This window comes from Nitrincola salilacus (genome assembly GCF_046271865.1).
In the GTDB taxonomy this organism is placed as follows: domain Bacteria; phylum Pseudomonadota; class Gammaproteobacteria; order Pseudomonadales; family Balneatricaceae; genus Nitrincola; species Nitrincola salilacus.
In genome coordinates this window covers 3,740,838-3,971,523 of the sequence record NZ_CP176580.1, presented here as the reverse complement: position 1 = coordinate 3,971,523, position 230,686 = coordinate 3,740,838, and the positions used below count along the sequence as shown (strand labels likewise).

At 52.3% G+C, this 230,686-nt stretch carries 185 protein-coding genes, 5 tRNA genes, 3 rRNA genes and 1 pseudogene (2 of these 194 only partly in view); 148 read left to right on the top strand and 46 right to left on the bottom strand.

Going from position 1 to position 230,686, the window contains the following annotated elements; genetic code table 11:
- Positions 1-1,482, top strand: the 3' portion of a protein-coding gene (locus ACK3CJ_RS18275; RefSeq protein ID WP_409523636.1) for a Na+/H+ antiporter NhaC family protein. 3 nt of this gene lie to the left of the window's left edge; 1,482 of the gene's 1,485 nt are visible here — the last part of the coding sequence; the start codon falls outside the window, past its left edge; its stop codon occupies positions 1,480-1,482.
- Here ACK3CJ_RS18275 and uvrA read toward each other — a convergent pair.
- Entirely contained in the window at positions 1,479-4,328 is a 2,850-nt protein-coding gene (gene uvrA / locus ACK3CJ_RS18270) for an excinuclease ABC subunit UvrA (protein WP_409523635.1), read from the bottom strand. The genes ACK3CJ_RS18275 and uvrA overlap by 4 nt on opposite strands.
- A gap of 150 nt (positions 4,329-4,478) precedes the next feature.
- Between uvrA and ssb the strand changes: the two genes are divergently transcribed.
- Both ssb and rfbD read left to right on the top strand, forming a co-directional pair.
- A complete protein-coding gene (gene ssb / locus ACK3CJ_RS18265; RefSeq protein WP_409523634.1) occupies positions 4,479-5,015 on the top strand; it encodes a single-stranded DNA-binding protein in 537 nt (178 codons plus the stop codon).
- Positions 5,016-5,030: 15 nt separating this feature from the next.
- Positions 5,031-5,942: a dTDP-4-dehydrorhamnose reductase gene (gene rfbD, locus ACK3CJ_RS18260; protein WP_409523633.1), complete on the top strand. Its 912-nt coding sequence runs from the start codon at positions 5,031-5,033 to the stop codon at positions 5,940-5,942.
- Between the two features lie 25 nt (positions 5,943-5,967).
- Here the strand turns inward: rfbD and ACK3CJ_RS18255 are convergent, their stop codons facing one another.
- The gene (locus ACK3CJ_RS18255) at positions 5,968-7,026 is read right to left on the bottom strand and encodes a hypothetical protein (protein WP_409523632.1); all 1,059 of its coding nucleotides are present in this window, start codon (positions 7,024-7,026) and stop codon (positions 5,968-5,970) included.
- A 190-nt stretch (positions 7,027-7,216) separates the two neighbouring features.
- Between ACK3CJ_RS18255 and ACK3CJ_RS18250 the strand changes: the two genes are divergently transcribed.
- Both ACK3CJ_RS18250 and ACK3CJ_RS18245 read left to right on the top strand, forming a co-directional pair.
- On the top strand, positions 7,217-8,338 hold the full coding sequence (locus tag ACK3CJ_RS18250; RefSeq protein ID WP_409523631.1) for a 1-acyl-sn-glycerol-3-phosphate acyltransferase: 1,122 nt from the start codon (positions 7,217-7,219) through the stop codon (positions 8,336-8,338).
- Complete coding sequence (locus tag ACK3CJ_RS18245) at positions 8,335-9,075, top strand: lysophospholipid acyltransferase family protein (RefSeq protein WP_409523630.1); 741 nt, start codon at positions 8,335-8,337, stop codon at positions 9,073-9,075. The genes ACK3CJ_RS18250 and ACK3CJ_RS18245 overlap by 4 nt, the downstream gene beginning before the upstream one ends.
- Positions 9,076-9,150: 75 nt before the next feature.
- Here the strand turns inward: ACK3CJ_RS18245 and fabB are convergent, their stop codons facing one another.
- The 5 genes and pseudogenes from fabB to ACK3CJ_RS18220 all read right to left on the bottom strand — a co-directional run.
- The gene (gene fabB, locus ACK3CJ_RS18240) at positions 9,151-10,368 is read right to left on the bottom strand and encodes a beta-ketoacyl-ACP synthase I (RefSeq protein WP_409523629.1); all 1,218 of its coding nucleotides are present in this window, start codon (positions 10,366-10,368) and stop codon (positions 9,151-9,153) included.
- Between the two features lie 107 nt (positions 10,369-10,475).
- Positions 10,476-10,991, bottom strand: a complete 516-nt coding sequence (fabA, locus tag ACK3CJ_RS18235) for a bifunctional 3-hydroxydecanoyl-ACP dehydratase/trans-2-decenoyl-ACP isomerase (RefSeq protein WP_409523628.1) — start codon at positions 10,989-10,991, stop codon at positions 10,476-10,478.
- 195 nt (positions 10,992-11,186) lie between these two features.
- On the bottom strand, positions 11,187-12,155 hold the full coding sequence (gene ispB / locus ACK3CJ_RS18230; protein WP_409523627.1) for an octaprenyl diphosphate synthase: 969 nt from the start codon (positions 12,153-12,155) through the stop codon (positions 11,187-11,189).
- A gap of 168 nt (positions 12,156-12,323) precedes the next feature.
- The gene (locus ACK3CJ_RS18225; protein WP_409526618.1) at positions 12,324-12,653 is read right to left on the bottom strand and encodes a 4'-phosphopantetheinyl transferase family protein; all 330 of its coding nucleotides are present in this window, start codon (positions 12,651-12,653) and stop codon (positions 12,324-12,326) included.
- Positions 12,654-12,752: 99 nt separating this feature from the next.
- Positions 12,753-12,905 (bottom strand): annotated as a pseudogene (locus ACK3CJ_RS18220) (hypothetical protein); the annotation flags it as partial.
- A 624-nt stretch (positions 12,906-13,529) separates the two neighbouring features.
- On the opposite strand from ACK3CJ_RS18220, the gene ACK3CJ_RS18215 reads away from it, so the two are divergent.
- The 18 genes from ACK3CJ_RS18215 (at position 13,530) to proB (ending at position 45,599) form a co-directional block, all read left to right on the top strand.
- Positions 13,530-20,483 carry an SDR family NAD(P)-dependent oxidoreductase gene (locus ACK3CJ_RS18215; RefSeq protein ID WP_409523626.1) on the top strand — a complete coding sequence of 2,318 codons (6,954 nt, stop codon included), beginning with the start codon at positions 13,530-13,532 and terminating at the stop codon, positions 20,481-20,483.
- 46 nt (positions 20,484-20,529) lie between these two features.
- Entirely contained in the window at positions 20,530-24,858 is a 4,329-nt protein-coding gene (locus ACK3CJ_RS18210; RefSeq protein ID WP_409523625.1) for a beta-ketoacyl synthase N-terminal-like domain-containing protein, read from the top strand.
- 20 nt (positions 24,859-24,878) lie between these two features.
- Complete coding sequence (locus ACK3CJ_RS18205) at positions 24,879-27,962, top strand: PfaD family polyunsaturated fatty acid/polyketide biosynthesis protein (RefSeq protein WP_409523624.1); 3,084 nt, start codon at positions 24,879-24,881, stop codon at positions 27,960-27,962.
- The gene (locus ACK3CJ_RS18200; RefSeq protein ID WP_409523623.1) at positions 27,959-28,723 is read left to right on the top strand and encodes an SDR family NAD(P)-dependent oxidoreductase; all 765 of its coding nucleotides are present in this window, start codon (positions 27,959-27,961) and stop codon (positions 28,721-28,723) included. Before ACK3CJ_RS18205 ends, ACK3CJ_RS18200 begins: the two co-directional genes overlap by 4 nt.
- Before the next feature lie 90 nt (positions 28,724-28,813).
- Positions 28,814-29,971 (top strand): thioester reductase domain-containing protein, encoded by a 1,158-nt coding sequence (locus ACK3CJ_RS18195; RefSeq protein WP_409523622.1) that lies wholly within the window; start codon positions 28,814-28,816, stop codon positions 29,969-29,971.
- Between the two features lie 13 nt (positions 29,972-29,984).
- Complete coding sequence (locus ACK3CJ_RS18190) at positions 29,985-30,686, top strand: hypothetical protein (RefSeq protein WP_409523621.1); 702 nt, start codon at positions 29,985-29,987, stop codon at positions 30,684-30,686.
- Positions 30,683-31,462: an amidohydrolase gene (locus ACK3CJ_RS18185; protein WP_409523620.1), complete on the top strand. Its 780-nt coding sequence runs from the start codon at positions 30,683-30,685 to the stop codon at positions 31,460-31,462. Before ACK3CJ_RS18190 ends, ACK3CJ_RS18185 begins: the two co-directional genes overlap by 4 nt.
- A gap of 33 nt (positions 31,463-31,495) precedes the next feature.
- The gene (locus tag ACK3CJ_RS18180; RefSeq protein WP_409523619.1) at positions 31,496-33,130 is read left to right on the top strand and encodes a cyclic peptide export ABC transporter; all 1,635 of its coding nucleotides are present in this window, start codon (positions 31,496-31,498) and stop codon (positions 33,128-33,130) included.
- 203 nt (positions 33,131-33,333) lie between these two features.
- Complete coding sequence (locus tag ACK3CJ_RS18175; RefSeq protein WP_409523618.1) at positions 33,334-34,791, top strand: TolC family protein; 1,458 nt, start codon at positions 33,334-33,336, stop codon at positions 34,789-34,791.
- Positions 34,788-35,984 carry an efflux RND transporter periplasmic adaptor subunit gene (locus ACK3CJ_RS18170; RefSeq protein WP_409523617.1) on the top strand — a complete coding sequence of 399 codons (1,197 nt, stop codon included), beginning with the start codon at positions 34,788-34,790 and terminating at the stop codon, positions 35,982-35,984. The genes ACK3CJ_RS18175 and ACK3CJ_RS18170 overlap by 4 nt, the downstream gene beginning before the upstream one ends.
- Complete coding sequence (locus tag ACK3CJ_RS18165) at positions 35,981-39,103, top strand: efflux RND transporter permease subunit (RefSeq protein ID WP_409523616.1); 3,123 nt, start codon at positions 35,981-35,983, stop codon at positions 39,101-39,103. Before ACK3CJ_RS18170 ends, ACK3CJ_RS18165 begins: the two co-directional genes overlap by 4 nt.
- A 137-nt stretch (positions 39,104-39,240) precedes the next feature.
- Entirely contained in the window at positions 39,241-39,930 is a 690-nt protein-coding gene (locus ACK3CJ_RS18160; RefSeq protein WP_409523615.1) for a response regulator transcription factor, read from the top strand.
- On the top strand, positions 39,924-41,267 hold the full coding sequence (locus tag ACK3CJ_RS18155; RefSeq protein ID WP_409523614.1) for a sensor histidine kinase: 1,344 nt from the start codon (positions 39,924-39,926) through the stop codon (positions 41,265-41,267). The genes ACK3CJ_RS18160 and ACK3CJ_RS18155 overlap by 7 nt, the downstream gene beginning before the upstream one ends.
- A 10-nt stretch (positions 41,268-41,277) precedes the next feature.
- Positions 41,278-42,162 (top strand): hypothetical protein, encoded by an 885-nt coding sequence (locus ACK3CJ_RS18150; protein WP_409523613.1) that lies wholly within the window; start codon positions 41,278-41,280, stop codon positions 42,160-42,162.
- Between the two features lie 345 nt (positions 42,163-42,507).
- On the top strand, positions 42,508-42,819 hold the full coding sequence (gene rplU, locus ACK3CJ_RS18145; RefSeq protein WP_409523612.1) for a 50S ribosomal protein L21: 312 nt from the start codon (positions 42,508-42,510) through the stop codon (positions 42,817-42,819).
- A gap of 41 nt (positions 42,820-42,860) precedes the next feature.
- On the top strand, positions 42,861-43,118 hold the full coding sequence (gene rpmA / locus ACK3CJ_RS18140; RefSeq protein ID WP_409523611.1) for a 50S ribosomal protein L27: 258 nt from the start codon (positions 42,861-42,863) through the stop codon (positions 43,116-43,118).
- A gap of 149 nt (positions 43,119-43,267) precedes the next feature.
- The gene (cgtA, locus tag ACK3CJ_RS18135) at positions 43,268-44,461 is read left to right on the top strand and encodes an Obg family GTPase CgtA (protein ID WP_409523610.1); all 1,194 of its coding nucleotides are present in this window, start codon (positions 43,268-43,270) and stop codon (positions 44,459-44,461) included.
- Positions 44,462-44,474: 13 nt separating this feature from the next.
- Entirely contained in the window at positions 44,475-45,599 is a 1,125-nt protein-coding gene (proB, locus tag ACK3CJ_RS18130) for a glutamate 5-kinase (protein ID WP_409523609.1), read from the top strand.
- A 166-nt stretch (positions 45,600-45,765) separates the two neighbouring features.
- Here the strand turns inward: proB and rpsT are convergent, their stop codons facing one another.
- Entirely contained in the window at positions 45,766-46,029 is a 264-nt protein-coding gene (gene rpsT, locus ACK3CJ_RS18125) for a 30S ribosomal protein S20 (protein ID WP_151705159.1), read from the bottom strand.
- Between the two features lie 273 nt (positions 46,030-46,302).
- On the opposite strand from rpsT, the gene murJ reads away from it, so the two are divergent.
- The 10 genes from murJ (at position 46,303) to thiO (ending at position 55,971) form a co-directional block, all read left to right on the top strand.
- The gene (gene murJ, locus ACK3CJ_RS18120; protein WP_409526617.1) at positions 46,303-47,796 is read left to right on the top strand and encodes a murein biosynthesis integral membrane protein MurJ; all 1,494 of its coding nucleotides are present in this window, start codon (positions 46,303-46,305) and stop codon (positions 47,794-47,796) included.
- A 98-nt stretch (positions 47,797-47,894) separates the two neighbouring features.
- Entirely contained in the window at positions 47,895-48,872 is a 978-nt protein-coding gene (gene ribF, locus ACK3CJ_RS18115; RefSeq protein ID WP_409523608.1) for a bifunctional riboflavin kinase/FAD synthetase, read from the top strand.
- Positions 48,869-51,688 (top strand): isoleucine--tRNA ligase, encoded by a 2,820-nt coding sequence (ileS, locus tag ACK3CJ_RS18110; protein ID WP_409523607.1) that lies wholly within the window; start codon positions 48,869-48,871, stop codon positions 51,686-51,688. The genes ribF and ileS overlap by 4 nt, the downstream gene beginning before the upstream one ends.
- A gap of 10 nt (positions 51,689-51,698) precedes the next feature.
- Positions 51,699-52,211 carry a signal peptidase II gene (gene lspA, locus ACK3CJ_RS18105; protein ID WP_409523606.1) on the top strand — a complete coding sequence of 171 codons (513 nt, stop codon included), beginning with the start codon at positions 51,699-51,701 and terminating at the stop codon, positions 52,209-52,211.
- Complete coding sequence (locus tag ACK3CJ_RS18100) at positions 52,208-52,642, top strand: FKBP-type peptidyl-prolyl cis-trans isomerase (protein WP_409523605.1); 435 nt, start codon at positions 52,208-52,210, stop codon at positions 52,640-52,642. Before lspA ends, ACK3CJ_RS18100 begins: the two co-directional genes overlap by 4 nt.
- Positions 52,643-52,730: 88 nt before the next feature.
- Positions 52,731-53,177 carry a prepilin-type N-terminal cleavage/methylation domain-containing protein gene (locus ACK3CJ_RS18095; RefSeq protein ID WP_409523604.1) on the top strand — a complete coding sequence of 149 codons (447 nt, stop codon included), beginning with the start codon at positions 52,731-52,733 and terminating at the stop codon, positions 53,175-53,177.
- Positions 53,177-53,734: a prepilin-type N-terminal cleavage/methylation domain-containing protein gene (locus tag ACK3CJ_RS18090; RefSeq protein ID WP_409523603.1), complete on the top strand. Its 558-nt coding sequence runs from the start codon at positions 53,177-53,179 to the stop codon at positions 53,732-53,734. Before ACK3CJ_RS18095 ends, ACK3CJ_RS18090 begins: the two co-directional genes overlap by 1 nt.
- A 60-nt stretch (positions 53,735-53,794) precedes the next feature.
- Complete coding sequence (locus tag ACK3CJ_RS18085; RefSeq protein WP_409523602.1) at positions 53,795-54,244, top strand: PilX N-terminal domain-containing pilus assembly protein; 450 nt, start codon at positions 53,795-53,797, stop codon at positions 54,242-54,244.
- Positions 54,241-54,828, top strand: coding sequence for a GspH/FimT family pseudopilin (locus ACK3CJ_RS18080; protein ID WP_409523601.1), 588 nt, complete (start codon positions 54,241-54,243; stop codon positions 54,826-54,828). Before ACK3CJ_RS18085 ends, ACK3CJ_RS18080 begins: the two co-directional genes overlap by 4 nt.
- A 42-nt stretch (positions 54,829-54,870) precedes the next feature.
- Positions 54,871-55,971 carry a glycine oxidase ThiO gene (gene thiO, locus ACK3CJ_RS18075; RefSeq protein ID WP_409523600.1) on the top strand — a complete coding sequence of 367 codons (1,101 nt, stop codon included), beginning with the start codon at positions 54,871-54,873 and terminating at the stop codon, positions 55,969-55,971.
- A 3-nt stretch (positions 55,972-55,974) separates the two neighbouring features.
- Here thiO and ACK3CJ_RS18070 read toward each other — a convergent pair whose 3' ends face one another.
- The 5 genes from ACK3CJ_RS18070 to ACK3CJ_RS18050 form a co-directional block, all read right to left on the bottom strand.
- A complete protein-coding gene (locus ACK3CJ_RS18070) occupies positions 55,975-56,550 on the bottom strand; it encodes a DUF3299 domain-containing protein (RefSeq protein WP_409523599.1) in 576 nt (191 codons plus the stop codon).
- Between the two features lie 79 nt (positions 56,551-56,629).
- Entirely contained in the window at positions 56,630-57,886 is a 1,257-nt protein-coding gene (locus tag ACK3CJ_RS18065) for an ABC transporter permease (RefSeq protein WP_409523598.1), read from the bottom strand.
- A complete protein-coding gene (locus ACK3CJ_RS18060) occupies positions 57,883-58,596 on the bottom strand; it encodes an ABC transporter ATP-binding protein (RefSeq protein WP_409523597.1) in 714 nt (237 codons plus the stop codon). The genes ACK3CJ_RS18065 and ACK3CJ_RS18060 overlap by 4 nt, the downstream gene beginning before the upstream one ends.
- On the bottom strand, positions 58,589-59,191 hold the full coding sequence (locus ACK3CJ_RS18055; protein ID WP_409523596.1) for a DUF2796 domain-containing protein: 603 nt from the start codon (positions 59,189-59,191) through the stop codon (positions 58,589-58,591). Before ACK3CJ_RS18055 ends, ACK3CJ_RS18060 begins: the two co-directional genes overlap by 8 nt.
- 182 nt (positions 59,192-59,373) lie before the next feature.
- A complete protein-coding gene (locus ACK3CJ_RS18050) occupies positions 59,374-60,348 on the bottom strand; it encodes an outer membrane protein assembly factor BamD (protein WP_409523595.1) in 975 nt (324 codons plus the stop codon).
- Positions 60,349-60,484: 136 nt separating this feature from the next.
- On the opposite strand from ACK3CJ_RS18050, the gene rluD reads away from it, so the two are divergent.
- From rluD to ACK3CJ_RS18030, 4 genes are all read left to right on the top strand, one after another.
- Positions 60,485-61,453 carry a 23S rRNA pseudouridine(1911/1915/1917) synthase RluD gene (gene rluD, locus ACK3CJ_RS18045; protein WP_409523594.1) on the top strand — a complete coding sequence of 323 codons (969 nt, stop codon included), beginning with the start codon at positions 60,485-60,487 and terminating at the stop codon, positions 61,451-61,453.
- Positions 61,450-62,196, top strand: coding sequence for a peptidoglycan editing factor PgeF (pgeF, locus tag ACK3CJ_RS18040; RefSeq protein ID WP_409523593.1), 747 nt, complete (start codon positions 61,450-61,452; stop codon positions 62,194-62,196). The genes rluD and pgeF overlap by 4 nt, the downstream gene beginning before the upstream one ends.
- Positions 62,197-62,362: 166 nt before the next feature.
- Positions 62,363-64,933, top strand: coding sequence for an ATP-dependent chaperone ClpB (gene clpB, locus ACK3CJ_RS18035; RefSeq protein ID WP_409523592.1), 2,571 nt, complete (start codon positions 62,363-62,365; stop codon positions 64,931-64,933).
- A 181-nt stretch (positions 64,934-65,114) separates the two neighbouring features.
- Positions 65,115-65,951: a 23S rRNA (adenine(2030)-N(6))-methyltransferase RlmJ gene (locus tag ACK3CJ_RS18030; protein WP_409523591.1), complete on the top strand. Its 837-nt coding sequence runs from the start codon at positions 65,115-65,117 to the stop codon at positions 65,949-65,951.
- Between the two features lie 10 nt (positions 65,952-65,961).
- Here ACK3CJ_RS18030 and ACK3CJ_RS18025 read toward each other — a convergent pair whose 3' ends face one another.
- The gene (locus ACK3CJ_RS18025; RefSeq protein ID WP_409523590.1) at positions 65,962-66,228 is read right to left on the bottom strand and encodes a hypothetical protein; all 267 of its coding nucleotides are present in this window, start codon (positions 66,226-66,228) and stop codon (positions 65,962-65,964) included.
- A gap of 405 nt (positions 66,229-66,633) precedes the next feature.
- Between ACK3CJ_RS18025 and ACK3CJ_RS18020 the strand changes: the two genes are divergently transcribed.
- Complete coding sequence (locus ACK3CJ_RS18020) at positions 66,634-68,355, top strand: acetolactate synthase 3 large subunit (protein WP_409523589.1); 1,722 nt, start codon at positions 66,634-66,636, stop codon at positions 68,353-68,355.
- The gene (gene ilvN, locus ACK3CJ_RS18015; RefSeq protein ID WP_151705136.1) at positions 68,355-68,846 is read left to right on the top strand and encodes an acetolactate synthase small subunit; all 492 of its coding nucleotides are present in this window, start codon (positions 68,355-68,357) and stop codon (positions 68,844-68,846) included. The genes ACK3CJ_RS18020 and ilvN overlap by 1 nt, the downstream gene beginning before the upstream one ends.
- Positions 68,847-68,955: 109 nt before the next feature.
- Here ilvN and ACK3CJ_RS18010 read toward each other — a convergent pair whose 3' ends face one another.
- Together ACK3CJ_RS18010 and ilvY are read right to left on the bottom strand one after the other, a co-directional pair.
- The gene (locus ACK3CJ_RS18010) at positions 68,956-70,779 is read right to left on the bottom strand and encodes an SLC13 family permease (RefSeq protein WP_409523588.1); all 1,824 of its coding nucleotides are present in this window, start codon (positions 70,777-70,779) and stop codon (positions 68,956-68,958) included.
- Between the two features lie 111 nt (positions 70,780-70,890).
- On the bottom strand, positions 70,891-71,796 hold the full coding sequence (gene ilvY, locus ACK3CJ_RS18005) for an HTH-type transcriptional activator IlvY (RefSeq protein ID WP_409523587.1): 906 nt from the start codon (positions 71,794-71,796) through the stop codon (positions 70,891-70,893).
- Between the two features lie 166 nt (positions 71,797-71,962).
- Here ilvY and ilvC point away from each other — a divergent pair, with 166 nt between their 5' ends.
- From ilvC to ACK3CJ_RS17945, 12 genes are all read left to right on the top strand, one after another.
- Positions 71,963-72,979 carry a ketol-acid reductoisomerase gene (gene ilvC / locus ACK3CJ_RS18000; RefSeq protein WP_409523586.1) on the top strand — a complete coding sequence of 339 codons (1,017 nt, stop codon included), beginning with the start codon at positions 71,963-71,965 and terminating at the stop codon, positions 72,977-72,979.
- A 244-nt stretch (positions 72,980-73,223) separates the two neighbouring features.
- Positions 73,224-74,207 (top strand): patatin-like phospholipase family protein, encoded by a 984-nt coding sequence (locus ACK3CJ_RS17995; RefSeq protein WP_409523585.1) that lies wholly within the window; start codon positions 73,224-73,226, stop codon positions 74,205-74,207.
- A gap of 71 nt (positions 74,208-74,278) precedes the next feature.
- Positions 74,279-75,064, top strand: coding sequence for a CDP-diacylglycerol--serine O-phosphatidyltransferase (pssA, locus tag ACK3CJ_RS17990; protein ID WP_409523584.1), 786 nt, complete (start codon positions 74,279-74,281; stop codon positions 75,062-75,064).
- A 60-nt stretch (positions 75,065-75,124) separates the two neighbouring features.
- Positions 75,125-76,129 (top strand): protein-methionine-sulfoxide reductase catalytic subunit MsrP, encoded by a 1,005-nt coding sequence (gene msrP, locus ACK3CJ_RS17985; protein ID WP_409526616.1) that lies wholly within the window; start codon positions 75,125-75,127, stop codon positions 76,127-76,129.
- The gene (locus tag ACK3CJ_RS17980) at positions 76,120-76,755 is read left to right on the top strand and encodes a sulfite oxidase heme-binding subunit YedZ (protein ID WP_409523583.1); all 636 of its coding nucleotides are present in this window, start codon (positions 76,120-76,122) and stop codon (positions 76,753-76,755) included. Before msrP ends, ACK3CJ_RS17980 begins: the two co-directional genes overlap by 10 nt.
- A gap of 393 nt (positions 76,756-77,148) precedes the next feature.
- Positions 77,149-78,687 (top strand): 16S ribosomal RNA (locus ACK3CJ_RS17975).
- Between the two features lie 92 nt (positions 78,688-78,779).
- Positions 78,780-78,856, top strand: a tRNA-Ile gene (locus tag ACK3CJ_RS17970).
- Positions 78,857-78,966: 110 nt separating this feature from the next.
- Positions 78,967-79,042: transfer RNA gene (locus ACK3CJ_RS17965), tRNA-Ala, on the top strand.
- 262 nt (positions 79,043-79,304) lie between these two features.
- Positions 79,305-82,199 (top strand): 23S ribosomal RNA (locus ACK3CJ_RS17960).
- A 156-nt stretch (positions 82,200-82,355) separates the two neighbouring features.
- Positions 82,356-82,471: ribosomal RNA gene (rrf, locus tag ACK3CJ_RS17955) — 5S ribosomal RNA — on the top strand.
- The 16S, 23S and 5S rRNA genes sit together here with 2 tRNA genes alongside, the layout of an rRNA operon.
- Before the next feature lie 115 nt (positions 82,472-82,586).
- On the top strand, positions 82,587-83,054 hold the full coding sequence (locus ACK3CJ_RS17950) for a DUF2489 domain-containing protein (protein ID WP_409523582.1): 468 nt from the start codon (positions 82,587-82,589) through the stop codon (positions 83,052-83,054).
- Positions 83,054-83,431 (top strand): hypothetical protein, encoded by a 378-nt coding sequence (locus tag ACK3CJ_RS17945; protein WP_409523581.1) that lies wholly within the window; start codon positions 83,054-83,056, stop codon positions 83,429-83,431. The genes ACK3CJ_RS17950 and ACK3CJ_RS17945 overlap by 1 nt, the downstream gene beginning before the upstream one ends.
- Before the next feature lie 7 nt (positions 83,432-83,438).
- Here ACK3CJ_RS17945 and ACK3CJ_RS17940 read toward each other — a convergent pair whose 3' ends face one another.
- From ACK3CJ_RS17940 to ACK3CJ_RS17930, 3 genes are all read right to left on the bottom strand, one after another.
- Positions 83,439-85,994: an ATP-binding protein gene (locus ACK3CJ_RS17940; protein ID WP_409523580.1), complete on the bottom strand. Its 2,556-nt coding sequence runs from the start codon at positions 85,992-85,994 to the stop codon at positions 83,439-83,441.
- 46 nt (positions 85,995-86,040) lie between these two features.
- The gene (locus ACK3CJ_RS17935; RefSeq protein ID WP_409523579.1) at positions 86,041-87,003 is read right to left on the bottom strand and encodes an ABC transporter substrate-binding protein; all 963 of its coding nucleotides are present in this window, start codon (positions 87,001-87,003) and stop codon (positions 86,041-86,043) included.
- A 209-nt stretch (positions 87,004-87,212) separates the two neighbouring features.
- Positions 87,213-89,297 carry a TonB-dependent receptor plug domain-containing protein gene (locus ACK3CJ_RS17930; protein ID WP_409523578.1) on the bottom strand — a complete coding sequence of 695 codons (2,085 nt, stop codon included), beginning with the start codon at positions 89,295-89,297 and terminating at the stop codon, positions 87,213-87,215.
- A 259-nt stretch (positions 89,298-89,556) separates the two neighbouring features.
- Here ACK3CJ_RS17930 and ACK3CJ_RS17925 point away from each other — a divergent pair, with 259 nt between their 5' ends.
- A complete protein-coding gene (locus ACK3CJ_RS17925) occupies positions 89,557-90,360 on the top strand; it encodes an amidohydrolase (protein ID WP_409523577.1) in 804 nt (267 codons plus the stop codon).
- Positions 90,361-90,389: 29 nt separating this feature from the next.
- Positions 90,390-91,610 carry an S-methyl-5-thioribose kinase gene (gene mtnK, locus ACK3CJ_RS17920; protein ID WP_409523576.1) on the top strand — a complete coding sequence of 407 codons (1,221 nt, stop codon included), beginning with the start codon at positions 90,390-90,392 and terminating at the stop codon, positions 91,608-91,610.
- 51 nt (positions 91,611-91,661) lie between these two features.
- Here mtnK and ACK3CJ_RS17915 read toward each other — a convergent pair whose 3' ends face one another.
- Complete coding sequence (locus ACK3CJ_RS17915) at positions 91,662-92,240, bottom strand: YceI family protein (protein WP_409523575.1); 579 nt, start codon at positions 92,238-92,240, stop codon at positions 91,662-91,664.
- Complete coding sequence (locus ACK3CJ_RS17910) at positions 92,237-92,809, bottom strand: cytochrome b (protein WP_409523574.1); 573 nt, start codon at positions 92,807-92,809, stop codon at positions 92,237-92,239. Before ACK3CJ_RS17910 ends, ACK3CJ_RS17915 begins: the two co-directional genes overlap by 4 nt.
- Before the next feature lie 220 nt (positions 92,810-93,029).
- Here ACK3CJ_RS17910 and ACK3CJ_RS17905 point away from each other — a divergent pair, with 220 nt between their 5' ends.
- Entirely contained in the window at positions 93,030-93,974 is a 945-nt protein-coding gene (locus tag ACK3CJ_RS17905) for a LysR family transcriptional regulator (protein WP_409523573.1), read from the top strand.
- Here ACK3CJ_RS17905 and dacB read toward each other — a convergent pair.
- The 4 genes from dacB to ggt (ACK3CJ_RS17885) are packed head-to-tail and all read right to left on the bottom strand — an operon-like array spanning position 93,968 to position 98,900.
- Positions 93,968-95,407 carry a D-alanyl-D-alanine carboxypeptidase/D-alanyl-D-alanine endopeptidase gene (gene dacB / locus ACK3CJ_RS17900; RefSeq protein ID WP_409523572.1) on the bottom strand — a complete coding sequence of 480 codons (1,440 nt, stop codon included), beginning with the start codon at positions 95,405-95,407 and terminating at the stop codon, positions 93,968-93,970. The genes ACK3CJ_RS17905 and dacB overlap by 7 nt on opposite strands.
- Before the next feature lie 48 nt (positions 95,408-95,455).
- Entirely contained in the window at positions 95,456-96,127 is a 672-nt protein-coding gene (locus ACK3CJ_RS17895) for a gamma-glutamyl-gamma-aminobutyrate hydrolase family protein (RefSeq protein ID WP_409523571.1), read from the bottom strand.
- The gene (locus ACK3CJ_RS17890; RefSeq protein WP_409523570.1) at positions 96,112-97,101 is read right to left on the bottom strand and encodes an amidoligase family protein; all 990 of its coding nucleotides are present in this window, start codon (positions 97,099-97,101) and stop codon (positions 96,112-96,114) included. Before ACK3CJ_RS17890 ends, ACK3CJ_RS17895 begins: the two co-directional genes overlap by 16 nt.
- 2 nt (positions 97,102-97,103) lie before the next feature.
- A complete protein-coding gene (ggt, locus tag ACK3CJ_RS17885; RefSeq protein ID WP_409523569.1) occupies positions 97,104-98,900 on the bottom strand; it encodes a gamma-glutamyltransferase in 1,797 nt (598 codons plus the stop codon).
- Positions 98,901-98,936: 36 nt separating this feature from the next.
- On the opposite strand from ggt (ACK3CJ_RS17885), the gene ACK3CJ_RS17880 reads away from it, so the two are divergent.
- A complete protein-coding gene (locus tag ACK3CJ_RS17880) occupies positions 98,937-99,476 on the top strand; it encodes a YaeQ family protein (protein WP_409523568.1) in 540 nt (179 codons plus the stop codon).
- A 23-nt stretch (positions 99,477-99,499) separates the two neighbouring features.
- A complete protein-coding gene (locus ACK3CJ_RS17875) occupies positions 99,500-100,894 on the top strand; it encodes a TAXI family TRAP transporter solute-binding subunit (protein WP_409523567.1) in 1,395 nt (464 codons plus the stop codon).
- Here ACK3CJ_RS17875 and ACK3CJ_RS17870 read toward each other — a convergent pair.
- Positions 100,858-101,961 (bottom strand): diguanylate cyclase domain-containing protein, encoded by a 1,104-nt coding sequence (locus tag ACK3CJ_RS17870; protein ID WP_409523566.1) that lies wholly within the window; start codon positions 101,959-101,961, stop codon positions 100,858-100,860. The genes ACK3CJ_RS17875 and ACK3CJ_RS17870 overlap by 37 nt on opposite strands.
- Positions 101,962-102,223: 262 nt before the next feature.
- Here ACK3CJ_RS17870 and ACK3CJ_RS17865 point away from each other — a divergent pair, with 262 nt between their 5' ends.
- Both ACK3CJ_RS17865 and ACK3CJ_RS17860 read left to right on the top strand, forming a co-directional pair.
- Positions 102,224-102,652 carry a TIGR01244 family sulfur transferase gene (locus ACK3CJ_RS17865; RefSeq protein WP_409523565.1) on the top strand — a complete coding sequence of 143 codons (429 nt, stop codon included), beginning with the start codon at positions 102,224-102,226 and terminating at the stop codon, positions 102,650-102,652.
- A 181-nt stretch (positions 102,653-102,833) separates the two neighbouring features.
- Complete coding sequence (locus ACK3CJ_RS17860; RefSeq protein WP_409523564.1) at positions 102,834-104,126, top strand: NCS2 family permease; 1,293 nt, start codon at positions 102,834-102,836, stop codon at positions 104,124-104,126.
- A 92-nt stretch (positions 104,127-104,218) separates the two neighbouring features.
- On the opposite strand, the gene ACK3CJ_RS17855 is transcribed toward ACK3CJ_RS17860, so the two are convergent.
- From ACK3CJ_RS17855 to fdhA, 6 genes are all read right to left on the bottom strand, one after another.
- Positions 104,219-105,433, bottom strand: a complete 1,215-nt coding sequence (locus ACK3CJ_RS17855; protein ID WP_409523563.1) for an MFS transporter — start codon at positions 105,431-105,433, stop codon at positions 104,219-104,221.
- 516 nt (positions 105,434-105,949) lie between these two features.
- Entirely contained in the window at positions 105,950-107,446 is a 1,497-nt protein-coding gene (locus tag ACK3CJ_RS17850) for an alanine/glycine:cation symporter family protein (protein WP_409523562.1), read from the bottom strand.
- Positions 107,447-107,747: 301 nt separating this feature from the next.
- Positions 107,748-109,052 (bottom strand): TRAP transporter large permease, encoded by a 1,305-nt coding sequence (locus ACK3CJ_RS17845; protein ID WP_409523561.1) that lies wholly within the window; start codon positions 109,050-109,052, stop codon positions 107,748-107,750.
- Positions 109,042-109,536: a TRAP transporter small permease gene (locus tag ACK3CJ_RS17840; RefSeq protein WP_409523560.1), complete on the bottom strand. Its 495-nt coding sequence runs from the start codon at positions 109,534-109,536 to the stop codon at positions 109,042-109,044. Before ACK3CJ_RS17840 ends, ACK3CJ_RS17845 begins: the two co-directional genes overlap by 11 nt.
- Positions 109,537-109,686: 150 nt before the next feature.
- A complete protein-coding gene (locus tag ACK3CJ_RS17835) occupies positions 109,687-110,694 on the bottom strand; it encodes a DctP family TRAP transporter solute-binding subunit (protein ID WP_409523559.1) in 1,008 nt (335 codons plus the stop codon).
- 299 nt (positions 110,695-110,993) lie between these two features.
- Positions 110,994-112,193, bottom strand: coding sequence for a formaldehyde dehydrogenase, glutathione-independent (gene fdhA / locus ACK3CJ_RS17830; RefSeq protein WP_409523558.1), 1,200 nt, complete (start codon positions 112,191-112,193; stop codon positions 110,994-110,996).
- A gap of 303 nt (positions 112,194-112,496) precedes the next feature.
- On the opposite strand from fdhA, the gene ggt (ACK3CJ_RS17825) reads away from it, so the two are divergent.
- Together ggt (ACK3CJ_RS17825) and ACK3CJ_RS17820 are read left to right on the top strand one after the other, a co-directional pair.
- On the top strand, positions 112,497-114,320 hold the full coding sequence (ggt, locus tag ACK3CJ_RS17825; RefSeq protein WP_409523557.1) for a gamma-glutamyltransferase: 1,824 nt from the start codon (positions 112,497-112,499) through the stop codon (positions 114,318-114,320).
- A 2-nt stretch (positions 114,321-114,322) separates the two neighbouring features.
- Positions 114,323-115,249 (top strand): pyridoxal-phosphate dependent enzyme, encoded by a 927-nt coding sequence (locus tag ACK3CJ_RS17820; protein ID WP_409523556.1) that lies wholly within the window; start codon positions 114,323-114,325, stop codon positions 115,247-115,249.
- Between the two features lie 33 nt (positions 115,250-115,282).
- On the opposite strand, the gene ACK3CJ_RS17815 is transcribed toward ACK3CJ_RS17820, so the two are convergent.
- From ACK3CJ_RS17815 to ACK3CJ_RS17805, 3 genes are all read right to left on the bottom strand, one after another.
- Positions 115,283-116,203 carry a transglutaminase family protein gene (locus ACK3CJ_RS17815; protein ID WP_409523555.1) on the bottom strand — a complete coding sequence of 307 codons (921 nt, stop codon included), beginning with the start codon at positions 116,201-116,203 and terminating at the stop codon, positions 115,283-115,285.
- A gap of 37 nt (positions 116,204-116,240) precedes the next feature.
- The gene (locus ACK3CJ_RS17810) at positions 116,241-118,823 is read right to left on the bottom strand and encodes a circularly permuted type 2 ATP-grasp protein (protein WP_409523554.1); all 2,583 of its coding nucleotides are present in this window, start codon (positions 118,821-118,823) and stop codon (positions 116,241-116,243) included.
- Between the two features lie 85 nt (positions 118,824-118,908).
- On the bottom strand, positions 118,909-122,226 hold the full coding sequence (locus tag ACK3CJ_RS17805; RefSeq protein ID WP_409523553.1) for a DUF2126 domain-containing protein: 3,318 nt from the start codon (positions 122,224-122,226) through the stop codon (positions 118,909-118,911).
- A gap of 324 nt (positions 122,227-122,550) precedes the next feature.
- Between ACK3CJ_RS17805 and ACK3CJ_RS17800 the strand changes: the two genes are divergently transcribed.
- The 3 genes from ACK3CJ_RS17800 (at position 122,551) to ACK3CJ_RS17790 (ending at position 125,838) form a co-directional block, all read left to right on the top strand.
- Positions 122,551-124,005, top strand: coding sequence for a circularly permuted type 2 ATP-grasp protein (locus tag ACK3CJ_RS17800; RefSeq protein WP_409523552.1), 1,455 nt, complete (start codon positions 122,551-122,553; stop codon positions 124,003-124,005).
- Positions 124,006-124,008: 3 nt separating this feature from the next.
- Entirely contained in the window at positions 124,009-124,986 is a 978-nt protein-coding gene (locus ACK3CJ_RS17795) for an alpha-E domain-containing protein (RefSeq protein ID WP_409523551.1), read from the top strand.
- Between the two features lie 162 nt (positions 124,987-125,148).
- Entirely contained in the window at positions 125,149-125,838 is a 690-nt protein-coding gene (locus ACK3CJ_RS17790) for a hypothetical protein (RefSeq protein WP_409523550.1), read from the top strand.
- A 4-nt stretch (positions 125,839-125,842) separates the two neighbouring features.
- Here the strand turns inward: ACK3CJ_RS17790 and ACK3CJ_RS17785 are convergent, their stop codons facing one another.
- Positions 125,843-127,906, bottom strand: a complete 2,064-nt coding sequence (locus ACK3CJ_RS17785) for a hypothetical protein (RefSeq protein ID WP_409523549.1) — start codon at positions 127,904-127,906, stop codon at positions 125,843-125,845.
- Positions 127,907-127,967: 61 nt separating this feature from the next.
- On the opposite strand from ACK3CJ_RS17785, the gene ACK3CJ_RS17780 reads away from it, so the two are divergent.
- The 12 genes from ACK3CJ_RS17780 to ACK3CJ_RS17725 all read left to right on the top strand — a co-directional run bounded on the left by ACK3CJ_RS17780 (position 127,968) and on the right by ACK3CJ_RS17725 (position 141,069).
- On the top strand, positions 127,968-128,675 hold the full coding sequence (locus ACK3CJ_RS17780) for a UTRA domain-containing protein (protein ID WP_409523548.1): 708 nt from the start codon (positions 127,968-127,970) through the stop codon (positions 128,673-128,675).
- Positions 128,676-128,792: 117 nt separating this feature from the next.
- Entirely contained in the window at positions 128,793-129,827 is a 1,035-nt protein-coding gene (locus tag ACK3CJ_RS17775) for a putative 2-aminoethylphosphonate ABC transporter substrate-binding protein (protein ID WP_409523547.1), read from the top strand.
- Positions 129,828-129,982: 155 nt separating this feature from the next.
- The gene (locus tag ACK3CJ_RS17770) at positions 129,983-131,089 is read left to right on the top strand and encodes a putative 2-aminoethylphosphonate ABC transporter ATP-binding protein (RefSeq protein WP_409526615.1); all 1,107 of its coding nucleotides are present in this window, start codon (positions 129,983-129,985) and stop codon (positions 131,087-131,089) included.
- 1 nt (position 131,090) lies between these two features.
- Positions 131,091-132,806 (top strand): putative 2-aminoethylphosphonate ABC transporter permease subunit, encoded by a 1,716-nt coding sequence (locus ACK3CJ_RS17765; RefSeq protein ID WP_409523546.1) that lies wholly within the window; start codon positions 131,091-131,093, stop codon positions 132,804-132,806.
- 79 nt (positions 132,807-132,885) lie between these two features.
- The gene (locus tag ACK3CJ_RS17760; protein ID WP_409523545.1) at positions 132,886-134,040 is read left to right on the top strand and encodes a 2-aminoethylphosphonate--pyruvate transaminase; all 1,155 of its coding nucleotides are present in this window, start codon (positions 132,886-132,888) and stop codon (positions 134,038-134,040) included.
- Complete coding sequence (gene phnX / locus ACK3CJ_RS17755) at positions 134,033-134,860, top strand: phosphonoacetaldehyde hydrolase (protein ID WP_409523544.1); 828 nt, start codon at positions 134,033-134,035, stop codon at positions 134,858-134,860. Before ACK3CJ_RS17760 ends, phnX begins: the two co-directional genes overlap by 8 nt.
- Positions 134,857-135,753: a drug/metabolite transporter gene (locus tag ACK3CJ_RS17750; protein WP_409523543.1), complete on the top strand. Its 897-nt coding sequence runs from the start codon at positions 134,857-134,859 to the stop codon at positions 135,751-135,753. The genes phnX and ACK3CJ_RS17750 overlap by 4 nt, the downstream gene beginning before the upstream one ends.
- A gap of 14 nt (positions 135,754-135,767) precedes the next feature.
- Positions 135,768-136,487 carry an HAD family hydrolase gene (locus ACK3CJ_RS17745; protein ID WP_409523542.1) on the top strand — a complete coding sequence of 240 codons (720 nt, stop codon included), beginning with the start codon at positions 135,768-135,770 and terminating at the stop codon, positions 136,485-136,487.
- Positions 136,488-136,624: 137 nt separating this feature from the next.
- Entirely contained in the window at positions 136,625-137,215 is a 591-nt protein-coding gene (locus tag ACK3CJ_RS17740; RefSeq protein ID WP_409523541.1) for a PAS domain S-box protein, read from the top strand.
- Positions 137,205-139,754 carry a chemotaxis protein CheB gene (locus ACK3CJ_RS17735; protein WP_409523540.1) on the top strand — a complete coding sequence of 850 codons (2,550 nt, stop codon included), beginning with the start codon at positions 137,205-137,207 and terminating at the stop codon, positions 139,752-139,754. The genes ACK3CJ_RS17740 and ACK3CJ_RS17735 overlap by 11 nt, the downstream gene beginning before the upstream one ends.
- Before the next feature lie 5 nt (positions 139,755-139,759).
- Entirely contained in the window at positions 139,760-140,110 is a 351-nt protein-coding gene (locus tag ACK3CJ_RS17730; protein ID WP_409523539.1) for a DUF1569 domain-containing protein, read from the top strand.
- Positions 140,111-140,466: 356 nt separating this feature from the next.
- A complete protein-coding gene (locus ACK3CJ_RS17725) occupies positions 140,467-141,069 on the top strand; it encodes a hypothetical protein (RefSeq protein WP_409523538.1) in 603 nt (200 codons plus the stop codon).
- 79 nt (positions 141,070-141,148) lie between these two features.
- On the opposite strand, the gene ACK3CJ_RS17720 is transcribed toward ACK3CJ_RS17725, so the two are convergent.
- The gene (locus ACK3CJ_RS17720; protein ID WP_409523537.1) at positions 141,149-142,117 is read right to left on the bottom strand and encodes a nucleoside recognition domain-containing protein; all 969 of its coding nucleotides are present in this window, start codon (positions 142,115-142,117) and stop codon (positions 141,149-141,151) included.
- A 117-nt stretch (positions 142,118-142,234) separates the two neighbouring features.
- Between ACK3CJ_RS17720 and ACK3CJ_RS17715 the strand changes: the two genes are divergently transcribed.
- From ACK3CJ_RS17715 to ACK3CJ_RS17705, 3 genes are all read left to right on the top strand, one after another.
- A complete protein-coding gene (locus ACK3CJ_RS17715) occupies positions 142,235-142,702 on the top strand; it encodes an Lrp/AsnC family transcriptional regulator (RefSeq protein ID WP_409523536.1) in 468 nt (155 codons plus the stop codon).
- 38 nt (positions 142,703-142,740) lie between these two features.
- Positions 142,741-143,124: an HAD family hydrolase gene (locus ACK3CJ_RS17710; protein WP_409523535.1), complete on the top strand. Its 384-nt coding sequence runs from the start codon at positions 142,741-142,743 to the stop codon at positions 143,122-143,124.
- A gap of 98 nt (positions 143,125-143,222) precedes the next feature.
- A complete protein-coding gene (locus ACK3CJ_RS17705; protein ID WP_151702780.1) occupies positions 143,223-143,612 on the top strand; it encodes a DUF3461 family protein in 390 nt (129 codons plus the stop codon).
- A 68-nt stretch (positions 143,613-143,680) separates the two neighbouring features.
- Here ACK3CJ_RS17705 and ACK3CJ_RS17700 read toward each other — a convergent pair whose 3' ends face one another.
- Positions 143,681-144,199: a disulfide bond formation protein B gene (locus tag ACK3CJ_RS17700; RefSeq protein WP_409523534.1), complete on the bottom strand. Its 519-nt coding sequence runs from the start codon at positions 144,197-144,199 to the stop codon at positions 143,681-143,683.
- A 175-nt stretch (positions 144,200-144,374) separates the two neighbouring features.
- Positions 144,375-146,120, bottom strand: coding sequence for a lysophospholipid acyltransferase family protein (locus ACK3CJ_RS17695; protein WP_409523533.1), 1,746 nt, complete (start codon positions 146,118-146,120; stop codon positions 144,375-144,377).
- Between the two features lie 192 nt (positions 146,121-146,312).
- Between ACK3CJ_RS17695 and ACK3CJ_RS17690 the strand changes: the two genes are divergently transcribed.
- Both ACK3CJ_RS17690 and ACK3CJ_RS17685 read left to right on the top strand, forming a co-directional pair.
- Positions 146,313-147,638, top strand: coding sequence for a PP2C family protein-serine/threonine phosphatase (locus ACK3CJ_RS17690; protein WP_409523532.1), 1,326 nt, complete (start codon positions 146,313-146,315; stop codon positions 147,636-147,638).
- A 3-nt stretch (positions 147,639-147,641) separates the two neighbouring features.
- Positions 147,642-148,145: an STAS domain-containing protein gene (locus tag ACK3CJ_RS17685; protein WP_409523531.1), complete on the top strand. Its 504-nt coding sequence runs from the start codon at positions 147,642-147,644 to the stop codon at positions 148,143-148,145.
- 66 nt (positions 148,146-148,211) lie between these two features.
- Here ACK3CJ_RS17685 and ACK3CJ_RS17680 read toward each other — a convergent pair whose 3' ends face one another.
- Positions 148,212-149,144, bottom strand: coding sequence for a LysR family transcriptional regulator (locus tag ACK3CJ_RS17680; protein WP_409523530.1), 933 nt, complete (start codon positions 149,142-149,144; stop codon positions 148,212-148,214).
- A gap of 123 nt (positions 149,145-149,267) precedes the next feature.
- On the opposite strand from ACK3CJ_RS17680, the gene ACK3CJ_RS17675 reads away from it, so the two are divergent.
- Positions 149,268-150,164: a DMT family transporter gene (locus ACK3CJ_RS17675; RefSeq protein WP_409523529.1), complete on the top strand. Its 897-nt coding sequence runs from the start codon at positions 149,268-149,270 to the stop codon at positions 150,162-150,164.
- A 72-nt stretch (positions 150,165-150,236) separates the two neighbouring features.
- Here the strand turns inward: ACK3CJ_RS17675 and ACK3CJ_RS17670 are convergent, their stop codons facing one another.
- Both ACK3CJ_RS17670 and ACK3CJ_RS17665 read right to left on the bottom strand, forming a co-directional pair.
- Positions 150,237-150,998 (bottom strand): ABC transporter permease, encoded by a 762-nt coding sequence (locus ACK3CJ_RS17670; RefSeq protein ID WP_409523528.1) that lies wholly within the window; start codon positions 150,996-150,998, stop codon positions 150,237-150,239.
- Positions 150,995-151,921 (bottom strand): ABC transporter ATP-binding protein, encoded by a 927-nt coding sequence (locus ACK3CJ_RS17665; RefSeq protein ID WP_409523527.1) that lies wholly within the window; start codon positions 151,919-151,921, stop codon positions 150,995-150,997. The genes ACK3CJ_RS17670 and ACK3CJ_RS17665 overlap by 4 nt, the downstream gene beginning before the upstream one ends.
- 214 nt (positions 151,922-152,135) lie before the next feature.
- Here ACK3CJ_RS17665 and ACK3CJ_RS17660 point away from each other — a divergent pair, with 214 nt between their 5' ends.
- From ACK3CJ_RS17660 to ACK3CJ_RS17520, 29 genes are all read left to right on the top strand, one after another.
- A complete protein-coding gene (locus ACK3CJ_RS17660) occupies positions 152,136-153,035 on the top strand; it encodes a LysR substrate-binding domain-containing protein (RefSeq protein WP_409523526.1) in 900 nt (299 codons plus the stop codon).
- A 180-nt stretch (positions 153,036-153,215) separates the two neighbouring features.
- Positions 153,216-154,658, top strand: coding sequence for a 2-oxoadipate dioxygenase/decarboxylase HglS (hglS, locus tag ACK3CJ_RS17655; RefSeq protein ID WP_409523525.1), 1,443 nt, complete (start codon positions 153,216-153,218; stop codon positions 154,656-154,658).
- A 341-nt stretch (positions 154,659-154,999) separates the two neighbouring features.
- Positions 155,000-156,361 (top strand): type VI secretion system-associated FHA domain protein TagH, encoded by a 1,362-nt coding sequence (gene tagH / locus ACK3CJ_RS17650; RefSeq protein WP_409523524.1) that lies wholly within the window; start codon positions 155,000-155,002, stop codon positions 156,359-156,361.
- The gene (gene tssJ / locus ACK3CJ_RS17645; RefSeq protein ID WP_409523523.1) at positions 156,351-156,854 is read left to right on the top strand and encodes a type VI secretion system lipoprotein TssJ; all 504 of its coding nucleotides are present in this window, start codon (positions 156,351-156,353) and stop codon (positions 156,852-156,854) included. The genes tagH and tssJ overlap by 11 nt, the downstream gene beginning before the upstream one ends.
- 14 nt (positions 156,855-156,868) lie before the next feature.
- Positions 156,869-158,197, top strand: a complete 1,329-nt coding sequence (gene tssK / locus ACK3CJ_RS17640; RefSeq protein WP_409523522.1) for a type VI secretion system baseplate subunit TssK — start codon at positions 156,869-156,871, stop codon at positions 158,195-158,197.
- 14 nt (positions 158,198-158,211) lie between these two features.
- Positions 158,212-159,510 carry a type VI secretion system protein TssL, long form gene (gene tssL / locus ACK3CJ_RS17635; RefSeq protein WP_409523521.1) on the top strand — a complete coding sequence of 433 codons (1,299 nt, stop codon included), beginning with the start codon at positions 158,212-158,214 and terminating at the stop codon, positions 159,508-159,510.
- Positions 159,511-159,544: 34 nt separating this feature from the next.
- Positions 159,545-163,009: a type VI secretion system membrane subunit TssM gene (gene tssM, locus ACK3CJ_RS17630; RefSeq protein WP_409523519.1), complete on the top strand. Its 3,465-nt coding sequence runs from the start codon at positions 159,545-159,547 to the stop codon at positions 163,007-163,009.
- Positions 163,009-163,641, top strand: coding sequence for a type VI secretion system-associated protein TagF (gene tagF, locus ACK3CJ_RS17625; protein WP_409523518.1), 633 nt, complete (start codon positions 163,009-163,011; stop codon positions 163,639-163,641). The genes tssM and tagF overlap by 1 nt, the downstream gene beginning before the upstream one ends.
- Entirely contained in the window at positions 163,634-164,428 is a 795-nt protein-coding gene (locus ACK3CJ_RS17620) for a PP2C family protein-serine/threonine phosphatase (protein ID WP_409523517.1), read from the top strand. The genes tagF and ACK3CJ_RS17620 overlap by 8 nt, the downstream gene beginning before the upstream one ends.
- Positions 164,429-164,504: 76 nt before the next feature.
- The gene (locus ACK3CJ_RS17615; protein ID WP_409523516.1) at positions 164,505-165,446 is read left to right on the top strand and encodes a hypothetical protein; all 942 of its coding nucleotides are present in this window, start codon (positions 164,505-164,507) and stop codon (positions 165,444-165,446) included.
- A 10-nt stretch (positions 165,447-165,456) separates the two neighbouring features.
- Positions 165,457-166,197 (top strand): hypothetical protein, encoded by a 741-nt coding sequence (locus ACK3CJ_RS17610; protein ID WP_409523515.1) that lies wholly within the window; start codon positions 165,457-165,459, stop codon positions 166,195-166,197.
- Positions 166,198-166,220: 23 nt separating this feature from the next.
- Positions 166,221-167,315, top strand: a complete 1,095-nt coding sequence (tssA, locus tag ACK3CJ_RS17605) for a type VI secretion system protein TssA (protein ID WP_409523514.1) — start codon at positions 166,221-166,223, stop codon at positions 167,313-167,315.
- Positions 167,316-167,327: 12 nt separating this feature from the next.
- A complete protein-coding gene (tssB, locus tag ACK3CJ_RS17600; protein ID WP_409523513.1) occupies positions 167,328-167,852 on the top strand; it encodes a type VI secretion system contractile sheath small subunit in 525 nt (174 codons plus the stop codon).
- The gene (tssC, locus tag ACK3CJ_RS17595; protein WP_409523512.1) at positions 167,839-169,332 is read left to right on the top strand and encodes a type VI secretion system contractile sheath large subunit; all 1,494 of its coding nucleotides are present in this window, start codon (positions 167,839-167,841) and stop codon (positions 169,330-169,332) included. Before tssB ends, tssC (ACK3CJ_RS17595) begins: the two co-directional genes overlap by 14 nt.
- Positions 169,333-169,338: 6 nt before the next feature.
- Positions 169,339-170,703 carry a type VI secretion system contractile sheath large subunit gene (gene tssC, locus ACK3CJ_RS17590; RefSeq protein WP_409523511.1) on the top strand — a complete coding sequence of 455 codons (1,365 nt, stop codon included), beginning with the start codon at positions 169,339-169,341 and terminating at the stop codon, positions 170,701-170,703.
- 8 nt (positions 170,704-170,711) lie between these two features.
- Positions 170,712-171,515 carry a type VI secretion system accessory protein TagJ gene (locus tag ACK3CJ_RS17585; protein ID WP_409523510.1) on the top strand — a complete coding sequence of 268 codons (804 nt, stop codon included), beginning with the start codon at positions 170,712-170,714 and terminating at the stop codon, positions 171,513-171,515.
- Positions 171,516-171,517: 2 nt separating this feature from the next.
- The gene (gene tssE, locus ACK3CJ_RS17580) at positions 171,518-171,964 is read left to right on the top strand and encodes a type VI secretion system baseplate subunit TssE (RefSeq protein WP_409523509.1); all 447 of its coding nucleotides are present in this window, start codon (positions 171,518-171,520) and stop codon (positions 171,962-171,964) included.
- A 2-nt stretch (positions 171,965-171,966) separates the two neighbouring features.
- Positions 171,967-173,790 carry a type VI secretion system baseplate subunit TssF gene (tssF, locus tag ACK3CJ_RS17575; protein ID WP_409523508.1) on the top strand — a complete coding sequence of 608 codons (1,824 nt, stop codon included), beginning with the start codon at positions 171,967-171,969 and terminating at the stop codon, positions 173,788-173,790.
- Positions 173,778-174,824 carry a type VI secretion system baseplate subunit TssG gene (gene tssG / locus ACK3CJ_RS17570; protein ID WP_409523507.1) on the top strand — a complete coding sequence of 349 codons (1,047 nt, stop codon included), beginning with the start codon at positions 173,778-173,780 and terminating at the stop codon, positions 174,822-174,824. Before tssF ends, tssG begins: the two co-directional genes overlap by 13 nt.
- A 58-nt stretch (positions 174,825-174,882) precedes the next feature.
- The gene (locus tag ACK3CJ_RS17565; RefSeq protein WP_409523506.1) at positions 174,883-176,511 is read left to right on the top strand and encodes a protein kinase domain-containing protein; all 1,629 of its coding nucleotides are present in this window, start codon (positions 174,883-174,885) and stop codon (positions 176,509-176,511) included.
- Positions 176,508-179,153: a type VI secretion system ATPase TssH gene (tssH, locus tag ACK3CJ_RS17560; RefSeq protein WP_409523505.1), complete on the top strand. Its 2,646-nt coding sequence runs from the start codon at positions 176,508-176,510 to the stop codon at positions 179,151-179,153. The genes ACK3CJ_RS17565 and tssH overlap by 4 nt, the downstream gene beginning before the upstream one ends.
- Positions 179,150-179,815, top strand: coding sequence for a hypothetical protein (locus tag ACK3CJ_RS17555; RefSeq protein ID WP_409523504.1), 666 nt, complete (start codon positions 179,150-179,152; stop codon positions 179,813-179,815). Before tssH ends, ACK3CJ_RS17555 begins: the two co-directional genes overlap by 4 nt.
- 147 nt (positions 179,816-179,962) lie before the next feature.
- Entirely contained in the window at positions 179,963-180,442 is a 480-nt protein-coding gene (locus ACK3CJ_RS17550; protein WP_409523502.1) for an Hcp family type VI secretion system effector, read from the top strand.
- Positions 180,443-180,611: 169 nt separating this feature from the next.
- Positions 180,612-183,434, top strand: coding sequence for a type VI secretion system tip protein TssI/VgrG (gene tssI / locus ACK3CJ_RS17545; protein ID WP_409523501.1), 2,823 nt, complete (start codon positions 180,612-180,614; stop codon positions 183,432-183,434).
- A gap of 8 nt (positions 183,435-183,442) precedes the next feature.
- Positions 183,443-183,916: a hypothetical protein gene (locus ACK3CJ_RS17540; RefSeq protein WP_409523500.1), complete on the top strand. Its 474-nt coding sequence runs from the start codon at positions 183,443-183,445 to the stop codon at positions 183,914-183,916.
- Between the two features lie 128 nt (positions 183,917-184,044).
- On the top strand, positions 184,045-184,707 hold the full coding sequence (locus ACK3CJ_RS17535) for a pre-toxin TG domain-containing protein (protein ID WP_409523499.1): 663 nt from the start codon (positions 184,045-184,047) through the stop codon (positions 184,705-184,707).
- Between the two features lie 11 nt (positions 184,708-184,718).
- Entirely contained in the window at positions 184,719-185,057 is a 339-nt protein-coding gene (locus ACK3CJ_RS17530; protein ID WP_409523498.1) for a hypothetical protein, read from the top strand.
- A 602-nt stretch (positions 185,058-185,659) separates the two neighbouring features.
- A complete protein-coding gene (locus ACK3CJ_RS17525; protein ID WP_409523497.1) occupies positions 185,660-186,100 on the top strand; it encodes a hypothetical protein in 441 nt (146 codons plus the stop codon).
- Positions 186,101-186,211: 111 nt separating this feature from the next.
- A complete protein-coding gene (locus tag ACK3CJ_RS17520) occupies positions 186,212-187,582 on the top strand; it encodes a L,D-transpeptidase family protein (protein ID WP_409523496.1) in 1,371 nt (456 codons plus the stop codon).
- On the opposite strand, the gene ACK3CJ_RS17515 is transcribed toward ACK3CJ_RS17520, so the two are convergent.
- Together ACK3CJ_RS17515 and ACK3CJ_RS17510 are read right to left on the bottom strand one after the other, a co-directional pair.
- A complete protein-coding gene (locus ACK3CJ_RS17515; protein ID WP_409523495.1) occupies positions 187,551-188,321 on the bottom strand; it encodes a M14 family zinc carboxypeptidase in 771 nt (256 codons plus the stop codon). The two genes, ACK3CJ_RS17520 and ACK3CJ_RS17515, sit on opposite strands and share 32 nt — an antisense overlap.
- Before the next feature lie 76 nt (positions 188,322-188,397).
- Positions 188,398-188,940 carry an OmpA family protein gene (locus tag ACK3CJ_RS17510; RefSeq protein ID WP_409523494.1) on the bottom strand — a complete coding sequence of 181 codons (543 nt, stop codon included), beginning with the start codon at positions 188,938-188,940 and terminating at the stop codon, positions 188,398-188,400.
- Positions 188,941-189,308: 368 nt separating this feature from the next.
- Between ACK3CJ_RS17510 and rpsB the strand changes: the two genes are divergently transcribed.
- From rpsB to rpoS, 26 genes are all read left to right on the top strand, one after another.
- On the top strand, positions 189,309-190,046 hold the full coding sequence (rpsB, locus tag ACK3CJ_RS17505) for a 30S ribosomal protein S2 (RefSeq protein WP_409523493.1): 738 nt from the start codon (positions 189,309-189,311) through the stop codon (positions 190,044-190,046).
- 108 nt (positions 190,047-190,154) lie between these two features.
- The gene (gene tsf, locus ACK3CJ_RS17500; RefSeq protein WP_409523492.1) at positions 190,155-191,015 is read left to right on the top strand and encodes a translation elongation factor Ts; all 861 of its coding nucleotides are present in this window, start codon (positions 190,155-190,157) and stop codon (positions 191,013-191,015) included.
- A 115-nt stretch (positions 191,016-191,130) separates the two neighbouring features.
- Positions 191,131-191,883 (top strand): UMP kinase, encoded by a 753-nt coding sequence (gene pyrH, locus ACK3CJ_RS17495; RefSeq protein ID WP_409523491.1) that lies wholly within the window; start codon positions 191,131-191,133, stop codon positions 191,881-191,883.
- Positions 191,880-192,437: a ribosome recycling factor gene (gene frr / locus ACK3CJ_RS17490; protein WP_409523490.1), complete on the top strand. Its 558-nt coding sequence runs from the start codon at positions 191,880-191,882 to the stop codon at positions 192,435-192,437. Before pyrH ends, frr begins: the two co-directional genes overlap by 4 nt.
- 38 nt (positions 192,438-192,475) lie before the next feature.
- A complete protein-coding gene (gene uppS, locus ACK3CJ_RS17485) occupies positions 192,476-193,240 on the top strand; it encodes a polyprenyl diphosphate synthase (RefSeq protein WP_409523489.1) in 765 nt (254 codons plus the stop codon).
- Entirely contained in the window at positions 193,233-194,042 is an 810-nt protein-coding gene (locus ACK3CJ_RS17480) for a CDP-archaeol synthase (RefSeq protein ID WP_409523488.1), read from the top strand. Before uppS ends, ACK3CJ_RS17480 begins: the two co-directional genes overlap by 8 nt.
- Before the next feature lie 13 nt (positions 194,043-194,055).
- Complete coding sequence (rseP, locus tag ACK3CJ_RS17475) at positions 194,056-195,411, top strand: RIP metalloprotease RseP (RefSeq protein ID WP_409523487.1); 1,356 nt, start codon at positions 194,056-194,058, stop codon at positions 195,409-195,411.
- A 47-nt stretch (positions 195,412-195,458) separates the two neighbouring features.
- Positions 195,459-197,768, top strand: coding sequence for an outer membrane protein assembly factor BamA (gene bamA / locus ACK3CJ_RS17470; RefSeq protein WP_409523486.1), 2,310 nt, complete (start codon positions 195,459-195,461; stop codon positions 197,766-197,768).
- Between the two features lie 9 nt (positions 197,769-197,777).
- Complete coding sequence (locus ACK3CJ_RS17465) at positions 197,778-198,272, top strand: OmpH family outer membrane protein (RefSeq protein ID WP_409523485.1); 495 nt, start codon at positions 197,778-197,780, stop codon at positions 198,270-198,272.
- Between the two features lie 11 nt (positions 198,273-198,283).
- The gene (gene lpxD, locus ACK3CJ_RS17460; protein WP_409523484.1) at positions 198,284-199,348 is read left to right on the top strand and encodes a UDP-3-O-(3-hydroxymyristoyl)glucosamine N-acyltransferase; all 1,065 of its coding nucleotides are present in this window, start codon (positions 198,284-198,286) and stop codon (positions 199,346-199,348) included.
- Entirely contained in the window at positions 199,332-199,769 is a 438-nt protein-coding gene (gene fabZ, locus ACK3CJ_RS17455) for a 3-hydroxyacyl-ACP dehydratase FabZ (protein WP_409526614.1), read from the top strand. Before lpxD ends, fabZ begins: the two co-directional genes overlap by 17 nt.
- A gap of 2 nt (positions 199,770-199,771) precedes the next feature.
- Complete coding sequence (lpxA, locus tag ACK3CJ_RS17450; protein WP_409523482.1) at positions 199,772-200,542, top strand: acyl-ACP--UDP-N-acetylglucosamine O-acyltransferase; 771 nt, start codon at positions 199,772-199,774, stop codon at positions 200,540-200,542.
- A gap of 23 nt (positions 200,543-200,565) precedes the next feature.
- Entirely contained in the window at positions 200,566-201,723 is a 1,158-nt protein-coding gene (gene lpxB / locus ACK3CJ_RS17445; protein ID WP_409523481.1) for a lipid-A-disaccharide synthase, read from the top strand.
- Entirely contained in the window at positions 201,723-202,322 is a 600-nt protein-coding gene (gene rnhB, locus ACK3CJ_RS17440; protein WP_409523479.1) for a ribonuclease HII, read from the top strand. The genes lpxB and rnhB overlap by 1 nt, the downstream gene beginning before the upstream one ends.
- Positions 202,323-202,326: 4 nt before the next feature.
- Complete coding sequence (gene dnaE, locus ACK3CJ_RS17435; protein ID WP_409523478.1) at positions 202,327-205,836, top strand: DNA polymerase III subunit alpha; 3,510 nt, start codon at positions 202,327-202,329, stop codon at positions 205,834-205,836.
- A gap of 100 nt (positions 205,837-205,936) precedes the next feature.
- Entirely contained in the window at positions 205,937-206,896 is a 960-nt protein-coding gene (gene accA, locus ACK3CJ_RS17430) for an acetyl-CoA carboxylase carboxyl transferase subunit alpha (RefSeq protein WP_409523477.1), read from the top strand.
- Between the two features lie 21 nt (positions 206,897-206,917).
- A complete protein-coding gene (tilS, locus tag ACK3CJ_RS17425) occupies positions 206,918-208,279 on the top strand; it encodes a tRNA lysidine(34) synthetase TilS (protein WP_409523476.1) in 1,362 nt (453 codons plus the stop codon).
- Between the two features lie 54 nt (positions 208,280-208,333).
- Positions 208,334-209,962, top strand: coding sequence for a CTP synthase (locus ACK3CJ_RS17420; protein WP_409523475.1), 1,629 nt, complete (start codon positions 208,334-208,336; stop codon positions 209,960-209,962).
- 39 nt (positions 209,963-210,001) lie between these two features.
- Positions 210,002-211,294 (top strand): phosphopyruvate hydratase, encoded by a 1,293-nt coding sequence (gene eno, locus ACK3CJ_RS17415; protein WP_409523474.1) that lies wholly within the window; start codon positions 210,002-210,004, stop codon positions 211,292-211,294.
- 95 nt (positions 211,295-211,389) lie between these two features.
- The gene (ftsB, locus tag ACK3CJ_RS17410) at positions 211,390-211,653 is read left to right on the top strand and encodes a cell division protein FtsB (RefSeq protein WP_409526613.1); all 264 of its coding nucleotides are present in this window, start codon (positions 211,390-211,392) and stop codon (positions 211,651-211,653) included.
- Positions 211,650-212,711: a tRNA pseudouridine(13) synthase TruD gene (truD, locus tag ACK3CJ_RS17405; protein WP_409523473.1), complete on the top strand. Its 1,062-nt coding sequence runs from the start codon at positions 211,650-211,652 to the stop codon at positions 212,709-212,711. Before ftsB ends, truD begins: the two co-directional genes overlap by 4 nt.
- A 93-nt stretch (positions 212,712-212,804) precedes the next feature.
- Entirely contained in the window at positions 212,805-213,560 is a 756-nt protein-coding gene (surE, locus tag ACK3CJ_RS17400) for a 5'/3'-nucleotidase SurE (protein ID WP_409523472.1), read from the top strand.
- A 26-nt stretch (positions 213,561-213,586) separates the two neighbouring features.
- Positions 213,587-214,225 carry a protein-L-isoaspartate(D-aspartate) O-methyltransferase gene (locus ACK3CJ_RS17395; RefSeq protein WP_409526612.1) on the top strand — a complete coding sequence of 213 codons (639 nt, stop codon included), beginning with the start codon at positions 213,587-213,589 and terminating at the stop codon, positions 214,223-214,225.
- 13 nt (positions 214,226-214,238) lie between these two features.
- The gene (locus ACK3CJ_RS17390) at positions 214,239-215,159 is read left to right on the top strand and encodes a DUF368 domain-containing protein (protein ID WP_409523471.1); all 921 of its coding nucleotides are present in this window, start codon (positions 214,239-214,241) and stop codon (positions 215,157-215,159) included.
- A gap of 14 nt (positions 215,160-215,173) precedes the next feature.
- A complete protein-coding gene (locus ACK3CJ_RS17385) occupies positions 215,174-216,049 on the top strand; it encodes a peptidoglycan DD-metalloendopeptidase family protein (protein ID WP_409523470.1) in 876 nt (291 codons plus the stop codon).
- 39 nt (positions 216,050-216,088) lie between these two features.
- Positions 216,089-217,102 (top strand): RNA polymerase sigma factor RpoS, encoded by a 1,014-nt coding sequence (gene rpoS, locus ACK3CJ_RS17380; RefSeq protein ID WP_409523469.1) that lies wholly within the window; start codon positions 216,089-216,091, stop codon positions 217,100-217,102.
- Positions 217,103-217,144: 42 nt separating this feature from the next.
- Here rpoS and fdxA read toward each other — a convergent pair whose 3' ends face one another.
- Positions 217,145-217,468 carry a ferredoxin FdxA gene (gene fdxA, locus ACK3CJ_RS17375; protein ID WP_409523468.1) on the bottom strand — a complete coding sequence of 108 codons (324 nt, stop codon included), beginning with the start codon at positions 217,466-217,468 and terminating at the stop codon, positions 217,145-217,147.
- Between the two features lie 64 nt (positions 217,469-217,532).
- The gene (mutS, locus tag ACK3CJ_RS17370) at positions 217,533-220,130 is read right to left on the bottom strand and encodes a DNA mismatch repair protein MutS (RefSeq protein WP_409523467.1); all 2,598 of its coding nucleotides are present in this window, start codon (positions 220,128-220,130) and stop codon (positions 217,533-217,535) included.
- A 111-nt stretch (positions 220,131-220,241) separates the two neighbouring features.
- On the opposite strand from mutS, the gene ACK3CJ_RS17365 reads away from it, so the two are divergent.
- The 12 genes from ACK3CJ_RS17365 to ACK3CJ_RS17310 form a co-directional block, all read left to right on the top strand.
- Positions 220,242-220,718: a CinA family protein gene (locus ACK3CJ_RS17365; protein WP_409523466.1), complete on the top strand. Its 477-nt coding sequence runs from the start codon at positions 220,242-220,244 to the stop codon at positions 220,716-220,718.
- Between the two features lie 78 nt (positions 220,719-220,796).
- Positions 220,797-221,840 carry a recombinase RecA gene (recA, locus tag ACK3CJ_RS17360; RefSeq protein WP_409523465.1) on the top strand — a complete coding sequence of 348 codons (1,044 nt, stop codon included), beginning with the start codon at positions 220,797-220,799 and terminating at the stop codon, positions 221,838-221,840.
- A 51-nt stretch (positions 221,841-221,891) separates the two neighbouring features.
- On the top strand, positions 221,892-222,362 hold the full coding sequence (locus ACK3CJ_RS17355) for a regulatory protein RecX (protein WP_409523464.1): 471 nt from the start codon (positions 221,892-221,894) through the stop codon (positions 222,360-222,362).
- Between the two features lie 141 nt (positions 222,363-222,503).
- Positions 222,504-225,095, top strand: coding sequence for an alanine--tRNA ligase (gene alaS, locus ACK3CJ_RS17350; protein WP_409526611.1), 2,592 nt, complete (start codon positions 222,504-222,506; stop codon positions 225,093-225,095).
- Between the two features lie 46 nt (positions 225,096-225,141).
- Complete coding sequence (locus ACK3CJ_RS17345; protein WP_409523463.1) at positions 225,142-226,377, top strand: aspartate kinase; 1,236 nt, start codon at positions 225,142-225,144, stop codon at positions 226,375-226,377.
- Positions 226,378-226,545: 168 nt separating this feature from the next.
- Entirely contained in the window at positions 226,546-226,734 is a 189-nt protein-coding gene (gene csrA / locus ACK3CJ_RS17340) for a carbon storage regulator CsrA (RefSeq protein WP_409523462.1), read from the top strand.
- A 61-nt stretch (positions 226,735-226,795) separates the two neighbouring features.
- Positions 226,796-226,885 (top strand) — tRNA-Ser (locus ACK3CJ_RS17335).
- 13 nt (positions 226,886-226,898) lie between these two features.
- Positions 226,899-226,975, top strand: a tRNA-Arg gene (locus ACK3CJ_RS17330).
- A gap of 36 nt (positions 226,976-227,011) precedes the next feature.
- Positions 227,012-227,088: transfer RNA gene (locus ACK3CJ_RS17325), tRNA-Arg, on the top strand.
- A gap of 309 nt (positions 227,089-227,397) precedes the next feature.
- The gene (locus ACK3CJ_RS17320; RefSeq protein WP_409523461.1) at positions 227,398-227,649 is read left to right on the top strand and encodes an OadG family protein; all 252 of its coding nucleotides are present in this window, start codon (positions 227,398-227,400) and stop codon (positions 227,647-227,649) included.
- A gap of 45 nt (positions 227,650-227,694) precedes the next feature.
- Positions 227,695-229,515: a sodium-extruding oxaloacetate decarboxylase subunit alpha gene (gene oadA / locus ACK3CJ_RS17315; protein ID WP_409523460.1), complete on the top strand. Its 1,821-nt coding sequence runs from the start codon at positions 227,695-227,697 to the stop codon at positions 229,513-229,515.
- A gap of 12 nt (positions 229,516-229,527) precedes the next feature.
- On the top strand, positions 229,528-230,686 hold the 5' portion of the coding sequence (locus tag ACK3CJ_RS17310) for a sodium ion-translocating decarboxylase subunit beta (protein WP_409523459.1). 143 nt of this gene lie beyond the right edge of the window; only the first 1,159 of its 1,302 coding nucleotides appear in the window; the start codon lies at positions 229,528-229,530; its stop codon lies beyond the right edge, outside the window.

The following is a 230,686-nucleotide window of genomic DNA, read 5'->3' as shown; positions in this document are numbered from 1 at the left end:
CATAGTTCAAATAGTGTAAGCCTCGAAGCAGATCGAGGGCGCCCCCTGCAGTCCATGGCAGTCGCTCTGATATCTCTGGCGGTCTGTGCGATGGCTTTTTACAGCTTTCAGTCTTTGGATACGTCGGATGGCTACGGCCTGTTGAGTCTTTTTCCCACCTCTGTGGTGGTGATTACAGCCCTCTATACCAAACGCACCATCGAGTCGCTGTTTATCGGCGTGCTGGTGGGTTTGATTATGACTAATCCTTTGGGGGAGTTCATTCCTGCCCTCGGCGACACCTTTCTGGATGTGTTCATGAATGAGACGGTGGCCTGGATCTTCATCGCCTGTGGTCTGATGGGCAGCATGATAGGACTGGTTACGATCGGTGGCGGGGCGGCAGCATTCGGCAACTGGCTCACGAAAAGGGTGCACAGCAAGAAGGGTACGCTTTTTTCCACCATGGGGTTGGGGATGCTGATATTTATCGATGATTACCTGAATGCGATGACTATCGGCTCTTCGATGCGCAAGGCGGCCGACAAGGTGAAAACCTCGCGCGAGTTTCTCTCCTATGTGGTGGATTCCACGGCAGCACCTGTCTGTATCATCCTGCCTTTCTCCACCTGGGCGGTCTTCTTCTCCGGCCTGCTGGAGGAGAATGGTGTGGCGGGTAAGGGTGATGGCATGTCGCTGTTTATTCAGGCGATCCCCTATATGCTTTATGCCTGGATCTGTCTGCTGATAGTACTGCTGGCGATCAGTGGCAAGTTACCGCTGCTGGGCAGAATGAAAGCGGCTGAAATGCGCGCTGAAACCACCGGTCGGGTACTCAGCGTTGAGGATGAGCCTTACAGTCGGGATCTGCAGGAGGAGGCAAAAGCGACCAATCTGTTCAACTTCTTTGTGCCGATCGGTTCACTGATCTTTTTCACCTGGTATTTTGATATCGATATCATGTCCGGCGCGATGGCGGCGATCTTTGTCACGCTGGCGCTCTATCTGGTACAGCGACTGATGTCGATGTTGCAGATGTTCGATGCGATCCTGAACGGCTTTGTCAGCATGATCGCGCCGCTGGGCACGCTCTTTTGCGGCTTCATGCTGGCCGAGGTGAACAATACCCTGGGTACCACCGAGTATGTGATTCACGCCACCACGCCCTACATGACATCTGATCTGCTGCCGGCGGTAGCCTTTCTGATCATGGCGGGTCTGGCGTTTGCGACGGCATCCTTCTGGGGGATTTTCGTGGTCGGCATGCCGATCATCCTGCCACTGACCCAGGCCGTGGATGCCAATATGGCACTGGTGATCGGTGCGATGATCTCGGCCTCGGCGTTTGGTTCACATGCCTGCTTCTATGGCGACTCGACAGTGCTCTCGGCCAAGGCTTGCGGGATCAGCCCCATGTCGCATGCGATCACCCAGTTGCCCTATGCATTGCTGGGTGGTTTTCTGGCCACTATTGGCTTCCTGCTGCTGGGCTTTTTGCTCTAGGCTTTCTGCTCTAGGCTTTTCTGCAGCAAGGGTTTCAGGAAGCGCCCGGTATGGGAGCGCTCGACTTCAATAATCGCCTCGGGTGTGCCGGTGGCGATTATTTCTCCACCACCTGTGCCGCCTTCCGGCCCCAGATCCACCACCCAGTCGGCGGTCTTGATTACATCCAGGTTGTGCTCAATCACGACGATAGTGTTGCCGTGATCGCGCAAGCGGTTAAGGACGTTGAGCAACTGCTGGATATCATAGAAGTGCAGACCGGTGGTCGGCTCATCCAGAATATAGAGAGTCTTGCCGGTATCACGCTTTGACAGCTCCTTGGCCAGCTTGACCCGCTGTGCTTCACCACCGGAGAGGGTTGTAGCGCTTTGCCCAAGGCGGATATAGCTCAGGCCAACATCGATCAGAGTCTGCAGTTTGCGCGACAGGGCTGGAATCGCATCGAAGAACTCGCGTGCGTCCTCAACCGTCATCTGCAGCACTTCGTCGATGCTCTTGCCTTTGTATTTCACCTCCAGCGTTTCGCGGTTATAGCGCTTGCTGTGGCAAACGTCGCAGGGCACAAATATATCCGGCAGGAAGTGCATCTCGACCTTGATCACGCCATCGCCCTGGCAGGCTTCGCAGCGCCCGCCCTTGACGTTGAAGCTGAAACGTCCGGGCTTGTAGCCACGTGAGCGTGCCTCCTGAGTGCCGGCAAAGAGTTCGCGAATCGGAGTGAAAATGCCGGTATAGGTGGCCGGGTTAGAGCGAGGTGTGCGTCCGATCGGGCTCTGATCGATATCGATCACCTTGTCGAAATGTTCCAGTCCCTCGATTGCATCATGATCGGATGCTTCAAGTGTGGTGGCATGATTGAGTGCCGTGGCCGCAATCGGATAGAGGGTGCTGTTGATCAGCGTGGATTTGCCCGAACCGGACACGCCAGTGACACAGGTCATCAAGCCGACCGGAATCGACAGGTTCACATTCTTCAGGTTATTGCCGCGTGCCCCTTTCAGATGCAGCATCTTTGTCGGGTCAGCCGGGTGGCGCTTTGGCGGCACGGCAATGCAGCGTACACCAGACAGATACTGACCGGTCATCGATTCCGGGCAAGCCATCACCTGCTCGGGTGTGCCAGCTGCAATCACCTTGCCGCCGTGCACACCTGCACCCGGGCCGATATCGATCACATGATCCGCCATGCGGATCGCATCCTCATCATGCTCTACCACGATTACGGTGTTGCCCAGATCGCGCAGATGGCGCAGGGTTTCGAGCAGGCGGTCATTATCGCGCTGATGCAGGCCGATGGAGGGCTCATCCAGAATATACATCACGCCGACCAGGCCGGCACCGATCTGACTGGCCAGACGGATACGTTGCGCTTCACCGCCGGAGAGCGTTTCTGCACTGCGCTCAAGTGACAGATAGTCGAGGCCAACGTTGACCAGAAATGCCAGGCGTTGGCGTATCTCCTTGAGAATCTTGTCGGCGATCTCGCCCTGTTTGCCGGGCAGTTGCAACTGGTCGAAGTAGCGCTTGCTGTCACCGATCGGCAGGCTGACCAGCTGTGGCAGGGTGCGGTTATCCACAAAGACATGCCGCGCCTCACGACGCAGACGAGTACCGTGACAGCTGGGGCAGGGCTGCATGTTCAGATAGCGGGCAAGATCTTCGCGCACCATATCGGATTCGGTTTCGCGATAGCGTCGCTCAAGATTGTTCAGTACACCTTCGAAAGGATGTGCCTTGCTGATGCTGTGGCCGCGATCGTTGACATAATGGAAGGTCACATCATCTTCACCACTGCCGTACAGAATCACCTGCTGATGTTCCGGTGCTATCTGGTTGAACGGCGTGTCCAGATCAAACTTATAATGCTCCGCCACCGATTTGAGCTGCTGGAAGTAGTAGAGATTACGTCTGTCCCAACCACGGATCGCACCCTCGGACAGCGTCAGACTGGCATCCTGAACCACCTTCTGCGGATCAAAATACTGCTTTACACCCAACCCGTCACAGGTCGGGCAGGCGCCATGCGGATTGTTGAAGGAGAACATCCGTGGCTCCAGCTCCTGAATGCTGTGGCCACAGACGGGGCAGGCAAAGCGGGCGGAGAAGATCAGATCTTCGGTATCGTCTTCTTCATCCATCCAGGCAACACGAGCGACACCATCTGTCAGATTCAACGCGGTTTCGAAGGATTCAGCCAATCGGGTCTGCAGATCGGCACGCACTTTGAAACGGTCGATCACCACCTCGATGCGATGCTTGCGGTTTTTTTCCAGGTCCGGTGCACTGTCGAGGTCGACGATGATGCCGTTGATCCGCGCCCGCACAAAACCCTGAGCACGCAGCTCGCTGATGGTGTGCAAGTGCTCACCTTTACGCCCTTCGACCACGGGTGCCAGCAACATCAGCTTGCTCCCTTCAGGCAGGGCCAGCACCTGATCGACCATCTGTGAAACCGTCTGTGCCGCCAGAGGCAGATCATGGTCCGGGCAACGTGGCTCGCCGGCGCGGGCATAGAGCAGACGCAGGTAATCGTAGATCTCGGTGATGGTGCCGACTGTGGAGCGCGGATTGTGCGAGGTCGATTTCTGCTCGATGGAGATCGCAGGCGACAGGCCTTCGATATGATCGACATCCGGTTTTTCCATCATCGACAGGAACTGGCGTGCATAGGTGGACAGAGATTCCACATAACGCCGCTGCCCTTCGGCATACAGGGTGTCGAATGCCAGCGATGATTTACCCGAGCCTGATAATCCGGTGATCACGATCAGCTTGTCGCGTGGAATCTCAAGATCGATGTTTTTGAGATTGTGGGTGCGTGCTCCGCGAACCAGAATTTTATCCATGAGTGCTCCGGGTGACTGCCAAAAAAGGAGTATTATAGGCGCTTACGGATTGCAGCGAAAATTGAAAGCTGTGTTATGCTCATATTTCTGCGTTTATTCGGCTGCAGGATGCACCGAAGTTAAGATAAATAAGCTTATTTGGAGAGAAAGATGGCACGTGGCGTCAATAAAGTGATACTGATCGGAAATCTGGGCGGAGATCCGGAGGTACGGTATATGCCGTCTGGCAATGCGGTGACCAATGTTACGCTGGCAACCAGTGAGAGCTGGAAGGACAAGCAGACGGGTCAGGCACAGGAACGTACCGAATGGCACCGTGTGGTTTTCTTCAATCGTCTGGCTGAGATCGCCGGCGAATACCTGCGTAAGGGTTCCAAAATCTATATCGAAGGTTCGTTGCGTACCCGTAAATGGCAGGACAAAGACGGCCAGGATAAGTACACCACCGAAATCGTTGCCAGTGAGTTGCAGATGCTCGACAGCAAGGGTGGCGAAGGTGGCGGTGGCTATCAGTCATCAGCAGCTGGGGATTCCATGGGCTACGGTCAGCCACAGGGACAGCCGCAGCGCTCCCAGGCACCGGCTCAGAACCGTCAGCCTGCACAGAATCAAGCGCCACAGAATCAGCCTCCTCAGAATCAACCCCCGGCTGGTTTTGACGACTTCGATGATGATATTCCGTTTTGATCAGGAGTCGCATGATTGTTTGGAGAACCGGTAAAGCTGCTCATTACTGGCGCTGAAGGTCAGGCGGGCAGTGAGATCGCTCGTCTGGCGAATGCTGATCCTGATTTCGATGTGCTTGCGCTCGGGCGCAAGAAGCTGGATGTGACCAGTGAGAAGAGTATTCAGGCTCAGCTTGATGCCTTTATGCCCGATTACGTGATCAATTGTGCTGGCTTCAACCGTGTCGATGCGGCTGAACATAATCCGGATCTGGCCTTCAGTATCAATGCCGAAGGGCCGAGGCTGCTGGCGCTGGCCTGTGGCGAGCTGTCAATTCCGATGTTGCATCTGTCTACTGACTATGTGTTTGATGGACAGTATGCCAGTGGCTACACGGAAGATTATGAGACAGCGCCATTAGGCATCTATGGGCTCAGTAAGCTGCAGGGCGAGGAGGCGGTGCGTCAGTTGCTGCCACAGCATCTTATTCTGCGCACCAGTTGGCTGTTCAGTGAAAGCGGTGGTAATTACATGCTGCGATTGCTGGAGCAGGCGCGTCAACAGGAGGTGATCCATGCCTATAATGACCGCCGAGGCTGCCCGACCCCGGCCAGTGATCTGGCGCGCGTGGTTGTCGCAATGCTCAAGCAGCTCAGTAATGGTGCTGAAGGCTGGGGTACCTATCACTACTGCGGTGCCGAAGTGACTACTCGCTATGGCTTCAGCGAAACGATTATTGCGGCTGCGCGGCAATATGAGGAGTTGGCTGTAAGAGAGCTGGTTCCGGTGTCATCTGATGAGTATCCGAGCGATGCGCAGCGTCCTGCTTCTTGTGTCCTCAAATGCAAGAAGATCCTGAATACCTATGGTGTCCGTCAGCGCCCCTGGCGCAGCGAGCTGCAGCGCCTGATTCGTCACTATTACGAATCGCGTGTTGAGCTGCTTTGAATCTACTGTGTGAATCTACTGCGGGCTACTGTTCCAACAGTTCAAGCCCGCGTGTCTGCCAGTTCAGTATTGCCGTGCGTCGGATCATTTTATCTGCCAGATCCGGGAACTGCTGAATAATTGTCTGGGCTGCAAAATCTGACAGAAATCTGGACTTGAGTGTAGCGCGTGCCTTGTCGACTCCCGGCTCATGGTAGGGGGTTGATGCCAGCAGCAGAAAGCCATCATCCGGCAATCTGCCCTGTGCCATATTGTTGCGAATGATCTGGGCGGCTGTCCCTATGGGTTCTGCCAGATTGGGGCTGTAGGGGCCGACGATCAGAGCAATATTCGGGACATGCAGGAAATCAAAGCCTCTGCCGACACAGATCACCCATTCCCTATGCTCTATATCAAGCGCTCTGGCGACCCCCTTCAGATCACTGACATGAGCATGGTTGCCGCGCAGCAAGGGCAGAAAGTCCTGGCGTACCTGCCTCGGCATGTCGGAAAACAGGCTCGCGACATGTCCGGCCAGCGCATCGCACTGCTCATGTGTGATATCGGCAATATCCAGTAGCTGATCGTCATTACCATGCACCACCAGCGCATCCAGATCGGTTTCAAAACCGCAGACAACCGGGTAAACGGTCTGGTGTTCATGTCCGAATATAGCCTCCACCTGAGCCTTGATCTCATAGGCGTGGTCTTTGGCGGCCTGCTTATCGCAATTAAATCCGGCGCAGCCGCGGGATTGTGCGCCACGGGAAAAGTGATAGGTGATCAGCAGTAACACTCTGCGCCCCTGGCTGACTGCGGCATGAACACTGTCGGCCAACATTTCGCCGAGATAGGGCCAGCCGAGGTTGAAAATGCCGCCGAGATTTCTGAAGGGGGTGATAATGCCGAGGGGTGTGCGGGTGGCATAGGGAATGTGGATGCGCCCATCCATGCATTTGAGAACGATCACATGCGTGGGATGCCGGGCGAGGTAGCGCTCTCTGGCAAGCATGGCTTCGGGGCTTGTGAACTGCTCTGAGTGGCGTTGACTGAGCTCCATCAGCCAGTCAATTCGCTGTGAAATCGATTGCATATGTACTGGCATGTATCCCCCTGGATTGGCTGTCGGCTGTCTGACAATATCGCTGAGCGGTACTCTATGGCAAGTTGTGCTCTCAGGGCGAGGTACAGAGCAAAAAGGGATAAGAGCCCTGCGGATTGATACTTTAACTGCATTTAGCCCCGGAAAAGGATAAAATACCGGCTTTTGTGCTCCGAGGCTAACAAGAAAAAGCATGAGTGAAGAGAATCTGACCGCCGACCCCTTTCAGGCGATTCGCCCTTATCGAGATGATGAGGTTGCTGCTGTATTGGCCGGGATGCTACGAGACAACGAGCTGATTGATGTGATTACCCACTATCAGTTCCCGCGCCTCCCGAAGTGGGCAAGACGCCTGTTGCGGCCTGTCATCCGCATAGCGCTGGCATCACGTGTCGGTGATGTGGAGTCGGTGCGTGACTTTCAGCTGATGATCGCTTCCTACATGAGTAAGATGATCGCGAGAAGCACGACGAAGCTCAGTGTTTCGGGTATCGAAAAGCTGGACCCTTCCGAGGCATATCTGTTTGTATCCAATCATCGTGATATCGCGATGGATCCCGCTTTTGTCAACTGGGCGCTCTACCAGTACAAGCTCAATACTGTGCGTATTGCCATAGGTGATAACCTGCTGCGTAAGCCTTATGTTTCGGATCTGATGCGATTGAACAAGAGTTTCATCGTGCGTCGATCCATCAAGGCACCGCGCGAGATGATGGCGGCGATGGTACAGCTCTCGGAATACATCGATCACAGTATCGTCACTGGCCACTCTGTCTGGATTGCGCAGCGCCAGGGGCGTTCCAAAGATGGTAATGACCGTACTGATCCAACCCTGATGAAAATGTTTTACATGTCGCACCGTAACAAGCGTAGCCTGTGTGACATGGTGGATCGCTTGAATATTGTGCCTGTCGCTATCTCCTATGAATATGATCCCTGTGATGCGGTCAAAGCGAGTGAGTTGGCTGCAATTGCCGAGCATGGCAGCTATGAGAAAGGGCAGTTCGAAGATATCGACAGTATCGTCAAGGGGATTACCGGACAGAAGGGGCATGTGCATGTTGCCTTTGGTGATGTGCTCAAAGGTGAGTTTGAAACACCGGATGCTCTGGCGAAGGAGATAGATCGGCAGATACATACCAGCTACTACCTGCATCCATCCAACCGCGCGGCGGCTGGTGAAGAGGTGTCACCGGAAGAAGCAAGACTGTTTGAGGAGCGCGTGGCTCAGGTTGAAGGTCAGGCCTGTGATTTCCTGAGAAAGATGTATGCTTATCCGGTTATCAACCGGCGTCAGGCAGAGGGGGAAGCATGAGGTCGGGTTTATTGCTGAAGCTGCGGGCAGTGTTGTTTGCACTGGGGTTCTATCCGGTCACTATTCTGTTTGCTCCTTTCTGTCTACTGCTGGGACCACTGCTCTCGTTCCGGCAGCGCTTTGCCTTCTTTACCATCATCAACTATTTCTACATCTTCTGGTTGCGGGTGACCTGTGGCTTGAAGGTAGAGGTCATCGGGCGGGAAAACCTTCCAAAGGAAGGAGCGTTTGTCGCAGTGGCAAATCATCAGAGTGAGTGGGAGACGCTCTACTTTCAACTGCTGGTTCGTCCCCAGGCGGTAGTTTTGAAACGTGAGCTGTTGAAGATACCGCTGTTTGGTTGGGCGCTGGGCATGTTGAGCCCTATTGCGCTGGATCGCTCGAAGCCGCGTGATGCGCTGAAACAGTTGCTGCAGCAGGGCAGTGAGCGTCTCAAGGACGGTACTCCTGTGCTGATCTTTCCTCAGGGGACGCGTGTTCCGGTAGGGAAGTTGGGTCGCTTTAATAAGGGTGGAACGATGCTGGCTGTCAGTAATGAGGTGCCGATCATCCCGATTGTGCATGATGCGGGACGTTACTGGCCGGGCAAATCCTTTATCAAGTATCCGGGTGTGGTCAAGGTACGTATCGGAAAGCCGGTAATGGTTGCAGATCGCCCGGTTGATGAGATACATGCCGAGGTGATTGGCTGGATTGAGCAGGAAATGAAGCTGCAGGAGTCAGGCGAGGAAGTCTGATCTGAGTGATCTGCCATGCGGCCTCTGGATCGAGTGCCGCATGGCAGGTTGGTGCTTTTATGGTTGGTGCTTTTATCAGCCGTTATACTTCTGGAAAATCAGTGTGGAGTTGGTGCCGCCGAAGCCGAAGCTGTTCGACATCACGCGTTCCAGTTTGACATTATCCAGGCGCTCGCGGGCAATCGGCATGCCTTCAGCTTCCGGATCCAGCTCTTCAATATTGGCAGATGCGCAGACAAAGTCATTTTCCTGCATCAGCAAGCAATAGATGGCTTCCTGGGCGCCTGTTGCACCCAGAGAGTGACCGGTCAGTGACTTGGTTGAGCTGACTGGTGGGAGTTTGTCTCCGAAGACTGCCTTCATCGCCTTCAGTTCTTGAATGTCACCTGCTGGTGTAGAGGTGCCGTGCGAGTTGATATAGTCGATCGGGCCATCAACTGTTGCCATCGCCTGCTGCATGCAGCGAATTGCGCCTTCGCCGGATGGGGCAACCATGTCGTATCCATCTGAGGTGGCGCCGTAGCCAACCAGCTCACCATAGATTTTCGCACCACGGGCCAGGGCGTGATCCAGATCTTCCAGTACCAGCATACCAGCGCCGCCGGCAATGACGAAACCATCACGGTTGGCATCATAAGCGCGGGAGGCTTTTTCAGGTGTCTCGTTATACTTGCTCGACAGAGCGCCCATCGCATCAAACATCACGCTCAGGGACCAGTGCAGCTCTTCGCCACCGCCGGCGAAGACGATGTCCTGCTTGCCCATCTGGATCTGCTCCATCGCATTGCCGATACAGTGTGCGCTGGTGGCGCAGGCAGACGTGATGGAGTAGTTGATGCCCTTGATCTTGAACGGGGTGGCAAGGCAGGCTGATACAGTGGAGCCCATAGTGCGTGTAACGCGGTAGGGGCCTACACGGCGTACGCCTTTGCTTCTGAGGATGTCGGCTGTTTCGACAATATCGGCAGAGGACGCGCCACCTGAGCCTGCGATCAGACCGGTGCGGACATTGGATACATCGCTTTCTTCCAGGCCTGAGTCTTCAATCGCCTGCTTCATCGCAAGGTAGGAGTAAGCGGCCGCATCGCCCATAAAGCGGAGTAACTTGCGATCGATCAGGCTCTCAAGATCCAGATCGATACTGCCGGCCACCTGGCTGCGAAAGCCCATCTCCTGATATTCAGGCTGAAATTTAATGCCGGACCGGCCCAGTTTCAGGGACTCCAGAACGGTTGCTTTATCAGTGCCCAGGCAGGACACAATTCCCATACCGGTGACTACGACGCGTCGCATGTGCAGTCTCTCTCTAATTCTTGTACTTACAGTGTACGTGTTTTGGTTATGTCCCGAGCATATGGCTCAGGACTCACATCTTGATTGTCAGCTTCTATATAGCTGAATCAGAAGCTGTCTGTCGAGGTGAACAGACCAACCCGCAGGTCCTTGGCGGTGTAAATCTCACGACCATCAACCTTCATGGTCGCATCAGCGATACCCATTACCAGTTTGCGCTCAATCACTCGCTTGAGCTGCACATGGTAGGTGACTTTTTTAGCGGTCGGCAGAACCTGTCCGGTGAACTTCACTTCACCGGCGCCCAGTGCGCGTCCGCGCCCTTTGTTGCCTTTCCAGCCCAGATAGAAGCCGACGATCTGCCACATGGCATCGAGGCCGAGGCAGCCGGGCATGACCGGGTCAGTCGGGAAGTGGCAGTCAAAGAACCAGAGATCGGGATGAATATCCAGCTCGGCAATGATTTCGCCCTTGCCGAATTCGCCCCCTGATTCGTTGATTTCCAGGATGCGGTCCATCATCAGCATATTGCCGACAGGGAGGCGGGCGTTGCCTGGGCCGAACATCTCGCCATGGCCGCATTTCAGAAGGTCTTCGCGTTCGAATGATGAAGGTCTAGTCATGTGAAGCTGTTTATCCAATGGCTATTTTTGTCAAATTTTGACCGGATTATACCGGTTCATCCAGACTGAAGCACGACTTGTGCCTCAGAAAGTATGAAGTTGACGTTTTTTGACTGATATTTAAAGGATATTTCGGAGGAGATGGCGGACCGAGCAGAGCTCGCTTTCCGCCTTGCTGATCTGGCTATTTATGCTTCAACTGTTGCGCGATACAGCAAGGTTGGCAATGTCGGTAAGCGTATCGCGAAAAGAAGATTCGGGCAGGCTTTCAAGCGCCGCAATGGCGAGTCTTGATTGTTCATGTGCCTGCTCTCGCGTGTAATCCAGGCCGCCGGTGCGCTGTACGATATCCAGTATCGGTTGCAGATCATCCAGGCCGCCGCTGCGAATGGCATTGCGTACCAGTTGGCAATCCTCTTCCGAGCCGATTTTCATGGCGTGGATCAGTGGTAGCGTGGTTTTGCCTTCAGCCAGATCATCGCCGGTATTCTTGCCCATTTCATCGGATGATGAAACATAATCCATCAGGTCATCGATCAACTGGAAGGCGATGCCCAGGTGTCGGCCATACAGACGCAGTGCTTCACGCTCAGTGGCTGAAGCGCCGGCCAGAATGGCACCACACTCGGATGCAGCTTCAAACAGCATGGCGGTCTTGCCCAGTATCACCTGCATGTAGGCATCTTCTGTGATGCCCGGGTTGCGCTGGTTAAGCAACTGAAGCACTTCGCCTTCTGCGATCACTGTAGTGGCGTTGGAGATAATGCGCATGATCTCCATGCTGCCGATATCAACCATCAACTGGAAAGCGCGCGAGTAGAGGAAGTCACCGACCAGCACGCTGGGCGCGTTGCCCCACTTGGCGTTGGCTGTGGCATTGCCGCGGCGCAGCTCAGAGTTGTCCACTACATCATCGTGCAGCAGCGTGGCAGTATGGATAAATTCAATCACTGCTGCCAACTCAATATGGTGCGTACCTTTATACTGACAGGCATTGGCGCTGAGCAGAACCAGTAATGGACGTAGTCGTTTACCGCCGCTCTCGACGATGTAATGCCCCATCTTTTCCACCAGAGGGACGTTAGATCCCAGGTGGTTTAGGATGAAGTCCGTTACGGCGTCAAACTGTGGCTCTATAATAGGGTTTAGCTGATGTGGCTGCATGAGTCGATGCTGGTAAGAACAGATTCGTTCCGAGCATGCTAGGGAGAAGGTTGGCCCCTGTCAAGAAAAGGGCTGTCTTATAATGCCGCGCAAGGCTGTCTGTGGGCTTTGCCCATAAATATTTTTTTGGTGTGGTTCTCATTCTGCAAGGGCATGCAGCAGATCAAGTCAATCCAGCAGCAGTGAGAGGATCTGGCCCGACTCGTCTAGGCTGAGTAGTTTCAGTGACTGGCCCCGACGATAGGTGTCGTGCAGATCCTGATTCAGAACAAAATGCAGTTGCCCATTTTCGACTTTGGTCAGGCTGACAGCATCGAAGCCGAAGTAGCTTCGTACATAGGGGTAAAGCCCCTTGAAAATGGCTTCCTTGGCGGAGAATACTCTAGTGACAAAGTCGGCCAGATCACCGTCCAACTCGGTCAGTAATCGTTGTTCCGACCTGGTCAGAATCTGGGCGGCAATACTGTCGGCGGTGGCTGTGTCCAAACGCGGTTCCAAATCAACTCCCAGTGCTCGGATGGCGGGATTGATGGTGCAGACACAAAGGGCTTGTTGTGCGGCATGAGTGATAGAACCGCGTACCCCCTCAGGCCATCGAGGGCTTCGGTGAGAGCCAACAGGTACCCAGCCTGACGCTAGACCCAGTTGTTGCAGGCAGGCCTGGGCACATAGTCGGCCTGCCTGGTACTCAGCTTGTCGCTTGGGAGCCGTGTTTTCAGTTAATCTGAGGGGTTCGGGTAACTGCAGCATCATTCTCTCAGTATAATGTGCCACAGAGAACTGACAGCGAAAACCGACCAGCCCTTGTGCATCAAAGGTCATAGGTTGCATGGAACGAATAAACCCCTCAGTCATGGCTGTCGTGCTTAGGTAGTTGAGCAAAGGTGCGCGCCACCCGTTGGCTGATATTTTCACCTCGCCCGTCGACGAATGTCTGTTGGCGGCATAACTTGCCCTGAACAGAATTAAACCTGATGCGTTGCTGAGTGTAATTTAGCTCCAATGTACAGACACTTAGCATCAACATTAACTGGTTCAGGCTGCGGATCCCTGACATGGCAATACTTCCTTGTGTTACAGATCTTATAGCAGCTTATGCAAAATGACCGGCTATCACAATAGTGCGAGCGATAGCGACAAACGTTGTGCAGGCTTGCATATTTGCCCTCTGCCACCTCTCCCGTCTCCTCTGGTAACACTGTATTGGAAAATTGTCAGCGTTAGTCAGTGTGTCGATAAATATCTATCTATACCAGTGAACAAAGGCCTTTGTGATGGATTTGGTAGCCGATAAACCCTGACTAATGTTCAAGAACAACTGACTCTGTAAGGGATTGTTCAGATTTTAACCAGGGAGGTTGTCATTCGGATAGGATGATTTCGAAATTTCGCAGACGGAAAGTGATGGTTGAGAGATGGATGCAGTCGTCATTCTGTTTATCAGGACAACTCAGCGAGGGACGCTATATGGAGACTCAGCGAAAAAGCTCACAAGCTATTGCCATTGTTGGTATGGCAAGTCATTTTCCAGACGCCAAGGATTTGTTTGAATTTTGGCGTAATGTATACGCACACAAAGATTCTGTCACTGACAATCTCGATTTTGAGGGTTATTGGCGCAAGGATGATTATTATCGGGAAAATTCCACAGATAAAGATATGACCTACGCCTATAAGGCTGGTTGGATCCCGCCCATCGACTTTGATCCGATGGAATTCAAACTCCCCCCCAATATGCTGGAATCTGTCTGTACTGCTCAGCTTTTTGCTCTGCATGTGGCCAAGCAGGCGCTACTGGATGCCAGGATAATTGGCGACAATCCCATTGCAGTGGATCGTAGCAAGGTTGGAGTGATTTTGGGCGGTGCTGGAAACGGCAACACCTCTTTCATGCTGGCGGCCCGCCAGCAAGTGCCTGTGATTCGGGAGATTTTCACCAATATGGGGCTTCCCGGGCCGGTCACGGAAGAGGCTATCCAGCGATTACTGGATCAGTATCTGGAGTGGAATGAAGACAGCTTTCCCGGTTTTCTCGGTAATGTGGCATGCGGGCGTATCAGCAGCTTCTATGATTTCGGTGGCACTTCCAATATGGTCGATGCAGCCTGCGCTAGCAGCCTGGCTGCGATTAAATCGGCCATCAGTGAATTGCATTCCGGTAGTTGCGACGCGGTCGTGACTGGCGGTGTCAACCTGGAAAACTCTATTTTCTCTTTCTTATGCTTCAGTCGCACGCCAGCCTTGTCTCCAACGAACTGCTGCCGCCCCTTTGATGCTAAATCTGATGGCATGATGCTAGGTGATGGTGTGGGCTTGCTGGTACTGAAACGGCTCGAAGATGCACAGCGGGATGGTGACAGGATCTATGCGGTGATCAAATCTGTTGAAGGCTCTAGTGATGGTAGAGCTAAGAGCATATTTGCGCCACGCATGGAGGGACAGGTGTTGGCCATTCAGCGAGCCTATGAAGCGGCAGGGGTCAATCCGGGTGACATCGAATTGGTGGAAGCTCACGGCACCGGAACTTTGTCTGGAGATCAGACCGAACTCAATAGCTTGCTGATGGCCTACGGTGGCCAGGGGCTGGACAACCAATCTGTCGCTATCGGTAGCATTAAATCCCAGATTGGCCACACACGATGCGCCGCTGGGGCTGCTTCGACGATCAAAACGGCTCTGGGTCTGCACCATAAAGTGTTACCCGCCACGATCAATGTTAACCAGCCGAATAAACTGTTGGCCGGTGGCAATACCCCCTTGTATGTCAACACCCTGAATCGGCCTTGGATTCGCAGCAATACGGCAGGTCCAAGGCGGGCTGCTCTCAGCGCTTTCGGTTTCGGCGGCACCAACTACCATATGGTGCTGGAAGAGTACCAACATGAGCAGACGGAGCCCTACAGACACAACAGTGTAGCGGATGTCGTGGTGTTGCAAGCAGATGATAGTCAGGCATTGCTGTCTGCAGTTCAGGGCTGGCAGTCGCAATTGTCAGGTGACGAAGCCGAAGAGGCTTATGCCAGGCTTGTCGCCCTGCGCCAGCCGACAGGCAAGCAGGAGTGCGTGAGATTGGGCTTTGCCGCAGAAGGGCCTGAACAGGCTCTGAGTATGCTGACTACTGCACTGGATAAGTTGGGTAATGACACCGGGAAGGTTTGGGAACATCCCCTCGGGATCTATTTTAATCCCGGTGTCAGTGATGCTTCTGCTCAGGGAAAGGTGGTGGCTCTGTTCCCTGGTCAGGGTTCGCAATATGTGAACATGGCACTACATGTTGCCAATGAGTTTCCGTCCATGCGAGAGGTGTTGGCCGATGCAGATCGTCTGCGTCAGGATGACGGGCTGGAACGGTTATCTCGGTTAGTATACCCGGCACCTGCATTTTCCGAACAGGCTACTTCCCAACAAGTAGTTGACCTGAAAAGTACCGATAATGCTCAGCCAGCCATTGGCGCCGTCAGTCTTGGTTATTACCGGATCCTTGAGGAAATGGGCTTTAAAGCTGATTTCGCTGCTGGCCATAGTTTCGGTGAACTGACTGCTCTGCATGTTGCCGGGGTGCTGGATAATGATAGCTTCCATCGTTTGGCTATGGCTCGGGGCAATTTGATGAAGATATTGCCGGACTCTGACCAGTCAGAGGATCGTGGCGCCATGCTGGCGGCTTCCCTCTCTCCTGAGCAGGCAGAACAATGCCTGCAGCAATTTGATGGCTTGAGTATCGCCAATATTAATTCCAACAGTCAGGTCGTGTTTGGTGGTGGCAGTCAGGTGGTCAGTGAAGCTCAAAAACACCTGCAGCAGCAACAGGTTCGCTGCGCCGTTCTGCCGGTTTCAGCCGCTTTTCATACCCGTTTTGTAGCACATGCCGCTGAGCCTTTTGCCGAGGTCCTGGCCAGTATGTCCCTGCATAAGCCAGGTATCCCGGTGTTTTCAAACGTAACGGCAAAACGGCATACCAATAGCGCAGCGAAAATCAGAGCGGCATTGACTGAACAGTTAACGAGCACGGTCCGGTTCAGGGATATGATTGAAAACATCTATGCTGCAGGGGGACGTTACTTCGTTGAAATGGGCCCCAAGGGAGTATTGGGCAAGTTGGTGTCCGATATCCTTGGTGACCGCGACTATCAGATTATCTGTCTTGATCCGGGCGAGAAGTCTCACGACGGCCAGCAGTTACGTAAGGCGTTCGCCAAGCTGGCTGTGCTGGGGGTTCTTCCGGAGCATCAGGACCTTTATCAGCTTCGGCCAAACCTAAAAGCCAAGAAGGAAAAACGCCTGACCTACAGAATGAATGGTGGCTATTTCTTCTTCGATGCCACCAAGGACAGGCGAAAGCGGGCCAAGCGCCTGGATACAACGTTAGTGGATGCATTTGTTGCGCAGAAAATTGCCCCGTTATTGTCATCCGATAACAGCATACCCGTCGAGCAAACAGAGCAAAGCAGGTCTGGCCAGGCCTATGCAGCAAATTCCCCAGCGTCCTGTTATGCAGTGGAAGAGACGGAACAAACCTATATTTACGAAGGACGAGAGGTCATCATGGCAACCCCGAAACAAGATAAAGCTGACAACCTGGCGCTTGGCACAGTATGTGAGCAGATCCGTGCCCAACAGTTAACAAGTGAAGTGCACCAGCAATTCCAGCAGAACCAAAAGGATTACATCCAGTTTCTCGATTCATTGCTCGACAAGCAGTTCAATCTGTTCGACAAGCATCAGGGCAGCAGTCATTTTAGCGATATGATTGGCAGCCTTAATCAGAGCTTCACCCTGCTTGAGCAAAACCAGCGTAGCTATCACGATAATCACCAACGTTACTTTGTTAATCAGGAGCAGCTACTGTCATATAGAGGCTCAGGTAACGGAAGTTCCACTATGGGTTCGCCTCAGGACGCATTACAGACCCGGTCCCTGGCAGTGCAGCCCTCTGACTCCGCTGTTAATGGCAACGTTAATGATCATTCTAAGGGTGTCAACGAATATACCACGGGCAATGGGGTTGCTTCTGAGCCGACATCATCGATGCCCACAAGCCAAGGCAGCGTTGCTGAAACTCAGCGAAATGGCCTCAGTGGTCAGGGGCAGGCTGCCCGCAATAACGGAGTAACGAACGCTAGTGGGCAGGGTTCGGAGCCAGCCAAGCCAACGGTCGCTGCTGGTGGCACATCGAGCGAGTTAAGCGAGTCCGATCACTTGGCTCTTGAGCAACTGCGCAAGGTCAGCACTGAGAGTCTGGCCGTTGAGCTGGTGAAAATCATCAGTGATAAAACCGGTTATCCTGAAGATATGATTGGCGGCGACATGGATCTGGAGGCCGATTTGGGGATCGACTCCATTAAACGAATCGAGATTATCGGTGCCATGTTCAAATCCTTCGAGTCTGACTTCAACTTGATGGAAAGTGCAGAAGATTACGCCGAAATGGAAACCTTTGATGTTGAACAGTTCAGTTCTATCAACAAACTGGTTTCCTTTCTGCAGGAGCAAATCCAGCAGATGATTCAAAACCTGGAGCAGGGAGGCAGTCTCACCGAAGCCTTGGGTGCTTCGACTGGAGAGGTGCGCAACGAGGCGTCACAGGTTCAGCGTGCGTCTTACGCCGACATGGCGATGAATGGAGAGGATACGCAACGCTGTGAGGTGGCAGAAAGTGCTGAACTGGTCAATCAGGACGTGGCTGATGTGATGTCCTCCATTGGCTTTGTTGCTTCATCTGCGGATATGGACGGAGCAACCCACCACCCAAAGTCTGAACCCGCAATCTCAGCGCCACTAGTCAGCGCTGAGCCTGCGGGTGCCAACATCATCCTACCGGGAGTTGTTCAGGACAAAGGGCCGGTAACGCCGGAAAATGTAATGAGCACGGCGCCAAACCGCTTTGAAGTAGGTTTGCGCCAATTGCCCTTACCGGATCAGCAGTCAGTAGATCTACCGGACGGCTTTATCTGGCTGGTGGCGGATGCTGGACACACAGCAGCGGCTGCGCTGTTAGATAAATTAGCAGAGAAGGCGCAGCGGACGGTACACCTGCAACTGACAGGTAAAACCACTAAGACGTCGCATCCGAGTTATCAATTGACCGAGCGGGATGAAGATAATCTGCAAATTCGGCTGGCGCAAATACGGGCTCAGCAGGGGAAAATTGGCGGCTTGATCTATCTTCAGGAAGCCGGAGCTGACGCCAAGGGAATACGCAACTGCTTTGCGGCCAAGGACTATGCCATGCAGCAGCAGCTTTTCATGTTGACCAAGCATGTACAGGCCGACCTTCTGGACTGTGCGGCACAAGGACGGGCGAGTCTACTGGTGGCTGGTCAATTGGACGGTCAGTTAGGGTTTGGCGGGAAACGGGGATATCCTCTGGTATCCGCTGGTGTTACAGGCCTGGTCAAATCCCTCCATCACGAATGGCCAGACGTGAGATGTCGGTATGTGGATCTACAGCCGAAAATGGATCAAGACCAGGCTGCAGAAATTCTGTGGCAGGAGTTGCATGATGCTGATTCACAGTTGTTGGAAGTAGGGCGTGATGCTCACGGACAACGGTTTACTCCAGGTCTGACGAAAGCACCACTGGACATGCAAAAAAGCCCACCGCTTGGCAAGGACGATCTGGTGTTGGTATCAGGTGGTGCCAGAGGGATTACCGCGACTTGCGTGCTCGAGCTGGCTAGGCAAAGTGGTGCGTCATTCCTGCTATTGGGGCGTACCGATATCGAAGCTGCGTGGCCTGAGTGGGCGGAAGCCTGTAATGACATGGCCAGTCTGCGCACTGCCGCTATCGAAGCGGTTAAGAAGCAGGGGCAGCAACCCACTCCTGTCAAGATTGACAGAATGCTTGGTCCCCTTTTACAGGTAGAAGAAGTCAGGCAGACGCTGCAACAGTTACACGAGCTTGGCTGTAATGCCAGCTATATGGCGGTAGATATCCTCGACCCAAATAAGCTCAAGACTGCATTGGCTGACGTTCATCAACGTATGGGTAAGGTTACCGCTGTGGTGCATGGCGCTGGCAATCTGGCCGACAAGAAGCTGGATAAGAAGACGGCTGGGGACTTTGAGTCGGTATTTGCGACCAAAGTCAGGGGGTTGGAAAACCTGATCAAAGCGTTGCCGCCAACCGGCATTAAACAAATTTACCTGTTTTCCTCGGTGTCTGGCTTTTTCGGCAATGCGGGCCAGACTGACTATGCCATGGCCAATGAAGTACTGAGTAAATTCGCCCACAACTGGCGTTTCTACTATCCCCAGAGCCGGGTTTGTGCGATTAACTGGGGTCCATGGGACAGTGGTATGGTCAGCGATACCCTGAAAAGGGCCTACCAAGAGCGTGGTATCAGTATCATCGCAACAGAAGACGGCGCTGAACGTTTTGTCCGGGAATTGTCAGCAGATTGTATTCAGGTTCTGATCGGCAACGATAGCTACCAGCATCCCAAGAATACGCTACTGAATGATAACTGCCATGTGTCTACGCGCCGCCTGAATATTGTTGAGCAAGATGTTTTGTCAGACCACAGGATTGATGGTAAGGCGGTATTGCCTGCGACCTTCGCCATGACATGGCTGATTCAGGCTGCAACCCGGGTGGTGCCTGATTTACATCTGTTGGCTTTGGAAGATTTTCAGGTGCTTAAAGGTGTCGTGCTGGAGGGGCAGCAAGAGCATGAATTTGAAACCAGGGTGACCCCTGACACCAAAATGCAGCCTGACAGTGAGGTGCTCTTCAATGTTGAGGTTGGCAGTGTTGAACCCCAGGGCTGGCAACCCAGGTATAAAGGACGGGTACGCTTTTGCACACAGGTGCCGAAAGTGCCGATTCGCAGCGTAGCGGGCTTTGAAGCGCAGTCTCATCCTGACAAGCTAGCTGACAGGCCTTTGTATGCCGAACAGAACAAATCCGGTTGGTTGTTTCATGGTCCCCGTCTGCAAGGTATGCAGAAATTGCTCTCGTGCGATGCTCAAGGGATTAGGGCACTGGTGTCCATGACGGAGCCTGCCGACCTGACGACGGAAATCTTTGCCCAGAGTCCGGTGAATCCCTATCTGTCCGACGTGTTCCTGCAAGCTCCATATCTGTGGCTGCTGTTGGAAACCGATGCCGCTGGCTTGCCTATGGCTGTTGGTCAATATCAACAGTTTGCACAACCGACCTTTGGTCAGCCTTTGTTGGTAGACGCCCGTTGCAAGGATTGCTCTTCTGGTCAGGTGTTTTGGGATCTTGATGTAACTGACGAACAGGGGCAATTGCTGGCGAGCTTTTCGGACTTGATGTTTACCCATTCTAAGTCGTTACGTAGCAAGCTTCTGTCCGAGCTTTAGTCGGGCAGCCTTTAAGTATAAGGATTAATGGATATAAGGATGATCTATGAGCCCTATTGCAATTGTTGGAATGGGCTGCCTGTTTCCCGGCGCAGCCAGTCCAGAAGAATATTGGCAGAATTTGCTGAACGAGCAGGATGTCACCAATCACCTCAGTGACGATCTGCTCGGTGCGCCGCTACATCATTATTTGGCCGAGGAACCTGGTACGCCTGACAAGATCTGTTACCACAAAAATGGTCACATCCGTGATTTTAGATTCGATGCCCGGGGTTATCGCCTTCCCGCTGACAAGCTGGACGGTCTAGACAATCTATTTAAATGGACTCTATATGCTGCGGATCAAGCCTTGCGCAACGCAGGGCAATCGACTGAAGCTGCGCAGCGCTGCGGTTTGATCGTGGGTAACATTGGCATGCCGACCCATTCTGGCAAGCGTTTTCTGAACGGTTTCTATAACAAGTTGCTGGAGCCCTATATACAGGAATTACTCGGTGAACCTGCTTTTCGTTTTGCCGACTACTGGCCCCAAGAGCGCCAGGATCAGGATAACCTTTCCACTGCCAGCTACAATGCCACCATCGCCGCCATGGCCTTGGGACTCCAAGGGCCTGTGTATACCCTTGACGCGGCGTGCTCGTCTGCCCTGTATGCGATCCAGATGGCCTGCTTTTATCTTAATAATCATCAAGCCGATGTGATGCTGTCTGGCGCAGTATGCCATGCCGATCACATATACATCGATCATGGCTTCAATATGCTACATGCCTTTCCTGCATCCAAGGAGCAGTCGATTCCCTTTGATCGCAATTCCCGGGGCCTTAAGGCCGGGGAAGGTGCTGGGATGGTGGTACTGAAGAGATTGCAGGATGCTGAGCGCGACGGTGATGAGATCTACGGTGTTATCGAGTCTATTGGTTTGTCCAATGATGCAGGTGCAAAGCACATATTAGTGCCTGATACACAGGGTCAGATGCTAGCCCTTAAACGTGCCTATGATGGAAACGATAGTCGGGTGGATTATCTGGAGTGTCACGCTACTGGCACGCCGGTGGGTGATCAGGTGGAATTGAACTCTATTGAACAATTTTTTGGTCAGAACGACAGTCTGCCCTTGATTGGAGCCAATAAAGGCAATGTGGGTCATATGCTTACGGCGTCAGGCATGGCCAGTCTGATCAAGGTGCTGCAATCCATGCGTCATGGTGTTATCCCTGCCACTATCGGTTTAGAACAGATGGTGGCTACCAAGGGCGGTAAGTTGACGATAGATCATGTTGTCCGTGCATCCCGGAACTGGCCAGCCGAGTCAGGGCAGCGCCGGGCCGGGATCAATGCGTTCGGATTTGGTGGAGTAAACGGCCATATGGTGTTGCGGGACGGGACAGTCAAAGGCAATACCGAACCGACACCAGTGATGGATGACGAAAAAATGGTGATCACCGGTATGTCGGTTGCCATGGCCGATACCCACTGTGTCAGTCAGTTTAACACCAGCATTCGTGACGCCAGGCAACATTTTTCGACCCTGCCGGGTAATCGCTGGTCAGGTCTGGAACAACGTCAGGATCTCCTCGATGAATATGGCTTGTCAGCGCCGCCCCTTGGTGCCTATATCGAGAAATTTGAGTTTGACTGCAAACGATTCAAAATGCCGCCCAATATGGCTGGTATTCATTTGTTGTCCCATTTGTCATTGATGCAACTGGCAACAGGTGCTTTTTTGGATGCCGGCTATCAGGTGGACGGCACAGTGCGCAATATCGCCGTCATAGTAGCAGCAGACAGCGATTACCTCTGCTATCGCTACCAGGCCAGGAATGAAGCCGCCTGGCAGGTCAGGGACAGTCTCGCCAAATCCGGGGTGAAATTGTCAGCTCGGCAGGTAGATGAGCTGGAGCACATCGTTAAGGATGGCCTGTTCCCTGAACCTTATGCCGAGGGGATAACGGGCGGTATTGGCAATGTGGTGGCCAGCAGGATTTCTTCCAGTCTGCGCCTTAGCGGCCCTGCTTTTACCGTCTGTGCCCAGGAAAACTCAGTGTTTCGTGCCCTTGAGTTGGCGCGCTTCCTGCTGAGTCTGGAAGGTCTTGAAGCGGTGGTAGTTGGCAGCGGGAGTTTCTGCGGTGGGCCAGAGAATGTGCTGCTTAGCCAACGTCTGCAACCGGCTAATCAGGGTCGTCTGACGCTGAGTTTTGACAGCCAGTCCAGTGGCTGGAATGTGGGGGAGGGGGGGGCTGTGGTGGTGCTCAAATCCCAGAATAAGGTGTTGCAGGCACAGGCTAAATACTATGCCAGCATCGAGTCCATGTCGTTTGTCACCGCCCATGCCGATGCCCAGGGGGTGGTCTATCCACGCTTGGACGGGGTAGTTAAATCTGCTCGTCAGGCGTTGCATCAGGCCGGTATCAGTAGTGAACAGGTTGGTTACCTCGAAGCTCATGCCAGCGGTATTGAGGCTGAGGATGAGGCCGAGCTGGCGGCACTTTGCCAGGTTTATAGCGGCCGAGATAGTGGTCAGAGCACGGTGCTGGGCTCGGTCAAGGCCAATTTTGGTCATCTTGGGTCCGCTGCCGGTATGGCGAGTCTGGTCAAGTCAGCCTTGTGTCTGAGTCAGGCTTACTTGCCCGGCACCCCCAACTGGCAGGGTTGCAAAGAGTCAACTTTATTGGATGGCAGTGCCCTGAGGGTGATAGATCAAAGTCAGCCCTGGCAGGGCGCTGAACAGGGAGGCGGATATGCTGCAGTCAGCAGTATGGGGCGGGATCTGACCTATGCACATATGGTGCTTAAGGCGCCGGATAAGGAGAGTAGACGCACGGAATTAACTAAGCTGGACGCAGAAAGTCTGCACGCTGGTTCCTTATTCAAAGACATCTATGTGGGCAGAGAGGTGGCTATTAATAAGATGATTGTCAATGACACTAATCGCCAGCGACTGGAGCTGCCCGCTGTATCAAGAGCCGAATCTTTCCGGCAGGAACAACACTCGAGCAGTGTTACCCCTTTGTTGCACGTGATGCGCAGACAAGAAATAGAACGCAGTTTGTCGACTCACCTGGCCTATTTGCGTAATGAACAGTGTTTTTATCGCCAGCTCACCTCGCTGGCTCAGGAGTGCTTGGTTGTCGGCGGTAGTGAGCCGGGGCTGGCGCCTTCGGCGCCAAAACTGACCCTGATCCAAGGGCGGCGCAAACCGCTTTTTGACCTCGCTCAGTTAGAGGAAATGACCGACGGCAGCGTGGCAAAGGTTCTGGGAGTCCGATATGCCGAGGCAGATCAGTACCCTATTCGCACCCGCATGCCCTCTCCTCCCTATCTGTTTGTGTCAAGGATCATGTCCCTGACTGCAGAGTTTGGCAAGTTAGAGCCATGTCTGATCGAGTGGGAGTACGACCTGCAGACGGACGATTGGTTTGTATATCACGGCCTCGTACCGGCCTTTGTATCACTGGAATCCTCCCATGCCATGATTGTGGCGTTTACCTGCATTGGTTGCGATCAGTTGTTCAAGGGAGAGCTTAAGTATCGCGCCATTGACAGCCAAACCACCATATACAGTGATTTGCCCAAAGCCGGTGAGATATTACGTGGCAAAGTGCAGATCCACGGTTTTACCAAGGTTGGGAAGAATGTACTGGTACGCTACGAGTATGATGGATATGTAGGTGGCCGACATAGCTTCAAGCTGACTGCCACATCCGGCTTTTTCCCGGTCAGGGAAATCGAGCAGGCCAAGGCCTTTGATACCACCAAACTCTTTGCCAAGGCAGTTCGCCAGCAGGCTTTCCAGCCCCTGCTGCCCTGTGCCAGGCATACATTTACCGATGACGATTTACTTGCCGTACAGGAAGGTAATCTGGAGCGTTGCTTTGGCACAGGCTTCGGCCGCACCCCCGTACCAGGCTTGTACGCGCCCAAGGCCAGAATGCTGGACCGGGTGCTGTCTGTCGATCCAATCGGTGGTCCCTGGGGGCTGGGGCAAGCCTTGGGAGAGTGTGACATTAAACCCGACCACTGGGCTTTTGCTGCCCACTTCAAGAATGATCCCGTGTTGCCAGGCACCCTGATTGTGGAAGGGGTCGAGCAACTAGTGCGTTTCTACCTTTATTATCTGGGACTTCATAGTCTCGAGTATCTCAGGCCGCAGCTTATCCGCCAGCACACATACAGCGCCAAGTTTCGCGGTGAGGTGAAATGTGCCGCCGACAAACTGCAATATCGACTATCGGTCAAAAAACTGGATTGCCATACATTGGCGGATGGACGTATTGCGTCGCTGGAAATCCACTTTATTGCTGAGACCTTGTATCGCGACAAGGTGATAGGTGTCTGCGACAACCTGGGTGCCAGGTTTGTGGCGGATAAGTCATAAACTATGAAGGAGAGTCTGTCATGGAAATGAATCAGACGACAACGCAACAGCCTGCCACTGTGTTTGGCTGGCAGGGACGCCCTCACTCCTTGCCTCAGTCTCCAGGTCGCATGGTAGAGCTGCTGCAGAAACTGTCGCAGCCGCTGTATGTGCTGGATATTAAGGGCAATCTGGTACTTGAAGAGGAAGGGGTTCCGGTTAAGGGTGAGGCACATGCGGTACGCTGTCTTGGTATGGTCAATCCCTGTCTTCCGGATATGCTCGGCAGCAGAGAATTCTGCCGGGATTACGGGGTGAAGAGTGCTTATTATGCGGGCGCCATGGCTAACGGTATTAACTCGGTTGATATGGTGCTGGCGATGGGCCGGGCGGGTTTGCTCAGCGCTTTCGGTTCTGGTGGACTATCGGCTGAATGTGTAGCACAAGCCATAGACAGACTCAGTGAAGGCCTGCCTCAGGGCCCTTTTGCTATCAACCTGCTGCACAATCCCGGTAATCCGAACTGGGAAATACAGTGTATCCGCCACTGCCTCGACAAAGGGGTTAGTGTGGTGGAAGCCTCCGCCTATATTAATCTCAGCGCAGCCATTGTGCTCTATAGGGCCGCGGGGCTTAAGCGTGATTCTGAGGGCAGCATTCAAGCCACCAATAGGGTCATCGCCAAAGTGTCACGCCCTGAGGTGGCACGGCAGTTCTTGATGCCAGCACCGCGCAAGCTGTTGGATAAATTACTGGCTGCCAAGTTGATCAATGCTGAGCAGCATCAGTGGGCGCAGCAGGTACCAATGGCTGATGATATTACAGTGGAGTCTGACTCTGGAGGCCATACGGATCACGGGGTGCTGGCCTGCATTTTTACCGAGATCCGGGCTGAGCGGGACCTGATTCAGGCTCAGTATCGTTTTGGTCGGACCACGCGGATTGGCGCGGCTGGCGGACTAGGCACTCCTGATGCTGTTTATGCCGCCTTTGCCTTGGGCGCTGATTATGTGGTGACTGGCTCAATTAACCAAGCTTGTTTGGAAGCTGGTACATCTGCAGTGGTGAAGGACTTACTTAAAAAGGCGTGCGTCAGCGATATGGTGTCGGCACCTTGCGCCGACATGTTTGAACTGGGTGCCAAGGTACAGGTGCTGAAAAACAACTCTATGTATGGTGTGAGGGCACAGAAGCTTTACCAGTTGTACAAGACCCATGCGGATATTGATGCGCTGCCGGACAAGGAACTCCAGATCCTTGAAAAGCAATATTTTCAGCGCCCAATCGAGCAGGTCTGGCAGGAAACCCGTGATTTTTTCCAAAGCCGGGGTATGAGCGAACAGATTGCGGTAGCGGAGAAACAGCCCAAACGTAAGATGTCTCTGATATTTCAGTGGTATCTCGGCCAGTCGTCTAAATGGGCTATAGAAGGGGTCGCCGAGCGGCAGGTGGACTATCAGATCTGGTGTGGCCCAGCTATGGGCGCTTGCAACAGATGGCTGGCTGACTCAGAACTGATGATGCAGCGTTCCTGTGTCGATCTAGCCGTTAATCTGATGGTAGGTGCTGCTTATCTGGCCCGTCTTAACCAACTGCGTCAACTGGGCGTGAGCCCATCCGCCGAATTGCAGCATGTTCCGGCACGGCCGCTTTCCCAACTACAGACTTTCTGGTCTGCCGAAGAGCAATCCGTTCAATCCTCGGAGATTGCGGCAGCGGACAGACAAGACTTCAACCAAAGAGATCAAGTAACCATGAATAATTCCAATGCAAACAACTCTAGTCTGGATTTAACCCGTTCAAAGGAATACTACAAGAAAACTTGGGAACTACTGCCTGGGGGCGCTCATTATAATTTCGCTGATCCCGAGCGGGCTCTGGTGATCCCCTTTAACAAGGGTAGAGGGGCAAGAGTCTGGGATCTGGACGGCAATGAACATCTTGACTTGTTCAGTAAGTTTGGAGCCCTGTTTGTTGGTCACCACAATCCGAATTACAACCAAGCGTTGATGAAGTATATGGAGAAGGTGACCTCAGTGGATACCTGTGACTTGGAACTGGATGTATGTGAAACCTTAGCCCATCACATTCCTTGTGCCGAAATGGTCAGGTTTAGTCTCAGCGGCACCGAAGCGGTACAAAATGCGCTGCGCTTGGCTAGAGCTTACACCGGCAAAAATCGCTTTGTGCGCTTTCACGGTCACTATCATGGCAATTCCGATAATGTGATGGGTGGGCGCAAGAAAAAAGACCTCGAGTGGCCGACGCCAGAGATGTTCCGCGGCGATATGCTGGATACACAGGGCCGCGCACGGGACATACTCGAACAACAGTCTTTTATGCTGCCTTGGAATGATATCAATGCACTTGAAACCGTGCTCAGTGAGCATCACAGCGACATCGCTGCGGTGCTGATGGAGCCCATTTGCATGAACGGTGGCGGTATCCTGCCCTGCAAGGGGTATCTGGAAAAGAGTAAAGCATTGTGCGAGAAGTACAATGTAGTGCTGATTTTCGATGAGATCATCACTGGCGTCAGGTTAGGTCTGGGAGGCGCACAGAAAATTCTTGGTGTCACGCCGCATCTGTCCACTTTCGCTAAGGCCTTGGGAGGCGGCTCCATGCCTATCTCTGCTATTGCAGGCCACAAGGATCTGATGAACCTCTATACCCGCGGCAAGGTGATCCATGCCGGTACTTTTAACGGGTACCCTCTGGGATTGGCTGCCATCAAGGCTACCTATGAAATAGTTGAACAGGATCCGACTTGCTACGATCGTATGGGCGGTATTATGGCCAAAATCAGCCAGAGTTTTATCCGCGCTGCCCGGGAAGTAGGTCTGCCTATGGTGGTTCAGGGTATGCCCACGGCACTGGTCTACCATTCTCAAGAGCATCTGGTAGACCGTTCCGAAGGGTATACCGACAGGGTTAAGTTTTGCGACATTATTATCCGTGAAGTGGCCAAACGCCATGGTTTGCAGTTCTCACCCTTATCGCGTCTGTATCCCAACCTGATGATCAACGAAGACGATGTGACCTTCTTTGAGTCGAGGATTTATGATGCCATGAGCAGCGCCAAGAAGATGATCGATGTTACCTTCAATGAGGAGGTTAGCGCGTGAATCAACCAATTGCACTGGTAACAGGCGCGGCTGGGGGGTTCGGTAGTGCTATCTGTAGTGTGTTGCTGGATTCGGGTTTTTTTGTGCTGGCTACCGATGTAAATGGCAAAGCTCTTGATCATTTGGCAGAGCATCTGCGTGGTCGTGCTCTGACCTGCTATCACATGGATGTCTGTGATCTGGCCAGGGTTGAGGCTGTCGCGGCAGAGGCCTTGCAGCATTTTGGCCGGCCAGTGGATGTGTTGGTCAACAATGCTGGCATCATAGGTAAGAACTTCTGCTTACAGGAGCAGGGGCCGCAGGAAGCTAAGCGAATAATCGACATTAACCTGACCGGCTGCTTCAACTGTACGTCGGTATTCTCTCGCAATATGGCAAGACAGCGCTCAGGACGTATCATCAATATCGCTTCGGTGGCCGGGATCTGGGGTGCCTCTGGCGGCTCTGCCTACGCGGCTTCTAAGGCTGGCCTGATTAAAGCGTCTGAATCATGGTCGCGGGAACTGGGACCACTGAATATTATTGTTACAGCGATAGCTCCCGGTATCTGCAAAACAAAAATGTTCGGCCAGTTTGTGGGGGAGGAGCAGATTCAAAGCAAGGAGGAGATCAAGATCGTTAAGTCCATTGTACCAGTTGGGCGACTAGGCGAGCCTGAGGATATTGCTGAGGTGGTAAATTTTCTGTCCACCTGCAAGACCAACTATGTGAATGGCACTGTAATTGAAATGGATGGCGGCATGCGTGTCGGTCAAATTTAAAAGGGAGGAGTTATGGACTATCGTCAACTTACCGCTGTAAAGAATATTTTTCTAACAGGCGCCACAGGAGTGTTAGGTGCCCGTCTGCTAATGGAAATTCTGCTGACTACCCGCGCTTGCGTCTATTGTCTGAGCCGGGCAGAAAATCTGACCAATGCCAAGCAGGATATAGAGCGTATGTTGGCGGTTTATGACCCTCAAAATACCTTGGCCGACCAAGCTTGGCGGGTGGTGCCTGTGCTGGGAAATATCAGCAAGCCCAATCTGGGGCTGGACGAAGAGACCTTCCAGAAACTGGCCGAGGATATGGATCTGGTTATGCATTCAGCGGCCAATGTCAGCCTCATTGCCAGTTTTGAGAAGTTGGCGCCGGTGAATCTTGATGGCACCAGACAGGTGATAGCGTTTTGCCTGAAAGGGAATTGTCCGTTGCTGTTTGTATCCAGCTTCAGCGTAATCGGCAACCAGCTCTATCATGAGGTGATTCTGCATGAAAATGAACTGGATATCGGTCAGGGCTTTGAGGAGCTTGGTTATGAGCGTAGTAAGTTTTGTGCCGAGCAACTGGTGAGGGAAGCCACAAATCAAGGGCTGCGATGGAGTATCGTCAGGCCGGGTAATATATGGGGAGACAGCGAAACGGGCTGTTACCCCTTGTTTGAGACCAAAGTCAGGGGAATTTACTATGAAATGATCCTGGCCTTGGTGGAGACAGGATACAGCTATCCCAGCAGTGAAAGTTTTGATATCTCACCGGTGGATTTTGTGGCTAAGGCCAGTCTGCATGTGGCTATGAATCTAGAGTTGAGCTGTTTTCAGACCTACCATTTGACCAACCCAGAGCCGATTGACTTCAATCAGCTTATGAGCCTGATACGTGAGCACGGTTATAACATTCGGGAGTTGAGTCAGGAGGACTATTTCGGAGCTCTTTACGAAGAGCGTATGGTGCGCGGGGGTAAACCCTATCATTCGGCTTTTACTGATTTGCTGAAGCTGTTCCTGGGAGACACGGATTTGGTCGAACAAGCCAGATGGGACACGTCAAACATAGACACCCTTTTGGCGCCCACGGATATCCGCTGTGCCAGATCCGATCAGCGTTTAATGTCCCTGTATCTGGATTATGCGGTACAGCGTAACTGGATCCCATCTGTACAAAAACAGCGTCCATTGGCATCAATTACCGACGAAGTTCATACCAAGATCTTTTTGGAAGATTTGTTTGAACAGACGATGGTGAGTTGAATGGAGGCCTGTCATGCAGGAATTGAAGTTTTCCAGCCTGACTCAATGTCCTGACAGAGTCTGGGTTAAAAGCCGTTATTGTTTGTTCAGTAATGACCGGGTCGCAGGTAGTCTGGCCAGCGGTAGACGGTTGTGCCGTCAGGCAGGGGGCTTTGAGTTGCGTATTACAGACCTGATGAAGGTGGACATCTCGCGCTTACTCGATCATTACCGTCTGCTTAGCAATGAAGAGCTGCTGTTGGATCAACAGGGACTGGTCAGATATCGGCTGACAGCCAGTGAAGGCAATGCAGAATCTCGGGTCAGCATGCTGCGCAGTGACAGCGAGATACAGGTACAAGTCCAAAGTCGATCCGGTGGATCAGCGAAAATGCATACTTTGGATAAACTGAGCTTCGATACGGTATCGGAAACGGCTGCTTGGCTGTTTCTGTCGTCAGGAGCACCGACTAAGACCTTGAAGGTGCTGGATTTAGATGATCTTGAGATCCGTGAGGTGAGTTACCGCTACGATGGCAGGCAGACGGTCAGCTTGGCTGGTCATGATTTTGACTGTCATCTGGTTAGGTTTGAGAGTGTCAATAAAATGGGATCTATGAAACTGGTGGAAGACGAGACGGGTACCTGGCTGTGCAGCGAAACAGGACATGACTGCGACGGCAATTATCGGGTCGAACTGGTGGAGTATGAATATGGCAAGGAGAATGGGCAATGACAAAGGAATTAACCCTGGCGCTGTGTCAGGCTGCCCCACTTTGGCAAGATGGGCGCGGTAACCTGGAATGCTTTGAGCAGCGCCTTGCTGGTATCGAAGGCGTTGACCTGATCATTTTGCCGGAGATGTTTGCGTCCGGTTTTACCATGGATCCTAGGGCGGTGGCCCAACCGATGGATGGAGAAGCAGTAGGCTGGATGTCGCGTATGGCCAGAGATAAGGATGCGATGTTGGTGGGTAGCTTGGTGATAGAAGATAAGGGGGGATATTACAACCGCCTGGTGTGGGCCAATCCCGATGGCACCTTGCAGTGGTACGACAAAAAACACCTGTTCAGTTTTGCCGGTGAGCATTCCCACTATCAGGCTGGACATAAGCGATTAATGGTGGATTTCCGTGGCTGGCGCTTGGCGGGCTTTGTCTGTTTTGACTTGCGCTTCCCTACTTGGTGTCGTAATGACAAGGATTGCCCCTATGATGCGGCTTTGTTTGTGGCCAGCTGGCCACAGGTGCGTGCCGAACACTGGAATGCGTTATTAAAGGCCCGGGCCATTGAAAACCAGTGTTATGTGGTAGCAGTCAACCGGGTTGGAACAGACGGTAATCAGGTTGCCTACAAGGGAGACTCACAGGTGATTGATCCACAGGGCCAGGTGGAGTGCCTGTTGTCCTGCCAGGACAGAGTGCTGGTTTGGCAGTTGCGTCGGGAAGCGGTGCGTCATACCCGGGAAACCTTTGCCTTTCTCAGGGAAGCTGACAATGCCATTTTGGTTTGAGCGTCAGACTTATTTCGCGCAGGAGCGCAATCTATGCTGAAATCCCTTTATTATAAATATAAGTGGTATCTGATCTTAACTGTTCCTATGAGCCTGCTCTTGGGCATGGCCAGCATGAGCGTTATCGCAGTGATTAGCGATGCGCTGAGTAACGATCTGGACAGTATGAAATATGGCCCAGTACCGTTTTTTTCTGCTATTGGCATATTATTTTTGCTGGGCTTGGGTAACGAACTGTTACGCGCCCGATTGTTCGCTCGGGTCAATTATGACTTGCAGCTACGCATGATTCGACGTGTATCAGCAACCCCTCTGGAACAAATTGAGCGAATCGGTTTGTCTAAGGTCATTGCTACACTAACCCAGGATTTGCCGGTGGCGGTGCGCTATTTTCATCTACTGCCTGAGCTCTGTGTCAATCTGGCTATTGTGCTCTGTGGTCTGGTTTTCATGGCGTATCTGTCACTGCCCATGCTGGGTTTGATAGCGGCATGCCTGTTATTGACTGGACTGGTTATCACCTTGCTGGTGTTGGGAACCCGTAAAGATCTGGCCAGCATCCGTGAGCAGGTGGACAGCGTAATGTTTCATTACCAGAACCTGGTGCGGGGCGCCAAAGAGCTTACCCTTAACCGGCACAGAAAACGTCATTTCACTGGTAAGCTGACCAATATTCTGACGGATGTACGTACTCGCACACAACGGGTGTTGTCGCTGCTGGCGTGGATGGAAAGCTGGGGGCAACTGGCCATTCTGGCCATCCTCGGTGGGATCGTCTTTCTGGCCTCTTATCTGCTTCCTGTTAGTGGCGAGATTATTGTCAGCTTTGTGATTATCCTGCTATTTCTGCTTGAGCCTATTGAAGTGATTATCAGTCACCTTGACGAACTGGTGCAGGCAAAAGTCGCGTTCAACAAGATAGACAAGCTCAGGCTATCGGAGGAAGAGTCTTCAGACACCACTAGGCTGCTTACCTGGGTGGAGAGCAATAACAAAGTCCTGTCACTAGAAAATGTTGTCTATCGCTACGAGAAGGAAGACGAAGGGCAGCTTAAGGCTTTTCAGTTGGGACCACTTTCTCTGCAACTTAAACCCGGAGAAGTCACCCTGATCATTGGTGGCAACGGTACCGGTAAATCTACCTTGCTCAAAGTCATATGCGGTTTGTACCCACCCCAATCTGGGCAACTGGAGATAGCTGGAGAACCTGTCTGTGAACAGAATTTGGCGACGTATCGAGACCACTTTTCCCTGATCATGCCGGATTTCTGTCTGTTTGAAGATGTGTTAGACGCCAACGGCCAGCCCTGTTCAGATGAACAGGTTGCGGCCATGTTAACGCAACTCAGGTTGGACAAGGTGGTAGGTTGTAAAGATGGCAAACTCGACAAGCTTGAGCTGAGTCAGGGGCAACGAAAACGACTGGCATTGTTGCTGATGTATTTTGAATTCAGGCCCATAGTACTGTTGGATGAGTGGGCAGCTGATCAGGATCCCACTTTCAAGCGTATTTTCTATGAGGAAATTCTGCCTGGTCTTAAGGCGCAAGGGAAGACGGTGGTCGTGGTATCCCATGATGAGCACTATTTTGATTCTGCGGACAGAGTTTACAAACTGGATGAGGGGCAGTTGCAACTGAAAACCTCGGCTAACCTGGAAGTGTGTTAACCCCGGATGACGGTCTTAAGGACAGCTCAGGAGGGGCATTAGAGTCATAACAGATTCGCCAGGCTGACAAATGCTGACAGCAAAAATACAGATTCTGCAATGGGACTGTTTTAAGCTTGGCTTTGCGATGGATGCAACTTTGTCAGATGGAACGAATATCCCGGCTAGTTAGTGAGTCTGATTGGTTTTCTATGGAGTTACTTTTGCGTGTTACTAAATTATCCGACCCGTCGCGACAGGTGAGAAACCTGTTGTTGACGGCATTTTTGGTTTGTGGATTATGCGCCTGTACATCATTGCCACCAGAGGACTATCAGGCCAGGCTGCAAGCCGACTACACACCGGAAAACTGGCTGTATGCCAGTCAGTTTGAACCGATTACCCAACAGTTTGAAAGGGATATTTTTGCTCAAATCCACTCCGAAGAGTTACGAGACCTTATCCGTCAGGCACTGCAAAATAACCTTGATTTGCGAAGCAACAGGCTGAGTGTACTGGCGTCTGCTCTGGCCAGTCGTCAGGTGGACGGACAGTTGCTGCCCGAACTGCAACTTCAGAGCCAGGCGGGTCGGGACAAACAGTTGTACGATGGTGAGCCCTCCTTTCGCAATGAGTACGGCATCGGTTTGTTGCTGGAGTGGGAGTTGGATCTATGGGGGCGTATTCGTCATCAGCGCTTGGCCCAGCGTGCCGAATTAGAGGCCTTACAGATTGACTATCGGGGCGCGCGACAATCAGTTATTGGTCTGGTGACCCGAACTTATCTGGGGCTGTGGCAATTGGATGCCTTGCAGCAGTTGGAAGCCCGGCGTCTGGAGATCTTTACTAACCTGCAGCAAATCACCGAAGAACAATACCTGAGTGGTCTGACCAATCAGCAGGATTGGTTGCTGGCAGCATTGAAGGTCAGGGAAACTCAGGCAAGGCTCAGAGCGTTGCAGGAACAGCACCAGGCCACCGGAATGCAGTTGAGCCTGCTACTCGGAGAAAAGCCAGGGCAACTGAGTTTCTCTGCATCACTACCGGATGTAAGTATTCCTCTGGTCTCTGTTCCTGCCACCGTGTTGGCCAATCGACCCGATGTTCAGGCTGCTTTTCAGAGGCTACAGGCCAAGCATTATGAAAAAACTGCCATGTACAGAGCGCTATTACCTGATATCAGTCTCAGCGCCAACACTGCCAGACAGACAGATCGCCTCAGCAGGCTTAGCGGGGCAGAGACGGTCTGGGCATTGGTTGGTGTGATAAGCCAGTCACTGATGCTGGCAAATATCATTGATGCAGGACCCTTATCCCTGGCCAGAGCCGGCTCATTACAGGAGCAGGCCGAGCGCCAACGTTATTTGCAGGTGGTACTGGATGCCATAGTGGATGTGGAAAACTTCCTGCTTAGGGAGCGGTCTCTGACTGAGCAGCAGCAGTACCTGAAACAGGCCGTCGAGTTAGCGGACGGACTTTATATAGATTATCAACAGCGCTATCAAAGCGGTTTGGTCAGCTTGCTGGATTTGCTCAATATTCAAGAACAGTCTCTGGCTGCCACAGAAGCGCTGCTGGACAACCAGTTTGAGCAGGTGAATAACAGGATATTACTGGGTCTTGCTCTGGGAATGGGTGGGCCTGAACCAGATATGCCTGTAGTAGTGGGTAAAGCGTTATGAAGTGGTCAGCCTTTTTAAAAAACAAGGTGGCGCCAGTTACAGGGTTGTTGATAGTGCTCTTTATCATGCTGGTGATTCTGGATGAAGTGGAACAGAGTCAGAAAAAACAGCTCCAGCAAACCCTGCAGCCAAGCACATCATTGCCAGTAGTAAGTGTTGCCACAGTTGAGCCGGAACGGGTGCGCCTGGATGTCAAGGTATTGTCCCGGGTTAGGCCCCGCTATCAGAGTATGATTCGCAGTCACGTCGAGGGTAGTGTGGTGAGCTTCAGCGAACGTTTGGTAGAGGGAGCGGTGATAGAAGAGGGAGAGTTGTTGTTGCAATTGGATGATAGCCAATACGCCGCAGAACTGGCCCAAGCCAGAATGGACAAGGCGCAGGCCGAGGTGGCGGTGCTTACCGAGCAGCAAATGGCTCAACAAGCTCAACGGGATTGGCAGAGAAGTGATAGGGGGCAACCGGATTCACCGCTGGTACTCAGAATACCGCAATATGAAGCGGCTGAGCTGACTCAGCAGGCCGCTTTGGCTAATCTGCATCGGGCACAGACTCTGCTGTCCTACACCCGAGTCAGAGCACCGTACCGGGCCGTAGTGCTCAAACGTCATGTGAACCCGGGAGAGTTGGTTGGCGTTGGACAGGTGCTGCTGGATATTATGTCAGTAGATGAATATGAACTGGTGGTATCGCTTAACGACAAGCAATGGCAATTAATGGCCGAGGACTGGAGGCATCAGCAGGCCACACTTATCGATCCGATCAGCGCCCAAACCTGGCAGGCAGAGATACGTAATGCAGGGTATTACTACGACAGTGAAACCCAGTTGCGTAATCTATATCTGTCGGTAACTGCACAGGCTGACGGGTTACTTCCTGGTCGTCTGTTGGAGGTCAGCTTACCCGGAAAACTGACTCATGATGCGTTGCTGATCCCTGAATCTGCTTATTCTAGGGATGCACATATATGGCTGTTGCGTGAGGATGATAGGTTAGAAAAATTCGCTCCTGACATTCTAGCTGTACAGGATGGTAGCCTTGTTATTCGTCCGCCAAAAAAGAACAGTGACCCTTTGCGCATTGCGCTGTTTCCCCAGGCTCAGTTTACTGTTGGTTTAAAAGTAGCACCAATCGATCCTATTGCACTTCCAGGAAGTGCAGATCAGGTTGTAGCGAAAAAGGATGAGCTGAAATGAAAGGCTTGGTTCGCTGGTTTGTATTGAATCCTGTCGCGGCGAATATGTTGATGGTGACGATCCTGGTATTTGGTTTGCTGAGCGCCTGGGCTATGCGTATAGAAGGGTTTCCCCGAATTCCGCCGGATACGGTAGAGGTCAGCGTGGTGCAGCTTGGAGCAGGGACAGAGCAGGTCTACCAATCAATAACCCGTAGCCTGGAACAAGCACTGGAGGGAGTGCCAGGTGCAAAAGAGATATCAAGTGTGTCTGGAGAAGGGCTGGCAACGGTATTTGTGCGCCAGCAGAATGGCTATGATCTGGGGCGACTGCTGGAAGACGTCAAACTGCGTATCGACAATATCACCACTTTGCCGCTGGCCGCTGAGCGTCCCCAGATACGGCGAGCGGAGTTCAGCTATCCAGCTATGATTGTGCAGGTTTATGGCCAGATACAACAGGATGAACTGCAAAAGGCCGCCAGAATCCTCAAGCAACGGTTGTTGCTGCGCCCGGAGATATCGCAGATTAATCAGTGGGGGGAACGCCCCTATGAGATCTCTCTGGAGATCAGCCCTCACCGGCTACAGGCATATGGGCTGGACTTCCAACGGGTGGCTGAGATGCTGCAAAAGGCCAGCCTGGAGTATCGCACAGGCGAACTGAAGACATCCGGTGGTCGCATTCAGATTCGTGCTGATCACCTGGCTCGAGATGTCAGAGATTTTATGGAACTGCCCTTGTTTACTTCATCAGAGGGGCATGTGATCAGGTTGGCCGATGTCGCTGAGGTGCTGGATCAGCCTGAAGACCAGGATTTGGTAGTGACCTTCAACGACTCACCGGCCATCGGCTTTGAGATTATGATGGGACCACAGGATAATTTGCTTAAAATCGATGAGGCCGTTCGTCAGGTGGTTGCCGAGTCTGATGACATTCTCTCCGAACTTATTAAAGTGGATATCTGGGCCAATCAAAGTGAATTTGCTTCGGACCGGCTTAGTTTGTTGCAAAGTAATGCCATTGAGGGATTGATTCTGGTTTTCCTGATTCTGACCCTGTTTATTAATATCAAGGTCGCGCTTTGGGTTGCTGTAGGGATTCCTGTTAGCCTGGCTGGCGCGGTGGCAGTGATGGATCTGTACTTTGATTTCTCACTGAACGATATCACTACCTTTGGCATGATTATCGTGTTGGGTATTTTGGTGGATGATGCCGTAGTGATTGGAGAAAGTGTCCACCGCACTCGAAGCTATGGCGGTAACCCTCAAGATGCCACGATAGAGGGCGTGGAGAAGGTTGCTACGGCGACCATTTTTGGGACTTTTACAACCCTGGCAGCGTTTTTTCCGATGACGGTATTGGATGACCCTTTTGGCAAAGTGTTTGGCAGCTTCGCCGTGGTTGTCATCATTGCCCTGTTGTTTTCGTTGGTTGAGAGCAAATTAATTCTTCCCAGCCACCTGGCGTCGGCCAGATTCTCGGAGCCTGAGCGCAGCAATATCTTTTCCCGCGCACTGAAAAAGCTGCAAATGAAAATGGATGGGGCGCTGACTTACTTTACTGAGCAACTTTACCGGCCAGGGCTATCTCTGTGCTTGAGGTATCGCTGGATAACGCTGGCGCTATTTTTCGCAGTATTGCTTTTTGTGTTCAGTCTGCTTTCTTTGGGCGTGATAAGAACCACCTTTTTCCCGGACATACCCGGTAATATCATCAGCGTAAAACTGGAGACCGATAGTCGTATCAGCCAACAGGTGACCTTGCATAATGCCGAGCGTATCATTTCAGTGGCTAAGAAGCTCAATCAACAGTGGATGGATGAATATGAACTGGACAGAGCTCCTTTCGAGAAGCTGATGCTGGCAGTGGTGGGGCCAACCAGTGCCGAGATCTATGCAGAATTATCACCCCACGGGCAGCGACCTATTGATAGCTTGACCATGATGGAAACCTGGCGTCGCGAGACAGATCAACTGGAGGGCGCACAAAAACTGGTATTTAGCGTAGCTGAAGAGACTGCGGGGGGGTTCGAGCTGAAAGTCTTCGGTTCACATCCTGAGCAGGTCAGACAGGCTTCAGATCGAATCATTGCCGAACTTAAAACGTTACCTTATGTCTATGACGTGGACAGTGATTTACGGTCGGGTATGGCTGAGTTGCGTTTACACCCGAGTACCGCCGGTATTAATCTGGGCGTGGATGTTGGATTGTTGGCGGCTCAATTGGGTGATGGTTACGGCGGTCTGGAGTTGCAACGCTTTCAGCGTGGTGTGAATGAAGTCAAAGTTATTTTGCGTTTTCCGCAGCAGAACAGAGACAGTCTGACTGATTTGCTAAATCAGCGTATTCAGTTACCTGGTGGGCAATGGGTACCTTTACTCAGTGTTGCTGAGCTGGAATCCAGTTATGTTCCCCGCTGGATGTGGCGGCGTGATTTTCAGGATGCCGCTACAGTTACCGCCAATATCGACAAGCAACATGTTTCATCACCGGAAATATTTCAACAACTGATACAAGGAGAGTTGCAGAGCTGGTTGCAGGCTCACCCTTCGGTAAGAGTGGAGGCAGCAGGAGAGTTGAAGCAGGAAAATGAGATGACTGACAAGCTTTGGCGGGCGCTGATTATCGCCTGCTTATTGATATATGTATTGTTGGCCGTTCCACTGAAGTCCTATTGGCAGCCCCTGATTATCCTGTCAGTGGTACCGTTCAGTTTTATAGGTGCTGCAGTGGGTCATATGTTGATGGGAATTCCCTTTAGCGTACTGTCGTTTTTTGGCATGTTGGCACTCACCGGTGTAGTGGTGAATGACAGTTTGTTGCTGGTCACCAGCTATAACCGCTATTGTGCTCAGGGTGAAATAGATCCGCTAATTAGATCGGCCACCGGTAGGGTTCGCGCGGTGTTTCTGACCACAGCAACCACAGTAATAGGCTTGTCGCCGATTTTGATGGAGAGTTCAGAGCAGGCCCAGTACCTAATTCCCGCAGCAGTCTCATTTGCTTTTGGTGAGTTGTTCGCTACACTGATAACTTTGGTTTTGGTGCCGGTATTGTCGAGTTTCTATAGACCCAGACTGAGGAGTGATGTAGGAGAACAGCAGAGTGTAAGCGCTGAGAAATACGATTTATCCTAGACACATTGATGTGTTCTTCTGTAGCAGTTTGTTGCTACTCAAAAAAGATTGATGCTTATTTATCCATGGCTTAATGTTGACTAACAATCCCTTAACAGGGACTTTGCTTTAGCTGCTTTGTTAAATGGAAGAGAGAGATGAAAGGAAGCATAGTTTTAGTCGAGGATGACACCAGACTGTCATCACTGGTTTGTCAGTTCCTGCAGAGTGAGGGCTTTGAAACCTATGCCTTATTCACAGGGCTGGGTGCATGTGAAGAAATTTTGAAGTTATCGCCTGATCTTGTGATTTTGGACTACATGTTGCCGGGAATGGACGGTATAGAAATATGTAAGTCTCTGCGCACCAGATATAGCTCGCCGGTTTTAATGTTGACTGCCAATAATGATGATTTTACTGAGGTCACAGCACTCAATTGTGGGGTGGATGACTATATTACCAAGCCGTTGCGCCCCCATGTGTTGATATCCAGAATTTTCGCACTCCTTCGCCGCCGCAATGAAAAAGCGCACAGCGAGCATATGATCAGTGCCCAGGATCTGCAAATCAATGTTGTAGACAGGGTGATCTACAAAGACGGCATGGAGATTGGTGTGACTGACGCCGAGTTTGATTTGCTGGTGGAACTGGTCAAATCTTCCGGCCATATTATCAAGCGGGAGCAATTGTTCAACGCTTTGCGTGGTTTCGAGTACAACGGTACAGATCGTTCAGTTGATCAGAGGGTAAGCACATTAAGAAGGAAGCTGGGTGATCATGAGCCTCCGTATCAATATATTCGTACGGTTCGGGGGCGGGGTTATCTATTCCCACAAAATAAATGGTAGTTTTCTTCCTCCGTTTTTTTGTTGGTGTCAGTACTACTTTATTGCTTTGCCTTGTTCTTATAGGCATTTTCTTCGAAAACCAGTATGAAGAGGCTATTGGTCGGGAGCATCTGCGCCTAACCCAAGCCCTTACCGAGATTCTGACCACTCGATTGTGCAGCGAGCCAGATAATAAATGGCCGTGGATTATCGATAAACTGGCCGATGACTATAACTATAACATCGCTCTTTCCAGTATCGGCAGTTTGCCAGAACACAAGCAGGCCGACTTGATTGAGAATGGCGTGGCGATGTCGGTTGTCAGTGGCTTTGTCCGTGATGAGGTTGAAGTGTACTATCTCAACCCCTGTGGTAAGGGGGTAGTTTCTTATATACCGTATAGAGATTTGAATTCCTTATATAACGTGTTGATCGGCGTTACTTTGGGATTCATTCTGATCAGTTTTGCGCTCGCAGTGTTGCTGTTGTCCTGGCCCATTATCAGGCATATTAACAATATGGTTCGGGCCAGCCTGAGTATTGCTGACGGGCGCTTCGATCTGAAAGCCGATGAAGATGCACCGCAACCTTTGGATGAATTGGCTAAGGCTATTAACTTTATGGCCAATCAAATCAGCCAGTTGATTGAGGAACAGGAAATCATGATTAGCACCGCCTCCCATGAATTGAATACACCTGTAATGCGGCTGAATTTTGCGCTTGAGCTATTGGAACGAATTGAGGATCCCAAGGAGATGCAGTCTTATCTACAGAGCATGAAGCTAGATATTGCCCAGTTAGAGGAACTGGTGGCTGAAATGCTCGCATACTCTAAGTTCAGCTTTTATTCCGCAAGGGTGCATCCTGAGCCGCTTCTCCTTTTATCTGTGATTGAACACGCCCGCAAATTGGCCTGTCGTCTGAGTGATGGTTTTGTGATTGAGGTCGAATGCAGCGAGGAATTAGTGGTAGTGGCTGAAGAGAAAAGCCTGCTCAAGATCCTCAGTAATCTGTTAACGAATTCAAGAAAGTACGCTAATGGATACACCAAAATTACCGCCACTGCTCTGCCAGACTGGATATGTATCAGTGTACTTGATGACGGTGTCGGTATTCCGGAGTCGCAGCGACAGGCCGTGTTGCAACCGTTCTACCGTATCGATAATAGTCGCAGCCGGGATACTGGTGGTGTTGGTTTGGGTCTGGCAATAGTGAATAAAGTGATGGCATTGCATGGCGGACGAATGGATATCACCAGCAATGAGTTTGGCGGTGCAACGGTACAGCTTTATTTTCCGCGGCATTCGGCATTGTTGGGTAATGAGTCGACGGGCGGTGATTCAGTAAAGCAGGATTAGGAGGTTGGCTATGGAAGGTGCAGTGCGACGTGTAATGCAAATAAACATCACGGAAGCCGACAGGGTTTGGCTCTGGGCTATAGCAATGATGACTCTTGCAACTTTTCCAGCCGTTGGTTGGGCTGGGTGTCTTTCAATGCGCGCGAGCTATGAAGTGGAAGTGGATGGTCATCCGTTCGGCAATATGTCTATTGAGCGGCGTACTGAGGGAATCGCCATGGATGTGATTAGTCGCACTCATCTGCACATGACCCATTGGAGTGGTGATATTGAGATACGTTCGGTGACTGTCGAGCAGTACAAAAATGGTTTTCGCAAAGCCGACACTCGTGTTCTGGAAGACGGCAGTACAAAGTGGAGTCGGGCAGTTCGGCAGGAGGATGAGCTCTGGATGAGTACGACTCATGTCAAAATCGCCTCAGAGGCTGAAGTGCAGGCTCTGGTCGAAGCAACCAGTGGTTTGCTGATTGGCATGACACCGGACCTGGTCGACGTGTTGCCTGTTGTGCAACTATTCACAGGCTCAGACAAGCCAGATAATCGTGTGTTGCGCATTGGCGTTGATGAAGTTGACACCAGTTTGTTGAACCTGCCCTGTTTCTGGATTGAGAGCGCAAAACAGCTGCCTCATGCGCTGAATTTGCTGGATACTGAGGAGCTTACTGTATTCGAATTTATTCTTCATGAAGCCAGCAATGAGAGCATGGTAGTTAACGCCAAGGAATTGGTCTCTCTTCAGAGTTACACATATCAAAATGGGTTAGGACAGGGCTTACAGGTTTGGCTGGGGATGACTGAGTTGGGGCCGGTGATTGCTCGGCTTGACTGGCGGGACGATGATGTTTCTTACCATCTGAAGCTTATCGGAGTGCAAAAGCTTGAGGCTAGCGAATAATAGAGAATTACCCCTTTGCAGAAGCTGCATCAGACGGCTATGCCAAGCAGTTGAGATAGAGGGGCCGCATATTGCCAATAATCCAGTGGTTTATCTGTATGTCGGTGAGTTGATGAGAGTTGCTGGATGTAAGTTCGGACGAACATTTGATGGTATATCAGGGTTGAATCTGTAGTTTTCTGGCTGTATAATTGCGCGCCCTGAACCTATGCATATTTCGCTCCCTGTCATATGGTGTCGAGTTGTCTTGATCAAGGCGATCGACCTGCTCCACATGAGGTGGATCAAGCCATTAGAAGCAGGTGTCGTTTTAGTAGCCGGATAGGTCATTAATCGGAGAATATTATGTTTGCAGTGATTGTTAGTGGCGGTAAGCAGTACCGTGTACAGGAAGGTCAGACTCTGAAGCTGGAAAAACTGGCTGCTGAGCAGGGTGCCAACGTTGAGTTTGATCGTGTGCTGCTGATCAGCAACGGTGACGACGTTACAGTAGGTGCGCCAGTTGTTGAAGGTGCCAAGGTGTCTGCAGAAGTTGTGGCTCACGGCCGTGGCGATAAGGTAACTATCATCAAGTTCCGTCGTCGTAAGCACCACATGAAGCGCCAGGGCCACCGTCAGTGGTTTACTGAAGTCAAGATTACAGGCATCAGCGCCTGATTCAGGCATTGATACCGACAACCGAATAGGAGATTGATACAATGGCTCATAAGAAAGCGGGTGGTTCCACGCGTAACGGCCGCGACTCACAATCCAAGCGTCTGGGTGTGAAGCGTTTCGGCGGACAGGTTGTACTGGCGGGTAATATTCTGATCCGTCAGCGCGGAACCAAATTCCATGCGGGTGAGAATGTTGGTTGTGGTAAAGATCACACTCTGTTTGCCAAAGCAGCAGGAGTGGTCAAGTTTGAGGTTAAAGGTGCTAACAAGCGTAAATACGTTAGCATCGTACCAGCCTGAGCTGACAGCCAGACCTGAAAAAAAGCTCCGCCCCGGCGGAGCTTTTTTCGTTTGTAGCGTGTGCAGTGGGTTAGCTGTGCGAAGTATAGATCGGTGGGCTGCTCTGTTCGGGTGGTTGATCGGATTCAGTTTACCTTTCGGGGGGTGTTATGAAGTTTGTCGATGAAGCGTTGATTACCGTTGAAGCCGGTAAAGGTGGTAACGGGTGTATGAGCTTTCGGCGTGAAAAATTCATCCCGAAAGGTGGGCCGGATGGTGGTGATGGTGGCGATGGCGGCTCGGTATATGTTGAGGCGGATGCCGGGCTGAATACGCTGGTTGATTATCGTTTTACCCGTTACTACAAATCGCAGAATGGTGAATCGGGTCGTGGCAGTAACTGTACTGGCGGCAAGGGTGAAGATCTGGTGTTGATGGTCCCGGTTGGAACCACGGTAGTTGATATTGATACGGATGAAGTGCTGGCGGATCTGACGGTTATTGGTCAGCGTGAGAAGATTGCTCAGGGTGGGTTCCATGGTCTGGGTAACACGCGCTATAAAAGCAGTGTCAACCGCTCGCCGCGCCAGACCACCAAGGGTTCGCCCGGAGAGCTGCGAAATCTGCGCCTGGAATTGAAGGTGCTGGCGGATGTGGGTCTGTTGGGTTTGCCAAATGCTGGCAAATCGACACTGATTCGCTCTGTTTCCTCGGCTAAGCCCAAAGTGGCGGATTATCCTTTCACCACGCTGGTGCCGAATCTGGGGGTGGTCAGGACTGAGGCGCATCGTAGTTTTGTCGTGGCGGATATTCCGGGCATTATCGAAGGTGCTGCCAAGGGTGCCGGGTTGGGGATTCGCTTCCTCAAGCATCTGGCGCGTAACCGTGTGTTGTTGCATCTGGTGGATATGGCGCCCTGGGATGATTTGACTCCGGCAAAAGCGGCGCAGACTGCGGTGGCGGAGCTGACTCGCTTCAGTGCAACGCTGGCGCAGCAGCCGCGTTGGTTGGTGTTGAATAAGCTGGATCTGCTGCCTGAAGGGGAGCAAGACGCTGCCTGTCAGCAGGTGCTTGATGCGCTTGAGTGGGATGGTCCGGTGTATAAAGTATCGGCGCTGAACAAGATGGGTCTGCAAAAGCTGGTGCATGATCTGCAGGACTTCCTGGATGCTCGGGTTGAGGCGATTGCTGAAAATCCTGAAATTCTTGAGCAGGAAGGTGCGACGCGTGCTGTGATTGATCGTGAAGCGCGTGAAAATCTGGAGCGTCTGCGTGCCGAGCAGAAGGCCAAAAAGGATGATGATGACTGGGATGATGATTTTGACGACGATGATTACGACGTTGAAGTTGAATGGGTTCGCTGACGGAGAGAGCTAAGTGAGCGCTGCACGCGAGAAATTGGCAAAAAAAGGACGTTGGGTTGTCAAGATAGGCAGCTCGTTGTTGACGAATGATGGTCAGGGGCTTGATCAGGCGGCTATCTCGCGCTGGGTTGAGCAGTTGGTTAAGTTACGCGGTGCAGGGATGGAGTTGATTCTGGTTTCATCAGGCGCGGTTGCCGAGGGGATGACTCGTCTGGGTTGGCGTGATCGACCGCATGAGGTGCATCGTTTGCAGGCGGCTGCTGCTATCGGTCAGATGGGGTTGGTGCAGGCGTATGAAGCTAACTTCATGCGCCATGGTATCCATACTGCACAGATTTTGCTGACGCATGATGATTTGTCCAATCGCCGCCGTTATTTGAATGCTCGCTCCACCATGCGTACGCTGGTTGGGTTGGGTGTTATCGCGGTGGTGAATGAGAATGATACGGTTGCTACCGACGAGATCCGATTCGGGGATAACGACACGCTGGGTGCTTTGGTGGCTAATGCGATTGAAGCAGATGCGCTGATACTGCTGACCGATCAGAGTGGCCTGTTTGATTCTGATCCGCGAGGTAATCCTGATGCTCGTTTTATTTCCGAAGCGCGTGCTGATGATGAATCACTGATCGCTATGGCGGGTGGTGGTGGCAAGCTTGGGCGTGGTGGTATGGCGACCAAGGTGCGTGCGGCGAAGCTGGCAGCGCGCTCCGGCGCTGTGACTGTTATTGCCAGTGGGCGCGAGCCGGATGTGCTGCTGCGGCTGCATCAGTCGGAGTTGTTAGGGACCTTGCTGACGCCGGAGCGTGAGCCAATGGCTGCACGCAAACAGTGGATTGCCGGACAGTTGCAGGCGCGTGGCGCGGTTGTCATTGATGCGGGTGCGGTGACGGCTCTGACGCGCTCAGGGCGCAGTCTGTTGCCAGCCGGTGTGCGCAGTGTCAGTGGTGATTTCTCGCGTGGCGAGATGGTGATGGTGGTGGATGAGTCCGGGCGTTTGATTGCGCGTGGTCTGACAAATTACGGGGTTGAGGATGCGAGTCGTATTGTTGGGCGCTCCAGTCGTGAAATAGAGTCGATACTCGGTTTCATGGGTGAGGAAGAGTTGGTGCATCGGGATAATATGGTACTGGCCTGAGTGTCAGGTCAGGGCCTCTTTGCGCAGGCTGGAGTAGTGTGTAAGGTGTGCTGGCTGGGTGTGCGAAAAAAGAAAAAGCAAAAACATAAAAACCGGCGTGAGCCGGTTTTTATGTTTCAGGCAGACTGCAGGCCGTAACGCGGAGCGTACGGCAGGCTGATATGGCTTAAGCCAGTGCCTTGATTTTTGCAGTCAGACGGCTCTTGTGGCGGGCCATCTTGTTCTTGTGGAAAATGCCTTTGGATACAGAGCTGTCCAGGATTGGCTGGGCAACTTTGAAAGCATCCTGTGCAGCGGCTTGATCACCAGCATCAATTGCTTTGATGATTTTTTTCAGATAAGTGCGTGCCATGGAGCGCAGGCTAGCGTTTTGTTGACGACGCTTCTCCGCCTGGCGGGCACGTTTACGGGATCCTGCGGAATTCGCCACAGTCTGGCTCCTTAAAACTTTAGTTGATCAGCAATATACGGCGCCATAGGTGCCGAAAATTAGACGCGAGATTATTCATGTTAATGGCGCCTTTGTCAACTCAAACCCGAGAGTTTTTTGCACTGCCACTGCACACGCTTGTTTCAGCTTGGGGCAAAGACAGCTATTATCGGCGCCAGTGTTTATCTTACCATTTCGGGAGTTGAAGTGCAGGTGTCTCAGCAGGAAAAGAAAAGCCCGGGTCTGTTACGCTCAAGCGGCATCGTTGGTCTCATGACGATGATCTCGCGTGTGCTCGGGCTCGCCAGGGATGTCGTGATTGCCAACTATTTCGGTGCCGGTGATCATGCGGATGCTTTTTTTGTCGCGTTCAAGATCCCCAACTTCATGCGCAGGCTGTTTGCCGAGGGCGCTTTTTCCCAGGCCTTCGTGCCGGTGCTGTCGGAATACAGGGCGCAGCGTGATCTGGCAGCAGTGCAGCAACTGGTGAATCGCGTGGCGGCAAGTCTCGGTATGACGCTGATCATGGTGACGGTTCTGGTCGTTATGGCGGCGCCGGTGCTGGCGGCGATCTTTGCGCCTGGTTTCTATCTGGCAGATGATGAGCGTTTCCATATGGCCTCTCAGATGCTGAGGATCACCTTCCCCTACCTGATGCTGATCTCACTGACTGCCTTCTGTGGAGCGATCCTCAACAGCTATGAGCGCTTTGCCGTGCCGGCGTTTACACCGGTGTTTCTGAATCTCTCGCTGATTGTGGCTGCGGTGTTTCTCAGTCCGATGTTCGATCCGCCGATTCTGGCGCTCGCCTGGGGTGTGTTGATGGCGGGTGTCGTGCAGTTGCTGTTTCAACTGCCCTTTCTGGCTCGCATGCGCCTGTTACCGAAGCCTGAGCCGGTGTTGAATGATGAGGGTGTCAAGCGGATCTTGCGTCTGATGGTGCCTGCGCTGTTCGGTGTATCGGTGGCACAGATCAATCTGATGCTGGATACGATCCTGGCGTCTTTTCTGCAAAACGGCAGTGTCTCCTGGCTCTACTACTCGGACCGTCTGGTTGAGTTACCGCTGGGCGTTTTCGGTATTGCCATCGCGACAGTGATTCTGCCCAGCCTGTCGCGTAAGCATGCCAGCAAGAGCGGGTTGGAGTTTTCTCAGACCCTGGACTGGGGCTTGCGCATGCTGTTGCTGATCGGGATTCCGGCGGCGCTGGCACTGATGGTGCTGGCTGGTCCGTTGATCGCCACGCTTTTTCATTATGGCGAGATGACGGACCGCGATGTTTACATGTCGGCGATGAGTCTGCGTGCCTACTCGGTGGGGTTGCTCGCCTTCATGCTTATCAAGGTGCTGGCGAGTGGGTATTTTTCCCGTCAGGATATGAAAACACCGGTGCGCATCGGGATCTGGGCGATGGTGGCGAATATGGTACTGAACCTGATTCTGGTCTGGCCGCTGGATCATGTCGGGCTGGCGCTGGCGACTTCGCTGTCTGCCTTTCTGAATGCCGGACTCCTGCTGCGCGGCCTGCTGCGCAGTGATGTGTACCAGTGGCAGCCTGGCTGGGGTGTGGCGCTGGCGCGGATGCTGGCGGCCAATCTGGCGATGCTGGGGTGTCTGTTCTGGCTGATCGGTGATATTCAGGTGTGGCTGCAGGGCGATATGTGGTCAAAAATATGGCATATGACACTGCTGGTTGTGGCCGGTGGGTTGGTTTATATGCTGATGCTGCTGCTATGTGGCCTCAGATTGCGTCATCTTCGGGCATAACTTCATCCATATAGGGGCTGAATGTGATCTTGGGGCTGATCATTGCTGCGTCAGTGCGCTATACTATGGCGTTTTAATTTTTGCAACAAGTTGGCTGAATGGAACTGATCCGGGGCTTACATAACCTGCGTGACAAACACCGTGACTGCGTCGCCACTATCGGTAACTTCGATGGCGTGCATCTTGGTCATGTGCAGATATTGTCGCAGGTGAAGGCAAAGGCGGCGGAGCTGGGGCTGCCCAGTGTCGTCATCATCTTTGAGCCGCAGCCGCGTGAGTTTTTTGCCGGTGTGAATGCTGCCGGTGTGAATGCTCCACCCAGGCTGACGCGCTTTGACGAAAAAGTACGACTGCTGCGAGCTGAAGGGATAGACCGAGTACTGTGCCTGACCTTCAACTCGCGCTTGCGCTCCATGTCGGCAGATGCGTTTGTCGAGGAGTTACTGCTGAAGGGTCTTAACGTCAAGTACTTCGTTGTGGGTGATGATTTCCGCTTTGGCTGTGATCGCAGTGGTGACTACGCCATGCTGAAACAGGCAGGCGACCGTCATGATTTCAGTGTCGCCAATACGGAAACCTATCTGATCGACGGTGAACGTGTCAGCAGCACACGGATCAGAGAAGCACTGATGCGGGCGGATTTTGCTGACGCTGAACGCCTCCTGGGTCGTCCTTATCGGGTGACAGGGCGTGTCCAGCATGGGCAGAAGCTCGGTCGACAGATCGGCGTGCCGACAGCCAATGTCAGAATGCACCGCTTCCGTTGCCCCTTGCAGGGGGTGTATGTGGTGGAGGCCGGTGTGGGTAAACAGTGCTGGCAGGGTGTCTGTAATGTCGGTATGCGCCCCACGGTGAACGGTACTCAGCCGGTGCTGGAAGTTCATCTGTTCGATTTTTCCGGCAATCTGTATGGCCAGTTGATGCAGGTGAAGTTTCTGCACTTTTTGCGACCTGAAGTGAAGTTCTCTGGCCTCGATAGCCTCAAGACACAGATCAATATTGATAAAGACAGTGCTCGTGCCTGGCTCGTCCAGCAAGGCCGGGTGGATCGCCAATCTGGAAGTGACCTGATATGACCGATTACAAAGCTACACTGAACCTGCCCGATACCGAGTTTCCGATGCGCGGAAACCTGCCACAGCGTGAGCCTGGCCGTCTTGCTCGCTGGGTCGAGCTGGATATTTATCGCAAGCTGCGCGAAGAGGGTAAAGGGCGTCCTAAGTTTGTTCTGCACGATGGCCCTCCTTATGCCAATGGCAGCATTCATATCGGTCATGCGGTCAATAAGGTGATCAAAGACATGATCATCAAATCACGCACCTTGAGTGGCTTTGATGCTCCCTATGTGCCTGGCTGGGACTGTCATGGTCTGCCGATTGAGCACAAGGTTGAGACTCAGATAGGGCGTGCCGGTGATAAGGTGCCTTATCGTGAATTCCGCCAGCGCTGCCGTGATTATGCCGCTGAGCAGGTAGCTGGTCAGAAGGCTGACTTTATCCGTCTGGGTATCGTGGGTGACTGGGAAGACCCCTATCTGACCATGAACTTCAAGACTGAAGCGAATATCGTGCGGGCGTTGGGTCGCATCATCGCCAATGGTCATCTGATCAAGGGTTACAAGCCGGTTTACTGGAGTGTGGTCGGGCAGTCCGCACTGGCAGAAGCCGAGGTGGAGTATCAGGAAAAAACCTCGATTGCGATCGACGTTCGCTTCACCGCGGTGGATCAGGCTGCTGTGCTGAATAAGTTTGCGGTTACTGAAGGTGAAGGACCGGTATCGGTGGTGATCTGGACCACCACGCCCTGGACCATTCCGGCGAATCAGGCGGTGTCACTGCATGCCGAGTTGGATTATGCGCTGGTGCAGGTGCGCGTGGATCAGGGCTCACAGGAGCGACTGATTGTGGCGGCCGACATGGTGGACGACGTCATGGCACGTTGGGGCGTGCAGCAGTATCAGGTGCTGGGACGCTGCACAGGTCAGGATCTGGAACATCAGTTGCTGCAGCATCCGCTGTATGAGCGTCAGGTGCCTGTTATCCTGGGCGATCATGTCACGACAGATGCCGGTACCGGTGCCGTCCATACGGCTCCTGATCATGGTATGGAGGATTTTGTGGTGGGTCAGGCGTATGGCCTGGGTACACTGAATCTGGTGCAGGCAAATGGTGTTTACACCGATGCAGCCGGTGAGTTTGCAGGCATGCATGTGTACAAGGCGGATGAGCCTCTGTGCACGGCGCTGGAACTCAGGGGTGCGTTGGTGCATCAGAAGAAATTCCAGCACAGCTATCCACACTGCTGGCGTACCAAAACCCCGCTGATCTACCGTGCGACGCCTCAGTGGTTCGTCTCCATGGATGACAAGGGGCTGCGTGCTCAGGCTCTTGATGCGATCGAGGGTGTCCAGTGGTTCCCTGACTGGGGCCAGCAGCGTATCGAAGGCATGGTCGAGCAGAGTCCAGACTGGTGTGTATCGCGTCAGCGTACCTGGGGTGTGCCGATCGCCGTGTTTACGCACAAAGCCACCGGCGAGCTGCATCCGCGTACCGAAGAGCTGATTGAGCAGGTTGCCCTGCGCATGGATCAGGGCGGCATCGATGCCTGGTTCGAGTTGGATGCATCTGAACTGTTGGGTGCTGAGGCGGATGATTACGACAAGGTCACCGATACGCTGGATGTCTGGTTCGACTCGGGTGTTACGCATCACTCGGTACTGCGCGAGCGTGAAGAGCTGCATTTCCCTGCGGATATCTACCTGGAAGGCTCAGATCAGCATCGTGGCTGGTTCCAGTCCTCTCTGAAGACCTCTATCGCGATCAATGGCTGTGCGCCCTACAAGCAGGTCCTGACACACGGCTTCACGGTTGATGAGAAGGGCTACAAGATGTCCAAGTCTCTGGGTAATGTCATCGCGCCTCAGGAGGTTACTGATACGCTGGGTGCCGATATTCTGCGCCTGTGGGTGGCATCCACCGACTATGCCGGTGAGATGGCAGTATCGAAACAGATTCTGGATCGTACGGCGGATTCCTACCGCCGTATCCGCAACACGTCGCGTTTCCTGCTGGCTAACCTGAATGGCTTTGATCCCGAGCGGGATCTGCTGCAGCCGGAAGAGATGCTGACGCTGGATCGCTGGGCGGTGGATGCCGCGCATCGCTTGCAGCAGAAGGTCTGCGCCGCCTACGAAAGTTACCGTTTTCTGGATGTGTATCAGCAGGTTCATCACTTCTGTGTGCAGGAGATGGGTGGTTTTTATCTGGATATCATCAAGGATCGTCAGTACACCACCAAGGCGGACAGTCTGCCACGTCGCTCCTGCCAGACAGCGCTGTATCATATCGTTGAAGCGCTGACCCGCTGGATTGCACCGATTCTGACCTTCACCGCTGAAGAGATCTATGAAGTGCTGCCGGGGCAACGTCGCGAAACTGTGCTGCTCACCACCTGGTATGACGGCTTGTTCACCATGAACGAAGATGACAAGCTGGGTGTGGCGTTCTGGCAGCGCATGCAGGCGGTCAAGACGGCGGTCAACAAGTGTCTGGAAGATGCGCGTAACGAGAAGCTGGTGAAGGCGTCGCTGGCCGCTGAAGTGGTCCTCTATGTTGATGAATCACTGCAGGCAGATCTGGCGCAGCTGGGGGATGAGTTGCGTTTCGTGCTGATCACCTCTGCGGCCGTACTCAAGCCTCTGGCTGAGGGCTCTTCTGCCCGCGATACGGATGTTGCTGGGCTTAAGGTGGCGGTGCAGGCTTCTTCACATGCCAAGTGCGGGCGCTGCTGGCATCATCGTGAAGACGTAGGCTCACATGCCGAACATGAAGAGCTGTGTGGTCGTTGTATCGATAATGTCACCGGTGAGGGGGAAGTGCGTCATTTTGCCTGATGCTGCTGTTATGAGTTCAAGGATCTCTGTAAGGGCCAGTGCGCTGCGCTGGCTCTGGTTAACTCTGTTGGTGGTGGTGCTGGATCTGGTGAGCAAGTATGCGGCAGTTGAACATCTTGTTTATGCTCAGTCGGTGCCGATTCTGCCCTTCTTTGATCTGACTCTACTGTACAACTATGGCGCGGCGTTCAGCTTTCTGGCCGGTGCCGGAGGCTGGCAGCGCTGGTTCTTTACGTTGATTGCGGTTGCCGTCAGTATCGCGTTGCTGGTCTGGTTAAGAACGACGCCTGCCAGGCAGTGGTGGGTCGGTTGTGCACTGGCTCTGATACTTGGTGGTGCTCTGGGTAATCTCTACGATCGTATCGTGCATGGATATGTGGTGGATTTCATCTCAGTACATTATGGCGGCTGGTATTTCCCCGCCTTCAATATTGCCGACAGTGCGATCACGGTCGGTGCAGTGCTGCTGATAGGCGATATGCTGCTGTCGGGGCGTGCAAAACAGAATGAGGATGACGCATGAGTGTAGCGGTTATTGGTGAAGGTACTCGGGTTACCCTGCATTTCGCCATCAAACTGCAGGATGGTCAGGTGGTCGACAGTAACTTTGACGGCAATGCTGCCACTTTCGAGTTCGGTGATGGCAAACTGCCTGAAGGGTTTGAGCAGGCGCTTGTCGGCTTGAAAGAGGGTGATCACCTGGATCTGACCATCGCTCCTGAGCGTGGTTTCGGCATGCATAATCCAAGCAATCTGCAGGTTATGCCTCGCAGTCAGTTTACCGATATGGAGCTGGAACCGGGGCTGGTTGTTACGTTTAAGGAGCCGGGTGGTCTGGTGCCAGGTGTGGTTGTGGACTTTTCGGATAGTAAGGTGACCATTGATTTCAATCATCCGCTGGCGGGTAAAACGCTGCTGTTTGAAGTCAAGATACTGAATATTCTAGCGCTGTAAATCCCAGTGTGGCCTGTTCTTGACCCTCTCGAACAGGCCCGCTATGCTGCGCCGACATGGATAGATTACTTACTCAAGGATAGAGTAAATGTTAAATGCCTTCGCTTCTCGAAACTCGGTCAAGGGCTTTACCCTGATCGAAGTGCTGATCACTCTGCTGCTGACTGCTACCACACTGCTGGCGCTGGCCTCACTGCAACTGCGTACACTGCAGCAAAGCCATTTCAGTTATCAGCGCACGCTGGCCAACCTGCAGGCGACAGATTTTATTGAGCATTTATGGCTCGCTCGCTGCACACTGCCTGACAAAATGTCGGAATTTGATGAATCACATCCTGTCTTTCAAAACTGGTATCAGCAGCATCAATCCACATCTTTTCTGCCGGGATGGCAGGTACAGTTGCAGGAGCTGAGCAGCGAGCAGATGCAGTTGTCACTCAGTTGGTTGGATCGGCAGAGTGAGTTGCCACAGCAGACTTCGCCACTGAACTACCCCTTTCCCTACCCATTGGCATATCAAGCGGGGAGTTGTTGATGCCGGTTCTCAGGCTTCGACAGCAGGGGTTCAGTATGGTCGAGATGATGTTGGGGCTGCTGCTCAGCATGATATTGCTCGGTGGGGTGATCAGTACACTCTTGGCCAGTCAGCAGACTTATCTGCACAAACAACGGCTGGATCGAGATCAGGAAGTATTGCGCTTTGCCATGACCCGCCTGACTGCATCTATCCGCCAGGCTCAGTTGGTGGGTGAAGAGAGTGACTCTCAGTTGCTGTTACTGCACGCAGATGGTGGCAACGACGTGCGCAACTGTCTGGGGCAGCTACAGCAGCCCGATGGAACAGCCTATTCCGAGCGCTTCAGATCCGATGCTGGCGGGCTGCGCTGTAATGCCCAGGAATTGATACAGGGTGTAGCAAACATTCTGTTTGAGTATGGAAGTGACCTGAATGGTGATGGTGTGCTGCAGGAGGGTGAGTTTTTCTCCACCCCGGATTGTTGCCTGCCGGTGCTGGCGGTACGCATCCTGCTGGTATTTGAGTCAGGCGCAGAGCACCGTTTTATGGTGGCACTGCGTGCAGTGGAGGGCTAGTTGAGGGTTGGTGGAGGGATAATGCCAGGAGGCTGGAAAGGCTATGAAGGGAGAAAAGCCATGAAGCGAGAGAAGGGTATAGCGCTGCTGACGACGATGATAATTATGGCCGTGATGCTGATCATGGCATTCGGTGCCACAGCCGGTAGTCTTTTGCAGGAACGGATGTCGGCCAATCAGCGCTTCAAAATTCTGACCGATACCCTGGCAATGGAGGGTGTCATGAGTGCTCAGGCATGGCTGCAGCTCGATGATGAACATTGGGGTGAAGCTGATGATGCATGGTTCACCCCACAGGTACAGGCAATCAATGAGGGAGTGGTGGCCGGTACGATCACTATAGATCCTGATCTGGTGATCTGGCAGACGAATGAAATAGAGATGGTGGTTGCAGGGGAGCTGCAATCTCTGGAGGGCGAGGTGATGGCCGAAACTCGGCTGCGCGTTCGTTTTGTCCGGGCGATGGAGGGGCAACCTGTCGCAATGGTCGGCTGGAGTGAGTTGCCATGAAGTCATTATCAATAAAACAATCGATTGAGTCGAAAAAACTGACTACACAGCAAGGTCTGACACTCTGGGAGCTGATGACCAGCATGGCGGTACTGGTGGTACTTTACAGCGTTGCCCTGCCTGCTTTTTCGCAGATCCTTCAGAATGCCCGTCAAGGAGCAGCTGTTGAGCAATTACATAATCTGCTTGCACTGGCGAGAATCGAGTCGGTGACGCGGCGGCAGCAGATTTCAGTGTGCCGATCCTTCGATGCTCAGCTCTGTGCCGGAGCGGCGAAAAACGGCCTGTCTGAGGGCTGGCCTTATGCGCTGATGTTTGTGGATACCGAGCGTAACAGGGTATTTGATCCGGAGCAGGACCGCTTGCTCAGAGTGTCCAGCCTGCCTGACATTCCTGTCAGTTGGAATCGTGGGGACAGCCTGAGCTATCAGCCGGATGGCAGTCTGAGTGGGGGTTCGAACGGTACTTTTCGTGTCAGTACAGCTCAGGGTGATCGGGTAGAGGCGTTGATTGTTTCACTGGCAGGGCGTGTGAGGCGTGAGCGCAACCAGATAGTGGCAGGTGAACTGGTTCTCAAACCCTAAACGATGCAAAATAGTCTGATTCCAGACAGATGTGAGTGAGAGATGAGCGATATACTGATTGCCGGTGGCGGAGTCATCGGCCTGATGCTGGCACGTGAGCTGGCGCAGGCGGGAGCCAGTGTGACATTGGTGGAGCGTGGGCGTTGTGCGCGTGAGTCTTCCTGGGCGGGCGGAGGTATTGTCTCTCCGCTCTACCCCTGGCGTTACAGCGACCCAGTGACACGCTTGGCGACCTGGTCGCAGACCAGTTATGTGCATCTGGCCCAGGAGCTGTTTGCTGAAACAGGCTGCGATCCTGAATTGCGCCAGAAGGGGATGCTGATGGTGTCGGTGCATGATGAGGATAAAGCGCTGAGTTGGGCGTCGGCTTATCATCGTCCATTGATGCGGGTAGACAGCGCTTTCATCTATGCACGTGAGCCAAACCTGGCGCCCGGTTTCGACTCTGCCCTGTGGATGCCTGAGGTAGGCAGCATACGCAATCCTCGGCTGGGCAGAGCTTTGCGTACCAGTGTCGAGCAGCACCCGCTTATACAACTCCATGAAGAAACTGAGGTAACGGGATTCATTCTGCAGGGCGAGCGTATCTGTGGTGTCAGAACAGCACATGGAGATGTGCGGGCTGAACAGACAGTGGTAGCAGGTGGAGCCTGGAGCTCAGAGTTGCTGTCATCGCTGGGCTTGAAAATACAGGTTGAGCCAGTGAAAGGTCAGATGATGATATTCAATGCAGCGGTTGGTTTGATCGATCGGGTGGTGATGCTGGATGGGCGCTATCTGATTCCGCGTAATGATGGTCAGATTCTGATCGGCAGTACGCTGGAGCATGTCGGATTCGATAAAAGCACGACTGACGCGGCAAGAAAGTCACTGCATCAGTCGGCATTGTCGATAGTTCCTGCACTGGAGCAGTGTCCGGTTGCACATCACTGGGCGGGGTTGAGGCCGGGTACTCCTGAGGGTATTCCTTATATCGGAGCCGTGCCGGGTGTTGAGGGGCTACATCTGAACTGTGGACATTTCCGTAATGGCCTGGTGCTGGCGCCTGCGTCAACACGCCTGCATGCGGATCTTCTGTTGGGGCGCTCACCTGTTATCGATCCGCAGGCATACTCACCTGTGGGACGTTTACAGGCGCTCTGAGGGCTACTCGATCAGCATATCCTCATCGCCGTATTCGTAGGGCTCGATCTTATAGGCTTCGATCCGATATCCGGCGGTTCCCATGTCATGGCTGAAGGTTTCTGTGGTCAGCAGCCCGCTGATCCAGACCGCATCATAGAGGCTTTCGACCCGGGTGCCTGGCTCAAAATGGATATCAATGATCTGGTTTGATGGCGGCGGTGGCACATGGATGCAGGCCCCGAAATAGGGAACCAGAAAAAAGCGCGACACAGTATCTTCACTATACTCCAGCGGTACGACAAAGCCCGGGATTCTGACCATTTTCTGATCCAGTTCCGGGACAATCGGCGCAGAGGCCAGTACGCTCATCATGTTGTCGAGCATTTTATCCGCTTCCGGGCTGGCGTCATCCATGATGTCCAGGGAGTTCAGATCGAAATCTCCGAACAGATCCTCCAGTGAGAGGGTATAGTCTTCCGGCATCAGCTCATCCCAGGTCATCTGTACCACCGGTTCGCCATTGATCAGGGTGCTGCTGGCTGTTCCCGGGAGGATCAGCAGCAGTGACAGCAGAATGGCATTGAAAAGATGACGCATGGAAAACCTCTTGGATAGTTGCTGAATGTCGGCCTGTCGAACGGCCTTGGTGCCTCTGGTACGACCTTTGGTAAGATCCTCAGGTACGAGGTGTCAGACCGTCAGCCAGAGTATACCGATAAGCCCGCCAGGCGGGTATGCTGCCGGCCACTATTCCGGCAAGTTGTATCGCACCGAGCAGTAACCACTGGGTTTTACCTGGCCACTCCAGGCTCAGAAATAAGCCATGCTCAAGCGCAAGCCAGTTCTGTGTACCGGCTATCAACCCATAGAGCAGCAGTACGCCCAACAGGCTGCCCAGTAGCGTCAGTAGCATCGCCTCAAACAGCAGCAGAAACAGTATTCGCCCCGGTCCTGCTCCGACAGCGCGCAGAACGGCGAGTTCCCGGCGGCGCTCATTCAGGCTTGCCAGCAACAGGGCGAGCATCCCGGTCAGTCCGGCAAAGACCACACAGGCAGATATTGCCAGCAGGGTGCGCTCGGCAATGGAAAGTACTTGCCACAACTCCTGCAGTGCGACACCGGGGAGAATCGCCTGCAGGGGTTCGGCACGGAAGTTGTTAATCGATCGCTGCAGGTGGAAGGTGTTGACACGAGACTTCAGTCCAACCATAAAAGCGGTGATCTCACGGGGTGTCAGGTCGCGCTCGCGAGCCTGATCTGCTGTGATCTGCATGCCGGGGATTCTGACGCCGGCACGCCAGTCGAGATGCATCGCTTCATAGCCTTGCAAGCTGACCAGCAGAACGCGATCGACCGGTGTGCCGGTGGGTTCGAGAATACCGCTGACCTGAAAGGGTTTGTCCTCGTGGGCGCTGAAACTGGCTCTGCCCAACCCGTGATTGACGACGACTTTATCACCCAGCTGGTACTCAAGCGCACGAGCGACCTCGGCACCAAGGACAACATCGAATAAGTCATCAAATGGCTCGCCAGACGCAAATGAGAGGTTCTGCTGGCGGCCGTAGCGGAAATGGGTGAAGTACTGATCGCTGGTACCCAAAACACGAAATCCACGATGCGAATCGCCCAGTGCCAGCGGGATAGTCCAGTCGACCATATCCGATTCTGCAAGCTGCTGATAACTGCTCCAGCGGATATTGCTGACAGGGTTGCCGATATTGAATACGGAGTAGAGCAGCAGGGGTAAGGATCCGCTGCGGGCACCTACCACCAGGTCGGTGCCGGAGATAGTGCTGAAAAAGCCTTCGCGCGCATCCTGGCGCAGCTTTTCTACACCCAGCAGCAGTGTCACGCTGATGGCGATGGTGATCAGTGTCAAAAGAGCGGTGCCACGTCTGTTCCATAGACTCAGTAGTGCCAGACGCAGAATCATGCGGCACCTCGCTGATTGATCTCACTCAGACTGACGACTCTGTCAAAATGATGGCTCAGAGATTGATCGTGGCTGACAAACAACAGGCTGCTGTGATTCTCTCTATTCTCGCTCAGCAGCAGGTCGAGGAAATTGTCGCGGGTGTCGGCATCCAGTGCCGAGGTGGGCTCATCGGCAATGATCAGTTCCGGCGCGCCGATCAGCGCTCTAGCCGCTGCTACACGTTGTTGCTGGCCGATGGAGAGCTCTGCAACAGGGGGAGAGTCCTTCAGCATCTCCTGCAGCTGCAGTCGTTGCAGCAGGCGATGGGCTTCTTTCTCTGGCGAGCCACTGCGCTGAGTGGCAGCAGCAGCGCGCTTGGATGAAAAGCGACAGGGCAGGATGACGTTGTCGATCAGGTTCAGATAGGGTAGCAGGTTGAATTGCTGAAACAGCACACCGATATGGTCGGCCCTGAACTGATCACGACGTCTCTGACTGAGCTTGCCAAAATTACTGCCATGCAGTGTCAGCTCACCGCTGTTGACCGATAGCACTCCTCCTATCAGATTCAGTAATGTGCTTTTGCCACTGCCTGATGGTCCCTGCAGAAAAAGCTGCTCACCTTTGCCGAGGATGAAGTGGTCGATGTTAAGCAGCGGCGCTTGCTGTTTCCAGGCAAACGTCAGCTGCTTTATCAATATTGCCGGTCTCAGTTCGGTATCAGTCAAGATGCAGCCTGTTGTTCTCTGGTGTCAGTGTCAGCCCCTGCTGTGCACTGGATGTAATCACCTGCGTGGTGATGCTTTCCAGTGTCGGGAAGTGCTGGAAAAGTGTGACACTGATCTGTGCAAGTTGTTCCGGGTTCTGGCATTCGAACGCGTATTCTGCCCGAATTTCACTGTGTCCTGATTCATGTTCGTGTTTATGGTCGTTATCGTGCTTGTGATCATGTTCATTCTTATGATCATGCTCGTCTTCATGATCGTCTTCGTCATGAGATCCATGATCTGCAATCAGCTCATGCTGAAGGGTGACGCTGTTCAGTGCACAGTTGGCATTTTTCGGCAGAGTCCACAGGGTTTCGGCATGGCCCAGCTTTTGTTCCATCTCCTTGACTAAAGCGATGCTCTGTTCGTCTTGGGCCTGATCCTCAAAGCCAACAATATCAGCAGCCGGTGATCTGAAGTGCGCCTGCAGGCTGTTGCCATCCAATACTATATCAAGCTGAGCCATGCCATGAACATGGGCTCCCAAAGGGGCGTGGTCACTATCTGCCAGGGCAAGGGATGTGGCCAGCAAAAGGGGAAGTGTCAGTAAGCGCATTAAAAACTCCATATATCAGTTGTCTACAATTGTTATAACATAACAATTAGCTGTTCGCTTGCCAACCTCCAACTGCTGACCATGTCAGTGGGATGTGACTGCTGAAGTCGGGTTGAGTTTAAAAAAAAGCCGCATAAGCGGCTTTTGATCGTATCCTGCAGGCACGCGGCTTGAGTGCTGGATTATTCCTGTGCCTTTTCTTCTGCCTCGACAGGCTTGCCATCATCTCCAAACGCGCCGAAGGAGAGACGGTTCAGCCAGGAGCGTTTGCCCTGTTCCGGCTCGCTTGTCACTGCGCTGCTTGACTGACCTGTGTGAGTCGTCGGTCTTGCCGGAACTGCTGGCTCACTGTCTCCCAGCAGGCCGAAGGTTGCTGTGTAGAGCAGGCCGCGGTTTGCAGTGCTGAAAGAACGTATCTCGTAATCAGGGAAGTTCAATCTGAGTACCTCAAGCGAGCTTTCGGCAAGATCAGTCATACCCAGGCGAGTGTAGGCCTCGGCCATGACTGCGAGTGCGTCCGGAACCGCTGGTGTTTCCTGCAGATTTTCGACAACGAAGCGACCACGGTTTGCCGCTGCAATCCAGGCTTCACGTTCCATGTAATAGGATGCAACATGAATTTCATAGGTAGCCAGGCGGTTTTTCAGATACTGCATACGGCGCTGTGAATCAGGGGCGTACTCACTGTCGGGGTAGCGATTGAGCAGTATTGCAAAACTCTCGAAGGAGTCCAGCGCGGCACCCGGATCGCGCTGCGATTCGTCAAGTGGCAGAAAGCGCGCCAGGAATGAGCGATCTTCCTCAAAGGAGGTCAGGCCCTTCAGGTAGTAAGCGTAATCAATGTTGTCATGGTTCGGATGCAGACGAATAAAGCGGTCAGCAGCTGCTCTCGAAGCCGCAGGCTCATTGTTGCGATAGTAGGCGTAGATCAGCTCAAGTTGAGATTGCTCTGAGTAGCGTCCGAAGGGGTAGCGTGCCTCGAGCAACTGCAGTTTTTCTACCGCAAGGCTGAAACTGTTGTTATCCAGAGCCTCCATTGCGTCATCATACAGCACCTGCTCCGGGATATCGGGAGGGATTTTGTCACCACCAAACCATGAGCATGCCGACAAAAGACTGATCAGAGCGAGAGCGCCAAACACTTTGACGAGTTGCATATTGCTTAATCCTGAGATTGTGTCCGATTCCAGCGCATCGCGAAGGATTCAGTTATACTGTGTGAATAAATTTCCGGTCTATTTAAACACAACCGGAAGCCAAGCCAAAACATCCTCATGTATAAGATTGAAATTGATGTCAGAACAGGTTGAGTTAAGTGCACAGGTTCCCCACGAAATGTTCGGTATGCGACTGGATCAGGTGGTAGCCCAGTTATTTCCGGACTACTCCCGTTCCAGACTGCAGAGCTGGATCAAAGATGGGCAGTTGACGGTGGACGACAAGGTCCTCAGGCCACGGGACAAGCTCTCGGGTGGTGAGCAGATCAAGGTCAGTGTACTGCTGGAGGTGCAGGAACAGCATGCCCCACAGCTGATTCCACTGGATATCGTGTATGAGGATGAGCATATCCTGTTGATCAACAAACCGAGTGGACTGGTGGTTCATCCGGGAGCGGGTCATGCCGATGGTACTCTGCTGAATGCGTTGCTGCATCACAGCCCTGAGATCGGCCTGGTACCGCGTGCCGGCATCGTGCATCGTCTGGATCGTGAAACGACCGGACTGATGGTGGTGGCGAAAACCATTACTGCGCAGACTGATCTTGTGGTGCAGTTGCAGGAGCGGACCATGGGGCGTGAATATGAGGCTGTGGTTAATGGTGTCATGACGGGTGGCGGTTGTGTCGACGAGCCGATGGCGCGGCACAGCAAAAACCGACAGAAGATGGCTGTTGTCGGTGTCGGCAAGGAAGCGATCACCCATTACCGCGTGATGCAGAAGTTTCGCGCTCATACCCATATCCGGCTCAAGCTGGAAACTGGACGCACACATCAGATTCGTGTCCATATGGCGCATATCAACTATCCTCTGGTCGGTGACCCACTGTACTGTGGACGTTTCCGTATTCCCAAAGGTTGCAGTGATAAGATGTTGGCCACGCTACGCGCTTTCAGACGCCAGGCCCTGCATGCCAAAAAGCTGGAGCTCTGGCATCCGGAGACAGGTGAGAAGATGAGCTGGGAGATAGATCTGCCGGATGATCTGAAACAACTGCTGAGCGTGTTGAAAAAAGATGTTTCGGAGCTGGATTACAACCTATGAAACTGATTCGTGCCAGTTGGCCTGCGCCTGCACATATTCACGCCCTGACAACAACGCGGCTGGATGGTATCAGTCGTGCCCCGTATGCCGAGCTGAACCTGGCCGATCATGTCGGGGACGATCCGCTGTCAGTACGCGAGAATCGTGAAATTCTGAAGCAGGCTCTGGGGCTGAAGCAGGAGCCGCAGTGGTTGCAGCAGGTGCATGGTACCCAACTGGTCGAGGCACGGTCAGATGTTCAGGATGTACCGGAAGCAGATGCCTGCTGGACGGATCAGTCTCGTCTGGCCTGTGCCGTACTGACGGCTGATTGCCTGCCGGTACTCTTTACGGATCGGACAGGTTCGCGTGTGGCAGCCGCTCATGCCGGTTGGCGTGGACTTGCTGCCGGTGTGCTGGAGCAGACCTTATCGGCATTTGAAAACCCTGAGGATGTGTTAGTCTGGCTTGGACCAGCGATCGGCCCTCTGGCTTTTGAGGTGGGCGATGATGTGCATCAGGTTTTCTGCAATCAATTCCCCGAGGCCGAGTCGGCCTTCAGTGTGTCTCCGACATCAAAGGATAAGTGGCTGGCGGATCTTTACAGGTTGGCCACTATCCGGCTGCAAAAAGCGGGTGTCAGTGGAGTGTTCGGTGGCGAGTTCTGTACTTTCAGCGGTCGTGAATACTTCTACTCCTACCGTCGAGAGGGTGTTACAGGTCGCATGGCCAGCCTTATCTGGATTGACTCCCACCTCAGCTAGAGCTTCCTGGCACTTAAGCAATAAAGACTGATCTGGATCAGTTGATTAATTAATGACCACTTGAATTGTGGTTATATGCACCCCATCTAATCATCGTACTCAATGAACTCCACACCGACCGTCCAAATGTGTTGGTGCGTGAATCACAAGTGATCAGGAGAGGGCGATGCGACCCGATAAATTTACTTCAAAACTTCAGGATGCTCTGGCCGAAGCTCAGTCTCTGGCCATAGGCAAAGATCATAATCAGATCGAACCGATCCATCTGCTGGCTGCTTTCATCAATCAGCGCGGTGGCTCGATTCGTCCTCTGCTGGGCAAGGCCGGTGCAGAGCTCAACAGCCTGACCCGCAAGATCGGTGAGGCGCTTGATCGTCTACCACAGGTGCAGAGTCCGGATGGCGAAATTCGGCTGTCGCAGAATATGGCGCGTCTGTTCAATGTCACCGACAAGCTGGCTCAGCAGCGTGGCGATCAGTATATCGCCAGCGAACTGATGCTGTTGGCGATGATCGAGGCGAAAACCGATGCCGGCAAACTGCTGCAGGAGTGTGGCATCACTGCGGCACGTCTGACCGCCTCCATTGAAGAGATGCGTGGCGGTGAGTCGGTGCAGGATCCGAATGCCGAAGAGTCGCGTCAGGCACTGGATAAGTACTGCGTGGATCTGACCGAGCAAGCTGAGTCGGGCAAGCTGGATCCGGTCATCGGCCGTGATGACGAGATCCGCCGTACCATCCAGGTGTTGCAGCGTCGTACTAAAAACAACCCTGTGTTGATTGGCGAGCCCGGTGTGGGTAAAACCGCGATCGTCGAAGGGCTGGCGCAGCGTATTGTGAATGGCGAGGTGCCGGAAGAGCTGAAGCGCAAGCGTGTGCTGTCGCTGGATATGGGCGCACTGATTGCCGGAGCCAAGTTTCGCGGTGAGTTCGAAGAGCGCCTCAAGGCAGTGCTGAATGAGCTTTCCAAGCAGGAGGGGCAGATCATCCTGTTTATCGATGAGCTGCATACCATGGTGGGAGCGGGCAAGGCTGAGGGTTCGATGGATGCCGGCAATATGCTCAAGCCTGCGCTGGCAAGGGGTGAGCTGCATTGCGTCGGTGCCACTACGCTGGATGAGTATCGTAAGTATGTCGAGAAGGACGCTGCCCTTGAGCGTCGTTTCCAGAAAGTGCTGGTCGATGAGCCGAGTGAAGAGGACACCATTGCCATACTTCGCGGCCTTAAAGGGCGCTATGAGGTGCATCATGGTGTCGATATCACCGATTCGGCGATCATCGCGGCGGCTCAGCTGTCACAGCGCTACATCGCAGACAGACAGCTGCCGGATAAGGCAATAGATCTGATTGATGAAGCGGCCTCTCGCATTCGTATGGAGATCGATTCCAAGCCGGAAGAGATGGACAGGTTGGAGCGCCGTTTGATCCAGCTCAAGATGGAACAGGAAGCGCTGAAGAAGGAAACCGACGACGCGTCACGTAAGCGTCTGCATGAGCTTGAGCAGGTGATCGGCAGGTTGGAGCGTGAATACTCCGATCTGGAGGAGGTGTGGAAAGCAGAAAAAGCCACGCTTCAGGGATCACAGCAGATCAAGGAGCAACTGGATCAGGCGCGTGTCGAGATGGATCAGGCGCGTCGTGCCGGTGATCTTGGACGCATGTCTGAGCTGCAGTACGGACGCATTCCCGAGCTGGAGAAGCAGCTTAAGGCCGCCGACGAGGCAGAGCCTCAGGAGACCCGACTGCTGCGTAACAGAGTTACCGAAGAGGAAGTGGCCGAAGTGGTCTCGCGCTGGACGGGGATTCCGGTCAGTAAGATGCTGGAGGGTGAACGCGACAAATTGATGCGTATGGAGACAGCCTTGCATGCACGCGTGGTCGGGCAGGACGAGGCGGTCGTGGCGGTGTCCAATGCCGTGCGCCGCTCACGTGCCGGATTGGCAGACCCGCATCGACCCAATGGCAGTTTTCTGTTTCTGGGACCAACTGGTGTGGGCAAGACTGAGTTGTGCAAGGCGCTGGCGCATTTTCTGTTTGATACCGAAGAATCGCTGGTGCGGATCGATATGTCTGAGTTCATGGAGAAGCATTCCGTGGCCCGGCTGATCGGTGCACCTCCCGGTTATGTCGGTTATGAAGAGGGTGGTTATCTGACTGAAGCGGTGCGTCGCAAGCCCTATTCGGTGCTGCTGCTGGATGAGATCGAGAAGGCGCATCCGGATGTGTTCAATATTCTGCTGCAGGTGTTGGAGGATGGACGTCTGACCGATGGTCAGGGGCGGACGGTGGATTTTCGCAATACCATCGTTGTCATGACCTCCAACCTCGGCTCTGATCTGATTCAGAACTTCTCGGATGATGACGATTATGAGCTGATGAAATCGGCAGTGATGGAAACGGTAAGCACTCACTTTCGACCTGAGTTGATCAACAGGATTGATGAGGTGGTGGTATTCCACAGTCTGCGTCGTAATCAGGTGGCGGGAATTGCCCAGATACAGCTGGATCGTTTGCGCAAGCGTCTGGCAGAACTCGATATGACACTTTCACTGACTTCAACCGCGTTGGATAAGCTGGTAGAAGTGGGTTTTGAACCAGTCTATGGTGCAAGGCCGCTGAAGCGGGCTATTCAACAATGGATCGAGAACCCGCTGGCGCAGGAGATCCTGTCGGGACGCTATGCGTCGGGTGATGAGGTGGCGGTGGATGTCGAAGCTGGAAGTTTCGTCTTCCGCTGATTCAGAGCCGATCCGGTATATGTGCCGGCCTGGGCTTAGGTTCGGGACTTAAGTACGGGGCTTAGGTTCAGGACTTAGGTTCAGGACTTAGGTTCAGGGCTTTGGCTCTGGCCATGGTGTTTGGGAATAGGGGGCGGAAACTGTTAATATACAGCCGCCCCTATATTCTGGATCGCACATCATGCTCAGCTATCTTCATGGTTTTCATGCCGGCAACTTTGCCGATATCCACAAGCACTTCATTCTCTCCTGTCTGTTGCAGTCGCTGAACCGCAAGGCCACACCCTGGAACTATCTCGAAACTCATTCCGGTCGTGCGATCTATGATCTGGAGAATGAGCAGGCGCTGAAAACCTCTGAATTCAAGGAGGGGATAGTGCGACTCTGGGAGCAGCAGGATCTGCCCGAGCAGGTTCAGCCCTATCTGGACAGTGTGCGGCAGTGGAATCCAGATGGATCATTGAAGCAATACCCTGGCTCGCCCTCGATTGCTGCCGGTTTTGCCCGTGAGCAGGATCGCCTGCATCTGATGGAACTGCATCCGACTGAGTTTGATGTGCTGAAACGTACCTTCCGCCGCGATGAGCGGGTGGCTGTTCATCACCGCGATGGTTATGAGGGGGTGCTGTCATTGCTGCCGCCGACACCTAATCGCGGATTGGTGCTGATCGACCCCTCTTATGAGGTCAAGTCGGAATATGATCAGGTGGTGTCATTCATGCTGGCCGCGACAAGGCGCTGGCCTAATGGTATCTATGCCATCTGGTATCCATTGCTCGGTGCCAGACGCTGGCAGGAGATGTTGGATGCGCTGAGTCGTTCGGGTATCAGGAAAATACTGCGCTCAGAAGTGGAGATCGCACCTGAGGCAGAGCGAGGGATGTATGGCAGTGGCATGCTGATCATCAACCCTCCCTGGCAACTGGATCAGCAGTTGGAGGCTAGTCTGCCCATGCTCAAGGATAGTCTGGAGCAAGGGCAATACTCGACACTGTGTGACTGGTTGGTGCCGGAATAAGGCGTGTCTGCTAGTAGAGCGCCTGCTCGTCGCGCACGGCTTCTTTCAACACATGCAGAAACAGACGGTCGGCGTCGCTGAATTCGATCGGGATCTTGACGCTGGTCGTGGAAGACAGCTCATCGGCAATCAGTGTGTCGGCGTCCTTCTTGTCGATATGCTTGCGGGCAATCATTAGCGCCTGCTCACACAGCTTCGGATCGGCCAGAACCTTGCGAATAAAGCGCATCAACTCGTTGATGACTCGCTCTTTGTTTTTAATCTCAGAAATACTCATACAGCTGTTCCTCTGGCTTTTTTGCGCAATTATATTGCATTCAGCGTAGCCTTTCTTCGTCAGAGTTAAAACATTTTGTTTTATGGTTGATCAATCTTGGTGCGGATGAGAAAATGACCGGCTTCCTTCAGGAACCTTTTCGCCTGTGTGCTTCAGGAAATCCCGACAGCACAGGCAGAAAGCATTACCCGGCTTAAGTCTCAGACAGGTCTGGCAGTCTAAGAGATCCTTTTTCTGTTCAGCACCCGAGTACAGGCAGTCCGTTTTCGGCGCACTCTGACCATGGGGCGGCGAAATCAGTGCCAGGCTGTGTGAATGCAGCCGCACAGGTTTGTGCTCACGATGCAGAATCACAGAAACTGTTAATCGTCGGTAGTTCGCCGACGTATGTAGAGGATACACGAAGTGGAATTACTTTCAGGCGCAGAAATGGTGGTACGCGCTCTCCGAGATGAGGGGGTGAAATACATCTATGGTTATCCGGGTGGGGCACTGCTGCATGTCTATGATGCACTGTTCCAGCAGGAAGATGTCCAGCATATCCTGGTGCGCCACGAGCAGGCAGCAACTCACATGGCTGATGCCTATGCCCGTGCGACCGGTAAAGCTGGTGTCGCACTGGTGACATCCGGTCCTGGTGCGACCAATGCGATTACGGGTATCGCTACCGCCTATATGGACTCGATTCCGATGGTTGTCATCACCGGTCAGGTCATGAGCTATCTGATAGGTGAAGATGCTTTCCAGGAGACCGATATGCTGGGTATCTCCCGGCCGATCGTGAAGCATAACTTCAGTGTCACGCGAGCTGAAGATATTCCAGAGATCATCAAGAAGGCGTTTCATATTGCGGAATCCGGTCGTCCCGGTCCGGTCGTGGTCGATATCCCCAAGGATATGACGGCGCCTACCGAGCGTTTTCCCTATGAATACCCCAAGAGTGTCAAGCTGCGCTCCTATAGCCCTGTCACCAAGGGGCACTCCGGCCAGATCAAGAAGGCTGTGGATATGTTGCTCGGTGCCAAGCGTCCGATCATCTACTCGGGTGGTGGTATCATCATGGGTGATGCCAGTGCCGAGCTGATCGAACTGGCGCAGTTGCTGAACTGCCCTGTCACCAACACGCTGATGGGACTGGGTGGTTATCCCGGTACGGATCGTCAGTTTGTCGGTATGCTGGGGATGCACGGCAGCTACGAAGCCAACATGACTATGCACCACAGTGATCTGGTGCTGGCGATCGGCGCACGTTTTGATGACCGCGTCACCAACGCAACCGATAAGTTCTGTCCGACAGCACGTATCGTGCATGTGGATATCGATCCGGCTTCCATCTCCAAAACCATTCAGGCTGATGTCCCTATTGTAGGGCCCGCCAAAGTGGTGCTGGAGGAGATGATCCAGTTGGTGAAGGCGAGCAAGAAACAGCCGGATGCTGAAGCACTCGCCTCCTGGTGGAAGCAGATCGATGAGTGGCGCTCGCGTCACGGTGGTCACTACCGCACCGACGACTCCGAGCTGATGAAGCCGCAACAGGTTATCGAAATGCTGTCCAAGGTGACCAACGGTGATGCCTACGTCTGCTCCGACGTGGGTCAGCATCAGATGTTTGCCGCACAGTATTATAAGTTCAATAAACCCAATCGCTGGATCAATTCCGGTGGTCTGGGCACTATGGGCTTTGGTTTTCCTGCTGCGATGGGGGTCAAGATGAACTTCCCGAATGAGGAAGTTGTGTGTGTGACCGGTGAAGGTAGTATCCAGATGAACATTCAGGAGCTGTCCACCTGCAGTCAGTATGATATTCCGGTCAAGATCATCTGCCTGAACAACCAGTCACTGGGTATGGTGCGCCAGTGGCAGGATATGAACTATGAGGCTCGCCATTCTCACTCCTATATGGAGTCCTTGCCGGACTTCAAGAAGTTGGTTGAGGCTTATGGGCATGTCGGCATGAAGGTGGAGAAGTATTCAGACCTGGAAAATGCGATGCGTGAAGCCTTTGCGATGAAGGATCGCCTCGTGTTCATGGATATCATGGTTGATCCTTTCGAGCATGTTTATCCGATGCAGGTACCGCGCGGTGCGATGCGTGATATGTGGCTGAGCAAGACGGAGAGAACCTGATGCGACATATAATTTCTGTTCTGATGGAAAACGAACCAGGTGCACTGTCGCGGGTTGTTGGCCTCTTTTCACAGCGTAACTTCAACATCGAATCGTTGACAGTCGCGCCGACCGAAGATGCGACCCTGTCGCGCCTGACTGTAACCACTATCGGTGACGATCGTGTGATTGAGCAGATCACCAAGCAGTTGAACAAACTGATTGATGTGGTCAAGGTGGTGGATCTGACTGAGGGTGAGCACATCGAGCGTGAGCTGATGATGATCAAACTCAAGGCCAGTGGTCAGATGCGCGCCGAGATCAAACGCACGGCGGATATCTTCCGCGGTCAGATCATCGATGTCACACCGACGACCTATACCGTGCAGATGATCGGCTCCAGTGAAAAACTGGATGCCTTCATCACCTCTCTGGGGGCTGCCAGTATCATGGAAGTCGTGCGTTCCGGGGTGTCCGGTATCGCGCGTGGTGAGAAGGTACTCAGTCTCTGATTGCCTGATCGATACTGAAAAAAAACCGCCCTCTTTATGGGCGGTTTTTTTATGTCTGACATCTGGTCAATGTGCCGGAAAAACTCTTGAAACGTCAGGCGTCAGCGGTTCAGTTGAAAGGAAATAGCATTGGCGTCAGCACCAGTGTGATTACCAGAACAATAAACTGCAGTGGTAGTCCGACTTTGGCAAAGTCCGAGAAGCGATAGTTACCGGGAGCCAATACCAGTGTGTTGACGGGGGATGCGATTGGCGTGGCGAAGGCGGTTGAAGCAGCTATCGCTACCGTCATCATAAAGGGTTCCGGGTTCAGCCCTATTCCTTGCGCGGTTGCCAGTGCAATCGGAGCGACTAGAACTGTGGTAGCGGTGTTGGAGATAAATTGGCTGAGAAAAGAGGTCAGTATAAACAGCCCGGCGCATAGCAGGAGAGGGCCGCTGTCACCGTAGTTGGCGATCAGGTGATCCACCAGATACATCAGTGAACCGCTGGTCTCCATGGCCAGCGCGAGCGGAAGCATGCCCGCAATCAGAATCAGACTGCTGCCATTCAAGGAGCGATAGGCTTCATTCATCGTGACACATCCGGTCAGAATCATGGCCAGGGCGGCGACCATGATTGCTGTCAGGTTGGGTAGCAGGCCGGTGGTCATCAGTACCAGCATCAGCAGCATAATGCCGATCGCAATCGGTGCTTTTTCTGCATGGGCCGGAATTTCCGTCATCTCCGACGGTGTTTCCAGTACGACCAGCTCGCGACGGCTTTCAAGGGCCTGAATATCTTCCCAGCGACCCGCCAACAGTAATGTATCGCCTGCCTCCAGTGCAGTGCTGGCAAATGAAGCTTTCAGAGACTCACGATGGCGTCGAACACCAATGACATTGAGCCCGAAGCGCTCTCTGAAACTGCCCTCCTTGATGCTGCGGCCGGTTAAGGGCGAGTCAGGGGGGAGCATCACTTCAGCCAGGCCGAACTGTTTGTAGAGTTGTTCTATCTCCTGCTCGGGAAAGCCCAGAATACTCAGCTCCATCTCTTCACACAGTCGATCAATACACTCCCGCTCACCATAGACCAGAAGTGTGTCCTGGTTTTGCATGCGCGTGTTGATCAATACCGGCTTTAATGGCGAGATCAGTCGGTTCAGGTGTTGCATCGCGATGACGGTGACTTCGTATTCGGTACGCAGAGCAGCTTCGCTGAGGGTTTTTCCTGCCAGTTCACTATCTGCTTTGATTTTCAGCTTGTAGAGATGCTGACTGATACCGTAGCGTTCGGCGAACTCTTTCAGACCCGGGTGGCTATGTTCAGGATCGCGAACCTCACTGACAGGTAACAGGCGGCGTGCTACGAACACCAGATAGAAGGTGCCAACCAGCAGGATCACAGCGCCAATCGGTGTGAAGTCAAAAAAGTTGAAGGGCTCGAATCCTGCTGCACGCATCTGGCCACTGACAATGATATTCGGTGGCGTGCCGATCAGTGTCAACATGCCACCAATCAGGGATGCAAAAGCCAGCGGCATCAGTAGGCGAGATGGCTGCATGCCTGATTTACGAGCCATGCTGAGCACAACAGGAATCAGTAATGCAACGGCCCCGGTGGAGCTCATGAACGCAGACAGCAGGGCGACGGTCGGCAGCAGAAATAACAGCAGCCGGGTTTCACTGCTTCCCCCGACTCTGAGCAACCAATTGCCTGCGGCTGCCGCGACTCCGGTGCGAAAGAGGCCTTCGCCGACAATGAACAGGCCGGCGATCATGATCACGATGGACTCACCAAAGCCTGACACAGCCTGGATCGGAGAGATGATGCCAGAAACGGCGAGTGCGACCACTACCATCAACGCGATCACATCCATGCGGATTCTGTCCTGTACAAATAGCAGGATAGTGGTCAACAGCAGTGCAAAAACAAACAGCATTTCACCCGTCATGATCGAACCTGTTCTCCAGCAGTTCAAAAAAGGAGCGTGATGATGCCGTCTATCCTGACTGATCACCATGATCCAGCGCAAGAGCGCAAGGGATCGGCTTTGTTGAGATGATCATCCCGGCAATACTGTCGGCTCTGGCGCAGACTCTGACCAGAAAGCCTGAATAAGCGGGCTCTTCAGTTTTTTATCCAGTGCAAAGAGGCCAACCTCGAAAGGCGGAAGCTCTGGTGTCACGGACAGAATATGAACACGATCAGCAAGAGGACTGTTCTCCAGCACAATCAATGGCACGATGCCAATACCAAACCCGAGGCTGACCATACTGACGATCGCTTCATTGCCGGCGACCTGTGCATAGATCAGCGGCTTGATCCCGAGAGTGCGAAACCATTGATCGGTGCGTTTTCGTGCCAGACCCTCTTCGGACAGAATCATCGGTATCTGTGACCAGTGAGATGCATCGGCCAGGCCTGACAGGTCCTGTGTCATTGTCTGGTCCTGAGCGGGCCCGATGAACACCAGGGGTGAGATGGTGATAGGACGAAAGGCGATATCGCTGGCAAGCTGATCTGGTCGTGCGCCGATCGCAATATCCTCAACTTCACGCTGAACCCTCTGCACGGCATGAGCCGGGTCACCGGTGTGCAGCTTTATCTCTATCTTTGGGTACTGGCGCCGGAAGCGGTTGAGAATCTCATACAGAAAACTGTAGCTGGCGGTGACAGAGCAGTAGAGGCTGATCTCTCCCTGCAACTCGTTGCTCTCAACAAGCAGCGAGTTTTGCAAACTCTCCCAGCGTTGCAATGTGTCACGGGCGTAGTTTTGAAAGAGAGCTCCTTCGGGGGTCAGTTTGACACTGCGGTTGTCGCGATAAAAAAGCGTCGTGCCCAACTGGTCTTCGATCTGCTTGATGGTTCTGCTCAGTGTTGAAGGGCTGACATGGCACAGAGCGCTGGTGCGCCCGAAGTGCAGTGTTTCAGACAGGCTCAGAAACAGCTTCAGAGGTTTGGTGTCCATGGTGGTCTGTGTTCCATAATTCGCAACATGATGTTGCAAATATATCATTTTACGAAATGCGCTGAATAGCCTATTGTTGCCAACATGATTCATGAGGCAGACGCGGGAATCTGTGTTCTGTCATCTGAGCAGACCTTTTGATCAACTTGAATAACCGGATACGAAAATGAAAATTTATTACGATAAAGATTGTGACCTCTCCCTGGTTCAAGGCAAGAAAGTAGCCATTATCGGTTACGGTTCACAGGGCCATGCGCATGCCAATAACCTGAAAGATTCAGGTGTGGATGTGACTGTGGGTCTGCGTAAGGGCTCCAGCTCCTGGTCAAAGGCTGAAGCAGCAGGTTTGAAAGTATCTGAAGTGCCGTCTGCTGTTGCCAATGCTGATCTGATCATGATCCTGACTCCGGACGAGTTCCAGTCACAGCTGTACAAAACTGAGATCGAACCGAACCTGAAGCAGGGCGCAACTCTGGCCTTCGCACATGGTTTTGCCATTCATTACAACCAGATCGTTCCACGTTCTGATCTGGACGTTATCATGATCGCTCCCAAGGCGCCTGGTCACACAGTTCGCTCCGAATTCGTCAAGGGTGGTGGTATTCCTGATCTGATCGCTATCTTCCAGGATGCTTCCGGTTCAGCTAAAGAGCTGGCGCTTTCTTACGCTTCTGGTGTTGGTGGCGGACGTACCGGTATCATCGAAACATCCTTCAAGGATGAGACTGAAACCGACCTGTTCGGTGAGCAGGCTGTTCTGTGTGGTGGCTGCGTTGAGCTGGTCAAAGCTGGTTTTGAGACGCTGGTGGAAGCCGGTTACGCGCCTGAGATGGCTTACTTCGAATGTCTGCATGAGCTGAAACTGATTGTCGACCTGATGTATGAAGGCGGTATTGCCAACATGAACTACTCCATCTCCAATAATGCCGAGTATGGTGAGTATGTTACAGGCCCTGAGATCATCAATGACCAGTCACGTGAAGCGATGCGTAACGCACTGAAGCGTATTCAGAGTGGTGAATACGCCAAGATGTTCATCAGCGAAGGAGCTCTGAACTACCCATCCATGACCGCGCGTCGTCGTAACAATGCTGCTCATGAAATTGAGCAGGTTGGTGGCCGTCTGCGTGAGATGATGCCATGGATCACTGCCAACAAACTGGTTGATAAAGAGAAGAACTGATCTCTCAGTCAGGATGTTGAAGAAACCCGGTCGGCTGTCTGAAAGCCTGCCGGGTTTTTTTGTTTATGAGGGTTAGTGTCATAAAAGATTAATTTATTTTAGTTGTTATGCAGGTGGTATAGAGTCTGGCCTGTAGAGCTTTCCTGACGTTTTTTATCAGTGATCAGATAATCAGTGCAATGAACTTCGGCCTCATACAGGCATCTGATGAAGCTATACTAAGACTAATGATTAGGGAGGCGCTATGAGTAAATTGACAATATGTCTGGCTTTACAGGGAGGCGGCGCACATGGAGCCTTTACCTGGGGTGTACTGGATCGGCTGCTGGAGATGGATCGGCTGAATATAGCCGGTGTCAGTGGTACCAGTGCGGGTGCCATGAATGCAGTGATGCTGGCGGCTGGCTGGATGAGTGGAGGTGCGCAGGGAGCTCGTGAAATGCTGAGCAATTTCTGGGAACAGGTGGCAACACCCGCTCACCTCAGTGATCAGGGGCAGGCCAGTGTTACGCAGTGGTGGCAGAGCTTGTCACGGCATCTTTCTCCCTATGACCTTAATCCTTTTGATATCAATCCACTGCGCGAAATTCTGGATGAATCAATCGATTTCGAAAAGCTGCAGAGGGAGTCACCTGTCAAGCTGTTCATCGCTGCGACTGAGGTTGAAACGGGAGCCTTGCGCATTTTTCGCGAAACAGAGCTGACTGTATCCCACCTGCTGGCCAGTGCCTGTCTGCCAAGATTGCATAAAACGATAGAAATAGATGGGCGCCATTACTGGGATGGCGGATATTCGGCAAACCCTATATTAACGCCGCTGATCACGGAGTGTGGAGCTAGAGATCTTCTGACCATACTGTTGCAGCCACTGGAAAGAACTCAGATACCTGTTTCGGCGCAGCAGATTGATGAGCGTGTCAGCGAACTGATATTTCAGTCCGGATTCATGCGTGAGTTGGCGGCGGTTACGCTGCTGCAGGAGTATATGCGCTCAAAACCCTGGTTGATCGGGAGTCGGGAGAGGCGCTTACGTCGAGCCCGCCTGCATCTCATCGGTCCCGATCTGCAGCTGATGGGGATGCAGAGTGTCAGTAAATTCGACACCCGCAGAAGCTTCCTGATGGAGCTCAAGCAGATGGGTCGAGAGCAGGCCCAGGGCTGGCTTGATGATAAAGGTGCTGATCTTGGTCGGGCATCAAGTTGGCATCCTGAGTTGAAAATGGGGTAATGCTGTTGGGTATGATGGCCAATCTGAAGTAGAATGATCACTAAAACCTTGTTAAGCGTATCAGTAACCCTATGACAGATCAGCATAAACACGACTCAGAAGAGCAGGAGCAGGCAGCCACTACCTGCGACGCGAAAGCCAGGAATAAACCGCATAAAGGGGTTTATCTGTTGCCCAATCTGTTTACTACGGGCGCCCTTTTTTCAGGCTTTTATGCCGTGGTTGCGGCGATGGGCGGGCGCTTCGAAGCAGCAGCCATCGCGATATTCGTGGCCATGGTGCTTGATGGGCTGGATGGTAGGGTTGCGCGCATGACCAATACGCAAAGCCCGTTTGGAGCAGAGTACGACTCACTTTCGGATATGGTCTCTTTCGGTGTGGCACCCGCTCTGGTGGCGTTCACCTGGGCTCTCGGTGACCTCGGCAAACTTGGCTGGTTTGCGGCTTTTCTCTATGTTGCCGGAACCGCACTGCGTCTGGCGCGCTTTAATACCCAGATAGGCTCGGTTGATAAGCGCTACTTTATCGGTTTACCAAGTCCGGCTGCGGCCGCTGCGGTGGCTGGTTTGATATGGGTTTGTACCGCATTCGCCATAGATCCGGATGATATCGTTTACCTTGTCGCACTTTATGTTGCGCTGGCTGGCGTGTTGATGGTCAGCAATGTTCTCTACTACAGCTTCAAAGATGTCGATTTCAGAGACAAAGTTCCATTCATCATACTGGCTGCTATCGTGTTGGTTATTGCCGTGATATCGATCAGCCCGCCACTTTTCCTATGGGTACTGTTTGTGGTCTATGCTTGTTCCGGACCCGTACTATGGTTGTTGCGACGTAAGCGTCATTTGGCAAAGTAGTTTTGTGAACTCTTGCGTCTGATTCAGTCTAATTTTTGAGGCTAACCAAGAGTTGCGATGATGCTTATTAATAAACCGTCCGACATCAAATCCTCCGAAATCACACCAGAATCGGTTTATCGCCAGCGGCGGCTGTTCATGAAGAGCGTTGCCGCAGGTGTTGCCATGCTAGCCAGTCCTTCCTTGCTGGCCATTCCTGACTATTCCAAACCGAATGATCGTCATTATCCGGGGCCTGACTGGTTGCAGCAGATGATACGGCAGGGCAGTGACGAACGTGTGTTCGCGACTGACGAACCGATGACGCCTTATGAGGATGTGATCGGGCATAACAATTTTTACGAGTTCGGTATTGGCAAGCGCGATCCTCTGGAGCATGCGCAGGACTTCAGAACTGACCCCTGGAAGGTAGAGATCAGCGGTGAGGTTAATAAACCAGGTCACTATACGCTTGAGGATATCCTGAAGCCACATACCCTTGAGGAACGAATATACCGCTTGCGTTGTGTCGAGGCCTGGTCGATGGTGATTCCCTGGATCGGATTTTCTCTCGGTGATCTGCTCAAGCGCTTTGAGCCAACGGGTAATGCGCGCTATGTCGAGTTCGTCACACTGCATGATCCTGAGCAGATGCCGGGGCAGCGCACCTCGTTCAGTACAATCAAATGGCCGTATGTCGAAGGGTTGAGAATGGATGAGGCGATGCACCCGCTGACTATCATGGCCGTGGGTGTATATGGTGATGCTTTGCCACCGCAGAATGGTGCACCGTTGAGGCTGGTGGTGCCCTGGAAGTATGGATTCAAGAGCATTAAATCCATAGTAGCCATACGTTTCCATGAGCAGATGCCAGATACCAGTTGGAATCTGGCTGCGCCGAATGAATATGGCTTCTATGCGAACGTCAATCCGCAGGTGGATCACCCGCGCTGGAGTCAGGCAACTGAGCGCCGTTTGCCTTCACCCTTCTTCAACCCCAATCGCATCGATACGCAATTATTCAATGGCTATGCTGAAGAGGTGGCTTCACTTTACCAGGGGATGGATCTGCGTCAGTGGTTTTGAGTGATCTGACCGGGCAGAGATGGTTTGGCTATCTGCGCTGGTGGTTGGTGTTTATCGGCTGCCTGCTGCCGTTGGGCTGGATGACCTGGGCCGCTGTGAATAACCATCTTGGTGCAGATCCAGCGCAGGAGCTGGTACTGCTTCTCGGTCTCTGGGCCATGCGATTTCTCTGGATGACACTGGCTGTCACCCCGTTGCGCCAGCTACTGGGGTGGGGATGGTTGCAGCGATTTCGCCGCATGTTGGGTTTATATGCGCTCTTCTATGCGTTATTGCATCTGCTCGCATTTCTGACGTTTATTCTGGGCTGGAGAGCTGATCTGATTCTGGTCGAGCTATCCAAGCGCTATTATATTGTTGCCGGACTGGCTGCTCTGTTGTTGCTTATCCCCTTGGGGATTACGTCGACACAGGGTTTTCAGCGGCGTCTGAAAAAGAACTGGCTCAGGCTGCATCGCCTGAGTTATCTGGCCGCAGTGCTGGTGCTGGTGCATTACCTGATGCAGATACGGGCAAGCTATGCCGAGCATCTTTTTTACGGAATACTGCTGTTACTGTTGCTGGGTTATCGTGCGGTAAAATGGCAGAAGAAAAAGAATTCAAAAATATCTGCAGCGAACAGTTGACTTAAATCTCAGCCTCTGTAGAATTCGCCTCCTCGATTGAGGTGCTGGCCCGCAAGGGAACAGTCACCGGGATGAGTTCACAGTAGTTAAGCATTTGTTTTTGAATTGTTTTAAGTGAATTTATCGGTTGTTGAGTGAGTGCGCGGATCGACATGAAAATGATCGAAAAGCTGAAAAAACTCCTTGACAATGAGTCGGCAGGCGCTAGAATATGCGCCTCGCTTGAGACGAAACTCAAGCCGCTCTTTAACAAGTTGATCAGGTAATACAAGTGGGCGCTTGTCGAGGTTAAGCACACAAGCTTAATCAGACAAGTAACCTAAATTCATTTAGTGTTGTTTTTGTCTGAGCATGCATTAAGTATCGGCAGCTTGCTGTTGATACGCTGATTTAAAACTGAAGAGTTTGATCATGGCTCAGATTGAACGCTGGCGGCAGGCCTAACACATGCAAGTCGAGCGGTAGAGAGTAGCTTGCTATTCTTGAGAGCGGCGGACGGGTGAGTAACGCGTAGGAATCTACCTGGTAGAGGGGGATAGCCCGGGGAAACTCGGATTAATACCGCATACGCCCTTAGGGGGAAAGGAGGGGATCTTTCGAGACCTTTCGCTATCAGATGAGCCTGCGTAGGATTAGCTAGTTGGTGTGGTAAAGGCGCACCAAGGCGACGATCCTTAGCTGGTCTGAGAGGATGATCAGCCACACTGGGACTGAGACACGGCCCAGACTCCTACGGGAGGCAGCAGTGGGGAATATTGGACAATGGGGGCAACCCTGATCCAGCCATGCCGCGTGTGTGAAGAAGGCCTTCGGGTTGTAAAGCACTTTCAGTGGTGAGGAAGGCTGTGCGGTTAATACCCGTACAGATTGACGTTAGCCACAGAAGAAGCACCGGCTAACTCCGTGCCAGCAGCCGCGGTAATACGGAGGGTGCAAGCGTTAATCGGAATTACTGGGCGTAAAGCGCGCGTAGGTGGTTCAGTCAGTCAGATGTGAAAGCCCCGGGCTCAACCTGGGAATTGCACCTGATACTGCTGAGCTAGAGTACGGTAGAGGGTAGTGGAATTTCCTGTGTAGCGGTGAAATGCGTAGATATAGGAAGGAACACCAGTGGCGAAGGCGACTACCTGGACTGATACTGACACTGAGGTGCGAAAGCGTGGGGAGCAAACAGGATTAGATACCCTGGTAGTCCACGCTGTAAACGATGTCAACTAGCCGTTGGGACACTTGATGTCTTAGTGGCGCAGCTAACGCGATAAGTTGACCGCCTGGGGAGTACGGTCGCAAGATTAAAACTCAAATGAATTGACGGGGGCCCGCACAAGCGGTGGAGCATGTGGTTTAATTCGACGCAACGCGAAGAACCTTACCTACTCTTGACATCCAGAGAACTTGCTAGAGATAGCTTGGTGCCTTCGGGAGCTCTGAGACAGGTGCTGCATGGCTGTCGTCAGCTCGTGTTGTGAAATGTTGGGTTAAGTCCCGTAACGAGCGCAACCCTTGTCCTTATTTGCCAGCACGTAAAGGTGGGAACTCTAAGGAGACTGCCGGTGACAAACCGGAGGAAGGTGGGGACGACGTCAAGTCATCATGGCCCTTACGAGTAGGGCTACACACGTGCTACAATGGCCGGTACAGAGGGCTGCAACCCTGCGAAGGTGAGCGAATCTCAGAAAACCGGTCGTAGTCCGGATCGCAGTCTGCAACTCGACTGCGTGAAGTCGGAATCGCTAGTAATCGCGAATCAGCATGTCGCGGTGAATACGTTCCCGGGCCTTGTACACACCGCCCGTCACACCATGGGAGTGGGTTGCACCAGAAGTAGCTAGTCTAACCGCAAGGGGGACGGTTACCACGGTGTGATTCATGACTGGGGTGAAGTCGTAACAAGGTAGCCCTAGGGGAACCTGGGGCTGGATCACCTCCTTAAACGATAGCGAGACCTTGGCAAGCGTTCACTTGTATTACCTGATCAGACGAAGAGCATAAGGTTGTCTATATATACGGCCGGCGCACACGATAGGCTTGTAGCTCAGCTGGTTAGAGCGCACCCCTGATAAGGGTGAGGTCGGTGGTTCAAGTCCACTCAGGCCTACCAATTCCGCACACACCTGCGTTGTGGCACTGTTCGCATAGTTCACTATGCTTCACAGTACTACGCCTTGCTGTGCACGCAATTGGTTATCTGAAACAACCCTGTGACACACTGGGGCTATAGCTCAGCTGGGAGAGCGCCTGCTTTGCACGCAGGAGGTCTGCGGTTCGATCCCGCATAGCTCCACCATCTCGTGATCACCTCACGAAGATGTCATATCTATAGGGTAACGACAGTACAACAACATTATGCTCATGAGTTTTAAGATTTGGTTTGATCCCTGGCAACAGGATCAGAGCAACTCTTAAGGCTTAGGTCTTAAACGCTCTTTAACAATCTGGATCTGAAGAAAGTAACAACACTTGATTGCGTTTTGTCGACGCAATACAAGCGCCAATTGGCGAATCAATCGTAATAAGCATTCAATTGAACAGACGCCTTCGGGTTATATGGTCAAGTGAATAAGCGTGCACGGTGGATGCCTTGGCAGTCAGAGGCGATGAAGGACGTGGTAGCCTGCGAAAAGCTTCGGGGAGCTGGCAAACAAGCTTTGATCCGAAGATGTCCGAATGGGGAAACCCACCTAACTTGTTAGGTATCTCTTAGCTGAATACATAGGCTTTGAGAGGCGAACCCGGGGAACTGAAACATCTAAGTACCCGGAGGAAAAGAAATCAACCGAGATTCCCTAAGTAGTGGCGAGCGAACGGGGAACAGCCCTTAAGCTGCATTCGGGTTAGTGGAAGACACTGGAAAGTGTCGCCGTAGAGGGTGATAGCCCCGTACACGAAAACCTGTTTATAGTGAAAACGAGTAGGGCGGGACACGTGATATCCTGTCTGAACATGGGGGGACCATCCTCCAAGGCTAAATACTCCTGACTGACCGATAGTGAACCAGTACCGTGAGGGAAAGGCGAAAAGAACCCCTGTGAGGGGAGTGAAATAGACCCTGAAACCGTGTACGTACAAGCAGTGGGAGCGGACTTAGTTCCGTGACTGCGTACCTTTTGTATAATGGGTCAGCGACTTACTTTCAGTGGCAAGCTTAACCGAGTAGGGGAGGCGTAGGGAAACCGAGTCTTAATAGGGCGAATGAGTCGCTGGGAGTAGACCCGAAACCGGGCGATCTATCCATGGGCAGGTTGAAGGTTGAGTAACATCAACTGGAGGACCGAACCGACTACCGTTGAAAAGTTAGCGGATGACCTGTGGATCGGAGTGAAAGGCTAATCAAGCTCGGAGATAGCTGGTTCTCCTCGAAAGCTATTTAGGTAGCGCCTCATGTCTCACCTTGGGGGGTAGAGCACTGTTTCGGCTAGGGGGTCATCCCGACTTACCAACCCGATGCAAACTCCGAATACCCAAGAGTGCAATCATGGGAGACACACGGCGGGTGCTAACGTCCGTCGTGAAAAGGGAAACAACCCAGACCGCCAGCTAAGGTCCCAAAATTCTGGTTAAGTGGGAAACGATGTGGGAAGGCTCAGACAGCTAGGATGTTGGCTTAGAAGCAGCCATCATTTAAAGAAAGCGTAATAGCTCACTAGTCGAGTCGGCCTGCGCGGAAGATTTAACGGGGCTCAAACCAGATACCGAAGCTGCGGATGCTTAGATTTATCTAGGCATGGTAGAGGAGCGTTGTGTAAGCCGTTGAAGCGGAAGCCGGGAGGCACCGTGGAGGTATCACAAGTGCGAATGCTGACATAAGTAACGACAAGGGGCGTGAAAAACGCCCCCGCCGGAAGACCAAGGTTTCCTATCCAATGTTAATCAGGGTAGGGTGAGTCGGCTCCTAAGACGAGGCTGAAGAGCGTAGTCGATGGGAAACAGGTTAATATTCCTGTACCGGCTATTACTGCGATGGGGGGGACGGAGAAGGCTAGGCCAGCGCGGCGATGGTAGTCCGCGTTTAAGGGTGTAGGCTGAGAGAGCAGGCAAATCCGCTTTCTTAAGGCTGAGACCTGATGACGAGCACCTTTGGGTGCGAAGTGGTTGATGCCCAGCTTCCAGGAAAAGCCTCTAAGCTTCAGGTAATAGACGACCGTACCCCAAACCGACACAGGTGGTCAGGTTGAGAATACCCAGGCGCTTGAGAGAACTCGGGTGAAGGAACTAGGCAAAATGGTACCGTAACTTCGGGAGAAGGTACGCCGCTTTTGGTGAAGGACTTGCTCCGTAAGCTGAAGGCGGTCGAAGATACCAGGTGGCTGCGACTGTTTATTAAAAACACAGCACTCTGCAAACTCGAAAGAGGACGTATAGGGTGTGACGCCTGCCCGGTGCTTGAAGGTTAATTGATGGGGTTAGCGCAAGCGAAGCTCTTGATCGAAGCCCAAGTAAACGGCGGCCGTAACTATAACGGTCCTAAGGTAGCGAAATTCCTTGTCGGGTAAGTTCCGACCTGCACGAATGGCGTAACGATGGCCACACTGTCTCCACCCGAGACTCAGTGAAATTGAACTCGCTGTGAAGATGCAGCGTACCCGCGGCTAGACGGAAAGACCCCGTGAACCTTTACTATAGCTTCACAGTGGACTTTGACATTACTTGTGTAGGATAGCTGGGAGGCTTTGAAGCGTGGACGCCAGTTCATGTGGAGCCAATCTTGAAATACCAGCCTGGTACTGTTGAGGTTCTAACTCAGGTCCTTTATCGGGATCGAGGACATTGTGTGGTGGGTAGTTTGACTGGGGCGGTCTCCTCCCAAAGAGTAACGGAGGAGCACGAAGGTACCCTCAGGCTGGTCGGAAATCAGCCAATGAGCGCAAGAGTAGAAGGGTGCTTGACTGCGAGACAGACACGTCGAGCAGGTGCGAAAGCAGGTTCTAGTGATCCGGTGGTTCTGTATGGAAGGGCCATCGCTCAACGGATAAAAGGTACTCCGGGGATAACAGGCTGATACCGCCCAAGAGTTCACATCGACGGCGGTGTTTGGCACCTCGATGTCGGCTCATCACATCCTGGGGCTGAAGCCGGTCCCAAGGGTATGGCTGTTCGCCATTTAAAGTGGTACGCGAGCTGGGTTTAGAACGTCGTGAGACAGTTCGGTCCCTATCTGCCGTGGGCGTTTGAGATTTGAGAAGAGTTGCTCCTAGTACGAGAGGACCGGAGTGAACGAACCTCTGGTGTTCCGGTTGTCACGCCAGTGGCATTGCCGGGTAGCTACGTTCGGACAGGATAACCGCTGAAAGCATCTAAGCGGGAAGCCCCCTTCAAGATGAGATCTCACTGGACCTTTAAGGTCCCTGAAGAGCCGTCCGAGACCAGGACGTTGATAGGCAGGGTGTGTAAGCGTTGTAAGGCGTTGAGCTAACCTGTACTAATGGCTCGTGAGGCTTGACCATATAACGCCGAAGGCGTTTGGTTGAATGCTGAAAGATTGATTGTAAAGACAGCTGATTGAGCTTGTGTTGTAGACATGTCGTAAGTAACAGTTGCGACAGGTAATAACCAAAAGACGCATCAAGTACAGACTTCAGATCCCGGTTGTTCCAGTTTTGTCTGGCGACCATAGAGACGTGGCACCACCTGATCCCATACCGAACTCAGAAGTGAAACGCGTCATCGCCGATGGTAGTGTGGGGTCTCCCCATGCGAGAGTAGGTCATCGCCAGGCACTTAATACCGCAGCCCCCGGTCTCTTCGAGATCGGGGGTTTTTGCGTTTCGGGCACTGCTCGGAATAAGGTACAATTTCGTACACAGTTCTTTAAGCAACAAGATGGCAGGCAGATGATCTATTTTTTTATTTTTATCGGTTTAATCGTGATTGCCGGATTGCTGGTTTTTATCTTCAAACATCTGGCAAAACAAAAGCAGTTCAAATTTGAGCAGGAAGCTGCCGCTCGTAAGCACCGTGAAGAAGCACAGCAGCATCGCCAGTATTTGGTAGATAGTATTCGTATTCTCAGCCAGGGGATGGTGAAAGAGGAGCTCAGGCTGACAGAGGGGTGCATCCGTATTAAAGTGTTGATTGATAATCTGGTTCCGCATTTACTCACTGACGCGAAGTTTATGGTTTTTAACCACGTATACAACGAAACAGCTCATATTCCGCGCTTGAAGGAGTGGAAAGCTCTGACTGCAGATGAACGTCGTGAGCATGAGGTCACATTGGAAAGACTCGAGACGGAGTTTAAAGACGACATCCATGAAGCCTTGGCGGAACTCAATCGCTATCCCCTTGAGCAGATACACTGATGTCTCAGTTCATTGTTGTTTTTTTGATTACACTCTGTGTTCTGATTTTGATTGTAGTGGCGATGGTATTTGGAAAACCTCTAGGCTACAGACCCTCGCGTCAGTACGCACTTCAGCTCTTGCGCGGTGTGGAGGACGGCACGACGCGCCAGGAGGCCTGGGATATGTTTCTTGGTTATCCTGTCAGCCATGACCCGGAACTGGAGGCTATTCGTAGACAACTTGTTGCCTTGCATGAAGGAATGGATGGCGGGGCTCCAGCAAATCAGGGGCTTGGTGATTATATCTATGACAGAGCGGGCCGTGCCAGAGTAGCCAAGCTGGTCCCGGTGCTTGAAAAACTTATCAGTGATGAACCTGGTTTCCGCGAATTCTGAGCCTTCATTAACTACGGTTGTGCAGAGCTCTTCGCATCCGGTAGTAGTACTTCCATATTTCTCGCTTTGAACCACGTGTTATGCTGTCATGTAGCTCAAATACACAGGATTCCAGCTCGGGCTCTTCGTATAATCCAGCCAGACCTATCAGTTGATGTGTGTGTGCACGTATCTTGTCAATTTTGTCAGACAAGAGCAGTTCTAGTATCGCATCCAGTTGTCTTTTGACTTCATCATTAAGTCTGTTTGCAAAAGCGAATGACTTAACACTTGGGAAACTAGCCTGATATGGACTTGCACTGATATGGGCTGTGTTAGCAGGATCAAACTCACATAATAATCTCTGCAGTTCAGGAATTTTAATCGGCTTGAGCAGTATCTCTGCTACCCCTGTGTCACGCAGTGCTTTTTGCTCTCTAGCCGCTATGTTAGCTGTCAAGGCAACAATCTTGAGTTCGGGGAAATGTGCTTTAAGGTGACGAGTTGCCGTAATTCCATCCATTCCTGGCATGTTAACATCCATCAGAACCAGATCAGGAAGTTTCTGTTTTACAATCTCAATTGCCTCTTCACCACAGTTTGCAGTTGTCACACTGGCACCGAGCTCTGTAAGAATACGTGTCACCAGCATTCGGTTCAGCTCATTATCTTCAACTACCAGTACATGCAGGCTCACTGGCAGTGGTTGTAGCTTCATCTCTTCATAAGCCACAACACGCTGGCGGTCCGCGATAATCTGTAGCAGTGTTTGTGGATTGGTTGGCTTACTCAGGTTAATAAAATCCTTTGATGCTGCTTGTTGCATCTGATGCGGCGGAGTCAGCAGTAGTATTTTTTTATTTGCGAATCGGATACTCAGTTTTTTCTGAAGATTTCTGACTTCAGAGAGCGTCATAGTGGGGCTGATTCCAACCAGAATATGAGTATAGGTTTTGTTGCTGAACAGTAGATCGGACATGCTGTTGAAAATAGTGACTGATGCACCAGCCATTTGTAATTGTTCTGCCAATGCCTGGGTCATTTCGGGATAACTGTCATACACAGCGATTGCAGCCTGCAACTCATCCTTCAACTCTCTGCTATCTTGTGCGCTCTGTAATGGCAGATTAATTGTGATATGTGTCCCTTTACTCTCCTCGCTCTCCAGAAGGATATTGCCCTGCATCAAGGTGACGAGTCTGTACACGATTGCCAACCCTAATCCTGAGCCTCCATACTCTCTGCTGATACTGCTGTCGGCCTGGCTGAATGCGTTGAATAGATAGGGCTTGTGATGTTCTGCGATACCAATACCAGTGTCATTTACTTCGAGGTGCAACTGGTTGTTATCCTGTTCACTGTGTGTGGCCCGAATAAAGACATGTCCGGAATCCGTGAACTTGATTGCATTATTGATCAGGTTGCTGATGATCTGCCTGAACCTGGTTGGATCTCCGTTGATCAGTGTTGGTAGCGATGGGTCATAGATATGGATAATCTCCAGACCTTTCTGCTGGGCCAAAGGCGCGAGCATATTGATCACTTCCTGTATTGCGGCGCAGAGGTCGAAGGGGATACATTCGAGTTTGATCGCGTTGGACTCGAGGCGTGAAAAGTCGAGAATGTCGTCGATAATGTTCAGTAACAGCAGCGATGTCTGATCTATAATCTGCAAGTACTGCTTTTGCTGTTCCAGGCTGTTCTCTTGACTCATCATCTGTGTAAAGCCGATGACAGAGGTCAGGGGGGTACGCAGTTCATGACTCATGCGCGCCAGAAACTCATCTTTTGCACGGTTGGCATCATCGGCCTTGTTACGTGCAGTGGTCAGCTCAAAGTTTTTGTTTTCAATCTGTTTGATGGTCTTTGACAGCTGGCGGGTGGCAAGCTCAACACGCCTTTCAAGTTCTCGGTTCGATATCTCGATTGTGGCAGCGAGGTTGTTGATACCCTTGGCCAGAATATCCAGTTCATGAGTTGATGTTGAAGTGGCGCGTATGGAGAAATTTCCCTTCTGCAGAAGCTTGATAACAGCAGACAGGCCGGCAATCGGGCGTGTGATGCCATTACCTATTCGGCTGGCAATCATGAAGGTGGTAATCAGTCCTATGCACGATAACAGAAGGCTTCGCCAGATAATTTGTCTCTGCCTTTCAATGATCGGTTGATCTGAGATGAGAATTCCGACCCAGCCTACAATTTCTCTATTTTCCTCATCCTGCTCTTGATCAGCATGATCCATGAGTTGAATCGGATCACTCTCGACCGGCATGATGAAGTACCAGATATCGTTGATCAACTTGGTGCCGCCAAGGGCCTGATTGAGTTCAAGTGGGAAGTTTGCCTCTCGATGGAGCAGTCGTCTATCGGTATCCATAAAGATCACATCGGAGATGTGGGGGTCCTGCAAGAGGCGCTGACTCAGAGGAGACAGCAGATCCGTGTTGCCACTCAAGATTCCGAATTCAGCAGAAGTGGCAAGCAAACGACTGAGCTCGTGTCCTTTGGTCAGTAGTGTGCTTTTGGCATCCGAGATCTGAATGTAGGTAAAGTAGCCTCCCAGGATCAGGGTAATCAGGATCATGGGAACCAGTGAGAGCGCGAGAACGCGATTTTGAATGGAAAGGTGCTTAGTCTTTCTGGCGGTCATATAGCTGCTCGGATGTTCTGAGGGCCTCTTCTATCTCTTCCAGAGGAGGTAGATCCAGCCTGAGCGTTCTTGCAGCCGTTTGATTGATGCTGACTGTGTAATGCTTAGGGTAGTGAGGTTCGGGTAGCTTATCTGAGCTGATCATCAGTTGTAGCAGTTCAGCTGTATGCCTGCCAATTTGTGAGGGGGTTGAGTAGATTCCCAGGACTGCACCGGCATCTACATAGCTGGTCGAAAAGCCAATCAATGGTATGCGATTTCGCAGGCTGATATAGAGAATCCACTTTGCTGCTGCACGGTTGAATACCGAGCTGTCCGGTATCGCAATAAATACATCGCTGTCTGAGATGATCGGAGTCAGGACTCGTACTGGGTTGTCACTTTCATCCATAAGGGTATACACAGCACGCATACCGAAATCGGAGCTGACTCTGACAAAATCATCTTCAAGCACTCTGGAAGATGGGCCAAATACAGCGCCAACGCTTGTCATGTCGGGACGTAGGACACGAGCCAGAATTATCTGTCGGGAGAAGGGCTGATCCATGAACAACGCGGTAATCTGACTGTTGACAAAAATCAGACTTTCTTTGTGGCTTTGTGACAGTATCAGGAAGGCTTGTGAGGGTAAGAATGTACACAGAAGGCGCGTCGTGGGTTGCGCATTGCGTATGACAAACTCACAAGCACGGGTTCCGACAGCAACAACATTTCGATCAAGACTCTTTTCCTGAGTGAGGTTGTCTTGCTGCAGGTAAGTGGTTTCCAGAGTGACCTTGATCTCTTGTTGCAGCGTATTCAGGAGCAAAGCATACGCATCACCCTGATCACTGAAAATCAGTAAGGGATGGCGCTCTGCTGCGGCTGTGTGAGCAGACAGGCACAGGACTGTCATCAGCAGCCAGATAAGTCGCTTGGTTAAAGCTTTCAGGATTCCTTCCATAGCTCGTCCGTTTGCCCCGGATTCAATGATATTCCATCATCAGTTGAATGAAAACACGGCGATTGAAATCATGATGGTGGTAAAGCTCCTGACAAGTCGGGCCGAGGGCGTTCTGTGCCACAAACGACAGTGTCCGCCCGGATATATCAGGGGCTATGATTGTAACAGCCTGAGATACGAAGCGACTATGATGCATTGAGTGTTACACCTCATCTAAATATCAGCCTGGCAGTTATCCAGGCCCTGCGGTCAAATTCGTTGTATGGGTAAAACTCCTGATACTGCTTTCCTGACAGATTCTGCACAATCAGCGACAGTGCAAATGTACTGTCATGATCCAGAGTCCAGGATTTGGCCAGTTGCAGATCTGTTCTGTTGTACGACGGAATTACGACATGTTGATGATTATCTGTCCAGTGCACACGATCCATATAGTAATGAGTGACGCTCATGCTCCAGTCAGCAGTCGGCTTCCAGTGCAGCATCATAGATGCTGTGTGTCGTGGTGTCAGAGGGCCAGCCGGGGTGAAGCGCTCGCCTTGTCCCTGATCCCATTGGTTGTGCTGCGAGTCGGTATAGTTATAGTTCACAAGCAGGCGCAGATTACGCGGTAACTGCCTGCTGTACTGTATCTCCAACCCCCTGTTTCTGAGTTCGGCGTGGTTGGCGTACATGAGGGCTCTGTCTTCCTGTCTACGCCAAGGGTGTATGCCGTCACTGATAGATTCGTTGAAGAGGCGTAGATCGACATAATTGGTATCATTAAAGAGATGGTAAATGCCTAATTCCTTGCTCTGTATCTGCTCTCGGCGCAGATTCGGACTCCTCACTGAGTTGAGCAGCAGGGTTTCAGGGGTGGATGTGAAAGGTTTATAGATCGTATAGTTTCTTTCACTTTCCAGCAGTGAGGGTATACGTTCGCTATGACTGTAGCCGAATCTTACTGCCGTTTGAGTCTGGGGTTTCCAGAGCAAAGCTGCGCGGTAAGAAGTGGCATGTTGATCTGAAATTGCATGCTCATGAAGCAGGCCTGCATTCATTGTGAAATGACTATTCACGAGCAGTTCGCCATGGTTGAAAACGCGTACTTTGTCCCGTGATACTTTTCCATCGTGAAACAGCATTGAGCTGGAGGCCTGCTCTTTGCGGATACCTAAAGCTGCTGAGTTGCGATAACGACCATGAGGTACAAAATCAAACCTCACTTCAGCATCGCTCATACTTGTATTGCCGTGCTCGGCGAGCAGCAGTCCGCCCGGATTAGCTGCGACCAGTCCATCCGCAATCTGCTGGTCACTGAAGAGGTCTTGAGGTAGCGACATCACCTGGCGGGTCAGGTTGATAAGTCCTGCCTGATGCTGAAGAGCATCCAGGCCAGAAGGAGGCGCTTCATTGAGTTTAAGCCGGTTGCGGTAAATCATCATATGAAGTCGTGAGTCACTGGAGAGGTCTCTTTGCCATTTCAGCGACTGAAAATCGGATCTGTGACCACGGTTTACCGTATAGGCATTGGGGCTTCGCAGTCGCCCACTGATAATGTCGCCCTGGTCATAGCCAAGGTTGATATCGATAGTGTCAATCAGTGAGGGTGCCATCTGGGCAGAAAAGTGTACGAACTGTCGGGAGAGTCCATCCCGAAAGCGCTGAGAGCCATCATTTTCATCATGGTTGACGGCAAGGCGATAGCTGCCCAGCGATGAATCACGGCTGAAGCTTGCTCTCATCTGTCGGGTGTTCATTGATCCCACAGAACCTTGTACTTCAACCCGGTTATCCAGCAGGGGGTTGCGTGTGATGAAGTTGATGGCACCCATAAATGCATTGGAGCCATGTGTTGCAGCATTGGAACCGCGTACTATCTCTACTCGCTCGATATCTTCAATCGCTACGGCAAGGGTCTCCCAGATGGTGGTTGAAACCAGTGGAATATAGACTGACCGTCCGTCGATCATGACCTCCATACGACCAGGATGGTTATCAGTTGCACCATGGTAAGTGGCACCATATTGATTGCTGCCAGTCATGAACACCTGCATACCTGGCACCAGACGTAAAAGATCGGGGAGTGATCGTGCTCCACTGGCCTCAATGGTTGAGCGTGTGATCACGGTCATCGACGCTGGCGCGTCGGTCAGCAATTGAGGCAGGCGTGAGGCGGCAGTGACTTCTGGAATATCGAACTCAAACAGTGACCGCTCATCTGCATTGTGGATATCGGCCTGAGTGCTGGAAATGGACAGAGACGAGATCAGTAACAGCGAAAACGGTTTGAATTGCAGGAATTTGGATGGCATCTGTATATCCCTATACACTTTCACCGCATTACTGGTGTAGTGACAAATAGCGGTGATAAATAGCGGTGACAAATAGTGGAAGTGGTTTCATTATACCATTGTGGAGTAATTGTTCAGCATTTTCAGATGATTTGATTTTGTGACGCTGGTTTGTGATCCTTTTCATCTTTTCGATACCCTGCAAAGCCAAGGTCAGAGGAGAAAATGTTCTCCCGGACGATGAGTGAGCTGAAACATTGATTGAGGAAGCAGTAAATCTATGCAGAATCTGATAATGACACTGGTGCAGACCTCTCTGCACTGGCAGAAGCCGGATATGAACAGGGCTGATATTGAGGAATATTTCATTGATTTGAAAGGCAAGACGGATCTGATTATCTTGCCTGAAATGTTCACCACTGGCTTTACCATGGCACCAGAAGGGTTGGCGGAGGATGAGTCAGGTGCAACGCTTGAGTGGATGCAACAGCAGTCTAGACTGACCGGGGCTGCGATCTGCGGCAGCTTGATCATCAACTCACCAGAAGGATATCGCAACAGGCTCTACTGGGTCACCCCAGAGGGCGCGTCTGAGTATTATGATAAGGTGCATCTGTTTCGCATGGCCAATGAGCATGAGCATTATGCCGCTGGAGACAGGCGCTTGATCATTGCCTATCGCGGTTGGCGCATCATGCCACAGATCTGTTATGACCTGCGCTTTCCGGTCTGGTCACGTAATCGTAACGATTATGACCTGCTGCTCTATGTGGCAAACTGGCCGGCAGCTCGTCGGCATGCCTGGCGTACGTTGTTGCAGGCCAGAGCGATTGAAAATCAGTGTTATGTAGCCGGGGTCAATCGTGTAGGTAAGGACGGTAATGGAGTTGAATACTCCGGTGATAGCCTTCTGATTGATTTCAAAGGTGAGTTGATGATTGATCGTGCGCCGGGAGAGGTATTTGTTGAAACCGGTGAGCTTAAGTATTCTGTCCTGGCAGATTTCAGAGAGGCTTTTCCCGCCTGGATGGATGCAGATGAGTTCAGCGTCAAAGGCAAGGTTGATAAGCGGTCTCAGTTGTAATGGATCAGTAAGGTGGGTAAGGGGGATAGATGTCAACGGATAACACAGTACATAAATTTGTCGATGATGCGGCCGTCATCGCATTTGTCAGTGCTCACAGCGATCAATTGGATCTCAGTGTTCCACCGGTTGTCGAAGAGATAGGGGATGGCAATATCAACTTTGTCTACCGTGTCAGGGATCACCGCGGGAAAAGTCTGATTGTAAAACAGGCGCTACCCTATATCCGCATTATTGGAGAAGGCTGGCCGTTGTCACTTGACCGTATCCGTATAGAGGCAGATGTGTTGCGTAGTGAAGCTTGTTGGGCTCCGCATCAGGTGCCGGAGTTACTCTATTTTTCACCCGCGGATGCGGCTATTCTGATGCAGGATATCGGCGATCATCAGAATCTGCGTCATGCCTTGATTGAGCGTCGGGAACTGCCTGGCCTGGGGCTGCAGATAGGAGATTTTCTGGCCGCGACTCTGTTTCATACCAGTGATCTCTTCCTTAACAGTACGGCCAAGAAAGAGCAGTTGGCGAGCTTTATCAATCCTGACCTTTGCGGCATCTCTGAAGAGGTCTATTTCATAGACCCTTTCTGTGATCATGAGCGAAATAGTGTCAACCCTCTGTTGCTGCAAGAGGCGAAGCAGATCTGGGCAGATGATGCGCTCAGGGCTGAGGTAGCTGAACTCAAATATGGCTTCATGAATCGTACCGAAGCACTGATTCATGGTGATCTTCATACCGGTTCCATTTTTGTCCGCGACGGCAGTATCAAGGTCATCGATCCAGAGTTTGCCTTCTGTGGCCCGGTCGGATTCGACCTGGGTACGGTGCTGGCCAATTTTCTGCTGAACTTTTCAGCCCAACTGGGGCTGCCGAGTGAGATGGAGGAGAAAAACCGCTACCAACACTATCTGTTACAGCAACTGCGTGAGTTGTGGAACAGTTTCAGTCAGAGCTTCCTGGAGTTGGCAGAGCAGAAGTCTGCCGATGCCGGGTTGGCGTCAGTTCAGTGGCGAGCGCGTAAGATGGCAGATTTTTTTGCCGATATGCTGGGGTATGCCGGTGTTGAAATGATGCGTCGTACGCTGGGGATCGCTCATGTTGCAGATCTGGAGCAGATTACAGATGAGTCTGTGAGGGTGGTTTCAGAGCGACTGTCGATCAGACTGGCATGTCTGTTGATTACCCGTCGTGGAGAGCTGTCAGGGATAGAGGAGCTATTGAAGGAGATACAGGCTCTGCAGCAGAGCCTGTAATCAGTGTTGCCCCGTGAGGGGCAAGCCGTGCCGTAAGTTGTATTGCTGGGATTACTGGCGAATACCTTCGATGTAAAGATCCAGGTGCACGGTTTCTGCGGCAGGGCCGAGATTAAAGTTGAATCCGAAATCAGGCAGGTTCAGCGCAGTGGTACCAGCGAAGCCAGCACGGTAGCCTCCCCATGGGTCGTTGCCTTCGCCTATTTTGGCAACTTCGATCTCGATTGGTTGTGTCTGGTCGTTCAGCGTAAGATTACCCTGCAGTACTCCCTGTCCATTTCCTTTGTCTTCATAACCGGTGCTGACAAAATGTGCTTCGCTGAACTTGGATACTTCCAGGAAGTCGCTGCTGCGGATGTGGCGATCACGCTCGGCATGGTTGGTGTCGACTGAAGCGGTGTTGATTTTCACATCTACGCTGGTAGCGTCCAGATTATCGGCATCATAGGTGAAGGTGCCTTCAAATTCGTTGAAGCGACCAACAACCATACCGATACCCAGATGGTCGACACGAAAGTTGACGGATGCGTGTGCGCCCTGAGTGTCAATGACATAGTCGGCGGCAAATGCCGGTGTTGCTGTAACCACTGCTGCCAGCGCGAGGCTCTTCAAAAACTTATGTCCGGTCATCGGTTATTCTCCAGATCTAGGCCCAGGATTCGTCTGAGCGTGTTATCACGATTTAAATAATGGTGTTTCAAAGCAGCCAGGGCATGAATGGAAGCCATTACTATCAGCCCTGTTGCAGCATAAAAATGTACGGTGCCTGCCAGCTCTTCCTGGCGCGTGGCCAGTGACGGAATAGCGGGTACACTGAACCAGTTGAACACACTGATACTGCGGCCATCTGCTGTTGAAAGCATGTAGCCGGATAAGATTACAACAAGAACAAGTGCATACAGGGCGATATGACCGGCGGATGCGGCTAATCGTTCCCAACGAATGTGTGAAAGGCTGACTGGTGATGGGTTAACAAGTCGCCACAACAGCCTGAATGCTAGCAGCATGGCAAGCAGTATGCCGATACTGCGATGAATATCAGGGTAGATACGATATCCCGGATCATAGTAACTCAAAGACACAATATAGAGCCCCAGTGGATACATGCCGATAACGGCCAGGGCAGCTAGCCAGTGTAAAAGGATAGTCATCCAGCCGAATTGGTGTTTACTGTTTCTGACCTGTTTTACCAGCGCCATAGACTAAGCTCCATGAAAAGATCTGACTAGGGTAAACTGTCATGCACGATTCGTCTAATGCATGTTTGAGATAGTTATTATGCGCAAATGATATATTTCAGGAGTGGCGATCGAAAAGATGGCATCACCAAACCCCTTTTCAAAGACATGGCCAGTCCTGAGTTAGTTCACTGATGTGGTATGAAAAAATATATCCATGCACAAATAGTAAGAGGTGAGCATGAGTAAGGTGCATGATGTTCAGTTGCGACAGCTCGACCTGAATCTTCTGGTGATACTGGACGCACTGCTCGATGAACGCCATATCACCAGAGCAGCCGAGCGTCTTGAAATGAGCCAACCTGCAGTCAGCAGAGCTTTAGCCAGATTAAGAGAGGTCTTGCAGGACCCTATACTGGTTCGAACTTCCGAAGGGCTGTCGATGAGTGCAAGAGCTGCTGGTATGCAGCCTCAGTTGGCTGACCTTCTCAGAGGTATCAGCCAGTTGGTGTCGCCATCAGAGTTTGATCCCACGACAGATTCGCGGCTGATCAAGATGACCGGATTGGATCTGGAGTTGGCACTCTATCTGCCGGCGCTGGCGAAGCGCCTTCGCAGGCTGGCTCCTTTGATGCGCCTGGAAACGGTCAGGCAGGAGATGGATAACTTTACCATGCTGGAGCAGGATGAGGTGCACTTCAGCCTCACCGGCCTCGAGCCGATGCGAGCGGCTGATCAATTGCATCGGCTCAGTATTGATACCATGCCCAGTATCTGCCTGATGGCAGACGATAATCCATTGGCTCATGGCGAGATGAGTACACAGGCCTATGCCGCAGCACCGCACGGTCTGGTGTCAATCACCGGCAAGGGGCCGGGTTATATGGATGTGATCCTGCAGAAAAAAGGTTACCAGCGGACTATCATGCTGCGCCTGTCCAGCTTTATGTCAGTAGCGGACTTCTGCGAAGACAGTGATCTGATCTTCACACTGCCGTTGCGTCTGGCAGGGCGTATTGCGGCGGGGCGCAGACTGGCTCTGCGGCCCTTGCCGACGGATATACAGCAGCCCCCTATCACTTTTTATCTCTATTGGCATGCCCGTTATCATCGTGATCCGGGCATGCAGTGGGTCAGGGAGCAACTACTCTCAGCGCTTAAGGAAACCGGAGCTGTAACTTACTGACAGTCCAGGTTATGTGCCCAGCGCAGAAAGCGTTCCTGCAGCTGTGAACCTGGCCCGCGATGAGCATCAGCATGGTTGATCATCAGTACAACCATGAGATCCTTGCCACAGTGACTGCGCACATATCCTGTTATTGCTGATACATCGTTCAGGCGTCCGGTTTTAAGGTGCATCCGCCCAGCCTCTGGTGATGCAGTGAATTGACGTCGGGTAGTGCCATCCATGCCGGAGATGGACATGGATGAGATGAACTCATGGCGCCAGGGGCTGTTCCATCCGGCATTGAGCACCTGGCCAAGTTGGCGTGGTGAAATACGCACATGGCGACTCAGGCCCGATCCATTGTCAATCACCATGCCGCCGACCTCGACACCTGATTCGCGCAGCGTCTCATAAAGTGCGTTGCGTGCTTTTTCCAGAGTGGCAGGTGCGCCGTAGCGCTCTGCGCCCAGTGTCAGGGCCATATGTCTGGTCATGATGTTATGGCTCCATTTATTGGCAACCTTGACCAGATCTCCCAGAGGGCGCGACTGATGTTGAAGTAAGGCCCTTGCCGGAAGGGGCGGTGAGGAAACGGTGCGCACATTGCCGTTGAACTCACCTCCCCACTGCTGCCAGTGCAGTCGGAACATCTCTGCGGCATAGAACTCGGGATCCACCGCTGTACGTAACAGCTCGTAGTTGCCGCAGTGGACCGGATATCGGCCGCTGAAGGTCACCTCATTGCCCGATGCCTGATAATGGATTCCTCGCTGCCAGTCGCCACAGTTGCCGGTGCCTGCCTGCAGCTGATTGTTGATTTTCATGCCCGGCAGTGGTGGGTCCGCCTCAATATGGATCTGACCCTCGGCATCAGGGCGGATATGGAAACGCAGTGAGTTGGCATTCACCAGCAGTGGATGTGGTGGCTGGTTGTAGGCACGCAAAGGCTGGCCATCAAAAGCTCCGGGATCTTCAGGTGCCAGTGAAAAATAGCCGCTATCGAGAATCAGGTCACCATCAATTTTGCGCAGCCCGCTCCTGTACAGGCTGCCCAGCATACGCCAGTGCTCTTCACTGACCGCCCCAGGGTCGCCGGTACCACGCATGATCAGGTCGCCTTTCAGGACGCCGTTAACTATCGGGGCATGGCTGTAGAAATCTGTCTTCCAGGTGTAATCCGGACCGAGAGCATTCAGCGATGCCAGAGTAGTTGCGAGCTTGATTGTTGAAGCCGGGTTGAACATCTGCTCTTCATTCAATCGCGCCAGTGCTGATGTTTCGCCAGCGCGCTGAACCCATATGCCGATGGCGCTCTGCGGCAATGGCTGCGAGCTCAGCAATTGCTGCAGACTTGCCGGCACCTGTGCCAGAGCGAGATTGAAAGGAGCGCTCAGCAGGCTGGTGGTGATCGCCAGGCGGCAGAAGAGCCGGCTTTTGTAAGATGACAACATGAAATAACACTCCGTAAAAATAAAGCAGCAGGCCAAGTGCACGGCAGATTACGCGTGCTGCCGTGCGCTTTCAACCAGTGCCTCGAAAATCTGGCGCTGGCGCCTCAGAAAAATCAGAAACTCCGGGTGCCACTGCACACCGATCAGAAAACCATAGCCGGGGTCCTCAATTGCCTGAATGATCCCATCCAGATCACGACCCGATACGTGAAGATGGTAACCTGTTCTTTCGATTGCCTGGTTATGCAGGCTGTTGATTTTACATCGACTCGGGCCTAGACATTCAGCCAGCAGGCTGCCGGGCTCTATCTCCAGAGTTTTCAGTGGCAGAAATGTGCGCCTGTTCGAGGTAATACGGCGCTGTGATTTGATATCCTGAAACAGGCTGCCGTTGCGGCGGACATTCAGCAGTTGCGCGCCGCGGCAGATCCCCAGTAGTGGTAGTCTGCGTCGCAGCGCATCATCGATGACGGCTGACTCAAAATGGTCCCGCAGTTTGTCGTAGCGAGGTTCAACCTCAGGTTCCGAGGCATAGAGTACCGGATCGATATCATGCCCGCCGGTTACGACAACCCCCTGATACTCATAGTCGGACGGGTTGTCTCCCGGTCTCAGTTGCAGTGGCTTACCACCATAAAAACGCACTGCCAGCGCGACCATCAGTCGTGGCCCTGCTGCCCCAATCTGCGGGCCGGTGATCGCGATTACTGGCTTAGCCATCGCTTATCGACCTCCTCCTCCCAGTGGCCCAGCCAGCGGTTCAACGGCTGCTCAAGAAACAGCAGAAATGCTTGGCTGCAGTCTCTGAGCCGCTCCGTATCCGAGGCCATCCACTCAACCTCCACCCAGTCATTCCAGGCTTGATGGAACCCCCATTCCGGCTGATCTATTTCGCTGTCTGGCAAACGATAATGGAAGGTTGGGCGAGCCTTGATCAATGGGTCAGGTGTGATGCGATTGACGCGCGCCTCATCCAGATGCTTGAACAGCGGCAACAGATCCAGTGCTCTGTTGCGTGTTGGGTTGTGTTTCAGGTAGTCGTCTATCAATTGAGCTTGATCCGGCCAGTATTCTGGGCTCAACACAAGGCGTAAGTAGCTGATCGGGAAGGGGTCTATGTAATTGGTCAGACGGCGTGTGATGTTGATTTCGGCACGTTTGAGCAGCCAGGGATATAGGCAGAGAAAGGCTTTCAGGAACGCAGTCAAAGTGGTGGGGTCTTCACTCGGTATCTCTGGGTTGAACTGTAGCCCGAAAGCATTGCTGGCTTTTTCCGAGGTCCCTTTTGCGCCGGCAAGTCGTAGCGTCTTAAACAGGGATTCCACTTCAGGCAAACGATCCAGTGGCAAGGGTGGGCTGACCAGTTCCAGAGGTACCAGTGGTTCTGAAACCAGTCGGAGCAGCTCTTCGGCGGTTTTTCTGACCTCATCTTTCAAGTCTCCGGAGTCGCGTGCTTCCCGTCCCATGGTTTTCAGCAGGTTGAAGTCCAGCTCAACAATCCAGTCACCGGCCGAGTCTCCTTTCAGAACGCGCTGGTAACGGCCGTCGGTATGGATTTCAATGCCCAGAAAATCACTGACTATTGCGGCCAGTTGATCCAGCGTCAGACCATTCATTTCCAGCTCTATACCGACTCGCCGCATGTCCCCGGCTGGGTTATGTTGCCAGGGTGGTCGTCTGATCTCTATGTCCATACTCAGTCTCCTCGGGCTACGCCATCCATGCGGGGGTCTGCTCCGCCTCTCCAGCCTGACTCTGTACGTTCTATACCGTGCAGGCCACTTTCCAATGATATGATTTTGACCTTGTGGCCGCGGACCTTCAAGTCAGACGCCAGATCTGCCAGCCCAGTTCCCCGTTCCAGTTCCAGAACGTCACCACGATGGATCATATTGGGCAATGCAATCGCATCCTGCAGATCCAGATTCCAGTCGAGTACACCGAGAAGCGTTTTAAGGACATAGCCGATGATACGGCTGCCTCCACGTGAGCCGATCACCAGATGCGTATTGCCCTGGGCATCAAAAACGATGATGGGCGACATGGAGCTGCGTGGTCTTTTTCCAGGAGCGACGGCATTGGGGTGAGGCAGGTTATCCAGAGACGGATTGAAGCTGAAGTCGGTCAGTTGGTTATTGAGTAGAAAACCGTTCGTCATGCGACGATTGCCGAAGGGCATCTCATTAGAGCTGGTCAATGCGACCAGACGCCCATCAGCATCCACTATGCTGAAGTGAGTTGTACCAGTTGTTTCACTCGGTGCTTTGAATGCAGCCCCAAGGCGCTGCGGTGACTGTCCTGGTGAGCCTGGATAGATCTTCTTCAGTGCTCGGTCTGGGTTGATCAATGCAGCGCGCTGGCGCAGGTAGTCTTTGTCAATCAATGCCTGAGTCGGGACTTCGACGTAATCGGGATCACCGATATAAAACTCACGATCAGCAAAGGCCAGTCGACTGGCCTCGGCAATCAGGTGCAGGACTTCAGCGCTCTGGTACTCCATCTGTGGCAGTGGGAACTGCTCCAGCATACCCAGTATCTGCAGCAGAGTGATGCCGCCAGAGGAAGGGGGAGGCGCGCCGCAGATGGTCCATTGCCGATAAGAGGCGCAGATGGGTTCGCGCTGCCGTGCGGTATACTGCTCAAAATCAATGCGTTGCAGGTCACCGGGCCAGATCCAGGAGGCGCTGGCGCGTGCAATGATCTGCTCAGCAAGCTCCCCTTGATAGAGTGCCGCAGCACCCTGATCAGCCAGAATGCGCAAAGTGTCAGCCATGGCTGGGTTCTGCAGTTTGGGATTATCGTCACGTGCCTGAGTTTTGAAATAGTGTCGCGTATCACGAAAAAGCAGCAAAGAGGGATCCTGATCTATCTGTCGTTTTAATCTATCCGGCATAGGTATGCCCTGCTCAGCCAGAGTTGCGGCAGGCTCAAATAAATCATGCCAGGGGAGTGTGCCATGCTGCGAGTGAGCCAACTCCAGCATGGCCATCAAGCCGGGTACGCCGACAGCTCTGCCCGAAGGAATTGCCAGTGGCAACGGTACTGCCAGGCCCATCACAGTGAAGCGGTCTTCATCGGCAGCGGCTGGTGCCGTTTCGCGACCATCGAAAAAGTGCAGTCGGTTATTGGGCGCATCATGAAACAGTAGAAAACCACCACCTCCAATACCACTTTCCGGTGGTTCGACAAACCCAAGAACCATCTGCACGGCGATGGCGGCATCTATGGCATTGCCGCCACGTCGCAATACATTGAGCCCTGCTTCAACTGCCAGGGGATGGGCGGCCGACACCATAAATGATTCTGCCTGCCTGTCGTCCATTGTCTGACGGGAGGTCAAGTCAACCTCTTCGTTGTCAGCACAACCCTGTAAAAGTAATAAAACACACAAGAGCATGCCAACTCTGCCGATAAAAGGGGTAACAAGGATTTTTTTACCGGTTGGCGCATGATGCCTCGCTTGCACTTGCCGGTTGATCAACTTATTGTGCATATCCCTTTCCCTTATGGATCTCTTGCCAGGTTACCTATGGCCCAGAAGTCGACAATTTACAAAGCGGCCCTGAATATCTCCGATATGGACCGCGGTTATTATCATGACCACCACCTTACCATTGCCTTGCACCCTTCTGAAACCGAAGAGCGAATGATGGTTCGACTGGTGGCTTTTGCACTTTTTGCAGATGAATATCTGGCTTTTACCCGCGGTATCAGTACCGATGATGAGCCAGATCTGTGGCAAAAAAGTATGAGTGATGAGATAGAGCTGTGGATCGATCTCGGTGCTCCGGATGAGAAACGGGTGCGTAAAGCCTGTGGACGAAGCAAACGAGCAGTCATCATTCTGTATCACGACAAGCATTTGATCTGGTGGCAGCAGAACCAGCATCAACTGACCCGCTTCGAGAACCTTGATATCCTTCAGTTTGAAGATAGTGTAGCAAACGACCTACTGGCATTGAGTCAGCGCAGTATGCAACTGCAGGTCACGATTCAGGATGGAGATCTGTGGATTTCTGATGCTGAGCACACCGTGCTGGTCAAGCCGAAGACACTGAAAGGCTATTGATCGAGACAGGATAAGGGGGCTGGATGGCAAAATCAGAACCGACCATGCAGATGAGTCAGAAAGGTCTCTGGTGGGAGCACCTGAAAGTAACACTGCCGATTGTATTGATATTGCTGCTGGTGGCTTTTACAGCCTGGCAGTTTGTTGAGCCGGCTCCACCACAGCAAGTACGATTTGCCACAGGTTCTCCAGGCGGAGCTTATGAGAGTCTGGGCCAGCGCTATGCAGAAGATTTTGCACGCAAGGGTATCACTCTGGAGCCGGTGCCGTCGGCAGGCTCGGTGGAAAACTGGCAGTTACTTCTGTCGGCAGAGGTCGATGCCGCCATCGTGCAGGGAGGAACTGCTCCGGATGGCGTTGGCGATACCTTGCAAGCGGTCGCCAGTGTCGCATACGAGCCTCTGTTCGTCTTTTACCGTACCGACTCGCTTATCCTGGATGCTGAGTCAGCGTCGACACAAGCAGAGCGTTTGCAGGAGCTGGATGGTCTTAAAATCGCCACAGGTGTCGAAGGCAGTGGCACTAGGATGCTGGTTGAAACCCTGTTGGCCGAGGCTGGGATGCTGGATAGTTTGAATATCGAGCAGATAGCTGTTGGTGGGCGCGCCGCGGCTGATGCCTTGCTACAAGGTGAAATAGAGGCTGCAGCCTTTGTGATGTCACCGAATGCGCCGATGATTCAGGAGTTGCTGTCAGTCCCGGATCTCAGTCTGGTGGACTTCTCACTGGCGCAGGCCCTGTCGCATCGTTTGCCCTACCTGACACCCGTGACGCTTTACCATGGAGTTATCGACCCAGCACAGGGTTTGCCGCAGCGGGATATTCGCATGGTTGCCCCGGCCAGCTATCTGGTTGTGCGCAGAGATACTCATCGTTCAGTTGTACAGCTGTTGATGGAAGCGGCCAAAGCAGATCAGGGGCAACTGAACCTGATTACCCGACCCGGGGTGTTTCCTTCACTGATGTATACCGATATCCCAGTGGCCGCTGAGGCGGAGTATTTCTTTGAGCGTGGCCCCAATATTCTACATCGTCATATGCCATTCTGGCTGGCATCGCTTGTGGATCGGCTGGTGATTCTGATCATTCCTCTGCTGGTGATTCTTATCCCGCTGTTGCGGATTGCGCCCCCGGCCTTTCGCTGGAATATCCGGCGCCGTATCTATCGCTGGTACAGTAAACTGAAGATCATGGATGCCACGTTGGCTCGCAATGACGTGCCGCTGGAGCTGCTGCAGAGCGATCTGCGGCTGATCAGAACGCTGGAGGATGAGGTCGGCAAGACCGAAGTGCCACTTTCCTATATGGAGGAGTTTTACAATCTACGCCTGCATGTTTCCTACATCCGGCGGCGGTTGGAGGAGCGTATCAGTGAGGCAGATCAGGCAGCCGAACAGCCAGAGGAAAATAGCGCATAGCGGTTCTTGCCCTGACGCTTGGCCTGATACATGGCGCTGTCTGCCTTTTTGATCAGCTCTTCGGCTGCCTGCGCGTCGCTGGTCAAAGCAATTCCCAGGCTGGCGGTGACTGACAGCGTGTTATTTTCATGGATGAAAGGGACTTTGATCTTGTTGATCAGCTTCTCGGCAATCGCAACGGCTGCTGTCGCTGAGCTGATCTCCTGAAGCACTACCAGAAACTCATCTCCACCGATGCGGGCCACCGTATCCACCTCTCTGACGTTGTGGCTTAACCGATGAGCTGTTTCGATCAGTACCGCATCGCCGGCATCATGACCATGCTGGTCATTGATCTCCTTGAAGCCATCCAGATCGATGAAGATGACTGCCGCCATCGTCTTGTTGCGCCGGCTAAAGGTGATCGCCTGAGTGATGCGATCTTTACCCACTCGCAGGTTGTGCAGGCCAGTCAGGTTATCGTGATTGGCAAGGCGGCTGATCTCTTGATTCTGTTCTTCGAGCAGGCTGATCAACTGCTGCTGGTACTCCTTCAGATAGCTGAAATGGATCATGATCAGCATCAGCGAGAACATGTTGCTGACTATCGCGTTTATCCAGGCGACATGGCTGCTGGCAAACTGGTTGGCTTCGACGGGTGGCTTTAACGCGCCGGTGTAAAACAGCCAGGCAAAGAGAGTCATGGTCGATACCGCAAACAGCATATACAGCAGTACCAGGCGGCTGGTATAGGCGATCATCAGAATAAATCCGGTGATCACGAACCAGATCATACCGTTGCTCAGCAGGCCCCAGTTGGCAAGCGCTGCAATGGCGACAGAGGTGCCGATAGTCGCCAGTGTATTGATTTTGAATTTCAGGCTGAGTCTATGTCGAAGGACGGCCAGAGCGATAACGAATAGACCACTGCCGATGTACACATAGAAAGAGAACTGCCAGCCGGAGATCAGATAGCGTGAGAGGGTGGCAGGAACTGCGATACACACCAGAAGGGCAGCAAGCAACAGCAGTCGGTTGGCTGATTTGTCGCGAAAACTCTCCATGTCCAGTTGTGTGAAACGCATCATGGGGTACTTTTTATCCTGATGGTGCTTATTATTATAGTCTGGAGTCAGGTAAAAGGATGAACCATAAGTGATTCTTCTCACCCCGTCGATAGCATAAGCATTCAATATACCTGACATTTTCCGGCAGGTGGGCCGGGATAACAGCCTCAACTTCAATGCTTATGGTAAGACAATATTCAGCTTGCCTGTCTTTTATGCCATGATTGAACTTGGCCCACGGGGCATTCATATCCTCAAGTGCAGTCGATCAGGAGCATTATTTATGGAACATACCTTACCCCCCATGCGGCAACTGACTGATTCCCTGAGAGCGTGCGGGCAGCTCCAGGCGGATGATATCCGTGCTTTGGCAAAGGAAGGGGTGCGTACTCTTATCTGCAACCGTCCTGATCAAGAAGAACCGAATCAACCAGGCAGCGACGAACTGGCTGATCTTGCGCGCCAGTTGGGGATTAGTTGGTATTATCAACCGGTTATCACCGGTCAGGTTACCGATGAACAGGGGCTTGAGTTTGGTAAGATATTGCAACAGGCCGAAGCGCCGGTTGTGGCCTTCTGTCGCAGTGGTGCACGTTGTGGCACCCTCTGGGCTCTGAGTCAAAAGCCGGAACGCTCCGGTGACGAACTGGTGGCCGAACTTAAACGGGCTGGCTATGAAATGCCGGACTTTTTCAAACGCCTGACCGGTTGATACCGCACAAAGAAATTGTCGTTTCTGCACGAATACTTGATGTCTGAAATTTTTGTTTCGGAGCTGCCTCCACAGTGGCATTCTGTTTGCTAGACTAGCTGGTAGTCAGACTGCTTTGTGGCATGCCGCAGGCGAAAGCTGATCGGGACAAATCATATAAAAGACTCATGGGAGCATCTTTATGCTGGAGCGACTTTTTCAGATCAAAGCCCATAACACCACGGTGAAAACCGAGGTGTTAGCTGGGGTGACAACCTTTCTCACCATGGCCTATATCATCTTTGTCAACCCGAGCATTCTGTCCGGGGCTGGCATGGATTACGGCGCTGTGTTCGTTGCGACTTGTCTTGCGGCTGCGATTGGTTGCCTTATTATGGGGCTCTGGGCCAACTATCCGATCGCCCTTGCACCAGGAATGGGCCTGAATGCCTTCTTCACTTATGGTGTTGTTCTGGGAATGGGTAACACCTGGGAGGTGGCACTGGGGGCTGTCTTCCTGTCCGGTATCATCTTTATCCTGATCAGTATTTTCAAGATCAGGGAGTGGGTGATTAACTCCATCCCATCAACATTAAAACTGGGTATCGCGGCCGGTATTGGTCTGTTTCTGGCGATGATTGGTCTTAAAAATGCGGGTATCATCGTTGATCATCCGGCAACATTGGTGACAATGGGTGACCTGTCCCAGCCTGCGGCTATCTATGCCTTGCTGGGTTTTTTCATCATTGCTGCACTGGCACACCTGAAAGTGACCGGTTCAGTGATGATCGGTATTCTGGTGATCACTGTCGCAGCGATGCTGTTGGGGCATAATGAGTTCGGTGGGATTATGGCAGCTCCACCCTCCATTGCACCGACCTTCTTTGCACTGGATATTGCAGGTGCTCTTGATGTGGCGATGATCAGTGTGATCTTTGCTTTCCTGTTTGTTGATCTGTTTGATACCTCCGGTACCCTTATCGGTGTTGCTGAACGCGGTAACCTGCTGGATAAGGATGGCAAGTTGCCTCGCCTGAAAAATGCGCTGCTGGCGGATTCCGGCGCTACTGTAGCAGGCTCACTGCTCGGCACTTCTTCCACCACCAGCTATATCGAGAGTGCATCCGGTGTGGCGGCAGGTGGGCGTACCGGCCTGACCGCGGTGGTGGTAGCCATCCTCTTCCTGATTGCTCTTTTCTTTGCTCCTCTGGCGGGCTCCATCCCTGACTATGCCACGGCTGGCGCGCTGATCTACGTTGCTGTGCTGATGGCTGGCAGTCTGTCAAAAGTGAACTGGGATGATGTGACGGATGCAGCTCCGGTCCTGATCGCGGCCTTCACCATTCCACTGACATTTTCCATCGCACATGGTATTGCGTTGGCCTTTGTCAGCTACGCACTGATCAAACTCTTTTCGGGGCAGGGAAAAGAGGTCAGTGTGGCGGTTTACGCGCTGGCCGCCCTGTTTATTGTCAAATTTGTATTCTTTCCCTGATCAAAAAGGAGTTGCCCACTCTGGAACAAATGTTTCAGAGTGGGTGAGGTCAGATCTGTATCAGGCGGTTCTGTACCTGCTTAAAAGTGCTTTTATGTCTCGCTCAATGCCCGCAATGCTGGCTTTCTGGCAGTCACTATTGCTAAGGCTATGGTCAGAAATCCTGCGAGTATGTAGGTCATGCTTAGCGCTTTTTCTGTGTCTTCCATGAGAGGAATGAAAACCCAGTCAGTCACCAGTGGGGATACAACATACCCGGCAGCCAGAGCAGCACCGGCAACTGTGTCACGGACAGCGAAAACGCGCCCCTGAATATCTGTCGGTACCTGGTGCTGCCAGATAGAGTGAGCTATTGAGGCGAGTATGGGGGTGGCCGCGTAGAAGATGAAGGCAGAAAGACCAATCAGAACCAGGTTCTGCGTGATGCCGATTAACACGATTGATATGCCGCATATCATCAGAGCATAGAAAATGCTGTACATCTGCTTTGCCGGCCCATCCCATGACGTAATGAGGAGAGCTCCGATGGCCAGGCCTGCGCCTGCAGTGGATCGTAAAGATCCTAGGATGGCCTCAGACGAAAACGCCAGGATTAAAGGGGTGAAAAGAACTATTGCCGCCCCGCGCGCCAAGTTTGAGCATGCATGAATGATAAGAAGTTCGCTCAGACCCTTCGAGCATCTTATATGATGGATTCCAAGTTTCCAGCCATGTTTCAGGGTAGTGCTGGTCTTGGACAGCAGTTCTGGGAAGCGGATTGTCGTCAAAATTGCAGCTGAAATCGTGCAGGCAACTGCTGCAGTAGCAGCGATGGTCCAGCTGCCTGCATACTCCAGAAGCAATCCAGCCACAAGTGGGGCCAGAATATGAGCACAGGCCAGTCCACTCTGCACGATACCATTCAGTCTTGGATAGACCCGAGGGTCATCAGAAAACAGGGCGATCGAGGAGTTATAAGCGAGCCGATGAACACCTGCAACGGAGGATACGGCGATAATCACGAGGTAGGTACTTGCTAAAATCGATGCATCTTGCCTCAAAATCAAAAAATAAAAAGTGAAGATAGTCGCCTGTAAAAGGCAGCAAGTGATCAGTACGGCTTTTCTCGATACTTTATCTACAAGGGAGCCGGCCAGAGGGGTGATTAGCAGTTCTGGAACGTAACCGCAGAGGACGGTTATTCCAAATGATGTCAGCGATCCTGTCTCGTTGTAAACAACAATGCCAGCGCTGAAAACCACCAGCACGACTGAAAAGGTGACAAGGGTCTGACTTAGCCATGCGACAGCAAAAGCCAGTTTCATCATTTCTCCCCCCGCAAAAAGCAGGTCCACAGATTATCCGGATCTACAGATAGGACAAACGCTGGAAAAATCAGAAAAAGGATAATGCCCGGAACTGAGAGGGTATAGATCGTGATGATGAGTGTTGCCCTTTCGAGAGTCTGGTGCTCTCTTTTTGAAGCACTTTGAGAGAGAGTCCGGGTAATCACCCACTTCCTATGGAGGCTGTTTTCAAACATGTTGTTGAATCCTTGGATGGACACCTCGAAAATCTGATACTTTCGCTGTTACCTGATTACACTATGCTCAACCCATAGAAAGCAAACAATTTTCTACGATCCGGCTAATTGTTGATCGCTTCCTGGTGATATCTCCATGTCATCATTTCAGGGAAAATTACACTCCTGACGGTTAACCGGGATGCAACAAAACAAAAATGCCCCGGATTATGACCGAGGCATTTGTTGCACGACTTAGAGGGTGTGAAGTTATTCTTACACAGCCTCTAAGTGGTGGGCTTTTGCTGATTATGAGTCAGACTTACTCTGATTTCTGGTTCTTCAGACGCTCTTCCCAGAAGGTGGCATTCTTGATACCCAGCTTCACCGGGTCAAAGGTGATCGGGCCACCAGCCTTTTGCTGTGCTTCATAATCTCGCAGTGCCAGCATGGTCGGCCGAGAGACAAAGAAGATCACAAGAATACCGACTATATTGATCCAGGCCATCAGGCCCACACCGACATCTCCCAGATCCCAGATGTAACCTGCTGTATTCACCGTGCCGTAGGCCACCATAAACATGATCACCAATTTGACCAGAGTGAGTGGGATGCCCAGGTTAAGCGCACGGCGCAGATAGGCCACATTGGTTTCGGCAATATAGTAGTAGGCCAGAATGGTGGTGAAGGCGAAAAAGAACAGGGCGATGCCGACAAATACCGGGCCCACTCCACCGAATACACTTAAAAGCGCCATCTGAGTGAAGGCGGGAGAGGCAATGATGGTGTCAGCCGGAACGTTCTGAACGATAAACTGACCCGCTTCGAGAGTGCCCTGCACATTGTACTGCTGAGTGATCAGAATCATCAGTGCTGTTGCGGTGCAGATAAACAGTGTATCTACATAGACCGAGAAGGCTTGAACCAGACCTTGCTGAGCCGGGTGCTGAACTTCAGCTGCAGCAGCGGCATGTGGACCGGTACCCTGTCCGGCCTCGTTGGAGTAAATGCCGCGTTTGACACCCCAGCCGATCGCTGCGCCAAAACCTGCCTGGGCCGTGAAGGCATCCGACAGGATAAGACCAAATATGCCCGGAATTTTTTCCAGGTTCAGGAAAATGATGATCAGAGCCATGATGATGTAACCCAGTGCCATAAAGGGAACAACGATCTGGGTGAAGTGCGCGATACGCTTGATACCACCGAAGATGATGAAAGCCAGTACGATCAGGATGATCGCCAGGGCGATCAGTTTGGTGCTGCCGACTTCGCCGAAGCTGCTGGCAACAATCTGGCCTTCGCCGAATACCTGAGTGACGGCATTGCCGACGGCATTGGCCTGTATGCCCGGCAAGAAGATACCGCAGGCAATGATGGAAGATAAAGCGAACAGAATACCCAGCCATTTCCAGCCCAGGCAGCGCTCAAAGTAGTAAGCGGGGCCACCACGATACTGGCCGTTATCATTCACTTTATACAACTGGCCGAGAGTGGACTCAGCATAAGCAGTGCTTGCGCCCAGGAAGGCAACTACCCACATCCAGAAGATGGCACCGGGACCACCAAAGCCGATAGCGGCTGCCACACCGGCAATGTTACCGACCCCTACACGGCCGGACAGAGAGACGGAAAGTGCCTGAAATGAAGAGATCCCCTTGTCAGACTCATTGGAGCTGAACAGCAGTCTCCACATCTCTTTAAAATGACGTACCTGCGCAAAACGCGTCAGGATCGAGTAGAAAAGACCTGCACCAAGGCACAGGAAAATCAGTGCATCACTCCAGATATAGCCGTTGAGTGTATTAACCAGCGTTTCCATGATCGATGTGATTCCGGTTCGTTATTGTTTTGTCTCTCAGTCATGCGATGTGAAGTTATAAGCCGTGAATTGGCTATAACATTCAGTGTCGAAAACCGAGGCGCAGTATTCTGCAGCAACGAACGCGTTATATCTATTGATCAAGTAGGCTTTTATTCTGAATTTAGCGTGAATTTCAGGATAATTTTATTAATTTTTATAATAAACGTTAAATATTTCTGTTATGCTTCTCAATCTATTGATAATAAAGAGTTTTGTGGTGATCTATTGGTAGATGGAAAAGTTCTCATTTTCATCTGTGTTACCAGTTGCCAACAACAAAACCGAGCTTATCCGGTAACCAGAGCGCGATGCCCGGCACCAGCATTACCAGTATCAGGGAACTGAGCATGGTCAGCATGAACAGGAATGCCCACCCGAAGGTTTTCTCCAGCCGTATGCCAGCCACCTGTGTCGTGACCATCAAATTGACTGCGACGGGAGGGGTAAACTGGCCGATGGCGATATTCATCGCCAGCAGTATGCCAAACCAGACAGGGTTCCACTCGAAGTGCTGGATCAAGGGAATCAGAATCGGTGTGATGATCAGATAGATGGAGATTGCATCCAACACCATACCGACCACTAGAACCAGCAGCATGATCAGTACCAGCAGTACCCAGCCGTTATCCGAGATGGAGAGCAGCAGAGTGGCCAGGTGACGGAAGGTACCAAGCGTTGTTCCTGCCCAGGCAAAGATACCCGCCAGAGAGATGATCAGCATTACCACGCCGGATATTCTGGCGGCCTCCCCGAGGATCCCCCACAGGGATTTAAGGCTGAGTTGACGGTAAATCACCACGCCGGTGATGACGCCATAGGTGACCGCTACTACGGCTGCTTCTGTGGGGGTAAACAGGCCGGAGCGCAGACCACCCAGAATCAGTATCGGTGCAAATAGCGCTGGCAGCGCCTGGATGAAGCTCTCTTTCAGTGGTGGTCGTTCACCGGCTTTTGGATCTTCCCAGCCATAGCGACGGGACAGCCACCAGGCTGGCAACAAAAGAGACAGACCAGCCAGAATGCCGGGAAACAGTCCAGCTGCAAACAATGCACGAAGATCAACGCCGGGCATCACTACAGAATAGAGAATCAGCGCGATAGAGGGAGGGATCAGGATCGCAGTAGAGGCCGAAGCCGCAATCAACGAAGCAGAAAACGCCTTGGGGTAGCCTGCTCTGGTCATACTCGGCAGCATCACCATTGCTACAGCGGCAGCATCGGCAGGTCCCGAGCCACTCATGCCACCCATGATCAGGCAGACCAGTACCGCCACCAGTGCCAGACCACCGTGGCGTGGACCAATCAATGCCTGCGCGAAGCGTACCAGACTGCTGGCAACACCGGCACGTTCAAAAATCAGGCCGGTCAGAATAAACAGCGGAATCGCTATCAGCGGATATTTGGCCACGCTGTTGTAAGTGTTAGTGCCCAGTGTTGCGAGCATATCAGGTGGCAGGCCGGCGATGATTCCGGCTGTGCCACCCAGACCCAGGGCAAAGGCTACGGGGATCCCCAGCAGCATCGCCATGCCGAAGATTGCCAGCATCCACAGATCAGGACTCATGCTCACCTCCCTGTGGCTGCCGGTAGCTGTCACGCCAGCGTTCGATCAGGCTCTGAGTCAGGCGCAGTATAATGGCAAGGCTCAGCAGAGGGAGCCAGATGATATAAAGCCAGGTTGGATAGCCAAGACCAGGAGACAGTGATTCCCAGTGGTACTCCTCCCAGGTCAGTAGGCCACCATACCAGGACACCAGCCCCATCAGCAGAACGCAGGCAGCCCACTGCAGCAGGTACAGCGCGCGCTTCAGTGGCGGAGGCAACGCAGCCTCGACCACCAGAATACGAATATGTTCATGCCGACGAGCAGCCACGGCAGCACCGGCAAAGGTCAGCACAAACAGCAGAAAGACCGAGAACTCCTCGGTGAAGGCAAAGGAGGCATTGGTGGCATAGCGCACCACGACATTACCGAGACTGATCAGACAGATGCCCAGAAGGGCCAGTGAAGCGAGCCAGGATTCAGGACGGGATTTAGGTCCGTTCATATGGGTACTCATCAGAGCTTCTAGAACAGTGTGTCTAGAACAGTGTGTGTAGAGCTGGGTGCCTTGAGCTAGAGAGTCCAGGGCTGAGAGTCTAAAGCTGATAGCCAGGCCCACCGGACAGAGAGGGCCTGAAGGTTTCAGCAGTTGGAATCAGCGGGCATCGATGGCTGCTTTAGCCGTATTCACCAGTTCTTCGCCGATACGAGGAACCCACTTTTCATAGACCTCAGCGGTTGCAGCGACAAATGCAGCATGCTGCTCAGGTGTCAGCTCGGTGACCTCTACGCCACGTTCCTTGATGGTTGCCAGCGTTGCACTGAGTTCGGCGCGTGATTTGGCAATTTCCCAGGCACCAGCTTCTACAGCGGCTTCACGCAGAATCGTCTGATCCTCCTCGGAGAGAGAGTTCCAGACACGCTGATTGACACCGAACACTAGTGGGTCGGCCATATAGCGCCACAGGGTCAGGTACTGCTGGCCAACCTGATCGATACGGGCGACATCAAACACCGACAGTGGGTTCTCCTGACCATCGACGGCTCCAGTTGTCAGCGCTGGTTTGGCATCGGCCCAGCTCATTTGAGTCGGGTTAGCGCCCAGTGTATTAAAGGTGTCCAGGAACAGGGGGGAACCAACGACACGAATCTTCAGGCCGTTGAGGTCGCTCGGTTCGCTGATCGCCTTGCGCGAGTTGGAGAGCTCGCGAAAACCATTCTCTCCCCAGCCCAGCGGAATGATTCCGCGCTGCTCAATCGCGGCAAATATCTGTTCACCGGCTTCGCCCTGAGTGATGGAATCGATTGCAGCCTCATCCGGCATCAGAAACGGCAGGGAGAAGAGGTTCAGTTCCGGCACCTGCGGTGACCAGTTGATGGTAGAGGCCACAGCCATGTCGATCAGGCCGCTGCGCATGGCCGAAAATTCGCGCGTCTGATCCCCGGACACCAGCTGGGCATTGGGGTAGACCGTCAGTTTCATACGTCCTTCGGAGCGCTCTTCAACCAGCTCGGCCCATTTGACAGCAGCCTGTCCCCAAGGGAATGCATCCGACAGCACGGTAGAGACAGAAAATTCACGTGTTTCCTGGGCCAGTACGGGAGCAGTGAAACCAACACAGATAGCAGCGGTAAATGCGGACAGGTAAAGCTTGGCTTTCATAAGATATCCTTATTATTTTTGTTCAGTCATTGCAGGCCCGATTTTGAGTCAGTGACCGGACGGCAGATGTCTACTGTTTAATACAGGGCTTTTGAATATAGATGACGACGTGATGTTTTAAAAGTAAAACAAATAAGGACCTTAGTCGACCATGGAGACTGTAAGGTTATAAGGTCATAAAGTTATTAGGAGGGCTTAGAGGGGAGGTTCTGGTTTTTCAGATAATTTTGAAGAGTGGCGGGGTAGCCACTCTTCGTTTTCAATTATTCGTTCTCAATCATTCTTTCCCGTCAGGGATATCAGGCTGCAAACATCTTGTGCGGATCGATAACGAATTTCTTCGCCGCGCCGCCATCGAAGTCAGCATAGCCTTTTGGTGCCTCATCCAGCGAGATCACCTGGACATTGACTGCTTTGGCTATCTGGATGCGCTCAAACAGGATCGCCTGCATCAGCTGACGGTGATATTTCATCACCGGGCACTGGCCAGTATGGAAGGAGTGGGATTTTGCCCAACCCAGACCAAAGCGCAGGCTCAGGCTTCCTTTCTGTGCTGCAGCATCCTTGGCGCCCGGATCTTCAGTCACATACAACCCGGGTATCCCGATCTGGCCACCGGCGCGGGTGATATCCATCATGCTGTTCAAGACGACTGCAGGCTTCTCTTCATGGTGATGATGACCATGGCAGTGAGCCTCAAATCCGACACAGTCAACCGCAGCATCCACTTCCGGTACGCCGAGGATCTGCTCCAGCAGGTCCGGCAGCTCTGCATCCTGACGCAAGTCGATGGTTTCGCAGCCAAAGCTTTTCGCCTGAGCCAGACGCTCCGGAATCATATCCCCGACGATGACGCAGGCAGCGCCAAGCAGCTGTGCAGAAACAGCAGCGGCCAGTCCGACAGGGCCGGCACCGGCGATATACACGGTTGATCCCGGACCTACACCGGCGGTTACGCAGCCATGGAAGCCGGTCGGGAAGATATCCGACAGCAGCGTCAGGTCACGGATCTTCTCTCTGGCTTGATCGGAGTCCGGGAACTTCAGAAGGTTGAAGTCGGCATAAGGCACCATGACATATTCGGCCTGACCACCCACCCAGCCGCCCATATCGACATAGCCATAGGCGGCGCCGGGACGTGCAGGGTTGACGTTCAGACAGATACCAGTTCTGCCCTCCTTGCAGTTGCGGCAGCGACCGCAGGCGATATTGAACGGAACAGACACGATATCGCCGACTTTCAGAAACTCGACATCATTACCACATTCAATGATTTCACCGGTGATCTCATGGCCCAGTACCAGACCGGAGGGGGCGGTTGTACGGCCGCGGACCATGTGCTGATCGCTGCCACAGATATTGGTGGTAAGGACTTTGAGGATGACCCCATGCTGACACTTGCGATTGCCAATCGCCAGTTCAGGGAAGTCGATGGAGCGCACTTCGACATGACCGGGACCTGTATAAACCACACCCCGGTTACCAGTAGAAATAGCCATTGCCTTTCTCCTTTATTTTTTCTCATAGGCAAACATGTGCAAGACTGCACAGATTGACCAAGGTAAGCCTGCACCGACTTATGATCCTGCCTGTCTACGTCTTCGGAGTTGTCAATCACGACACTTTGCACTGATGTGCTGTTATAAAATAACAATACGGCTATTGAAAAAATCAACAGGCATGGCATATCGAATGATCTGAGCTATGATGTGATCTTTAGCCTCATACTGAATTAGCCCTACACTGAATCAGCCCCACACTGAATCAGTCCCGCACTGATTATTTTTCAAGGAGAGAAGAGCATGACTGTTTTCCCATCCATGCATAGCCGTCGCCTCTTGGGCGCATCTGTACTGACATTGCTACTGATAACCGCATCTGGTCAGCTGTTTGCAGATACCGCGTTTCGATATCAGATTCCTGTACAACCGGAGGCTGCTTCCGGCTATCAGGAAAAACCGGGTTGGGCGACCAGCAGTTTTTCCGTCGCGGCAGCCAACCCTCTGGCAACGGATGCCGGTTATCAGATACTCAAGGCAGGAGGGTCTGCCATCGATGCGGCGATTGCCGTGCAGATGGTGCTGACGCTGGTTGAACCCCAATCCAGCGGAATAGGCGGCGGTGCTTTTCTGATGCATTTTGATGGCAGTAAAGTGCTGGCCTATGATGGCAGAGAAACAGCACCTGCCGGGGTGACCGAGTCGCTGTTTCTGGATCAGGACGGAGCACCTCTGAGCTTTATGGACGCTGCGGCCAGTGGTCTGTCGGTTGGGGTGCCGGGTGTGCTTCGTATGCTGGAGGAGGCTCATAGTGCACATGGTCAACTGCCATGGGAGGTGCTGTTCGCACCAGCCATCATTCTGGCTGAAGAGGGATTTGCCGTCAGCCCGCGCCTGCATACCCTGCTGGCGGGCGAAACAGCATTGAAAGCGAATGCCGCGGCAGCTGATTTTTACTACGATACCGATGGTGAGCCTTTGCCGGTCGGTCATCAACTGAAAAATCCGGCGCTGGCCGCCGTGTTAAAACAGATTGCAGAGAAGGGTAGTAAGGCCTTCTATACTGGAGGTGTAGCGTTGGATCTGGTGCAGCAGGTGCAGCAGCATCCTGTCTACCCCGGCAGCATGACAGAGCAGGACATGGCCGCCTATGAGCCTGTCGTACGTGAGCCATTGTGTACTGACTGGAAAGCCTATCGTGTCTGTGGTTTCCCTCCACCCTCGTCCGGTCATCTGACCATTATGCAGATGTTGGGCGTGCTGGAGCATACCCCTGCCGTAGAAGCTCCCTTGCAAGATGGTTTGCCGAGTGAAGCCTGGTTGCATCAGTTTACCGAGGCCGCGCGTCTGAGTTTTGCGGATCGTGCTCTCTATATTGCCGACCCGGATTTTGTCAGCCCTCCAGGAGGGAACTGGGCCAGTATGCTGGCGCCGGATTACCTGCGTGAGCGAGCTGGCCTGATCAGTGCTACCAGCATGGGGCGTGCGACAGCCGGTGTCCCCGGTCCCTGGCAGGTAAGCTACGCCAGTATGCCGGAGCAGGAGGAGTATGGTACCAGTCATATCAGCATTGTGGATGCTGAGGGTAACGCACTGGCCATGACCACAACCATTGAATCTGCATTCGGTGCCCGGATATTGGCCAATGGAGGTACGGATCTGCCCGGTGGCTATCTGCTGAACAATGAGTTGACTGATTTTTCTTTCCAACCAGCTGATGCTGATGGTGTGCCGATAGCCAACCGTGTTGAGCCGGGTAAGCGCCCACGCTCCAGCATGAGTCCGACACTGGTGTTTGAGCGTGAAGGCGGTGAGCTGGTGGCAAGTCTGGGATCACCCGGAGGTGCGGCGATCATTCACTACACAGCCAGAACGCTGATAGCGATGCTGGATTGGGGATTAAATGCGCAGGAGGCGATCAGCTTGCCTCATGCGCTCAGCTTTAATGGCCCGACCTTCCTGGAAGCCGATCGCTTTCCCGAATCGACCATTGAAGCACTGCGTGCCAGAGAGCATGAAGTGACTGAGAGAGACCTGACCAGTGGTTTACAGGCGATTCAGAAAACGGCCGATGGCTTTTTCAGCGGCGCTGATCCGCGTCGAGAAGGTGTGGTGATGGGGGACTGATCATGCCGTTACACATACAGACCCCATTGCTTGAGTCACGCGCCATACCGCGTCGTGATGGTCAGCGTATCTGGATGAAAATGGAGGCCCTGCAGCCGCCAGGTTCGTTCAAGATTCGTGGTATAGGTTATGCCTGCCAGCTGTATCAGCAGCGCGGTGCACGTCGCTTTATTTCGTCCTCAGGTGGTAATGCCGGAATAGCAGTTGCCTATGCGGGACGTCATCTGGATGTGCCTGTCGTTGTGGTGGTGCCGGAAACGACTTCAGAAAGAGCCAGGCAATTGATTCGGCAGGAGAACGCTGAGCTGGTAGTGTATGGCAGCTCCTGGCAGGAAGCGAATGAGCTGGCGCAGTCAATGCAGAGTGAGGGAGATGCATTTCTGCATCCTTTCGATGACCCTTTGCTCTGGCAGGGGCATGCCAGCATGATCGATGAGGTGGCTGCCAGTGGCCTGCAACCGGATGCTGTGGTGCTTTCGGTTGGCGGTGGTGGTTTGCTTTGTGGCGTGGTCGAGGGGTTGCAACGTAATGGCTGGGGCGGTGTGCCTGTCGTGGCTGTGGAAACTCTGGGTGCTGATTCACTGCATCAATCTCTGCAGCAAAACGCGCGTATTCAGCTACCCGGCATTAGCAGTATTGCGACCTCACTGGGGGCGCGTCAGGTTTGCGAGCAATCACTCATCTTGTCGGAGCGCCATCCCCTGCAGAGTCTGGTGGTATCTGATCACCAGGCACTGCAGGCTTGTGAGCGCTTTCTGGATGACCACCGTATGCTGGTGGAGCCTGCTTGCGGAGCAACACTGGCGCTGGCCTACGAGCAGCAAGACGTACTGGCCGGTTATCGTAATCTGCTGTTGATTGTTTGTGGCGGGGTAACAGCCAGCTACCAACAAATTCAACAGTGGCAGACTGACCATCGGGGATCATAGTAGCAGGCAGGCCCTCAGCTTCAGGTCATCTGATTACTCTGGCGGGTTCTTGCGTTCAGGCGGTACGGGAATCACATCCACCGCCACCTGCAACTGATGCTCTCCACCACCGTTCATCACGCCCTTGAGTGGGGTGACATCGGCAAAATCCCGTCCCCAGCCGAGGGTGATATAGCGCTCGTCGGGTACACTGCCGTTAGTGGGGTCGATATCCAGCCAGCCCCATCCGGGTATATAGGCCGACAACCATGCGTGTGATGCATCAGCCCCGAGCAGTTTTTCCTGACCGGGAGGTGGCAGGGTTTCCATATAGCCACTGATATAACGTGCTGCCAGGCCCAATGATCTCAGGCAACCGATTGCCAGGTGAGCAAAGTCCTGGCATACGCCGCGCCGACTTTCCAGCACCATCTGCAGTGGTGTTGCCAGAGTTGTGAACTCAGGGTCGTAGGTGAATTCATTGAAGATCGCCTGGTTCAGCTCAAGGACGGCCTCCACAAGGGGGCGGTCACGGGTGAAAAAGCGTCGCGAGTAGTCCACCAGATCAAGACTTTGCTGCACAAAAGGCGAGTCCAGAGCAAACAGGCGTGCGCGCATGTTTTCCAGTGATTGTGTCGAACTGACTCTGTGTGCACCGATGGCCAGTTCACGCAGCGCCTGCTCCCAGGAGAGGCTGACGCGCTGATCCGGCAGAGGGCGTGGCAGCGTGGTCAGGTTGCTTCTGACGGTGACATCCAGGCTGTCATGCAGCTCCTGAATTGAGAAGTAAACGACACGATTACCGAAAAAGTCGACACGTTCACGCTGGCGAACCGCCACTGGAGTGATTGTCAGTTCGCTGTTACTGCAGCGCTGCCAGGGCAACTCACGAGGCAGAAGCCGCGCTTCATTATGACTCAGTGTGACAGATCCAGAGTAATCGTAATGGGTGGTATGGCGTAACTGGTATCTCATCTGTGAACTCCGCATCTCAAGTGCAGGAAGCCGCTGCTCAGGCCGAGGTCTGCATGGTGACCAACTGGCGTAAGGCTTCGACATGGCTGAAGTGGGTATGCGAGATGGCATCCGACAGCTCTGACATGGGTTGGATAATCTGATCCAGCAGCTCCGAAAGCGCCGCCCTCGCGCTGGCTGATTTGTCCAGATCCGCAAGCGTGTCAATATCCACCAGATGCAGCACGCTGGTGGCCTGGATCACCAGACGTGTTTCGCGATTACGATAAGGTGTGCTTTCAGGTTGGGGCAGTCGTTCTATCTGGCGGCCCAGCCGTCGCAGCATGTAGCCGACTGAACGCGGGTTGGCCTCATCGAACAGCAGTAGATCCAGAATGGCAGAGGGGTGGAGTTGTGAACGATAGCGGCGGCGATAAACCGTGAAGTTATCAGTCGTTGCCAGCACTACTTCCCATAGCGGAATACCCGGCTTGTCAGCAGTCAACAGGGCCAGTTTCAATAAGGCAAGGCTGAACTGCAAGCGCTCGATAAAACGCCCGATATCCAGAAACCGCCAGCCGTAGTGGTGTGGCATGGTCTCGTTACACAGGCCATAAAAAGCTGCCAGATCCGTGACAACGCCTTCCAGGCTGCGTTGGCCACTCACAGCGCCCTGAACTCTGGGCAAGTCATTGAACTTCTGCCGCATCGCATTGATGGTACGCCAGGCGTCATCCCCCAGATGATCCCTGACTGCGCGGGAGTTGCGCAGAAACAGACTGAACAGCTGCGGCAGTGAGCTGGGATGCTGTTCCGAGAACTGGCTCAGCAACTGATCGCGCATGAACAGAAAGTCTCGGGTGTAGCGGTTGGTGGTATCGCCCGCCACTGCTCCAGATTCAGAATCGGCAGGAGGTTGTTCCAGCTCCAGTGCGGTCAGCAGATCGGGCAGCAGGCTGCTGTCGACCTCGTTCTGATCCTCCTGCAGGAGTCTGGCAAGAGCTTCACGAAGCAGGCGCGAGCGGTTATCGATACGCTCGCCATAGCGGCCCATCCAGAACAGGCTATCGGCAACACGGCAGGGCATGTCCTTGCCGTCACGGGTCATCACGATAGGTCCGATGGCATGGCGCAACAGGCTGATATGCGGTTGAGGTACCGGAGCAATGACCCAGATGTCCTTGACGATATGGCTATCCAGCAATGGCGTACCGGGCTCACCGACCCAGGCCAGACCACCGGGCATCACGCGATACTGTCGCTCGCTGGCCGGCTTCATCAGGTCATCGGGTTCCAGCAGACTGAAGAAGCGCAGGTTTACCGCCTGAGCTTCAAACTGTTGGGTCTTTGGGTTGAATACAGGTGTCATGGCCGCGCGAAGGGCACGCTGGCCCATATACAGGTGTGGCGATTTGAACATTGATTGCCGTAACTGACGTAGCTCCTGCAGCGATAGCATATCCGGGTAGATCACTCGGGTGACATCGCGGATGTCGCGCACTTGCCACTCATCCGGTTGCGACAGTACCGTTTTGATCGCATCCGCACTGCCGCACCAGAGAGTTTCTCGACAGGGCAACAACAGTTGCTCGCCGAGCAGACGCTCACACAGACGTGGCAGGAAGGCCGCCAGTGCAGGATGTTCCAGTATGCCTGTGCCGATCGCATTGGCAATCTCTACTTCACCATTGCGTGCTGCCTGCAGTAAGCCCGGTACGCCGATCAGGGAATCACCACGCAACTCCAGTGGATCACACCAGGGATCGGTGATCTGACGTACGATTACATCCACCTGGGTCAGTCCACCCAGCGTGCGCATCGATACCTGACCGTCGCGCACGACCAGGTCGTCCCCTTCAACCAGTGAGAAGTTCATGTAGTTGGCGAGCCAGGCGTGTTCAAAATAACCGGGGCTGGCAGGGCCGGGCGAGAGCAGCACGATATTGGGCTCATCCCGCTGCGAGCGAGCCATGCCGGCAAGACAACGGTGCTGTGCCTGCAGAAAACCGGCGAGGCGTTTCAGGGGGGCATCGCGATACAGACTAGGCAGGGCACGGGCAAGGGTGATGCGATTTTCAAGGGCATAGCCGGCACCGGCAGGCGACTGAGTCCAGTCGCCGAGCACTTGCCATTGCCCCTGATGATCGCGAATCAGATCCGTGCCATGCAAAATCAGCAGTGGTCTGTCACCATAGCTGTCTGCTGCACCAAACAGAAAGTTGGGGTGCCCATAGATCAGTTCGGCGGGGAGAAGTCCCTCATCCACGACGCGACGTTCACCATAGAGATCCTCCACCAGCAGCTCCAACAGACGGCTGCGTTGCTTCAGGCCTTTCTCCAGGCTCTCCCACTCCTCTGTGCCGATGACAAAAGGCAAACAATCAAGCTGCCATGAGCGAAGCTTGCCTGGATCATCTTCGTAGGTGTTGAAAGTCACACCGTTCTCATGCAACAGGTTCTGGACCTCTTCGGAGCGCTGACTCAATACCTCCGGCCCCAATGCTCCTAGCTCGCTCAGCACCGCTTTCCAGGGCGAGCGTACCAGTTGCTCCGGCGAAAAAAGCTCATCATGAGCATCGTGTTGGGGATAACTCTCCAGCAGGGGGCGCAGCTCAGGTGGCAGAAGGGCCGGATTGAACATGATCAGATACCAAAGTCAATTCAGCCGGGGCCTCCGGCTGTTTTTAGAACGTGACAAAGTGTTGATTATAAACCTGTACCAGCGTTTATCTCATGCCGGGTGGACGGCGAAGATCCAGTGTGTGCGGATATTCGTAGCTCACCTCTTCATGTGCAACGTGGATAGTGTCATGACTGTGGCCTTCGGTCCAGAAGCGCGTTAAGCGTCGTGCTTCCGCTTCATTGGAGTTCACCGGGAAGGTGTCGTAGTTGCGACCTGCCGGATGCACTACATGGTAGGTACAGCCACCGAGTGAGCGGTTATTCCAGGTATCGATCAGGTCAAATGCCAGTGGTGCATGAACCGGGATCAGGGGGTGCAGGGCAGAGGAGGGTTGCCAGGCTCGATAGCGCACCCCCGCCACCGCCTCGTTACTGCGGCCGGTTCCTGTCAGGGGTACTTTACGTCCATTGCAGGTGACCACGTGGCGGGCCGGATTAAATCCACTGACATGTACCTGCAGCCGCTCCACTGAGGAGTCGACATAACGGGCAGTGCCGCTTCCGCTGACCTCTTCACCGAGTACATTCCAGGGCTCTATTGCCTGGCGCAATTCCAGTCGGGTCTGCTGATAACTGACCTCGCCATAGGAAGGGAATCTGAACTCAAAGAAAGGAGTAAACCACTGAGGATCAAAGTCAAAGCCGTGAGCCCTTAAATCCATCAGGATATCGATCAGATCTTCCCAGATAAAATGCGGCAGCACCCATCGGTCATGCAGGGCGGTTCCCCAACGCACCAGTGGCTTGTTGTAGGGGGCGGCGGCAAAGCGGGCCACCAGTGCTCTGATCAGCAGTTGTTGCATCAGGCTCATGCGTGGGTGAGGCGGCATCTCGAAGCCTCTGAGTTCAAGCAACCCCAGGCGCCCGGTCGGTGAGTCTGGTGAATAGAGCTTGTCGATACAGAATTCGGCACGATGCGTATTGCCGGTGATATCGGTCAGTAGGTGGCGCAGCAGTCGATCAACCAGCCAGGGCTCAGTCACCTCGCCGGCAGGCATCTGTTGCAGGGCGATCTCCAGTTCATAGATCGCCTCGTGACGCGCTTCATCAATGCGTGGTGCCTGACTGGTCGGCCCGACAAACAGTCCGGAAAAAAGATAGGACAGGCTGGGGTGATGCTGCCAGTAGGTGATCATGCTGGCCAGCAGGTCAGGGCGTCTCAGAAAAGGTGAATCCGCCGGAGTGGCGCCTCCTAATGTAATGTGGTTGCCACCACCGGTACCGGTGTGACGACCGTCGAGCATGAACTTCTCTGTGCCCAGACGCGACAGGTGGGCATCTTCGTACACACCTTCGGTTTGCGACACCAGTTCTCGCCAGTTTTTGCCGGGCATGATGTTCACTTCGATCACGCCCGGGTCGGGTGTGATCAGGAATTTCTCCAGACGTGAATCTGCTGGGGGAGCATAGCCCTCAATGCATACCGGCATCTGCAGTGCGGCAGCGGTGTGCTCGATGGAAGCCACGAGATCAATATAATCCTCCAGTTCAACCACCGGAGGCAGAAAGATAAACAGCTTGCCGTCACGCGGCTCAACACACAGGGCAGTATGGAAAACGGCTTCGTCCTCACTATCCAGTGATTGTTCCTGCCAGCACTGTCCCGGTTGCTCATGATGGAAGCCACTTTGACTGTCCAGTGTCTGCCAGTGGCTGAATCGATTGGCAACTTCACCATAGATATCGCTCAGTTCAGAGGGTGTTTCGAACAGTGAACGCGGATGTGAAGTGTCGGCTGTCTGAGTCGGCAAAGAGGTCAGTGGCAGGCGCAGGCCCAGTGGTGAGTCACCCGGCACCAGGAAAAGATAGTCGCGGCGTACCGGCCAGGCACAGGACTGCCAGCGTTTGTTCCTGATATGGCGAGCCAGAGGCAGGGTGTAGCCGGCGACCTCATCCAGTCCACGTTCCAGCAATTTTGCCAGACGTGCGCGCTCCTCATCCGCTTTCAGATCGCTCTGGCGGATGTCCAGATCGATAGACTGCGTCCGCTCCAGCCACAGATAGTAGTAGGCGTCCTCATAGCAGGGCAGCAAGCGTTTGTCGGCAATACCCAAACGCTGAGTCAGTGCGCGGGCAAACTGCTCAGCCTCGGCGATACCCAGGTTGTAGTTCTGTTCAATATCGGCCAGCCAGCGATCATCGTGCCAGAGAGGAGCCTTATCCTTGCGCCAGTAGCAGGCCAGAGCCCAGCGCGGCAGGGGTTCGCCGGGGTACCATTTTCCCTGCTGGAAATGCAGCAGACTGTGGCTGGCAAAGCGCTGGCGCATGCGCTTGAGCAGTGTTTCAGCGCGCTGGAGTTTGGTCGGCCCGAAGGCTGCTGTAGTCCATTCAGGTGCATCCATATCATCGATGGCGACAAACGTGGGTTCGCCTCCCATCGTCAGACGAAGATCCTGCTTTGTCAGTGCCACTTCGACCTGTTCACCGAGGGCATCGATTGCCTGCCATTGGTGGTCGGTATAGGGTTTTGTGACCCTTGGTGTTTCCTGAAAGCGGGTCAGGGTCATGCTGACGTCGAACGTGACTTCGCAGAGTTCGGTTGTACCACTGATCGGCGCTGCACTTGTCGGCGAAGGTGTGGCAGCCAGCGGGATGTGCCCTTCACCTGCCATCAGTCCGGAAGTCGGGTCCAGCCCGATCCAGCCAGCGCCGGGAATGAACACTTCAGTCCAGGCGTGCAGGTCGGTAAAGTCTTTCTCAGGTCCTGGCGCTCCATCCAGCGCTTTGGTATCCGGGGTGAGTTGCACCATGTAGCCTGAAACAAAACGGGCGGCGAGGCCTAGATGCCGGAGGATCTGCACCAGCAGCCAGGCGGAGTCACGACAGGAGCCCTGCTGCAGTTCCAGTGTTTCCTCGGCGCTCTGTACACCCGGTTCCATCCGCAGCAGATAATTCACATCTTGTTCCAGGCGTTGGTTCACGCCGACCAGGAAGTCCACAGTTGCCATCTCCTGAAGACTGACACTATCCACCCAGGTCTGCAGTCGTGGACCCTTTTCGGTGATTTCCAGATAGGGAGCAAGCTCTTTTTTCAGGGATTCGGGATAGCTGAAAGGGAAGTGCTGGGCGTAATCCTCCAGAAAAAAATCAAAGGGGTTGATCACAGTTGCCGGCGCGATCAGTTCGACATCGATATGCAGGTGCTGCATCTTTTCAGGAAATACCAATCGCGCCAGATGGTTGCCGAAAGGATCCTGCTGCCAGTTGATGAAGTACTTTCCACCCGAGACCTTCATTGAGTAGGCCTCGATATGTGTACGGCAATGAGGCGCGGGTTTGAGCCTGACCAGATGTGGCGACAGACTGACCGGACGATCAAAGTCGTAATGTGTGGAGTGCTTCAATGCAACGCGGATTGTCATGCTTGTCACCTGTGGGAGTTGGCGTACCCGTTACTCAGTTATAGAGGTACAGCAATTGATATGCCAGTTGGCTGTACAACAAAAATCGTGCAGAAGGTGTCACAATCAGCTATGTTCTGTCGATGGGTGGTACGTTGTGTACCGCGCCCTTGACTGCATTGCACTTTTGTGGTGCGTTCAGGTAACGATGCCTGGCTTGTTTTGGTGCAAATCTTCCGAGCCAGAGTGGCAAAAAGAGTGCAACACTGCTGTTTGTATCCTTGGTATAGCAATTGCAGTACCCTAACACAGGTCCATACAGTTTTTGGCTTGGGATAGCAAATTATGAGCAAAATAAATTGGAAGCAGTACGCATGTAATGGTTTATATGATGAGTTGATGGCAGCACCCGGAGAGCCACGCCCTGCTGCCAAAATGCTTTGTGAATATCTGGCCCAACTGGATGCCCATGAATTGGCAGAGCATAAATCAGCGGCCGAGATAGCGATTCAGGTGATGGGGATCACCTTCACCGTCTACAGTGAAGGGACGATGATTGATCGTGCTCTTCCCTTCGATATCGTGCCGCGCATCATTCCACTGGATGAATGGCTACGCACGGAGGCGGGGCTGAAACAGCGTGTTCAGGCCCTGAACATGTTCATCAACGACCTCTACCACGATCAGCGGATCATCCGCGATGGTGTCGTCCCGGCTGAGGTTCTGGCCCAGTCAGCAAATTTCCGACCGCAGTGTGTCGGTGTAACTCCGAAACACAATATCTGGGCACATATCTGTGGCAGCGATATCGTTCGCGATGTAGATGGTACGCTTTTCGTCCTGGAAGATAACCTCAGGGTTCCCTCGGGGGTGTCTTACATGCTGGAGAATCGCAACGTCACCAAGCGTGTGTTGCCAGACTTCTTCGCCACCGGCAGGATTCAACCGGTTGATGATTACACCTCGCAACTCTATGAGATGCTCTCCTCCATGTCACCTCGTCCGGGCGATGACCCTCAGATCGTGATATTGACTCCCGGGATCTATAACTCGGCTTATTTCGAGCACGCTTATCTGGCACAACAGATGGGTGTTCAACTGGTCGAGGGCAGTGATCTGCTGGTGGCGGATGATGAGTGTGTCTATATGCGCACGGTGGATGGTCTGCAACGTGTGGATGTCATCTACCGCCGTGTGGATGATATGTTCCTGGACCCTGAAGTGTTCAACAAGGAGTCCATGCTCGGGGTGTCTGGTCTGATGCGGGCCTGGCGTAAGGGCAATGTGGCACTGGTCAATGCACCAGGTGCCGGTGTGGCAGATGATAAGGTGATATATGCCTTTGTGCCAGCCATTATCCGCTACTATCTGGATCAGGAGCCGTTGCTGGCCAATGTGCCGAGCTATCTGTGCATGTATGACAAGGATCGTGAATATGTGCTGGATCACCTGCACGAGCTGGTGGTTAAACCGGCCAACGAGTCCGGTGGCTACGGCATGCTGATCGGGCCTCACGCCAGTAAAAAAGAGCGCAAGGCTTTTGCCGAACTGATCAAGGCCGATCCGCGCAACTACATGGCACAGCCGACGCTGAATCTATCCACATCACCGACGCTTTGTGATCGGGAGATGGAGCCACGCCACATTGATCTACGGCCCTTTATTCTGTCGGGAGAAGACGTTTATGTCACGACCGGCGGTATGACGCGTGTGGCGATGAACAAGGGATCGCTGGTGGTTAACTCTTCGCAGGGTGGCGGCAGCAAGGATACCTGGATAGTCGATATGAAAGGGGAATAAGCGATGTTGTCACGTGTTGCAGAAAATATTTACTGGATGGCCCGCTCCCTCGAAAGAGCTGAAGACACGGCGCGACTGATCAGTGTGAATACTCACTTGCTGCTGGATCTGCCACGAAGCACGACATTGGGTTGGTCTTCACTGGTGGACATTACCGGTAGTGGTGAACTGTTCAATGAACACTATCCGCGCAGTGATGAGGCGAGCGTGTTGAACTTTCTCTGTGCTGATCGTCGTTATCATGGCTCCATCATCTCATCGCTGGCGGCTGCCAGAGAGAATTTGCGTACCACTCGGGATGTGATGCCGCGCGAGATCTGGGAGGAAGTGAACCAGCTTTATCTGAATATCAATGTCATGGTCGAGGCGGGCGTCACTCCACGCAACATAGATCTGTTGCTGAAGCGGGTGATTCGCAGCTGTGAAACGGTCACAGGCTTGATTGAAGGAACGCTCAGCTACACTCAGGTGAGAACTTTCCTGATGATGGGGCGTTTGCTTGAACGGGTCGACATGACGACCCGTATCATTGATGTGCGCTCGGCTAACCTGCTGCCGCGCTCACCGGAAGAGCTGACGCCTTTCGAAAACCTGCAATGGATGAGTGTGCTGAAATCCCTGACCGGGTTCCAGATGTATCGTCAGCATGTGCGGCTGCGTGTGCGTGGACCGGATGTACTGCGCTTTCTGTTGCAGGACAGACGCTTTCCTCGCGCGATAGCCTGCACTCTGGATCGTCTGGCAAAAGAGCTGGATACCTTGCCTCGGCATGACCAGGCGATAGTTGAACTGGAGCGCTGCCGTGAACGGATCGCTCAGGCCCAGGTGTTCAAACTGGCGGCCGAACCGGATCTTCTGCACCACTTTGTGGATGAGATACAGCTGGATATCATCAATATACATGATGCGATCCGACAGAGCTGGTTTGCCTTCCGTGAAGACCCCCAGGCACAGCCGGTGATGCGTCAGGAGCAGAGCTGACTGCTTCGCCTTTCATGACTCGGACCGGTTCTGAGCTGCCAGGTGGCTGCTCAGAACCGGTCTGTTCTGTTACAATCCACCTAATCATCTCCCCCTCAGTTTTCTCTGATTTGATCGACCCCAGGGAAGGTATTTTTTAGTTACAGCTTGAGATTCAGGATCATGCAAAAATCAGATGCCCGTTTGATATACCGTGCTTTTATTCGATTTTTTCTGCTTGTGGCCGCAATGTTGTGGGTACCTCTGGCGGTGATACTCGATGTCGTTGTAATAGGGCATGGCATGCCAGAGGATGGTGTCACCGAGATATCACAAGAAGTTCTTTTACTACTGAGCTTCGGTTTCTTTGCACTGCTGGTATTCAAGCGGTCGCAGAGTCGGGGGTTTTCCATCCTGGTGGCGGGGTTTTTTCTCTGCATGCTGATCCGGGAACTGGATTTCATGTTTGACTCCATTCAGCACGGATTCTGGAAGTACATAGTGTCAGTTATTGTACTGTTGAGTCTGCTGCTCGCGGCGATCTTCAGACACAGTGTTGTGTCGCCGATGGCTAGAGCCACAACATCCGTTGCTTTTCACTATATTCTGACAGGGCTGGTGATCGTGCTGTTCTTCAGCCGAGTCTTTGGTACCGGTACACTCTGGGAAATGGTGCTGGATGATCTCAGCTACACGGCACTGATCAAAAATACGGTTCAGGAAGGAACCGAACTGCTGGGTTATATCCTGATCGCCTGGGGCGCTTTGCACTATTATCGGGAGCAACGCACCATGAAGCAGATGGATCAGCTGCCGGTCATGACGGATCTTGAAGAGGAATCCGTGACAGAAGCTGAGCCTGAGCGAAGATGATGAATCAGGGCTGAAGCGTGTAGCGTAGCCGAATCAACTCATCACCATGGACAAGGCAATCAAAGCCGCTATTGCTCTGAACGCGCACCACATGGCATTGACTGTCCGCCATCTCTTCCCAGTCTGAAAATCCAGTGTCACAGCCATAACGCAAACGACTGACGCTTGCGTGTGTGTTGAGCTGGTTGCCAGTAAGTGACCAGCTTGAGCGTCCTTCAAATACCGGACAGGTTCCACTGCTGTCCTGGTCGGTTTTGATCAGCTCGGCACGACCATCCGCAAAGAGCGTCTCCTGACCATAATCCTGCCAGATACAGCCACTGTCGAGCAGCGACACCGTATAAACACCAGGGATGAAAAGAGGCTCGGGCAAAGGCAGTTTTGTGCCGCGAAGGCGCTGTATGGTCGACAGCCCCTTATCCGTCGTGCGCAATCGGAGACTGGCGTTGAGGTCGCTGAACAGCGCTGTGCGGTCGAGACCCTCCTCCAGCTCCATACATAATCCTTCACCTTCATGTTTCAGGCCATAGGTTATACCCTGCATGCCATTCAACGTTTTTGCAGTCGCATTAATGTCCAGGCTAGCGGATAAAAAGGTGGATTCATGCTGGCTGTCGGCGATCTTTTCAGACCAGCTTTCGGCCTTCGCTCCCTGATACAGCAGCAGATAGTCGCCCTTGATTCGGGCCTGAGTTGTCCAGCCTTCAACGGGTAACTGCAGCACAACCGGGTCTCCTTCAGCAATCATCGGCAGTGGCTTGTCAGGCGAAAGGAGCTGCGCCAGCAGGCTGGCCAGTATCAATGGATTTTTGCTTCGGATGCCAATCAGCAGGTCCATCTCCTGAGGGGCAGCAAGCAGGTCGCTACCGGTATCAAACAGATCAATCACCAACCCATCCACACTCTGTAAGATTGCCGTACCGACTGCAAGCATGGCCGGATTCTGCTGCGATACTGCTTCTCGCAACTCAATCAGCGCCGGGCACTCCCAGGGCTGTTGCACGGTGGTCTGCCACCAGTTCATCAGTACCGGCACCAATTGATCGGTGTTGAAGCCCAGCCCAAGGCTGAACAATGTACGATCCAGTCGACCTACATCGGTGGGCAGCGAGCCCTGCAGCTGCTGGAGTTGAGTTTTCAGCTCCTCGTTGGTCAGCTCCCATATGAACCCGGTGGTTTCATCGAGGCGGCTGTTATCGCTCAGTGCCAGGCGCTTCCCGGCCACCAGTCGGGGAGATTGGCTGATGAAATTCATCCATTCAACTTCACAGATCTCATTGCGGATGAACCCCAACTGCTCCTGTCCATTGTCTGTATAGAGCAACAGTTCCCGGGCCAGCAGATTACGCTCGGCACCCACCAGTGTTTTGGCCAGTTGCTCCAGATGCAGCCAGCCGAGGCTGCCCTCAAAACCATATTCCTGAGCAGTCTGCTTTACCAGATCCGTACTGGCTAATGAGCTTTCGATACTGAGCCCCGACAGCCGAGCCAGCAGGTCAGTCTGCGGCAGTTCCGACGGTGCCAACCCCAGAGCTGCGTTCTCTTGATCAACCCAGATATGGAGATTCCATTGCTGCGCATCACTGTTGTCGAGCGTTGCAGAATTCAGGCTCAAGGTATACAAACGCGCGTCATCAATACTGCTTGTCTGCAAAGGGTAGTCTGTGATCTCGGCCTGATGCTCTATCCATTGCTGCAGCGTTGCGGCTGACTCCAGTTCAATACGAAGAAGCGGCATGATGCCGACATGATATGCAGACAACCAGCCGGATGTGTTGATCCCCAGTTGCTCGGAGGCTGCTGATTCGCCAGCAGCCAGAATACGGCTGCCCTGTTTTATAAGATCCAACAAAAATTGGGATTCAGGTCCATCAGCACCCAATGAGTCGATCAGTGCTTCCAGGTGGAAAGGCTGGGTCAGTGGTGAGACATAATGCAGCAGGCCTGCAGTCTGGCTCTGATAGAAGGCAACACTGTCTTCCGGGATCGCCTGTTGATGAGGGTTGTTGGCATGTAGCGGTACCGAAAGCAGAAGCAGCAGCGTCAAGAGAGTTGCTTTCATGTACATGGATGAGATCCTTTTTTGAATAGAGTAATATCACCAGCCTAATCCAACAGGCTGCCATCTGATGTCTGAAGCACCTTTTTATCTGCAACTGCGTGACCAGCTAGTCATGTTGATCAAGACAGGCGAATTGCCAGCAAGTTCACGCTTGCCGGCAGAACGTGAGCTGGCTGAGCGCTTTTCCACCACCAGAGTGACCCTGCGTCAGGCCCTAGCCCAGCTGGAAAGTGAGGGGCAGATCTATCGCAGTAATCGGCGTGGCTGGTTCGTATCACCCGCGAGGCTCAACTACGAGCCGGTAAAAGATGTCAGTTTCACCCGCTATGTCACAGCGCAGGGACGCACGCCCATGACACAGGTTCTGGGGTTCGAGCATGCTACGGCATCTGCCTCGGTGGCTGCTGCGCTTGAGTTGGCTCCTGGTGACCCGGTCTATTGCTTGCGCAGAAGGCGCTATGTCGATGAACGACTGGTATTGGTGGAGCGTATCTGGCTGAATGCGCAGTATCTGCCAGATCTTGAAAAAGAGCGCTTTGATCGATCGCTTTGGCAGTTGTTCGCGAAGAACTATGGCATTGAACTGACCGACAAAAGCATCTCCATTATCCCCACGGCCCTGACCGGCGAGTTTGCCGATGCGCTGGAGGTCAACAGCGGTTGCCCGGGGCTGCATATCACTCGTATCAGTAAAACGACTGCGGGTCAGGTTGTCGAGTATGATGAAGAGTACTGGCTGCATGATGTGCTGGCCATCAGTGTCAGCAGCCGATAAGGCATATATCCTGTACAGTCATCAAGGTTTCAACAAACCGTCATCGCACTGACACATTTCGCTTGTATCTTCTGGTCTATACCAAATAGTTGATCCTCTTAGACCCGGGAGTGCAATATGAAAGTAACAAACCTGTTTGCCGGCATGATGACGGCCACGACGCTGATCGCGGGTGCCATGATGGTATCCACGGCTGTCTCTGCCACAGAGCTCACTGTCTACACGGCAGTGGAGTCCGATGATCTGCAGAAATATGCGGAGCGCTTTAATCTGGCGCATCCTGATATTCAGATCCGCTGGGTGCGTGACTCCACCGGTGTCATGACTGCGCGCCTGATGGCAGAGAAGGAAAATCCACGTGCTGATGTGATCTGGGGTCTTGCGGCTACCAGTCTGTTGTTACTCGATAACGAAGGCATGCTGCATCCTTATGCGCCAAAAGGTGTTGAAAAGCTGGATCCGAAGTTTATCGATGGTAATGAGACCCCAGCCTGGGTCGGTATGGATGCCTGGGTTGCTGCAATCTGCTACAACACCATTGAAGGCGAACGCCAGGGCGTACCGATGCCAACCAGCTGGGAAGATCTGACCCGTCCTGAGTATGAAGGTCATGTGATCATGCCTAACCCGAGTTCGTCCGGTACCGGATATCTGGATGTGGCCAGTTGGATGCAGCTCTGGGGTGAAGATAAAGCCTGGGAATACATGGACAAGCTGCACAACAATGTCAGCCGTTACACTCATTCGGGTTCAGCTCCCTGCAACCTGGCGGGTTCAGGTGAAGCGGTGGTAGGTGTTTCCTTTGCGTTTCGTGCTGCACGTCTGAAATCTCAGGGTGCGCCGGTTGAGGTGGTTTTCCCGAGCGAAGGGCTGGGTTGGGATATGGAGGCTGCAGCAATTGTCAACGGCACCAAAAATCTGGAAGCAGCGAAAACTCTGATGGATTGGGCGGTGAGCCAGGATGCCAATGAGCTGTACAACGAAGGTTATGCTGTAGTGGCGATGCCGGGTGTTGCCAAGCCGATCGAAAACTACCCTGCTGATATCGTTGAACGCATGATCGATAACGACTTCGGTTGGGCCGCAGTCAACCGCGACCGCATCCTGCAGGAATGGACGCGTCGTTATGATGGCAAAACGGAAGCGCGTTGATCACATCGCACTGACTCCACTGCGGTAGGCTTCTTGCCTGCCGCTTTCCGTTTGATGATTGATCAGCCATCTGCTCAGGGAAGGCGGTGGTGTTATCAGCCTTGCAGGTTACATCCATGAATCTATCCAATCGTACTCTGGCTGAGGAGCGCGCGATGGCACATGCCGATGCTTGTCAGTCTGCCCCCGAGTGTCTGCGCATTGAGGGCCTTTCCAAAACTTTCGGTCACTTCACAGCGCTGGAGTCGATCGACCTGTCGATCCGCGAAGGTGAGTTTGTCTGCTTTCTGGGACCATCCGGTTGCGGTAAGACCACACTACTGCGTGCTATCGCAGGTCTGGAGCTGCAAAGCCGTGGTCGCATTATCCAGCAGGGGAGAGATATCTCCTGGTTACCGCCTCAGGAGCGGGATTTCGGTATCGTATTTCAATCTTACGCGCTCTTTCCCAATCTCAGCGTGAAAGACAATATCGCGTATGGTCTGCGCAACCAGCGTCGTCAGCGCCAGAAAATTCAGCAGCGGGTAGATGAGCTGCTGGCGCTGATCGATCTGCAGGGATCTGGCGACAAGTATCCGGCGCAACTCTCCGGTGGTCAGCAACAGCGTGTTGCCCTGGCGCGTGCACTGGCGACGGAACCGGGCCTGTTGCTGCTGGATGAACCTCTGTCAGCATTGGATGCTCGTGTGCGTCTGCATCTGCGTCAGCAGATCAAGGCGTTGCAGCAGCGTTTGGGTGTGACCACCATCATGGTGACGCATGATCAGGAGGAGGCGCTGACCATGGCCGATCGCGTGGTCGTAATGAATCATGGCAGTATCGAGCAGATAGGCACGCCGCAGGAGATCTATCGCGAGCCGGTCAGCCCTTTTGTTGCCTCATTTGTTGGCAGTATGAATCTGCTGAAGGCGAATGTTGAAGGTCGTCAATCGGTACGCCTGGGCAAGCAGTTACTGAGCTGTCAATTACATGATCTGGCAGATCGATCGACAGCATTGCTGGCGATCCGTCCGGAAGAGATCAAGTTGCTGACACCGACAGATGCGGCGTTGGAGCAGGATCTGATCACGGCTGAGGTCAAATATGTCGAGTATCTGGGTGCTTGCCAGCGGTTACATTGTCAATTGGAGGGGGCACAGCAGCCGGTATTGGTAGATATCGGTCAGACTGCGCTGGATTCGGTGCAGGCCGAGCGGGGTTCGCGTGTCTATCTGCAGTTTCCGAGCTGCATGAACCGCATCTTTGCGCATGAGGGGCATTGAGATGCACGCAGCGACATCTTATCAAGAAGCTCCCAGTCGTCTACAGGGGATAAAAGGAGCGTTCAAAGGAGAGCGTGCGATCCGCCTGCTGGCGCTGTCGGCCGCACTGTTGTTGATGCTGCTCGGTCTGGCGCTACCGCTGATCACGATGCTGATGAAGAGCCTGCAGAACAGCGCTGGCGATTTTATCGGGCTGGCCAACTATAGGCACTATTTCGACACCCCGGCGTTGGCAGGATCGATTGTCAACTCGTTGAAGATTGCACTGATCAGCACATTGATCGTGGTGGGTCTGGCTTTTGTCAGTGCCTATGGCCTGACGCGTACCTGCATGCCGGGTAAAAAGCTATTTCGCATGATCACGCTGCTGCCGATTCTGGCTCCTTCTCTGCTCCCAGCGATCAGTCTGGTGTATATGTTTGGCAATCAGGGCTATCTGAAAGGCCTGCTGCAGGACAGTAGCATCTACGGCCCAATCGGGATCGTGCTGGGGATGTGCTTCTGGGTCTTTCCCCATGCCCTGATGATTCTGGTCACGGCCCTGTCGACCAGTGATGCGCGCATGTATGAAGCGGCGCGGGCAATGAAAACGCCACAGTGGAGGACCTTTCTTACCATCACCCTGCCGGGTATCCGCTATGGCCTGATCTCCTGTGCATTTGTGGTGTTTACGCTGACGATCACCGACTTTGGGGTTCCCAAAGTGATTGGCGGTCAGTACAACCTGCTCGCGACCGATATCTATAAGCAGGTGGTGGGGCAACAGAATTTCCAAATGGGTGCAGTGGTCAGTGTGATTCTGCTGCTGCCCGCACTCTTTACCTTTATTGCTGATCGTTGGGTGCAGCGTCGTCAGACGGCACAGCTCTCATCCCGTGCAGTACCCTACCAGCCATCTCCCAGCCCGCTGCGTGACTGGCTGCTGGCGCTCTTCTGCTATGCCATTGCAGGCTTGATACTGCTGGTGATCGGCACCGCGGTGTATGCATCGTTTATTCAGTTCTGGCCATACAGTCTTAATTTCACGCTACGTCACTATCAATTTGATGGGCTGGGTGGCAGTGGCTGGGAGTCCTGGTTTAACTCATTGAAGTTGGCTTTCAGCGTTGCTGTGATCGGTACGCTGGTGATATTTACCAATGCCTGGCTGGTGGAGAAAAGTCGGGATTTCGGCTGGTTGCGCCAACTGGTGCATCTGTTTGCAATACTGCCGATGGCGGTGCCGGGTATGGTGCTGGGCCTTGCTTATATCTTCTTCTTCAACCATCCGGACAACCCGTTGAATGTGATCTATGGCACCCTGGCAATCATGGTGCTGAACACGCTGATTCATTTTTACACTGTATGCCATCTGACCTCAATGACAGCTTTGAAGCAGTTGGACCCAGAGTTTGAGTCGGTCGGAGCCTCGCTTAAGGTGCCGTTCTGGACTACCTATACCCGCGTGACTTTGCCGGTGTCCTTGCCGGCAGTGCTGGATATCTCGGTCTATCTGTTCGTCAATGCGATGACAACGGTGTCTGCCGTGATCTTCCTTTATGGACCGGACACCCGGCTGGCATCGGTATCGGTGCTGCATCTCGATGAAGCGGGCTATTTTGCCAGTGCGGCAGCGATGGCCGTGCTTATTCTGCTGACTTCATTAGTGGTGAAGATATTGCACGCTGGCTTGAGCTGGTTGCTGTTGCGAAAGGCACAGTCCTGGCGACAGCGCTGACGTTAAAGGGCAGGCGCTCCAGTGGTGTCTGCCCTGATCAGACTAAAAAAATTTAACTCAATAATCTGGTATATACCAAATGAAACAAGTACCCTATTTATTGACTCCAGGACCCCTGACAACCAGTGCGACAGTCAAGGCTGCCATGCAGCAGGATTGGGGTTCCTGGGATGGGGATTTCAACCGATTGACGACTGGCATCTGTGAGCGGCTGCTGCAGGTGGCGGGTGTGGCTGAAGGTGAAGGCGAACCCTATGCTTGTGTGCCGATTCAGGGCAGCGGAACATTTGCCGTCGAGGCGGTACTGGATACGTTGCTGACGTCCGACAGTAAAACGCTGGTGCTGATCAATGGGGCCTATGGACAGCGTCTGGCTCGGATGCTGGCACGTCGTGGTCTGGCTCATGTTGTTATCGACAAGGGAGACTATGCGCCACCTCTGCCCGATGAAGTGGAAGCAGCGCTGATAGCTGATCCTGGCATCACACATGTGGCATTGATCCATTGTGAAACCAGCTCCGGTATCCTCAATCCGCTGGAAGCGATTGCAGCTGTTGTGAGTCGCCTGGGGCGGTTGCTGATTGTGGATTCGATGAGCGCTTTCGGTGCGCTGCCGGTGAATCTGCGCGAATTGAATATTGCAGCGCTGATCTCCTCCGCCAATAAATGCTTTGAAGGCGTGCCTGGGTTTGGCTTCGCCTTGATCCGTCAGAATCTGCTGGAGCAAGCAGCCGGAAATGCGCTGTCGCTGTCGCTGGATCTGCATGATCAATGGCAGTACCTTAAAAAGACCGGACAGTGGCGTTTCACCCCTCCGACGCATGTGGTCGCAGCCTTTGCGCAGGCGCTCCAGGAGCATGAGCAGGAGGGCGGTGTAGCAGGGCGGTTGGCGCGTTATAGCCGTAATCGGGATAGGTTGGTGGCTGGCATGCAGGCGATGGGGTTTTCAACATTGCTGGAGCCACAATGGCTGTCACCGATTATTGTGACCTTTCTGTCGCCGCAACATCCCGAATTCGAATTCATGCGTTTTTATGATGAGGTCAAACAGCGGGGATTTCTGCTTTATCCCGGTAAGCTGACAGAGGTGGACAGCTTTCGCATCGGTTGCATCGGACAGTTGTTTGATGAGCAGATTGATGCTGTGCTGAATGCGATTCGTGAGGCGTGTGAGGTGATGGGGGTGGAGATGATGGGTGTAGCGACGAAACCCAGTGAGGCCAATCATGTATAAGTTTCAGCGCCGATACACTGGCCCGATTCAGGCTGTCATCATGGATATGGCCGGCACCTGTATGGATTTCGGCTCGATGGCACCAATCCGTGCTTTTCAGGCGCTCTTTGCCGATGCAGGAGTACCGGTGACAGAGGCAGAAGCGCGTCGCCCGATGGGGATGGAAAAGCGGGACCATATTCTGGCGCTGTTGGCCGAACCCCGAGTGCATCAGGCCTGGCTGGCGCAATATGGCGAGGTGGCCAGCGTGACGCAGGTGGATCAGTTGTATAGTGATTTCGTTGTTCATCAACAGCGGGCGATTGCCGAAACATCTGATCTGATACAGGGTGTCACGACGCTGCTTGATTTCTGTGCCGAGCAGCAGATAGGTGTTGGCCTCAACACCGGCTATAGTCGTGAGATGATTGAAGAGCTGCTGCCATTACTGGCTGAGCAGGGGCTGACGCCTCGATCACTGGTCAGTGCAAGTGATGTTCCTATCGGTCGGCCGAGCCCCTGGATGTGTCTGCAAAATGCGCAGGACCTGGGTGTCAGTTGTGTTCAAGCCTGTATCAAGGTGGATGATACCGCCGTCGGGATTGAAGAGGGATTGAATGCAGGGATGTGGACGGTTGCTGTGGCGGTGTCCGGGAATCAGACGGGGCTTACGCTGGCACAGTGGCAAGCGCTGACATCTGACGAGCAGACAAGGTTATCAGCCAAGGCGCGACAGGCGTTGGCGTGCAGTGGTGCCCACTACGTGATCGACACAGTGGCGCAGTTGCCAGAAGTGATTCTGGAGATCAACCGTCGTCTGGCGATGGAAGAGAATCCTTGAGTACCCTGGCCCTGACGTTAGTGCTGATATCCGCCGCAATGCATGCTGGCTGGAATCTGCTGGGGAAGCGTCAGGCGCCATCACTGGCGTTTTTTACGCTGGCAATGCTGGCGGGAGGATTGCTGTTGTCGCCGCTGCTATTGCTGGATCTGCGGTTTATGCAGCTGTCTGCCAGTTTCTGGTGGATCTGGCTGGCATCGGGTCTTTGTCAGGCGGTTTATATGGCCGGACTGGCCTGGGCTTATGCCCGGGGTGAGATCAGTGTCCTCTATCCTCTGGCACGTGCATTGCCGGTACTGTTGGTGCCGGCCTTCAGCCTGATACTGCTCGACAGACTCAATATCAGTACCCAGGACTGGATTGGCATGGCACTGATCCTGCTGGCCAGCCTGCTGTTGCCGTTGATACGACTGCGTGATTTTCGGCCGTCGGTGTATCTGACCCCAGCGCTGGGATTCATTCTGCTGGCGGCGCTTGGAACAGTGGGTTACTCACTGCTGGATAAGGCGGCGATTGATCTGATGACAGATAGAGGCCAGTCAGCCGTGCTGGCCGGTACCCACTACATGATCCTGCAGGCCTGGGCCTCGTTGATCTGGATGCTGCCGATGGTGTGGTTGATTCCACAGGAGCGTCTTGTACTGCGACAACTGCTATCGAGCAGTCCTATCCCGTTTACTATCGCTGGCATCATGGTGCTCTTCACCTATGGCCTGGTGCTGGTGGCGATGGCCTTTACCACCGAGGTGAGTTATCTGGTGGCGCTGAGGCAGGCGTCCATTCCGATCGGAGCCTTGCTGGGTATCGTCTGGCTCAAAGAAACAACCTCTCCACTGAAGTGGGGAGCACTGACAATAATGTTACTGGGGCTACTGCTGGTTGCCCTGAACTGAAGAGACTCTACACCATGACCTGGAACGCCAATCTGGCCATTTTCGATCTTGATCATACCCTGCTTGCAGCAGACAGCTCCGAAAGTTGGGCTGCAGAGATGCAGCGTCTGGGCTGGATCAAGGATAACGATTTCTGGACACGCCATCGTCAGATGATGGATGCCTATAATCATGCCGACCTGGATATGGAAGCTTATCTGGCATTGAATCTGTCCCCCCTGATCGGTCGTCAGATCACTCAGGTTGAGCAGGCGGCACGTGCATTTGTACGTGATGAGTTGCTGCCACTGATCTACCCTGAGGCCAGAGAACTGGTCGAATCGCATCGCGCGGCGGGCGATCATTTGCTGATGATCTCGGCGAGTGAGTCATTTCTGGTCGCGCCGATTGCTCAGGCACTGCACTTCGATGGAGTGATCGGTATCGATGTCGAGCTGGAACATGGCTGTCTGACCGGTAGACCGCAGCTGCCGCTGAGTTATCAGGCTGGCAAGATTACTCATCTGCAGGCTTACCTGTCCCGGCAGGCAATGAGACCGGGCAAAACCTGGTTTTACAGTGATTCGCACAATGACTTACCGCTGTTGCTTAAAGTGGATGAACCGCGTCCAACCAATCCTAATCCGCGCCTGTTGCAGGAATCAATGAGTCGGGGATGGTCCTGTCTGCAACTGCAGCCACTGATAAAAGACACAACCCTTGATCTGGATAGGCATATCACACAAGTGTTATGAGCTAGTATGCGAATGGCTGCGCTGAGGTTGTTGGCTGGAAAGGCGTGATCTGCTTGCTGGAAATCAACAAACTATTTCAGCGGGGATAAGCTACTATGCTATGTCAACCAATTCTCGAGAATGCACACGGGGTTTTTATGTCTGTAAGCGCTGATGAGTTCCATATCTTGACTGAGCTGCGAAACAAAGCAGAACAACAGTTGCAGGCAGGCACCTCACGGACTGGTCCGCAGTGGTCGCTGGGAGTTGATGCCCTGCAGATGTTATACCGCATGTCCAGTGATCCCGGCAGAGCGGAAGATGCGTTAAAACTGCTCCATGAATTGCAGGTTCACCAGGTTGAGCTTGACCTGCAGAACGAAGAAATGGCGATGAATGAGCGCGATTTGGCCGAGGATTTATCCCTATATCGAGAACTTTATGATTCCGCCCCGTTAAGCTATTTTGTTGTTGATCTCACGGGTAAAGTCATACAGGGAAATGATGGCGCAGCCGAGCTTCTTAGTCTTGAGCGTGACGAGTTAACAGGGCAGGACCTTAATACCTTCTTGCTTGCACAAAGTCGGCCCTTGTTGCTCGATTTGTTAAAACGCGTGGCGCATAGCGGCAACAAAGATTCCTGTATCGCAGAGCTGGTTAAGGATAAAAACGGATCGCGTGATCTACGGTTTATGGCATCAACCTGTTCAAGACGTGAACATCTGCTGTTAGCTTGCTGTGAGTGCTGAGGTCACGCGTATTGTAGGTCTTGGTGCATCCGCCGGTGGTTTAGCGCCGCTGGAAGCGTTTCTTGCCGGAATCCCGCCTAAAAGTAATATGGCCTATGTGGTGGTGCAGCACCTGGATCCCAACCATAAGGCGTTGTTGGCTGAATTGCTGCAGCGTGTCACCCCCTTGCCAGTGTGTGAAGCAACCCAGGGCATGTCCATCAAGCCCAACTGCGTGTATGTGATCCCGCCGAATACCGAGCTGAGTGTGGTTGACGGTTCGCTGCACCTCGCCAAGCCGGTAGAGCCCAGAGGTTTGCGTTTACCCATCAATGTGCTGTTTTCGTCCCTAGCCAGTGCTCAGGGGGAACATGCCATCGGAGTTGTGTTATCTGGCATGGGTTCTGATGGCACCCTGGGCCTGCAAGCAATCAAGATTGTTGGTGGCTTAACTGCTGTGCAGCAGCCCGATACAGCGCAGTACGATGCCATGCCGCAAAGTGCCATCGCCGCAGACTGTGTTGATATCCTTGCCCCTCCCGGTGATTTGCCCGTCCGTATCCTGTCCTGTCTTGCCCAGAAACCGGATCAAGGCACCCCGGAAGTGCATTCGGTGGAGCCAGAGGTGACGTCAACACCCTTGCAGCGAATTCTGCGCCTGTTACAAGAGCGAACCCGCCATGATTTTTCGCTCTACAAACCCAGCACACTGCACCGTCGCATGGAGCGGCGCATGGTGATCCACGAAATTGCCACTTTGGCTCTGTATGCGGATTTTCTGGGGAACAACCCCCAGGAGATCGACCTGCTGTTCAAAGAGGTACTGATTGGGGTGACCCGTTTTTTCCGTGATACAGCGGTTTGGCAGCATCTGGCGGAAACCACTCTGGCAGAACTGCTGGCACGAGAGCCCAGAGTGCCCAACCTGCGTGCCTGGGTGGTTGGTTGCTCAACCGGTGAAGAGGCCTACTCCTTGGCCATCATTTTCACCGAGGTGCTAGAAAATCTGCCGAAGCCTCATGGTTTTACGCTGCAGATTTTTGCCTCTGACCTGAGCCCGGATGCCATCGCCACTGCCAGACGCGGTTATTACCCTGCGGAAATCAGCAGCAGCGTTTCGGCGGAGCGTCTGGCACATTTTTTCAGCCCCCGTAACGAGGGCTACCAGATTAATAGCGATATCCGCGACCTGGTGTTATTCGCCCAGCAGGATGTGGTGCTTGATCCGCCCTTTACCCGCCTTGATCTAATCTCCTGTCGCAACCTGCTGATCTATTTTGATCCCAGCCTGCAGCGCAAACTCATTCCGCTGTTTCATTACAGCCTGCGAGACGGGGGAATACTGCTACTGGGAAGTTCAGAAACGGTCGGGCGTTATACTCAGTTGTTTGCCCCCATTGAATCAAAACTGCGGCTTTATCGACGCCAGAACAAGGTTCAGAGCGACGACATCCGGTTGCCGGTCAAATCCTTTCCACCCCTGTCACGGATATCCAAGGAGCTTCCTGTGCCCCCAAGTTATTCCCCCCCACCAATAAAGGATAACCTGCAAACGGCAGCCGATCAGGTACTACTGCAGGTTTATGCACCCGCCGCCGTGGTTGTTAACGACGAGGGAGATATTGTTTATATCAGCGGGCGCACAGGAAAATACCTGGAACCTGCTGCTGGCAAAGCCAATTGGAATTTTCACGCCATGGTTCGGGAAGGCCTGCGAACTCCCATCGGTAGTGCCCTGCGTCAGATCGGAGATCAAAGTGAACCCTTACAACTGCAAACCCTGCAGGTGCAATTACCTGGTGGTACACAGAGTGTTGATGTCACTGTACAAGCGCTGCGAGAACCCACCGCCCTGCGTGGCATGAAGATGATTGTCTTCCGCGACATCGCGCCGCCTCAGTCCGCCCCAAAAAGCAAAAACCAATCAAAAACAGCCGCGCAGCAGACCCACACTGTAGAACTACAACAGTGTCAGGATGAAATTCAGGCTTTACAAGAGGAAAATCGCTCCTCCAGGGAGGAATTGCAGTCAGCCAACGAAGAGCTGCAATCGACCAATGAGGAATTGCAGTCAACCAATGAAGAGTTGACTACTTCCAAGGAAGAAATGCAGTCGATGAACGAGGAGCTGCAAACCATCAATTCAGAAATGCAGACCAAGCTGGATGATCTCGCCCTTGCTCAAAGTGATATGAGAAATCTGCTTAACAGCATCGAAATTGCCATTCTGTTTCTTGACCAGAATTTGAATCTCCGGCGCTTCACCGACCGGGCCTCAAAAATCATCAGCATTCGAGAAGGTGATATTGGTCGACCGCTGAGTGACCTCACCACCACTCTGCAGTATCCTGAACTGAACGACGATGCACGTAACACACTGAACACTCTGGCGTTTTCAGAGAAACAGATCACCACCACTGACAACCGCTGGTTTACCGTGCGAATCATGCCTTACTGCCGGTTGGATAACGTTATTGACGGCGTGGTGATCACCCTGCTGGATATCACCGCAACCAAAACCTTAGAGCACTCCCTGCGTGATGATTTGCAGCAAGAGTGAAGGTAATGCATATTCTGCTGCCACAGGCGATCGAGTACTCAATGACCGGGTATCCACTGACAAAGCCTCAAGTATTCCAAAGTACGGTTGGCGCGACCGCATTCACGGTACTCTCATGGTATGGGCGAATGACGCACGACTTGGACGAGCCCATCCCGGGTGCTCCGTTGCTTGGCGCAGCAAACGATGTGACAGCAGCAGTGAACCGCCTGAAGCAAGCTGTGCAGGCATTTGCGCACTGGATGGAGCTACTTCGTCCGCATTTTGCTTATGGTGAATTGAGCAAATCCGAGTATGAGTTAGCACATGCAATGCACCTTGCGAATCACTTCTCCGCTTTCCAGCAGAAGGTGTGAGTCCTCATGGAGTAAGCGACAGTGCGAGTCTTCTTTATTGCCATATTTGTGAGTGCTTTTCTTCTGGTTGGGTGTGCGAGCACAAAGGTCGAAGTGAGTGGTTTGCCGCTGAAATAACCGTTGTGTCGCGCTACGGATGCGCCAATCTCGGTGCTTGTCTACTGGACAACACAATGGTGCACTGATCAGAAGGAACCTCAGCGCACGCAACCATGCTATGCCGAATATGCCTTGGTGTCTGGCGGATTGCTGGCTTTGACAAATGGGTTGGGCTTTTTCGCTGTTCGTCATGTCGGTTCGGGATTCCTGTCGATGAGTTTTGCTTTCCCGGTGCTCGTTACCTGGCCATTGCGCTGATGATCGGGTTCGAGCGGTTGCGCTGGATGCGACTTTTTGGGGTCCTGCTCGGACTTTCTGGAGGCTTGTTGCTGGCAACTTCCAAGGCTTTTGCCAGCGATGTCGCATTGGTATTGGCTGCGCTGATACTTGTCATGCCGCTTTTTTTGGCCCTCGGTAATATCTATCGCACTCTGTGTTGGCCAGAAGGTGCAGAGCCGCTTTATCTGGCAGCGCTGATGATGAAAGTGGGAGCCATCGCTCTATTAGCTTTCGCCCTCACTACCGAACCAGGACAACTGCCAGTTTTGTTCGCCAGTACTTCCGTATTCAAATTGCTGGTGCTGGAGATCGCAGTTTTCTCGGTGCTTTATCTTGTTTTCTTCGTGCTTCAAAGAATCGCCGGGCCGGTGTACCTCAGCCAAATGGGAACGGTTGCCGCCGTAGTCGGAACGGTTATTTCCATCCTAGGCTTGGGTGAATCACCACCACCCAACTTTATCATTGCCTTTGCCCTGGTGGGCCTGGGCACTATTGCCTTTCATCTTTCAACATCGCGGTCGATGCCAATCGTCAAGCCGGCAGTTTCTCCCTGTCCACCAGGTGGGCAGTGGCGTGGCTAGCCAGTAACCAGGGGCGGTACCAGGGCTAATAACAGAGACCAAACCACCAGCAGCGTTCAGGTCTGGCTCCTGGGCCGGTTCATAGCTTCTCTACCCGGCTAAACCGGCGATCGAGAAAAGGCAAGGGCACCCGGGCCAGAATCCCGATCACCACAAAGGAAAATAATAAGCGCGCCCAGAGAATGGCGGACAAGTCGGCGCCCAACAGCATGATCAACAGCGTATCTTCAATCAGGCTGTGGCATAACCCGAGAAAACTGACTGCCAACAGCGCATCCCTGGGCGTGAGTTTGCCGTTTCTGGCTTCCTGGATTAACAATCCAGCACCAAAGCTTACCCCCAGCATCACACCAATGACGATGGTATTGGCGGCCTCGCGGCCAATGCCGAGCAGCCTCAATACCGGGAACAGCAATACATGCAACAAGCGTTCGACGCCAAACCGGCGCAGCAGCTTGAGCAAGGTGATCAACGCCAGAATGACGAAGAAAATGCCCACCAGGGTTTGCCCCTGAACCAGAGCCCAACCTGCCAGGCTGACTTCCTGATAGTCTGGCTGCCAAGCCAGTTCATTACTTTGCTGCAGCCAACCCCCGGCTTGATATACCCGATGCAGGATCCAGGCAAGCACCAGTGCACCTCCAACACGCAACAAGATGGTCAGCCACCAGGGCGCTCCTACTTTTTTGGCTACAGCGCCTTCCACGGGTATGGCATGGCCGACAATCATCAAGGTGCCCAGCACGCTCACCTGGGCCACGGTCAGAGTTTCTGTTCGGGCCACCTCGAAGAACAACACCATCCCGGTGTAGATATTGGTCAGCAAGGTTGCGGCCCAAACGATGCCCAAGGATTCAGGCAAACCCAGGCTCGACATCAAGGGTGCCAGCAAGGTGCCCAACCACTGGGTGAAACCGAGCAACTCCAGCGCTTTCACGATGATCAGGGTAGGTACCATGATCTTGAGCAGGGTCAAGTAGACTTGAGTTGTCTCTTTAAGGGTATTTTTTGCTGGAGTCTTCAATGCATGGAACAGCCGCGTCAACATGGTAATACTCGTGTGTCCTTATAGAGGCTCCATTTTATAGTGTGAGTGCGAAATAATTCTTTTGATTGCCCCCTTTTGGATAATAATATGCGCTTATCGCAGATTTCGAGAAATATTATGCACTTTGACCGTCTGGATCTTCGTATCCTGGATTGCCTGCAGAACGATAGCAGCCTGACCAACCATGAGTTGGCCAATCGGGTTGGGATATCCCCCTCCGCCAGCCTGAAGCGGGTACGCCGCCTTCGTGAAAACGGCGTCATCGAGCGGGAAGTCGTCTTGCTGGCCCCGGAGAAACTGTTCCCAACGCTGCATATGGTGGTTGAAGTGATCATGGAGCGTGACCACAAACCCCTTTATCAGGAGTTTATTCGAATAGCCGTGGCCGCGCCGGAGGTGAAACAGTGCTATCAGGTCACCGGGGAAGTCGACTTTGTATTAATCGTCATGGTGGCCGATATGAACGCCTATGATCAGTTTTGCGACCGCGTACTCTATAGCCACCCAAACATGAAGAAGTTTCGAACTCTGATCTCGCGCAAGCGGAATAAATTCGACACCAGCGTTACCCTACCAGCGGTCTGAGCCTATCGACATCCTCGGGCGAAGCAGCTCATCTGCTGATGATCTCGGCGAGTGAGTCATTTCTGGTCACGCCGATTGCTCAGACACTGCACTTCGATGGAGTGATCGATATCGATGTCGAGCTGGAACATGGCTGCCTGACCGGCAGGCCGCAGCTGCCTCTGAGTTATCAGGCTGGCAAGATTGCCCATCTGCAGGCTTACCTGTCTCGGCAGGCAATGAAGCCGGGCAAAACCTGGTTTTACAGTGACTCGCACAATGACTTGCCACTGTTGCTTAAGGTGGATGAGCCGCGTCCTACCAACCCTAATCCGCGCCTTCTGCAGGAATCAATGGATCGGGGGTGGTCCTGTCTGCAACTGCAGCCACTGATAAAAGACACAACCATTGATCTGGATAGGCATATCACACAAGTGATATGAGCTATACTAGACTCTTGTCTATACAGAGTGACATGCACAATAGTGTTCAAGAGTGTCGTAAGACCTGTTGTTATTACCGATAAGGGAGAAGGACCGCAATGGCTAAAGAGCAGTATGAGACATTGAAAGAGATGGGCATCGAGGATGTCTCTGAAATCGAGAAGTTTTCCTCTCGCATTGAAGGTGATATGGATATCCTGAAAATCTATTTTCACCGTGATCCGGGTGACTGGTTTGCGAAGAGCAAGAAGTTCAAGTTCAAGCGTCTGTACAAGAAAATCCGTGTTAATGAAGGGCTGGTCACTTACCGTGAAACCACCGAGTCCTCACCGCATTTTCTGCGTGCAATGGCCGAACTGGAACAGCTGATTGTTCAGGAAAGCACGACACGCGGCCGCAAGGAACTGCTTCTGGAAGAGATTGATCATCTGGAAAAAGTGGTTCAGCGCAAGATTACTGACCTGCGTCGCCAGATCGAAGAGCTCTGAGCCAAGGTTGAGTAATTAGCCTTTGCCAGGCGAGCGTCTGGGGCGGATCTGATCCGCCCCAGTGCATATCAGGCTTTAACTTGCGACTTGCCCAGCAACTGACTGATGGCAAAGAAGGGAACGAGCAGATAGCCGATTGTTGTCCAGACCGGCAGCGGGATACCCAGCACATCTGCAGCTGCAGCGCAGTCTGCTGACCCTTGCAGCATCTGCATGAGCGCTTGCCCCAATGGCATAAAGGAAAGTAGTGTCTCGACGTCCATGCCGCAACTGGCTGCTTCAGGATTCATCTTGATGTAAATATGACGCATCGCGATGCCGATACCCACCAGCGCTACGGCACTGAACAGTGCTACCAATGACCAGCGAGCTGCCCGTACGTTCGATAACAGCATCCCCAGCACTGCTACTCCGGCCAGCGCCACGAAAACCCCACGCTGTAACCAGCATAATGGACAGGGCTCCATGCCCATCACATATTCCAGAAAAAACGCGATGGCGAGAATGCCCAGTGATGCCAGCATGGCGATCAGCAGGCCATGACGATTTAGAAAGGGCCAGATGCCCCCTGTCGAATGTGAACTCAAGCTAGACTCCGGACAGTTTTCAGTTATATAAAGATGTGGATCTGACTGATATCAGGTTATGAAAGTTCCAGCCGGACCTGTCAGCTGCAGAAAATTTTGCAGTCGCTTCCGGAGATTATCGGTGGTGAGCGCAGTGCAGGCAAGTGCTGGCTGCAGGAGTTGCAGCCAGCATGTGTTATTTCAGATCTGACATGTAGCGCTGGCGTTTCTTATTCTTTATCTTATCTACCTCGACCAGCACCAGTCCATCGATGCAGTAACCGAAATCGGCATCCACACTGAAATCCAGAAACCTGACGCCACCCGGCTCGCATAGCTCAGTGTATTGTTTGTAAAGGGTTGGCACCGTCACACCATACAGATCCAGCCGCTCCTTCAGGGCGATGAAGTCGGTTTTTGCACACTCGTAGCCGAAGAGAATGTCGGCCTCAGCGATCCCGGCAGAAGTTGGTTGATAGGGGGCATTCGGCAGCACTCGTGCTGGAGTGTTGCCATACGCATTGTCCCCATATGTATTGTCTCCATAATAGTGACGATAATAGATCACCAACAGATCGCGTGCCTGCTGCGGCAGCTTGCTTGAGATAGACACGGGGCCGAGCATGTAGCGTATATCCGGTCGCGAGCGCAAATAGGCACCGATGCCATACCACAGATATTCCAGACTGCGTTTTCCCCAGTAACGTGGCTGAACAAAGCTGCGTCCCAGTTCAACCGACTGCCGCAGTATCTCCTGCATGGCTGGCTGATACTGAAACAGGCTGCTGGTGTAGAATTTCTCCATTCCGTTTTGCATCAACTTCTGTCCCTCGCCGATGCGGTAGGCGCCGACCAGCTCCATCGCCTCCTCATCCCAGAGCAGCAGATGCTGGTAATCGCGATCATAGGCATCCAGGTCAATACGCTGTCCAGTACCTTCACCCACGCGGCGGAAGGTCAATTCCCGCAGTCTGCCCAGTTCGCGCATCACGGCCGAGTCTGGCCGATAATCAAACAGGTAGATCTGCATGCCATCCTGAGTTTTACCAAGACACTCGGCAGATTTAAGCTCGCGCCTGAGCAGCAGTTTCTCTTCCGGGTGAGCGATCGGCTTTTCGGTGACAAACAGCGGTTTCTTTTTCTTCGGCAGGCGATAGACATGCTTACGCAGCAGCTTGACTTTGGTTTTCAGTGGCAGGTCGCTACCATCAAAACGTTCCAGCGGAATCATCTCACCCACGCGCACCGGCAGGTCTTCGGCATATTTCTTGAACATCTCATTGACCAGCATCAGGCCGCCCAATGGGCGGTAGATCAGGGATAATGAATAGAAGAGTGCCGAGTTTTTACTGCTCAGGTGGACCGGCAGTATCGGTGCATTGGTCTTGCGTGCAAAATGGACGAAGCCGCTCTGCCAGGGACCATCCTTGATGCCGGTTGGTCCGGCGCGGGACACTTCGCCGGCGGGGAAAATAATCACTGCTTCATCGCGCATCAGGCAGCGTGTTACTTCGCGCACAGTTCTGCGATAGCCGCTTTGGGTCAGATTGTCGACCGGAATCAACAGCGGGCGCAGGGGTTCAAACTGCCACAGCATATCATTGGCAATAATCCTGACATCGCGCCGTACTTCGCCAATCAGCTTCAGCAGCACCAGTCCGTCTAATGTGCCCAGTGGGTGATTGGCCACTATCACCACACGCCCCTCACTGGGAATGTTCTCTTTTTCACGTGCCGACACCAGATAGCTGACACGGAAGTTTTCCAGCACCTTGTCTGTGAACTCGAAAGCACCCAGACTCTGATGGGTGGTCAGAAACGCATTGACCTCAGACTCATGGAATAACTGACGCAGCAACTGAACGAAGGGTTGGCGAATAAGTGCAGGTTTGGTTTGCAGTGAAGGATATTTTTCGTCCACCAACTGTTCAATATTGAGCATGATTCACCCCTCTCATACAGACTGTATTCAGCCTAAGGGGCGTCTGTGAAAGCGGCATGACAGGCAGATGTCTGTTTGATGTCAGTACTTACTCGACTCAGAGACAGCTAAATGTTGCACTGCATTCGTCTGCTGACTATTGTTTATGGCAGGGTTGCTCAATTTTGGTGGCACTCATTCCGGGAAGTCAGCATGGCAGAAAATATTGATGTTCATCCAGAGGGTGATGCACTGCTGGTGTTTGCTGAAGAAACACCAGCCTTGGAGCGCGCAGAGGCTTACTGGAAAGTACTCATAGTAGATGATGAGCCAGAGGTTCATAAAGTGACCAGGGTGGTACTGCGTGATTTTCTGTTTCAGGGGCTGCATCTTGATTTTATCAGTGCCTACAGTGCCGGCGAGGCACGGGAGGTGTTGCAGAAGGAATCGGATATTGCACTGATTCTGCTTGATGTTGTGATGGAAACAGAAGATGCCGGGCTGCAGCTGGTTCGCCATATCAGAGACGAACTTAACAACAGTCGGGTCAGAATCATTCTGCGGACAGGGCAGCCGGGGCATGCTCCTGAGCAACAAGTTGTTCAGGAATATGATATCAATGACTATCGCTCCAAAACCGAGCTGACGGCACATCATCTGTTGACCACCGTTATTTCCTCTTTGCGCGCCTATACCGTGATTCGTGATCTGGATGCACTGAACTGCCGACTTGAATCTGAAGTGGAGGCGAGAACACGTGAACTGCAACTGGCGCATGACAAGCTGAAAACCTCACTTCAGGCCTTGGAGGAGGGGGAGCGTGCCGGTAAACGGGTGCAGTTCAAGTTACTGCCCGAGCGCCACAAACAGTTTGGAGACTACCACTTCAGCCACCGGCTCAAGCCCTCGGAGTTTATGAGTGGTGATTTTCTGGATTACTTTCGCATAGATGACGAGCGCGTCGGGTTCTATATCGCCGATGTGTCCGGACACGGCGTGGCATCCGCCTTTGTTACGGTGTATCTGAAGCGCTTTATGGGCACCAGTCTGTATGGTTTTCAGTGCAAACAGCATGAACGCATTACTGATCCGGCAGCTCTGCTCAGTGAGCTTAATCAGGAGTTGCTGCGTGAGCAGATGAGTAAATATATTGCACTTTTTTATGGCGTGCTGAACATTCGTGATCACACGATCTGCTACGCTAATGCTGGTGCTTATCCTTGGCCACTATTCTTTGATGAGCACAATCAGGCCGAGTTTATCGAGCTCAAGAGTACACCGGTCGGCATGTTCGACTTTTCCGATTATCAGAATCACACCAGGCAATTGCCATCCTCCTGTCGATTGCTGATGTTTTCCGATGGCGTGCTCGACCTGTTGCCGGGTGCTAATAATGATGACAAGCTGCGCAGACTGACCGGCAGCATCTGCACACCTGAGCGCTCGGTGGATGAGATCATCGAAAATCTCTCCATCCCGGATGATCAGGTATTGCCCGATGACCTGACCATACTCAAGATTGAGCGCAGGAGTGACTGAGCCATGCAGGATCAGATTTTTTTTACCCGCCATGAAGGCGTCTGCTATTTCAAACTCTGCGGTGAGTTGCGCTACACCCTTGCGAGCGGTCTGGATGATCTGATTGAACGGCTGTTCAAGCAGGATGAGATAGCCTGCTCACAGGTGGTGATTGATTTGAACGAAGCGAGCTTCATGGACAGTACGCATGTTGGTCTGCTGGCCAGCTTGGCGCGCCATTGTTTGTCCCGCGGCCTGCCGCGCCCGACACTGTTCAGCACTCATCCCGAAGTGAATGAACTACTGATTAACCTCAATCTGGATCAGGTGTTCGAACTGGTGGCACAGCCAACCGATCAACAGGTCACCTTTGCTGCTGTTGATGAGGCGGATCATACGGAGCTGGATAAAGCACGGATGATCCTGCGGGCGCATGAAGCTTTGCTGGATCTGAATGATGCTAATCGGGTGGCGTTTCAGCCGGTGGTGGATATGCTGCGCAAGGATGTCAGTGACAAAGAGGAGTGATGACTCCTGAGCTATAATCAGTAGAAGAGTACAGTAAAGAGTGCAACAAAGAGTACGGCAAAGAGTTCAGTGCGGGCTCAGCAGGCCCGACGCACGCGCCTGCTCATTCAGCCAACGGCGCAAAATTTGTATCCCCGGCTCCTGACGACGGCTGCTTTTATAAGCGACATAGAAGCGATCATGGGTTTTCATGATATGTGTCGGCAGCATCACCAGATCATGGTCTTCCGACGGGATATACATATAGTCATTAGTCAGCGCGATGCCCTGATGGTGCCGGGCAGCTTCCAGCGTCAACAACATATGGCTGAAATGCTGATAGCGCGTCGACTCGGGAAGGTGGGTGCCAGCCTCCTGAAACCAGCGTCGCCAATCCTCTCCCTTTTCTCCGAAAATACTGTAAGTCGACAGCAGCGGCAGGCGCTTAAGATGCTCAGCCGAGATGCTCTCCGGCTCCATGCTGCTGATGAGTCCCTGCTGCAGAAGATCGGCACACAAACGTTGCCAGAGCGTGCGGCTGCAGACAGGAAACAGGCGCTCGGAATAGATCAGATCGAATGTGAAACCACGCTGCTCATGCTGCAAAGTGATGAAACAGTCTGATATGCGATCCGACAACTGGGGCTCGGCACTCATCATCTCCAGCGTCAGGTTAAGCTGCGGATACTGGCGCTGTAGTCCCGGCAGGCGCGGAATCAGCCAGCGCACTGCAAAGGAACTGAACAGAGCCAGCCGCACCTGCATATCCTCATGTCCTTGTAACTGCTCACTGGCACGCTCTATTTGTGACAGAGCCGAAGCGATGGTTTCAAAGTAACTCTTGCCCTCTTCGGTCAGGCTCAGATAGCGCCCGTTGCGCACAAACAGCGCTTCGCCCAGATAATCCTCCAGCAAGCGAATCTGATGGCTTACGGCACTCTGGCTGATATGCAGCTCCTGTGCGGCACGCGAAAAGCTGTTCAGTCTGGCGACCGCCTCAAACACGGGCAGGGCTTTCAACGGAGGTAGTTTCATTATTCAAATAACTAATACTAAGATTAAAAATATCATTATACATGATACAAAGCGCTGTCTATAGTGATCACTTATCAGACCAATCGGTCAATTTTTTTGGAGGCGTAGATGTCAGGCAAGACAGTCACCAGTGCCATTATTCTGCTGATCATCGGCAACGCGCTGGCGGTATTTTCAGATGCGATTATCAAATGGCAAGGTGCCGATATTCCGGTATTCCAGTTCATCTTTATCCGTGCGCTCTGCACCCTGGGTTTTCTGCTGCCTTTTATTGGCAAGATTGATCGAGACAACCTGTTTGCCGGTAGCAAGGTACATCTGGTGCGCTCGCATCTGAGTCTGTTCGGCATTTACTGCATGATTATTGCGCTGAACACACTTCCTCTGGCGACGGCCAATGCGCTCTTCTATTGCGCACCCTTGCTGGTGATGGTTTTTTCGGTGGTGTTTTTCCGTGAAAAGCTGACCACGCTCTCCCTGGTAGCAGTGGTCAGCGGCTTTTTTGGCATCATCGTTATTCTCAGGCCGCTTGAGATCAATTGGGCCAGCCTCAGTGCACTGGGCGTGGCGCTTTCACTTGCCACGGGCGCTGTGCTGATCCGTAAGCTGCCGAAAAAACAGACACTGGTGCACAGCATGTTCATCAGCCATATCTATGTTCTGCCAGCCAGTCTGGCACTGGCGATCTGGGAAGGACATGCCTGGGTACCGGCTCTGTGGTTGACGGCAATAGGCTCTTCGCTGTTCATCATGGCCTACCATATGACCGTGTTGCTGGCGTATCGCCATGTGCCAGCCAATCAGGTCACCAGCGCTGAATACACGGGTCTGTTGTCAGCTCTGGCGGTCGGCTGGCTCTGGTTCCAGGAGTTGCCGGATATCTGGTTTATTGCAGGATCGGTGATGATTGTCGGGCCGCTGGTGCTGATCGGATTGCAGGAGCGTCGGCGTACCCGCATGCTGCTGCGACCGACCCCGGGAGCGAAGAGCTCCAGTGCTACCTGAGTGATCGTGCACAAAAAAGGCCGGCAATTTGCCCGGCCTTTTTTACGTTGGGTGTTCAGACCCAAACAGGATTTACACCTTCACTTTGTAGCCGGTTCTGAAGATCCAGCCGATGATGCCCACGCAGGTCAGCATGAACAACAGAATCATGCCCAGGCTCAGTCCGACATTGACATCCGCTACACCATAGAAACTCCAGCGGAAACCGCTGATCAGATACACCACGGGATTGAACAGAGTGATGGTCTGCCAGACGGGCGGCAGCATGCTGATGGAATAGAAGCTGCCCCCGAGAAAGGTCAGCGGCATGATCACCATCATCGGCACGATCTGCAGCTGTTCAAAGCTGTTTGCCATGACACCGATGATAAAGCCGAAAAGACTGAAGGTAATGGCAGTCAGAATCAAAAAGCCCAGCATCCAGAAGGGGTGCGCGATGGAGTAGTCGACAAAGATGCGTGCCGTGGCGAGTATGATCAAGCCCAGCAACAGCGACTTGGTGGCGGCTGCTCCCACATACCCCATCACGATTTCGATTGCCGATACAGGTGCTGACAGTATCTCGTAGATCGTGCCCGAGAATTTCGGCATATAGATACCGAAGGATGCATTGGAGGTGCTCTCGGTCAGCACCGTCAGCATGATCAGGCCCGGCACGATAAAGGCTCCATAGCTGATCCCGTCGATCGCTACCATGCGCGAGCCAATGGCCGAGCCGAAGACGATGAAGTAGAGCGATGTCGACAGAACAGGGGATGCGATGCTCTGCATCAGCGTACGCCAGGTGCGCGCCAGTTCGAAAAGATAGATCGCCTTGATAGCGTAGATGTTCATGCTGTTTCCTCCAGCAGGCCGACAAAGATATCTTCCAGTGAACTCTGAGTGGTGTGCAGATCGGTGAACTCGATCTCCAGATCCTCAAGCTTGCGCAGCAGATTGACGATCACCTTATGCTCACTGTCGGAGTCATAACTGAAAATCAACTGGTACTGATCCTCTGATAGCTGCAAGCTGTAATTATGCAGCTCTGCAGGGATTGTCGGCAGGGGGTGCTGCAGCTGCAGGGTCAGTTGCTTCTTACCCAGTTTCTGCATCAGGCTGTTTTTATCCTCCACCAGCACGATTTCACCCTTGTTGATCACTCCAATGCGGTCGGCCATATCCTCAGCCTCCTCAATATAGTGGGTGGTCAGAATGATGGTGACGCCACTGTCACGAAGGCGTCGGATCATCTGCCACATATCCCGGCGCAGCTCGACATCGACCCCGGCTGTCGGCTCATCCAGAAACAGTATGTCGGGTTGATGCGACAGTGCCTTGGCGATCAGTACGCGACGCTTCATACCGCCCGACAAAGTGATGATCTTGTTGTTGCGCTTGTCCCACAGGGATAGATCGCGCAGCAGTTGCTCAAGATACGCAGAGTCACGCGGTTTGCCGAACAGGCCGCGGCTGAAGGTGACGGTATCCCAGACGGTCTCGAAAATACTGACTGACAGCTCCTGAGGGACCAGACCAATGCGCTGGCGTGCCTGTCTGTAGTCTCTGACAATATCCATGCCATCGACCAACACTTGGCCTTCGCCCGGGTTGACGATACCGCAGATCACACTGATCAGCGTGGTCTTTCCGGCGCCGTTGGGACCGAGCAGCGCAAAAATTTCACCGCGCCTGATTTCCAGGTCGATATTTTTCAATGCCTGAAAGCCACCGGGGTAGATTTTGTTGAGCTGTTTAACCTGAATAATGGGTTGCATCTCTCCTCCATAAGTTGCATTTGAGCACGGGTGCTCAAAATTGGTGTTAAGTATACTGCCATGAGACCGCTGATTGATCATTTGTGCCAGTCATGCTAGAAAAACATGCTGACTTGGGGTTAATTGCCACACGAAAAATATCATAATAGCTGAGCACAACGGGGTGGGCTTGTTTGAGTCGGGCGGAAATTGATCAACAAGGATACGATTGCACATGACACGACCCATTTTGCCATCCACTACAGCCTTGCAGTGCTTTGAGGCGGTGGCTCGCCACCTCAGCTTCACCCGTGCGGCAGATGAGCTGTTTCTGACGCAGAGTGCGGTCAGCAAACAGGTGGCGCAGTTGGAGGAATTGCTGCAGCATCAGTTGTTCAGTCGCGCTCGGCGTCATCTTAAGCTGACGCCTGCCGGTGTGCTTTATCTTGCTGAGGTGAACCGGATATTGAATCAGGTCGAGAGTGCATCGCGTTATATCCTCTCCTACGGCAGTGAGACCCAGGTACTGAAGGTAGCGACTCAACCCACCTTTGGTGCACGCTGGCTGATTCCGCAGCTACAGGGGTTCAATGATCAGCATCCCAATATACATCTGGATATCCTGAATCAGCTGGATCCTTTTGATCTGCAGCAGGGTAAAGCGGATATTCTGTTCTTTTTTGGTCAGGGCAGTTGGCCGGGCGCGACCTGTATTGAATTGTTTGGTGAAGAGGTGGTGCCAGTCTGTGCTCCCGGGTTGAGCCTTGCCGAGAGCATCGAAGAGGCACTGCAAAATGAGAGCCTGACGCTACTTCAGTGTACGTCACGCCCAGAAGTTTGGCAGGAGTGGTTTCAGTATCAAGGTCTGCAGATGCAGCAGAGCTATCAGGGGCCGCGCTTTGAAACCTTCTACATGTGTATCTGTGCCGCTCAGGCTCGTCTTGGTGTGGCCATGGTGCCGCGCTACCTGGTTGCTCAGGAGCTGGAGGAGGGGAAACTCGTCATTCCCTGGGGGAATGCTATGCCCAGTAGTGGTGCACACTATCTGGCGTTTCCTGAAAATGCAGGTGAAGTCCCTAAAATAAAGAATTTTATCACCTGGATTTTAGCGCGTGACGGGGTTGGTCGACATTGAATGGAGAATCTATTTAAATCGTAGTTCATAACTTTATGGAATGATAAGTCCATTTTTTTTCGTTTGAACCTGGCTCTTCTAACTGGTTTCATAGCACCCTGTTGATCCGTGAGATCATGAAACCCTAACTATCGTCTGATGCATCTGTAAGTTGTGTCGGACATGAGCCAGAGATTCACCATGACTGTATCTTCTACTTCCAGTACCCAATCCTCCAACTCTGGATTCGTCAGTCCTGATCTGATCAGAGCGCGCTTTGCCAGTGCCATGTCGACTCTGTACAAGACTGAAGTGCCTCTTTATGGCGATCTGCTGGAGCTTGTTGCCGATGCCAATCGTGTTGCGCTGGAGCGAGCCCCTTCACTGACAGAAAGCCTGATCAGTACTGGAGAGTTGCCGCGCATTGATGCGGAACGCCATGGTGCGATACGTGTCGGAACAGCAGAAGAACTGGCCACTCTGCGTCGGTTGTTTGCTGTTATGGGGATGTATCCGGTCGGCTATTATGATCTTTCTACTGCCGGCGTTCCGGTTCATTCAACCGCTTTTCGCCCGGTGAATGAAACATCGTTACAGCAGAACCCCTTCCGTGTCTTCACATCACTCCTGCGTCTTGAGTTGATAGAGGATAGTGATCTGCGTGAGCTGGCAAGCGAGACACTCAAGCGCCGGCAGATTTTCACCCCAGGCGCGCTGGCGCTGATCGAGCAGTGTGAGCAGGCGGGTGGGCTGAGTGCGGAGGATGCCGAATGTTTCGTGTCTGAGGCACTGGAAACCTTCCGTTGGCACCAGCAGGCGACAGTGAGTGCCGAGCTGTATGAGCGTCTGAATCAGCAGCATCGCCTGATCGCAGATGTAGTGGCATTCAAGGGTCCTCATATCAATCACCTGACACCGAGAACGCTGGATATCGATAGTGTTCAAGCACATATGCCATCGCGTGGTATCAAGCCCAAGGCTGTCATTGAGGGACCACCATCACGTAAGTGTCCGATTTTGTTGCGCCAGACCAGCTTCAAAGCGCTGCAGGAGGAGGTCTCCTTTGTCGATGAAGAAGGGCGGTTGCAGGCAGGCAAGCACACGGCACGTTTTGGTGAAATTGAGCAGCGCGGTGCGGCGCTGACTGAAAAAGGCCGGGCTCTGTATGATCAGTTGCTGGCTCAGGTGCGTGATGTGATCGGTGGTGCGCCGCACGAAGGCAATGCCGATGAATATGCCGAAGTGCTGGCTTCGGTGTTTGCTGCCTTCCCCGATGATTATGAGATGCTGCGTCAGCAGGAGCTGGCCTGGTTTCGCTATAGTGTGACAGAGCTGGGGCTGGCCAATCGCGATAATATCGAAGCTTCAGATACATTGGACGGACTGATTCAGGTGGGCTATATCCGCTTCGATCCGTTGGTGTATGAAGATTTTTTGCCAGTCAGTGCTGCGGGAATTTTTCAGTCAAACCTGGGTGATGATCTGCGCGAAGAGTATCGTGCGCGCTCCAGTCAGGCTCAGTTCCAGCATGCACTCGGAAGCTCGGTACTGAATGAGTTGGAACTTTATCAGGATGCGCAGCAGAATTCATTGCAGGTGTGCGCCGAGCAGTTGGGGCTTGCTGAATTGTTTGTCGCGGCTTGAGCAAGGAAAGCTAGAGCTGAGCGGCATCGCTACAGAGCACCCGATCATGGGTGCCCTGTATGACTTCACCAACAATCCAAACCGCATATGAGAGGATGCATCACTGAAATGAGGTGGTGGCATAGCGATGTCCATGGCGACGCGTTACTACCTCCCCTGTCCGATACTATGAACCATGAAATTGATCAATTTATATTTGCCAAAGGGAGGGTAAGGGATGTTAGAATCCCCCCGCCATCGCACATGCGCACATGCTGACCGTTCAGGTAGCATGTCGGACGTGTGGGTAAGATAAAGTCTGCGGAGTTGCAGGCGTGAATGGACCTTGAAAGGAGTTCAAGATGCTGATGGAGCTGACAGTTATCAGCGAACAGCAATCGCAGCTGAAAGACAGATGTTCAATCCAGTTGGAAAACGAGCTGCTCTCGATCGGACGAGGGAGTGATAACCACTGGGTTCTCCCAGATGACAATCTGCACCTATCCGGCAAACATTGCATTGTCAGTCGCAAGAATGACAGCTTTATCATTACTGATCTGAGTACCAATGGTGTTTATTTAGACAGCCAGGAGACTCCGCTGGGGCGTGGTCGCAGCGCTGTACTGAAGCATGGTTCTCTGATTCGTATTGGTGATTATCAAATCAGTGTATCGATTGATCAGTTACCCTATGGTGAGTCGAGTACCAGTGTCTTTCATTCAGATGGATACACCGCTGGCGGCCTTGCTACTGCATTAGCTGATACCTCTTCAGCGTCAGCTGTCTCTACTTCGTCGGCCATTAAAACCTCTGATGATCATCTGAGTCCTGAGCGCGTCAGCTTGATGACGTCTCGATCCAAACCCCTGCCTGAGCTTCAGCCCGTATTACCGGATGACTGGTTCCTGACGATGGATTCTGATGGTCTCGAACCGAAGGAATCCCGGGATATTCCAGAGCCGCCTGAAGACAGATCAGATGTATTTGCACCAGCACCAGCACCAGCACCAGCAACTGTAAACGTCGAAGAAGAAACTGTTAGCGATCCAGTCCCACTTAAATCCGTGCATGTTGAAAATCGACAATCGGTGGCTACGGTTGTGCCTACTGTAAACGCTGATGCTGATGCATTATCCGAAACGGATCTGTTAAAGCGGATTCTGCTGACTGCCGGTCTTGACCCATCCCTGGTTAAAGACGCTCCGATGCTGGCTGATCGACTTGGCTTGCTGCTCAAGACCTTTGCCAATGGCATGATTCAGGCTTTGACAACGCGCTCACTGGTTAAGGGCGAGTTCCGTTTGCAGCAGACCATGATACAACCGACGGATAACAACCCATTCAAGTTTTCCCCGACGGGCCGTGAGGCCTTGAACATCATTCTGTTTTCAGAAGGGCAGGCCTATCAGTCGGGAAATAAAGCCATTGAAGAAAGTTATGCCGACATACAAGCGCATCAGTTAGCCATGATGTCAGGTGTGCAGGAGTCGTTGTTCAAGTTGCTGAATCGCCTTGATCCAGAGTCATTAGAGCAACAGTTTCAGCGCAAGCCGCGTCATTTTACTGGGTTGCCAGGTATGAAGAAGGTGAATTGCTGGGAAGAGTACAAAGAGTTCCATGAAACCTTGAAGGCAAGCATGTCGGATGATCTGCAGGGATTTTTTATCAAGGAATTTGGTATGGCGTATGAAGGTCAGCTCAAAAAGCTTAACCATGAAGCTTAGCCTTCGTTGGCTGATGTTAGGGTTGTTCAGCTTACTTTCAGGCTGCAGTGCGCTGGATACAATACGTAGTATCAGTAGTCAGGAGGGCAAGTTTTTTGTCAGTGTCGACCTGGTGGCAGCTGAATACCTCAATCCGAATCTTTTGAATAAGTCCTTTCCAGTCGAAGTACAGGTTTTTCTGATGGAGCGTGATACGGACTTCATTCGCGCGGACTATTTCGAATTTCACAATCAACGCGCATCCAGTATCACGGATCTGGCAAAAGGGGTCGTGATCCGGCCAGGTACAAATGAAACGATATTGTTCGAAATTGACGAGTATGTGCGTTATGTCGGTGTCGTGGCCGCGTATCAGGATATTGATAATGCCGTATGGCGTGATGTTGTTCAAATCGGGGATGGCCGCGGGTTTATAGGCAAATACCTGAACTTGAATAACCATGTTCAGTTACGTGTGAATCTAGAAGGCAAAGTGGTTGCGTTCGAGAAATAAAGAGAAGGATTTCGATGAGTTGGCATAAAAAGGTTGCTTGGACTGAAGGGATGTTTATTCGCCCGCAGCATTTTCAGCAGCAGGACCGTTATTTTGAAAAACTGATCAATCTGAAGACCACTGCACTGAGCGGATACGCATGGGGTATTACCAACCTTTCATTTGATGAAGGGGCATTGAAAATTGGAAAAGTGCTGGTTAGAGAGTGCAGTGGTATTTTTGAGGATGGCACGCCGTTCGAAATGCCCGGTACTGATACTCTGCCAGATGCATTGGATATCAGCGAGCTGCAGGAAGGTGATCGAATCAACCTGTGTCTGCCATTGTGGAAGAATGGCAGTGTTGATATGGATCGGATGCAGAGGACTGCCAGCAATGCACGTTTCAGGATCGAGACCCATCAATTTACAGATGTTGTGGCAGACACCAACAGTTCTGCAGACATTGAGGTCGCACATAAGAAAATTCGGCTACAGTCTGAGCGTCTTACGCATCAGCAGAATACCGTTATTCCGATAGCGCAAGTGCACTCTGTGGCTGGTGATGAGATTCGCCTGGACAAGGGTTTTATTCCACCTACGTTATTTGTTTCTGCGGAACCCAATCTTGCAGGGTATGTTCGAGAAATTACCGGGCTTCTATCTTTGCGAAGCCAGCTCTATTCACAGCGCATCCTTAATGCCGGGACAGAGGCTGCTGCAGACATATCTGATTTGATGCTGTTGCAGATTACCAATCGTTATAAAGTCATGTTTGAGCATTTTGGTCGGTTACGCGGATTGCATCCACTGGACTTCTACGATCAAGGGCTCAGCCTTGCTGCCGAACTGTCCACCTTTACAGCAGAATCCCGCATGTTGCGGGAAATGCTTGGCTATAACCATCGAGATCTCAAGTGCTGCTTTGATGAGCTGATGTTGGAATTGAACCGTTCACTGAATACCTTGCTGGAGCAGAATGCTTATCGCATAGAGCTTGAAGTGAAAAACTATGGTGTTCGAATCGGCGTGATTCCGGGTGAAGAGTTGAGTGAACGCTCCTATGTGCTGGTTGTGTCTTCAGGTTTGCCCAAGGAAGCATTGCGTAGCAAGTTTCCGACACATCTGAAAATAGGGCCTGTTGAACATATCACCCAGTTGGTAAATCGACAGCTTCCCGGTATCCGGATCGAGCCGATGCCTGTGGCACCCAGACAGATTCCTTACCAGGGCGGAGCTGTCTACTTTGAGCTTCAAGCGCAGGGGCGTTTATGGGAGGCCATTCGGGCTAATCGCGCAATTGCACTGCATATCGGTGAGCAGTTTCCTGAGCTGAAAATGGATCTTTGGGCGATTAAACAGTAATACAGGGAAGTTGTATGGGATTTAGTGGTGATAGAACGGTCATGATACCGACACCGGGAGGACGGGGCCAGATAGAATCTGAACAGCCTCGGCCTGCGCGTACTGTCGAATCTGTGATGACGATAGAGGAGATCTCATCGTTGAGCAGTGGTCTGAATCTGCTTGAAAATGCCGCATTTGAAATTCTGGCCCTGCTACCGTCGATCCGTAATTACGAAACACAGTTGAGTCCTGAAACACTTAAAATCAGACTCATTGAGTTGATTAAGGCGTTTGAGAAAAAAGCCTATGAAGCCAATGTGGACTCCAAGGATATAGAAATAGCGCGCTATCTGCTGTGCTCCACGGCAGATGAGTTTGTGTTGAATACCCCCTTGGGGGAAAAAAACAACTGGAGCCGACATAGCCTGCTGAGTTATTTCCATGCGGAAACCTGGGGTGGTGAAAACTTTTTCGTTATCCAGGGTAATCTTGAAAAAAATCCTAGGAAAAACATTGATCTGCTTGAGTTGATTTATATCTGTCTGGCGTTGGGGTTTGAAGGGAAGTTTGCCATAGAGCCAGACCGTGGAAGTAAATTGCTGGAGCTGAAAAATGGTTTGTATCGCACGATCATACAAATCCGTGGCGCAATACCCAAGCCAATCTCCATCCACTGGAAGGGTGAAGAGGTTGTAGCGGAAAAAATTCGTAACACCCTGCCTCTCTGGGTGCTTTCTGCATTTCTGCTCGCCTTGTTGTGTGTCGTGTACTTCTATCTGCTCATCCGGGTGAATGATCAGTCCAGCTACTCATTGTTGAATGCTTCGCGAACGCTGACCGAGCAGCACGGCGATTTTCAGGTACAAGTACCGGATCTGGACGAGTCTGTAATGGCTCGGGTCAGTCGATTATTGGAGCGTGAGGTCGAGCGGCGGCAAGTGAGCCTGAATGATCGAAATAATCAGATCCGTATCGTTATTAATACAGACCAGCTGTTTCGCTCTGGCAGTGCAGAGGTAGAGCGGGATTATGCGGCATTACTCAACCATATCGGTATTGCGCTGATGGATGTGGAAGGGAAGGTCATTGTTGAAGGTCATACAGATAGTAATCCCATCAATACCCTCCGGTTTCCTTCCAACTGGCATCTATCCCAGGCACGTGCTGAGCAGGTTAAGGGTGTGTTGGAGCGTGCGGGGAATGAGCAGGGACGGTATAGCATAGATGCGAAGGCGGATACCCAGCCTGTTGCTGGCAATGATACAGCGGATGGTCGAGCCCAGAATCGACGGGTAGAACTGGTCTTGTTACCGAATTCGGAATGGCGTTGATGATAGGGAAATCAGCATGAGGGTGTTTCAGGGAATGGCCAAAAATCTGGGTGGCCTTTTGGGGTTGGTTGCTTTGCTGTTGTTGTCGGCAATCATCTGGTTTGTGCTACCCGCTCTATCTATGGGCAACTCCAACCCTTTCCAGTCTGCACTGGCGCGCGGGAGCATGATTTTCACCATGTTCGCGTTTGCGCTCGTTTATAAGGCCAGAACCTGGGTGTTAGCCAGAAGGCGTAATGAACAACTGGGTCAGGGTATGGTTCAGAACGCCTCCGATAAACAAAGCGATCAGACAGACAAGGCTGATGAGGCAGAGTTTAAAACCAAGTTTGAAGATGCGGTCCGTTTACTGAAAAAGCAGAAACGACCAGGTATGGGTGGAAACTACCTGTATAGCCTTCCATGGTATATGTTGATCGGCCCGCCAGGGTCCGGAAAAACCACTGCTTTAATCAACTCAGGTCTGCACTTCCCACTGATGGATCAGTTTGGTGCATCGATTCGTGGTGTCGGTGGAACCAAAAACTGTGATTGGTGGTTTACCGATCAAGCCATTCTGGTGGACACTGCGGGTCGTTTCACCACTCAGGATAATCAGGAAGCAAGAGACAAAAAAGATTGGAATACATTTTTGTCTCTGCTGGCAAAGTATCGAAAGCGTAAGCCGATTAATGGAATTGTAGTGGCCTATAGCATCGAAGATCTGGTTCGCAAAGACGAAGCGGATATTGTTGCGGACGCTTATCTCATCAAAAAAAGGATCTATGAACTCTACGATAAATTGAAAATAGAGTTTCCTGTCTATCTGGTGTTCACCAAACTGGATCTGTTACCCGGATTTGAGGAGTTTTTTGGCCATCTGGACGGCGAAGGCAGAGACCAGGTCTGGGGCGCAACTTTCAAAATGGCAGATCGGAAGGATGATCCGGTCAGTCGTTATTTGATAGAGCATAAGCTGTTGACTGAGCGTTTGCAGATCAAAGTGCTGGATGGCCTGAGAAACGAAGTCGATATCAACAAACGTGACAATATTTACCTGTTTCCACGCATGGCGGCAGCTTTACAGGATCGTATCAGTCTGCTTCTTGATACCAGCTTCAAACCAACGCGTTTTGAAACTAATCTGATGCTGCGCGGGGTGTACTTTACCAGCGGCGTTCAAGATGGATCAGTACTGGAAAAAGTCATCAGTGGATTATCTGCGCACCTTGGCCGTACCCGTAATACGGATGGACGAAAGGGCAAGAGTTACTTTATCAGGGACTTGTTGAATGAGGTCGTTTTCAAAGAGGCGGGACTGGCTGGCCATAATGCTCGGTTTGAGAAAATTCGCTCGATGTTGTATCTGGGCTGCTATGGTGTCCTGCTGGCTACAAGTATTGGTCTGATAGCTTTTTGGTACCATAACTTTAACCAGAACACCAAGCAGCTCAAATATTTCAATGAAGCAGTCGCTGAAGTGGAAGCGCAGCGTCAAATGCTTCTGGAGACTGATCATGATATTGAGCATATTCTACCCATTCTGAATAAGACACGAGATATACCCTTCGGCTATAGCCATCAAAATTCAGGGCGGCTCTTCATGTCAGGTTTTGGCTTGAACCAGACAGGGAAAATGCATTCGGAGTCTGTCCGGTTATATGAACGTGCACTGATCAATCTGCTGCTGCCACGGTTGGTATTTCATCTTGAAGATCGGATGGTCCGCAAGGACGAAGGGCTGTTTGATGATTTGAAATTTTATCAGATACTGGGCGGTCAGCTTGAAATGGACCCAGCCTTTATCAGTCGTTATATCCAATCTTACTTCCGTCACTACGACGTTGCTTCACGCGAGGCCCTGGACGAACATGTCCAGCAGCTGATCGGCTTGCTGCCAAAGCATTATTACCCATCATTGAATACCGAGCTGATTGAGCATGGCCGTCGGAGTTTATTGCAGCAACCGGTATCCTCAAGGTTGTTGAAGCAGATGGAGTCACATGCCGCCAATGATCCCGTCAGTCAGGGGTATCGATTATTGGATCTGGTCGGCAATAACGGCGTGCTGATATTCGCGGTAGAAGGCAAAAGCATGCAGGAGACTCTGATAGAAGGGCTATATACCCGAATCGGAGCTCAGCGATATTTTGCGCAACAGTCGGGTTTTCTGGATAGAGTGCTGAAGGAAGATGCCGCAATATTAGGGTATGACCAGGCACTTGCAGAGCGTTATAAGGCTGAGCTTTTCAGGCAGTACTTGCAGCAATATCAGCAAGTCTGGCTCGATACACTGCATGCTATCCAACTGGATAATGTTGAAGATGTTCAGGCAAAAGCCCGTGCCATTGATGTGCTGATCAGTGAGTCTTCGCCTATCAGGCAGCTACTCGGTATTGTCAGAGCAAATACGGAATTTTCTACATTCTTCAGCTCAGTGAGTGAAGCTGCCAAGCCATCGAATGATCAGCAGGGAGCTGCTTCAATGGCTGTGCTGAGCGATGATCTACTGGCGCTGATGTCGTTGGAAGTGCTACCGGTCTTTGCCCAGATTAACCGTTATTCCATCTCTACAGATGAGAATGAGCCTGAAAGACTTACTGCACTTTTTTCTCAGTTGGATACCTTGAAAATCTTCTTGCAGGGATTGCAGCACTCAGTGAATGCAGAGCGCTCAGCCTGGATGCGTGCCAGTAATCATCAGGGAATGAGTGAAGTGATCACACAGCTGGAGATGGATGTAGCCAGCATGCCCAGGCCCTTATCAACCTGGCTCGCTCAGTTGCTGGACTCTGCTAAAGCGGAGACAGGTTCTCAGGCGCGCAGTTATGTCCAAAACCAATGGGCGAGCAATGTAGTACCAGTCTGTCGCGACATGATCGAAGGGCGGTACCCCTTTGCAACGGGTGCCTCACGAGAAATAACCATGAGAGATCTGGCAAGTTATTTCGCTGCTGGTGGCATTGTTGATGAGTACTTCGAAACCTATTTATCGTCTTACGTGGACCGCTCCCGCTCTCCATGGCGATGGCAGCAAGTGACAGGATTTGAGTCAGCCGGCGTGAATACGTTGCTCAGGCAAGTTGAGCTGAGCAATAGGATACAGAATATGTTTTTTGGTCCAGGCGGGAACACACCATCTCTGAGTTTTGAGCTGGTCCCGCGTGATGTTGATCCGGAAATACTGAAAATATCCCTGGTGATCGACAATGAAGAGATGAGTTATGCACATGGTCCTAAGCTGGGCCGACGCTTTGACTGGCCATCAGCTAATCTAACGACTCAGTCCTTCTCCCGGTTGGTTATAGAAACGTCCAAGGATACTGAGGCCATCACTGAACGTGGGGACTGGTCATTGTTCAGACTGTTTGATCATGGTCGTATGACCCGTCTTGACAGTGAGCGTTATCTCATCGAGTTTTCGACTCGTTCAGGTCATCGCTTTAATTTTGAGCTGGTTGCGGGAAGTGTCTATAACCCGTTTGACGCCAATCTATTCAAGTCAATCAGGTGTCACTAATGGGCTTCAATATCGCAGTCTATGGCAAGTTGCCGGCACATTCAGATTATGTGTTGCTGAACTTTCCTGCCGCAGTTGAAACGGAACTGCACCAATGGTCGGTACGGGTGTTGTCTGAAACCGAGCATGCGTTAGGGCGGGAGCAGTGGTTGCAAGCCTTCCTTAAAGCCGATCCTTGCTGTTTTGTATTACACGCGAAATGCCCGGACTCAGTATCCATTTATGGTGTCATGATCCCGAGTGTTGATCGTGTTGGGCGTTACTTTCCGCTGTTCAGCGGCCTCTTGATCAAGGGGCATGCCGACTTCTCTAAACTGGATAAGCAGCTGTTGAGCCAGGCCATGCAAGTGGTCCTTGATGAGCAGATTGAAGCCTTGCATGGTCGCAAGCAGGTAGATCTTCTCTTTGATGCTTTGTTGTCAAAGCCTGTCATTGCTGAGTTCGCAGCTGCACTGGACAGATGTCCATCCATGACTCCCGGCAGGATTGATACGAAGTCAGATCCGGACACAATTGCATACTCCTGCTGGTGGGAGTTCGATCGTCCGGAGCGGTTGTATAACACGGCGGGTATGCCGCCTGTCGAATACTATCAGTCGATTTTAACCAGGGAACCGGTAAGACATGAGTGATAAAGCGATGCATTCAATAACCCAGCCTGGAGAAAGGGGCATCGATGATCGCTGGGTCAGCGTTAGCGAAAGTATTACGGGACCGGTAAGGCAGAACAATGAGGACCGAATCTACGCTGATGATCTTCTGGGCCTTTGGTGTGTGGCTGATGGGATGGGTGGACATCTTGAAGGAGGTGTTGCCAGCAGTTTAATCACCCAGTCACTGGAAGATCTGCAGGCAGAGCAGGTCGACTCTGTCGATGCGTTTATCAACAAACTGATTGATTTACTTAAAAAGACAAATCAGATCATTTTTTCAATATCGAATGAAATGTTTGAGTCAAAACAAATCATTGGCTCAACATTTATCATCCTGGTGTTGTTTAAGGACCGGGGCTACGTGCTTTGGGCGGGTGACAGTCGTTTATATCGGATGCGGGACGTCTATTTTGAACAGGTGACCGTTGATCACACCCAGTATGAAGCACTGAAAAGCCAGCATCTTCTGGATGAAAGCGCTGCTGCAAATGCTCAGACCCATCCGGCAAACCATATACTGACGCGGGCAATGGGTGTCCAGGAAGAGCTCGAATTTGAAATGTTGGAGATTGATGTTCTGGCCCAGGACGTTTTTCTGCTGTGCTCTGACGGGCTCTACAACGTAATTGACCAGATGGAGATGGGGAAGTCACTTTATTACGCAGATGACTACGCGTCAGCTCTTGAAACCCTGATCAATTCTGCCGTACTCAGGGGCGCAACCGACAATGTCAGTGCAGTGATCGTGGGGAAGGCAGATGCTTAGAACAGGCTTACTATTGATATGTGGATCGCTCATGCTGATCGGTTGTACTTCTGGAAATCAGCAACCAGAACCGTTGATGACAGTTGAGGTAACCAGTGAAGCAGAGCTGATGGATTTCTACAAAGGTTTGCATCAGGTGGGTGTGCGCCTGTTGACAGAAAATGCAGGTGAAGGAGGTCGTGCGAATCTGCAGCATTTCAGTGACTTGTACTTCTCAAATAACGAGCAGGTTGCTTTGAAACATCTGCGTATGTCTCTATTTGCGGATCCCTTTAATGATGACAGCAAGGCGGTTGCTGCTCAACTGGAGTCAACTGATCTGTTTGGTTTGCTGAGCTCCCCGATGAGCAGCGAAGGGGTTCGGCGAATCACCATTGGTGTGGATGAGTCACTTCCTGATGTATCTGAGCGAGTCTATGGCAACAGGCATTATGGCGTGCTGCTGCAGCGCTACAATGCCCAGTTTAACTCTGATTATCAGGAATCACGACTGCTCTACGTACCTGATTTGAACCAGTTGCCGGTCTTGGGACACTACCATCAGCCAAGCACAAATACACGCAGAACATCGCCCCCTGCCGTCCGTGCCAACTCCACATCAAGACAGATTACTCAGAGGCAACCTGAAATTGCGTCGGCAACATCCTCTGATCCGGTAGAGGCACAGGTACGTGAGGAAACCAGCCAGAGTTCTGATCAGACAATTTCGTTAGAACCTGCTCCCCAGCCTCTGACACCACAGCAATTACATCAGCGCGGGCAGTCAGAGGCTGCTTATCGAGTGCTGCGAGCTCAACCTGATTCTGAGCGGGACCAGCAACTGTTCGAGCACCTGCGAGAAACACTTGTGGAGGTGTCTTACCGTGAGGGTGTCAGCCATTTTCACGCTCAAGAGGTACGCGATGCAATCGAAAAATTTCAGCAGGTGCTGAACATAGAGCCGGAACACCAGCGTGCCCGGCAGTATATGGAAAGAGCAGCGCGTCTTGATGCGCGTTTGAGTGATATTGAATCGTAGGTGGGATGAGATGAATACAGCTGAATTGATTGCCAGCCGCCGAATGACCCGGAAACTCTCCGGTATTCTGCAGCAACGCCTGGAAGTGTATCTGTCCTGCCTGACAGGTTCCTTTTCTCCGGTCAGTGTATTGGGGAAATATATCAATGGTCAGGGCAAGACAAATGTGACCAATGATGATCTGGCGTTCAACCTTATCCAGGAACGCTATATGGCTGTTGCGTCAGAGGAGCCTTTTAACCTCAAAAAAGCACTGTCGGCTCCGGTTGATGTGTATTCACATACGCCAAGTCTATACAAGTTTGGCTATGAACGCGTGATAGAGGATGAACATGCTGAGCTTCAGCAATTTGATATTTTGTCCCCGAACCGCTGGATTCTTGGTTATACGGGCTTTGATTTACGTGACTTCAGAGATCAGGTGCAGCAACGCAAAGCGATAGAAGGTAATCGTCTGGAAGACTATCTGTTGCATTATCTGCTGATACACCAGGTTATGGAATCAAACCCGAAACTGAATACGCTGCTCAGTGATTTGAATATTCGCGTGGAAGAGGTTCGCCTGGCTGGCCTGGGCAATCTGCCTTTTGTCATGCTGACGGCTGAGATTGACAGTTTTCTTCCGCAAGACAGCATTATTCTCGAGGTCAGCAGTGTGTCTGGCACCAATCAATTCGAAGAACTGATCGATACGCAGTCAGTAAAAGAGCAACGCAGTACGTTGCGAGTGCTGGTTGAATCGCTTTCGTGAATAAATGGAATCAGGACGGCTATATGGACATGCGAGTATTACAGCAGCCGATATCGGATGAAATGCCACAGGGTGAAGATCTGCGTACCGGCAATTGGGCTGAGGAGTATCAGTTATTAAAAGATCTGCGCAATGCTCTGAGAAACGAAGAACGTCAGGCCCTGAGTATTGAGGATATTTATGCGGGTTATACGGGTTGGCGTCCCTTGTTTGAACGTGCAACCAGGCTGCTCGAAGTAGGTAGTAAGGATATTGAAGTCGTTGCCTGGATGATTGAAGCGTCTATTCGACTGGAAGGCTTTCCTGGATTAGCGCAAAGCCTGGAGTTGCTGCATCAGTTGCTGGTTCGATACTGGCCGGATCTCTATCCAAAGGATGAAGATGGCTTCGAATCGACGCTATTTCCTTTAACCGGCCTTAACGGAATATCCTCTGAAGGCGCTTTGATCATGCCGTTACGCATGGCACCTCTTTTTCCTCAAGGCCAGAGTATTTCATTACTGGACTGTATCAAGGCATTTGAAGTATCTGAGACCAAAGATCCCCAGAAAAAAGAAGCGCTGAAACGTAAAGGGCTACCGGATTATGAGCTGTTGCGCTCTCAAACAGCCCAACTTGGCAATGATGTGCACCGAGTAGCTGTGAATACACTTCAGCGCTGTCTGGACAGTTTTGTAAAGATTGATGCTTATCTCTATGAACAATGTGGACTTGAATCACCGCCGTCATCCCTGATCAAAGGGCTGCTTCAGGAAGCGCTGGACCGGGCCATTCATCTGTCTGGGTTGACCTCTGTTTCCGACCTTTCAGATGCAGAAGTATCTGCGGAGCCAGCCATGCCTATTGATTCAGGATCGCAGTCAGCTTCGTTTTCTGGACAGCCATTTAATCCGGATGCATATCGTCCTGCGAGCCGTGATGAAGCATTTGTCCTGATTCGAAAACTGATTGTCTTCTTCAAAGAGACTGAACCGCATTCGCCCATTGCCTACAACCTTGAACGCATCAATCGGTGGGGGGATTTAAGTTTACCAGAATTGATCGGTGAGCTGATTACAGACGACAGCGCTCGCGCAAACTTCAACAAGATCACTGGTGTCGAAGTGATCAAAAAATAAGGGAATATCATTATGAATGAAAGTATTCACAAAAAGCTGGAAAGGGTCCGCAAACCAAGGGTTCATATCAAATACGATGTGGAAACCGAAGGCGCAATGGTAGAGAAAGAGCTGCCGTTTGTGATGGGGGTCATGGGCGATTTCACTGGTAATTCGACGACGGCCAAGAAGCCGCTGGTGGAGCGTAAATTCATCCAGATTGATCGAGATAACATCAATGACGTGATGAGGAAAATGGAGCCCGGTTTGAGTTTGAAAGTCAAAAACACTCTGGCCGATGACGATAGCCTCATGTCGGTCCATCTCAATTTCAAATCGATGGAAGATTTTGAGCCGGGTAATATTGTTGAGCAAGTTAAACCGCTGAAAAAGCTGTTGGATACTCGCAATAAACTGCGTGATCTTCTGACCAAGGCAGACCGGTCCGAGGAGCTTGAGTCGCTGCTGGAAAATGTACTGCAGAGTACAGATGAGGTGAGTCGACTGTCAGAACGTCTGAAAGGTGAAGAGAAAGGAGGCAACGATGAATCAGTTTGAGACACAAGGCAGTGCAGAGGCAAGGGTCGTTGAAGAGGGTGATATTCTTGAGCGAGTGATTTCTGCCACCAAGCAAACCAGTGCAGATGACACCCGCGACCTGATTCGGAATCTGGTTGATGAGGTGCAGGAAGGCACTGTGGTTTGGGATCGCAATATTGCTAAAACCATTAACCGTGCCATTGCTCAGATCGACAGCAAGCTCTCTTCGCAATTGGCAGAGATCATGCACGCGGAGGAATTTAAAAAGCTCGAGGGTTCCTGGCGCGGTCTCTCTTATCTGGTTTTTAACTCAGAAACCAATACAAACCTGAAAATACGTGTCTTGAATCTGAGCAAGCGTGAACTTTATAAAGATCTTGATCGGGCTGTCGAATTTGATCAGAGCGAAGCTTTCAAGAAAATTTATGAGGATGAGTTCGGTACACCGGGTGGCGAGCCGTTTGGTGCTGTGATCGGTGATTTTGAGTTCACTAATCATCCGGAAGACATTGAGCTGCTCGCGAAAATGTCCAACGTGGCTGCGGCGGCGTTCTGTCCGTTTGTCTCGGCTGCGGATCACAGCCTGTTCGGGCTGGAGAGCTGGAGTGAGCTGTCACGCCCTCGTGATCTGGAAAAGGTGTTTGACTCAAAAGAGTACATCAAATGGCGCAGCTTCCGTGGCTCAGAAGATTCGCGCTTTGTAAACCTGACACTTCCGCGTGCGCTGGCGCGACTGCCATATGGCTCGGAAACACTGACGATTGATGCGTTCAACTATGAAGAGGGGCTTAAAAGACCGGATGGCAAAGCCCTGCCCTTGGAGCACAATGACTATTGCTGGATGAATGCAGCCTACGTTATGGGTACACGGATGACCTATTCATTTTCGACAACCGGTTGGTGTACCTCAATTCGAGGAGCAGAAGGCGGCGGGAAAGTGGAAAATCTTCCAGCGCATATTTTCACCAGTGATGATGGAGATCTGGATCTGAAATGCCCGACCGAAATCGGTATTACAGATCGACGCGAAGCTGAACTTTCAAAGCTGGGCTTCCTGCCACTTTGTCACTATAAAAATACTGATTACGCGGTATTTTTCGGCGGGCAATCAACGCAGAAACCCAAGAAGTACGATCGCCCTGAAGCAACAGCCAATGCGGCGATATCAGCCCGTCTACCTTACATGATGGCCACCTCACGGTTTACGCATTACCTGAAAGTCATGGCTCGGGATAAGATCGGTAGCTTTATGGAGGCAGATGATGTCGAAGCCTGGTTGAATCGCTGGCTGATGAACTATGTTAACGACAACCCGAACTCCGGTCCGGAAATGAAAGCACGCTACCCGCTGAAAGAAGCCAAGGTCATGGTCACTGAGGTGCCAGGTCAGCCGGGATCTTACAATGTGGTTGCCTGGATGCGACCCTGGTTACAGTTGGAAGAACTGACAGTATCCATGCGTATGGTTGCTAAGATTCCACAGCTAGGGAAGGACTGATTCCTGGTGATTCACCCAATGGATGCCACCGGTTCTGCAGAGCGACTTAACGTCATGGCACAACGCCTGGCGGTAAGTCGCTGTATTGCCGATATTGATGAGCAGATCAGTCAGTTGCTCCATGAAATTACGGTGCACCCGGATTTTCAATCTCTGAAATCCGGCTGGTATGGACTAAGGTATCTGGTTGAGGGTACGTCAGCTACATCTGTTTCAGTACGTATGCTGGATATGTCCTACGCTGAACTGCTCAAGGATTTTGACTGTTCGATCGAGTTTGACCAGAGCCATCTGTTTCACAAGATCTACAGTCAAGAGTTTGGGACAGCGGGTGGCCGGCCTTATGGTGTTGTCCTCTGTGATCATCAGGTCAATTTACAGACCCAGGCGTCACTGAATACCTATATAGGTTACCTTCAGCATCTGGCCCAGATAGGGGCTGCAGCATTTTGCCCCTTTCTCCTGGGAGCACCCCCGGCATTACTGGACCTGGATGATTATGATCAGCTATCGGGACGAATCAATCTGGATACAACCTATCGCCAGTTAAAGTTCCTCAAGTGGAATCGTTTTCGTTCACACCTTGATACTCGCTTTATCGGGATGGCGCTGCCGAGGGTACTGATCGATACACCTGTTCATTTACGTTCTGACAGTGGTTTTATAGTCAGAGAGGCTCTGGCGACGCGAAGCTCAGGCTGTTTCACCTGGATGAGCCCGGTCTATTCACTGGGGCGCACATTAGCCAGTTGCTATGAAGCGACAGGGTGGCTTGCTGAGATCTGTGGTGTAAAAGAACATGGTGCAACGATCAATGAGAACGCCAGTGGATTCTCCAGCCTTGTGGATGATTATCCCTGTTTACAAACTGAGAAACTGGTACATGATGAGCTGTCACAGTCGTTGGCTGATTATGGATTCATCAGTCTGACAAGCACAACCAACAGTGCCAAAACAGTTGTGTATACAGCGCCGAGTGTGCATAACCCACCTGGTTATGATGATGACGCTGCTCAGCATAATGCTAGGTATGCCGCACAGCTTCAATATGTGTTGTGTGTCTCACGCTTTTCGCACTATCTGAAAATATTGATGCGAGACAAGGTGGGTAGCTTTACCTCAGTTGATGAGTGCCAGGCTTTTCTCAAGAACTGGCTGTTGAAATACGTTATGTCTACCAGTGATGCATCAGAACATTTACTGGCCAAGTATCCCCTGCGCGAAGCGCAAGTCAGCGTCTTCGAGTTGCCGGGTCAGGCTGGTGTTTTCAAATGTGTCGTCAGGCTGACACCCCATTATCAATTGGAATGTGTTGAAACAGAGTTACTGTTTTCAACGGATGTCGTGCGTAGCGGCTTAAGGAATGAGTGAGGAAAGTTATGGACAGCGTGTTAGGATTTTTTAACCAGGGAACACTTGATCGAGCTTTGTCACAGGCGCAGTTGGCGCTTAAAGCCAAGGCGGGTGATGAGGGGCTGAGATTTTTATTGGTGCAGTTATACCTTCTCGATAGACAGTATGAAAAAGCTCTCACACATTTGAACCTGCTTGAGCTTGCCGTTGCACCAGATGTGCAAAAAGCCTTTTCAGTACATTGTTACAACCAGATCGCTCAGGCGTTGTCGTCCAGACAGTTGTTTTTCAATCAGCGCAAACTGGTTGAAGTCGATGTATCAGATATGTCTGAAAAGTCATTACAAGTATTGTTGCATCGATTGACTGGAGTCCTTGAAGGAGCAGACGACAACAACAGCGATGAAACCACACGACAGGCCCGTGTTCACACCAGTGATGGAGCTATAAAACAGGGTGAGTGGTTGGATCCAGATGATCTGTTGAGAGGGTTTATCGAGTGTATATCGCCACAGGGTAAATACCGTTTAATCCCGATGGAGCAACTGGCAAGTCTGACTTTTGAGCCACCGAAAAAACCGCTGGACTGCTTGTTGCAGCGTGTCACGGTTACCTGGAAAACAACCCACTCAGATCCATCCCGGCAAGAAACACTGTTGCATCTCAATATCTATCCGTTTGCCCCTGAAGGGGCTGTTAATCTCAATACAACAGATTGGGATGCCCAGCGATTGCCATCCGGTATTGTTGGCATAGGGCAGAAGGTGTTTTGTCTTGATGATGAGTTGATTGCAGTCAGCCAGCTCAGGGCTGTTGAGTTTGAGAGCTGAACATGTCTGTCACGTTTCTGAGCAGATTTCTGGATGATCAGCCTGATTTTGCAGAGGATCAGCCGATTTCACCACGTGTTCAGAGCCGCCTTTACATGGAGTCTGTTTTGCTTGACCTGGAAAAAGTGCTGAATTCAAAGATGAATACTGATTTCTATCAACAGGTGGCTTTTGATACTTTGCTCAGTTTCGGGGTGGTGGATTTCTCCTCAGTGAACGTTGCCTCTAAAGACAGTGTGGAGCAATTACGCTTGATACTGCTGAAAACCCTGCGCGCAAATGAACCGCGTTTCAGTGAAGTCCGGGTGTCGATAAAAGAATCGACGCTGCAACGGACACAAATAGCCTTTCAGGTTGATGCAGTACTGACCCTTCACGAAAGTGCAGAACTGGTCATGTTTAATGCCTCTTTTGTACCGACTGTCAGACGTTTCCGAATCAGCGAGTAACCATGAAAGCAGCATTAGTCGAACTCTATCAAAAAGAGCTGAACTATCTGGAGCGAGTGGGGGAAGACTTTGCCCAGAAATACCCGAAGATTGCCCATCGTTTGCAGTTAAGCGAACCAGGCAGTCGAGACCCGCATGTGGAACGTCTGGTACAGGCAACCGCCTTATTGAATGCACGCATTCGGGCCAAACTGGAAGATGATTATCCGGAACTGAATCAAGCCATCTTTGACCTGATTTATCCTCATTATTTGAAGCCGTTACCCAGTCATACGGTGGTCAGTTTTCAGCCTTCACCAGATTTATCCACTGTCGTTCATATACCACGGGGTAGTCTGCTGGAGTCCTCTGCATCATTGGACCGGCACTGTCGTTTCAGTACGCTCTATGATGTGAATGTGATGCCGCTGTCTATAACGCAGGCAGTGTTGCAGCCAGCACCTTTTGATGCACCTCAGATCTCGTGTGTGAATCAGATGGCAGGAGTCCTGCACCTGGCTTTTGATCGATCCGGACTGGATGCTCAAGCCATTGCAGGAAGCGCGTTACAGAGTGTGCGGATCTATTTGAATGCCCCCAAGTACATAGCTTATCAACTCTACGAACTGTTGTTCAGCCAGGTCAGCAGCCTGGCTCTTGCGAAGAGTGCTTTGGATACCCAGCCAATACTTTTGTCCAAGGATATTATTAAAGCAGTCGGGTTCAGTCCGGATGAAGCTGCCTGGATCTACTCAGAGCAGTCATTTCCCGGGTACAGGCTCTTGTCAGAGTTCTTTGTGTTTCCCGAAAAATTTCTGTTTGTAGAGCTGGATCTCTCATCTTTGCAGCAACTGGTTTCCGATGGCGAGACATTCAGCCTGTTCTTCTATCTGAACAGGGCATATGACGAAATCGCATCGCATATCACGGCCGAGCATTTCCAACTGAATGCCACACCAGTGGTCAATCTCTATTCTCACATGGCGGAGCCAATCCGAATCAGCCATACCCGATCAGCTTACCCAGTGGTTGCGGATGCCCGAAACCGTCAGGATATGAAAGTCTATTCGATAGAGTCGGCGATGCTATCAGACGGCAGTGATCACGCAACACCCTTAAGTCGATTTTTCGATTTTGAAGGCTATGCAGATTATTCCGGTCGTCCCTTCTGGCACTTCAGTCATGACTTGAATGAGGCAGATGCAGCAGGGCCGGAAGCCGGAATCTCGTTGCACAATCTGCCTCTGGATGTGCTGAGCTCAAACCGACATTTACTGTTGCTTGAGTGTTTGGTAACCAATGGTAATTTGCCACATGAGTTATGGAAGCTTGGAAAGCTGTCTCACCTGTCGCTCTTTGAGGCCAATCCAGGGGTGGAAAATGTCAGGATCTGTTTGCCGGTCAAACCTGCAATCGTCGACTATGACCGGGATGGGCATCACTGGAAGTTGATTTCGCATCTGAATTTGAATTACCTGAGCCTCGGCAATCCGGCTGATTCAAGCAGCATTCTTAAAGAGATCCTGTCACTTTACGATTTCAAAAACAGCCCTGAAACCCGCAAGATGATCGAAGCTCTGGAGGTGCTGGCCATAGTGCCTGAAGCACGGCGGATTCTATCTCCATCCGGCATGGCATTTTTCTGTCGAGGAAGCCGTTTCAGTGTTCGGCTCGATCCCAACAATTTCCCCGGTACCAGTCCTTTTCTGTTCTGCACGGTGCTGGAGCGCTTTCTATCGGTTTATACCAGCATCAACTCCTTCACTCAGTTGGATGTTCAGCTCAGTCAGTCAGAGGAAGCATATTTTGTCTGGCCACCCAGAACGGGGGAGCAATGTTTGATCTGAATGTATATTTGCGATATCGCCCGGTTGAGTATGATTTCTATCAGTTGGTGCGTTTAGCTGAAAGCCTGTATGTGGCGACTCAGAAACGTCAGACAGGCTTGATGCCGTCCGATCATCCATTGGAACATCAGTTCATCAGCTTTATTCAGCAATCGGACCTTAGTTTCAGTCCTCAGGGAGTCATTGCTATCAGTAATGATGCTGATATGCCGGGCAAAAACCGCTTGAGGGTTGCCATGTTTGGGCTGTTCGGTAGTCAGGGCGTACTTCCACCTTTTTATACAGAACTGTTACATCAGCGTGCGCGACAGGGTGATCATGCGTTTCGAGTCTATCTGGATGCGCTGAACAGCCGAACTCTGGCTTTTTTATTTACAGCCTGGCACCGGAATCGCTACCCCTTTATTCATGAGCGGCGGCAGCGTCTGGAAGAGAAGTCTGCGTTTCGTGGTGAAAATCTGGTGTCAGGTTTTGCCGGGACGCATCTTGAAGCGTTTCAACAGGCCCCCGTATTGACACAGGTGGCCAGCTATTTCTGCGGTTATTTCTCCAATCAGCGAAAAAATTCAGCGGGATTAAAAGCAATTCTGTCGAAAGTGATGGGCGTAGAGGTCATTATTGGCCAGTTTTATGCCCGTCGCTATAAACTGCCCGAGGATGAATGTAACCGGCTTGGCAGCAGAGCTTCCAGTCTGGGAAGTGACTTTGTTGCCGGAAATGAAATTATCGATGGCAACATGAGTCTGCTCATAACCACTCGCCCTGTAAATTACACCCTATTTGATGCATTGCAGCCTGGTGGGCCGACCTATCAGCTGGTTGGTGACGTGATCGAGCAGTATCTTGGTATCGGATTTGATGTGGATGTGCAGCCAGTTTTACGCAGTTCAGAGGTGCCAGTTGCAACTTTGAGTCAGGGTACTCTTATCAAAGCCACTCGCTTAGGCTACAATTCGTGGCTCGATGGCAGGAAGCCCGGAATGGATGCAGATGACGTGTGTTTTACGTTAACCGGACATGGACAAACAGGATAGAGACGGAATGGAGTCCTTAGGACGATATCAGCTTAAAAGGATGTTGGGTGAGGGGGCAATGTCTCAGGTCTATCTGGCCTATGACCCCAAGCTACAGCGTGATCTGGCGATCAAACTCCTGAAACCGGAGTTTGCTGAAGATGCTCAGCGCGTTGAACTTTTCCTGAATGAAATTCAGCTGTCAGGACGATTGCATCATCCGAATATTGTCTCCATCTTCGATGTCGGGCATGTGGATGAGGTGCACTTTATCCTGATGCAGCACTTCGAATCCCGTAATCTCGAGTCTTGGCTCGAAGATAATCCCGACTTGAGCATCGAAGAGTCACTACGTATTGTGGCGCAGTTACTTCAGGCAATTGAACATGCTCATGCAAAGGGCATCTATCATCGGGACATAAAGCCCAGCAATATACTGATCAATGATGAGGGGCTGGTACAGCTGACCGATTTCGGTGTGGCTTATCAGAAAGAATCCGTTGTGACGGATGATGCGTTTGTCATTGGCACTCCATTCTATATGGCACCTGAGCAGTTGCAGGGGCAGCGACCAACCGCTCAGAGTGATCTCTATTCAATAGGTGTGCTGCTTTACTATCTGGTATTTGGAAAGCTGCCATTTCAGGCCAGTACCCTGAAAGACCTTGATGAACTGATTCAGCGCTCAGAGGTGGATCTGGAATCAAAACAGATACCGTCCAGCCTGAAGAAAGTGATTCGTAAACTGCTGCATAAAAATCCGGCATTTCGTTACGAGTCCGCTACTGAATTGCTTAAACAGCTGGATGCATTGAGTACTGAGCTCAAGGATGATGGCAGGTTACTGCCTTTTCGTATCAGTACCACGTGGCGTAATACGGGATTGGTCGCACTTTTTTTTGGCATGCTGTGTGCCGCTTTGCTGTATTTAACGGTTAATCAGCTCTCGTCCAGTTTGCGCAATACTCTGGTTTCTTATGGCGACATGTTTGTTGCTCAGATGCATGATCATCTGGCCGAGCCGGTATTGTTGGGTGATAGCGCCTCCATGAGCGCAATCATTGATCGCTTTTCGGCGGCAGATGAAATTCTCTATATTCATCTGCTGGATAGCGAAGACCGCATCATGGCTTCCACCGATTCTCTTGAGCCGGGCGACTATTATCAGGCGCCACCTGGGCTTGCGCGGTTACAACTCGACTCACAGTACGATGTTTTTCACTATCCATCGGGTGAGTCTGGTTCAGAAGTTTATCGCTTTTCTGGTCGGATTCAGTATGCCAACTCCACGCTGGGGCGGATCTACGTAGGGATCAAGTCAGAAAATCTGGATGGTATCGTCAACAAAACATTTCTCTATTTACTCAGTTTTATCTTGCTGATCTGTGCGCTGGTCGTTGCCGTCGTATATTTGATCTATCGATATTTTTTCGGGCAAATCAAGTTGCTGAGTGATGCGCTACAAAGTCTTTATGCCGGCAATTTCTATACCCGCCTGAACGTTGAACGCAAGGATGAGATAGGCACACTTAAATCCCAGTTCAATGATCTGGCTGAGCAGTTGGAAAACTTCTTTGACCAACAGCGTGATGGTGCACCCGCTGGTGATCTTAAGGCTGTGCAGGGCTCATCACCGGAAGAGGATGAGGTGCCGATTGACGCAGACAAAACAGTTATATTGAATCTGAACAAAGGGATTGAAGGATGAATGCAAGGGCTCTGATCGGAAAACTTTCGGACACTTCCCGCGAGGGTGTCGAAACGGCAGCCTCGGTAGCTGTGGCACATCGTCACTACGCCGTTGAGCTGGAGCATCTGGTGATTGGGTTGCTGAGGACCGAGTCCAATCAGTTGGCCAGGCTTCTGGCAGCGTACAACTTGAATGCTGTGCGGGTAATTGAAGAGATGGAGCATAATATTGCCCATTTTGATCAGGGCAATAGCCAAGCCCCTGCTTTTTCGTCCAGGGTCATCGAGGTTTTCAAAAAGGCCTGGATGTTATCTAGCCTGGAGTATGGATTTCCTGCCATCGCTTCATCAGCCTGTCTGGTGGTGCTGTTCAAGGATGAGTCTCTCAGATTGCTTATGTTGTCACGTTGCGCATCGCTGCAACAGGTTGATCTGGATGGCATCGTACGTGACGGGCAGCGCTTGGCACGTCAAGAGTTTGCTTCGTTTACCGAGAGTTCAGTTGAGGACGGCACTGAATCACATTTGGAGACGGGTGTGGCCCAGCCTGCATCACGACTCGGAAAACCTTCAGCATTGGATGCCTACACCCTGGATCTTACTGCTCGGGCGAGGGCTGGGCATATAGACCCAGTGGTTGGCCGCGAAGCAGAGGTGCGTCAGGTGATCGATATCCTGTGTCGACGCCGCCAGAACAACCCTATCCTGACAGGGGAGGCGGGTGTCGGCAAAACTTCAATTGTAGAAGGTTTGGCACAACGGGTGATTGAAGGGCAGGTACCTGAAGCCTTGCGGCAGGTCGTGATCCGGATTCTGGATCTGACCCTGCTGCAGGCCGGTGCAGGTGTTCGAGGGGAGTTTGAGCAGCGTCTCAAGTCGGTGATTGAAGAGGTGAAGCAGTCATCGGTGCCCATTATCCTGTTTATTGATGAAGCCCACACTTTGGTGGGTGCTGGTGGAAATGGTGGCCAGGGTGATGCGGCCAATATTCTTAAGCCTGCACTGGCGCGAGGTGAGCTGAGGACCATTGCTGCGACGACCTGGGCTGAGTACAAGAAATACTTTGAGAAAGATGCCGCGTTGACCCGACGTTTTCAGGTGGTCAAGGTTGAAGAGCCCTCCATTGAACAGGCCACAGCGATGTTAAGAGCCGTGGCTGATCGCTTCGAAAAACACCATGGTGTGATGATTCTGGACGAGGCCATTCAGGGTGCCGTTACGCTCAGTAAACGCTATATCAGTGGTCGACAACTCCCCGATGTTTGTATTTCGCTGCTGGATACAGCGTGTTCGCGTGTCAGTATGCAGCATCAAAGCAGCCCTTCGCGCCTGGAAGATGTGCAAGCCTCTATTCAACAACTGAGTCTTCAGATCAAAGGCCTTGAGCGGGAGCAGCAGGCTTATGCTATCGCTCATCCGGCACTGGATCATTTAATGAGTCAGTTGGCTGTTCTGGAGGATGAGCGTCAGGCTATTGAACAGCGTTGGCAGGCTGAGAGCGAGCTGGTGAATGAAATAGTGGCTGTGCGCGATCGACTGCATGAGTCTCCTGAGAATGCTCTCGAGCTGCAACAGCAATTGAGTTACCTGCAGCAGCAACTGCAGCGGCTGCAGGGTGAGCAACCATTGATACGACCACATGTTGATGTACAGGTAGTATCGGAAGTGGTATCAGCGTGGACGGGAATTCCGGCAGGCAAAATGCTGTCCGGTGACGTGCAACGGGTAATGTCATTACGTGAAGATCTCGGCAAACGCATCGTTGGTCAGGATCATGCCTTGGATCGTGTCAGTGAGAGCGTGCGGGTATCCAGCGCCCGCTTGTCTGATCCACGACAGCCGCTGGCTGTATTCATGTTCTGTGGTACCAGTGGGGTGGGCAAAACCGAAACGGCGTTGGCGTTGGCGGATCTTATGTACGGCGGTGAGCAGAATCTCACGGTCATCAACATGTCTGAGTATAAGGAAGAACACAAGGTTTCTCTGCTGATGGGCTCGCCTCCTGGCTATGTTGGATATGGTGAGGGCGGAGTGTTGACAGAAGCCGTGCGCCGCAAGCCATACAGCGTGGTGCTATTGGATGAAATTGAGAAGGCGCATCCCGGGATTCAGGATATCTTTTATCAGGTGTTCGATAAAGGCACACTGAAAGATGGCGAGGGTCGGGACATAGATTTTCGCAACACTCTGATCATTATGACCTCCAATGCCGGTACCGAAACCCTGACAAGTCTGGCCGCCGATCCGGATACGCTGCCAGATGCTGAGCAGCTGGAATCTCTTATCAAACCAGAGTTGTTACGCTATTTCAAACCAGCATTTCTGGGGCGACTGCGTATCATTCCATATCTGCCACTGGAGGACGAAGCCATGACCGGTATAGTTCTCTTGCAACTGAACAAAATTGTACAGCGTATTGCGCAAGAGCATGGTATTCAGCTCAGCTATGATGATCAGTTGTTACAGACCATCGTCTCACGTTGCAAAGAAGTTGATACTGGTGCCCGTAATGCTATTCATATCATCAGTAAGCAGATACTGCCCGCCCTTTCTCTGGTACTGCTCAATGCTCTGACTGACGAACAGCCTCTGCGCACGCTACATTTGTCAGTCGACAGCATGGGTCAGTTCTGTGTCGAGCGAAGCGAACAAGCGTCATGAAGCATACCAGTATCTTGCGCTTACTGCTGGCGTTGATCTTGTATCTGAATGTAAGCCTGTCTGTTGCAGACACTGATAGCTTCCGCTTTGCGTTGCCGGAAAGCTATCAGCCTTTAACCATGACGGCGCACTCGGTTCATCACGGCAATATACTGGTGTTGGCTCCCGAGGGTAGCGGCGCTCCTGGGGAGCAACCCGGGTTTCGCAATATTCGTGTCTTGGTGCTGACAGACTCTGCGGAAGATGCTGGTTTTTCTTCTGCCGGGCAGGGTATCCGAGCTTATGCCAGCTCAATACTGAACAATCTGGATAGCGACTTGGATAGCGACTGCGAGCAATCGAATGTGCATGTCGGCTCCGCAGTTCAGTTGCCTGGTGGACTGGGTATCGACTGGCGTCGTAGCTGCCGTTCAGCGCTGACTGGAGGGCGCTATCTGTCAGAACAAGGGCGTCTTTTTTTTGCGGATACAGGTGTTTATGGTCTGAGCCAGTTTGGTTTCAGTAGCAGCACTAAAGCAGTAATACCTGAAACCGAACGTAACTGGTTTGCCAAGTTTATGTTTAATTCAAACTTCTGCCGCAGTGGTATGAATTGTGGTGATGAAGGCTATTTCCAATCATGGGTTGAGTATCAACCGGAAGAGCCAGCCACCCCTGAATAGATCTGTTTTTCTGTTGCTGTGCAATAGAAAGGTAGGTTTTGTATGGATGCAGGTTTTGGAAAACGTGTATCTGTAAATTTTGCCAGCCCTGCTGGGGTGAAATTCCCGCAGGATGGTTTTTCAAATGTAACCTAAAAGGATGTTTACATGGCTATATATCTCAAGATTGACGGCATTGAAGGTGACGTAACTGAGTCATCACACACGAACTGGGTTGAGTGTGATTCAATGAATTGGAACATCAGTCGTACATTGTCGACTAAACCAGGCCAGGGCAAAGATCGTGAGTCTACGTCGCCGCATATCAGTGAAATTACGCTGACTACGAAAATGGACAAAACATCGCCTGTTTTCTTCTCGGAAGCCTGTGTCGGACAAGGAAAAACAGCTTTGATCCATATGGTGCAAACAAGCCCTAATGGTATTGAAACCTACATGGAATATACGCTGACCAATACATTGATCAGTGGTTACAGTGTAACGGCAGACGAGAACAACCGGCCTAATGAGACCGTGACACTGAACTTTACCAAGGTTGAGATGAAGTATACGCCATGGGATGAGTCGCATCGTCCAGAAGGCAGTGTTCCTGCTGGTTACGATATCGCTTTGGGTGTCAAGCTTTAACAAGACCTCAGGCGGATGTCTACTGGGCGCTAGCCCAGTAGACACTCTTAAGATATCACACATTCACACGACGACATTGAGCTAAGCGGAGCAAGTCTGATTTGACCGGATTTGTCACTCTGGAAAACTAGATATAGTCATTCAGGAATGTGCTTGTAAAGGGATTACCATGGCTCATTTTTCTCAACAACCCCGCCTGCTATCAATCGACAGCCCCCTGGGTCCAGACACCCTCTTGCTGACCCGTATTGAAGGGGAAGAAGCGATCTCGAGCCTGTTCTCATTTGAGATAGAGATGTACTCGCTGCGTGAGACGATCGCTCCGGCAGAGATCGTGGGTAAGAACGTCACCCTCAAACTGATGAAAGCGGATGATCAGGGCCTCAAAACCGATTCCCACACGGTGATCAACGGCTATGTTCGGCAGTTTCGGGGCGATGGCAGCCAACTGCACGACCTGCGCTGTTACTCGGCTGAAGTAGTGCCCTGGCTCTGGTTCTTAACCCAGACCAGCGACTCCAAAGTCTTCCAGCACAAGGATATCCGTCAGATCGCCAGCGAGGTGTTTGCGGCGAACGGCTTCACGGATTTTGAGTTCCGCCTGATCGGCCAACATCCGGTCAGAGAGTACTGTGTTCAATATCAGGAAAGCGACTTCACCTTCTTATCCCGCCTGTTTGAAGAAGAGGGCATTTACTACTTCTTCAAACACAGCGAAGGCCAGCACATACTGGTGCTGGCAGATCACAGCAGTGCCCCCGAAACCTGTGAAGAAAACCAGGTCAGTTATCGCACCGGCTCGCTGAGCCCGCACCATATTCACAGCTGGTCGCACCAGCATGCGTTTCGTACCGGTCGCTATGCCAAGCGCGACTATGACTTCAAAAAGCCACCCGATCATATGCCGACCAAGGTACCGGCTGCGATGGACGTGCCGGGCGTGACCCGCTATGAACACTATCTCTACCCCGGACGCTATGACAACAAAGGCTTTGGTGAACACCTGACACGCCTGCGTATCGAGCACGACGAAGCGCTGCATGATCACGTGCTGGGCAAAAGCATTTGTCGCACCTTCCGCACCGGCCACACCTTTAACCTCACCCGGCATGACGACACCCCGGGCGAGCTGGACACCTACCTGCTGATCAGCATTCAGCATGACGCCTCCGACTACAGCTACACCAGCCGCGATGAAGAGACCCGTGGCTACGAAAACCGCTTTGTCTGCATGCCCGCCTCCCGCGTGTATCGCCCACCGCTGAAAACCGGCTGGCCGAAGATGCTGGGCCCGCAACACGCCGTGATCGTGGGGCCCGCGGGAGAAGAGATCTACACCGATGAATATGGCCGCGTCAAAGTCCAGTTCCCCTGGGACCGCTACGGCCAACACAACGAAAACAGCTCCTGCTGGGTGCGTGTCAGCCATCAGTGGGCGGGAAAAAACTGGGGTTCGATCTATATCCCGCGTATCGGCCAGGAAGTGATCGTCGACTTCTACGACGGCAACCCCGATCGTCCGATCATCACCGGTCGCGTCTACAATGCCGAACAGATGCCCCCCTGGGGTCTGCCAGCGAATAAAACCCAGAGTGGCGTACTGACTCGCTCCAGCAAAGAGGGTACCGCTGAGAATGCCAACTGGATCCGATTTGAAGACAAGATGGGTGAAGAACAACTCTTTATCCATGCGGAAAAGAACCAGGATATCGAAGTTGAAAACGACGAGACCCACTGGGTGGGCCGGGATCGTGAGAAAACCATCGACCGCGATGAAACCGTACACATCAAACGCGATCGTACTGAGCGGGTGGATAATAATGAAACCATCAGCATCGGTAATGACCGCATCGAGGATGTCGGCAACAACGAAACCATCAGCATCGTCAACAACCGCAAGGAAACCGTCGGTGGCAACGAAAAGGTCTCCATCGCCAAAAACCTGACCCACAGCGTCGGCCAGACCGAGATGAAAAGCGTTGGTCTGATGCGCTTCCAGGCAGTGGGCCTGAACGAAACGCTCACCGTGGGTGGCATGCAACAAAGCCTGGTGGGCCTGTCCCGCATTCAGCGCGTGGGCATCAAGGACAGTCTGAAAGTCGGCAAAACGCTGAGCATTGAAGCCGGGGAGACAATCGAGTTAGTCTGCGGAGACTCAAAACTGGTACTTACCCCCAGCGCCATTCATCTGGACACCCCGGACATCCATCTGCTGGGTGGCAAGAGCGTCAATATTGATGGCCGTATGATAAATATCAACGGAAATGTGGCATCGGCTGCGAGGCCAGAGGGGGTCGAAGAGCCGGAAGAGGCATCATTACATGCGATGGATGTATTGACCGCCCCGGAAATCACGGAAGCCCCAGAGCTCGAACTTGAAGCAGCACCCGAAATTGCCGGCGCACCAGTCAAATCATTTGTTGCTGCTGAAGGGGGCGGAGCGGAAGGATCAGGCTTTGGAATCCGTGATGCGGCGTCTATTGGTGTAGGCGCTCTACCTGTTGCAGGCTCGGTACAGTCAGTCGTTGAGCTGATATCGGGTAAAGATTATATTACAGGAGAAGATACCAGCCGTGCGATGGCGGCAGTGGGGATTCTGGCAGGGTTGATACCCTTTGGTAAGGGAGCGCTGAAAGCTGGCTCAAAGTGGTTTGGTTCGCGTAAGGCTGCGGATGCTGGCTTAGCCGGATTATCTAGAAGTCAAATGAAAACGGCTCTGCAATCAGCTCAGATTGCGAAAAAAGGTAGTACTGTTGTAGGCCATGCTCTTTCAAAACATGCAGGTCGAAATCCAGAAATTTGGGGTAAAATGAATGGTTCAATGAACACTTGGAACGATCAAGCTATGAAGCATTTTAGAGATATTATAAGAGGGTCGGGGGAATTCAAGAAAACCACAAGCAATGGAATAGACTTTCTTGAAAAGAGATTGAATGATGGTAGAGGGGCTCGTTTAAATATGGACCACACATTTAAAACATTTATTGATTGAGGCTCTGTGTGACTAACTTAGTTGAAGTTGTTTTTGAGAGTGTTGATGAGGGCTGTATTATTCAATTCTTTCTCATGCTAATTCAGGGATCAAAAAAAATATCTGGATATCAGTGTAGCGAAAATATACCGATGTTTACAGAGGGTGAGTTATCAGAAGAGGAGTTGAGTCGATTTTTGGATTTCAATGGTGATGCTAGCATTTTGATAAATGCTGATGATGTTAAATTAGGTGATGTTTTTCTACCCAATATTCAATTACGGTTGGTCAAGTATGGGTGTGAGTATGATGTTGACTTCAATTTTAACTGTGACGAAATTGAAAATGTTAGTATGGGGGCGTTGATAAATGGCATCCATTCTTATGCTAAAAGCCTTGCTTTAGAGTTTGGTATATCTAGTTATTATGGTGGGATGGAGCCAGCTTCGGATGAAGAAACAAGGTATTTTACAAATGAAGAGGTCGGGCCTTTAATAGCTTAAAAAACCACTATGTCCTCTGGGTGGAAGTGGCGTCAATGTCGATGGTTGCAATATGAACATCAACAACGAGATCGCGGAGCGGCTATATACAAAGGCCAGATGAGCCGGAAGGGGCATCTTTACATGCTATGGATGTATTGACCGCCCCGGAAACCGCGGAAGCCTCTGGATTCGAACCTGGAATAGTCTTAGCGGCCGAAACAGCACCAGAAATTGCCGGCACACCAGTCAAATCATTTGTTGCTGCTGAAGGGGGTGGAGCTGAAGGATCAGGCTTTGGAATCCGTGATGCGGCGTCTATTGGCGTGGGCGCTCTACCTGTTGCAGGCTCGGTACAGTCAGTCGTTGAGCTGATATCGGGTAAAGATTATATTACTGGAGAAGAAACCAGCCGTGCGATGGCGGCAGTGGGGATTCTGGCGGGGCTGATACCCTTTGGTAAGGGGGCGCTGAAAGCTGGCTCTAAGTGGTTTGGTTCGCGTAAGGCTGCAGAGGCTGGAGTAGGTGTTGTAAGGGATATAACTCCGAATGCACAACAGGCAGCTAACGTCAAAAGATTCATCAAGAAAATACCGTCTAACTCTAAAGATAATGTTCAACTACGAGAGTTGCCCAATGGAGGGGTAGCAGTTCAAGCTGAGTCTCCTGGTAAAGTGCTAGGATCAAAAGCTGTTTATGAAAAACAAATAGATGTAGATGGCAAGACTATACAGGCCACGAAAACGACATACGATCCCCAGGGTAATATTGTCCATGTCAAAGATAAACTTAACGGTGGTACCTATCCATAAGGAGTAATGAAATGAGTAGGGTCAAAGTACTAACTGATTTGCTTGAATTTAGTAAGCCAATAGGAATGTTATCGGATAATCTTTCAACTCTTGATTGGGATTATGAAGGTGCGCCACTAATAATCTATTCATCACAAGTTAAAAATGTAATTGAACGTTTTTTTTCTGGAGAAATAACGGCAAAAGAACTAGAAGAGTGGGCGAACTTGATAGAGTGTCGAGAGGATCTTGATTTTGAAGATGAAAAACGTGAAGAGCTAGAGAATGTGATTAATTGTTTGGCAAACCCTGCGTTAGAGGGAGAGATATCAGATGCATCCTGTAAAAAATTATACTTCACATTAGGTTAAGTCATCTAATGACTGAATAAGGAGGGTGTGGGCTAGTCTCTCTCATGAGATAATGATTACGATCAAATGCATTGAGATCAGCCGGATGAATCACAGGCCTTGGAATCCGTGATGCGGCGTCTATTGGCGTGGGCGTTCTACCTGTTGCGGGCTCGGTACAGTCAGTCGTTGAGCTACTATCGGGTAAAGATTGTATTACAGGATAAGATACCAGCCGTGCGATGGCTGCAGTGGGAATTCTGGCGGGGCTTATACCGGGTGGTAAGGGAGCGCTGAAAGCCGGCTCTAAATGGTTTGGCTCGCGTAAGGCTGTGGGTGCTGGGGGAGCTGGGGGAGCTGGAAAGCCCTCATTGTCGGCTCATAAGGAGGCACTCGAAAAAGTGCACCAAGAAGTTGGTAAACTTCCAAAGGGCAAACCGGGGAAATTCGGAAGTCCGCAAGCGGGGGACTCAAAAAAGGGATATCGGCTTGACCCTCCACATGACGGTGTAGCGAAAGGCGATCCTGAGTCCAAATACCATATAAATTGGTGGGGCTACGCCGAAGGGAAACGAGGGAAAGGTGGACGTAGTGGCGCCATATCAATAGAGGAATAGTGTGTTATGGAACAGGTGAAGATAGATAATTTTTACAGGGAAAACCCACAGGTACATTATCCAGAATACGTTACTTTAGATAGTGAAAATTGTGCTAATATACGCGCATCTCTTTCTAAAAAGTTAGGACTTAACACTCCTGCTGATAGCATGACACTGGTCAATTTAGTAGATAGGCATGGAAAATTATGTGAAGAGTTCAATTGTAAGGAAGATGATTTTAACCTGAAGAGAGTGCTGTCTTCTTTAGGAATATCCTGGCCTGAGTATGTGTTCGTCAATTGGTATAGGTACGATATCATCGATAAGTTGAGGCTTTGTGACCTGACAAACTATTTTGATGATATATGGTATGAAGATGTTGACGATATAGATATTTTTGATGACATGCTTGAGTGGGTGTTATCTGTAACTCACTACGGGCAAATAAAGATTTTAAAAATCTGATCCTGCATCGAAAACCGAAGTACCTGCCGCGCCTGAAACAATGCCTGAAATGGCTGAGACACCAGTCAAATCATTTGTTGCTGCTGAGGCCGTCAACGGGTTTTATCTTTAATGTTTTTCAAGGGAATGATGATGCTATTGGCTGGAAAAGCGAGTCGGTTTCTGCTGTTGTTTTTGTGTTTGATGCTATTAGGAACTGGGTTGGCCAGAGCCGGTAAAATGGATAGGCTTTACTTCAATGAGTTTCTTCGGCTGACCGAAACGAGTGCTTTCTGGAAAGACATAGATTTCATCAAAGAGTTGGACGCGCAGATTCAACTTTTGGCCTATGATGGTTTGGCGCCGCATCATTACTCTCTTGCCGATTTGCAAACACTCGAAGCGATACTTTCCACCGAAGGCATATTGCCATTTGATCAGCGCTATGAGGTGGCTGCCAGCTATTTAGAAGCTTTGGCAGACTTGCACTATGGCCCGACTTTACTCGCCGGTCTTGAGCCCTATCTTATTTACCCTGAAGGTAAAAAATCACTGGTTGTTGATCCTGGTCGAATATTGAATATGGCACTGTCTGGGCTTGAAAATCCTGCAGATGCCTTCGATCTGGCCAGGCCGCAGTACTTGCCCTATCAGCAGCTCAGAGCTGCTTATCAGTTCTCGCTGAGTCCTCAGTGGGCAATGGCTGCGGTTCCTGTAGCACTCTCAGATGAGCAATACTTTAAAATTCAGATCAATCTTGAGCGTTTTCGGCGCTTGAGTCATATGGTTAGTGACCAGCTCTTACTAGTGGACATCGCTGGAGCAGAGTTGGCGCTATATGATGGTGAGGCTAAACCCATTGTGCGGCAGTCTTCTCAGATAGGCCGTATTGATCGTCAAACACCTCTATTGTGGAGTGAGATTACACATATTACGGTTAACCCGTCCTGGACAGTGCCTCCGACGGTATACCGGGAGGATATATTGCCTCAGATACGTCGCAATCAGCGTTTTCTTGAAGAGAACCAGATGCAGGTTTTGAATTTCGATGGGCAGCCGATGAATCCTGCTTTGATTAACTGGCGTAATCCTGGGCGTATATTGCTGCGTCAGGCACCAGGTGATCAAAATGAGTTAGGACAAATTGTGGTGCGATTTCCAAATAATGAGGCGATTTTTCTGCATGATACACCTAGCCAAAGCTATTTCAGTCAACCTGTACGGGCGTTGAGTTCCGGTTGCATCAGGCTGCAAGAGGCGCCCGCATTAGCGCGCTGGCTGCTTGCAGTCAGCAACACGGATCAGGTGGACAGGTTGGAAGGGTTGTTGAGCTCTGGTGCCACTCAGGAGTTGTTTCTTGATAGGTCGATCCCTGTGTTATTGGCCTATTGGACTGTTGAGGTAGATGCGGAAATGGGTTTGCATTTCCGGCCTGATATTTATGAGTTGGATACACCGATGCTGGACTTCTTTAAAGATCGGGTGGTGCTTGCGGGTAGGTAATGCCTGCCATGATAGCTTTGCCGTACAGTGTCCAGATCTGACTGGGCTTCAGGAGATCATCCTCAGGTCTCATTTCAAATGTCACGATAGGTATGTGACGTTCAACACCCGCGTAGGTGCCATGAGAGCCAGGGCGAGCACCGAGTCTGCAGATCGGCAGGTCGGTATGGAGTGCCATGGCTCTGCTGATTTGAACAGCAGGACCATCATAATCAATACAGGCCAGAGGTTGGTGAATGGAAATAATCCTGTCAGGAGGGTAGGTTTTCTTGATGTTTATCAACGTCTGGGATTCGGGTTCTGATAAAGCGCGCATACCGAACTGAAGGTTATCAATACGGTTTCGGGTTGGAAAGTTACGATTGAGATCGATACCTCTGGAATTAGCGCGGGATCTGATCAGCAACCCATCTGGGTTGGCAACCGGGATCACAATAGTTCGATTTTGATGGCGCCAGCTTTCCGGAAGTAAGGCAAGTTTCTCGATCAGATACTCTGCCAATGCAGCGCTCGCGGGCTCATTGCCATGAATGGCGCCATAGACCAAGGTGGTTCGTTTACCGCAACCGATACGGGTGTACTCGATAGGGCGTCCGTTGTGCGAGTGCCCAGCGATTCCTTGTTCAAGACTGGGAATATTGCCAGGACAACCCGCTTTTTGCGGCAGCGGACTGCATCCGTAAGTAAATAAAATTGTCAGTGCCAGGCAGGCTGGCACTGCACGTTTAGGTGATCGCATACAAGACTCTCAGGCAGAAACCCTGGCCACCATCCCTGATACAGGTGATGGTGCGCGGTTTAACCTATCCCTGGGATTATTCGAAGATAGTCATTTCGACCCGGCGATTGGCCGCACGGCCTTCGGTTGTGCGATTGTCTGCTATGGGGGCTGACTGCCCCATGCCAGCCACTTGGATGCGATCCATCTGGATACCTTGCTGGCCCAGGAAGTCTGCAACCTGATGCGCTCTGTTTTCAGACAGTGTCTTGTTGTAATCCGGGTTGCCGATATTATCGGTATGACCAGCTACTTCAATGTTCAGGTGAGAGTGGTGCATCAGTGCGGCTGCAACGTCCTTCAGCGCGGTCTGCAGGGGTTGGCTTAAACCGGTGCCATCAAAGTTGAAAGCTTGAATCCCAGGGAATTCGAGCAGCAGAGTGTCGTCATCCTTATACATCATCTGCAGATGAGGAGAGCTGATTAAAGTGTCAGCGACTGAGTGGATTGCTTTGGCATACTGCTCGGAGGCTTGCGTGGTGTCGCTGTCTTGTTCCACCTGAGACTGGTTTGCCGCACAGCCCGCCAACATAAAGCAAGTAAAGCCAACGAACATTGTCTTTCTTATATTAAAGTCCATTTATTCCTCCTGATAGATAAATTATGCGTTCCAGATCGCTACGTCCATTCAGGAGGCGATATTAAGGAGCTTTGTGGGAAAAATCTACTCTAAACTTCATTTGTAGCTGGGGCTTGGTAGGGTGCGGGCAGAGTTCAGATGAGGGTGACTCTGGTGAATAAGCAGGATCAATCAAGTTCAAATCATCTTTGGGTGCAAAGTTTGCTTTAATTTTTTGCATGTCTATGCTATAAAATGCGCTCGAAAAAATTGTGCTTCGGCACGACATTAAAATCACACACCTACCGACACATGTTCCTGGGTGCCGTTCATACGGTTGGAAGATGGGGTAGGTGGAGGTTAAACCCGTTAAATCAGGAATCAAGAACATGGCAAAAGTTTCAATGCGTGACCTGCTCAAAGCAGGTGTTCACTTTGGTCACCAGACTCGTTACTGGAACCCGAAGATGTCAAAATTCATCTTCGGCGCTCGTAACAAAATCCATATCATTAACCTGGAGCACACCCTGCCTGCACTGAACAGTGCGCTGGATGTTGTACAGGCTATGGCTGCAAACAAGAACAAGGTTCTGTTTGTCGGAACCAAGCGTGCTGCCAGCAAAGTGATCAAAGAAGAAGCGTCACGCTCCGGTATGCCTTATGTCAACCATCGCTGGTTGGGTGGTATGCTGACCAACTACAAAACCATTCGTCAGTCTATCCGTCGTCTGCGTGAGCTGGAAACCAGCATGCAGGATGGTACTTTCGACAAGCTGACCAAAAAAGAAGCCCTGATGCGTCGTCGTGAAATGGATAAGCTTGAGCTGTCCATCGGTGGTATCAAAGATATGGGCGGCCTGCCAGATGCGCTGTTCGTTATCGATGTTGATCATGAGCGTATTGCGATCAATGAAGCCAACAAGCTGGGTATTCCTGTTATCGGTATCGTTGATACCAACAGCAATCCTGATGGCATTGATTACATCATTCCAGGCAACGATGACGCGCTGCGTGCGATTCAGATCTATGCCCAGTCTGTTGCTGATGCCTGCATCGAAGGCGCTGGTAACGGCGCGAATGACAAAAGCGAATTCGTAGAGGTTGAGGAGCAGGCAGCAGCTGAGTAATCAGTCTGTAAACTGTACCCGGTAACCTGAGCGATTTCGTAGAGGGGGAGCAAAGCTCCCCTTTTTTGAATTCAGATTAACGCGAATTAAAATTTAGAGGTAAACAACATGGCGAACATCTCTGCTGCGCAGGTAAAAGAGCTTCGTGAGCGCACTGGTTTGGGCATGATGGAGTGCAAAAAGGCACTGGTTGAAGCTGGTGGTGATATCGAAACAGCGATCGACGAGCTGCGTAAATCTTCTGGCCTGAAGGCAGCTAAGAAAGCTGATCGTACTGCTGCAGATGGTGTTGTTGCAGTCAAGGTTGCTGACGACAACAGTTATGCAGTTGTGCTTGAAGTGAACTCTGAAACAGATTTTGTTGCGCGTGATGGCAGCTTCCTGGCCTTTGTTGACACGGTTCTGAACAAGGCGTTTGAGACCAGGAATACTGATGTCGCTGCGTTGATGGCGGGCGATCTGGAGTCTTCTCGTGAAGCGCTGGTGCAGAAAATCGGTGAGAACATCTCTGTGCGTCGCGTTGTAGTAGTGGAAGCACCTGTTGTGGATGCGTATGTTCACAGCAATAACCGTATCGCAGCAGTTGTTGCGCTCAGCGGTGGTAATGCTGAAGCAGCGCGCGATGTTGCGATGCATGTCACTGCGGTTAACCCACGTGTCGTTAAACCTGAAGATATGCCACAGGAAGAGCTGGATCGTGAGAAGTCGATCATCATGGCTCAGCCTGATATGGAAGGTAAGCCTCAGGAAATTAAAGAAAAAATGGCTGTTGGTCGCGTCAAGAAGTATCTGGCTGAAAACAGTCTGAATGAGCAGGCGTTCGTTAAGAACCCTGAGCAGACAGTTGCACAGATGGTCAAGGCTGCTGGTGCTGAAGTCCTCTCTTTCACCCGTTTTTCTGTAGGTGAAGGTATTGAAGTTGAGAAGAAAGACTTCGCAGCAGAAGTTGCTGAACAGCTGAAAGGCTGATCTGTCCGACTGCTCGCGTTCGTCGAGCAGCACTTGTCGCGCAGGAATTTTTCCTGCGCGACATCACGTTTTCTTGTAAACTGTGCCATCTCATGAAAGAGCGGAGAATGCATTGATGCCTGCCACAGATAAGCAATCCCGATATAAACGTATACTGCTGAAGCTCAGCGGTGAAGCCTTGGTTGGCGAAGAAAGTTTCGGTATCGATCCGAAAGTGCTGAACCGCATGGCGCTCGAAATTGGCCAGCTTGTCGGTATCGGCGTGCAGGTTGGTATAGTCATAGGTGGTGGTAATCTGTTCCGGGGCGCGGCGCTGAATGCGGCCGGCCTTGATCGTGTTACAGGTGATCATATGGGGATGCTGGCAACGGTGATGAATGCACTGGCCATGCGTGATGCCCTTGAACGCTGCAATATCGCCACGCGCGTCATGTCGGCTATCCCGATGAGTGGTGTGGTGGATCATTATGATCGTCGTAATGCGATGCGCTATCTGCGTCAAAACGATGTTGTGATCTTCTCGGCTGGCACCGGTAACCCCTTTTTCACTACTGACTCTGCAGCTTGCCTTCGTGGTATCGAGATAGATGCCGATGTTGTGTTGAAAGCAACCAAAGTGGATGGTGTGTATACTGCTGACCCCTTGAAAGATCCTACTGCTGTCAAATATAGTCATCTGACATTTGATGAAGTACTGGAAAAACAGCTGGGTGTGATGGATATGACGGCTATCTGCCTGACGCGGGATCATAATATGCCGATTCGCGTATTTAACATGAATAAACCAGGTGCGTTGGTTAATCTGGTTGTAGGTGGGGATGAAGGAACGCTGATCGATTCTGGTTCCTCTGCAGGAGTTAAAAAATGATTAACGAGATTATAAAAGACGCTGAGTCACGGATGAAGAAAAGCACCGAGGCTCTGGTTGAGAATTTCAAGAAAATTCGTACTGGTCGTGCTCATCCGAGTCTGCTGGATAGCATAATGGTCTCCTACTATGGTTCACCGGTTCCTATTCAGCAGGTGGCCAATATCATGGTTGAAGATTCGCGTACTCTGACCATTATTCCCTGGGAAAAAAAGATGGTTCCTGAGGTGGAAAAGGCGATCATGAAGTCGGATCTGGGCTTGAACCCTAACACTGCCGGTGATGTTATTCGCCTGCCAATGCCAGCGCTGACTCAAGAGTCACGTAAGGGGTTTGGGCGACAGGCCAAGATCGAATCGGAAAATGCCAAGGTCGCGATACGCAATATTCGTCGCGACGCTAATAGCTCCATCAAAGAACTGCTGAAAAATAAGGATATCACTGAAGACGACGAGCGTCGCGGTGAGGATCTGGTGCAGAAGCTGACTGACAAGTATGTGGCAGAGGTTGATGTGCTGCTGAGTAAAAAAGAGTCGGATCTGATGGAAATCTAAGTGCAATGGAGCGGGGTGCATGCCCCCCACGGCTCAATATGTCTGTTCATAATGATATAAAAGCGGGCGGGCACGCCGAGATACCAGAGCATATTGCCATCATCATGGATGGCAATAACCGCTGGGCCAAGCAGCGCCGTCTGCCTGGTCTTGCTGGGCATAAAGCTGGTGTTGACAGTGTGCGCAGCGTGATAGAAGGCTGTCTTGAGCATGGGGTTAAAATCCTGACATTGTTCGCGTTCAGCAGTGAAAACTGGAAGCGGCCAGAGCTTGAGGTCAGAGGGTTGATGGATCTGTTCATGATCTCTCTCGAGCATGAAGCCAAGAAGCTTAATAAACATGACATCTGTCTGCGCATTGTTGGTGATCGCTCTCGCTTCAGCTCGAGTTTGCAGCGCAAGATGTCAGAGGTTGAACGCTTGACGGCGGGGAATCAGGCGCTGATCCTCAATGTCGCAGCCAACTATGGTGGCAGGTGGGATATAGTGCAATCGGTCAGAGCGATCGCATCTGCCTGTATGGCGGGTGAGCTGAGCCCTGAGCTGATAGATGAGCAGTGTTTTTCCGACTACACCAGTCTGAACGGTGTGCCGGACCCTGATCTGTGCATACGCACTGGCGGAGAAAAGCGCATCAGTAATTTTTTGATCTGGCAGTTGGCTTATACCGAGTTCTATTTCACTGATCAGTTCTGGCCCGATTTCGGTAAGCCGGAACTGGCCTCAGCAATTCAGGACTTCTCTAGCCGTCAGAGACGGTTTGGCCGAACCAGTGAACAGGTAGAGGCCCTTAAACGTGTTTAAACAACGAGTGATAACGGGTCTGCTGATTGGGCCAGCGGTGCTGGCTGCAGTATGGTGGTTTCCGATCAGCTGGTTTGCGCTGCTGATAGGTGCTGCAACACTTTATGGCGCCTGGGAGTGGTCCAATTTCTGTCGCTATGGCCTCAGAGAGCGGGTTGTGTTTGTGGTGTTGATTGCGCTGTTGTTGGGCGTGGTGTATGGATTTCTCAATGAGGCTCTGGTATCGACGGTCACGTTGATGGCTGTACTTTTCTGGCTGGCGGCACTGATTATGGTGCTGCGCTATCCATCCTCTTCCTTCTGGTCGAATCAGGCCAATAAAATGTTGATCGGAATTGCGGTGCTGGTACCCGCCTGGCTGGCGATGACGGCCATCAAAGCCTGGACGCACGGTGAGTTCCTGATCTTGTTGCTGTTGGCACTTGTCTGGGGTGCAGATATTGGCGCCTATGCTGCAGGTAAGACGCTGGGTAAACGCAAACTGTTGCCTGAAGTCAGTCCAGGTAAAACTCGCGAAGGTTGTGTTGGCGGGCTGCTTGTATGCGTGTTGGTCGGCGTGGCTTATTCAATGTTGCGAGAACTTCCGCTGACGGCGACGGTCTATTTTGTTCTCTTGTCACTGATTACTGGTATGGCGTCCGTTCTGGGTGATCTGTTTGAGAGTATGCTCAAGCGTGAGCGCGGTATCAAAGACAGTGGTCGTTTGCTGCCGGGTCATGGTGGTGTGCTCGATCGTATTGACAGCCTGACGGCTGCTGCGCCGGTTTTCCTTGCCGGGCTCTATATGGCCCCGCAGATCTAGGAGTAGTTGAATAATGGGTATCGTACAGGCGTTGCTGGCAACGTTGGTGACCCTGGGTCTTCTGGTGACCATACACGAATGGGGACACTACTGGACAGCACGTCGCTGTGGAGTCAAGGTGTTGCGTTTTTCCGTCGGATTCGGCAAGCCTCTTTTCACGTGGAAAGGGCGTGATGGTACGGAGTATGTCATCGCTGCCATTCCACTGGGCGGCTATGTCCGAATGCTGGATGAGCGGGAAGGCTCTGTACCTGAGGATATGCGTGCGCAGGCTTTCAATAACAAGCCAGTGATGCAGCGTTTTGCAATTGTCGCTGCGGGGCCTTTCGTGAATCTGGCCTTCGCAGTGCTTGCCTACTGGTTTTTGTTTGTCTTGGGCACCAGTGTCGTGGTGCCGGTTATCGGAGATGTTCGACCCGGATCACCCGCTGCAGTTGCAGGGGTGGAGATGGGCTATGAGATACTGGAAATCGACGGTAGTCCGGTTCGTTCCTGGAACGATGTAAACCTTCGTCTGGCCGCTCGAGTGGGTGAAACCGGTGTGATAGAGCTGGTTGCACGGCAGCCTGCGCGCTCTGCTGCAAGTACCTATCAAGTGCAGCTGGAACAGTGGCGTGTGGATCTGGAGCGTGAATCACCCATTGGTGCCTTGGGGCTGATACCTTGGCGTCCAGATGTCACGCCGGTACTCGGCCAGTTGGTTGAAGGTGGGGCGGCTGTTGAAGCGGGTCTGCGTAGTGGTGATCATGTACTGGCTGTTGACGGTGACAGTATTTCGAGCTGGTTAATGCTGGTTGAACGCATTCAGCTCAGTGCCGGAACGCCGATTGACCTGACCATTGATCGTGATGGTCTGAGAATGACTTTCAGCGTGACGCCAGCTGCCCGGGTGGGTGAGGATGGCACGGTCACCGGCTTTATCGGTGCAGGGGTGCAGCCGGGTGAATGGCCTCCCGAGATGATACGGGAGATCAAATATAATCCGGCGACTGCATTGGTGATGGGGTTTGAGAAGACCGGGCAGATGATTGGGTTGACGCTGGATGCGATCAAGAAGATGTTTGTCGGCATGTTGTCTGTAAAAAACTTGAGTGGCCCGATAACCATTGCTAAAGTGGCGGGTGATTCGGCAGCGTCCGGGCTTGAAACCTTTATCAGCTTTCTTGCCTACCTCAGTATCAGTCTCGGGATACTTAATCTGCTTCCGATTCCCATGCTGGATGGCGGACACTTGATGTACTATCTGATCGAGATGGTCAGAGGTAAGCCAGTCAGTGAAAAAACGCAGTTGATCGGTTTGAAAATTGGAATGGCGATGCTCTTCAGCTTGATGGCAATCGCGATTGTTAATGATATTGCCCGTCTCTGAAATATCGGACTCTTGATCACATGATGGAACTGAAAAGAATCTTCTCTATGAAACGCTACCTTGCGCTGTTTTTGATCACGCTTTTCTGGGGACTTCAGGCAACTGCATCCTTGTCTTTTACTGTCAGCGATATTCGTATCGAGGGCTTGCAGCAGGTTTCTCCGGGCGTCGTGTTCAGAAATTTTCCGATATCGACAGGCGATCAGATCAGTCAGTCTGAACTGACGGCAGCTACTCGAGAGCTGTTTCGTTCTGGTTTTTTTGAAGATGTTCAGTTGCTTCGGGATGAAGGAGACGTGCTGGTTGTGCGCATCAGAGAGCGTCCTTCCGTTGCGTTGATCAGAATTGATGGTAATAAAGCCATTAAAGAAGAGCAGTTGCGCGAAGGGTTGCGTCAGGCGGGTCTGCAGGAAGGCGATGTGTTTCGTCGTGCTGCGTTGGATCAGATAAGCCTGGAACTGCTGCGTGTATACGGTGCTCAGGGGCGCTACAGCGCAGATATCGATACAGAGGTGGAGTATCTATCCGGGAATCGTGTTGCTCTGAACGTTAATATTCGCGAAGGCCGTATTGCGACCATCCAGCATATCAATATCGTTGGTAATTCAGTTTACTCCAATGAGGAACTGACTGACCTTTTCTCGCTCAGTCTGCCGGGTATGTTCAACTTTTTCACTAAAACAGATGAGTATTCGCGCGAAAAACTGGCTGGTGATCTGGAGCGCTTACGCTCTCATTATCTTGATAATGGTTATATCAACTTCGCCATCGACTCTGCACAGGTGTCGATCACGCCTGATAAGCGGCATGTATATATCACAGTCGATGTGACTGAAGGCGAGCAGTACACGATTCGCGAAGTAGGGCTGGTGGGAAATCTGGTGGTTCCGGAAGAGGAGCTATTGGGTAAAGTCACAATTGAATCGGGTGAAGTATTCTCGCGTCGTGAAATGACTGATGTGCAGGAGCGCCTTGTCAATGCGCTGGGCGATCAGGGCTATATGTTTGCCAATATCAGTCCGATGCCTGAGCTGCATGATGATAATACGGTATCTGTTCGCTATTTTGTTGAACCTGGGCGCCAGACCTTTGTACGACGCATAAACATCCGTGGAAACACACGTACGGCTGATGAAGTCATCCGTCGTGAGCTTGAGCAAATGGAAGCAGGTGTTGCCTCCACCCGAGCTATTGAACGATCCAGAACTCGCCTTGATCAGACTGGTTATTTCAAAGAGGTCAATGTTGAGACGCGTGCTGTCGCCGGAACGGATGATCAGGTAGATCTGGACTACAGTGTGGAAGAAACCCAGCTGGGTCAGCTGACAGCGAGTATCGGTTTTTCTCAGAGTGATGGCATCATTCTGGACTTGGGTGTTTCTCAGGATAACTTCATTGGTACCGGTAAGAGTGTTGCGTTTAACATCTCCAACAGTAAAACCCGTACTGAGTACAGCTTTAACTATCTGGACCCTTACTACACAGTGGATGGTGTGAGTCGTGGCTTCAACTTCTATTATCGCGAGCGCGATTTTGAAGAGGACGATATCAGCACCTATACAACAGATGAGATAGGGACTGGTGTTACCTTTGGTTATCCAATTGATGATAACCAGCGTTTAACTTTCAGTGGCGATGTTGAGTATGTCAAACTGAACACCTTCGAACAGACGGCAGATGAAGTGATCCGTTTTATAGACGAAGAGGGCGATGACTTCCTGAACTGGAAGCTGACAGCTGGCTGGGATTACAATAAGCTCAATAAGGCACTTTTCCCGACTAATGGTTTTGCTCAAGGTGCATCCCTGGAATTGAGTGTCCCCGGTAGTGATCTTGGCTATTATCGTGCTCAATATAATAATCGCTACTTTCTACCACTGGATGAAGGAGAGGAGTGGGTAGTCAGTGTGCGCAGTCGTCTTGGTTATGCTGATAGTTACGGCGACAATGGCTATCCTTTCTTCAAGAATTATTTTGCTGGTGGCTTGAGAACCGTTCGTGGTTATGACAACAATTCATTGGGTCCACGCGACTCCAATGGCGATGCGCTGGGCGGTAACATTCTGGTGTCCGGTAGTGCAGAGCTGATATTCCCTGTACCTTTTATCAAAGATAGATCTGCCTGGCGAACCTTGTTGTTCATGGATGCCGGTAATGTCTATACAACCAAGTGCCTGATTGCAGGAGCAAGTTGCAGTTCGGGTGTTGAGCTTGGAGATTTGAGGTATTCAGTGGGAGTGGGGCTGAGCTGGCTGACACCGATTGGACCCTTGTCGGTATCACTCGGTAAAGGCCTGAATTCGAAGTCAGGTGATGATGAGCAGGTTTTCCAGTTTGCACTAGGTCAGACATTTTAAGGAGTTGTGATGAAATATTTGTTAGGTCTGGCAGTGGTTATGTTGACTGCCGGTATGCATGTGCAGGCTGAAACCATACGTGTTCTTGGGGTGCAAGAGGCTTTGTTGAGCTCACAGGCAGCAGTTGCATTCAGTGAACAGCTTGAGAAAGAGTTTGCAGCAGAGGAGAGTCAGTTGCTGGAGCTGGAAAAAGAAGCTGTGGGTGTCCGCGAAAAAATTCAGCAAAATATGGGGCTGGCATCTGAAGAAGAGATGAATCGCTTGCAGTTGCAGTTCCAGAAGACCGTAAATGAGTATCATGAGCGTGGAGAAGCGTTGCAGCTTAAGCGCATGGAGCGAGAAGAAGCGTTTCTGGCACAGATGAGACCACGTCTTGATCAGGCAATTCGTACCCTGATTGAGGGTGAAAATATCAATATCATTCTGGCCAAGCAGGCAACCGTCTACAGTAGTGGCACGATAGATCTGACACCTCGTGTCATAGAACTGCTGAACCAGCAGTAAGTGGAAAACTGATGACAGCCAGGCACCACTATTCGCTGGCTGAACTGGCTGCCATGGTTGATGGCAGTGTTCAGGGCGAAGATACAACTGTTATTACGGGCCTGGCCACATTGAAATGTGCTGGCCAGGGGCAACTTTCGTTTTTTTCTAACGCACGATACCTCAAAGATCTGCAAACCAGCAGCGCATCCGCGGTGCTGGTTCCTGCTGACCATGCTCAGGACGTTCGTCATGTGGCGATTGTCGTAAAAGATCCCTATCTTGCTTTTGCAAAGCTCAGTGCTCTGTTTGACTGGCGTCAACCTCTGAGGCCCGGTATTGCAGCGACGGCGGTTGTTGAGGCTGGTGCTGCAATTGATCCAAGTGCCGAAATCAGTCATCACTCAGTAATCGGTGAAGAAGCTGTTATCGCAGCAGACGTTTATATCGGTGCGAATACGGTGATTGGTAGAGGTTGTCATATCGGCCAGGGGAGTCGTATTGAGGCGGGTGTTGTGCTGTATCCCGGTACTGAAGTCGGTGCTCGTGCAATTATCCACAGTGGTGCCGTGATAGGCTCTGATGGTTTCGGTTTTGCACCTGAAGCGGGCACCTGGAGAAAGATTTACCAGATAGGTGGTGTCAGCATCGGAGATGATGTTGAGATAGGCTCAGGCGTCACCATTGATCGGGGGGCTCTGGATAATACGGTGATTGAATCCGGTGTGAAGCTGGATAATCAGGTCCATGTTGCACACAACGTGGTTATCGGTGAGCATACGGCAATTGCAGGTTGTACCGGTATTGCCGGAAGCACTAAAATTGGCAGTCACTGTACCATTGCCGGTATGGCGGGTATCGGTGGGCATCTGAATATCGCTTCGAATACCCATATTACGGCCATGACAATGGTCAGCAAGTCCATCAGCGAGCCGGGTGTCTATTCATCCGGTATCGGGATGGGGCCTCATAAGCAATGGAAGCGCAATGTGATCCGTTTTCGTCAACTCGATGAGATGGCAAGGCGGGTTCGTACACTGGAACAGTCGCTCGAGCGAAACTCTACTGAAGGTTGTAATGATGATGGATGTAAATGAAATCCGGGAATATCTGCCACACCGCTATCCGTTCCTGCTGGTAGACCGGGTTCTCGAGTTGGTACCGGGTGAGTCGATTGTTGCCATTAAGAATGTCACGGTAAACGAGCCCTATTTTAATGGTCACTTCCCCGGACATCCGGTGATGCCAGGGGTGCTGTTGGTTGAGGCGATGGCCCAGGCGGCGGGTATACTTGGTTTCAAAACCATGAATAAACGCCCGGAAGATGGTTCTATTTACTACTTTGTCGGTGCTGATGATCTACGTTTCAAGCGCCCGGTGGTACCGGGAGATCAGGTGAAACTGGAGGCCCGGGTAATCTCTGATCGTCGTGGTATCTGGAAGTTTGATGTCAAGGCCAGTGTTGATGGCAACCTGGTGTGCAGTGCTACTATTCTGTGTGCTGACAGGAAGGTGTGAGATTGATTCATCCACAGGCAATCGTTGACCCATCTGCCAGGCTTGCAGATGATGTTGAGGTCGGTCCCTGGACAATCATAGGGGCCGGCGTCGAAATTGATGCGGGAACTGTCATCGGCCCGCATGTTGTTATCAATGGCCCCACGCGCATCGGTCGGAGCAACCGGATTTTTCAGTTCGCATCGGTCGGCGAAGAGTGTCAGGATAAAAAGTACAAGGGTGAGCCTACACGTCTTGAGATCGGCGATCATAACGTCATTCGGGAAGGTTGCACCATCCATCGTGGCACGATACAGGATCAGGGTCTGACCCGTCTTGGCAGTCATAATCTTCTGATGGCTTATACCCATGTCGCGCATGATTGTGTGGTGGGTGATCATGTTATTCTGGCGAACAATGCGGCGTTGGCAGGCCATGTTCATGTCGGTGATCACGCGATTCTGGGTGGGTTTACGGCTGTGCATCAGTTCTGTCATATCGGTGCGCACGTAATGTGTGGCGCCGGCAGTGTCGTGTTGAAGGATATCCCAGCGTTTGTCATGGCTAACGGCAACAGCGCCAGACCTCATGGCATCAATGCAGAAGGGTTGCGTCGTCGCGGCTTCGATGCTGAACAGATCCGTGCGATACGTCAGGGCTATAAAATCCTTTATCGCCAGAATCTGGTTTTTGCCGATGCGCTGCAATCTTTGCAATCTCTCGCTGCTCAGGTCCCGGTTATTCAGCTGCTGATCGATTCACTGGTGGTCTCCGAACGCGGCATCATCCGTTAAGGTGCTGCAATGAGCCTGGTGTTATGACGCGCGTACTCAAGGTTGCCATCGTTGCCGGTGAAGCATCTGGAGATATTCTGGGTGCTGGCCTGATTCAGGCACTCCGGCAACAATATCCCCAGATGCAGGTTGAAGGTATCGGTGGGGAGCTGATGCAGGCTCAGGGCTGTGAGAGCCTCTTCCCGATGGAGCGACTGTCGGTGATGGGACTGGTCGAGGTACTGGGGCGGTTGCGTGAACTGCTTGGAATACGTCGTCAGTTGGTTAAGCGCTGGATGCAGCAGCCACCTGATCTCTTCATCGGCATAGATGCCCCAGATTTCAATCTCGGTCTTGAGCAGAGCATGCATGAAGCCGGTGTCACGACGGTTCATTATGTCAGCCCATCTGTCTGGGCATGGCGCAAAAAGCGTGTGCACAAAATCAAGCGCAATACCGATCTGATGTTGACCCTCTTTCCGTTTGAGGCGGCCTTTTATCAGGCGCATCAGCAACGTGTGGCCTTTGTGGGGCATCCTTTGGCTGATCAGATCCCCCTGCAGCCGGATCAGCATGCGGCCCGTGCCTCTCTGGGGCTGGATCATGACGCACAAGTGATAGCGTTGCTGCCTGGCAGTCGTGCTGGTGAGGTGACCCAGCTGGCAGCCCCTTTTCTTGACGCCGCACGTATTCTGACGCAGAAACGTCCTGGCCTTGTTTTTGTGCTGCCGGCGGCCAGTCAGTCACGCTATGATGAGCTGCAGCGCATTATTCAAAATCAGTACCAGGATCTGGAAATACATCTGGTTCTGAAAAACTCACATCAGGCGCTATGTGCCTGCGATGCGGTTCTGATTGCCTCAGGCACCGCGACTCTGGAAGCGATGCTGTGCAAGAGACCGATGGTGGTTGCCTATCGCATGTCGCCGATAACCTTCCGAATACTCTCTTATCTGGTGTCCATCACCTCCGTGTCACTGCCAAATCTGCTGGCGGGACGTCAGTTGGTACCTGAAGTGTTGCAGAATGAGGTGACACCGCAGCGATTGGCGGATGAGATAGAGAGCCTGCTGGATGATCAGATAGGGCGTCAGGCGCTGTTGGCGGAATTTACACAGTTGCACCAGTCCCTGAGGCTGGATGCCGATGTGCAGGCGGCCAGGGCGATCAGCGAGTTGCTGATAGACAAGGGGACGTTGTGATGGAACCATTTACGTTGGATCATATCCCGACAAACTTGATTGCCGGTGTGGATGAGGTGGGGCGTGGTCCGCTGGTCGGTAATGTCGTTGCAGCCGCGGTGATTCTGGATCCGGCTCGGCCGGTTGTGGGGTTGGCCGACTCCAAAAAACTCAGTGCGGCACGGCGTGAAGCGTTGGCTATTCAGATCAGAGAGCAGGCGCTGGCCTGGTCGGTTGCCTGGGCTACGCCTGCCGAAATTGATGAGTTGAATATTCTGCATGCGACCATGTTGGCAATGCAGCGTGCGGTGGGCTCCCTGTCACCGCTGGCTGAGTTTGCGCTGATCGATGGTAATCGTTGTCCAGCGCTACCTTGTCCGTCACAACCTGTCGTTAAAGGGGATGCTCGCGTGCCTTGTATTGCTGCCGCGTCGATACTGGCGAAGGTCTTTCGTGATGAAGAGATGGCTGTATTGGATCAGCAGTACCCCGATTATGGATTTGCCCGGCACAAGGGCTACCCGACACCCGAACATCTACAGGCGCTGAGGAATTTTGGCGCGCTGTCTGAGCATCGTCGAAGCTTTCGGCCGGTGCGTGAACTGCTGATAGAAGGTTAACGTGATGACTGATCCCGGTTTTGTCCATCTTCGAGTACATACGGAGTACTCCCTCTATGACGGGCTGGTCAAGGTCAAGCAGTTGGTGGCCGAGGCTGCGCGCCAGAGGATGCCAGCTGTCGCGGTGACGGATCAGACCAATCTCTATGCGCTGATCAAGTTCTATAAAGCGGCGCTGGGAACCGGTATCAAGCCGATCTGTGGGGTTGATTTCTGGGTCTATGATGCTGACGAACCACTTGCGGAACCAACCAGATTAACCCTGCTGGTCCGCAATGGGCGTGGCTATCGAAACCTGATGGAGCTGGTATCACGAGCCTATGCCGAAGGGCAGAATCTGGTGCAGGATCGTGCCGTTATCCTGTACGACTGGATAGTGGAGAAGTCAGAAGGGCTGATTGCGCTGTCCGGTGCGCGTGAAGGTGAGATAGGGCGTGCACTGCTGTCGGGCAATACCGACTTGGCCAGAGAGTCATTGCAGCGATGGATGGAGCTGTTTCCGGGTGCTTTTTATCTGGAGGTGCAGCGCACCGGGCGTGTCGGTGATGAAGAGGTTGTGCACGGCAGCGTCGAGTTGGCGCACGAAACCGGCTGTCCGCTGGTCGCCACCAACGAAGTGATGTTTCTGCGTCAGGATGACTTTGATGCGCATGAGGTGCGAGTCTGCATCAACCAGAGCGTGACGCTGGAAGATCCTACCCGTCCCCATGCTTACTCGGATCAGCAGTATTTTCGTTCCGCCGAGGAGATGGCGGAGGTTTTTTCCGATATTCCCAGTGCGCTGACCAACAGTGTCGAAATAGCCAAGCGCTGCAATATTGAGATAGAGCTGGGTGTCTACTATCTGCCCAAGTACCCCGTGCCCGAAGGGATGTTGATGGATGATTATTTCCGTCTGGTATCCAAAGAGGGGTTGGAGGAGCGGCTTGAGGTTCTGCTGGATCGGGACGCACCTGATTATGCTGAACAGCGTAAAGTCTATGAGGATCGCCTGGACTTTGAGCTGGATATCATCATCCAGATGGGCTTTCCCGGCTACTTCCTCATCGTTATGGACTTTATCCGCTGGGCCAAGGATAACGGTATTCCGGTCGGCCCGGGACGAGGCTCGGGTGCGGGTTCTCTGGTGGCCTATGTGCAGAAGATCACCGATCTGGATCCGCTGGAGTATGATCTGCTGTTCGAACGTTTCCTTAACCCGGAACGTGTCTCCATGCCCGACTTTGATATTGATTTCTGCATGGATAATCGCGACAAGGTGATCGACTATGTCGCTCAGACCTATGGGCGCGATGCGGTCTCTCAGATCATCACCTTCGGTACCATGGCCGCGAAGGCGGTGGTGCGAGATGTTGCCAGGGTGCAGGGGAAGCCCTTCGGTCTGGCGGATCGCCTCTCCAAGTTGATCCCCTTTGAAGTAGGTATGACACTGGGCAAGGCCTGGGAGCAGGAGGAAGCGCTGCGTGACTTTGTCAACGGCAGCGAAGAGGCCCAGGAAATCATGGAGATGGCCTACAAGCTGGAGGGCGTGACACGTAACGTCGGCAAGCATGCCGGTGGTGTCGTGATTGCCCCGACCCGGCTGACCGATTTTTCCGCGACCTATTGTGATGAACATGGTCAGGGTCTGGTGACCCAGTTTGACAAGAATGATGTCGAGGAAGCCGGGCTGGTGAAGTTTGACTTCCTTGGCCTGCGTACGCTGACCATCATCGACTGGGCTCTGCGAACGGTGAATACCTTGCGCAGGCGTCAGGGAGAAGCCGATATCGAGATTGAGCATATCGATCTTGAGGATCAGGCTGTTTTCAAACTCCTGCAGCGGGCAGAAACGACGGCGGTCTTCCAGCTTGAGTCCAGCGGCATGAAGGATCTGATCCGTCGTCTGCAGCCGAGCCGCTTCGAGGATATCATCGCTCTGGTGGCGCTGTTCCGTCCTGGCCCCCTGCAGTCGGGGATGGTAGATGACTTCATCAACCGTAAGCATGGTCGTGCCGAGATGGCCTGGCCACATACCGATTACCAGCTCGACAGTCTGCAGCCGGTGCTGGAGCCAACCTACGGTATTATCCTGTATCAGGAACAGGTGATGCAGATTGCGCAGGTGATGGCGGGTTACAGCCTGGGTGAGGCTGACCTGCTGCGCCGTGCGATGGGTAAGAAAAAACCAGAAGAGATGGCCAAGCAGCGTCAGGGCTTTCTGGATGGTTCGGCGAACAACGGCATTGATGTGGGGCTTGCCGGTAATATTTTTGATCTGGTGGAGAAGTTCGCCGGATATGGTTTCAACAAGTCACATTCGGCGGCTTATGCTCTGGTCTCGTATCAGACCGCGTGGCTGAAAACGCACTATCCTGCCCCCTTTATGGCGGCGGTCATGTCCTCGGATATGCAGAACACCGACAAGGTGGTGATCTTCATTGAGGAGTGCCGTCAGATGGGGCTGACGCTCAAGCTGCCGGACGTCAACGCCGGTGAATTCATGTTCACCGTTAATGATGCCAATGAGATCATCTATGGTCTCGGGGCGATCAAAGGGGTAGGCGAAGGGCCGGTCGAGGCGATAGTTGAAGCGCGCAGCGAAGGTGGCCCGTTTGTTGATCTTTTCGATTTTTGTGCCCGCGTCGGTGCTAAAAAGCTGAACAAACGAGTGCTTGAGGCGCTGGTGCGCTGCGGAGCACTGGATAGCCTGGGAACACATCATAGAGCGGTTCTGTGGGAGTCAATAGGCGCGGCGCTGCAGGCGGCGGATCAGGCAGCGCGTAATGTTGATGCTGGTATGTTCGATCTCTTCGGTGAAGTCGAAGCTGAATCGCCGTCTGATCCCTATATCGAATTCGCACGTGCCCGCGAGTGGACAGACAAGGAACGACTGCAGGGCGAGAAGGAGACGCTGGGGCTCTATGTCACCGGTCATCCGATCGATGAGTATGAGCGTGAACTGTCGCATGTGATCAGCAAAAAGCTGGTCGAGATCCAGCCCGCACGGGGGCGCTCGCAGAAGATGGCCGGCCTGGTCGTGGATCTGCGCATGAAAAAGACCAAGAAAGGTCAGCCACTTTGCTTCATCACGCTGGATGATCGCAGTGCACGTATGGAGGTGACACTTTTCGGCGAAGCCTATGAGCAGTTCAAGCATCTGGTGGCGCGGGATGTGATTCTGATCATTGAGGGCGAGGTGGCACAGGATGACTATAATGGTGGCATCAAGGTGCGTGGCAATACGGTTGCGACCCTGACACAGGCGCGGGCCCGCTATGCCGAGGCGTTGCAGGTTGATTGTACTGAGAAGCAGCTGGGCCGCCTGCAGATGAAGCAGTTTTCCGAGCTGCTTAAACGTCATGTCACGCCGACGGATACACTACCGGTGACGTTGCGTTATCGCCGTCAGGACGCCCAGGGGCTGTTGCAACTGGGGGATAAGTGGCGTGTCGCGGCCTGTGATGAATTATTGATAGCGCTTAAAGATCAGTTCGGCGATAAAGCCGTTTCGCTGGTCTATTCCGCTTCATGAACAGGCTGGTGATCGCTGCTGGCAACAGGTAGAATCGTCTGCTGAATAGAATTCTGACATTTATACTCAAAAAGTTACTTTTAAAAAGATATGGAAGCACATGAATCCTAACTACCTCGATTTTGAACAGCCCATCGCAGATCTGGTGGCCAAAATCAATGAGTTACGCCATGTAGGTGCGGGTAATGAAGAGCTCAATCTGTCAGAAGAGATTGAGCGCCTGCAGGAAAAAAGCCGCAAGCTGACCCGGTCGATCTTCTCTGATCTGAGCGCCTGGCAGATATCACAGCTGGCGCGGCATCCTCAGCGTCCTTATACCCTGGATTACGTGGCTCAGGCTTTTGATGATTTTGATGAGTTGCATGGTGATCGTCACTTTGCTGATGATCAGGCGATCGTGGGTGGTCTGGCGCGCCTGGATGGTCGCCCGGTCGTTGTGATCGGTCATCAGAAGGGGCGTGAAGTCAAAGAGAAGGTAAAGCGTAACTTTGGCATGCCACGCCCTGAAGGCTACCGCAAAGCGCTTCGTATCATGGAGATGGCTGAGCGTTTCAATCTACCTCTGCTGACCTTTATCGATACTCCGGGTGCTTATCCGGGTATTGATGCTGAAGAGCGTGGCCAGTCTGAGGCGATCGCCTACAATCTGGCGAAGATGTCCCAACTGAGAACGCCGATCATCTCCACCGTTATCGGTGAGGGTGGTTCAGGGGGGGCGCTGGCTATCGGTGTTTGTGATGAGCTGCTGATGCTTCAGTATGGTACCTATTCGGTGATCTCTCCTGAAGGCTGTGCGTCAATCCTGTGGAAAAGTGCTGAACGCGCTTCGGATGCGGCCAAGGCGATGGGTATTACGTCCGAAAGGTTGCATGAGTTGGGGCTGGTCGATCAGGTCATTCCCGAGCCACTGGGGGGGGCGCATCGCGATCCAGCTGCCATGGCTCAGAGTATCAAACAGCATCTGCTCGAAACCCTTGATCGTCTGGATGGCTTTTCTCATGATGATCTGCTGGAGCGTCGCTATAAGCGACTGCTATCTTACGGTCTGCATGAAGACTAAAAAGCGTGCCTGTTGAGCGCCATGTCGGATCTTCTAGCTGATTTTTTCACTGAATGCCGACAGGCGCTTGCTGATCAGCATCAGATCAGTCGCTGGGTCATCGGCTACAGCGGCGGCCTCGATTCCACCGTTTTGCTGGCCCTTGCGGCCCAAATCTTTCCCACTGCCTCTCTGCACGCGTTACATATCCATCATCAGTTGCAGTCTGAGGCGGATGCCTGGGCAGCCCATTGCCAGGCCTTCAGCAAACAGTTAGGTGTTCCCTGCACAGTGATCCATGTACAGCCTGAGGGGCGTTCTGAGAATGCGGCACGTGATGCCCGCTATCAGGCATTCACTGAATGGCTCGAACCAAGCGATTGCCTGCTGCTCGGGCATCATGCCGGGGATCAGAGCGAAACGCTGCTGTATCGGCTCATACGCGGTGCGGGTGTCAATGGTCTCTGTGGGATCCCTGCCACTCGCGGGCTGGGGCAGGCGATGTTGCTGCGTCCTCTGTTGGCGTTCAGTCGCTCACAGCTCGAAGGCTGGGCCAGAGAGCAGGGTCTCGACTGGATAGAGGATCCGAGCAATCAACATCAGCACTACGATCGTAACTTTCTGCGCCATCAAGTGCTGGATCCACTGCGTGAACGTTGGTCTCATCTGGATCGACGGCTCAGTGATACAGCTACCATGATGACTGAAGCGCGTGATCTGCTGGAGCAGCTGGCCAGGCAGGATCTGCTTCCTCTGCAGAGTGAATCCGGTGCGCTTGATCTGTCAGGCCTGAGACAGCTGGCCGAATCACGCCAGCATAATCTGCTCAGATATTGGGTAGGGCAATCTGGCTATGCCTTGAATCGCAAGGATTTACTGTCGATCAGGCAGCAATTTCTGGAGTCGAAAGAGGATGCTCAGCCGCAGTTGCGTCTCGGACGGTCTCTGCTTCGACGCTATCGTCAGCAACTGTTTCTGTTGCAGCCTGATTTGGCCTCCCGATCGGTGCTGGCTCCGGCGGAAGTGCGGATAGCACTTGACAGGGCGGTGACCCTTGAGCTTGCTGGCGGTGTGCTTGAGGTAGTACCAGGTAGCTATGCTGCTCTGTCCGATGAGGCTGGCCTGTCCAGTGAGGATCTGCCACAACTGTTGTTTGCCTACCGGGCGGGCGGAGAGGTGCTTTGTCCCCTTGGGAAAGGGTTTTCGGTCAGTCTGAAGCAGTTGTTTCAGGATGCTGGGGTGCCGCCCTGGCTCAGGCAGGAGTGGCCGCTATTGATGCTGGATGGCCAGATTGCGGCGGTGCCGGGCATCTGCAACACGGAGCTGCTGGCTGACTTTGCAGGGCTAAATTTTATCTGGCGCCCTTTTTCATTGTCGGGACGACCTTTTTTTGTTAGTCTGTAGCCCCATCTTGATTACGTTTTTTCCCTCCAAACATCACGATCTTACGGGTTTTGCATGACGCGCTATATATTCGTCACCGGCGGTGTAGTGTCCTCTTTGGGCAAAGGTATCGCTTCAGCTTCGCTGGCGGCCATCCTTGAGGCCCGCGGACTAAAAGTTACCATGCTCAAGCTGGATCCCTATATTAATGTGGATCCCGGCACTATGAGTCCTTTCCAGCATGGAGAGGTTTTTGTTACCGATGACGGTGCAGAAACCGACCTTGATCTGGGCCATTATGAGCGCTTCATTCGTACCACCATGACGCGTCGAAACAACTTCACGGCAGGCCGGGTTTACCAGCATGTGCTGAGCAAGGAGCGCCGCGGCGACTACCTGGGCGGTACCGTGCAGGTGATTCCGCATATCACGGATGAGATTAAACGCCGTGTTATCGAAGGTGCCAGCGGGGCCGATGTCGCGCTGGTTGAGATCGGCGGAACGGTAGGTGATATTGAGTCTCTGCCATTTCTTGAGGCAGTCAGACAGTTGCGGACCGAACTCGGGATGGGTAAGGCGATGTTCATGCACCTGACGCTGGTGCCCTATATCGCCACGGCCGGTGAGACCAAGACCAAACCGACCCAGCACTCTGTCAAAGAGTTGCGATCCATCGGTATCCAGCCGGATATTCTCGTTTGCCGTTCTGAGCAGCCGCTGCAGGATTCATCCCGCCGCAAGTTGGCTCTTTTCACCAGCGTTGAAGAGCGTGCGGTGATCTCTCTGCCCGATGCCAACTCCATTTATGCGATTCCACGGATGCTGGCCGAGCAGGGGCTGGATGAGATCGTTATTGATCGCTTCCGTCTTGAGTGTAAGCCGGCAGACCTGAGTGACTGGGATCGTGTGGTCGATGGCATGCTCAACCCGGATGGCGAAGTGAAAATTGCCATGGTTGGTAAATACATGGAGCTGCTCGACGCCTACAAGTCGCTGATAGAATCGATTACTCATGCTGGCATTGCTCTGCACAAAAAGGTCCGAATCGAGTACATCGATTCCGAGCGTGTCGAGAAAGAGGGTGTTGATATACTCAGGGATGCACATGCGATTCTGGTGCCTGGCGGCTTTGGTGAGCGAGGCGTGGAAGGCAAGATTCTGGCGGCACGCTATGCCCGTGAAAACAAGGTGCCTTACTTGGGTATCTGTCTTGGCATGCAGGTCGCTGTTATCGAATATGCACGGCATATGGCGGGGCTTGAAGGTGCCAACTCGACCGAGTTTAACAAGCAGTCACCGCACCCTGTGATTGGTCTGATTACTGAGTGGACTGACCTGAGCGGTAAAGTAGAGCAGCGCTCTGATCAGACCGATCTGGGTGGAACCATGCGCCTCGGAGCTCAGTTGTGTCATCTGCTCGATGGCTCCAAAGTGGCTCAGGTGTATGGCTCGACTGAAGTTCGCGAGCGCCATCGTCATCGCTATGAGGTAAACAACCATTACGTTCCTCTTCTGGAAAAAGCCGGGCTTGTGATTTCCGGTCGTTCCGAAGATGGTGAACTGGTAGAGGTGATTGAAGTGTCGGATCATCCCTGGTTCGTTGCCTGTCAGTTCCATCCGGAATTTACCTCGACGCCACGTGATGGTCATGGCCTGTTCACCGGTTTCATTCAGGCCGCACTGGACCATCAGGCGCAAAACTGACCGTTTTTTGATTTAAAACTTGTTGGAGAGTTGTAGAAGATGCAGATCGCAGATATCAAAGCCCGTGAAGTGCTGGATTCACGCGGTAATCCGACCGTTGAAGCCGATGTGATCCTGAGTAATGGCATCATCGGCAGTGCTTGTGCTCCGTCTGGTGCATCCACCGGTTCGCGTGAAGCGCTGGAGCTGCGTGACGGTGACAAGGGGCGCTATCTGGGTAAGGGTGTTCTGAAGGCTGTTGCTGCAATCAAAGGTGAGATTCGTGATGCCTTGCTGGGTATGGATGTGACCGACCAGCGCGCACTTGATGATAAGATGCTGGCTCTGGATGGTACCGAGAACAAATCCAATCTGGGCGCTAATGCAATTTTGGCAGTCTCTCTGGCGGCAGCCAAGGCTGCGGCAGTGGCCAAGGGTATTCCTCTCTACGCTCACATTGCAGAGCTTAATGGCACTCCCGGACAGTTCTCCATGCCGGTTCCGATGATGAATATCATCAACGGTGGTGAGCATGCCGACAACAACGTTGATATACAGGAGTTCATGGTCCAGCCTGTGAACTTCACATCCTTCTCTGATGCGCTGCGTTGTGGCACAGAAATTTTTCATGCCCTCAAGGCTGTGCTGCAGTCTCGTGGTCTGAGTACGGCTGTCGGTGATGAAGGTGGTTTTGCGCCAGATCTCGGTTCCAACGAGGAAGCGCTGGTGGTTATTCGTGAAGCGGTGGAAAAAGCCGGTTACGAGCTGGGCAAGGATGTTACTCTGGCTCTGGACTGTGCCTCCTCCGAATTCTATAAGGATGGCAAATATGATCTGGCTGGCGAAGGTCAGGTGTTTGATCCTGCTGGCTTTGCAGATTATCTGGCGCGCCTGAGCAATGACTACCCGATCATCTCCATCGAAGATGGTATGGATGAGTCCGACTGGGCTGGCTGGGCTGATCTGACCAATAAGATCGGTGACCGTGTACAGCTGGTCGGAGATGACCTGTTTGTAACCAATACACGTATTCTCAAGCGTGGTATTGATGAAGGTATTGCCAACTCCATCCTGATCAAGTTCAATCAGATAGGGTCCCTGTCTGAAACCCTGGATGCGATCAGAATGGCGCAGGCTGCAGGCTTTACTGCCGTTATCTCTCATCGTTCCGGTGAAACGGAAGATACCACGATCGCTGACCTTGCTGTAGGGACAGCGGCCGGACAGATCAAGACCGGCTCTTTGTGCCGCTCTGATCGTGTCGCCAAGTATAACCGCCTGCTCCGCATTGAAGAGGAGCTGGGTGTGAAGGCGATCTATAAGGGCCGCTCCGAAATCAAGGGTCAGAGCTGAGAAATCACTGAACAGATAAGGGGGGCTACGGCCCCCCTATCTATATGTACATGAGGTATGGTGTGTTTCGGTGGCTGTTGATTCTTCTGGTGTTGATGCTGATCGGATTGCAATACCGACTCTGGTTTGGTGAGCCAAGCCTGCGCCAGGTATGGGAGCTGGAAAAGCAGATTCAGTCCCAGGTTGAGGAAAATCAGCAGTTGGCTGAACGTAATCAGCGCCTGGAGGCTGAGGTAATGGATTTGAAACAGGGCCTGAAAGCGATCGAAGAGCGTGCGCGTAGCGAAATGGGTATGGTGCGAGAGGGGGAAACCTTCTATCAACTGGTCGAGCCTGCTCCTGAGAGGAGTCGTCGATGACGCAGTTGAAGGCAGATCCTGAGCAGTTGCCCTGGCTATATGAGAGACCTCAAGGCAGTGCCCGGATAAGGGTGCAGCCGGAGGATTTCTGTGTGTCTGAGGAGCTGGGTTTCGAACCCTGCGGGGAGGGTGAACATCTTTTCCTGCAGATCCGCAAAACAAGCGAAAATACCGACTGGGTTGCACGTCAACTGGCTAAATTCTGCGCCATTGATCCGCGCCATGTCACCTATGCCGGTAAGAAAGATCGTCATGCAGTCACAGATCAGTGGTTTTGTGTGCATTGGCCGATCGCTTCGCGCGAGCCATCCTGGTCACTGTTTGAATCTGACACCATTAAAGTGTTGCGTAGCGTACGTCATCAACGCAAACTCAAGCTGGGTACTCTCAAAGCCAATCACTTCAGTATAAGATTGCGTGATGTGACGCATCCCGATGAGCTGGAAAGGCGCCTCGGCTTGATCGTATCGGGAGTGCCGAACTACTTTGGTGAGCAGCGTTTCGGCCATGCCGGAGGTAATCTGCTCAAGGGCGACGCGCTGATCAGCGGAGTGCTTAAAGAGCGGCAGCGACATAAGCGTGGTCTGTATATCTCGGCACTCAGGTCTTGGTTGTTCAATGCTGTCGTTGCTGGCCGTATCCGTCAGGGCTTATGGGATAACTTGCTGGCCGGTGATGTGCTGATGCAGCGTGAAGGGCAGAGTTGTTTTGTTGAAGATGGCAGTGCTGATCTGCTTGATAGGATTCGTGCGGGAAGTCTGCACCTGACGGCCCCGATGTGGGGCAGGGGTGAGCTGATGACTCAAGGCGCGGCCGCTGAACTGGAGCGCAGCCTGATTGCCGATTGGCAGGTCTGGGCCGATGCTCTGGTGCAGCTGGGTTTGAACCAGGAGCGTCGTGCTATCAAGCTGATACCGGGTAATATGACGGTGACAGCCGAAACAGATCGCCAATGGCTGGTAAGCTTCAGTTTGTCGACGGGTTCATTCGCGACCAGTGTTCTGCGCGAAGTGTGTCATCTTGAAAATGAACAGCAGATTCATTCCTTAACAGATTAGCGTTACATTAGAATAAAATCAGAAGAATTCAGAAGAATTCAGAAGAATTCAGAAGAATTATGGGCGTCACAGTGCAGACGTGTGAGAGTTGAAATGAAAATACTGATCTCCAATGATGATGGAGTTTATGCGCCGGGGTTGGCAGCTTTGGCTGCGGCTCTGGCCAAGGATGCCGAAATCTGTGTTGTTGCTCCTGATCGCAATCGCAGTGGGGCGAGCAATTCGCTGACTCTGGATCGTCCACTTGAATCTCATCTGCATGAAAATGGCTTTTTCAGCCTGAATGGCACACCGACAGACTGTGTGCATCTTGGGCGCAGTGGTTTGTATGTCGAGGGCTTTGAGCCGGATATCGTGGTTTCGGGTATTAATGCCGGTGCCAACCTGGGCGATGACGTTCTGTATTCCGGAACGGTAGCCGCTGCCACTGAGGGGCGTACCCTTCGCCTGCCTCCCATCGCGGTATCCTCGCATAGCTTCTACCCGGAGTACTATGAGGTAGCTGCTGAGGTGATCAGAATGCTGGTGCGTAATCTGGAGTCTCTGGTTGTTGCGCCGCGTACGGTGTTGAATGTGAACATACCGGACCTGCCGATGGAGCAGATCCGTGGTGTACATGTTACCCGACTGGGTCATCGAGTTGCCGCAGATCAGCCGGTTGAGGTCCTGGATCCACGAGGCCGTAAGCGCTACTGGATAGCTGGTGCTGGTGATGCCGCTGATCGTGAACCGGGTACTGACTTTTTTGCTGTCGAGAATGGATTCGTTTCCGTAACACCGCTGCAGATCGACATGACACACTACTCAGGGATGGATAATCTTGCCAGCTGGTTAGAGGAAAAACTGTGACTGAGTTTGATGTTCAGGGGATCGGCATGACATCGCGCCGTACCCGGGAGCGATTGATTCAGCGACTGCGTGAGCAGGGCATCAGTGATATGCGTGTTCTGGATGTCATGCTGGATACGCCACGTCATCTGTTTCTTGATGAGGCGTTGGCGCACAGGGCTTACGAAGACACAGCACTTCCGATCGGCTTCAATCAGACCATCTCGCAGCCATATATAGTCGCACGAATGACTGAGGTGCTGCTTGCAGCAGGTCCCTTGGAAAAGGTGCTTGAAGTGGGAACCGGGTCTGGTTATCAGACTGCCGTGCTGGCGCGTCTGGTGGGGCAGGTTCACTCTGTCGAGCGTATACGCCCGTTGCAGGAAAAGGCTAAAGATAGATTCAAGAAGCTGAAACTTTATAACATCATCTGCCGTCACAGTGATGGTACGATGGGGTGGCCCGATAATAAGATGCAGTTTGATGGCATCCTGGTGACAGCTGCGCCCGAACAGGTGCCTGATGAGTTGCTTCAACAGTTGGCTCCAGGTGGGCGGCTGGTGATTCCGGTGGGCAGAGATCAGCAGCAATTGAAACTGATTACGCGGCTGGAAAGTGGTGGCTTTGAGACTCAGGTGCTGGAATTTGTCCGTTTTGTACCTCTGCTAAGTGGCACAATTCGCTGAACAGGAATCATCTATGCAGCAGCGTAATATCCGTCAGTATCTTTGCCTGACGGGCAAGGGAGTGTTGATGGGGGCGGCTGATGTCGTGCCCGGAGTGTCCGGTGGCACTATCGCGTTCATCACCGGTATTTACGAAGAACTGATTTTCAGCATCCGGCGTTTTGATATTCAAGCGATTAAGATCTTATTTCAGCAAGGCCCTGTGGCCTGCTGGCAGCATATTAATGGTAACTTTCTACTGGCACTGGTCGGCGGGATTATGCTGAGTATCCTGAGTATTGCTCAGGTGATCCTCTATTTGCTTGAGACTCATCCTATCCCCTTGTGGTCCTTCTTTTTTGGCTTGATTCTGGCATCCTGCTGGACGGTGATGCGGCATATTGATCGTATTACTCTGGATCGGATACTGGTGTTTGTCTTTGGAGCTGCGGTTGCGCTTTTGATCACTTCTCTGTCACCGGCGATTATTCAGCCAGGTATGGGAATGATTTTTTTCTCGGGAATGATTGCTATTTGTGCGATGATTTTGCCGGGGATATCGGGCAGCTTTATATTGCTGTTATTGGGGATGTATGCACCGGTCCTGTCTGCTCTGCGGGGATTCGATCTGCAGTTCTTGATGCTGTTTGCGACCGGCTGTATTCTTGGCCTGATGAGCTTTTCAAGAGTGCTGAGCTGGGCCTTTACCAATTACCGGCCTCTGACGCTGTCGTTGCTTGGTGGGTTTATGCTAGGGTCGTTGAATAAAGTCTGGCCCTGGAAGTACACCATGTCCTACACCATTAATCGTCATGGTGATGAAATACCGCTGGTTCAGGATAATATCCTGCCAGCCTCTTATGCCGAGCTGACTGGGCATGACCCACTGATCTGGTTCGCCCTGTGTCTGATTCTGGCTGGTGGGGCACTGGTTCTGTTACTGGATAGGAAATAGTGAAAGGGGGGCTGGTGTTCAGGTCTTATGACTGGCTAAGGATGCCATTAATTGCATCTCTGGCGGTCTGGTTGACTGCCTGCTCCACCGGCTATGCTCCTGTCTCTGATCGGACCCGTTCGTCTTCGTCTTCACAGCCGACCAGTACGGCCGATAACCGGACAGCACTACCAAATTCTGGCACTTATACGGTCGTAAGGGGCGATACCCTGTATTCCATCGCCTGGCGCTACGGTCTGGATTATCGACAGGTGGCAGCCTGGAACAATATCGATGGTCGCTATCAGATCTTTCCGGGCCAGAAGCTGTCGTTGCGCTCTGCAAACCAGGCAGTCTCAGCATCAACAGCTCCGGTAAGCACGCAGTCGCCTGCGTCTACCGCCGCTCCTGCATCGACCTCCGCATCTGCAGCGGGTTCTACTGCTCCAGTCGCTGCTGCACCTGCCAGACCTGCGGCAACGTCGACAGCACCTGCTTCAACGCCAGCGGCTACTCCCACAGCTCCTGTTTCCACCGGTCCTGTCAGGTGGCAATGGCCTGTTGCCGGTAAGGTTATCACTGGTTTCTCTGCCCGTGCAGATGGCAATAAAGGGCTTGATATTGCCGGTAGTGCCGGTGACCCGGTCTTCGCAGCTTCTGATGGGCGAGTAGTGTATGCTGGCAGCGGGCTGCTCGGATACGGAAATCTGGTCATCATCAATCATAACCATCAGTTTTTAAGTGCGTATGCCCATAACAGTCGCATTCTGGTGAATGAAAATGATATGGTTAAAGGCGGTGAAAAAATTGCCGAAATGGGTAATACGGGAACCGATCGTGTCAAATTGCACTTTGAAATAAGGCAGGATGGAAAACCGGTTGACCCAGTGCGTTTTTTACCGAAAAGGTAGTAATATCAGGTAAATTCCTGAACAGGTAGAGGTGATCAGATGGAGTCGATCGACAATAACGATAAGCATGATGATGAGTTTGGTCTGGATCTTGAGCTTGATGCTGAGGAGAATGAAGATGACCAGCCTGAAGATGCTGTCGATGATGAAGATCTGGCGCAGTTAATGGCGGGTGGAAGGGGGCGTGGTACACCTGCGCACAAAGACCTTATGAATGCCAAAAGTCTGGATGCGACGCAGTTGTATCTTAACGAGATTGGCTTTTCGCCACTCCTGTCTGCTGAGGAAGAGGTTTACTTCTCGCGTCTTGCGCTGCAAGGGCAGGAAGCCGCTCGCAAGCGGATGATTGAGAGCAATCTTCGCCTTGTCGTCAAGATCGCCCGCCGCTATATCAATCGTGGGCTGACACTGCTCGATTTGATCGAAGAGGGTAACCTGGGTCTTATTCGTGCAGTGGAAAAATTTGATCCCGAGCGTGGCTTTCGCTTTTCAACCTACGCGACCTGGTGGATACGTCAGACGATTGAGCGTGCCATCATGAATCAGACACGTACGATCAGGCTGCCGATTCATGTCGTCAAGGAACTCAATTTATACCTTAGGGCTTCGCGTGAACTGGCGCAGAAGCTTGATCATGAGCCCAGGGCCGATGAAATTGCAGAGCTGGTGGACAGGCCTGTGTCCAGTGTCGAGCGGATGCTGGGGCTGAACGAGCGGGTTTCCTCAATCGATATACCGGCCGGTGGCGGCAGTGATAAGCCGCTACTTGAAACTATTGCCGACCACGAGTCATCAGATCCAGAAACTCTGTTACAGAACACCAATATCAGCGGCAATCTGAATCGTTGGCTGGATATGTTGCCTGAAAAGCATGCTGAAGTACTGTCACGACGCTTTGGTTTGCGTGGGTACGAGATGAGTACGCTGGAGCAGGTGGGACTTGAGATAGGTCTGACTCGCGAGCGTGTGCGCCAGATTCAGGTCGAGGGGCTGCGCAAGTTACGTGAGATCGTTGAAAAGAACGGCCTCAGTGGTGAAGATCTGCTGCAGTGATGAGCTTTCAGCCGGGAAGTCACTACTTCCCGGCTGATTGGATCAGCGTTCCAGGTGTTTGAGCTTGTCTTTCACACCATCCCACTCCTTGGCATCTTCCAGTGGCTCCTTGCGCTCACTTATGTTGGGCCATACCTCAGCCAATTCGCTGTTCAGTTCATAAAAGTGCTGCTGATCCGCAGGCAGGTCATCCTCATGATGTATCGCCTCTGCCGGGCATTCAGGCTCGCATAGCGCGCAATCAATGCACTCATCCGGATTGATCACCAGAAAGTTGGGTCCTTCATAGAAACAATCAACCGGGCACACTTCAACGCAGTCGGTATATTTGCAGCGGATGCAGTTCTCGGTAACGATAAACGCCATGTGGTATCCCTCGGGCTGTTTTCTGTTGTCTAACTATAGTGATTCGTGGTGCTGCTTGCGCATCTCAGTGGATGATTTTTTTCAACTCATACAAAAGATCCAGCGCCTCTCTCGGTGAGAGATCATCCGGCTTGATCTGGGCCAGTTTTTTCTCAACCTCGGAAGGTACCGGGGCAATGAACAGATCGGACTGCAGTGGTTGTTCTGACTGCCGCTGACGTGTCGGAGCGGGTCGCATCTCGCTGGCACGACTGTCCTGCTCCAGTTGGATCAGCTTGTCCTGAGCTTCCTCTATGACGCTACGCGGAACGCCAGCAAGCCTGGCAACCTGCAGGCCATAGCTCTGGCTGGCAGCTCCCTCCTGCACCTCGTGCATGAACACGATATGATCATTGTGCTCCACAGCGGTCAGATGCACATTGGCGATCCCTTCGCCTTTCTCCGGCAAGGTGGTCAGTTCGAAATAGTGCGTTGCAAACAGAGTGAAGGCACGAATCTCGCGGGCCAGATATTCGGCGCAGGACCAGGCAAGCGAAAGGCCATCAAAGGTACTGGTGCCGCGTCCGACCTCATCCATCAGTACCAGACTGCGTTCAGTTGCATTGTGCAGGATGTTGGCTGTCTCGTTCATCTCTACCATGAAGGTTGAGCGCCCACCCGCAAGATCATCAGAAGAGCCCATGCGGGTGAATACTCTGTCCACAATGCCGATACGCGAGCTGACTGCTGGCACGTGGCTACCGATGTGAGCAAGCAACGTGATCAAAGCCGTTTGGCGCATATAGGTGGATTTACCCCCCATGTTCGGGCCAGTGATGATCAGCATGCGCCGCTCAGGATTGAGCCTGAGGTCATTGGCAATAAACGGCTCGGCCGATACTGCTTCCACAACTGGATGACGTCCCTGGATGATTTCAATACCCGGTTCATCCGTCAGCACCGGCGCGCTGTAGTTCAGTGTGTCGGCACGCTCTGCCAGAGTGTTGAGCACATCCAGCTCAGCCAGGGCGCTGGCGCTGTTCTGCAGCGGAGTCAGCAGCTCTGCGATGCTGTCCAGTAACTCATCATAGAGCTGTTTTTCCCTGGCCAGAGCGCGCCCCTTGGCGCTTAATGCCTTGTCTTCAAACTCTTTCAGTTCAGGCGTGATGTAGCGTTCGGCATTTTTCAGTGTCTGGCGCCGGATATAATCAGCCGGTACCGACTCAGCCTGAGAGCGGCTGAGCTCAATAAAGTAGCCATGTACGCGATTGTAACCCACCTTGAGTGTGGCTAGTCCGGTGCGTTCACGCTCACGCAACTCAAGTTGCACAAGGTAATCACCGGCGTTTTCGCTGATACCACGTAGTTCATCCAGTTCGGCATCATAACCTGGAGCAATCACGCCGCCTTCACGCATTACCACGGGTGGTCCATCAATGATGGCTGTTGCGAGCAGTTGTGCCAGATCAGGAAACTCACCTGTCTCGGATGCGATGCGTGTCACCAGTTCTGAATCGGTGCTGCTCAGATGCGTCTGCAGGGCAGGTAAGGCATCGAGTGCATGGCGCAGGCGCTCAAGATCGCGTGGGCGGGCCGAGCGCAGGGCTACACGGGACAGTATGCGCTCGACATCACCGATCGGCCGCAGCCCCTCAGCGATCTGCTCATGCCGATACTCCAGTTTAAGCCAGCGTATCGCATCTTGTCGCGCATGAAGGGCACTGATACTGCGCAGAGGGCGATGCAACCAGCGCCTGAGCAGTCGGCTGCCCATCGGGGTATGGCACTTGTCCAGAACGGAGCACAGGGTATTATCGCGGCCGCCGCTGAGATTTGTATCCAGCTCAAGATTACGACGTGTCGAGGCATCCATGACCACTGCATCCTGGCGCTGCTCTACCTGCAGGCGTCGGATGTGTGGCAGGGCGGTGCGTTGCGTGTCGCGCGCATACTGCAACAGACATCCTGCAGCGGCGATTGCCAGCGGCAGATGGCTGCAGCCGAAACCGCTGAGATCACGAGTATTGAACTGCTGGCAGAGTAACGATGTGGCCGTGTCCAGTTCAAATAGCCAGGGGCCTTGTAAGCGTAGCCCACGACGCTTTCTGTAGAGCTCTGCTGCACGTCCCTGGTCGGGGCAGAGCAGTTCGGCAGGTTGCAGGCGCTCAATTTCACTGAGTAATCCTTCTTCCGAGTCCAGCTCCAGAATGCTGAAACGGCCGGAACTGATATCCACCTGTGCCAGGCCGTAATGACCATCATGCTCACTGATAGCCACCAGCAGGTTGTCGCGGGCCGAATCCAGAAAGGCCTCTTCGCTCAGCGTGCCGGGTGTGACTACCCGCATCACCTGGCGATCTACAGGGCCCTTACTGGTGGCTGGGTCACCCACCTGCTCACAGATCGCAACCGACTCACCGGCTTTGACGATGCGTGCGATATAGTTTTCGGCCGCATGGTAGGGAATGCCTGCCATCGGGATCGGTTGGCCGCCGGATTTACCGCGGGCAGTGAGTGAAATGTCGAGCAGTTGCGAGGCGCGTTTGGCATCATCGAAGAACAGCTCGTAGAAATCACCCATGCGGTAAAAGAGCAGTTGGTGCGGATGCTGAGCCTTGATGCGCAGATACTGCTGCATCATCGGGGTATGCTGTTGCAGTTGCGTGCTAGTATCTGAGTTCATGGTAACCGGGATCTGCCTTGTCGGAGAGTTGAAGCTGTGCATAGCGAAGAAAGCAAACGATCATTCTACGTCAAATGGCAGTCTGATCGTAGTCGTGTTGAGGATTGAATAATGAAAAATCTGGTTGAGAGGGTTGCTCAGCATCTGCTGGAAAAAGGGGTGAGCATGGCAGCGGCCGAGTCCTGTACCGGCGGCTGGGTGTCTCAGGCGGCAACTGCAATACCCGGAAGTTCGCGTTGGTTTGATTGTGGTTTCGTCACCTATTCAAACCATGCCAAGCAGCAGATGCTGGGGGTACCTGCTGAGTTGATTGATACTTACGGTGCGGTCAGTGAACCGGTGGTGGTGGCGATGGCAGAGGGGGCGTTACAGCGTAGTCTGGCAGATATTACGGTATCCATCAGTGGAGTGGCAGGACCGGATGGTGGTACGGAGCGTAAGCCGGTCGGGACGGTCTGGTTTGCCTGGGCTGTGAGAGGGAGTCCGACTGTTTCCTGTCTGAGTTACTTCAGTGGAGATCGGGAAGAGGTGCGCAGACAGGCGGTGGAGCAGGCGTTGGAAGGGATTATGGCTTATTTGCCACACTAGGCTTGCATTCTGGAATCGATGTGGAATAATACTGTCCAGATATACAGTGTTTTTGATCTCAACGGGCAGAGGTGAGTAATGGACGATAATAGAAAGAAAGCGCTGGATGCTGCGCTTTCCCAGATCGAACGTCAGTTTGGTAAAGGCGCAGTCATGCGCATGGGTGATAATCCGCGTGAAGCGATTCCCAGCGTCTCAACCGGCTCTCTCGGTCTGGATATTGCTCTGGGTCTGGGAGGCCTGCCTTATGGTCGTGTTGTTGAGATCTATGGACCTGAGTCGTCAGGTAAGACGACGCTGACACTGCAGGTGATTGCAGAAGCTCAGAAGCAAGGCAAAACCTGTGCCTTTGTCGATGCCGAGCATGCACTGGATCCTATTTACGCCGAAAAGCTGGGCGTCAATATCGATAACCTGCTGGTCTCTCAGCCGGATACGGGTGAGCAGGCGCTCGAAATCACCGATATGCTGGTGCGCTCCAATGCGGTTGACGTGATCATTGTCGATTCTGTTGCGGCCCTGACGCCCAAGGCCGAAATTGAAGGCGACATGGGTGACTCTCATGTCGGCCTGCAAGCACGCTTGATGTCTCAAGCGCTGCGTAAACTGACCGGCAGCGTCAAAAATGCGAACTGCCTACTGGTATTCATCAACCAGATTCGTATGAAAATTGGCGTCATGTTCGGTTCACCAGAAACCACTACCGGTGGTAATGCGCTTAAATTTTATGCCTCTGTGCGCCTTGATATTCGTCGTATCGGTTCGGTGAAGCAGGGTGAAGAGGTGGTCGGTAACGAAACGCGCGTCAAGGTGGTGAAGAACAAGGTCGCCCCACCGTTCAAGCAGGCCGAGTTCCAGATCATGTATGGCAGTGGTATTTACCGCTTGGGTGAAGTGATTGATCTGGGTGTCAAGGAAGGGCTGGTAGACAAGTCCGGTGCCTGGTATGCCTACAAGGGTGAAAAGATCGGTCAGGGCAAGGCGAATGCGGCCAAGTACCTTGAAGAACATCCGGAGATGGGTCAGGAGATTGAAGCCGAGATCCGTAAACGTCTGCTTGCGGTTGTGCCGCCTAAAGCAGAAGTGGAAGAGAAGGAATCAGCGCAGCTGGACCTTTCCTGATGAGATAACCGGAGGGCAGGGATGCTCTCTTGTATGAGATGAGGGATGGATATGTCAGATACGGTCACTGATTCAGAGCTTAGAGTCTCAGCGATTGGGTTGCTGGCTCGGCGTGAGTATTCACGCGCTGAGCTGCAGCAGAGATTACAGCGCAAAGCATCAGCTGAGCAGGTCGAGTCCGTTCTGGACCGGCTTCAAAACGATGGGTACCAGAGCGACAAGCGTTTTGCCGAGGTATTTATCCGCAACAGAATCTCCCAAGGTCAGGGAGAGATCAAGATCCGCTACGAACTGCGACAGAAGGGTGTTTCCGATGAGTTGGTCAGTGCCGCTCTCCAGGAGGCTGATCCCGATTGGTTTGCTCTGGCATTGAGCGTGCGCGAAAGGCGCTTTCCAATGGACTCTTCAACAGACATCAAAACTCAGGCCAAACAGCTGCGCCACCTCGTTGGACGTGGTTTTTCCTATGACCAAGCGCGTTATGCATTAAGTGCATCAGATATTCCTGATTTTGATATATAAAAATTATCGTACATTTTCTGCACACGTTATATAATACGTCCCCATTTTTGCATCAAAAGCGCCGGTTGACGCCTGATCGCTTGAGGCGTCCGGCTGGGCTCTGCAAACCGTACCCAGGCAACGGAACGTTATATGAAATACATGACAAGTGCACAGATACGTCAGGCTTTCCTCGACTACTTCAATCAGCAGGGACACGAGATTGTTCCCTCAAGCTCACTGATTCCGGGCAATGATCCGACATTGTTGTTTACCAATGCGGGTATGGTGCAGTTCAAAGACGTGTTTCTGGGTACTGATAAACGTTCCTATAGCCGCGCGGTGACATCACAGCGCTGTGTGCGCGCCGGTGGCAAACATAACGATCTTGAAAATGTCGGTTATACGGCACGCCACCATACCTTCTTCGAAATGCTGGGTAACTTCAGTTTCGGTGATTACTTCAAGCCGGAAGCGATCCGCTTTGCCTGGACGTTCCTGACGGAAGTGATGGGATTGCCGAAAGAGCGTCTGTGGGTGACGGTCCATCACAGTGATGATGAGGCGGAAAAGATCTGGAAGGAGGAAATAGGCGTCGATCCTGAGCGTTTCTCCAAGCTGGATGAGGACAATTTCTGGTCCATGGGCGATACCGGTCCCTGCGGCCCTTGTACCGAGATCTTTTTTGATCATGGTCCCGAGGTGGCGGGTGGCCCTCCAGGCAGCCCTGATGAAGATGGTGATCGCTATATCGAGATCTGGAACATCGTATTCATGCAGTATAACCGTTCAAGCGATGGCAGTATGACGCCGCTGCCCAAGCCTTCGGTTGATACCGGCATGGGCCTGGAGCGTGTGTCTGCCGTGTTGCAGCATGTACACAGCAACTATGAGATAGATCTGTTTCAGAATCTGCTCAAGGCAGCTGCCGATGTACTTGGATTTCAGGATACTACGCACAAGTCATTGCGCGTGATTGCCGACCATATCCGCTCCGGTGTGTTTCTGGTAATTGATGGTGTTGTGCCCTCCAATGAGGGTCGTGGTTATGTTCTGCGCAGAATTATTCGCCGCGCCATTCGCCATGGTAACAAGCTGGGTGCCCGTGATGCCTTCTTTCATAAGCTGGTGGCTGCACTGGTCGCCGAGATGGGTGAGGCCTATCCGGAGCTGGTCAGAATGCAGGCTCAGGTGGAGCAGGTGTTGCTGAAAGAGGAGCAGCAGTTTGCGCGTACGCTCGAAAATGGCATGAGTATTCTGGAGCAGGCAATTACGGATCTGGAAGACAAAATCATTCCCGGTGATACCGTGTTCAAGCTTTACGACACTTATGGTTTTCCTGTTGACCTGACTGCCGATGTTGCACGAGAGCATGAGCTGACGGTGGATATGGAAGGCTTCGAACGTGAAATGGAGCAGCAAAAAGCGCGTGCGCGGGCGGCTGGGCAGTTTAATGTTGACTACAATGCGCAGCTGGATCTGGAAGGGGAAACCCGGTTCAGTGGTTATGATGCACTGGAAGATCAAGCAACAGTGTTGGCGCTCTTTCGCGATGGGCAGGCGGTAAACGAGCTTGCGGCGGGAGAAGCGGGTATGGTGGTATTGGAAAATACCGCTTTTTATGCCGAGTCGGGCGGCCAGGTCGGTGATGCCGGTTACTTGCGCTGGGATCGCGGACAGTTTGTTGTCAGCGATTGCACCAAAGAGAGTGGGCATCATCTGCATCATGGAAAGCTGACTGAGGGTGTGCTGTCTGTCGGTGATAAGGTAAGCACTGAAGTGGATCGCAGCAGGCGCCAGGCGACGGCACTTAACCATTCGGCCACACATTTGCTGCATGCAGCACTGCGTCAGGTGCTGGGTGAACATGTTTTACAGAAGGGGTCGCTGGTAGACGCTGAGCGTCTGCGTTTTGACTTCTCTCATTTTGAAGCCGTTACCGCTGAACAGCTGCGTGAGATCGAAACGCTTGTAAATGGGCAGATCCGCCTGAATAGTGCCGTTGAAACCGAAGTGATGTCGCTTGATGAGGCTAAGGCCAGAGGGGCAATGGCGCTGTTCGGTGAGAAGTATGACAATGATGTTCGAGTGCTCAGAATGGGCGAGTTTTCAATAGAGCTCTGTGGCGGTACACATGCGGCTCGTACGGGCGATATCGGTCTGCTGAAAATCACGGCCGAAAGCGGTATTGCAGCGGGTGTGCGCCGCATCGAAGCAGTGACAGGTGTGAATGCGCTGGCTCGCCTTGAAGAGGCGGAAAACACCATCAGTGAAATAGCGGCACTGCTGAAGGGGTCGAAAAACCTCGTGCTGGATAAAGTGCGTGCGTTGCATGAGCGCAACCGTCAACTGGAAAAAGAGATAGAGCGCTTGAGTGCCAAATTGGCATCGGCACAAAGTGGTGATCTGCTCTCTCAGGCGCTTGATGTGAAAGGCATCAAGGTGCTGGCCACAAAAGTGGAGGGCGTGGATGCCAAGGCATTGCGTGATTTGCTGGATCAACTGAAGAGCAAAATAGGAAGTGGCGTGATCGTGTTGCTTGCTGAGCAGGATGGCAAGGTCAGCATCGTAGCCGGTGTTACTCAGGATCTGACTGCGCGCGTCAAGGCGGGTGATCTGGTGCGAGAGCTGGCTGCAAAGCTCGGTGGCAAGGGCGGTGGACGCCCGGATATGGCTCAGGGCGGCGGTGTAGACGTTGCAGGTATGGCTGATGCGCTGGCGATGGTGCCGGAGCTGGTTGAGGCAGTAGCCTAGTTTTCATGTTGCCTGCAAGGCAGGCAGATCAGGAGAGAGTGATAAGATGGCATTGTACGTACAGAAGTACGGAGGTACCTCGGTCGGCTCTGTCGAGCGCATTGAGGCCGTGGCCGATAAGGTCAAGGGCTTCAGGGATCGTGGTGATGATGTTGTAGTGGTGCTGTCTGCCATGAGCGGAGAGACCAATCGTCTGATCGGACTGGCAAAAGATATTCAGGCGCAACCTAATGCGCGTGAACTGGATGTGCTGGTATCTACGGGTGAGCAGGTCACTATTGCTCTGTTGTGCATGGCGCTGCATAAGCGCGGTGTTGATGCGCGCTCCTATACCGGTGGTCAGGTACGTATCAGAACGGATAATACCCATACCAAAGCGCGTATTCAGGATATTGAAACTGAGCGCATGCGTGCAGATCTTGATGCTGGCCGTGTGGTGGTGGTGGCTGGATTCCAGGGGGTTGATGATAATGGCAATATCACGACTCTGGGACGAGGCGGCTCTGATACCACAGGTGTCGCTCTGGCAGCCGCCCTGAAGGCGGATGAGTGTCAGATCTATACTGATGTGGATGGCGTATATACAACCGATCCTCGCGTGGTGGAGGATGCCAGAAGGTTGGATAAAATCACCTTCGAAGAGATGCTGGAGATGGCCAGTCTGGGGTCGAAAGTACTCCAGATTCGTAGTGTGGAATTTGCTGGCAAGTACAAGGTGCCCCTGCGAGTACTGTCCAGCTTTGTCGATGGTCCGGGCACATTGATCACAATAGAGGATGACAATACCGTGGAAAAACCGGTTATCTCAGGCATTGCGTTCAATCGTGATGAGGCAAAACTGACTGTTATCGGCGTACCGGATATACCAGGTGTTGCTTCGCGCATCCTTGGTCCTATCAGTCGTGCTAACATAGAAGTGGATATGATCGTGCAGAATGTTGCAGCTGATCAGACCACAGACTTCACCTTCACTGTGCATCGTAATGACTACGAAAAGGCACAGAAGATTCTTGAGCAGGTTGTTGCTGAGCTGGGTGCGCGTGAGTGTGCCGGTGACAACAAGATTGCCAAGGTGTCTATCGTCGGTGTGGGTATGCGTTCGCATGCAGGTGTTGCCAGCAAAATGTTCGATGCGCTGGCAAATGAGAATATCAATATCCAGATGATCTCGACTTCTGAAATCAAGGTGTCGGTGGTTATCGCAGAAAAGTATCTGGAGCTTGCAGTCAGGGCTCTGCACTCTTCGTTTAACCTGGACTCTTCGGATACAGTATCGGAGTGACGAAAACAGCATGTTGCTCTATAGTGATATGCTGCAGGCCCGGAAAATGGAACACCGAAAGCTCTGCTTTGAGTCTGGATGTCGCTTTGCGCAGACAGCTTCCCGGTTGTGGCACAGTGTTCCATGAAGTGACGGAATTCAGCTAACAGGACATAAAAGGAGATTCATATGCTGATTCTTACGCGTCGCGTTGGAGAGACGCTCATGGTGGGTGACGATGTCACGGTGACAGTACTTGGGGTCAAGGGGAACCAGGTTCGTATCGGTGTCAATGCGCCTAAAGATGTTTCAGTACATCGTGAAGAGATTTACCAGCGCATACAGCGTGAAAAAGACGAAGGTGAAAATAAAGAGTAAGTTTTTGAAAATTTACCTTTTAATTTGCGCGAGTCTTTTGTAACATACGCGCCGTTGTCGAGGTGAGATGGCCGAGTGGCTGAAGGCGCGCCCCTGCTAAGGGCGTATAGGGGAAACTCTATCGAGGGTTCGAATCCCTCTCTCACCGCCATTTTTTTGTGTATGCGCCCGTAGCTCAGCTGGATAGAGTACCTGGCTACGAACCAGGCGGTCAGAGGTTCGAATCCTCTCGGGCGCGCCACACAATAAAAGAATTCAAGGCAACGGCTTTATGTGTGCGCCCGTAGCTCAGCTGGATAGAGTACCTGGCTACGAACCAGGCGGTCAGAGGTTCGAATCCTCTCGGGCGCGCCATTTCTTCTGAATTTTCATTTTTCAATCTTTGAACAGCTCGTTCACAAAACCCTTCAAGCCGTTCTGATATTTTTAATAAGTACCCTGAGGCATTCAACTGCTGCCATCAGCACCGTTGGCGATCTGTTTTTCCCCACCTGCATCATCCATGATCTATGCGTATCGTCTGCAGCTTGTTGATTTCATGTTATCTGTGTAAAAAAACTACATTCCGAAACCAGGATTGCATCTACTTGCAGATCTGAGCTTAAATAGACTAAAAGATGCTCTACCAATCTGAAATTTGATAACTTTCGGGAGTTGCACCAGATGGATGAACTGTTGGCTGAAGGCTTTACCCTCATGGCCTTTGGAATGGGATTTGTTGTCGTCTTCCTGACACTGTTGATCGTCGTGACCATGCTGATGTCATGGCTGGTGGTGCGCTTTGAGCCTGCACCTGTCGTTAAGCCTGTAAAAGCAAAGACGATTTCAACTCAGACAGCTTCGAATGATGCACAACTGACGGCTGTCATGTCAGCTGCAATACACAAATATCGCTCCCGCCGTAACGGTCAGTAATTTCAATATTTCAATATTTCAATAATTAAAGAGAAAGGCAATCTCATGTCAGACGCAAAGAAACCGCTTGGCATTACCGAGCTCGTGCTGCGAGATGGACATCAGTCACTGTTGGCGACCCGTATGCGCCTTGATGACATGCTCCCCATCGCCGACAAACTGGATAAAGTCGGCTACTGGTCTACTGAGAGCTGGGGTGGTGCTACCTTCGATTCCTGCATCCGCTATCTCGGAGAAGATCCCTGGGTACGTATTCGTGAATTGAAGGCTGCGATGCCCAATACACGTCAGCAGATGCTGCTGCGTGGTCAGAATCTTCTCGGCTATCGCCATTATGCCGATGACGTGGTGGCCAGATTCGTTGAGCGTGCGGCGAAAAACGGTGTTGACGTGTTCCGTATCTTTGATGCGATGAACGATCCACGTAACCTCGAAGCCGCCATCAAGGCTGTCAAGGAAACCGGCAAGCACGCACAGGGCACCATGTCTTATACCACCAGCCGTGTGCACACGCTGGATATGTGGGTGGACTATGCCAAACGTCTGGAAGATATGGGTGCAGACTCCATCGCCATCAAGGATATGTCAGGTATCCTGACCCCATATGATGCTTATGATCTGGTGTCTCGTCTGAAGTCGCAGACTCAGCTCGAAGTACAGCTGCAGTCACATGCGACTTCGGGTCTGGCTGATATGACGTTGCTGAAGGCGATAGAAGCCGGCATAGATCGCGTTGACGCCTCTATCTCTTCCATGTCGATGACCTATGGCCATACAGCGACAGAAACGGTTGTGGCTGCCTTGCAGGGCCAGGAGCGTGATACCGGACTGAATCTTGAATTGCTTGAAGAGATCGCCGCTTATTTCCGCCAGGTGCGGAAAAAGTATGCGAAATTCGAGGGATCACTGCGTGGTACCGATTCGCGAATCCTGCTGGCTCAGGTACCGGGCGGTATGCTGACCAATATGGAGGGGCAGCTCAAGGAGCAGGGTGCCGCGGACAAGTTTGATGAAGTACTGGCTGAGATCCCGAAAGTGCGTGAAGACCTGGGTCTGATCCCGCTGGTAACACCGACGTCTCAGATCGTAGGTACTCAGGCAGTAATCAACGTACTGGTGGGTGAGCGTTACAAATCCATATCCAAGGAGGTTCAGGCGATCCTCAAGGGCGAATATGGCGCTGCACCGGCTCCTTACAACAAAGAGTTGCAGGATCGTGTGCTGAATGGCGCTGAGCCGATCACCTGTCGTCCTGCGGATATGATCGACGATGAGATGGATAAGCTCACTACCGAACTGAAGCAGATCGCAGCGGATAAGAGTATCAAACTCGAGTCCGATGAGCGTTTGGTGGATGATGTCCTGACCTACGCCCTGTTTCCGCAGATCGGCCTCAAGTTCCTCGAAAATCGCGGTAACCCGGATGCCTTTGAACCAGCTCCGACAGATGCCAGCGTGCCTGCTGCTCAGACTGAAGCCGCGCTACCGGCAACCAAGGCTGCCGCTTCAGGGCCAGAGGTGTACACGCTGACAGTCAACGGGCAGAAATATGTGGTGGAAGTTAACGAGGGTGGTGATATCACTTCCGTCAATCAGCCTTCCACTGCTCCTGCTGCCGCTCCGACAGCAGCGCCTGCAGCAGTAGCTGCCAGCGGTGAGGCAGTACCCGCACCACTGGCTGGTAATATCTGGAAAGTCGAGGTGACGGCTGGAGAGGCGGTACAGGAAGGTGATGTACTGTTGATCCTCGAAGCGATGAAAATGGAAACCGAGGTCCGTGCGGCTCGTGACGGTACTGTGGTCACTGTTGATGTTAAAGAGGGTGATGCCGTGCAGGTTGGCGATACCCTGATTACTCTGGCGTGAGGCTTCGATTAAATGGATAATCTCCTGGAAATCTGGGTAGCCTCGGGGGCATACAACCTCAAGGCCGGTCAGCTGGTGATGATCATAGTGGGTCTGTTTCTGCTTTATCTTGCTATCAAGAAAAAGTTTGAACCACTGCTACTGCTGCCGATCGGTTTCGGCGGCATCCTTGCCAACATCCCGCAGGCGGGTCTGGCATTGTCGGCTGTTGATAATGCGATCTACATGGGTGGGCCTCAGTTCCTGACTGAGCTGTCCAATCTGCTTGGCGTTGCATCAGGGGCTGTTTCTGAGCTGACTGAGGCATATCGCGGTGCCGAGCCATCGTTGAAGTCAGCGGCTACGCTGCTGGCTCAGGATGCCGGATACAATCATGGCATGCTCTACATGTTCTACTCAGTGACGGTTGCTTCAGGTGCAGCACCACTGATTATTTTCATGGGTGTTGGTGCCATGACCGACTTCGGTCCGTTGCTGGCTAACCCAAGGACTCTGTGGCTTGGAGCTGCTGCTCAGTTCGGCATTTTTGCTACGGTACTGGGTGCCATCGGCATGACCATGCTCGGCATAGTGGATTTTTCGATTCAGGATGCTGCCGCAATTGGTATCATTGGTGGAGCTGATGGTCCGACAGCGATTTATGTCGCTACAGTCCTGGCGCCTCATCTGCTGGGTGCAATTGCCGTCTCCGCCTATGCCTACATGGCACTGGTGCCGATGGTGCAACCACCGATCATGCGTCTGCTGACTACTCAGCGTGAACGTCAGATCAAGATGAGCCAGTTGCGCCCGGTATCAAAGACAGAGAAGATCCTTTTCCCTATCTTGCTGATGGTGCTGGTGGGTATGCTGCTGCCGGATGCTGCGCCGCTGCTGGGTATGTTCTGCTTCGGTAACCTGATGCGTGAGTGTGGCGTAGTTGACAGGCTGAGTGATACGGCTCAGAACGCGCTGATCAACATTGTCACGATCTTTCTGGGTCTCTCTGTCGGCTCCCAGTTGGTGGCCAGTAAGTTCCTGGATATTCAGACACTGGGTATCATGGTTCTGGGTATTATTGCATTTGCTATCGGTACCGCTTCTGGCGTCTTGATGGCCAAGGTCATGAATGTTCTGATGGGCGGTAATGCGATCAATCCGTTGATTGGTTCCGCTGGTGTATCGGCGGTGC

Excerpts from the sequence above, each read along its gene's own strand:
- uvrA (WP_409523635.1), bottom strand. The coding sequence starts at position 4,328 with ATGGATAAAATTCTGGTTCGCGGAGCACGCACCCACAATCTCAAAAAC.
- ssb (WP_409523634.1), top strand. The coding sequence starts at position 4,479 with ATGGCACGTGGCGTCAATAAAGTGATACTGATCGGAAATCTGGGCGGA.
- ACK3CJ_RS18255 (WP_409523632.1), bottom strand. The coding sequence starts at position 7,026 with ATGCCAGTACATATGCAATCGATTTCACAGCGAATTGACTGGCTGATG.
- ACK3CJ_RS18250 (WP_409523631.1), top strand. The coding sequence starts at position 7,217 with ATGAGTGAAGAGAATCTGACCGCCGACCCCTTTCAGGCGATTCGCCCT.
- ACK3CJ_RS18245 (WP_409523630.1), top strand. The coding sequence starts at position 8,335 with ATGAGGTCGGGTTTATTGCTGAAGCTGCGGGCAGTGTTGTTTGCACTG.
- fabB (WP_409523629.1), bottom strand. The coding sequence starts at position 10,368 with ATGCGACGCGTCGTAGTCACCGGTATGGGAATTGTGTCCTGCCTGGGC.
- fabA (WP_409523628.1), bottom strand. The coding sequence starts at position 10,991 with ATGACTAGACCTTCATCATTCGAACGCGAAGACCTTCTGAAATGCGGC.
- ispB (WP_409523627.1), bottom strand. The coding sequence starts at position 12,155 with ATGCAGCCACATCAGCTAAACCCTATTATAGAGCCACAGTTTGACGCC.
- ACK3CJ_RS18215 (WP_409523626.1), top strand. The coding sequence starts at position 13,530 with ATGATTTCGAAATTTCGCAGACGGAAAGTGATGGTTGAGAGATGGATG.
- ACK3CJ_RS18210 (WP_409523625.1), top strand. The coding sequence starts at position 20,530 with ATGAGCCCTATTGCAATTGTTGGAATGGGCTGCCTGTTTCCCGGCGCA.
- ACK3CJ_RS18205 (WP_409523624.1), top strand. The coding sequence starts at position 24,879 with ATGGAAATGAATCAGACGACAACGCAACAGCCTGCCACTGTGTTTGGC.
- ACK3CJ_RS18195 (WP_409523622.1), top strand. The coding sequence starts at position 28,814 with ATGGAAATTCTGCTGACTACCCGCGCTTGCGTCTATTGTCTGAGCCGG.
- ACK3CJ_RS18190 (WP_409523621.1), top strand. The coding sequence starts at position 29,985 with ATGCAGGAATTGAAGTTTTCCAGCCTGACTCAATGTCCTGACAGAGTC.
- ACK3CJ_RS18185 (WP_409523620.1), top strand. The coding sequence starts at position 30,683 with ATGACAAAGGAATTAACCCTGGCGCTGTGTCAGGCTGCCCCACTTTGG.
- ACK3CJ_RS18180 (WP_409523619.1), top strand. The coding sequence starts at position 31,496 with ATGCTGAAATCCCTTTATTATAAATATAAGTGGTATCTGATCTTAACT.
- ACK3CJ_RS18170 (WP_409523617.1), top strand. The coding sequence starts at position 34,788 with ATGAAGTGGTCAGCCTTTTTAAAAAACAAGGTGGCGCCAGTTACAGGG.
- ACK3CJ_RS18165 (WP_409523616.1), top strand. The coding sequence starts at position 35,981 with ATGAAAGGCTTGGTTCGCTGGTTTGTATTGAATCCTGTCGCGGCGAAT.
- ACK3CJ_RS18160 (WP_409523615.1), top strand. The coding sequence starts at position 39,241 with ATGAAAGGAAGCATAGTTTTAGTCGAGGATGACACCAGACTGTCATCA.
- ACK3CJ_RS18155 (WP_409523614.1), top strand. The coding sequence starts at position 39,924 with ATGGTAGTTTTCTTCCTCCGTTTTTTTGTTGGTGTCAGTACTACTTTA.
- ACK3CJ_RS18150 (WP_409523613.1), top strand. The coding sequence starts at position 41,278 with ATGGAAGGTGCAGTGCGACGTGTAATGCAAATAAACATCACGGAAGCC.
- rplU (WP_409523612.1), top strand. The coding sequence starts at position 42,508 with ATGTTTGCAGTGATTGTTAGTGGCGGTAAGCAGTACCGTGTACAGGAA.
- rpmA (WP_409523611.1), top strand. The coding sequence starts at position 42,861 with ATGGCTCATAAGAAAGCGGGTGGTTCCACGCGTAACGGCCGCGACTCA.
- cgtA (WP_409523610.1), top strand. The coding sequence starts at position 43,268 with ATGAAGTTTGTCGATGAAGCGTTGATTACCGTTGAAGCCGGTAAAGGT.
- murJ (WP_409526617.1), top strand. The coding sequence starts at position 46,303 with ATGACGATGATCTCGCGTGTGCTCGGGCTCGCCAGGGATGTCGTGATT.
- ribF (WP_409523608.1), top strand. The coding sequence starts at position 47,895 with ATGGAACTGATCCGGGGCTTACATAACCTGCGTGACAAACACCGTGAC.
- ileS (WP_409523607.1), top strand. The coding sequence starts at position 48,869 with ATGACCGATTACAAAGCTACACTGAACCTGCCCGATACCGAGTTTCCG.
- lspA (WP_409523606.1), top strand. The coding sequence starts at position 51,699 with ATGAGTTCAAGGATCTCTGTAAGGGCCAGTGCGCTGCGCTGGCTCTGG.
- ACK3CJ_RS18100 (WP_409523605.1), top strand. The coding sequence starts at position 52,208 with ATGAGTGTAGCGGTTATTGGTGAAGGTACTCGGGTTACCCTGCATTTC.
- ACK3CJ_RS18095 (WP_409523604.1), top strand. The coding sequence starts at position 52,731 with ATGTTAAATGCCTTCGCTTCTCGAAACTCGGTCAAGGGCTTTACCCTG.
- ACK3CJ_RS18090 (WP_409523603.1), top strand. The coding sequence starts at position 53,177 with ATGCCGGTTCTCAGGCTTCGACAGCAGGGGTTCAGTATGGTCGAGATG.
- ACK3CJ_RS18085 (WP_409523602.1), top strand. The coding sequence starts at position 53,795 with ATGAAGCGAGAGAAGGGTATAGCGCTGCTGACGACGATGATAATTATG.
- ACK3CJ_RS18080 (WP_409523601.1), top strand. The coding sequence starts at position 54,241 with ATGAAGTCATTATCAATAAAACAATCGATTGAGTCGAAAAAACTGACT.
- thiO (WP_409523600.1), top strand. The coding sequence starts at position 54,871 with ATGAGCGATATACTGATTGCCGGTGGCGGAGTCATCGGCCTGATGCTG.
- ACK3CJ_RS18070 (WP_409523599.1), bottom strand. The coding sequence starts at position 56,550 with ATGCGTCATCTTTTCAATGCCATTCTGCTGTCACTGCTGCTGATCCTC.
- ACK3CJ_RS18065 (WP_409523598.1), bottom strand. The coding sequence starts at position 57,886 with ATGATTCTGCGTCTGGCACTACTGAGTCTATGGAACAGACGTGGCACC.
- ACK3CJ_RS18055 (WP_409523596.1), bottom strand. The coding sequence starts at position 59,191 with ATGCGCTTACTGACACTTCCCCTTTTGCTGGCCACATCCCTTGCCCTG.
- ACK3CJ_RS18050 (WP_409523595.1), bottom strand. The coding sequence starts at position 60,348 with ATGCAACTCGTCAAAGTGTTTGGCGCTCTCGCTCTGATCAGTCTTTTG.
- rluD (WP_409523594.1), top strand. The coding sequence starts at position 60,485 with ATGTCAGAACAGGTTGAGTTAAGTGCACAGGTTCCCCACGAAATGTTC.
- pgeF (WP_409523593.1), top strand. The coding sequence starts at position 61,450 with ATGAAACTGATTCGTGCCAGTTGGCCTGCGCCTGCACATATTCACGCC.
- clpB (WP_409523592.1), top strand. The coding sequence starts at position 62,363 with ATGCGACCCGATAAATTTACTTCAAAACTTCAGGATGCTCTGGCCGAA.
- ACK3CJ_RS18030 (WP_409523591.1), top strand. The coding sequence starts at position 65,115 with ATGCTCAGCTATCTTCATGGTTTTCATGCCGGCAACTTTGCCGATATC.
- ACK3CJ_RS18025 (WP_409523590.1), bottom strand. The coding sequence starts at position 66,228 with ATGAGTATTTCTGAGATTAAAAACAAAGAGCGAGTCATCAACGAGTTG.
- ilvN (WP_151705136.1), top strand. The coding sequence starts at position 68,355 with ATGCGACATATAATTTCTGTTCTGATGGAAAACGAACCAGGTGCACTG.
- ACK3CJ_RS18010 (WP_409523588.1), bottom strand. The coding sequence starts at position 70,779 with ATGACGGGTGAAATGCTGTTTGTTTTTGCACTGCTGTTGACCACTATC.
- ilvY (WP_409523587.1), bottom strand. The coding sequence starts at position 71,796 with ATGGACACCAAACCTCTGAAGCTGTTTCTGAGCCTGTCTGAAACACTG.
- ilvC (WP_409523586.1), top strand. The coding sequence starts at position 71,963 with ATGAAAATTTATTACGATAAAGATTGTGACCTCTCCCTGGTTCAAGGC.
- ACK3CJ_RS17995 (WP_409523585.1), top strand. The coding sequence starts at position 73,224 with ATGAGTAAATTGACAATATGTCTGGCTTTACAGGGAGGCGGCGCACAT.
- pssA (WP_409523584.1), top strand. The coding sequence starts at position 74,279 with ATGACAGATCAGCATAAACACGACTCAGAAGAGCAGGAGCAGGCAGCC.
- msrP (WP_409526616.1), top strand. The coding sequence starts at position 75,125 with ATGCTTATTAATAAACCGTCCGACATCAAATCCTCCGAAATCACACCA.
- ACK3CJ_RS17950 (WP_409523582.1), top strand. The coding sequence starts at position 82,587 with ATGATCTATTTTTTTATTTTTATCGGTTTAATCGTGATTGCCGGATTG.
- ACK3CJ_RS17945 (WP_409523581.1), top strand. The coding sequence starts at position 83,054 with ATGTCTCAGTTCATTGTTGTTTTTTTGATTACACTCTGTGTTCTGATT.
- ACK3CJ_RS17940 (WP_409523580.1), bottom strand. The coding sequence starts at position 85,994 with ATGATCCTGATTACCCTGATCCTGGGAGGCTACTTTACCTACATTCAG.
- ACK3CJ_RS17935 (WP_409523579.1), bottom strand. The coding sequence starts at position 87,003 with ATGGAAGGAATCCTGAAAGCTTTAACCAAGCGACTTATCTGGCTGCTG.
- ACK3CJ_RS17930 (WP_409523578.1), bottom strand. The coding sequence starts at position 89,297 with ATGCCATCCAAATTCCTGCAATTCAAACCGTTTTCGCTGTTACTGATC.
- ACK3CJ_RS17925 (WP_409523577.1), top strand. The coding sequence starts at position 89,557 with ATGCAGAATCTGATAATGACACTGGTGCAGACCTCTCTGCACTGGCAG.
- mtnK (WP_409523576.1), top strand. The coding sequence starts at position 90,390 with ATGTCAACGGATAACACAGTACATAAATTTGTCGATGATGCGGCCGTC.
- ACK3CJ_RS17915 (WP_409523575.1), bottom strand. The coding sequence starts at position 92,240 with ATGACCGGACATAAGTTTTTGAAGAGCCTCGCGCTGGCAGCAGTGGTT.
- ACK3CJ_RS17910 (WP_409523574.1), bottom strand. The coding sequence starts at position 92,809 with ATGGCGCTGGTAAAACAGGTCAGAAACAGTAAACACCAATTCGGCTGG.
- ACK3CJ_RS17905 (WP_409523573.1), top strand. The coding sequence starts at position 93,030 with ATGAGTAAGGTGCATGATGTTCAGTTGCGACAGCTCGACCTGAATCTT.
- dacB (WP_409523572.1), bottom strand. The coding sequence starts at position 95,407 with ATGTTGTCATCTTACAAAAGCCGGCTCTTCTGCCGCCTGGCGATCACC.
- ACK3CJ_RS17895 (WP_409523571.1), bottom strand. The coding sequence starts at position 96,127 with ATGGCTAAGCCAGTAATCGCGATCACCGGCCCGCAGATTGGGGCAGCA.
- ACK3CJ_RS17890 (WP_409523570.1), bottom strand. The coding sequence starts at position 97,101 with ATGGACATAGAGATCAGACGACCACCCTGGCAACATAACCCAGCCGGG.
- ggt (WP_409523569.1), bottom strand. The coding sequence starts at position 98,900 with ATGCACAATAAGTTGATCAACCGGCAAGTGCAAGCGAGGCATCATGCG.
- ACK3CJ_RS17880 (WP_409523568.1), top strand. The coding sequence starts at position 98,937 with ATGGCCCAGAAGTCGACAATTTACAAAGCGGCCCTGAATATCTCCGAT.
- ACK3CJ_RS17875 (WP_409523567.1), top strand. The coding sequence starts at position 99,500 with ATGGCAAAATCAGAACCGACCATGCAGATGAGTCAGAAAGGTCTCTGG.
- ACK3CJ_RS17870 (WP_409523566.1), bottom strand. The coding sequence starts at position 101,961 with ATGATGCGTTTCACACAACTGGACATGGAGAGTTTTCGCGACAAATCA.
- ACK3CJ_RS17865 (WP_409523565.1), top strand. The coding sequence starts at position 102,224 with ATGGAACATACCTTACCCCCCATGCGGCAACTGACTGATTCCCTGAGA.
- ACK3CJ_RS17860 (WP_409523564.1), top strand. The coding sequence starts at position 102,834 with ATGCTGGAGCGACTTTTTCAGATCAAAGCCCATAACACCACGGTGAAA.
- ACK3CJ_RS17855 (WP_409523563.1), bottom strand. The coding sequence starts at position 105,433 with ATGATGAAACTGGCTTTTGCTGTCGCATGGCTAAGTCAGACCCTTGTC.
- ACK3CJ_RS17850 (WP_409523562.1), bottom strand. The coding sequence starts at position 107,446 with ATGGAAACGCTGGTTAATACACTCAACGGCTATATCTGGAGTGATGCA.
- ACK3CJ_RS17845 (WP_409523561.1), bottom strand. The coding sequence starts at position 109,052 with ATGAGTCCTGATCTGTGGATGCTGGCAATCTTCGGCATGGCGATGCTG.
- ACK3CJ_RS17840 (WP_409523560.1), bottom strand. The coding sequence starts at position 109,536 with ATGAACGGACCTAAATCCCGTCCTGAATCCTGGCTCGCTTCACTGGCC.
- ACK3CJ_RS17835 (WP_409523559.1), bottom strand. The coding sequence starts at position 110,694 with ATGAAAGCCAAGCTTTACCTGTCCGCATTTACCGCTGCTATCTGTGTT.
- fdhA (WP_409523558.1), bottom strand. The coding sequence starts at position 112,193 with ATGGCTATTTCTACTGGTAACCGGGGTGTGGTTTATACAGGTCCCGGT.
- ggt (WP_409523557.1), top strand. The coding sequence starts at position 112,497 with ATGACTGTTTTCCCATCCATGCATAGCCGTCGCCTCTTGGGCGCATCT.
- ACK3CJ_RS17820 (WP_409523556.1), top strand. The coding sequence starts at position 114,323 with ATGCCGTTACACATACAGACCCCATTGCTTGAGTCACGCGCCATACCG.
- ACK3CJ_RS17815 (WP_409523555.1), bottom strand. The coding sequence starts at position 116,203 with ATGAGATACCAGTTACGCCATACCACCCATTACGATTACTCTGGATCT.
- ACK3CJ_RS17810 (WP_409523554.1), bottom strand. The coding sequence starts at position 118,823 with ATGTTCAATCCGGCCCTTCTGCCACCTGAGCTGCGCCCCCTGCTGGAG.
- ACK3CJ_RS17805 (WP_409523553.1), bottom strand. The coding sequence starts at position 122,226 with ATGACAATCCGCGTTGCATTGAAGCACTCCACACATTACGACTTTGAT.
- ACK3CJ_RS17800 (WP_409523552.1), top strand. The coding sequence starts at position 122,551 with ATGAGCAAAATAAATTGGAAGCAGTACGCATGTAATGGTTTATATGAT.
- ACK3CJ_RS17795 (WP_409523551.1), top strand. The coding sequence starts at position 124,009 with ATGTTGTCACGTGTTGCAGAAAATATTTACTGGATGGCCCGCTCCCTC.
- ACK3CJ_RS17790 (WP_409523550.1), top strand. The coding sequence starts at position 125,149 with ATGCAAAAATCAGATGCCCGTTTGATATACCGTGCTTTTATTCGATTT.
- ACK3CJ_RS17785 (WP_409523549.1), bottom strand. The coding sequence starts at position 127,906 with ATGTACATGAAAGCAACTCTCTTGACGCTGCTGCTTCTGCTTTCGGTA.
- ACK3CJ_RS17780 (WP_409523548.1), top strand. The coding sequence starts at position 127,968 with ATGTCTGAAGCACCTTTTTATCTGCAACTGCGTGACCAGCTAGTCATG.
- ACK3CJ_RS17775 (WP_409523547.1), top strand. The coding sequence starts at position 128,793 with ATGAAAGTAACAAACCTGTTTGCCGGCATGATGACGGCCACGACGCTG.
- ACK3CJ_RS17770 (WP_409526615.1), top strand. The coding sequence starts at position 129,983 with ATGGCACATGCCGATGCTTGTCAGTCTGCCCCCGAGTGTCTGCGCATT.
- ACK3CJ_RS17765 (WP_409523546.1), top strand. The coding sequence starts at position 131,091 with ATGCACGCAGCGACATCTTATCAAGAAGCTCCCAGTCGTCTACAGGGG.
- ACK3CJ_RS17760 (WP_409523545.1), top strand. The coding sequence starts at position 132,886 with ATGAAACAAGTACCCTATTTATTGACTCCAGGACCCCTGACAACCAGT.
- phnX (WP_409523544.1), top strand. The coding sequence starts at position 134,033 with ATGTATAAGTTTCAGCGCCGATACACTGGCCCGATTCAGGCTGTCATC.
- ACK3CJ_RS17745 (WP_409523542.1), top strand. The coding sequence starts at position 135,768 with ATGACCTGGAACGCCAATCTGGCCATTTTCGATCTTGATCATACCCTG.
- ACK3CJ_RS17740 (WP_409523541.1), top strand. The coding sequence starts at position 136,625 with ATGTCTGTAAGCGCTGATGAGTTCCATATCTTGACTGAGCTGCGAAAC.
- ACK3CJ_RS17730 (WP_409523539.1), top strand. The coding sequence starts at position 139,760 with ATGCATATTCTGCTGCCACAGGCGATCGAGTACTCAATGACCGGGTAT.
- ACK3CJ_RS17725 (WP_409523538.1), top strand. The coding sequence starts at position 140,467 with ATGATCGGGTTCGAGCGGTTGCGCTGGATGCGACTTTTTGGGGTCCTG.
- ACK3CJ_RS17720 (WP_409523537.1), bottom strand. The coding sequence starts at position 142,117 with ATGTTGACGCGGCTGTTCCATGCATTGAAGACTCCAGCAAAAAATACC.
- ACK3CJ_RS17715 (WP_409523536.1), top strand. The coding sequence starts at position 142,235 with ATGCACTTTGACCGTCTGGATCTTCGTATCCTGGATTGCCTGCAGAAC.
- ACK3CJ_RS17710 (WP_409523535.1), top strand. The coding sequence starts at position 142,741 with ATGATCTCGGCGAGTGAGTCATTTCTGGTCACGCCGATTGCTCAGACA.
- ACK3CJ_RS17705 (WP_151702780.1), top strand. The coding sequence starts at position 143,223 with ATGGCTAAAGAGCAGTATGAGACATTGAAAGAGATGGGCATCGAGGAT.
- ACK3CJ_RS17695 (WP_409523533.1), bottom strand. The coding sequence starts at position 146,120 with ATGCTCAATATTGAACAGTTGGTGGACGAAAAATATCCTTCACTGCAA.
- ACK3CJ_RS17690 (WP_409523532.1), top strand. The coding sequence starts at position 146,313 with ATGGCAGAAAATATTGATGTTCATCCAGAGGGTGATGCACTGCTGGTG.
- ACK3CJ_RS17685 (WP_409523531.1), top strand. The coding sequence starts at position 147,642 with ATGCAGGATCAGATTTTTTTTACCCGCCATGAAGGCGTCTGCTATTTC.
- ACK3CJ_RS17675 (WP_409523529.1), top strand. The coding sequence starts at position 149,268 with ATGTCAGGCAAGACAGTCACCAGTGCCATTATTCTGCTGATCATCGGC.
- ACK3CJ_RS17670 (WP_409523528.1), bottom strand. The coding sequence starts at position 150,998 with ATGAACATCTACGCTATCAAGGCGATCTATCTTTTCGAACTGGCGCGC.
- ACK3CJ_RS17665 (WP_409523527.1), bottom strand. The coding sequence starts at position 151,921 with ATGCAACCCATTATTCAGGTTAAACAGCTCAACAAAATCTACCCCGGT.
- ACK3CJ_RS17660 (WP_409523526.1), top strand. The coding sequence starts at position 152,136 with ATGACACGACCCATTTTGCCATCCACTACAGCCTTGCAGTGCTTTGAG.
- hglS (WP_409523525.1), top strand. The coding sequence starts at position 153,216 with ATGACTGTATCTTCTACTTCCAGTACCCAATCCTCCAACTCTGGATTC.
- tagH (WP_409523524.1), top strand. The coding sequence starts at position 155,000 with ATGCTGATGGAGCTGACAGTTATCAGCGAACAGCAATCGCAGCTGAAA.
- tssJ (WP_409523523.1), top strand. The coding sequence starts at position 156,351 with ATGAAGCTTAGCCTTCGTTGGCTGATGTTAGGGTTGTTCAGCTTACTT.
- tssK (WP_409523522.1), top strand. The coding sequence starts at position 156,869 with ATGAGTTGGCATAAAAAGGTTGCTTGGACTGAAGGGATGTTTATTCGC.
- tssL (WP_409523521.1), top strand. The coding sequence starts at position 158,212 with ATGGGATTTAGTGGTGATAGAACGGTCATGATACCGACACCGGGAGGA.
- tssM (WP_409523519.1), top strand. The coding sequence starts at position 159,545 with ATGGCCAAAAATCTGGGTGGCCTTTTGGGGTTGGTTGCTTTGCTGTTG.
- tagF (WP_409523518.1), top strand. The coding sequence starts at position 163,009 with ATGGGCTTCAATATCGCAGTCTATGGCAAGTTGCCGGCACATTCAGAT.
- ACK3CJ_RS17620 (WP_409523517.1), top strand. The coding sequence starts at position 163,634 with ATGAGTGATAAAGCGATGCATTCAATAACCCAGCCTGGAGAAAGGGGC.
- ACK3CJ_RS17615 (WP_409523516.1), top strand. The coding sequence starts at position 164,505 with ATGACAGTTGAGGTAACCAGTGAAGCAGAGCTGATGGATTTCTACAAA.
- ACK3CJ_RS17610 (WP_409523515.1), top strand. The coding sequence starts at position 165,457 with ATGAATACAGCTGAATTGATTGCCAGCCGCCGAATGACCCGGAAACTC.
- tssA (WP_409523514.1), top strand. The coding sequence starts at position 166,221 with ATGGACATGCGAGTATTACAGCAGCCGATATCGGATGAAATGCCACAG.
- tssB (WP_409523513.1), top strand. The coding sequence starts at position 167,328 with ATGAATGAAAGTATTCACAAAAAGCTGGAAAGGGTCCGCAAACCAAGG.
- tssC (WP_409523512.1), top strand. The coding sequence starts at position 167,839 with ATGAATCAGTTTGAGACACAAGGCAGTGCAGAGGCAAGGGTCGTTGAA.
- ACK3CJ_RS17585 (WP_409523510.1), top strand. The coding sequence starts at position 170,712 with ATGGACAGCGTGTTAGGATTTTTTAACCAGGGAACACTTGATCGAGCT.
- tssE (WP_409523509.1), top strand. The coding sequence starts at position 171,518 with ATGTCTGTCACGTTTCTGAGCAGATTTCTGGATGATCAGCCTGATTTT.
- tssF (WP_409523508.1), top strand. The coding sequence starts at position 171,967 with ATGAAAGCAGCATTAGTCGAACTCTATCAAAAAGAGCTGAACTATCTG.
- tssG (WP_409523507.1), top strand. The coding sequence starts at position 173,778 with ATGTTTGATCTGAATGTATATTTGCGATATCGCCCGGTTGAGTATGAT.
- ACK3CJ_RS17565 (WP_409523506.1), top strand. The coding sequence starts at position 174,883 with ATGTCTCAGGTCTATCTGGCCTATGACCCCAAGCTACAGCGTGATCTG.
- tssH (WP_409523505.1), top strand. The coding sequence starts at position 176,508 with ATGAATGCAAGGGCTCTGATCGGAAAACTTTCGGACACTTCCCGCGAG.
- ACK3CJ_RS17555 (WP_409523504.1), top strand. The coding sequence starts at position 179,150 with ATGAAGCATACCAGTATCTTGCGCTTACTGCTGGCGTTGATCTTGTAT.
- ACK3CJ_RS17550 (WP_409523502.1), top strand. The coding sequence starts at position 179,963 with ATGGCTATATATCTCAAGATTGACGGCATTGAAGGTGACGTAACTGAG.
- tssI (WP_409523501.1), top strand. The coding sequence starts at position 180,612 with ATGGCTCATTTTTCTCAACAACCCCGCCTGCTATCAATCGACAGCCCC.
- ACK3CJ_RS17535 (WP_409523499.1), top strand. The coding sequence starts at position 184,045 with ATGGATGTATTGACCGCCCCGGAAACCGCGGAAGCCTCTGGATTCGAA.
- ACK3CJ_RS17530 (WP_409523498.1), top strand. The coding sequence starts at position 184,719 with ATGAGTAGGGTCAAAGTACTAACTGATTTGCTTGAATTTAGTAAGCCA.
- ACK3CJ_RS17525 (WP_409523497.1), top strand. The coding sequence starts at position 185,660 with ATGGAACAGGTGAAGATAGATAATTTTTACAGGGAAAACCCACAGGTA.
- ACK3CJ_RS17520 (WP_409523496.1), top strand. The coding sequence starts at position 186,212 with ATGTTTTTCAAGGGAATGATGATGCTATTGGCTGGAAAAGCGAGTCGG.
- ACK3CJ_RS17515 (WP_409523495.1), bottom strand. The coding sequence starts at position 188,321 with ATGCGATCACCTAAACGTGCAGTGCCAGCCTGCCTGGCACTGACAATT.
- ACK3CJ_RS17510 (WP_409523494.1), bottom strand. The coding sequence starts at position 188,940 with ATGGACTTTAATATAAGAAAGACAATGTTCGTTGGCTTTACTTGCTTT.
- rpsB (WP_409523493.1), top strand. The coding sequence starts at position 189,309 with ATGGCAAAAGTTTCAATGCGTGACCTGCTCAAAGCAGGTGTTCACTTT.
- tsf (WP_409523492.1), top strand. The coding sequence starts at position 190,155 with ATGGCGAACATCTCTGCTGCGCAGGTAAAAGAGCTTCGTGAGCGCACT.
- pyrH (WP_409523491.1), top strand. The coding sequence starts at position 191,131 with ATGCCTGCCACAGATAAGCAATCCCGATATAAACGTATACTGCTGAAG.
- frr (WP_409523490.1), top strand. The coding sequence starts at position 191,880 with ATGATTAACGAGATTATAAAAGACGCTGAGTCACGGATGAAGAAAAGC.
- uppS (WP_409523489.1), top strand. The coding sequence starts at position 192,476 with ATGTCTGTTCATAATGATATAAAAGCGGGCGGGCACGCCGAGATACCA.
- rseP (WP_409523487.1), top strand. The coding sequence starts at position 194,056 with ATGGGTATCGTACAGGCGTTGCTGGCAACGTTGGTGACCCTGGGTCTT.
- bamA (WP_409523486.1), top strand. The coding sequence starts at position 195,459 with ATGAAACGCTACCTTGCGCTGTTTTTGATCACGCTTTTCTGGGGACTT.
- ACK3CJ_RS17465 (WP_409523485.1), top strand. The coding sequence starts at position 197,778 with ATGAAATATTTGTTAGGTCTGGCAGTGGTTATGTTGACTGCCGGTATG.
- lpxD (WP_409523484.1), top strand. The coding sequence starts at position 198,284 with ATGACAGCCAGGCACCACTATTCGCTGGCTGAACTGGCTGCCATGGTT.
- fabZ (WP_409526614.1), top strand. The coding sequence starts at position 199,332 with ATGATGGATGTAAATGAAATCCGGGAATATCTGCCACACCGCTATCCG.
- lpxB (WP_409523481.1), top strand. The coding sequence starts at position 200,566 with ATGACGCGCGTACTCAAGGTTGCCATCGTTGCCGGTGAAGCATCTGGA.
- rnhB (WP_409523479.1), top strand. The coding sequence starts at position 201,723 with ATGGAACCATTTACGTTGGATCATATCCCGACAAACTTGATTGCCGGT.
- dnaE (WP_409523478.1), top strand. The coding sequence starts at position 202,327 with ATGACTGATCCCGGTTTTGTCCATCTTCGAGTACATACGGAGTACTCC.
- accA (WP_409523477.1), top strand. The coding sequence starts at position 205,937 with ATGAATCCTAACTACCTCGATTTTGAACAGCCCATCGCAGATCTGGTG.
- tilS (WP_409523476.1), top strand. The coding sequence starts at position 206,918 with ATGTCGGATCTTCTAGCTGATTTTTTCACTGAATGCCGACAGGCGCTT.
- ACK3CJ_RS17420 (WP_409523475.1), top strand. The coding sequence starts at position 208,334 with ATGACGCGCTATATATTCGTCACCGGCGGTGTAGTGTCCTCTTTGGGC.
- eno (WP_409523474.1), top strand. The coding sequence starts at position 210,002 with ATGCAGATCGCAGATATCAAAGCCCGTGAAGTGCTGGATTCACGCGGT.
- ftsB (WP_409526613.1), top strand. The coding sequence starts at position 211,390 with ATGCTGATCGGATTGCAATACCGACTCTGGTTTGGTGAGCCAAGCCTG.
- truD (WP_409523473.1), top strand. The coding sequence starts at position 211,650 with ATGACGCAGTTGAAGGCAGATCCTGAGCAGTTGCCCTGGCTATATGAG.
- surE (WP_409523472.1), top strand. The coding sequence starts at position 212,805 with ATGAAAATACTGATCTCCAATGATGATGGAGTTTATGCGCCGGGGTTG.
- ACK3CJ_RS17395 (WP_409526612.1), top strand. The coding sequence starts at position 213,587 with ATGACATCGCGCCGTACCCGGGAGCGATTGATTCAGCGACTGCGTGAG.
- ACK3CJ_RS17390 (WP_409523471.1), top strand. The coding sequence starts at position 214,239 with ATGCAGCAGCGTAATATCCGTCAGTATCTTTGCCTGACGGGCAAGGGA.
- rpoS (WP_409523469.1), top strand. The coding sequence starts at position 216,089 with ATGGAGTCGATCGACAATAACGATAAGCATGATGATGAGTTTGGTCTG.
- fdxA (WP_409523468.1), bottom strand. The coding sequence starts at position 217,468 with ATGGCGTTTATCGTTACCGAGAACTGCATCCGCTGCAAATATACCGAC.
- mutS (WP_409523467.1), bottom strand. The coding sequence starts at position 220,130 with ATGAACTCAGATACTAGCACGCAACTGCAACAGCATACCCCGATGATG.
- ACK3CJ_RS17365 (WP_409523466.1), top strand. The coding sequence starts at position 220,242 with ATGAAAAATCTGGTTGAGAGGGTTGCTCAGCATCTGCTGGAAAAAGGG.
- recA (WP_409523465.1), top strand. The coding sequence starts at position 220,797 with ATGGACGATAATAGAAAGAAAGCGCTGGATGCTGCGCTTTCCCAGATC.
- ACK3CJ_RS17355 (WP_409523464.1), top strand. The coding sequence starts at position 221,892 with ATGTCAGATACGGTCACTGATTCAGAGCTTAGAGTCTCAGCGATTGGG.
- alaS (WP_409526611.1), top strand. The coding sequence starts at position 222,504 with ATGACAAGTGCACAGATACGTCAGGCTTTCCTCGACTACTTCAATCAG.
- ACK3CJ_RS17345 (WP_409523463.1), top strand. The coding sequence starts at position 225,142 with ATGGCATTGTACGTACAGAAGTACGGAGGTACCTCGGTCGGCTCTGTC.
- csrA (WP_409523462.1), top strand. The coding sequence starts at position 226,546 with ATGCTGATTCTTACGCGTCGCGTTGGAGAGACGCTCATGGTGGGTGAC.
- ACK3CJ_RS17320 (WP_409523461.1), top strand. The coding sequence starts at position 227,398 with ATGGATGAACTGTTGGCTGAAGGCTTTACCCTCATGGCCTTTGGAATG.
- oadA (WP_409523460.1), top strand. The coding sequence starts at position 227,695 with ATGTCAGACGCAAAGAAACCGCTTGGCATTACCGAGCTCGTGCTGCGA.